Below are 226046 nucleotides of genomic sequence, written 5' to 3'. Positions count from 1 at the left end.
GTCGTTGGCTGTGGCACGGGCTTCCTGTTCGCGCTCGCAGCGCTTTGCATCAGCGCGGTGTCATTCCCGCTGATGCTCGACCGCCACGCCGGCGCGCTGGACGCGATGGTCACCTCGCTACGCGTCGTCGCCAAGAACCCGGTGCCGATGGCGGCCTGGGGCCTGATCGTGGCGGTGTTACTCGCGCTCGGAACGATCCCCGCGTTCCTCGGGCTTGCCGTCATCATTCCCCTGCTCGGCCACGCCACCTGGCATCTCTATCGCAAGGTCATCGTCTCCGAGCCCGGTGCCCGGCCGGTGCCGCCCCCGCCACAGCGCCCACGCAAGCCGGCGGCCGATTTCCCCGCCAATCTCTTCCCATGGCGGAACAGGGAATAGGACAGGAGCCAGGCGACCTCATCAGAGCGCTCCCGCCGGGGTCACCCGGCGGGAGCGGCGCTGTCATACGCCTTGCTTTGGCCGCGGTTACATCAGAGATTGCCGCCGCCGGTCATGACCCTTCACGGAATCAATTACCTCTGATGACCCTGACGATTTCTCGTCTCGCTCTCGCAGCTCTCGCCCTTTCAGCCTCAATCGTGTCCGTCGAGCCCACTCTGGCCGCCGTCGCCTGCAACTCGGGCAATTTCGACACCTGGCTTGCGGATTTCAAAACCGAGGCCGCGGCCAAGGGGATCTCGCAGCAGGCTATTAGCGCCGGACTTGCCGGCGTCACGCTGGACCAGAGCGTGCTCAACCGTGACAAGTCGCAAAAGGTCTTCACCCAGACCTTTGAGGAGTTTTCCGGCCGCATGGTGCCGCCGCGGATGACGCGCGGCTCCAACATGATGAAGCAATACGGATCGGTGCTGTCGCGCATCGAGCAGACGTATGGCGTGCCCGGCGAGATCCTGGTCGCGATCTGGGGTCTCGAGACCGATTTCGGCGTCAACACAGGTAAGTTCGCGACGATCCGTTCACTGGCGACGCTGGCGTATGACTGCCGGCGCGCCGAGCAGTTTCGCGGCGAACTGATGGATGCGCTACGCATCGTCCAGCGAGGCGATCTCGCGCCTGCGGAGATGAAGGGCGCTTGGGCCGGCGAACTCGGCCAAACCCAGTTCATGCCGTCGTCCTGGATGAAATACGCTGTCGATTTCGACGGCAACGGCAAGCGTGACCTGCTGCACAACGCTCCCGACGTACTTGCCTCCACCGCCAACTATCTCGCCGGATACGGCTGGCAGAAGGGCAAGGACTGGCAGCCGGGCAGCCCGAACTTCGCGGTGCTGCAGCAGTGGAACAAGAGCGAGGTCTATTCCAAGACGGTGGCCTATTTTGCGACCCAGCTCGCCCACGCCCCTTAAGGCACGCAGAAATCAAAACGCGTAGGGCCGATCGACATGGCGACCGGCCCTCTCTTGGATTGCGTTGACCTGCCCGCTTACTTGCCCATGGTGGCTTGCATCGCCTTGTTCAGGTGCATGCCGCACGCACCCATCTTGCCATTGAGCAGCGCGTCCTGAGCCGCCGTGACCTCCTTCTCGGCGACGAACTTGCCGTCACCGTCGGGCATGGCCTCGATCGCGGTCTCGGTCTTCTCGAGATTGGCTCCGCTGCAACCGCCCATGCTGTGCTTGGCGGCCTGAGCTGGCGCGACGGCGAATGCAACGGCGGCAATTGCGATAACCCCGAGTAACTTCGTCATGATGTTACTTTCCTTCTCTTGTTCTTGGGACCCGACGACATTGCCGGAATCCGCACCATGACTTTGCTGCCGACGCGGCAAGTTGCCGCAATAAATTCCGCGCGAGAATTGCGTGATGTTGCGCGCTGCGCAGAGCCTCATGCGAAATTTCTGATTTTCATTACAACTTGTTAATCAGGGTTTGCACGTTTGACGTGTGTGCACCGCAGCATTGGGGTGCAGTTGAGCAGGAGGGAGAGCAATCGGCTGGAGCAGACGCGGCTACGCGCCCCGAGCCCACCATGAGGCCGTTCCTCCAGCGAATCGTTGTGCTCGCCCACCTCGGCAAACCGGCACCCACGACTAGAAGATATGAATATATATTCATATCAAAGAATCTTAGTTCATGCGAATCATGCATGCCGGAGTTGGGTCTAGAGGCTAAGCCTCGGCCTTGAAGGTCACGGGAACGTAACCCATTTTCTGCAACAATCGGAACCGCAGAACGATTGATAAATCCGTGATTTCACGGATATTTATCGCTTGTCTTAGCGTGTTTCGCCTAGCTGTTAGGCGGGAGTGCCAAGAGGTTAATCGCTCCTTACCAATGCCATGCGTTCTTCGCTTAGCTGCATCGCAACATCGGAACTTTCGCACTGCACTACCCTCACCTATATTCATTTCAACGATGAAGCCCGAGCAAGGGCTGAATCGAACTACAGGAGACTACCAATGCTGCTCTCGCTCATCCGCATGATCCAGGCTTTCCGGGACTATCAGCGCAATGTTGCCGAGCTGTCCCAGCTCAGCGATCGCGAACTGGCCGACATCGGCCTCGATCGCTCGGACATCCCGCGCGTTGCCGCCGGTCAATATCAGGGCTGATATCGTTCAGCCCTTCACCGGACGAACCGATAACGCCCGCCTCGTGCGGGCGCTGTCGTTTTCAGCGGCAGAAAACTCGATCTCGGCGATTCCACTGGCCGCCGAAAAGCGCTACCTGTCCGCCCCATGACAGGATCCCTATCCAAACCCGCGCACGTCATCGGTGCTGGCCTTGCCGGTTCCGAAGCCGCCTGGCAGATCGCGAAAGCTGGCGTACCCGTTGTGCTGCACGAGATGCGGCCCGACCGCATGACCGAGGCGCACCGCACCGACGGGCTGGCCGAGCTCGTCTGCTCCAATTCGTTCCGCTCGGACGATGCCGCCAACAACGCGGTCGGCCTCCTCCATGCAGAGATGCGGCGCCTCGACTCGCTGATCATGCGTGCGGCCGACGCCAACCAGGTGCCCGCCGGCGGAGCGCTCGCGGTCGACCGCGATGGCTTCTCCGCGGCCGTGACCAAGGCGCTCAACGACCATCCCCTCATCGAGATCGCCCGCGGCGAGATCAAGGGCCTGCCGCCAGCCGATTGGAGCAACGTGATCGTTGCGACGGGCCCCCTCACCTCAGCGCCGCTGGCCGATGCCATCCGCGAACTGACCGACGAGAGCGCGCTCGCCTTCTTCGACGCCATCGCGCCGATCGTGCACCGCGAATCCATCGACATGTCGGTGGCCTGGTTCCAGTCGCGCTACGACAAGGTCGGCCCAGGTGGAAACGGCGCCGACTACATCAATTGCCCCATGACCAAGGAGCAGTATGACGGCTTCGTCGCTGCGCTGGTCGCCGGCGAGAAGACCGAGTTCAAGGAGTGGGAGACGAACACGCCCTATTTCGACGGCTGCCTGCCGATCGAGGTGATGGCGGAGCGCGGCCCCGAGACGTTGCGCCACGGCCCGATGAAGCCGGTCGGCCTCACCAATCCGCACGATCCCACGACGAAGTCCTACGCGATCGTGCAGCTGCGCCAGGACAACAAGCTTGGCACGCTCTACAACATTGTCGGATTCCAGACGAAGCTGAAATACGGCGAGCAGCAGCGCATCTTCCGCACCATTCCGGGCCTTGAGAAGGCCGAGTTCGCCCGCCTTGGCGGCCTCCATCGCAACACCTTCCTCAACTCTCCCAAACTGCTCGACAGCCAGCTGCGCCTGCGAGCCCAGCCGAGACTACGCTTTGCCGGCCAGATGACGGGCTGCGAAGGCTATGTGGAATCCGCCAGCGTCGGCCTGATAGCCGGCCTCTATGCGGCCGCCGACGCGCGCGGCGAGCGGCTTGCGAGCCCGCCGGCCACGACAGCGCTTGGATCGCTGCTCGGCCATATCACTGGTGGCCATATCGAGACTATCGAGCCGGGCACGCGCTCGTTCCAGCCGATGAACATCAATTTCGGCCTATTCCCGCCGCTTGCCAGCCCGCCGACAAAGAAGCCCGACGGCACGCGTCTTCGTGGCAATGAGAAGACGGTAGCCAAGAAGCAGGCCATGAGCGCCTTGGCGCTTGCCGACCTCGATCGCTGGATCGCCGATCATTTGCGCATTGCCGCAGCCGCGTGAGTTTTCGATGAGTCTCCCGAAAGACGACGCTGCGGTGCTCTCGGCGCGCTGGACTGAGGGCGTACTGCTCAAGCGCGACGTGTTCTCGACCGTCGAACGCGGCCGTTTCCGCGGTAACAGCGGCGAGGTCGACGCCGTGCTGCGCCGGCTGGATGAAGTGCCGTGGTGGTCGTTCCTGCTGGCGCGCCATTTGTTCGCCCGCGAGAAACACGCATTGGTGCTTGCCAAAGGCCTCGATGTCGGCCCTGAGCTGCTTTGGGCCGGACGTCGTGCGCTGGTGCGCGGCTTTGTCGACGGCGTCGCGCTGCACCTGGCAAAGCCTCATGGCGATCTCGCCTATTTCCGCTCGGCGAAGGACGCGCTGCGCCGGCTCCGCCGCGCTGGCATCTGCCACAACGATCTCGCCAAAGAGCAGAACTGGCTGGTCGGCCGCGATGGCCGCGCCTATGTGACCGACTTCCAGCTTGCGGCTTGCTTCAAGCGACGCGGTCGGCTCTACCGCATCCTCGCCTATGAAGACCTCCGCCATCTGCTCAAGCACAAGCGCTCCTACGCGCCGGAGGCGCTGACGGCACGCGAGCGAAAGGTGCTGGCGAAGAAATCGTTCGCCGCGAGCCTCTGGCTTGCCACCGGCAAGAAGGTCTATCGCGCCATCACCCGCGGCCTGTTCAACTTCACCGACCGTGAGGGTGGCGGCCGCCGACTCGTCAACGATGCGCCAGTTATCGCAGAGCTGATCCGCAAGAACCCCGCCGTGCGCGACACCGCCATCGTCGCCTTTGCCGATCGCCGCTCCGGCGTCGGGCTCTATGCGTTCGTGGAAGCCGATCAGGCCGCGCTCGAAGGCCAGCTCCGTAACGAATTGGCGGCTGCCAAGGGGCCAAGGCCGCCGGAACACATCCAGGTCGTCCACGCGCTCCCGCGCGATGCTGGCGGCAGGCCCCGCACCGAGATCCTGCAACTGGTCGCGATGAACCAGCTCGACCTGATCGAGCCGATGATGAGAAACGACCAGGATCGCGCCTTCCTCAAGGACATTCTGGAGCAGCGCAAGAACCTGCGAGATCGCTTCAACTTCGAGGCGGACCTGCCGACCGGTTAGACTACGGGATGCGGGGTGCCTTGAAGCGTCCACAATGCCGTTGGAGAAGCCGGGGGACTGCACTGATTTGGGGACCAATGACTCGCTGGGGGACCACCATAAGGCGCCGCGCGGCCCTGCTGCTTGCAGGTCTGGCGCTGCTGGCGGCTACGCCGGTGACGGCGGCAGAATCCCCTGCCGAACAGATCTCTGGCTTCCGGGCGAAGCATGGTGAGGGCCGCGTCGTGCGCGACGCAACGCTCGACCGCATTGCCGGGGACCAGGCGCGCGCGATGGCGGCGAAGGACGATCTCAGCCACGACGCCCTCGGTCCGTTCACCAAGCGCGTCGCGCCGTCGGGCGCAGGCCGCGCCGCCGAGAACATCGCCTATGGCTATGACACCTTCGAAAAGACGCTGGGACAGTGGATCGACTCCTCCGGCCATCGTAAGAACCTGCTGCTCCACAACGCCTCCCGCGTTGGGATCGCGAGTGCGAAGAACGCCAGCGGCAAGCGCACCTATTGGGCCATGGTGATCGCCGGCGATTACGAGCCGAAGCCCGGCAAGGGCAAAGGCAAGAAGGACAACGAGCCCCTTGTGGCTGTGAAGCGCGAGGTCACACCCGCCAGCAAGCCCAAAGTCGCCAACTGCCACGTCAAGCTGCTCGGCCTCTGCATCTGAGGCGAAGGTGATCCGGTCCCTCGTCGGCCCGCGGTCTTGCCCGCCTGCTTTGGCGCGTCTAATCCATATGGGGGGCCTGCGAGAGGGAGACGCGCTTGATCGACATCGACCGAATCCGGGCCGACACTCCGGCCACCTCCCGGCTCACCTATCTCCACAACGCTGGCGCAGCACTGATGCCGTCACCCGTTGTCGCAGCGATGAAGCAGCATATCGACCTCGAGGCCGAGATCGGAGGTTATGCTGCCGCCGACCGCGAGGCTGGCCGGCTCGACGCTGTCTACGGCTCGGTGGCACGCCTGCTGAACGCCGCGCCGGACGAGATCGCGCTGATGGAAAACGCCACCGTCGCCTGGCAGATGGCGTTCTATGCGCTGCCGTTTCGCGCCGGCGACCGGATCCTGACCGCCGAAGCGGAATACGCCGCCAACTATGTCGCATTCCTGCAAGTTGCCAAGCGCACGGGCGCGGTCATTGAAGTCGTGCCGAGTGAATCCAGCGGCGAACTCGATGTCGGCGCGCTCGAACGCATGATCGACGCGCGCGTAAAACTCATCGCCATCACCTGGGTTCCGACCAATGGCGGGCTGGTCAATCCGGCCGCAGCGATCGGCAAGATCGCGCGGACACATGGCATTCCCTATCTGCTCGACGCCTGTCAGGCGGTCGGTCAGATGCAGGTCGACGTCGAAGCGATCGGCTGCGACATGCTGTCGGCGACGGGGCGCAAATTCCTGCGCGGCCCGCGCGGCACGGGCTTCCTTTATGTCCGCCGCGAGTTGCTGCAGCAGCTTGAGCCGCCGATGATCGACCATTTTGCGGCGCCGTGGGTCTCTCGCGACCACTATCAGCTCCGCGACGATGCGCGCCGGTTCGAGACGTGGGAGAACAATTACGCGGCGCGGCTCGGGCTGGGCGCGGCCATCGACTACACCCTTGCGATCGGCCTCGGCCCGATCCAGCGGCGTTGCCGCCTCTTGGCGGACCGCCTTCGCAATGGCCTTGCCGCCATCAGCGGTATCACCATTCGCGATCTCGGCCGCACGCCGGGTGCCATCGTCAGTTTCACGATGGAAGGCTTCGAAGCGGACGCGATCGTCACCATCGCCGCTGCGGCCGGTATTGTTATCGGCGCGTCCGATCCGTCGAGCACCCGCATCGACGCGGAAGTCCGCGCCCTCCCGGTCGTGGTGCGGGCATCACCGCATTATTACAACACGGAAGCCGAGATCGATCGGCTGATTGCCCACGTGGCGGGTCTGGTGTCGCGATAGCGTCGCCTCAGGTGCAGCGCGCGCTCAATCCGGATGCACCGAGCTTGGCCATGACCTCGTCGAGATGAGCGCTATCACGGGTCTCGATGACGAGTTGGAGCAGCGTCGCCTTGGCCGGCAGGTCCGAGAAGGTTCGCTGATGCGAGACCTCGATGATGTTGGCACCAGCCTCCGCCAGCAGCGCCGCGACCGCGGCCAATTGGCCGGGCCTGTCAGGAATATCGAGCGAGAGCTGCGTCAGCCGTCCCTCGCGCGCAAGCTCGCGCGTCAGCACCGAGGCGATCAGCCTGGTGTCGATGTTGCCGCCGCTCAGGACCAGACCAACCTTCTCGCCGGCAAAGCGCGTGGGATCTGACATGAGTGCTGCAAGACCTGCAGCGCCCGCGCCCTCGACGACCGTCTTCTCGATCGAGATCAGGGTGGCTACCGCACGCTCGAGCTCGGCTTCATTGACAAGCGCGATGTCGTCGACGAGGCCGCGGACGATCTCGGTGGTGATCTTGCCCGGCGACTTGACCGCAATGCCTTCGGCCAGCGTATCGCCCCGCGCCGGCAGATTGCTGCCATGGATGGCATTGTACATCGAAGGATAGAGCCAGGCCTCGACACCGAGGATGCGCAGCGAAGGCTTGATCGATTTCGCCGCAATGGCGATGCCGCTGATCAGGCCACCACCCCCGATCGGCACGACCAGCGTGTCGAGCTCCGGCACCGCCTTGAGTATTTCCAGCCCGACCGTGCCCTGCCCGGCAATCACCAGCGGGTCGTCATAGGGGTGGACGAAGATCATGCCGCGGGCTTCGCCATGGCTGCGCGCAAATGCAGCCGCCTCCTCCAGCGTCGCCCCGGTGACGACCACCTCCGCGCCGTGATGTCGGGTATTCTCGACCTTCACCATCGGCGTGCCCACAGGCATGACGATGGTGGCGGGAACGCCGAGCCGCCTGGCGTGATAGGCGACGCCCTGCGCATGATTGCCCGCCGACATGGCAACGACGCCGCGCGCACGCTCTTCCGGCGTCAGCGCGTTGAGCCGGTTCAGCGCGCCGCGCTCCTTGAACGAGGAGGTGAACTGGAGGTTCTCGAATTTAAGCCAGAGGTCGCAGCCACATATGTTGCTCAGCGTTCGGCTGTAGCTGCAGGGCGTCTCGACGACGGCGCCGCGGATGATTTCGGCTGCAGCGTGAATGTCAGCCGGCGTAACCGGAAAGCCGCTCAGATCGGGGATTGCGGTTTGGGACAATTCGGCCATGGGACAGCATAGTGCATTTGCCCCATACGCGCGATAAGCCGACCGCTATTTGGTAAATTCCCGGGAGCGTGAAGCCCGCCACAGCGTCCAGAGCGTACGCAGCCGCGACACCGGCTGCGGGGCGAAGGGGTTGCGCCCAGGCCGCGCCAGGCGATCGAGATCGGCCTGTGCCTGGCTCAGCGGCAGGAACGCAGCCCGCGCCGACGGCGGCAGCTGTGCCAGCAGGGACGACGCTGTCGCCAGATGCTGCCGCGCATCGCCGATCAGTTGGTTCAGCGCGGCATGGAGATTGGGCGTCGCCTTGCCCGAGAATACATCCTCCATGGCACAGCCATGGCCGGCCAGGAGTTGTTGCGGCAGGAACAATTGCCGATGGGACGCGTCCCGGGGCAGATTCGCGATCACGTGCGCAATACCCTGCGCCAGCCCGGCGTGCCGTGCCACATGCTCGGCCGCATCGGAAGTGTCGCCCATGATCCGCGCCGCGAGCGCGAACAGGGCCGAAGAGGTTGCAGCCAGATAGCCTTCGAGCGCCGTCATGGTCGGCATCGGATCATTGTAGAGATCGAACTGATGCTCGTCGACCAGCAGCGACAGCGGCTCGACCGGCAGGTCAAAATCGCGGATTGCGCGCAACAGTTCCGCCGCCACCGGATTGCCCTCGGCGCTGCCGTGGGCCAGGCCCGAGAATAGATCGGTCCACCATTGGAAGCGGATCTCGCCGGGCAACGGCTGGCTCACCTGATCGCGAACGCGGACGATCTCGACATTGAAGGCGTAGAGCGCGAGCATCGCCCGGCGCGCCGCGGCCGGTGCGAACAGCGTCGCGACGTAGTGCGGAAAGTCGTGGCTGCGCACGAGGTCGGCGCAATATGTCACGGTGTCGGGCGGCGTCGCAGCGCTGCTCATGGCACCGCAATCAGCGCGGCCGCGACGCGGCGCCGTTCGCCGATCATGATGTTGTAGGTGCGTACGGCCGGCCCGGTCTGCATCGTGTCCAGCACCACCCTCACCGCTTTGAGCGCCTGGCGCAGCTCCGGCGGCGGCAGCCAGAGCCCGGTTCCGGTGCCGACCAGCAGCGTGTCGATGCTGTTGGCGGCCGCAAACACCCGATCCAGAGAATAGCGGTCGATCTTGGTGGGATCGGTCACGTCCCAGGCCCAGATCGCATCGGGCAGGCACAGCAGCGAGCCCCGGTGCGACATGCCGCCAAAGGCGAAGCCACCCTTGCCATAGGCCTCGATCGGCGCCGAGCGCGGGAAATGGGGAGCGTTGGGATCGCCGGCCATGAGCTTCGTCCGAATGAGGCTATCACCCTCGCAAACCCATGCGAGGGCATGCGGTTCGGATCATGCCTTGTTTTTCTTCGCCGGCGGAGCCTCTTCCTTCGCATCCTCGCGATGCTCGCCGACGCCGAGATAGATCAGGATCGGCGCTGCGATGAAGATCGAGGTGTAGGTGCCGACCAGCACCACGCCGAACATCATGACGGCCGTGAAGCTGTGAATGGCGTGACCGCCGAACAGCAGCAGCGCCAGCAATGCCAACGTGACCGTCAAGTGGGTGATGATCGAGCGCGACAGCGTCGAATTGATGGACTCGTTCAGCAGCTGCGGCATCGGCATCTTCTTGTAACGCCGCAGCATTTCACGGATGCGGTCGTAGATGACGACGGTGTCGTTGAGCGAATAGCCCAGAATGGTCAGAAGCGCCGCGATGCTGGTCAGGTCGAAATCGACCTGGCTGATCGACATGAAGCCGATCGTCAGCACGATATCGTGCACGTTGGCAATCATGGCGCCGAGCGCGAACTGCCATTCAAACCGGAACCAGAGATAGATCAGGATCGCAACGATGGCCAGCATCAGGCCGGCCATGCCCCAACCCAGCAGTTCACCGGAGACACGCGGACCCACCACCTCGACGCGGCGATACTCCACGGACTCACCGAGGGCGCCGCGAACCTTGTCCACCGCTTCCTGCTGCGCCTTGTCGCCGCCCGGCTGCTCGGCAACGCGAAGCAGCACGTCGGCGGGGCCGCCGAATTGCTGCAGCTGGACTTCGCCGAGACCGAGGCTGCCAAGCGTCGTGCGCATCTGTGCAAGATCGGCTGTGCCCGACTTGGCCCGTACCTCCATCAAGGTGCCGCCCTTGAAATCGATGCCGAAGTTCAGGCCATGCGTGAAGAACAGCACGATGGCGACGATCGAGAGCGTTGCCGAGATCGGGAACGAGATCCGGCGGAACTGGGTGAAGTCGAAATGCGTGTCGTCTGGCACGATACGCAGCGACGGCAGCAGGCCGAGCACGCTGACCACGGTCAGCACGGCAATCAGCACGCCGAGAGAGATGAGTACGAGTTGAGTAGTGGTCACAGCCGGCCTCGAATGATCAAATCGGCACAGTCTTCGGCCGCTTCCACTGCACCCACCACGCCACGATCAGACGGGTCATGGTGAAGGCGGTGAACACAGTGGTGATGATGCCGATACCGAGCGTTACAGCGAAGCCGCGCACCGGTCCGGTGCCGATCATGAACAGCACGGCAGCGGCAATGAAGGTCGTGATGTTGGAATCGAGAATGGTCGCAAGCGCCCGCTTGAAGCCTGCATCGATCGCAGAGATCGGGCTTCTCCCGCCGCGCAGCTCCTCGCGGATGCGCTCATAGATCAGCACGTTGGAGTCGACCGCGATGCCGACGGTGAGCACGATGCCGGCGATGCCTGGCAGGGTCAGCGTGGCGCTTAGCAGCGACAACAGGCCGAAGATCATTGCGACGTTGATACAGACGGCGATATTGGCGAACACGCCAAACAGCCGGTACGTCAACAGCATGAACACGACGACCATGATCGAGCCGACATAGGCCGCAAGCTCGCCCTTCTCGATCGAGTCCTGGCCGAGGCCCGGACCGACGGTGCGTTCCTCCACCACCGTGAGCGGCGCCGGCAGCGCGCCGGCGCGCAACAGGATCGCGAGGTCGTTGGCCGATTGCACGGTGAAACTGCCGGAGATCTGGCCCTGGCCGCCGGTGATCGGCTCGCGAATGACCGGCGCCGAGATCACCTTATTATCGAGGATGATCGCGAAGGGCAGCCCGACATTCTCCTGCGTGGCCTGCGCGAACTTGCGCGCGCCCGAGGTATTGAACTTGAAGCTGACGACAGGCTCATTGGTGCGCTGGTCGAAGGTCGCTTGGGCGTCGGTCAGGTCGCCGCCCGCAACCAGCACCTGCTTCTTGACCACATAGCCGGCCGGCGGCGGCGTGGCGGCCGGCAGGAACTCAGTGTCCGGCGGCAACCCGCCCTGCTGGGCCTGGTCCAGCGGCACCGAGGGATCGACCATGCGGAATTCCATCTTCGCGGTCTTGCCCAGCAGCTCCTTCAAATGGGTGGGATCCTGCAAACCCGGCACCTGCACCAGGATGCGGTCGTTCCCCTGACGCTGGATGATGGGTTCGACGGTGCCGAGTTCGTTGACGCGCTTCTCGACGATCTGGATCGACTGCTCGATGGTCTTGCGCAAGCGCTCGATCATCGCGGGCTCCGGAATACCGAGGCGGATCAATCCACCACCGGCGTCGGCGACTTCAATGTCGCGCTGGCCGCTGGACCCCATGAGGCCGCCAATCGGCTGCGCAAGCTCACGCAACTTGGCGAGCGTCGTCTGGAGATCCGCGTCCTTGACGCGCACCTCGACCGCATCGCCCTTCGTGACGAGACCGGTGTAAACGATCTTGGCCTCGCGCAGAACGCGACGAACGTCGTCGCGAATCTGGTCGAGCTTTTCCTTCTTCACATAGCTGGAATCGACCTCGAGCTGCAGCGAGGAGCCGCCCTGCAAGTCGAGACCCAACACAAGGCGCCGCTGCGCCCAGGCGGGCCAGGTCTTGACCTGCGCTTCGGAGAAGAAGTTCGGAACCGCAAAGAGGCACACGATCAGCGCCGTCAGGATGATCCCGAGCGCCCTCCACCGCGTGAAATACAACATCGACTGGACCTGTCAGATCAGGAGATTTGAGATGCTCGCAGGAAAGCGCTCACTTCGCCCCGGCGTCGTCCTTGGCGCTTTCCTTCGCGCTGTCCTTGGCCGGCTCGCCCTTGGCGCGCACCCCCGAGATCATCGAGCGCATCTGGCGCACGCGCACACCGTCGGAAATTTCGAACTCGATCTGGTCGTCATCGACCACCTTGGTGACCTTGCCGACGAGGCCGCCCGACGTCACGACGGTGTCGCCGCGGCGGATGTTCTTCACCAGCTCGGCGTGGTCCTTCACCTTCTTCTGCTGCGGACGCAGAATCAGGAAGTACATGATCACGAAGATCAGGGCGAACGGCAGCAGCGACATCAACATGCTGTTGGTGTCACCGGCGCCCGCGGCCTGGGCATACGCAGGGGTAATCAGCATTCGGACGATCCTCGTGGAAACGGGGGAAGCCGGTCAGGCCTTGACGGCGACCGGCTCGGTCAAATTCGCGCGGACTATAGCGACCACCGCCCCAATTGCAACGCTGCCAGACCGGCGATTTGGCTACCTTGCGGCGCGCCGTCAGGCCCGATAAGGCTGCATTCTCAGGAACTTCGGACATGCCCAAAAACCTCAGCAAAAGCCCGGCCGGCAAAGGCCCCCGTATCCCTGCCACGAAGCGCGCCCAGGTCGCGGCAAAACGCCCCAATGCGGTCTCAAAGGCTGCTCCAAAGGCCTCCCCCGACCTTACCCAGGAACGCATTGTCCGCGCGCTGGAGACCATCGCGGCCCACCTCGTCGCCCAGGGCAAGCCGACCGTGGAGCGTGAGTCGTTCGACCGGGCGGACGCCTATGTCTGGCACCCCGACGGCCGCCTGGCCGCGGTGCCGCGGGTCAGCCGCGTCGAGCTGTTCCTGCTCAAGGGCGTCGACCGGATGCGCGACATCCTGATGGAGAACACCGAGCGCTTCGCCAACGGCCTGCCCGCCAACAATGCGCTGCTCTGGGGCGCGCGCGGCATGGGCAAGTCGTCGCTCGTGAAGGCTGCCCACGCCAGCATCAACGCGGACCGCAAAGCCTCCGACAAGCTCAAGCTGATCGAGATCCATCGCGAGGACATCGAAACGCTGCCGATGCTGATGGGGAAGCTTCGCGACGCCGACTTCAACTTCATCGTGTTCATCGATGACCTCTCCTTCGACGGCAATGACGCGTCCTACAAATCGCTCAAGGCCCTGCTCGAAGGCGGCATCGAGGGCCGACCCGAGAACGTCATCCTCTACGCGACCTCGAACCGCCGCCATCTGCTCGCGCGCGACATGATCGAGAACGAACGTTCGACCGCGATCAATCCGGGCGAAGCGGTCGAGGAGAAGGTTTCGCTGTCGGATCGCTTCGGCCTCTGGCTCGGCTTCCACCGCTGCAGCCAGGACGAATATCTCGCCATGGTAAGCGGCTATTGCAGCCATTTCGGCGTCAAGGTCGACGACGAGGCGCTGGAGCGTGAAGCGCTGGAATGGTCAACCACGCGCGGCTCGCGCTCGGGCCGCGTCGCCTGGCAGTTCGTGCAGGAGCTGGCCGGCCGGCTCGGTGTTAAGCTGACGACAAAATAGCCAGGCTATCCCTACACTCGAAACTGTCATCGCCCGCGAAAGCGGGCGATCCAGTATTCCAGTGGCGATTGTGATCGATCGAGAGGCCGCGGCGTACCGGGTCGCCCGGTCGAGCCGGGCGACGACACCTCTATTGCGGAGGCGACGTCGGCCTCAGGCCCCGTTGAGGAATTGAAGCGGGTCAACCGGGCTCGATCCCTTACGGATCTCGAAGTGGAGCTGCGGCGACGCCACCTCCCCTGATTGACCCGACTTGGCAATGACCTGACCGCGCTTGATAGTATCGCCGCGCTTCACCAGCAGCTCACTCGCATGGGCATATGCGGTAACGTAGCCGTTGGAGTGCCGAACCAGGACCAGATTGCCGTAACCTTTCAGCTCGTTGCCGGAATAGGCGACGACACCGTCTTCAGCCGCCTTGACCGGCGTACCCTCGGGCACCGCGACATTGATGCCGTCATTGGACTTGCCGTTGGTCTTGGCGCCGTAGCTCGTGATCACCTTGCCGCGCACCGGCCAGCGGAAGGTCGGCAACGAGCTGGTGGTCTCGGCCGCCTTCGCGGGCGCCTCGGCCGCGGGCTTCTCTTCGATATTGGCGGTGGCCTGGGCCAGACGCGCGCTCTGCGCCGGTTGAGCAACAGCGGCCATCTTGGTGGCAGGCGCCGGAGCGGCCGCAACTGGCTGCAACGCAGCCGCGACGGGCGCCGCACCGACGGGCGCCGGAGCAAGCGGAGCGGCAACCGCCGCGGTCTTGGCGCCCGGTACAGTCAGCTTGGTGCCGAGCTTGAGCTTCGCGGACGGCTCGAGACCATTGGCGCGAGCAAGCTCGGCCGCGGAGATGTGGTTCTTGCGCGCGATGCTGGCGAGCGTGTCGCCGTGATTGACGAAGTGGAAGCTGGGCGGAGTAGCGACGGCTGCAACCGGCTTCGGCGCGATCGCAGGCGCCGCGGCAACCGGCGCGGTGACCGGCACTTGTGCAGCAACCGCAGCCCCCGGATGCGGGATGACGATCTGCTGGCCTGGCGAAAGTGCGCGCGGGCCCTTGTAGCCGTTGGCGGCAAGGATCGCCTGCGGCGTCACATGATAGCGCTTGGCGAGCACATCGAGCGTGTCGCTGGTACCCACGATGATCTTGGTACCGCCAGCCGGCTGCGCAGCCACGACGGAGCGCTGCGGCACGGTGCCGGTGGTTTCGAGACGCGGCTGGGCCGGCGGCGTGTAGGAGCCGAGCCCCCGCCCGCCTCCAGAGACGCCGCCACCCGCTGCAACGGGATAGGATTGCGGCGCAGCCACTGCCGGCGGCGGCAGCGCCTGGGACTGATAGTAGCCCGGCTGGGTCTGCGGCCGCGCATATTGCGGCAGGTCTCGCTGCGGCGGCGGGGCCTGCTGCACCGAACCGGTCTGCTCGGAGGAGAAGGGATTGGAGAAGTTCGACTGGGACAGCCGCGACGACATGTCGGCACTGCACCCTGCGAAACTGAAGGAAATCAGCGCCAGCACCGCGACCTGCGGTACGCGGCGCGAGTAAAGCAACTCGGCGACAACAGACATGGTTACTCACTCGTACGCAACAGAACTGGTGTTTTAAGTAAACACGCGCCAAGTAAATAACGGCTTAACCCTCCCAATAAGATGTTGGATGCACTGCTGATCCGGAGTTTTACAGCTCCCGCGCCACGCCCGGCAGTGCCGGCACGAAACGCACCTCCACGAGTTCCTTGCGTTGGATCCCGGTCTCGCTGCGGCTGAGCCGCGTCAGCGTCTGCACGCCCTGGTGCGGGCCGACCGGCGCGATCAGGATGCCACCAACCTCGAGCCGCTCGATCAGGTTCTCCGGAATCTGCTCCACCGCGGCGGTGACGATGATGCGGTCGAACGGACCGATGTTCGGCGGTAGGTTCAAGCCGTCGCCGAGCATCACCTCAACATTGTGACAGCCGAGCTTTTCGAGCCTGGCGCGTGCCGCGTCCGCGAGCTTGCGATAGCGCTCAACGGTCAGGACCTCGCGCGACAACTTCGACAGCACGGCGGCCTGGTAGCCGGAGCCGGCGCCGATCTCGAGCACGCGGTGGCTCTTCTGAAGCTGAAGCTGCTCGGTCATGTAGGCGACGACAAAGGGCTGGCTGATGGTCTGCCCGCAGGCAATCGGCAGCGCGCTGTCACGATAGGCGCCGTCACGATCGGAGGCCTCGACGAAGAGCTCGCGAGGCACCTCCTCCATGGTCCGCAACACGGTCTGATCGCTGATGCCGCGACGTCTCAGCGTGAGCTGAAACATCATTTTTTCCGGCGGGGGCTGATTGGAGATCATCGCTGCTTATGTCGTCTCATCCGGTCCGGATCGATGGTTTCTGCGCCAATGTCCAGGGCCAGAATCTTGTTCCTGCTCAGGAACCGATGATAGCCCTTTGGGCTTAGGGTTTGACCATAAATTGGCTCGCAGCCGAAGCGCCTCCACGGCCATTTTCAAGTGCCGGTTGGCCGAAACGCGCATTGCGTCGATTCGCGTTATCTGCGAACGTTTTCGGGAATGGGCAAGGACTCAACGACAATGACCGCGACAGGGCTTTCGGGCCGCTCTGTATTCCTCGTCGAGGACGAGGTCATGATCCGAATGATGGTCGCGGATATGCTGGAGGAGCTCGGCTACAAGGTCGCAGCCGAAGCGGGAGACATCACCGAGGCCATGCGGCTCGCCCAGGCGACCGATTTCGACATCGCCATCCTCGACGTCAACGTCAACGGCAAGGTGATCTCGCCGGTCGCCGACGTCATAAAGGCCAAGGGCTGCCCCTTCATCTTCGCGACCGGCTATGGCTCATCGGGCTTGCCGGAGCAATATCGCGACCGGCCCGCGCTTCAAAAGCCGTTTCAGCTCGACGCGCTCGGCAAGACCATCGAAGCCGCCCTTCGCGGCGGCTAGCTGTTACTTCAGCGTCGCACTTAGCTCTTCCGAAAACGCTTCATTGGTGCGGTCGAGCCGCAGCGGGGTGACCGAGACGTAGCGTTCGCGCAGCGCCGCGAGGTCAGTGCCTTCGGCCGGCGTGTCCATCATCGCCGCGCGCTCGAAGCCGATCCAGAAATAAGGATTGTTGCGGCCGTCCCTGCGCTCGTCGATCCTGAGGAAGCCGAGATTGCGCTTGCCCTGCCGCGTCACGCGAATGCCGAGCACGTCCTCCGGCGCGCAGGACGGGAAATTGACGTTAATGACGGTATCCCTGGGGATTCCGGCCTTGATCACCTTGCGCAGGATATCAGGACCGAATTTGCGTGCGGTGTCCCAAGGCGGCCGCTCCCGCGTCTCGACGCTGAATTCCTGCGACAGCGCGAATGACGGGATACCCAGAATGGTGCCTTCGAGCGCACCGGCGATGGTGCCGGAATAGACCACGTCCTCGGCAACGTTGCGCCCCTTGTTGACCCCGGAGAGCACGACGTCGGGCAGCTTGGCACCGAGGATATGACGCGCGCCCATGATGACGCAGTCGGTCGGCGTGCCGCGCACGGCAAAGCGCCGCTCACCGACCTCGCGCAGACGCAAGGGATCGTTCAGCGACAGCGAATGCGACACGCCGGACTGATCGAGCTCGGGCGCCACCACCCAAACGTCGTCGGACAGCGCGCGTGCGATCTCCTCTACGACCTTGAGGCCGGGAGCATGGATGCCGTCGTCATTGGTGCAGAGAATGCGCATGCCGGTGGTCGATTCCTGGGCTGGGGTCAGGCCGTCTTATCCGGCTATCACACATCAGGCAAACCGCCTTCGGCGCAGTCCTGACCCGTGATTCCCGCTCATTGCCGCAGCGCAGCAATTGCCCCGTTCGCTCTAGCGGCGGACCCGCCATTGCGGCAGGAAGCGCGCCAGCCTGCCCTCTGCACGCAGTTGCATTGCCGGCACGACCGGGCTCGCGACGGGCGTTGTTTCAATCACACCGAGCGTCTTGAGTTGCGCGATGAGCGGCTCAGCCACCGGCATCTGGGGATAGCGGCCCCGTGCCAGCGTCACCGCCTTGTCAAAATCCTCGACATTGACGCCGGCCTTTGCTCTGCGGCCCTGAATGAGCGCGTCGTCCCATAGCCGTGCGATGTCGATGTCCAGTACACCACGCAAGCGCTGGTCGACGGCCTGGATGCCGGCACCGGTCACCGCCCATTGTCGGCCGATCCAGAAGATGTCGCGGTGCAAGGCCATGAACGGCGGTTTCGGGCTCGGTGGTCACCGGCAGGATAGCCGGCGCCCCGAACTTCGCAACCAAACGTTTCTGCCATTGCCATCGAGCAATCGCACCTATTCGCGCGCGACCACTTTCAGGCCGCCCATATAGGGCTGGAGCACGCTGGGGACCGCGATCGAGCCGTCCTCCTGCTGATAGGTCTCCATCACAGCAATCAGCGCGCGGCCAACAGCGGTGCCGGAGCCGTTCAGCGTGTGCACGAAGCGCGGCTTGCCGTCAGGACCACGCGAGCGCGCATCCATGCGCCGCGCCTGGAAGTCGCCGCAGACCGAGCAGCTCGAGATTTCGCGGAACATGCCGCCGTCGCCCTGCCCGGGCATCCAGACCTCGATGTCATAGGTTTTTTGCGACGAAAAACCCATATCCCCTGCGCAGAGCGTCATCACGCGATAATGCAGGTCGAGCTTCTGCAACACCTGCTCGGCGCAGGACAGCATCCGCTCCAGCTCGTCCTTGCTGGTCTCGGGCGTGGTGATCGAGACCAGCTCGACCTTCGTGAACTGATGCTGGCGGATCATGCCGCGGGTATCGCGCCCCGCCGCGCCCGCCTCGGCGCGGAAGCACGGCGTTAGCGCGGTGAGACGCATCGGCAACTGCTTCTCGTCGAGGATGGACTCGCGTGCGAGATTGGTGAGCGAGACTTCCGCCGTCGGGATCAGGCCGAGGCGCTCGGTCTTCAGCCGCTCATGATCGGGCGCAGCGAGCAGCTCGCCTTTGATCGCCCAGAACTGATCGTCTTCGAATTTCGGCAACTGCCCGGTGCCAAACATCACCTCGTTGCGCACGAGCAGAGGCGGATTGATCTCGGTGTACCCGTGCTCGGTGGTGTGCAGGTCGAGCATGAACTGGCCGATCGCGCGCTCGAGCCGCGCGAGCCCCTTCTTCAGCACGACAAAGCGCGCGCCGGAGAGTTTTGCTGCCGCCTCGAAATCCATGTAGCCGAGCGCGGTGCCGAGATCGTCATGCAGCTTCGGCGCAAAGCCGTAGCTGCGCTTGGCACCGAACACGTGGTGCTGGATGTTGCCGTGCTCGTCGACGCCGTCGGGCACTTCATCGAACGGAATGTTCGGAATCGCAGACAGCTCTTTGGTCAGCTCTTCGTCGGCAGCCTTTGCGGCGGCCTCGAGCTCAGGCATCGTGGTCTTGAGCTCGGCGACCTCGGCCATCAGTTTGGCAGCTCGCGCCTCGTCCTTGGCTTTCTTGGCGTCGCCGATTTCCTTGGACGCAGCATTGCGCCGCGCCTGCGCCTGCTCGGAGGCGAGGATCGAGGCCCGCCGTCGCTCGTCGATCGCGAGCAGCGATGCCGACAACGGCTTCAGGCCTCGCCGGGCGAGGCCGGCGTCGAAGGCTTGCGGATTATCGCGGATCGATTTGATGTCGTGCATGGCTGTGGTCCTGGATCAACGTGCAAACAGTCAACGTTCGACGTTGTATGTTCGCACTGGCGCGTCTCCTAGCACAGGCCTCATCACCCGCGAAAGCGGGTGATCCAGTATTCCAGAGACGGCGAGGATTCCTCGATAGGCCGCGGCGTACTGGATGCCCCGCCCCCGTGCGCAATTGCGCAACTAGACCGGGCATGACCGCTGAGGGTGCGGCCCCTACTCCGCCGGATTCGCGTCCGACGACGCGTTAGTGCCCGATGACGCCTGCGAGGCAGCTGCCTTCTTCTCCACCATCGACACCGAGATGATCGAGCCCTCGTAGAGCGCGAGCAGCGGAATCGCCAGCGAGCACTGGCTGAGGATATCAGGCGGCGTCAGCACGGCTGCGATGATGAAAGCCAGCACAATGAAATAGCGGCGCTTCTCGCGCAGCATCTTTGACGTGATGATACCGACCCGCCCAAGCAGAGTCAGGATCACTGGGAGCTGGAAGGCGATGCCGAAGGCGAAGATCAGCGACATCATCAGCGAGAGATATTCGCCGACCTTGGGCAACAGCTGGATCTGGGCGGTCTCGTCGCCTCCCATCTGCTGCATGCCGAGCGAGAAGCGCACCAGCATCGGCAACACGACGAAATAGACCAGCATCGCGCCCAGCACGAAGAAGAACGGGGTCGCGACCAGATATGGCAGGAAGGCCTGCTTCTCGTGCTTGTAGAGTCCGGGCGCGACGAACTTGTAGATCTGCGTCGCCACGATCGGGAACGAGATGAAGCCGGCACCGAACAGCGCGAGCTTGAGCTGGGTGATGAAATATTCCAGCAGCGCGGTGTAGATGAATTTCGAGTTCTCGGCGCCCGCGACCCACACGAACGGCCAGACCAGCACGTTGTAAATCTGCTTGGCGAAGAAGAAGCAGAAGATGAAGGCCACGCCGAAGCCGAGCAGCGCCTTGATCAGCCGCGACCGCAGCTCGATCAGGTGGTCCATCAGCGGGGCTTTGCTGGCCTCGATCTCGGCGTCGCTCATGACGCTTTGGCGTCCTTGATCGCCTCGGATGGCGCGGTGTCCTGCTGGACGGTCTCTTTTAAGGTCTCTTGGGTGACCGGAGCCGGTTCGACCTCTCGCGTGATGGCGAGAGGCTCATTCACCGCCGCATGTGCCTCTGCTTCTACGAAGGTCTCCGGCGTTGGAGCCTCCGGTGTCGTTGGCGTCGTCGGCGCGTCACTTGAAGTCGCGGGTGGCTCGATGGCAGCGGTCGGAGTGGTCTCAGCCGGCTTGTCGAGCGCATCGACGCGCAGCGCGTCGCTGACGTCCTTCTGCAGCGAGGTCATCAGACCGCCGCCGGTGAAGCCGGAAGCAGCTTCCTTGACCTCGTCAAAGCTCTTCTTGAGGTCGGCCATCTCGGCCTCGCGCATGGCTTCCTGGAACTGGCCCTGGAATTCGGCAGCCATCTTGCGCGCCTTGCCCATCCACTGGCCGACCATGCGCAAAACGCCCGGCAGCTCTTTCGGGCCAATGGCGACCAGGGCCACGACCCCGATCAGAACCAGCTCACTCCAGCCGATGTCGAACATGACGTCTTCCGTTCACGCGAAATCACGATCGGCCCAATCCCTCACGCGCAGGATCGGGTCCGTTTCCCGCGTCTCGCGTGCTCCTGGCTCAGACGGCCTTGCTGCCGACGTCGGATCGCGCAGCGGTCGGCGCGGCGTTGTGCTCGATGGCCTTCGAGGGCTCCTGCTTCTCAGCCGGCTTGTCGTCGTCCTGCATGCCCTTCTTGAAGGCCTTGATGCCCTGCGCCACGTCGCCCATCAGATCCGAAATCTTGCCACGGCCAAACAGCAGCAGGACCACTGCGATCACCAAGATCCAGTGCCAAATGCTAAGTGAACCCATCCTGCAACCCTCCAAACGCGCATGGCCGGGACCCGGCCGATCTTGACCGGAACGTAGGCTTCGCAAGGCCCAAAAACAAGGACCAAGGCAGCGCCAATTCGCTGTTGGCGCTACGTAATCTTGCTAGTGTTAACCGGTCGCAGGGGGCCCGTAGAAGGCCGGAGGATCACGCCTCGCCGCCACCCTCACCGCCCTCATTGCCACCTTCCGGCGGCGTCTCCGGCTCGACGGCAGGCGCCAGCGCCAGATCGAGCTCGTCGCCCGGTTCCAAGGGATCCTCGTCCTCACGCAGCGCCGGATCATCCGACGGCGTCGGTACGCTGAACCCGGTCGGCAGGCGCGAATCCAGGAGGCCTGTGCCCTTCAGCTCCTCCAGACCCGGCAGGTCGCCGAGCTGTTCCAGGGTGAACTGCGACAGGAAGTCCTCGGTGGTTCCGAAGGTCAAGGGACGGCCGGGCGTCTTGCGGCGGCCGCGCGGCTTGATCCAGCCGGTCTCCAGCAGCACGTCGAGCGTGCCCTTGGAGGTGACGACGCCACGGATCTCTTCGATCTCGGCACGCGTCACCGGCTGGTGATAGGCGATGATCGCGAGCACCTCGATCGCCGCGCGCGACAGGCGCTTGGTCTCTGTGCTCTCGCGCGTCATCAGCCAGGCGAGATCGCCGGCGGTGCGGAACGTCCATTTGTTGGCGACGCGCACGAGGTTGACGCCGCGCAAGGCATAGTCGGCCTGGAGCTGCTCAAGTGCAGCCTTCACGTCGACGCCCTCGGGCATACGCTTGGCCAGCGTCGCGGTATCCAGTGGTTCGCTCGAGGCGAAAAGCAGCGCTTCCAGCAGCCGCAATTCTTCGGGACGTGCCTGGGTTTCATTCTCCATCGGCTCGGCCTCTTCTACCCGCACTTCAGCCAGGCTTGCCATGGCAGCTTCTCCTTCTTGCACTTAACCGACCGGGGCATCGGGCGAAGATACTGCGTCCACGATCGGCTTCCCGCGCCCCTTGCGGAAATAGATGGGCGCAAACGCCTCTTTCTGGTTGAGCTCGAGCTGACCTTCACGCACGAGTTCAAGCGCGGCGGCGAAGCTCGAGGCGAACACCGTCGCGCGCTGCGTCGGATCTGCGACGTGACGGATCAGGAAATCGTCGAGCACGCCCCAGTCGTCCTGCTCGGTAATGCTGCCGACCAGCCGCTCCAGCGTGGCGCGCGCCTCGGCAAGCGACCACACCGTGCGCTTGGCCAGATGTACGCTCGCCAGCACGCGCGACTGGCGCTGCGAGGCGTAAGCCGTGAGCAAATCGTACAGCGTCGCGGTGTATTTCGGATGCTTGATCTCGGCGATCTGCTCGGGCTCGCCGCGCGGGAAAACCTCGCGCAGCAATTGCGCCCGGTTCATCAGCCGGTTGGCGGCTTCGCGAATGGCTTCGAGACGGCGCAGGCGGTTCGCGAGCGCAGTCGCCATCTGCTCGGCGCTCGGACCTTCCGCGCTCGGCGGCTCCGGCAGCAGCAGCCGCGACTTCAGGAAGGCGAGCCAGGCCGCCATCACGAGATAATCGGCGGCGAGCTCGAGGCGGATCTTTCGCGCGGCCTCGATGAAGTGGAGGTACTGGTCCGCCAGCGCCAGGATCGAGATCTTGGCGAGGTCGACCTTCTGTTGCCGCGCCAGCGCGAGCAGCAGATCGAGCGGGCCTTCATAGCCCTCAACGTCCACCACCAACGCCGGCTCGCCCTCGGCGAGCTCTGCGGGCCGGCCGGTCTCAAACGATAGAATCTCTGCGGTCATGCGGATGCCGTGTTTGCGATCAATGCGTCCAGTTGCGCATTGTCGTTGCTGTGACGCGGCGCGCCGGCCGCCGGCATGGCGCTATTTGCCTCACCAATGCGTCCCGCCAGCGTCTTCATCGGCACGTCATTACTCATTAACAAACCCTGGAACCCGATTGCGCTGCGAATCACCTGAGCAATCATTGTCGCAGAAGTCGGCATCGGATGGACCGGCTTGGCGGCGCCATCCACGGGAATGCTGCAACCGGCTTGATCCGTCGCAAGCAACTGCCGCGCGTTCAATTCCCTAACATTGACCGCGACTTGGGCCGAAACCTCAAAGCCAAACCTGAAGGGAATGAGGTCCCATGGGCGTTCGGCACGGACAAATGCCCGCCCAGCGGCGGTCAGTTCCGTTCCGGATACGCCGGTAATGAAGGCCCGCGTGCTCATAGGGCCGATTAACCCTGCCCCCGGAGGGGGTCAAGGAAACGGCCGCTAATTCCTCTGGACGAAGCAGGACGGCAGGCCAGCCGATTTCAGATTGTTGCAGGCCTGCACCGCCTCATCAGCCGAGCCATACGGTCCGGCGAAGGCACGGTAGACGATGCCCTTGCCCTTGTCGGTGAGGTCGACCCGTTTGATCACCGGTGAGCGGGAGCCCAGCACGCTACCATATTTGCTCTGGAGCACCCGGTAGGACGCGGCGGCGCTATCCTCGCTCTGTTGCGAAGATACCTGCACGACATAGCCGCCCCCGCTGGGCGCAGGCGCGATCTGTGTCGGATTGGTCGCAGCCATGCGCTGCGGCGGCTCGGCCGGGGCGGCTTGCGGCGCCAGCGAGAGCGGCTGATTGGCGCTGGCATTGGCTGAGGTTGGCGGATTGCGGGGCGCAGCCGGTGTCGCGACCGGCTTCGCCGGCACGGCCGGCTTCGCTGCCGGCGCTGCGGCGCCTTGCGGCACGACGCTATCTGTCTGGTCGCCCTTCACAGCCACCGTCTTGATCGAGCGCGGCGCGCTGTTCGGCATCGTCCCGTTGCTCGGGATCGCTCCAGCACTCGGCGGCGGAGCGGTCGAAGGCGACACGCTGGCGACCGAAGGCGGGTTGGCATTCTGGTTCAGCGCCGGAAACACCACCCGGGGACCGGCCGCCTTGGCATTGACGTCGACGGGCGCTTCCTCACGCGGCACGATCTTCTCACTGCCGTCGCCGCTTGCCATACGGTCCGGCACCTTGGCCGAGGAGTCCGACGGAGCCGGCACGACCTTGGTCGGCGTGTTGTCGGCCTTGATGATCGGCGGCTCGCCGCTGCGGGGCGAGCCGATATAGGTCTTGTAGGCGAAAGCCGCGCCAGTGCCGACCACGGCGAGCGCGAGGATCGCCGCGACCGTCATCATGCCGCCGCGCGATTTCCTGGGCTCATCGAGATCGGCCTCGGGATAGTCGCTCTGGAATGCGTAAGGATCGTCCGGATAGGCCGGCTCACGCTGAAAATCCTGCTCGCCCGACTCGAGCCGCCCGTAGAGCGCATCATCGTAGCGCGCGGGATCAGGTTGCTCGTAAGGCGCTTCATAGGCTTGATGCTGGGCCGGCTCCTGATGGTAGGCTTGCTCTTGGTAAGCCTGATCCTGATAGGCCTGCTGCGGCTGCTGATACTGCGGCTCGGGCGCGGCCGGTTGAGCCGAATAGCGATGCAGCGGATGAATCGGATTCACGGCAACGGGATAGTCAGGTTCGGGCGCCGGCTGCGGCTGCACGTTGGCGCGGCGCATCCATGAAGGCGGCCCAGGCTGAGCCGGCGGTGCGGGCTCGGCATAGTCCTGCTGATGGTCGTCCCGCTGGTAATCGTCGTCCTGATAGCTTTGCGTCGGCGCAGGCGCCGCTGCCGGCCGCGCACCCGGGCGGCCCTGCGCTGCGAACGGATCGGTCTGCCCGATCAGGCGCGCGAGTTCGGCCAAGGGATCGCTGTCCGCCTTCCCATGCTGATCTGCGCCGCGACCATAGTCATCGGAAGGAAACGGTCTGTCGTGATATCGATCGGCCATCGTGATGATGCGTCCCTTCGGGAAAGCTGCGCGCCCCTCGACCAAGGCGCAGCTTTCGACCCACAAGGCTTTCAACCAAGTCTAAGCGATCCGGCTTCTGCCGGTACCCCCAAAATATTCCCCTTAAGTAGTTCGCCCCAAACTACCGCATCTCGTCCGGGGCATGGACGCCGAGGATGGCGAGGCCCGATGCCAGGACTGAGACGACGCCCTGGACCATGGCCAGTCGCGCCTTTGTAAGATCTGCATCATTATTGATAATGAAGCGTAAATAGGGCAAATCGCGCCCCTTCGTCCAAAGTGCGTGAAATTCGCTCGCTAAGTCATAGAGATAAAAGGCAATACGGTGCGGCTCATGGGCCGCGGCGGCGGCCTCCAGCATCCTCGGATAAATTGCGAGGCGCTTAAGAAGATCGAGTTCGACGGGGTCCGACAGCCGTTCCACGGCCGACTCACTGAGCCAGGCAATGCGTTTGTCGGTATCCTCCGGCAGCTCCGGGAACACCTCGGCCCGGGCGTTGCGGAAGATCGAGTGGCCGCGGGCGTGGCCGTACTGGACGTAGAACACCGGGTTGTCGCGCGACTGTTCCATGACCTTGGCGAGGTCGAAGTCGAGCACCGCGTCGTTCTTGCGGTAGAGCATCATGAAGCGGACGGCGTCCTGGCCGACTTCATCCACCACCTCACGCAAGGTTACGAAGTCCCCGCTCCGCTTGGACATTTTCACGGGCTCGCCGTTGCGCAGCAGCTTCACGAGCTGGACGATCTTGACGTCGAGCGAGCCCTTGCCCGAGGTCGTCGCCTTCACCGCCGCCTGCATGCGCTTGATGTAGCCGCCATGATCGGCGCCCCAGACGTCGATCATCTCCGCAAAACCACGGTCGAACTTGTTCTTGTGGTAGGCGATGTCGGAGGCGAAATAGGTGTAGGAATTGTCCGACTTGATCAGCGGGCGATCGACGTCGTCGCCATAAGCGGTCGCCTTGAACAGCAGCTGCTCGCGGTCTTCCCAGTCCTCGACCGGCGCGCCCTTCGGCGGCGGCAGGCGGCCCTCGTAGATATCGCCCTTGGCCTTCAGGAAATCGATGGTCTCGGCGACCTTGTTGTTGCCGGTCTCGATCAGCGAGCGTTCCGAGAAGAACACGTCGTGGCGGATGTTGAGGGCGGCGAGATCGTCCTTGATCTCGTCCATCATCATCGCGATCGCCTTGGCGCGTACCGTCGGCAGCCATTGCGCCTCGCTCATCGCGAGCAGCTTGTCGCCGTGCTCCTTGGCCAGCGCCGCGCCGACCGGCTTCAGATAGTCGCCGGGATAGAGGCCTTCCGGGATCGCGCCGATATCCTGGCCGAGCGCCTCGCGATACCGCAAGAACGCGGAGCGTGCGAGCACGTCGACCTGGGCTCCGGCATCGTTGATATAATATTCGCGGGTGACATCGTGGCCGCCGAACTGCAGCAGGCTCGCAAGCGCATCGCCGAACACGGCGCCGCGGCAATGGCCGACATGCATCGGCCCGGTCGGATTGGCCGAGACATATTCGACATTGACCTTGGAGCCGCCGCGGACGCGACCGTAGTCAGCGCCCTCGCGCAGCACCGTGCGCAGCGCCTCGGCCCAGGCGGCGGGCTGCAGCGTCAGATTGATGAAGCCGGGACCGGCGACGTCGACCTTGGCGATCAGCGCATCGGCGCGGAGCTTCTCGGCGATCTGCTCGGCGAGGTCGCGCGGCTTTGCCTTTGCCTCTTTCGCAAGCACCATCGCGGCGTTGGTCGCCATGTCGCCATGGGAGGCGTCGCGCGGCGGCTCGACCACCACGCGCGCAAAATCGATGCCCTCGGGCCAATTGGCTTCGGCCGCGAGCGCGCGGCAGGCGGCGTGCACGCGTGCGAGCACGTCGGCGAACAGATGCGGGCTTGAGGATGTGTCGGGCATGGCCGCCGCCTAACGCAAATCCGGGGTCGAGTCAAAGAGCCGCTGGTGCTCGGTCAGGGCGAAACGGTCGGTCATTCCGGCAATGAAATTGCCGATCCGGCGGGCCCGGTCGCCCTCGTCGTCCGCTTCCGCCCCCACCAGCCATTCCGGCGGCAGGTCGGCCGGCGATGAGGTGTACTTCGCGAACAGGTCGAACAGGATCTGTTCCGCCTCGCCCATCACCCGCATCACCCGCTTGTGGCGGTACATGTGCCCATAGAGGAAGCGCTTGATGGCGGCCTCCTCCTCGGCGACTTCGGGCGGGAATGCGATCAGCGCCCGGCTCTGCTGGCGGACGTCCTGGGCCGATTGCGGCCCGACGGCAGCGATGTTCTTCTGCGCCTCCGCGAACACCGCGCCGATCAGATGGGAGATCAACTCACGTACCAGCTCGGCCCCGCGCCGGACGTCCTCGAGGTCGGGATAATGCGCCGAGGTCTCGGCGATGATCTCGGCCGTGAGCGGCATGACCTTGAGGTCGTCGAGATGGAACAGGCCGGCGCGCAGGCCGTCGTCGATGTCGTGGGCGTCATAGGCGATGTCGTCGGCGATCGCGGCGACCTGCGCCTCCAGCGAAGCGAAGCTCCAGAGCTCCAGATCGTAGGTCTTGACGTAGTCGGCGATCCCGACGGGAATGCCATGCTCGCGATAGCGGCCAACGGGCGCGCCGCTGCGGTCGGTCAGCGGACCGTTGTGCTTGACGATGCCCTCGAGCGATTCCCAGGTCAGGTTGAGCCCGTCGAATTCAGGGTAGCGGTGCTCCAGCGAGCCGACGACGCGGAGCGCCTGGGCGTTGTGGTCGAAGCCGCCAAAATCCTTCAGGCAGGCATCCAGCGCCCGCTCGCCGGCATGGCCGAATGGCGGGTGCCCGAGATCATGGGCCAGCGCCAGGGTTTCGGTGAGGTCCTCGTCCAGGCCGAGCTGACGGGCCAGCGCGCGGGCGATCTGGGCCACCTCCAGCGAATGGGTGAGCCGGGTCCGGTAGTGGTCGCCCTCGTGGAACACGAAGACCTGGGTCTTGTATTTGAGGCGGCGGAACGCGGTCGAATGGATCACCCGGTCGCAATCCCGCCGGAACGGGCTGCGGGTCCGGCTCGGCGGCTCGGCGACCAGCCGGCCGCGGCTGCGCTCGGGGTCGCAGGCATAGGGCGCGCGGGGGGCTGCCATTCCGACGGACACGACGAATTTAGTCCCTATCCATTTGATTCTGCGTATCCTTGCACTTAACTATGCCGGACGCGGGATACCAAGTGAACTTGGCATGACCGCGGGCCGATCGGAGACCGACAATGACGACTGCCGTGACCATCAGCGACCGCGCCGCCCGCCGGATCGGGGAGATCCTCAAGGGCGAAGGCACCGGCGCGATGCTGCGCATCTCGGTCGAGGGCGGCGGCTGCTCCGGCTTCCAGTACAAGTTCGACATCGACCGCGACCGCACCGACGACGATCTCGTCATCGAGCAGGAGAACGCGGTGGTGCTGGTCGATTCCGCCTCGCAGCCGTTCCTGGCAGGCTCGCAGGTCGATTTCGTCGACGACCTGATCGGCGCCTCCTTCCGCGTCAACAATCCCAACGCGACGGCGTCCTGCGGCTGCGGCACCAGCTTCTCGATCTAGCCCGGCACAAAATCTCGAAAACAACCCCATGCACAGTAGTCGGGACGCCCGCATGGCGCGTTTCGGCTTTTGCGAAAATCATTTGACCCGTCGGGCAAAACAGGGGTAGGATGTCATCATCGCGAAATCCCAAGTGCGGGGTGCTCGACCAGGCACACGCGCGGCAGCTTCGATACAGCCCAACGCCGACGCGGCCCCTGCCCTCGTCCAATTCCCAGATCTTGACTGCCGCCTTCGTTCCCGCACTGACGGACACGTCAAGGCGACGGGCGCAATAGTCGATTGATGAGCTGAACCAGCGTGTCCTCCAACTCTTCTGGAGCGTTGATGGTAATGCCTTGCTCGTAGTACTGCTCGACCGGATGGCCGATGCCGATCGCCGCAAGCCTGATGTCGCCGGCCTGCTCGATCTCGTCGGTGACACGGCTCAAATGGTGGCTCAGATACCGATCGCCATTCGCGAGCAATGTGGGATCGTCGACCGGCGCACCATCGGACAGCACGATCAGATATTTCTGCCTTTCGCCGCTTCGGCGCAAACGCGACGCAGCCCATTCGAGGGCTTCGCCATCGATATTCTCCTTGACGAGGTCCCGCCGCAGCATGCTGGCGCAGTGTCGCGCGCTCAGCTTCTCGCCGGCGCTGCAGTAGACGATGTGCAACAGGTCGTTCAGTCGCCCGGGATAGGAAGGCTGGCCGCTGCTGAACCATTTTTCCCGGCTCCGACCGCCCTTCCAGCGCGAGGTCGTGAAGCCGAGCACTTCCTGCTTTGCCCCTAAGCCGTCGAGCAGGTCGGAGGCGACCAGCGCAGCCCTGGCCGCGAACAGCATCGGCTGTCCGCGCATCGAGCCGGAATGATCGATGAGCAATGACACGATCGTATCGGCGGCCTGAGGCTGGGTGGTCTCCATGCCCGCACGCCGTGCAGCAAGGTCGTTTTCGAGGTCGTACAGTTGCGCTGGATCGACCTCGGGAAATCGCTCGGCCCAGCGCCGGTCGGGGAGCTCGGCCAGGAAAGCGTCCAGATCGTCGGCCTTGATCTCCGCGTCGAATTCTCGGGTATAGACCTGATAAGGCCGATCAGGATCGAACCGAACCGGGCGACGCCGCGATCTCCGGAGCAATGGAAAAAAGGTCCACGCAATGATCGCAACGACCGCCGTCGGGAGAGCAATATGCGAAAGCAAGCTCGACTCCAGTGATTTCGACAGTAACCCTACAAACCGGACCTGCAGAACCCGCTTCCCCGCAACCGCTCCTTAGCTGCCTAGAGGAAAACGGCCTCAGAAAATTTGATGGTCCTACCGTCCGCCCACTGCTCGGGATCAACCATGAACCCGTTGTGTACCCAACTCGACCAAATGCAAGGGACAGTCCACATCATTCAAGCTCGAAAGCCTCCTTCAGCGAGCTGACAGGTATCAATTCATCCCATGCGCATGATCAATCGTCTGCTCTGTTGCCTCGCCCTACTCCTTGCAATTGCAACCCTCCCCGTGCCTCCGGCGCGTGCGGTCCAAACCTGCCCGTTCATCAGCGCCCAGGAACTCGCCGGCGCGATGCCGGCGCTGAAATGGTCGCTGATTTCAAATCAGGATGGTCGCGGCTGCATCTACCAGGGCGGGCGCGGCGACACGATGATGCTGTCCGTGTTCCGCAATCCCGACAGGGACCGCGCCAAGGAGATGTACGCGACCTTCGTCAAGACGCTCGGTGAGCGCATGCCGCTGAATGCAGTCGCTGACATCGGCGAGGAAGGCCAGGGCGGAACGACCGCCGCCGGCGCGGAGCGCCAGGAGGCCTCGGTCCTCGCCTTATCAGGCGATTACATCCTGCAGCTCAGCGTCTATCCGATCGGCCGGCGCGCCGACGACGCCCTGCTCGGCCCGATCACCCAAGCCGCGCGCGTTGCCATTGGCAATGTGACCAAGACCAGCGAGCGGTTCGGCGGCTGCGAATGGCTCGCGGCCGCGGATGCCGACGGCTTCCTCGACAAGAGTACGCTGCAGGTCCAGCGCACCGGCGCCGGCAGCTGCATGATGTTCGATCGCGAGGCCAATACCATGGCGGTTGCGGTGATCACGATGTCGCGCGACACCGTCATCAGCATGATGAAGCGCGCGGGCCCGTGCCAGCACGTAGCGATCCCCGAGCTCGGCAGCGAAGCCTTCGGCGAGCATTCCTGCACCAAGGGCAACGACAATGCCGTCAACATCTTTGTCTGGAAGAACGGCAGGCAGGCGTCGATCCTGTTCGCGCCGGTCAAGCCGCATCCGGAGTCAGGCTCGGTCGAGCACCTGAAGGCGGTCGCCGCGCGGGTCTATGGCAAATTGTGACCGCGCGGCGTTCCACTGCATCGCGTGGACCGTGTTTCAATCCCCGCAAGCTTTTGTCCGACCGCGTAAAGCTTGCAATCTTCGCCGCGCGAATTGATCTTGCATTTCATCAAGGCAGGCTCGCGTGCCTCGGGAGCTGTGCGGCCAAATCCAGTTCCGCAGTGGCCGTGCGTGCTCACCGCGAAGGCCTTGGCATCATCGGGATTGGCGAGGTAGTCCGCGAACGCCCCCTGACAAGCGGCGACAGCCCCCGGCGGGATTGGCAGCTCAGCGAACAACGGCGCCTCTATGACAGTCTTCGTCGGAAGACCTAACCTTTCAAGAAAGGGGTCGACGGACGGAAACCAGGTATCTGCCGGCGCGAGCACGACGGTATTGTGGCCGTTCGATTCGAACGGAGGCAGCAGATGCAACTGCGCAGGCGCACCGCCAGCGCTGTAGGCCGCGAACATGCGTCGTGCCAAGTCGGGACCGTAGAATTGATCGTTCTCAGCATAGAGCCAAAGCACCGGGACACGGGCCGTGCGACCCAATGCGGCGACTGTATCGACCAAGTTATCAGGCGAGCAGGGTTGGTTGGGTGCGGAGAAGGTGTGCCGACCACCATCAAAATTCACGGCGCCAACGACCCCCGGTATGTTCTCTGCGGCGACGGCCATCACCGTGAGCCCCCCAACGGAATGACCGAGCAAGACGACATGCTCGGCGTCGACCCAGGGCTCATTACGCAGTGAAGCGACCGCCGCAATGACATCGTCGCCGGCAGCGCGCACGGCCGGAAGATAGTCGCAGACCTGCCGCAAAGACTCGGAGAACCCTCCCCCAGATCGGCCATAGCCACGACGCATGATCGAGACCACTGCATATCCTCGCTGCGCGAAGGCGACGGCCGCCTTGCTGTAGCCGACCGGAGAGCGGTTGAGGATTTCAGTGAAGAATTCCTCGCCGGAGAGGCTAGGCATTCCGTGAGTGATCACGACGAGAGGAAATTTGCCGGGGCGATCAGGACGAATGACGAAGCTTTCCAGCGACACTTTGTTGCCGGAGATCACGACAGGCAACATCATGTGCGTGCTCATTAGCGGACCGTCGCCGGCGCGGGCGGAGGCCGTGAACAAGATGAGAAGCATGACAAGGAGGCGCATGGCGGCGCAACGTAACACGACGATCCGAATTGCCAGCGTCCGGACAACGGGTGCGGAAACGCATATTCGTGCACGGAGTTAACGCCTACGCGCCCGTCATCTGCCTTTCCTCGTCCGTCCACTCCACCTCATCGGGCATCAGCGCCGGCTGAAGCGGCGCGCCCTCCGTCAGCACGTGGCCGTCGAGCGCGCGCAGCAGGGCTGCGACCAGCGCCGGCTTGCGTAGCGGTTTGGCCAGAAAGTCGGACATGCCAGCCTCGCGGCAGATCTTGACGTCCTCGGGGAAGGCGTTGGCGGTCAGCGCGATGATCGGCAGCGCTTCGAAGCGTCCGCCCTCTGCACGGATCGCCCGCGTCGCGGCGAGCCCGTCCATTTCGGGCATGCGCACATCCATCAGCACGATGTCGTAATCGCCCTCGGACACGGCCGTGACGGCCTCGACACCGTCGGTGACGACGCGCAATTCGACGTCGAAGGCACTGAGCATCTTGCTCACGACCATACGGTTGACGGCGTCGTCCTCGGCGACCAGCACCTTCAGCGGCCGGTCGAGGTCGGCAATGCGGGCCTTGAGATCGTCGGCTTCCTCACGGCCAGCGTCCTGATCGGATGTCTGCGCCTGGCTCCACGGCAGCACCAGCGTGAAGCGGAAGGTCGAGCCCTCGCCCGGCGTCGAGGTGACGCCGATGGTGCCGCCCATCTGCTCGATGATGCGCCTGGAGATCGCAAGGCCGAGACCGGTGCCGCCGAAGCGGCGGCTGATCGAGGCATCGGCCTGGGCGAAGTCGGAGAAGAGCTGCCCGAGTTTTTCGGGCGCAATGCCGATGCCACTGTCGGTCACGGTCCATTCGACGGTCGCGAGGAGATCGCGGCGCGCCTGGCACACCGCCTTGATCGTCACCTCACCCTGGTCGGTGAACTTCACGGCGTTGGAGGCGAGATTGAGCAGCACCTGCCGGATGCGGGCGACGTCGCCGCGCAGCGTCGGCGGCAGGTTCGGATCGAGCTCGACCTTGACGGCGAGTCCCTTGCTTTTGGCACTCGCGCGCACCACGGTCGCGACCGTCTCAACCAGCGTCTGCGGCGCGAAGTCGATCGCCTCGAACTGGAAGCGTCCCGCCTCCAGCTTGGAGAGATCGAGGATGTCGTTGAGGATGCGCTGGAGGTTGTCGCCGGATTCGCGGATCGTGGTGACGGCCTCGCGCTGCTCCGCATCCAGATTTGTTTCCAGCAGCATGCTGGCAAGCCCGAGCACGCCGTTCATGGGCGTGCGGATCTCGTGGCTCATGACGGCGAGGAAATCCGACTTGGCGCGGCTCTCGGCCTCGGCCTTCTCCGCGCGCCAGCGCTCGGTGACGTCGCGGCCGAAGCCGCGATAGCCCAGGAACTGACCGTCGCGGTCATAGGCCGGCTTTGCGGTCAGCGACCACAGCCGCGCTTCGCCGCCGGCGACGACCTTCAAATTCATCTCGTGGAGCGGCTCGGCGTGCTCCATCAGGCCGACGACGTTGTAAGCGGCCGCCTTGTCCTCGGGACACAGCATGTCGAGCACGTCGGCGAATTGCGATCCCTTCAGAAGCGGAAGCGGCAATTGCGCGACGTCGGCGAAGCGTTGCGGCACGTCGACGAGGTGGCCTTCGGCGTCGGTCTGCCACAGCCAGTCGCTGGCGTTCTCCTGAAAATCCTTCAGCAGCAGCGAGATGATCTCGGTCTGCCGCTCGAGCTCGAGCTGGGCCTTGAGATTGCCGAGGAACAGATTGCCCTGCGAGACGATGTTGCGCGCCATGAAGAACGCGAACAGCATCAGGAACACAGCGGTCACCAGATATGGCCCCGTGCCGCACAGCAGCAGCGCACCGGCGCAGGCGACGGCCATGGTGGCGAGGTAGACGAGGCCGGCACGCGGGAATGTCGACAGCGTGAAGGCGCCGCCGGACATCATGCCGACCATCAGGCAGGCCAGGATCAGCTGGCTGGTCGGCCCGACCTGGCTGAACAGCGCCAGCGGCAGCGTGCCCCAGATCGTGGCAAGGAAGAACGCCTGCCGCATCATCTGCCGCGCCGCGCGCGGCGAAGCTTCCTGCGGTGGATTGCGGTGCGAGCGCTGCCATGCGCGCACCGCGAGCGCTGCGACGGCGGTGAGGGTTGCGCCCCAGATCGCGAGGAAGTCGTTCCAGCCCCGGCCCCAGAACAGGATCAGCACGATGGCGACGTTGAGCATGGTGACGGCCATGGTCACCGGGATCAGCCGCGTCACCGCGTCGATCTGCTTGGCGCGGATGCGGCGCAGCTCGCGCTCGCTGAGATCGGCGGTCAGGCCGTCCTCGATCTCGAAGCCGCCGAGCCAGTACAGGAACGCGCCGACGAGACCGTCGCGCTGCTCAGTTGGTTGTGCAGATTTGTACGGCCATCCCATTCCAAGGAACCTTTTCCGTATCAATGGCCTACGGCCGGCTTCAACCGGGTTAATTTTGTGGGAGATTTTGCGGCGTCCTTGACGGAGGCGTTAGCGGTTTGTTCTAACCATGGCCCCTGCCCGGAGCCGCCCCCCATGCCCATCAGAGTTGCCACCTGGAACGTCAATTCGGTCCGGCAGCGGATCGATCTCCTGCTGACCTGGCTGAAGGAGTGCCAGCCCGATATCGTCTGCCTGCAGGAGATCAAATGTGTCGACGAGGCCTTCCCGCGACTGGAGATCGAAGCGCTCGGCTACAACGTGGTGACCCACGGGCAGAAGACGTTCAACGGCGTTGCCCTGCTCTCCAAACTGAAATTCGATGAGACCAAGTCAGGACTTGCCGGCGACGACGAGGACACGCATGCCCGTTTCCTCGAGGGCGTGGTGACACTCAAGCAGGGCGTGCTGCGCATCGCCTGTCTCTATCTGCCCAACGGCAATCCCGTCGGCACCGAGAAATATCCCTACAAGCTCAAATGGATGTCGCGGCTTCTTGAGTATTCGAAGGAGCGTCTTAAGACCGAGGAGCCGCTGATCCTCGCTGGCGATTTCAACGTCATCCCGCATGCCCACGACGTCCACAATCCGGCCGCCTGGACCGAGGACGCCCTGTTCAAGACCGAGACGCGGGAGAGCTTTCAGTCCCTGCTCGGCCTCGGCCTGACCGACGCCTTAAGGGCCGTCACCGACGAACCTGGTCTCTACACGTTCTGGGATTACCAGGCCGGGGCCTGGCAGAAGAACCAGGGACTGCGCATCGACCATCTGCTGCTCTCGCCCCAGGCGAGCGACCGGCTCGCCAATGTCGGCATCGACAGCTATGTGCGGGCCTGGGAGAAGCCGTCGGATCACGTGCCTGTGTGGGCGGATCTGGATCTGGAGGCGGCGTAGGCTTTAGGCCGAGTTGGCCGGAGCGAGCGGCAGTCGCAACTGCTGTAGGGTGGGCAAAGGCGCGCCCTTCGCGCGCCGTGCCCACGTTCTGCCGGCTTCGGAGAGAGATCGTGGGCACGGCGCTTTGCGCCTTTGCCCACCCTACGGCACCGACGTTGCCGAACCTACTCGCGGCGGCCCTGCACCCACTGTTCCAGCATTTGCAGGCACATGGCGCGGTCGTCGTCGGAGGCCTTGGCGAAGGCGCGGTTGTAGTTTTCCTTGATCCAGGTCTCATCAGTGCCGGCACTGTCACGCGCCAGCGTCAGCCACATCAGGCCGCGCGCGGCCTGCCGCGGCAGGCGGTCGCCGTTGAACAGCATCTGCCCGAGCAGCGCCTGGGCCTCGTGCTGCCCCTTCTGGGCGGCAAGGCCGAGCCAGCGCGCGCCGTAGCGGAAATCCTCACGCGAGGCGTCCGGCGTCTTCAGATAGAGCCGGGCGAGATCGTACTGTGCGTCCGCGTTACCGAAATAGGAGGCGGCATAGGAGAACATCTCCCGCGCCCTGTCGGGATCGGCCTTGACCTTCGAGTTCGGAATGCCGCTCAGATAATAGCGGCCGAGCGCGACGAAGGCATTGGCGACGATCTGCGCCTGCGGCGCCGACGGGCTGTCCTCGGCATGCGCATTGGCGATCCGGTTGAAATATTCGAACGCGCGCACGTCGTCCTGGACGACGCCGTCACCGCTCGCATACATGCGGCCGAGCTTCCACTGCGCAATGGGATGACCGCCCTCGGCGGCATATTGCAGGGCACTGAGCGAGGTTTCCTGGGTCGCGACCGGCGGCACCGACTTGCGCACCGCGCCCGCGGAACCGGGCAAGCTGGTCACGACGGGGATGGTCGCGTCCTTCGGATTGACAGGCGCGCCGTCAAAGGCGAGCGCCGGCGCGGCCAGCGCGGTAGCCCCCAACACAAACGCAACGATGGCACGCCTAGATGTCCGCATAGCACTGTTTCTCGTGCGCGCCGCCCGGATGGGTCACTGCCCCCCCGACCGCTGGTCCAACCTGTTGGGCATATTTCCAGAGCGCACCCGACGTATGGTTAGTCGCGCGAGCGCTCCATTTGGTCTTGCGCTGAGCCAGTTCAGCGTCGCTCAATTTTACGTTAAGGGTACCGGCGTCCGCATCGATCTCGATGATGTCGCCATCCTCGAGCAGCCCGATCGGGCCCCCGATCGCCGCCTCCGGGCCGACATGGCCGATGCAGAAGCCGCGCGTGGCGCCGGAGAAGCGACCATCGGTGATGAGCGCGATCTTGCCGCCCATGCCCTGGCCGGTCAGCGCCGCGGTGGTCTGGAGCATCTCCCGCATGCCGGGGCCGCCCTTGGGGCCCTCGTAGCGGATCACGATGACTTCGCCTTCCCGATAGGTGCGCTTCTGGACCGCCTCGAACGCATCCTCCTCCCGGTCGAAGCACCTGGCCGGACCGGTAAACTTGAGGTTGGACATGCCCGCGACTTTCACGATCGCACCTTCTGGCGCCAAATTGCCCTTCAGACCGACCACACCCCCCGTGACGGTGATGGGCTTGTCTGCCGGGTGCACCACGTCTTGGTGCGGATTCCATTTCACGCTCTTGAGGTTTTCGGCGATCGTTCGACCAGTGACCGTAATGCAGTCACCGTGGAGAAATCCGTTGTCGAGCAGCGTCTTCATCAGAAGCGGTATGCCGCCAACTTCAAACATGTCTTTGGCGACATAACGGCCACCCGGCTTCAAATCCGCGACATAAGGTGTCTTTTTGAAGATTTCGGCGACGTCGAATAAGTCAAACTTGATCCCGGCCTCATGCGCGATCGCCGGCAGGTGCAGCGCAGCATTGGTCGAGCCGCCGGAGGCGGCGACGACGGCGGCGGCATTCTCCAGCGCCTTGCGGGTGACGATGTCGCGCGGCCGAAGATTGGACGCGATCAGGTCCATCACCTTCTCGCCCGCGGTCATGCAGAAGGCGTCGCGGATTTCATACGGTGCCGGAGCACCGGCCGAGTAAGGCAGCGCGAGGCCGATGGCCTCGGATACGGTCGCCATGGTGTTGGCGGTGAACTGCGCGCCGCAGGCGCCCGCAGAGGGGCACGCCACGCGCTCGATCTCGTCGAGGTCCTCGTCCGACATGGCGCCGACCGAGTGCTTGCCGACGGCCTCGAACATGTCCTGCACGGTGACCTGCTGCCCGCGGAAATTGCCGGGGAGGATCGAGCCGCCGTAAATGAAAATCGAGGGAACGTTGAGGCGCAGCATCGCCATCATCATGCCCGGCAGCGACTTGTCGCAGCCGGCGAGCCCGACCAAGGCGTCGTAGGCGTGGCCGCGCACGGTCAGCTCGACGGAGTCGGCGATGCATTCGCGCGACGGCAGCGAGGAGCGCATGCCGTCATGGCCCATGGCGATGCCGTCGGTGACGGTGATGGTGCAGAATTCGCGCGGCGTGCCGCCGGCGGATGCGACACCCTTCTTCACCGCCTGCGCCTGGCGCATCAGGGAGATGTTGCACGGAGCCGCTTCATTCCAGCACGAGGCAACGCCGACGAAGGGCTGGTGGATCTGCTCGGTGGTCAGACCCATGGCGTAGAAGTAGGAGCGATGGGGCGCGCGCGCAGGACCTTCCGTCACATGACGGCTCGGCAGCCTCTGCTTGATGTTGGCCTTGGCGTCCATCGCGACCAGTTTCCTCAGGTCCAGTTTCCTGGCTAACCCTTGTCAGTTCAGGAAGATCAGAACCAAGATTTGAATCGACCTTGGAATTTCCTGCCGCCTGCAAGGGACCAGCCCAGCCCCTGAAACATTCGAGTGATTTTATTCATGTTCGGGTGTGGCCAAAAAGCGGCGCCGATGCGAACGACCAGTGATGAGGGTTAAATCCACAGAAGGTGTTGCTCAGGCAGCACAATCGTTACCGGGAAGACACGGGTTCGCTTACCGTGATACCCGCGCGAAGATGACATCTCGCAATCTCTGATTTCATGATGCGGAAAGTGCGACCGCTGTTGTGGCGACGGTGCGTGGATCGCAACTGAGTCGGCCTTCGCCGCAAAGCGACGGCATGCGCGCATTGACTCATATAGGGTACCCCCCTATGTTACCCTGATGTCGCACACCATCAAGCACAAGTCGAAGCTGATCGGCCGCGTCCGGCGCATCAAGGGTCAACTTGAAGCCGTCGAGCGTGCGCTGGAGTCGGAGATCGGCTGCGCCGATGTGCTGATGCTGGTGGCGTCGGTGAAGGGCGCAATCAGCGGTCTCACCACCGAGCTCCTGGAAGACCACATCCGCCATCATGTGGTGGATCCCGCGCACGAGAAGGATCCGGAGAAGGCCAAGGGCGCCGCCGACCTCATCGACGTCGTCCGAACCTATTTGAAGTGAACGAGATGACCGACCTGTCTCATCTGCTCCAACAGAGCAGCGCACACGCATGGCTGTTCGTGCCCAGCGCCATCCTGCTCGGCGTGCTGCATGGTCTCGAGCCCGGGCATTCGAAGACGATGATGGCCGCGTTCATCATCGCGGTCCGAGGCACCGTGTTCCAGGCCGTGCTGCTCGGCCTGTCGGCGACCATCTCCCATACCGCAGTTGTCTGGGCGGTCGCGCTTGCGGGCCTGTATTTCGGCCAGGAACTGTCAGGCGAACGCAGCGAGGCCTGGCTGCAACTGGTCTCCGCCGCGATCATCATCGGCATCGCCGGCTGGATGGTCTGGCGCACCTGGCGGGACCAGAACCACGAACACGATCATCATGATCATCATCACCACCACGACGAGCCGCAATCGATCTCGCTCGCCGGCTTCGCGCTGCTGCTGGAGGTGTTCGAAGACGACGTACCGCCGCGCTGGCGGATCCGAAGCGAAAAGGACGCACTTCCCGCTGCCGGCGACATCAGGGTGACCACGATCCGCGAGGACGGCGCGGAGCAGGCCTTCGCGTTCGCCGCGCGGGACGGATACCTCGAAAGCGTCGATGAGATTCCCGAGCCGCATGCGTTCAAGGCGCGCGTCACCCTCGCCGGCGACGCGACCGAACTGCTGTTCGAGGAGCACGACCACGACCACATCGACCTCGGCGACGAGGATGACGCGCATGCGCGCGCTCACGCCGCCGACATCCGCAAGCGCTTTGCCGGACGAACAGTCACCACGGCGCAGATCGTCTTGTTCGGCCTCAGCGGCGGCCTGATCCCCTGCCCCGCCGCGATCACGGTGCTGCTGCTCTGCATTCAGTTGAAGCAGTTCAGCCTCGGCTTCGTCCTGGTGCTGTCCTTCGGTATCGGGCTCGCGATCACGATGGTATCGGCAGGCGTTCTCGCCGCGCTCAGCCTGCGCCACGTCGAACGCCACTGGAGCGGCTTCAGCCGCTACGCCCACCGCGCGCCCTATGTCTCGGCGGCCTTGATCGTCTTTGTCGGCCTGTACACCGGCTGGATAGGCTTGCACGAACTGATGACGTGACTGGCTTGCCGGTCAGCCTTTCGCACTTGCCGTCTTGTCGAGCGCGGCGCGAAGGCCCTTGGCAAGCTTGATCGCGTCGTCGTTGGCCCAGAAGTGCATGAAGAGCAGCCGCGGCTGCTCGTCCAGCATATGGCTGTGCAGCGCCGTCACTTCGATGCCGTTCTCCAGCAGCGCGGCAATCACCGGGTTCACCTCGTTATCTGACAGAACGAAGTCGCCGGTGATGGCCGCCTTGCCTCCCCCTGTCGGCTGGAAGTTGATGCCGATCGCGACGCCCATTGCGCCTACGGGCGCGAGCGGCATGCCCGCCTGCGTGACCGGATCACGACGCTTGACGGTGAACTGATAGACACCGCCATTGGCCTGTCCCTTGGTGCCGATGATCTGGTCGAGCTTGGCTGTATCGAGATCGACGGCGGGCGGCGGGCTCGCCGGTGCGGCAGCGGTGAGCGGTGTCTTGCTTGCGGCGAGTGCATCATGGATCGCGGCGGCGAGCTTGGCGGGGTCGCCATGTCCGGCGACATGCATGTAGAACGTAGCCGGGCTCGCCCGCAGCAGATGATTGTGCACGGCGGTGATCTCCAGACCACTCGCGATCATCTTCGCCATCACCGGATTGATCTCGGTCTCGAGCAGCACGAGGTCGCCCATGACCATGGCGCCGCCATGCGCCGGCTTGAACGCCACCCAGCCGCCGAGCGCCAGCGCCGGCTTGATCGCGACCCCGTCCAGGGTCACGGAGAGATCGCTGCGCGGAAATCCGTAGCGGTGGACATCATCCGAGACGGCGGCCTTGCGTCCGAGCGTTTGATCGATCGCCGGCCAATTGATGTCGTCCGCGCGGGCCGGCGCGATGAATTGCGCGGCGCCCAGGACGACTCCCAAGGCGGCGGCCAACATGATGGCTGCGTGACAGAGTGTGCGTCGTCGCATGATCGTTCTCCTGGTGTCCCTGCCCCAGGGTTGAAGCCGTGTTCGGCTCAGGCATCGACGGCACGCGCCGACGCATGCCGCGCGAGACGGACGAGCCGATCTGTCAGATCAATCGAGATGGATGAAGTGGACATGCTGCGCCCTTGGTGATCAGGACGCGATGCTTGGGCATGTCGCCTCGCGGGGAGACCGCATATCCCCGATGCCCGAACTAGAAGCCCGGGGGTCCAGGCTGTCAACGCGCGGATTCAGGTGCGCTTCGAAAAGATTTCGGAGACCCGATGGAACGAAATCGTTCGTGGGTCTCTCGCTTGAATGCCGCATCGTCGCGTCTTGCGCTTTCCGGACGATCCCGCCTAGAATGGCCCGGTGGGGACGAAGCAGACTCCCCGTGAGACTTCGGTCCAAGTCTGCGCAGCACGCAATTCGTGGAGCTTGCGCATGGACACCAAATCCCCTCACCGATATTCCCTGGCCATTGTTTCGCGCGGCGACGCCGACGCCCGCCGGAACACCACCCCGCAGAACAGCCGTTTCGTTCGCGTCTTCGAGGCGCTCGCCGCCGCCGGCATCGACGCGCAACCGGCGATCTACGATGAAAGCTTCGCTGAAGCCGTCCGCGAGCAATTGCTTGGAGTCGACGGCGTGCTGGTCTGGGTCGATCCGATCCACCAGGGCAAGACGCGCGCCGAGCTCGACGCCCTGCTGCGTGACGTCGCGGCGCGCGGCCCGTGGGTCAGCGCGCACCCTGATGTCATCCTGAAGATGGGCGTCAAGGAGGTGCTGTACCGGACGCGGCATCTCGGATGGGGCGCGGACACCCATCGCTACGACAGCGCGGCCGCGTTTCGGGCGGAGTTTCCGCCGCGGCTGCAAGCCGCTGGACCGCGCGTGCTCAAGCAGAACCGCGGCAATGGCGGCCAGGGCGTCTGGAAGGTCGAGGCGCTCGCGAACGCAGTCCCGACGGTTCGCGTGCTCCATGCGCTGCGCGGCAGCCTTCCCGAGGACGTGCCGCTCGAGGCCTTCCTCGCGCGGTGCGAGCCGTATTTCGGCTGGGGCGGCTGCATCATCGATCAGCCGTTTCAACCGCGCCTGCCCGACGGCATGATCCGCTGCTACATGAGCGGCGCCAAAGTCGCAGGCTTCGGCCATCAATTGATCAAGGCCCTGATCCCGCCGCCGGCCGAGGGGCCTGATGCGCCTGAGGCGCAACCGGGGCCTCGCGTCATGCACGGCCCCGATGCCCCGCAATTCCAGGCGCTGAGGCGATCGATGGAGGAGGAATGGACGCCGCAAATGATGGAGCTGCTCTCCATCAACGAGGCGTCCCTGCCGGTGATCTGGGACGCCGACTTCCTGTTCGGGCCGCGCAATGCGGACGGAGCCGACACCTACGTTCTCTGCGAGATCAACGCGAGCTCGTGCTTCGCAATCCCCGATCAGGCGCCGGCGGCGATTGCCCGGACGGTCAGCGAACGACTGGTAGGAGCGAAGCGCTAGAGGGTCGCGCCGCGATCGAAACGCGCGAACACCGCGCTCGTCAGGCCGCCGAGCATGGTCCAGAACACCAGGCTCGTCACCGTCACCGCGGTGACGAACTGGTGCGTCAGCGACGACGGCACGTTGGTCTCGACATTGGCGAGATCAGGCGCGCCGATCAGGTGCGGCAGGGTCAGCAGGATCACCGCTGATATCGCCGCCGGCACCGTCCGGCGGAAGACGATCAAGGCGAGCCCGCCCGCCGTCGCCAGCACGGCGGCGAGCCACCAGATCTGCCGCGACAGCAGCGGCGCCGAGGGCACGCCGGGCAGCTCCGGCGGCAGGCCAAGGCCCGGCGCAAGCGTAAAGACGGCGAAGCCCGCCAGGCCCCACAACAGGCCTTCATGCCAGGAGACGCTCGCCCCCGTCGCCCCGCTGCGCACGGCGAAGAAGCCGGCAAGAAGCAGCGCGAATCCGATCGCGGTCAGGACATTGGCGGCGGCGGTGTAGGCGTTGCGCTCAAATCCGTCGCGCGGCTCCCAGGCGCCGCCATGATCGTGGTCGCCGGCGCCACGATCATGGTCGCCGTGATCGTGGGCTGCATGGTCATGGTCTGCGTGGTCATGCCCGGCCGCTGCCGGCTGCGCCGTGGCTGGCGCGTCATGCTGGTGCGCGTCCGCCGCCTTCTCGAAGACCTCCGCCTTCAGGATCAGGGGGACGGTGCCGAACTGCTGGACGGCGGTGACGAGGAGGCCGACGACGAAACCTGAAATGACCGATGCGAAGACGATCGCGCGAAACGTGCTCATGCCTTCGAGATTAGTGGCAGGGGAACGCGTTCGAGTGGCGCACGTCGTGGGCGGCGTTGTGGACGACGTCGATATGGGAGAAGCCGACCATGCCGACGACGAACACGCCGAGCACCATGGCCATCACGGCCTGCGACAGCCGTCCCACCTGCCCTGCGGCGACCGGAAGCGTGATCTGGGCCGAGGTCTGGGCGTTGGCGAGCTGGGACTGGCTCATGGTCTATTCTCCATTGGCGATTTGCGCGTCTTCTAGCAGCTTCCGGGCGATGTCGCGACTGGTAAGATGCAGGCTCGTCCCGGGCAAAATGTCCCTGCGGGCGATCTTGGCGTCCGCGGCAGCGCGAAAGACGGCCTCAAGCCGCTGGAAATAGCCGAGGCAGGCCTCCGGCGTGGGCTCCGCACCGAGCAACGTCCGGAAAGCGCCCCGGTGCACGGCGCAGATCGCGCCATGTCCGGCCACGGGAAAGACCAATGAGGCGATATCGTCGCGCCAACGGGCTTCGCTGCTCAAGCGGTTGCGCGTCCCCGCCCGAGGGAGCCGATCAGGCGGGCGATCTCGCAGACGGCGACGAGGCCCGCGAGCCACACCGCGCAGGTCAGCCCGATCCGCGAGACGATGGCCGCCGTGAAAGCGCCCTGCCCGCCAAGGAACGGCGTCGCGGCGAACAGCGCCAGCTCATAGGCCGCATAGGCGGCGACAAGGGCAATCGCCAGCATCAGCGGCGTGCGGCCTTGCGGCAGGGTGCGAAGCATGATCGATGCCGCGGCCGTCGCGACAAGCGTCGCGGCGCCGATCGCAAGGCCCCAGGCGATGGTGCTGGCATCAATGGGATAGTGGAGCGCGGCGAAGCCGATGCATTGGTTCACCAGCCACGCGCCGGTGACAACCAGCAGCGCTTGACGCAGCGGCAGCGCGGCCGCAGCCACGACAGCGAACGCCGCAAACGGCGTCGCACAGGCAAGCGCAAAGCTTGCCAGCGCGCAGGACACAGTCAGCAGCGCAAAGCAGAACAGCGCGGCATAACGCGGCTCGACCGGGTGAAGCCTGGCGTGGTCGGACTGCGGCGGCAGGATCGTGAGGGGCATGAACAATCTCCTGGCGGCGATCCTACCACATTGTCGGACAAGTCCGCCAACCGCCCCCACGGGGCGAGACAGGCGCGCTACGCGCGCCCTCTCGGGCGCTGGGCCTGAGCCCAGGCCGTGGTGACGTCGCGCGGCGGAGCGTCGATCCGCTTGATCGGAGTGAGTTCACCGGAGGCGGAGATGATGGCGGTTTCCTCGCGGCGACAGCGTGGACACACGAAGCTGACTTCGTGCGGCTGCGCCGACCAGCTCGAACGTTTGACATTGGCCGCCATCGGCCATGCTTCGCAATGCGAGCATGACACCAGAAACCGACCGGGATCGAGCATACCCATTCCTAAGGACTCCGCGTCCTGCCGCCCTTCTGTAATGATTGACCCATGTGAATCGTTCCGGTGCGGACGCACCGTCGCCGTCCAACGGTTCCGCGCCGGCGTTCTATAACAGCCGCGTCATGCCGAGCGATTGCGCCGCCGTTGCCCAGTGAATCCTGCGCAGCAGCGGCGCATAGGCCGTCGTCAGGTCCGGGAAACATCAGGCTTCGTCGGCAATCCCGTTGCGGAGCAGGCCGACCTTGTCGATCTCGACCTCGACAACGTCGCCGGCTTTCATCCACAGCGGCGGCGTACGCCGCGAGCCGACGCCACCCGGCGTGCCTGTCGCGATGACGTCGCCGGGCTCGAGCCGGGTGAACTGCGAGCAATATTCGATCTGGCGCGGGATATCGAAGATCATCTGGTCGATGGTGGTGTCCTGCACCACCTCGCCGTTGAGCCGGGTCTGCAAGCGCAGCGGACCGACATCGCCGACCTCATCAGGTGTCACCAGATAGGGACCGAAGCCGCCAGTCGACGGAAAATTCTTACCCGGCGTAAACTGGTGGGTGTGGCGTTGATAGTCGCGCACGCTGCCCTCGTTGTAGCAGGCATAGCCGGCGATGTGGCCCCAAGCCTCGCTCTTCTGAATGTAGCGGCCGGGCTTGCCGATGATGATCGCGAGCTCGCCCTCGAAGTCGAGATGGGTCGAGACCTTCGGGCGGATGATGTTGGTGAGATGTCCGGTCTGGCTGTTGGCGAAGCGCCCGAACACGGTGGGATTCTCAACCTCGGTGCGGCCCGTCTCCTTGCGATGGTTCTCGTAGTTCAGACCGATGCAGAGGATCTTGTCGGGGTTCGGAATCACCGGCAGGAATTTGATCTTCGCCAGCGGATGGCGCTTCGCGCCAATCGCTGATTTGGCCGCCTCGGCAAGCGCGCCGGCCGCAATCGCCGATTTCAGATCGGGATAGCGATTCCCAAGATCGGCCACGCTATCGCCCTCCACCAGGCCCCACGAGGCGGTGTTGTCGATTTGAAAGCTTGCGAATTTCATGTGGTGTCCTTGACGTTTGAAGCGGTCGATCAGGTCGACGTGGCGGGAAGAATGGTAGCCGAAGGTGATCGCGAAGAGGCCTTGGCAAAACGCGCGATGGTCCGCTCCGGGAAGATGAGTGCAAACGCGGCAACCGCACCGACGATGAGAATGCCGGCAGTGAATGTCATGGCGTGAGCATAGCCGAGCGCGCTGTTGCTGCCCGCCTCGCCGACGATCCATCCGGTCAGCGCGTTCGAGAATAGGGCCGATGCCGCATTGCCCGAATAGATCACGACGATCAGCCGGCCGCGCTGGGCCGCCGGCGCCACGGCGCCGAGTGCCACCGGGCCGAAGATCGTGGTCAGGCTTGGCGCGGCGAAGGCGATGGCCACGCAGGCGAGCTGAAGGGCGCCCGAGGTTACGATGCTGAGCAGCAGCGCACAGCCTGCGACCAACAGCGCCAATCCCGAGGCGTTGCCGAGACACGCGCGCAAGCTCCAGCCGCGACGCTGAAGGACCTGCGTGACCCAGGAACCGCTGAGCAGCAGCGGCGACTGGAACATGTAGATAGCCGAAATGATCCAGCCGACATCGGTCGGCTTGTAGCCGAGCCCAAGCTGGAGGAACGGCGGCAGCCACGTCGCGGAGATACCGACGATCCAGTACGACATGGTCGACATGATGATGACGCCGATCACCGTCGGATCACACCACAACAGCCGCGCCGGCACGTTCGGCGAGGCCGCAGGTGCATCGTGGCCCGCACTCGCGGCGGCGTAGGGCCCCTCCCCGCCGATGACGCTCCAGGCCACCATCCAGGCGATGCCGAGCAGGCCGCAAACCAGAAAGCCCGTGCGCCAGCCATGACTAAGGATCACATAGGTCAACAAGGGGCCGCCGGCCAAAAGGCCCACGCTGATCCCCTGCAAGACCACGGCGCTCGGGACACTGCGCTTGTCGGCGGGAAACCAATTGTAGCAGGCATGCAAGGCCGTCGGCAGGCCGGGCCCCTCGCCCGCGCCGAGCAGAATGCGGCAGACGACCAGCACCATGACAGAGCTCGAGAAGAACACCGGAAGCTGCGTCGCCGACCAGATGGCAGCGAGCAACATCAGGATCCATTTCACGGGGAAGCGGCCGACGACGAACAGTCCGACGGCCATCCCCGAGAGCGAGAATAGTAGAAAGAAGCTGCTGCCGATGAGGCCGAATTCCTTCGGGCTGAGCGATAGCTCCTTCATCATCGGTACCGCCGAGAGGCCGAAGACCAGCTTGTCGAAGAAATTGATCGTCTGAAACAGAAACAGCATGATGAGAACCGCGTAAGCGCGTGCAGGCACCGTGGGCCCCGTCGTCAAGCTCTCCGATGATGGCATCATTTCCCCCTGTTGCATTTTGTCGTTGTTTTGTTCATCGCAGCTTTGCCGCGAGATCGGACAGCATCGCCGCGAGTCCGGCTTCGTCGGCCGCGACGCCGTAGACGTAATGATCGGGGCGCACGATGGCGGCCGCGCAGGCATGCCGCGTGAACCAATCCGTCACCACGCCACTCTCCTCCCGCATGACATCCGGCCCCTGATCCTGATCCGCGTCAGCGATGGCGATCAGGCGCAAGCCCATCTCCGCCGCGCGTGCCGCGATCGCGCGTGATCGCGCCAAGGCGCTGTCGCCCCTCAGCACGAGCCGCCATCCAACGCCGCATGTCGCGTCGAGCAATTGTCGGCCCCTTGATGTCACGAGCCATGGCTGGGGAAACAGCGTGCCACTGGCGGCATGCGGCACGTCGGCGCGCAGACCGCAGCTGAGCGGCGGCACGATCTCCTGACGGGTGATGGTGCGCGGCATGCCGCCGCCTTCGGCGAGGATGCGGACATCACGGGCAGCGGCCGCTTCCGGATCGCGCTCGCAGATGACGTGGCCGATCGCCTTGATGCGCGTCGTCAGCTCACGGACGTGAGCGCTGCGCTCCTCCTGATAGGTATCGAGCAGCGCCGCGCCTGACTCTCCGTCCAACACGCGCGCAAGCTTCCAGACCAGATTGGCGACATCGCGAACGCCCTGGCACATGCCCTGGCCAATGAACGGTGGCTGCTGGTGGGCGGCATCTCCGGCAAGAAACACGCGCCCTTCACGCCATTTGCTTGCGACAAGGGCGTGAAAGCGATAGCTCGCCGCCCGCCAGAGCGTCGCATCGTCAGGCGTGAGCCAGCGTGCGAGCAGCCGCCAGACCTGCTCGGGCTGCTCCATTGCGCGCGGATCCTCATCCGGCAGCAGCATGATCTCGAAGCGCCGATGCGAACCGGGTCCGACGATATAGGTGGTCGGCCGCGACGGATCGCAGAACTGCGCCGCCGTGCGCGGCAGCTTTGCGATCCCTGAAGCGTTGACCCGGAGGTCGACCACGAGCCAGGGCTCGTCAAACACCAGATCGTCAAAGCCGATGCCGAGCTGGCGGCGGACCAGGCTCGATGCGCCGTCGCAGGCGATGACATAGTCCGCCGAGACGTTGCGCGTGCCGTGCTCGCCGCACAGCTCGAGCGTCACGCCATCAGGCGTCTGATCGAGCCGCCGGAGCTCGGTGCCGAGCTCGACGACCACCGAGGGATAGGATCGCGCATGCGCGCGCAAGATCTCCTCGACAGGCGGCTGGGTAAACACCATGGTCGGGGTGTAGCCGAGCGGATAAGGCTCGCTCACCATGTCTATCCGCCGGATCAACTGGCCGTGCGCGCCGAAATGTTCCGACGCCGGAAACGGTCCGATGTGCGGAGCGAGCTGGCCGGCAATGCCGAGATTGTCGAACAGGCGCAGGATCTCGTGATCGAGCGCAATCGCGCGCGGCTTGTCGTAGACCAAGCGGTCGCGATCGACAGCCAGTGTCCGGATGCCTTGCGCGCCCAGCAGGCTGGCGGCGACAGCGCCTGACGGGCCGAAGCCGACGATAGCAACCTGGTACTCGTTCGCGCTGATCGAACCCGACACTGACCTCGATACCTCGTTTACGTGGTGATGGATCGTCGCGCTCACGGCGCGGCGTAGCGAACGGCTAGTTGCGCGGCCTTGACGTGGTCAGCCTTGGGCGGCGCGATGCCCCATTGATCGGTACGGCCCGGCGGCCAGACCCAATGATCCGGACCGCGTACGACATAGCTGTCGTCCACCTGCAGCACCTCGGCGGTGTATTCGATCACGGTGCCTACCGGATCAATGAAGTAGGAGAACACGTTGTCGCCCGGACCGTGGCGTCCGACGCCCCACGCAATCGGGAAGCCGGCGTCGATCATGCGCCCGGAGCCGCGCATCACCGTCTCGAGGCTCGGCATCAGGAAGGCGACGTGATTGAGTCCGTTGACTTTGGCGTCGGCAATCACGACCGCATGGTGGTCGCTGTTGCAGCGGACGAACGCCATCGCCTTTGAGCGATCCGTGAGCCGAAAACCGAGCGCCCGCTCGTAGAAGGCGGCGGAGCGATCGACATCCGTGCTGTTGAGATTGACGTGGGCCAGCCGCTCGGGCCGGTCACTTTGCAGTTGCTCCGGCGCATGACTGATGTCGCCGTGAACGAAACGCAGGATGCCGCCTTCCGGCGCGCGAATGGCCATCGCCACGCCGCCATCGGGCGCGTCGTTGGGCGCGGGTTCGCGGATCAGCTGGGCGCCTTCGGCGACCGCGTTGGCAGCTACGGATGCAAGATCATCGACGCTCGCCACGCGAAACGTCACGGCGCCAAGCTCCGGCAACTCGCTCTGATAGAGGGCCAGGACGTGATGGTCGCTGCCGGTCGCGCGGAGATAAACGACGCCGGCCGCTCGGGTGACCAGCGAAAGGCCCCAGACGTCGCAATAGAACCCCATGGAGCGGTCCAGGTCCGGCGTGCCGAGATCGACGCTGCGCAGCGCTGTCACCGGAAACCGGGGCATGAATGCACTCCTCCATCAGGCCACTGTCCGGGCCAGCCGGGCGTGGTTTTCTTGATCGCGGTCGCACCTTCACGAACCGACAACTTCCTTTTATTACACAAAATCATCTCTGCAATAGAAATTTATACATTTTTTGGAATCATCAGCAGATGTATATGATGACGAACCGTGAGCTGAGCGAACAACGGAGGCTGGAGCGGTGGAATTGACTACGGCGGCCCCCTTGCCCGCGCCATCGACGCAGGCGAGCCATGTCTATGACCGGCTGCGCGAGGATTTGTTGTCCGGACGCCTCGCCCCATCGCGCAAGCTGCAAATGCGGTTTCTGATGGAGACCTATCAGACCGGCCAAACGCCGCTGCGCGAGGCGCTCAACCGGCTGACCGCCGACGGACTGGTCGAGGTCCGCGAGCAGCGCGGCTTCTACGTCAAGGACGTCAGCCGCGCGGAGCTCGCCGAACTGACCAAGACGCGCTGCTGGGTCGAGGCGCTGGCGCTGCGCGAGTCCATGGCAGCGTCCACGCCAGCCTGGGAGGAACAGCTTGTCCTCGCCCAACATCGGCTGAGCCGCGTGCCGCGCTCGCTGAGTGCCACCGAGTTTGAGGACAATCCCGAATGGGAAAAGCTGCACCGCATCTACCATCGCACCCTGATCGGCCAATGCGGCTCGCAATCATTGATCGCGTTCTGCGGCCAGCTTGCCGACCAGCTCTATCGTTACCGTCGGCTGTCGATCAGCAAAGCCTTCCCCTCACGCCACGTCGGCGACGAGCATGCGGCAATCATGGAGGCCGTGCTGAGCGGCAATGCCGACCTGGCGGTGAAGCGGTTGACCGCGCACTATCAGCGAACGGCCGACGTCATCCTTCAGGACGAGGCCATTTTCCCGGAACTGCGGCGCGAGACAGCGCGCGGCTGAGACGACGCAGCGCCTTTCCTCACCGCGCGCCGTGGAGCGTGCAGGCGGTCGTGCAGGTCACGGTATTGCCGTGGTCGCACGCCTTGCAGGCGGCAACACACTGGTTCATGTCGCGGGGATTGTAGGAGGTGTAGCTGCGCATCGGGCAGAGCGGGGTCGAGCCGGTGACGTCCTGCTCCTGGTTGCAGGCTGCCGTCAAAAGCGCAAACAAGGCGACCGCAAGCAGACGCATGGGATGTCCAACCATCGGACGAGTGACGTTCGCGGGCAACGTTACACGGCAACCTTGCCCCAGGCATTCCCATCGCCGGGAACCGCAACGCGCGAATCCCCTGACCCCATTGAGGATGCGTCTCAAGTGTTAAGAACGGATTGCGATTGCACGACCTCTCGCACAGACACGGATGCGGAACATCGTGCCTCGTTCTTGGCCGCTTCTTGGCCGCTTCTTGGCCGCCTCTTGGCCGCCTCTTGGCCGCGCCTCCGGCCGGCGTCAGGCGGCGGCCCTGATCGCGATCGCCTGGCGCATGTCCACCGCCAGCTGACGGTACTGCTCCGAAAGCTTCAGGTAGAATTCGCGCTTGTTGCTGTCGGTCGCAAGCTTGGCAATCAGCTCGCATTCGGCGGTGAGCGTCTCGAAGCGCTCCAGCCTGTCCTCAAGTTCTGTCATCGGCGTGTCCCCATCAGACGCCTCAGGGACACCAAACCTAAGCCCGGAAAATGGGTCACGGCGAACATCGTTATGAAGTAGAATCAATTATTCCCGGCGCGGACAGCTATTTGCTGTCCATGCGCCAGGCGCCGTCCCAATCGGCCGCCGGCGGCGCGGTCTCGAACTGCGCGATGCGCGCAAGCATGGCCTGCGACGGGCCGTCGCCGGGGACGCTCTCCAGCGCCGCATTGAACGCGGTGCGGGCCTCAGTGAAGCGGCATGCGCGATAGGCGGCAAGCGCTTGGGCGTAGTGCGCGCGCAGCCCCTCCTGTGACGCGGTGAGCGCACCTGCCCTGCCCATCACCTCGAACACCGGCTGCGGCACACTCTGGCCGACCACCGCAAGGCGGTCGACCTCGCGCAATTCGAGCCCGGATCCAATCGCCTCGGCGGTCGCCTGCGAGATCAGGATTCGGGTACCGTAGACCTTGTTCGCGGCCTCAAGGCGCGAGGCGAGGTTCACGGCATCGCCCATCACCGTAAAGCTCATCATCAGCTCGGAGCCGATGCTGCCGGTCAGAACCTCGCCGGTGGCAATCCCGATGCGCAGGTCGCACGGCACCGGCATGGCGCGGATGCCAAGCAGGTCCGGCAGCTGCTTCTGGAGAGCGGGCACCTGGTCAGCCATGTCGATGGCGGACTGGCCGGCAAGCAGTGCCTGCTCGTCCTCCTCGACGAAGGGCGGGCCCCAATAGGACATGATGGCGTCGCCGATATATTTGTCGATCACGCCGCGGTTGTTCCGGATCGGGGCGGACATCACCGTGAAATAGTGGTTCATCACCTTGACGAGGCCCCGCGGGGTCATGCCTTCGCTCATCGAGGTGAAGCCGCTCATGTCAGAGAACATGATGGTCATCACCCGGCGCTGGCCATCGATGGCGACCTCCGGCCGGTCGATCAGGCCCTGCACCACCTTGGGATCGATGTAGCGGCCAAAGGTCTCGCGGATGCGCTCGTTGTGACGCAGTTGCTCGATCATGCGATTGAAGGCAGCCGCGAGTTCGCCGATCTCGTCCTGGGTCGAGACGGTGATGCTCTTGTCGAAGCGGCCGGCCTCGACCTCGCGGGCACCGGCGAGCAGCAGCCGCACCGGGCGCGTGATGCCGCCGGAGACGAGCAACGCAAAGGCAAATCCGACGACGGCTGCGAGCAGCGTCACGACGCCCGAAATGACGATCGCCTGATGCTGGCGACGGATCACCTGCGAGGTCGAGAAGAAGACCTGCGTCAGCATGTCGGCGCGGATTGCATCGACCTGCCGGTTGAATTGATCGCGCAGCACATCGAGCTGTTCCAGCGTGCCGCGGGCACCGGCCATCTCGTTGGCGTCGACCTGCTTGAGCAGTTTCGCGTTACCCTCGTCCAGATTGCGTCGCAACTCAGCGACGGCAGTCTCGATGCGGACGTCGAGCCGTGCCAGGGCGGCATTGTCGGAAGATGTCCTTGGATCGTCGATGATCGCGTTGATCAGCTTGCGAGCGGTCTCGGCCTCCTCCTCGAACTTGCGGTCCAATGCCTGGAAGTCGCGAAGCCGCGCCGCGTAGGCCTCCTCGTCCGACGGCGATCCCATCCTGCTCATGACCATTTGCCGCAGCGCCAGCGCCCGCTCCAGCGAGCGGATGTTGGCGCGGGCCAGATGGCTATAGGCCGGGATGTAGCGATTGGTCAGCTCGTCCAGGAGAATGCCAACCTGGCTCGACATCACCATCGACAGGACCGAGGTGACGAGCATCAGGACGATCAATCCGAGGGCGATGCCGACGATCTTGCGCCGGATCGACTGGTTGAAAAGCGGCATGAGGTTCGGGCAAGGGCTGAAAGGAGGACGGATGGAACTCAATACACCGGATTTTCGCCGGGGAACACGCGCAATCGGGCTGTTTTGGCGCCGGGAGCGGTCCGCAACCGTCGCGCGAGGCCCTGCTCGTTAATAAAGGTTAAAGAAACTGCCACTTCCGCCATTTCGGAAGTTCCGCGAGTTCCAATCCGTATTTTGCCGCATTGTTGAACGAGCCTGAGGAATGCGAAACGATGTCATGGCATCGTTTTGGTGTCGTTCTTGATTCTCAAGCCGCATGTCGTCGCGGACCTTGGTTTGTAGTGGTTTCGCAGGGGGACCATCGAATGAACCAGTGCCTACGCTCGCTCGCGTGTGTCGTTGCCGTGGCCGCTTTGGCCCTTGTTCCCACCGAGCTGGCAGCGAAGAGCAGTCACAAATCATCTGCGTCAAAGAAAACGCACGAGGCAAAAACCGGCAGCAAGTCCGCTGGCAAGCAGCGGCATGCTGCATCGGGCAAGCACGGCAAACATGCCGAGGCCAAGCGCAAGTCGAAGAAGCAGGACGAGGAGCCTGCGGACAAGCCCGCGCCGCCGGCGCTGACGGGCGACCTCGCCGCGCTGAAGGACGCGATCGACCTCGCGCGCAAGGGCAAGACCGACGATGCGACCGCGGCGCGCGACCGCATTGCCGATCCGGCCGGACAAAAGCTCGCCGACTGGTTCATGCTGCGCCATTCCGAGAGCACCGCACCTTTCAAGCGCTACGCCGCCTTCCTCGCCGCCAATCCGGATTGGCCGAGCGCCGTGCTGCTGCGCAAACGCGCCGAGGCGCGCCTGTGGCAGGAGAAGAGCGACGCGGCCACCGTGCACGCCTTCACGATGGACCGGCCAATCAGCGCCAAGGGCAATTTTGCGCTGGCACGCGTGCTGATCGCCGAGGGCGACAGCGACAGGGCGACGCGCCTCGTGCGCGAGGCGTGGCGCTCGGAGGAATTGTCCGAGCGCAGCGAAGAGGATTCCTACGACGCGTTCCACGATTTGTTGCGGCCCGAGGATCATCGGGCCCGCATGGACAAGCGCCTCGGCGCCAAGGACTATGCCGGCGCAAGGCGCGCCGCAAAACGTCTTGGCGAGGATTCACTTGCGATCGTCAAGGCCTGCGCCGCCGTCAACGGCAAGGAGAACAAGGCCAAGGATTATCTCGAGGACGTGCCTCAAGACGCGCGCCGCGACCTCGGCTATGTGCTGTGCCGGGCGCAATGGCACCTGCAGAAGGACCACATCGACGATGCGGCCGAAGTGATCCTGGCTGCTGCGCCCGACACGATGGCCGTGCAGGACACCGATGCATGGTGGCGCGAGCGGCGTCTGCTCGCGCGAAAGCTGCTTGACCAGGGCAAATTCCAGACCGCCTACGACGTGGTGCGCGCGGCCGCCGTGCCGGCGATGGAGGTCTATCGCGTCGACTATCACTTCATGTGCGGCTGGATTGCGCTGCGCTATCTCGACGATCCCAAAGCCGCGATGACGCATTTCGCGGCGATCGACGAAGGCTCGGCCAATCCGATCGCGCTGTCACGGGGGTATTACTGGCGCGGCCGCGCGGCTGAAGCCATGGGAGCAGCCGCCGACGCGCAGCAGAGCTACAAGGCTGCCGCGCGCTATCCGACCGCCTATTACGGCCAGCTCGCCCGTGCCCGGCTCGGCCTCGAGGGGCTAGAGCTGCGCGCCCCCTCGCCCGTGCTGGCCGCCGCCGACACGCCGGCCGTGGATGAGCGCGTACGCGCCGCCGATATGCTCTATGCCATCGGGGAACGTGACACGGTGTTCTACTACGCCGAGGATTTTGCCAAGGAGAGCACCGACGTCGCCGCGCTCGGGGCGCTTGGCGAGCTCGCCGGCCAACGCAACGACGCGCGCGTGATGCTGGAGGTTGGCAAGTCGGCGCTGGCCCACGGCCTCGCGCTCGACCACTACGCTTTCCCGACCATCGGCATCCCTGAGCACAAGCAGGTCGCACCCGCGATCGAGACCAGCGTGATCTATTCGGTGGCGCGCACCGAGAGCTCGTTCAACCAGCGCGACAAATCATCGGCCAATGCCGTTGGCCTGATGCAGGTGACGCCGGAAGCCGGCCGCGACACGGCAAAACGCTTCGGCGTGACCTACGACTGGGACAAGATGGTCTCCGACCCCGTCTACAACACGCAGATGGGCGCGGCCGAGCTTAGCGCGCTGCTGTCGGAATATCGCGGCAACCAGATCATGACCTTCGCCGGCTACAATGCCGGCCGCGGCCGCGTGCGCGAATGGGTGCAGGCGCACGGCGATCCCAGAGATCCCAAGATCGATCCGGTCGACTGGGTCGAGCGCATCCCGCTCTCGGAAACGCGCAACTACGTCCAGCGCGTGATGGAGAACGTGCTGGTCTATCGCGCGCGGTTCGAGGGTAGCGGCGCGGTGGCCGGCAAGACCGACCAGCGCGTGGTGACGCAGGATGCCAGCGCCAAGGCGGTGCCGGTGGGGTTTGTGGGGCCGGAGTAGAAGCGGACCCTCCTCACTCCACGTTGATGTTCGCCGCCTTGATGATCGGCCACCACTTCGCGATCTCGGCCTTCTGCCTGACGCCGAGCGCCTCCGGGGTGAGCTGATCTTTCGGCGTCATCTCCAGGCCCTGGCTTTCGAGCTGCTTCCTCACGGCGGGATCGTTCAGCGCTTCCACGGCGGCGGCGTTGAGCTTGGCGACGATCTCCTTCGGCGTGCCCTTCGGCACCCACAGGCCCGACCACAGCGTCATGTTGAAGCCCTTCAGGCCCGCTTCATCCGCGGTCGGGATGTCGGGCGCCGAGGCGAGGCGCTTGTCGTCGGTGATGGCGTAGGCGCGAATGGTGCCGGCGCGGACCTGGTTGATGGAGTTGGAGGTCTGGTCGACGATGATGTCGATCTGGCCGGCGATGAGGTCGTTCAACGCCGGCGCCGTGCCGCGATACGGCACGTATTGCAGCTTGATGCCGGAGACGCTTTCGAAATAGACGCCGGCGATGTGGCTGCCGGATCCTGCGCCGGCCGTTCCCGCCGTCGGCGGCGTCGGCCGCGACTTCAGCCACTCCAGCAGCTCCTTCAGCGATTTCGCCGGCACCGCATTCTTGCTGACCACGATCATCGGATTGCTCGGCAAGAGCACCACCGGCTCGAGATCGGTGACGAGATCGTAGTTGAGCTTGTAGACGGCGCCGTTGGCGACATGGGTGCCGAGATGGCCGAACGAGATGGTGTAGCCATCAGGCGGCGAATGGACGGCGCGCCCCACCCCGATCGAGCCGCCGGCGCCGGTGACGTTCTCGATCACCAGCGCCTGGCCGAGCGACTGGCGCATCCGCTCGGCCAGCACGCGCGCCATTGCATCGGACGGGCCGCCGGCCGCGAAGGGAACGATGATGGTGATGGGATGCGACGGATAATCGTCGGCGCGCGCGACACTGGTGAGAGCGAGAATGCCGATCAGCCCGGCCCAGACAGCCTTCTTCATTGTGGTCTCCCGACGATATCATTCTTGTTCTTGTCTCTTCCCGCGTACGGGAAGAGCGATCGTTCGTGAAGAGACGAAATGACGCGTCAGAACTGCGCGTAATCGATCGGCTTGTGGCGGTCGAGCGTGCGGGTGACCGGCGGCAGCGGATATTTCAAGCCCGTGGCGCAGTTGAACAGCATGACGCGGTCAGTCTTCGAGACGCGGTCGTCGGCGAGGCTTTCCTTGTAGGCAGCATAGGTCGCGGCGCCCTCGGGGCACAGCAAGAGCCCCTCCTCGCGCGCGACCTCGTTCAGCGCCGACGAGATCTTGTCGTCATCGACAGCAATCGCAAACCCCTTGCTCTCGCGCACGGCGCGCAGGATCAGGAAATCGCCGATCGCTTGCGGCACACGGATGCCTGAAGCAATGGTGTGGGCGTCCTCCCAGCGCGTGGCGTGCTCGGTGCCGGCCTCATAGGCCCGCACCATCGGCGCGCAGCCGGAGGCCTGTACCGCGACCATGCGCGGGCGCTTGGAGCCGATGAAGCCGATCTTTTCCAGTTCGTCGAACGCCTTCCACATGCCGATCAGGCCGGTGCCGCCGCCGGTCGGATAGAAGATCACGTCGGGCACGTCCCAGCCGAGTTGCTCGGCGAGCTCGAGGCCCATCGTCTTCTTGCCTTCGATCCGGTACGGCTCCTTCAGCGTGGAGGTGTCGAACCAGCCGACCTTTGCCTTGCCCTCGCCGACGATCTTGCCGCAATCGTCGATATAGCCGTTGACGCGGTAGACGGTCGCGCCCTGGAGCTCGATCTCGCTGACATTCACCTCCGGCGTATCGGCCGGGCAGAAGATCGTGGTCTTGATGCCGCAGGATGTCGCGTAGGCCGCCAGCGCGGCGCCGGCATTGCCGTTGGTCGGCATCGCCATGTGCTTGATGCCGAGCGCCTTACCCATCGACACCGCCATCACGAGGCCGCGCGCCTTGAACGAGCCGGTCGGCAAACGACCCTCGTCCTTGACGATGATCTCGCCGCCGCCGAGCTTCTTGCCGAGCTTGGGCAGCCGGATCAGCGGCGTCGTGACCTCACCGAGCGAGACGATGTCCCTGCATTTGCGCACCGGCAAGAGCTCGCGATAGCGCCACATGTCGCCGGGACGCTGAGCGAGCGCGTCCCTGGTGAGCGCCTTCTTCACGCCGGCGAGGTCGTAGCGAACGAGCAGAGGCTTGCCCGCTTTGGAGAGGTTGTGGACCTGGTCGGCGGCGTAATGATCGCCCTCCATGGCGCATTCGAGATGCGTGACGAAGGTCGGGCGTTCGATGGTGAGGTTGTCGTTGTCGTGCATGGGGTGATTTCCTCTTCTTGTTTTGCAATCGGCTTTCTCTGCTCGTCATTGCGAGCGCAGCGAAGCAATCCAGGGTCTTTTCACAGAGGCAGTCTGGATTGCTTCGCTTCGCTCGCAATGACGGCGGTGGCTAAATATTCAACACCCGCCCGTACGCATCCAGCACCGCTTCCTTCATCATTTCCGACAGGGTCGGATGCGGGAACACGGTGTGCATCAGCTCTTCTTCCGTCGTCTCCAGGTTCATGGCGACGACATAGCCCTGGATCAGCTCGGTGACTTCAGCGCCGACCATGTGGGCGCCGAGCAGCTGGCCGGTCTTCTTGTCGAAGATGACCTTGACCAGGCCCTGGTCCTCGCCCAGCGCAATCGCCTTGCCGTTGCCGACGAAGGGGAAGCGGCCGACGCGGATCTCGCGGCCGTTCTCCTTGGCCTTGGCTTCGGTCAGGCCGACCGAGGCGACCTGCGGATGACAGTAGGTGCAGCCCGGGATCATCAGCTTGTCCATGGGATGCGGATGCAGGCCCTTGATCGCCTCGATGCAGATCACGCCCTCATGCTCGGCCTTGTGGGCGAGCATCGGGGGACCAGCGACGTCGCCGATGGCGTAGATGCCGGGGATGTTGGTCTTGCCGTAGCCGTCGATGACGATGCAGCCGCGGTCGGTCTTCACACCCAGTTTTTCGAGGCCGAGATTCTCGATGTTGCCGACGACGCCGACGGCCGAGATCACACGCTCGAATTCGGTGGTCACGGGCTTGCCCTTGCCGTCGTCGATGGTGGCAACGACGCTGTCGGCTTTCTTCTCCAGCTTGGTCACCTTGGTCGAGGACATGATCTTGATGCCCAGCTTCTCCAGGCGTTTGCGCGCGAGGCCGGCGATCTCGGCGTCTTCGACGGGCAGGATCTGCGGCAGCACCTCGACCACGGTGACGTCAGAGCCCATGGTATGGAAGAACGAGGCAAACTCGATGCCGATCGCGCCGGAGCCGACCACCAGCAACGACTTCGGCATCCGCTCGGGCACCATCGCTTCAAAGTAGGTCCAGATCAGCTTCTTGTCGGGCTCGAGCCCCGGCAGCACGCGCGGCCGCGCGCCGGTGGCGACGATGATGTGCTTGGCCTGATAGGCCCCCTCGCCCAGCGAGCCCTTCGGGCCCTCGACGTCGGACTTCTTCACGGTGATCTTGCCGGGCGCGTCGATCGAAGCCGCGCCCCAGATCACGCTGACCTTATTCTTCTTCATCAGGAAGCCGACGCCGTCGTTCAACCGCTTGGAGACGCCGCGCGAACGCTGCACCACGGCCTTCGGATCGAACGAGACCTTCTCTGCCGACAGGCCATAGTCCTTGGCGTGCTGCATGTAGTGGTAGATCTCGGCCGAGCGCAGCAGCGCTTTCGTCGGGATGCAGCCCCAGTTCAGGCAGATACCTCCGAGATAGGACTTCTCGACGATCGCGGTCTTGAAGCCGAGCTGAGCGGCGCGGATCGCGGTGACGTAGCCGCCGGGGCCGGAGCCGATGATGATGACGTCGAAGGATGTGTCGGCCATTGCGGCTCCCATTCAACTGAACTTCGTAGGGTGGGCAAAGCGAAGCGTGCCCACCGCCTTCCAACACTATGAAATAAGGTGGGCACGGCGCTTTGCGCCTTTGCCCACCCTACGTATGCAACGTTCGCGGCTCACACCATCATCATGACGGGGTTTTCGATCAGCTGCTTGAAGGCGCCGATCAGCTCGGCGCCGAGCGCGCCGTCGATGGCGCGGTGATCGCAGGACAGCGTCACGCTCATCATGCTCGCGATCTCGATCTTGCCGCCGCGCACGACCGGACGCTCCTCGCTGGTGCCGACCGCGAGGATCGTGGCGTGCGGCGGGTTGATCACAGCGGTGAAGTGGCTGATGCCGAACATGCCGAGGTTGGAGACGGCGGTGGTGCCGCCCTGGTACTCTTCCGGCTTCAGCTTGCGCGAGCGGGCGCGCGCGGCAAAGTCCTTCATCTCGTTGGAGATGGTCGAGAGCGTCTTGGTCTCGGCCTTGCGGATGATCGGCGTGATCAGGCCGCCCGGCATCGCCACGGCGACACCGACGTCGGAGTGATGGTGCTTGACCATGCCTGACTCGGTCCAGCTGACATTGCAGTTCGGGATCTTCTGCAGCGCCACCGCCATCGCCTTGATGACGAAGTCATTGACCGAGATCTTGTAGAGCGGCTTCTTCTCCTTGTCCTTCGGAGCTGCCGCATTGATCTCCTCGCGCGCGGCGAGCAGCTTGCCGATGTCGCAGTCGATGGTGAGATAGAAGTGCGGGACGTTCTGGATCGACGCGGTCAGGCGCTGCGCGATGGTGCGGCGCATGCCGTCATGCGGAACGACGTCGTAGGAGCCCGGCTCGAACAGCGACAGGATCTGCTTGTCCGACATGGTCGGCGCGATCGTGGGTGCACCGGCGGACGGCGCGGCGGCAGGCGCCTTGAGGCCCTTGCCCGACTTGGCCTGTTCGACGTCGCGCGCAACCACGCGGCCGTGAGGACCGGTGCCGGTGACCATCCCGACGTCGATGCCGGCTTCCTTGGCGAGACGCCGCGCCAGCGGCGATGAGAACATGCGGCCGGCATGGCCGTTGCTCTGCGCGGCCGGTGCGGCAGCTTGCGGTGCCGGAGCGGCGGCAGGTGCCGGAGCAGCCTTGGGTGCAGCAGGCGCAGGCGCCGGTGCAGCAGCGGGAGCCTCGGCCGCCTTGGGCGGCGCGGCGGAGGCGCTGGGCTTGGCGCTACCCGCGGCCTTCACGTCCTCGCCTTCGCCGGCGAGCACCGCGATCACGTCGTTGACCGGGACGTCCTGCGTGCCCTCGGGCACCAGGATCTTGGCGATCGTGCCCTCGTCGATGGCCTCGACCTCCATGGTGGCCTTGTCGGTCTCGATCTCGGCGATGACGTCGCCTGACTTGACCTTGTCGCCTTCCTTCTTCAGCCACTTGGCGAGGTTGCCCTTCTCCATCGTCGGCGAAAGAGCTGGCATCAGGATGTTGATGGGCATGCTGACCTCACGAAGAACTTCTCAAAACGTCGTCCCCGAAAGTGAAGACGAACAGACCAGGTTTAGTTGCCGATGTCGCCTTGCCAGAGGCGCTCATTGGCAGGGATGGAGCGCCAATTCTTCATCATGGTGATGGAGCGATCGTCGGCAAGGTCGATCCAGGGAATCCCGAACTTGTCGAGAATGTCCTTGGATCCCTCAAAGGTGACGGATTCGCCGATCACCACGAGCTTGACCTTGAACAGAGCGAGCGCGCCGGCACACATCGAACATGGCGACAGCGTGGTGTACATGACGGTGTCGTGGAACGAGATCGCGCCGGCCTCACGCAGGCAGCTCATCTCGCCGTGCAGGATCGGATTGTTCTCCTGCACGCGGTTGTTGTGGCCACGGGCGATGATCCTGTCGCCGCGCGTCAGCACGGCGCCGATCGGCAGACCGCCTTGCGCGATCGAGGCCTCTGCCTCGCGGATCGCCTCCAGCATGAAATCGTAATGGTGCGCTTCAATCGCCACGGTCAGTGTCCCTTCCCGCGCGGCGTCGTGGTGCCGGTGTCGGTCGGACGCTCGATCTCGGCCTGGAACATGTCGAGGATCCGGTTCAGCGCGTCCTCCTCGGTGTATTCGCTCTCGCGCGCATAGGCGCGCGCGGCGTGGCGGGCGAGATCGACCAGCAGCAGGCCCCACATGTCGGGCTCCTCGAAGGCGCGCTGGAATGCCATCGACAGCCCGCCATCCAGCACGAAAACGCGCAGGATCTCGACCGCATCGTCGCGGGTTATGACGTCGGGCGGCAGTGGCTGCTCCTTCGGGCCCGCCATGGTCTACCTGTAGCAGACGGCTTTGGCGGCCTCGACGACCTCAGCCGCCGAGGGCAGCGCGAGCTTCTCCAGGTTCGCGGCATAAGGCATCGGCACGTCCTTGCCGGCAACGCGCGCAACCGGCGCGTCGAGATAATCGAAGGCGTTCTCCATGATGCGCGCGGCGATCTCGGCGCCGACGCCGCTCTGGGCCCAGCCCTCTTCCACCGTGACGGCGCGGCCGGTCTTCTTGACGGAGTTGATGATCGTCTCGGTGTCCATCGGCCGCAGCGTGCGCAGGTCGATCACCTCGGCCTCGATGCCTTCCTTGGCGAGCTCGTCGGCGGCCTTCAGGGCATAGGTCATGCCGTTCGACCAGGAGATGATCGAGACATGGCTGCCCGCGCGCACGATGCGCGCCTTGCCGATCGGAACGATGAAATCGTCGAGCTTCGGCACCTCGCCGGTGTGACCGTAGAGCACCTCGTTCTCGAGGAAGATCACCGGATTGGGATCGCGGATCGCGGCCTTGAGCAGGCCCTTGTAGTCCGCGGCCGAGAACGGCGCGACGACCTTGAGACCCGGGACGTTCGAATACCAGGCCGAATAGTCCTGGCTGTGCTGGGCGGCAACGCGCGCGGCTGCGCCGTTCGGACCGCGGAACACGATCGAGCAGCCCATCTGGCCGCCGGACATGTAGAGCGTCTTGGCGGCGGAGTTGATGATCTGGTCGATCGCCTGCATGGCGAAGTTGAAGGTCATGAACTCGACGACCGGCTTGAGCCCGGTCATGGCAGCGCCGACGCCGACGCCGGCAAAGCCGTGCTCGGTGATCGGGGTATCGATCACGCGTCTGGCGCCGAACTCCTGCAGCAGGCCTTGCGTCACCTTGTAGGCGCCCTGATATTCGGCGACCTCTTCGCCCATCACGAACACATCAGGGTCGCGGCGCATTTCTTCGGCCATGGCGTCGCGCAGCGCTTCGCGGATGGTCTGGGTGATCATCTCGGTGCCGGCGGGCACTTCGGGATCGGGCTCGGCGACGGCCTGTGGCGCAGGTGCAGCCTTGGGCGCAGGCGCTTCGGCCTTGGCAGCGGCTGGCGGTGCAGACTCTGCGGCCTTCGCCGCCGGTGCAGGCGCCTTTGCAAGATCGGCGGCGCTCTCGCCATCCGCCAAAATGGTCGCGATCGGCGTGTTCACGGCAACGTCGGCGGTGCCTTCCGGGATCAGGATCTTGCCGAGCGTGCCCTCATCGGTCGCCTCGACCTCCATGGTGGCCTTGTCGGTCTCGATCTCGGCGATGACGTCGCCGGATTTGATCGTCTCACCCTCTTTTTTCAGCCATTTGGCGAGGTTGCCCTTTTCCATCGTGGGCGACAACGCGGGCATCAGCACTTGAATTGGCATATCGACTCCAAAGAAAGCTTGCGCGCGTCTTAGCGGTAAACGTCGGTCCAGAGCTCGGCGGCATCCGGCTCGGGATCATGCTGGGCAAAGTCGGCGGATGCGTTGACGATGTCGCGCACCTCGGCATCGATCGCCTTGAGGTCAGCCTCGCTCACCTTCGCCGCAAGCAGGCGGTTGCGTACCTGCTCGATCGGATCCTGATCGTGGCGGACCTTCTCGACCTCCTCGCGCGTACGGTATTTTGCAGGGTCGGACATCGAATGGCCGCGATATCTGTAGGTCTGCATCTCCAGGATGAAGGGGCCCTTGCCGGCGCGGCACCAGGCCGCCGCCTCTTCGCCCGCGGCCTTGACGGCGCGGACGTCCATGCCGTCGACCTGCTTGCCGGGGATGTTGAAGGACACGCCGCGCTTGGAGAAATCCTGCTGCGCCGACGCGCGCGAGACCGAAGTGCCCATGGCGTAGCGGTTGTTCTCGATGACGTAGATCACCGGCAGCTTCCAGAGCTCCGCCATGTTGAAGCTCTCATAGACCTGGCCCTGGTTGGCTGCGCCGTCGCCGAAATAGGTTACGCTGACATTGCCGTTGCTGCGATAATTGTTAGCGAATGCGAGACCAGTGCCAAGCGAGACCTGCGCACCGACGATGCCGTGGCCGCCGTAGAAGTGCTTCTCCTTGCTAAACATGTGCATGGAGCCGCCCTTGCCCTTGGAATAGCCGCCGCGGCGTCCCGTGAGCTCGGCCATTACGCCGTTGGCGTCCATGCCGGTCGCAAGCATATGACCGTGGTCGCGATAGCCGGTGATGACCTGATCGCCCTGCTTCAGGGCCATCTGCATACCAACTACCACGGCCTCCTGGCCGATATAGAGATGGCAGAAACCGCCGATCGCACCCATGCCATAGAGCTGGCCGGCCTTTTCCTCGAACCGCCGGATCAGGAGCATGTCGCGGAGCGCCTTCAGCTCCTGCTCCCTGGTGAACTCCGGGGGCGAACCGCCGTTGGTTTTGTCTTGCTCAGCGCTTGCGGCGGCTTTCTTGGGTGCGGCCATTGGAATTCCGGGTCAGAGAAATCTAGGTCCTCTCTAACCCAACTCAATCGCGTGTGAAAGCACCGCAGCGGCATGGCGCGACTTTCATTATGCCGCACTGCAACGTGGCCGAAATTTTGCAAAACCTTTGGCGCTGATCAGGCAACATTCGCTCCTCGCCTGCGAGAGCTCTGCACGCAGATGAGGCAACGACATCGGACACGCATATCTCGGGCGCTGACGTCCCGATGCGTGTCCGATTCGAGCGGTCGGGCTACCAGCCCAACTCGCGCAAATACGCAGCACGGGCGGCAACGCCTGTGTGCGTGAAGTCGGTGAAAACGCCGTCGACACCGAGACGGAAGAACTTGAGATATTCCTGGGCCGGATCGGCGTGATAGTCGGCCGCGAGATATTTCTTCTCGTTACGGAACGTGAAGACGTGGACGAACAGGCCGAGCTTGTGCGCGTCGGCAATCAGGCTGGTCGCCTCCTGCGTCGAAGCCTCCGGTGTCGATCCCTTGTAGGGCGTGCCGTCGGCTTTGGTGTCCTTCCACGAGGCGACCTTCAGCGGAACGATATAAGCTTTCCACGGGCCGATGCCGTCTGCATAGGTCTTGATGTCAGCCAGGCCCTCAGGCGTCAGCATCGCATCGTACAGGCGCGCATCGCCTGCAACCGTCCAGTCGAACGGACGTGAATTGGTGATGTTGTCGAGCAGCACCTTGCCGGATTTGAAGTCGATGCCATTGCCGTCGATGAGCTGGACCTGCCGGGTCTGAAGGCCGTGGCTGCGCATGTATTTCAGGCTGCCGGGCTCGAAGCTCTGAACGAAGATGGGCGCGTCCTTGGTGTTGAGGCCGTTGTCGCTGATGATCTTGATCAGGGCATCCTCGAGCGGATGGCTGCCCGGCGCGCCGCAGCCGTTTGCGATCGCCTGAGCATTGTTCCAGGTCGGGTTCTTGGTTTCCGGATAGACCAGGATGGGACGCCCGGTCTCCTTGCTCTTGGCCTTGGCGATGTCGAGGATGTCCTGGAAGCTGATGACGGGGAATTTGCCGTTGAAGATCTTCGGCCGCTCGTTGGCGGCGTCATAGGTGGTCCCGCCGATCCATTGCTTCAGCTCGGCCATCGTGAAATCGGTGATCGACCAGTCGTTGGTGTGATCCTCACCGTCGACGATCAATGACTTCAGCACCGATTTGGGATCGGCGGGATTGGTGAGATCCGTGAGATAGTCAACGGGCGTCCCGGCGGCGGCCGGAGCCTTGACGCGCATACCTGATACCGTGCGCTTGCGTGCCGCGACGACAGGGTTGGTCTTCGCGACTTCGGCGACATTGGTGTTGTCGGCCAGCCAGGGGTTGTGGCGCGCGACCAGGACGCAATCCTTGGTGAGGTGCAGATCCTCTTCGAGCGCGTCGGTTCCGAGCGCGGCAGCGAGATCGTACGAGGCCTCGGTCTCTTCGGGCACCAGGCCCGGCACGCCGCGATGTCCGAGAATCAGCGGCGCCTTTCCGTCGACGGTCAGGAAGGGTTTTGCGCTGGCCGGAGCGGTCTGCGCGCAGGCCAGGGACGGCGCAAGCGACGCCAGGGCCGCCACGCCGAGCAGCATCGCTCCGACATGTATCTTCCGCTGCAAGGGATTGGTCGTCATGGCCGCGCCTCCGTCTGTGCCTGGCATCGCGTCGTCGCGATCGGGCTGTCGTCTTGTCTCAACAATCTGACAGACGGATGACGGTGGGGCGGCGATCGCCGATCTGCACAGGCGGCGCCGACATGACGCCGCCTGTGCCTGCTCGATCAGAAGAAGCCGAGCTTCTTCGGGCTGTAGCTGACCAGGAGGTTCTTGGTCTGCTGGTAGTGATCGAGCATCATCTTGTGGGTCTCGCGACCGACGCCTGACTGCTTGTAGCCGCCGAACGCGGCATGGGCGGGATAGGCGTGGTAGCAGTTGGTCCAGACCCGGCCCGCCTGGATCGCGCGGCCGAAGCGGTAGCAGCGGTTGGCATCGCGGCTCCAGACGCCGGCCCCGAGGCCATAGAGCGTGTCGTTGGCAATCGCGAGCGCTTCGTCATCGGTCTTGAAGGTCGTGACCGAGACGACGGGTCCGAAGATCTCCTCCTGGAAGATCCGCATCTTGTTGTTGCCTTCGAACACCGTCGGCTGGACGTAGAAGCCACCCGAGAGGTCGCCGCCGAGCTCGGCCCGTCCGCCGCCGGCCAGGACCTTGGCACCCTCCTGCTTGCCGATGTCGATATAGGACAGGATTTTTGCGAGCTGCTCGCCGGAAGCCTGCGCACCGATCATGGTGTCGGCTGCACGCGGATCGCCCTGCTTGATGGCGGCCACCCGCTTGAGCGCCCGGTCCATGAAGCGATCGTAGATGTCCGCATGCACGAGCGCCCGGCTCGGACAGGTGCAGACCTCACCCTGGTTCAGCGCGAACATGACAAAGCCTTCGATCGCCTTGTCGAAGAAGTCGTCGTCCTCGGCGGTGACGTCCTTGAAGAAGATGTTCGGCGATTTGCCGCCGAGCTCGAGCGTCACGGGGATCAGGTTCTGGCTGGCATATTGCATGATCAGCCGGCCCGTCGTGGTCTCGCCGGTGAAGGCGATCTTGGAAATGCGAGGGCTGGAGGCGAGCGGCTTGCCGGCCTCCAGGCCAAAGCCGTTGACGATGTTGAGCACACCAGGCGGCAGGAGATCGCCGATGATCTCGGCCCAGACCATGATTGAGGCCGGCGTCTGCTCGGCGGGCTTCAACACCACGCAATTGCCCGCAGCGAGCGCCGGCGCGAGCTTCCAGCACGCCATCAGCAGCGGGAAGTTCCAGGGAATGATCTGGCCGACGACGCCGAGCGGCTCGTGGAAATGATAGGCGATGGTGTCGTGGTCGATCTCGCCGATCGAGCCTTCCTGGGCGCGGACGACGCCCGCGAAATAGCGGAAATGATCGATGGCGAGCGGCAGGTCGGCGGCCCGGGTCTCACGGATCGGCTTGCCGTTGTCCCAGGTCTCGGCGACCGCGAGGCGCTCGAGATTCTCCTCCATGCGATCGGCGATGCGATTGAGGATCGCAGCGCGCTCGGCGACGCTGGTGCGTCCCCACGCGGCCTTGGCGGCATGGGCCGCGTCGAGCGCCGCTTCGACGTCCTGCGCTTCGGAGCGCGCGATCTTGCAGACGACCTTGCCGGTCACCGGCGAGGCGTTGTCGAAATATTTGCCCGAGATCGGCGCGACGAACTTGCCGCCGATGAAATTGTCGTAGCGTTCGGCGAACGGACTTTGGGTCACGCCGAGGAATTCCACCTTGTTCATTGATCACTCCCGATGTTGATGTTTGCGCTAATCGTCGTGTGTTCACGACTTGCGCTAACGATCTCGCGGGACGTGTTTTCTGTCAGCCCGGGGGGATGCGATGGCGGAGTGGACCTGTCGCAGAACTGCGACAGGTCAGTGCTTCAGCTCGAACCGCTTCAGCTTCCGGTGCAGCGTGGCGCGGCTGACGCCGAGGGCCTTGGCGGCGGCCGACACATTGCCGCCGGCGCGGAGCAGCGCCCGTTGCAGCACCGCACGCTGACCGCCGGCGAGATGGTCCTGTGCGGGTTCGCCGCCGAGCAGATCTGCCGCGGGAACCGGCTGCAGCTCCCTGCCCGGCGCGATCCCGAGTCCCACCCGGGCGGTGCGGGTCGCACCGATCACGAGATCATCCGCATCGACCGCGATGAGACCGATGGACTGGCCGTCCGGTCCTTGCGTCAGCACGATGCGGGCATGGGCGAAGGCCCGGCGAAACAGATCAGCCTCGATGCGCCTCGCCGCCTCTCCCGCGGCCAGCGCGATCAGGCTGGAGAACGCATCGGTGCGGTCGGCGCGGCAGGAGGAGACATCGAGCACGCCGGCAAAGGCCGCCTCGTGGTCGTAGATCGGAACGGCGGTGCAGCTGAGCAGCGTGTTGCGCGTGAAGAAGTGCTGGTCGCGATCGATCGTCAGCGGCCGCTGCTCGACGACGCAGGTGCCGATGCCATTGGTTCCCTCATGCTCCTCGCTCCAGAGCGCGCCGGTCCAAAGGCCCCAGGATTGAAATGTTGCATCATCCGCCGGCGTGCCACGGCGGTCGACCGGCACACCGTCGCCATCGGCGAGCAGCACGCAGCAGCCGGCCGCACCGACCGCCTGATAGAGCCGGTCCATGGCGCCTTGTGCGGCGGCGAGCAGCGGCGCGATGCGCTCGCGCGCCTGTCGCAGCTCGAAATCGCTCAGCCGCAGCGGTGCGTTGTGGCCGGAAGGGTCGAGATGATGCAATCGGGAGGAACGGCGCCACGAAGCCACGAGCGCGGACCGAGCCGCCTGGCCTGATGCAATGGCGGCTTCGACACGAGCCGCGTGATGCCGGGGCATTGACCCATCCATCACCGTTTCCTCCGGGAAGCAGTCTAGGGGCGCCTCGCGCAACCCGATTGATCTTCGTCAACCTTTGGCGGCACCGCGCCGGGACAAGGCACGCCGGCCGCGCCGACGTCAAGGTGGCGGTTCGGAGTACGACTTCCGGAACGATGGAGGGAACGGCTTGCGCGCGCTTGTTTCGAATGCTGCGGAAAGCGCTAGTTCTGCGAGATCGTCCGAATTAGATCGTGCGGATTGACATAGTCGAGCTGGAACCGGGCCCGCTCGTCCAGCATGTCGGGGTCGATCTTCTCAGTGCGTAGCAGCGACACGCGCTGCTCGCTGCGGGCACGCTCGCGCTTGAGCTGGGCCAGCTCGCTGGTCAGCGCAACGATCTCCTGGTCGAGCTCCTGGCGGGCATTGAGGCCGTATTTGCCGGTATAGGCGTTGACCCCGAAATAGCCGACGATGGCGACCGCCATCGCATAGAGAGCGAGGCCGGTCAGGACAGATTTGAGGCGGGCGCGGGAGACCATTTTGGCAAGATGGGCCAGCTTGGTTAAGGGAGTGCTAATCTCCCCTGGGCCACCTGTCTCCGTCATGCCAGGGCTGGTCCCGGGCATGACGGAGGCACGAGCCGGCTCAGCCGTGGTGCTTTGCGACGTGCGCGGCGAAGGCGTCGATGTAGGCCTGGAGCACGGGCTTGAGCGACTCCTTGACCAGATTGCCCTCGGCATCAAAGGCATCGCCCACTGCGTTCAGGTAGGTCTCGGGCTGCTGCATGATCGGGCCGGCAATGCCCGGCAGGATGTTCTGGAGCGTCTTGGCGGCGCTGACACCACCGAGCGGGCCCGGCGAGTTGGAGATGATGCCGACCGGCTTGCCGTTGAACGAGCTCTTCCCATAGGGGCGCGAGGCGACGTCGATGGCGTTTTTCAGCACGCCCGGGATGGCGCGATTGTATTCCGGCGTGACGAAGATGACGCCGTCGGACTTCTGCAGCTTCTCGCGGAAGGCCAGCCAGTCGGCGGGCGGTGCGCCCTCGAGGTCCTGGTTGAAGAACGAGATGCCCCCGAGGGTGACGACCTCGAGCTTGAGCGAGCCAGGCGCGAGCTTGGCGAGCGCGTTGGCGATCTTCAGCGAGAAGCTGTCCTTGCGCAGGCTGCCGGCGATCACGACGATGTTGTAGGCCATCAGATTATCCTTGGTTTGTCTTTGAAACCTTGAGGGGGGAAGTGCCGGCGGCACTTAAGCGATCCGCGCCAAAAGATGCAAGTGCATGAACCGATCTGATTTGGAAACGCTAAGTTTCCTGGAAGCAGACGGTCGCCCAAAACAGTCGGGCCGCCAAACGGCGGCCCAATCTTTCGTGCAAATCTGCAATTGATCAGATCGTGGGATTCCACGCCGACGGGATCAGGCGATATTTCGCGCCGTCCTTCTCGACATGGCCGACCGACGGGAACGTGAAGTGGAAGCCGACGACGGTCGCCTTCTCGGCTGCCGCCATGTCCAAGAACTTGTGACGCGTTTCCTGCGCCATCGCAGGATCGTTGTCGAACGCCACATGCCAGTCGGGATTGCGCAGGAAGAACTCCGGAATGTTGGTGACGTCGGACTGGATCAGCACCTTCTTGTCGCCCGAGGCGACCGCGAACGAAGTGTGGCCGGGCGTGTGGCCCGGGGTTGCGATCGAGGTGATGCCTGATACGACCTCCTTGCCCCACTCATACTTCGTCACCTTGGACTCCAGCCCCGCAAAGGTCTTCTTCACGTTGGCGAAGTAGTTCTTCGTCATCTCGTTCGGAGCCTTGGCCGCGTTCTCGTCGCTCTCCCAAAACTCCCAATCCTTCACCGGCACCATGATCTCGGCGTTCGGGAAGGCAAGGCCGCCGTCGGCCAGACGGATGCCATTGGTGTGGTCGGGATGCAGATGCGACAGCAGCACGATGTCGATGCTCTTGGGGTCGATGCCGGCAGCCTGCAGGTTTTGCAGGGTGCGGCCGACCGCGCCCTTGCTGGGCTCCAGATTGGCGACGCCGTTGCCGGTGTCGATCAGCACGAGCTTGGAGCCGGTGTTGATGAGTTGCGGGTTGAATGGGACGGTGACCATGCCCTTCGGCATGTAGGCGGCATCCGAAGCGGCGAGCGCCTCGTACTTCGGGATGTTCGTGACGAACTTGTCGGGCATCGGGAAGCTGCGCGCACCGTCATTGATCGAGGTGCATTCGAAGCTACCGACCTTGTAGCGGTAGAAGCCCGGCGCCTGAGCGCCGGCTTGCGGCACTGCGGCATTTGCGGTGGACGGCCGGAGGCCAGTCGCGGCAGCCGCGCCGATGGCGGCCGCGCCTGCGAGCAGATGACGGCGATTGAAATCGATCATGAAGATGTCCCCTTCTGAGCGCGCGTGGCGGTTTTTCCGCTTTCAACGCGGCGGAATAAAAATCCCGCTTGGCTCAGAAGGCAAGACGTCTTTTGGGTGACCGGCGGCCGCCGATCACGATTATTTATTTGGGTTGATGAGGAATTTTTCGCCGGTGGCGCGTTTGGCGTACACCGCGATATTGGCGGGATCGAGCGTCTCGTGTAGCGACACCACCTTGGTGTAGTGGCTGGCGAAGGTCGTCTTCAATTCACTCACGACACGCTGACGCAGCCGCCCGATGTCGGCAGGTCCGATCTTCTGCAGGAACGGCGTGAGCAGCCAGCCGCCGACGCCCCAGGCCATGCCGAAGCCACGCGGCAGTTCGATCGGACGAATGTCGAGTGCGCCGTAGACATAGACCTGCTTGTGCACGCTGGAGCCGTAGCGGCTGTATTCCTTCGCGGTCTTGTTGATCGCGATCTCCATGCAGTTGAGGATGTCGCCGGCAAGCTTGCCGCCGCCGATGGCGTCGAAGGCTATGGTGGCGCCGGTCTCCACCAGCGCATTGGTGAGATCGTCGAGGAAGCTTGGCACGCTGGAATCGACCACGTATTTCGCGCCGATCTTGTGCAGGATCTCCGCCTGCTCCTTGCTGCGCACGATGTTGACGAGCCCGATGCCGTCCTTGATGCAGATCTTGTTCAGCATCTGGCCGAGATTGGAGGCGGCCGCGGTGTGCACCAGCGCCTTGTGACCTTCGCGCCGCATCGTCTCGGTCATGCCGAGCGCGGTGAGCGGGTTGACGAACCAGGAAGCGCCTTCCGCTGCCGTCGTGCCCTCGGGCAGCGGCTGGCAGTCCCGCGCCTTCAAGGTGCGATACTGCGCGTACATGGCTCCGCCAATCATCGCGACCGTCTTGCCCATCAGCGCTTTCGCGGCGTCCGACGAGCCGGTCTTGATGACGACGCCTGCGCCCTCATTGCCGACAGGCAGCGACTGGTCGATCCGCGCGCCCATCGCGCGCATCGCACCATCAGGTACCTTCGCGGTGATGACAGGCGCATCCTTCGTACCGGAGGCCTTGGCCGTGCTCATGTCGGCAGCGCCGACGAGCAGACCGAGATCGGACGGGTTGATCGGCGCCGCCTCGATGCGGACGACGACCTCGTCATCCGCAGGCTCGGGGGTCGGCACGTCCAGAAGCGAGATTTCCAGCTCACCGCTGTTCTTGATCAGCGAACGCAGTTGCAGTCCGGTCTTGCCGTCGGTCATGTCGATCCTCCCCTGTCCTCGTTGTTCGCGCCTTCGCGCGGTGACGCTGGCTTATGCCAGCGCCTTCAGTGCCGCCTTGCCGCCGTACAGCGCCTGCTTGCCGAGTTGCTGCTCGATGCGAAGGAGCTGGTTGTATTTGGCGGTGCGATCGGAACGTGCAAGGGAGCCGGTCTTGATCTGACCGCAATTGGTGGCGACCGCGAGGTCGGCGATGGTGGAATCCTCGGTCTCGCCGGAGCGGTGCGACATGACCGAAGTGTAGCCGGCCTTGTGGGCCATCTCGACGGCGGCGAGCGTCTCGGTCAGCGTGCCGATCTGGTTGACCTTGATCAGGATCGAGTTGGCACGGCCGGCCTTGATGCCTTCGGCGAGGCGCTTGACGTTGGTGACGAAGAGATCGTCGCCGACGAGCTGGCACTTCTTGCCGACGAGGTCGGTGAGCTCCTTCCAGCCGTCCATGTCGTCTTCCGACATGCCGTCCTCGATGGTGACGATCGGGTAGCGGCCGACGAGGTCGGCGAGATACTTGGCCTGCTCGGAGACCGAACGGGTCTTGCCCTCGCCTTCATAGACGTATTTGCCGTTCTTGAAGAACTCGGTCGAGGCGCAATCGAGGCCGAGCACGATGTCGCCGCCCGCCTTGAAACCGGCCTTGCCGATCGCGTTCATGACGAACTCCAGCGCTGCGTCCGCGGACGGCAGGTTCGGCGCAAAGCCGCCCTCGTCGCCGACATTGGTGTTGTGGCCAGCCTTCTTCAGCTCGGACTTCAGCGTGTGGAACACCTCCGCGCCGTAGCGCAGGCCCTCGGCGAAGGAAGACGCGCCGACGGGCAGGATCATGAACTCCTGGAAGTCGATCGGGTTGTCGGCATGCACGCCGCCATTGATGATGTTCATCATCGGCACCGGCAGGAGCCGCGCCGAGGTGCCGCCGACATAACGGTAGAGCGGCATGTCGAGCGAGTTCGCGGCCGCCTTGGCGCAGGCGAGCGACACGCCGAGAATGGCGTTGGCGCCAAGCCGGCTCTTGTTCGGCGTGCCGTCGAGGTCGATCATGATCTGGTCGATCTGGGCCTGCTGCTCGACATCGAGACCGCTCAGGGCCTCAAAGATCTCGCCGTTGACGGCGCCGACCGCCTTGGTGACGCCCTTGCCGAGATAGCGGGCCTTGTCGCCGTCACGCAGCTCGACCGCCTCATGGGCGCCGGTGGAGGCGCCCGACGGCACGGCAGCGCGGCCGAGCGCGCCATCCTCCAGCACGACGTCGACCTCGACGGTGGGATTGCCGCGGCTATCGAGGATTTCGCGTCCGATGATGTCGATGATGGCGGTCATGAGGGCCTCTTTTCGGGGAACAAAGGGGGCAGTTCGCGGCTGCTTCTACCGCAATGCATCGAAGCGGAAAAGGCCGGGTGACGGCCACCGAATGATTGGCTATGAGGGCCCCATGTCGAAAAAGCCCAGCAAATCGAAAACCTCACCCAGCCTGCAGCTCGGCCGTGCCGTGGAATGGCCTGATGCGCCCGAGAAGGCCAAGCTCGACCGCGTCCCCAATCCGCAAGCCGGGACCGATTATCTGGTCCGTTTCACCGTACCGGAATTCACCTCGCTCTGCCCGGTCACGGGACAGCCCGATTTCGCCCACCTGATGATCGACTACGCGCCCGGCCAGTGGCTGCTGGAGTCGAAATCGCTGAAACTCTACATCGCGAGCTTCCGCAATCACGGCGCCTTCCACGAGGATTGCACCGTGATGATCGGCAAGCGCATCGCCAGCGAGATCAGGCCGAAATGGCTGCGCATTGGCGGTTATTGGTATCCGCGCGGCGGCATTCCGATCGACGTGTTCTGGCAGACCGGACGCGTGCCGAAAGGCCTTTGGGTGCCCGAGCAAGGCGTCGCGCCGTATCGCGGCCGCGGCTAGTCGGAGGTCCATGACGATGGCATCCGGCGCGAAAGAGTCACGTCGGAGCGGCTACGGCACGACCAACACCGGAATGCTTCCGTTCACGAGGACCTCGGACGTTTGACTTCCCAAAAACAGCTTCCTGAGGCCCCGACGTCCATGAGAGGCCATGACGATCAAATCGCAGCCTCTGGATTTTGCCGTTTCGACAATCGCCGTGGCCGGGTGCGAATTCGGAACGTGCAAGAGCTCGACCGAGACCCCGCCCCGCTCTGCCATGGCTCGCGCTTGATCGAGCACTTGGCCGGCGCGCTCCCTGCAGGCCGCGTCAAATCGATCAATCTCGCCTTGCGACGGAATCCATCCCGAGTCGTGTCCGCCGCCATAATCGATTGGCAGCGGTTCAGTCACGGTGACGATCGTCGCTTTGGCCTTCAAGGCTTTTGCCAGGGCCATTCCATGCTCGACGCCTTTTGTTGCGACGTCCGAACCATCGGTGCTCAAGAGAAGATTGGCGTACATTCGGTGGCTCCTTGTTGCTTGCCCCCGCATGCCCATCGCAAATGATGCCCCGCGACTATGATCCGATCTTCGCCTCCGGTCTAATCGCTTTTGTCTTGATCTCGACGGCGGCCTAAGCCACTTCACGCACCCTGGTGATGAAGCTGTCCACCTCGCCCGTGAGCGAGGTCGACTGGCTCGACAGATCGGCGGCGGCCTTCAGCACGCCGGTGGCGGCGCGACCGGTCTCGTCAGCCGCCGACGAGACGGTTGCGATGTTGCGGGTCACGGTCGAGGTCGCTTCGGCGGTATGCTGTACGGTGTTGGCGATCTCAGCGGTGGCCTTGTTCTGCTCTTCGATCGCCGCGGCGATGACGCGGTTGATGCTCGAGACTTCCTCGATGGTCTTGACGATGCCGTCGATGGCGGAGACCGCCTTCTGCGTCGCGCCCTGAATCTCAGTGATCTGCGCGCTGATCTCCTCGGTCGCCTTCGCCGTCTGCGAGGCCAGGTTCTTCACCTCGCTTGCGACGACAGCAAAGCCGCGACCGGATTCGCCGGCGCGCGCGGCTTCGATGGTTGCGTTAAGGGCCAGGAGATTGGTCTGGCCGGCAATCGAGGTGATGAGGCCGATGACCTCACCGATCCGGTCGGCGCCATCAGCCAGCGCACGCATGGTGCTGTCGGTCTCCCTGACGGTGACGACTGCATGCTCGGTGGCACGGCTCGCCTGCTCGACCTGGCGATTGATCTCGCGGATCGAGGCATTGAGCTCCTCGGCCGCGGCCGCGACGGTCTGCACGCCGCCGCCAACCTGGTCGGCCAGCGTCGAGGCCGAACCGGCCTGGGCCTGGGCTTCCGCCGCCGTACCCGACATCGAGCGCGCCGTGGTCTCCAGCTCGCCTGAGGCGTTCGACAGCGTCTGCACCATCTGGCCGATCCGGCTTTCGAACTGCCGCACGAGCCCCGTGAGCTCGCTCGCGCGCTTCTCCTTCTCGGCCCGCTCCGCGGCCTGATCGCCGGAGAGACGCTCCGCCTTGATCATGGCGTCCTTGAACACCTGCAGCGCTGCCGCCATACGGCCGATCTCGTCGTTGCGGTCGAGGCCCGGGACGTCGCTGGCGAAATCATGATCGGCAAAACGCGTCATGACGCCGGTGATCGCCGTCAGCGGCCGGGTGACGCGGTTGCGCATCAGCAGCAGCCCGCCGATCATCAGCGCCAGCGAGGCCGGCATCAGAAGGCCGAACAGGATCAGGCTGAAGCGGGCGCGCGAGGCGCCCTCCTCGGCCCGCGCGATCATGTTGGCGAGCGCGGTCTGCGTGACGATGACGACATTGTTGGCGCCGACAAGCTGGCGATCGCGGAAGTCGATGCCGACGACGCCGGCGGGCTCACCCGCGAGCAGCCTGGTCGCAATGGCATTGCGCTCGTCGCTGAGCGCGCCGGAGATTTCCGGCTCGGCGGTCCGGATCGCCTGCAACAACTCGGGCGAAGCCACGTTCAGACCGAGGTCACGCACCACCAGCCAGGACTGCTGGATGCGGCCGCGCAGATCGGCGAAGGCAACGCCGTCGGCCGCAGTCCACGTCTTGTTGGCGAGGATCGAGGAGAACTGCACGAGGATGGTCTGGCCGACATTGGCGCGGGCCTGCCAGGAGGCCTGCTTGGCGATCAGCAGGCGATCGACCACGGGATCGATCAGCGCCATTGCATTGTCGACATGGGCGGTGACGTCGCCGATCGCATCCATGAAGGCGTCGCTGATCTTGGCCCAGGCCGGCGTCAGGCTGGCTTCACGTGCGCCCTTCTCCTGCTTCAATGCCGTGATCGCGCGCGGGCGCAGCTCTTCGAGCTGGGTCCAGATGGTGCGGAGCTTGTCGAGCCTCTCGGTAAGACCGGGCGCATCGACGGCGGCGAGGCTCTGCAAGGCCTGCGCGTAATTCTTCTGCACCGTGGCGCGCTGCTCGGCGAGGCTGCTCATGACGCTGTCGGGCGCTGAAGCGGCCGAGGACAGATAGCTCAGCGTATCGCCGCGCTCCAAGCGAAAGATCACCAGCGTGTTGGTCAGGTCGCGGCTGGCAATCGTCAGCGAGACGATGCGGTTGCTGTCGACATAGCGTGTCACCGCGAGCTTCAGGGCGTAGGCGCAGATGACGACAAGGATGAGACCGAGAGATCCAACCACCGCCCCGAGAATGCGGGCGACCGAACGCTGTTTTTGCATCGACTGATCCAACAGATGTTGCCGCCGGCTGGCGGTTTGGGCGGCAGTCTATGGAGCGAAGAGTGAGATTTGGTTTAAGATTGAAAGGATTGAGCCACCGTCCGCTTCCGGGAAAATACGGAGATTGGTCGCGACATACTGTCCTCAGGCTCGCGCGTCGGACGGTGCCCGGGGCCTTAGGAGTGCGGCGCAGGCGAGGCCCAGCAGCACCATGAGCACGGCGCTCGCGGCCAGGGTTGGCGCCTTGCCGGTATGCGCCAGCCCGAACCCGTAGGCCAGCGGACCCACGGTCTGGCCCATGAAGAAAAAGAACGAATGCAGCGACATCGCTGTCGCCCGCGCCTCGACCGACAGCTCGCTGGCGAACACCTGCAGGCAGCCATGGATCATGTAAAAGCCCCAGCCCATCAGCAGCATGATGGCGAACTGGACCTTCCAGCCAGGGCCAAGGGCGAGCGCTGCGAGCTGGAGCGCGACGAGGCTCGCGCCTGCGATCATCATCCCCTTGACGCCCAGTCGCGGCAGGAAGCGCGAGACCGTGAATGTGTAGAACAGCCCGCCGACGGCGAAGCCCGCGATGACGATGCCCGCAATCGACAGCGAGGTCTCGCCGAGATCGAACAGCAGCGCGGCGATGAAGGGAAACAGGCCGAAAACGCAGCAGCCCTCGACGAACACGGCAGAATAGCAATAGCGCGCGTTCGGATTGGCGAGGATGGTGCGATAGCCCTGCCGCAACGTCTTCAGATCGCTCTTCGGCGGTGCCGTGAGGGCGGCGCCGCGAAAGCCCGCCGCGACCGCAACAGCCGCGATCAGCCCGAGCGCACCGATGATCACCAGCACGCCACGCCAGCCGACGAGATCGCCGATGATGCCCGAGGCGGTCGCACCTAACAGGTTGCCCGTCATCGAACCCGCCAGCGTGCGTCCGATCGCCACCTGCCGCTTCGTCGGCGCGACCAGGTCAGCGGTCAGGCCAAGCGCGACCGGGAATACGCCACCCGAGGCGATGCCGGCGAGCATGCGGCTTGCGAACAGGCCCGCGAATGAGGTCGAGAGCGCGCCCAGAATGCAGGCTGCGCCCAGCATCGCCAGGCACAACGTCATCAGCCGTGCCTTGCCGAACAGATCGGCTGCCGCACCGACGATCGGCTGGATCAGCGCGTAGATCAGCGCATAGCCGGCCGCGATGCTCGCCGCCGTCGTGATGCTGATCGAAAATTCTTCCGCAATATGCGGCAGCACCGGATCAAGTGCCCGTGTCGACAACGCGGCAGAGAAGCTGGCGAGCGCGATAATGTTGATCGCAGGCGGAAACTTCAGGTCGGACGACGGCCTGGCGAGTGGCTCGTGCATCAATGCGCGTGACTCTTGGCCACCGCGTCGAATGCCATCAGGGTACGAAGAAGCCCTTCGAACTGATGCAGTGGCACCATGTTGGGCCCGTCCGAGGGCGCGCGATCCGGATCGGGATGCGTCTCGATAAACAGACCGGCGACGCCGACCGCGACGGCCGCGCGCGCCAGCACCGGAACGAACTCGCGCTCGCCGCCGGAGGAAGCTCCCTTCCCGCCCGGCTGCTGCACCGAATGGGTGGCGTCGAAGATCACGGGCGCGCCGGTGGTGCGCGCCATGATCGGCAGCGAACGCATGTCCGAGACCAGCGTGTTGTAACCGAAGGAGGCGCCACGTTCGGTGACGAGCACGTTGGGATTGCCGGCGCTGGTAATCTTGGCAACGACATTCGCCATGTCCCAGGGCGCTAGGAACTGCCCCTTCTTGACGTTGACGACCTTGCCGGTTGCGGCTGCGGCCAGCAGCAGATCGGTCTGCCGGCACAGGAAGGCCGGGATCTGCAGGACGTCGACGGCCTGCGCCACCTCGGCGCATTGCGCGGCATCGTGCACGTCGGTCAGCACCGGCAAGCCGAGCGAGGAACGGATCTCGGCGAAGATCGGCAGCGATTGCGCCAGGCCAAGGCCGCGCGCGGCGGACGCGCTGGTGCGGTTGGCCTTGTCGAAGGATGTCTTGTAGACGAGGCCGATCTTGAGCCGCGTGGCGATCTCCTTCAGCGCGGAGGCCACCTCCAGCGCGTGCTCACGGCTTTCGAGCTGGCACGGCCCGGCAATGATCGAGATCGGCAGATCATTGCCGAATTTGACCGACCCGACGGTGACGACCGGCGCTGCAGATTGACTGGTGCTCAAGACACAAAATCCCTGTTTCGGCGCGACCATAGCGGCCGAATGGGTGGGATCAACCCCATTCGGTCCTAACCTTCGAATATCAGGGTTGCGCCGCAGCCCCCTGTCCGGAACGACAGCTACTTGACCGACGAGAACGCCGTTGGAGCCAGAATCTGGCTGACGATGTTGGCAACGATCTGGCCGTCTGCCTCCGTCTTGGCGCGCGCTTCCAGCCATTCCGGATCGGCCGCAAACGCACCCCATTTCTTCTCGCGTTCGGCGAGCGACTCCCAGGCCAGGAAATAGGTCAGCTCCTGGTTGGACTCGCCGATCAGCGTGGTGAAGAACCCGGCCTGGCGGATGCCATGCTTCTCCCAGATCTTCAGCGTGATCGTGTCAAAGCGCTTCAGCAGCGCCGGCAGGCGGCCCGGCACGCAGCGATACTGGCGCATTTCGTAGATCATTCTCGTCTCCTCCCTGAACAGGTCGAGCGGTTATAGCGATCGGCCACGAAGCTGTCTTGAGCCCTGCCCGGCCACCCTCCGCGGCGTTTCGCGCATGGCTGGACAGGACCCGGCAACGCGCCGCGCCCTGTTCCCGCAATGCTGCCGCAATGATCGGGCCGCTAGAATGGCTCAGTCTCAGTTGGGGCCTGTTACATGCGGATCTTGCTTGTCGAGGATGAAGTCGAGATGGCTGGCGCCCTTTCGTCGGCGCTGAAGCGCTACGACATGGTGGTGGATCACGCCCCCACGCTTGCGGACGCGGAAGAAGCAATCTCCGCCGACGTTCATGCCGCCGTCCTGCTCGACCGCCAGCTTCCCGACGGCGACGGCCTCACGCTGATTCCGAAGCTGCGGGCGCGTGCCGACGGCGTGCCGATCATCGTCCTGACCGCTCGCGGCGAACTCGCCGACCGCATCGCCGGGCTCGACAGCGGCGCCGACGACTATCTCGCCAAGCCGTTCGCGGTCGAGGAACTGCTGGCGCGCTTGCGCGCGGTGCTGCGGCGGCACGCGGGCCTGTCGCCGGACGTCATCCGCGCCGGCCGTATCGTCTTCGACATCGGTCATCGCGAGGCCAGCATCGACGGCCAGCCGTTCGAGCTGCCGCGTCGCGAGCTGCTGGTGCTCGAAGCCCTGATCCGCCGGATCGGCCGCACGGTGCTGCGCTCGGCACTCGAGGAGGCCGTCTACACTTTCGACGACGAGATTCAATCCAACGCGCTGGACACGCATGTCTCGCGGCTGCGTCGCAAGCTTGCCGAAGCCGATGCCGGCGTCGAGATCCATGGTATTCGCGGCGTCGGCTATCTCCTGAAGAAGCTGACATGAGCGAGCACGACGATTCCTATTGCCTGCGCTCGCGATTGAGCTGGCGCCTGCTCGCGCTTCAGGCCGCCTTGCTGCTGGCACTGGTCGGCGTGGTCGTCGGCGCACTCTGCGCCTCAGGCTTCGTGCTGGCGGAGCGCGACGAGGACCGCGTCATCGATGTCGTGCAGCGCGCGCTTGCACGCGACGCAGGCGGCGGCCTGACCCTGCGGTCGACGCGCGATCTGACACAGTTGCGCGCCGAGACACCGGACCTCTGGTTCCTGGTCCGCGACCGGCAAGGACATTCGCTGACCGAAGGCGCTGTGCCGGCGGAATTCGCGGCCATCGGCAACGGGCTCGACCAGATCAGCCAGGCGCGCCTCGGCTGGCAGATGTTCGAGGACGATCCGCGCAAGCCGGCAGCGCGGCTCAAGCGCGTTAACACCGATGCCGGCAATGTGCAGATCATCACGGCGACGCAAGGACGGCTGACCGGTGCCAAGGCGCTGTTGATGACCTCGCTGGCGTTTCTCGGCATCGCCCTGCCCGGCCTGCTGGTGATGGGTACGGCGACCTTCATCGCGACGCCGATGATCGTGCAGCGCGCCTTCCGGGGGTTAGATGCGACCGCGGACCAGGCGCGTCGCATCGACATTCATCAGCGGGGGGCGCGCCTGTCAGTGGAGCGGATTCCACTGGAAGTCGTGCCGCTGGTCACCGCGGTCAACGACGCGCTGGCGCGGCTCGACCAGGGCTATATCAGGCACAAGCGTTTCGTCGCAGATGCCGCGCACGAGCTGCGCACGCCGATCGCGATCCTGAACACGCGGCTGGAATCGTTGCCCTCCGGTCCAGACAAGACCCGGCTGCTGGAGGATGCGGCGCGGCTGGCGACGCTCGCCGAGCAATTGCTCGACATCCAGCGGCTCGACCGCTGCGGCCATCCGTTCACACGCGTCGACCTCGTCGCGATAGCGCAAAGCGCGGCTGCCGAGCTCGCGCCGCTGGCCATTGCCGCCGGCTACGAGCTTGCGCTCGATGCGCCCGCGACCCCGGTCGAGACGATCGGTGACGCAGCCGCGCTGGAGCGGGCGCTGACCAATCTCGTACAGAATGCGATCCAGCACGGCCCGCGCCGCGGCACGATCGGCATTCACGTGAGCAGGCCTGCCTGCATCGAGGTCACCGACGAAGGCGCCGGCATTCCACAAGACCAACGCGAGCAGATCTTCGAGCCGTTCTATCGGCTCACGCCGCTCGATCGCGGCGCTGGCCTTGGCCTCAACATGGTGCGCGAGATCGTGCTGCTGCATGGCGGCCAGGTCGCGGTCACTGACGGCGCGGATGGCGGCACCTGCTTCAGAATGACGCTGCCACCACATCGGCAAAGTTGAACCAATCCGCTTTCGCTGCTCACAGCGCAATGCTGTCGCAATGCACTCCGCCGACAGTGTCTCCGCCTCACCTCTGAACTTCGAGGTGCCAACGAAATGCCGGAGTGCGCATGCCCAACGATTTCCTCTCCTTCTTCCTGTCCTGGATGTCCTCGCCGCGCCAGGTCGGCGCCATCGCGCCATCGGGCGCGGCGCTCGCCGATCTCATCACGCGCGAGATCACCGAGAAGACCGGCCCGATCCTCGAACTCGGGCCCGGCACCGGCGCATTCACCTACAAGCTCCTGAAGCGCGGCGTCAGGCAGCAGGATCTCACGCTGATCGAATACGGCTCGGATTTCATGAAGCTCCTGCAGATGCGCTTTCCCGTCGCGCGCGTGCTGTGGATGGATGCGGCGCGACTGGCGACGGAGCGCCTCTATGACGGCGCACCCGTCGGCGCGGTCGTGAGCGGGCTGCCGCTGCTCAACATGTCGACGCGCAAGGTCATCTCGATCGTGAGCGGCGCGTTCAGCTATGTCCGCCCCGGCGGCGCGTTTTACCAGTTCACCTATGGCATGAGCTGCCCGATCCCGCGGCCGGTGCTCGACCGCCTCGGCCTGCGCGCAACGCTGGTGGACCGGGCCTTCCTCAACATGCCGCCGGCCGCCGTCTACAAGCTGACGCGCCGGCCGCAGATGACGCTGGTCGCGGGATCGCCGGCGCAATCCGCACGTCTCGCACTCGAACCCACGCTTTGAGAGCGCGCCCGCACCGTCGCGTAACGAGCCGGTTACACCAACCGGCTCTGCTTCGCGGCCGCCTCGATGAACGAAGCGAACAGCGGGTGCGGCTCGAACGGCCGCGACTTCAGCTCGGGGTGGAACTGGACGCCGATGAACCAGGGGTGATCCTCGTATTCGACGATTTCAGGCAGCACGCCGTCGGGCGAGAGGCCGGAGAATTTCAAGCCGTGCTGCTCGAGGCGGTCCTTGTAGGCGGTGTTGACCTCGTAGCGATGGCGGTGGCGCTCGGAAATCTCGGTCGCGCCGCCATAGACCTGCGAGACACGGCTGCCGCGGCTCAGCGCGGCGGGATAGGCGCCCAGGCGCATCGTGCCGCCGAGATCGCCGGCCTGCGAGCGCTTCTCGAGTTCGTTGCCGCGCAGCCATTCCGTCATCAGGCCGACCAAGGGTTCCTTGGTCGGACCGAACTCGGTGGAGTTAGCGTCCTCGATGCCGACGAGATTTCGCGCCGCCTCGATGACGGCCATCTGCATGCCGAAGCAGATGCCGAAATACGGCACGTCACGCTCGCGCGCGAACTGCGCCGCCTTGATCTTGCCTTCGGCACCGCGCTGGCCGAAGCCGCCGGGCACCAGAATGCCGTTGACGTGCTCGAGGAACGGCGCCGGATCTTCCTTCTCGAAGATCTCGCTCTCGATCCAGTCAAGATTGACCTTCACCTTGTTGGCGATGCCGCCATGCGAGAGCGCCTCGATCAGCGACTTGTACGCATCCTTCATGCCGGTGTACTTGCCGACGATGGCGATTGTGACATTGCCTTCGGGGTTGCGGACGCGCTCGTTGATCTTCTGCCAGCTCTGCAGCACCGGCGGAATCCGCGAGCCGATGCCGAAGGCGGCGAGCACTTCGTCATCGAGGCCGGCGTTGTGGTAGGCCTCAGGGACGGCGTAGATGTTGTCGACGTCGCGCGCCTCGATCACGGCGCTTTCGCGCACGTTGCAGAACAGGCCGAGCTTGCGCCGCTCCTCCTTCGGGATCTCGCGATCGGTACGGCACAGCAGGATGTCCGGCTGGATGCCGATCGAGCGCAGCTCCTTCACCGAATGCTGCGTCGGCTTGGTCTTCAATTCGCCGGCGCTCGGGATGTAGGGCAGCAGCGTCAGATGGATGTAGACGGCGTGATCGCGCGGCAGCTCGTTCTTGAGCTGGCGGATCGCTTCGAAGAACGGCAGGCCCTCGATGTCGCCGACAGTGCCGCCGATCTCGACCAGCACGAAGTCGTAATCGTCATTGCCCGACAGCACGAACTCCTTGATGGCGTTCGTGACGTGCGGCACCACCTGAATGGTCGCGCCGAGGTAATCGCCGCGGCGTTCCTTCGAGATGATGTCCTGGTAGATGCGCCCCGTCGTGATGTTGTCTTGCTTGGTCGCAGGCCGTCCGGTGAAGCGCTCGTAGTGACCGAGATCGAGATCGGTCTCCGCGCCGTCATCGGTCACGAACACTTCGCCGTGCTGATACGGCGACATCGTTCCGGGATCGAGGTTGAGATAGGGGTCGAGCTTGCGGAGGCGGACCTTGTAGCCCCGGGCCTGCAGCAGGGCACCGAGTGCCGCTGAAGCCAGACCCTTGCCGAGCGAAGAAACCACGCCGCCGGTGATGAATATGTACCGCGCCATGGGACCTAACCTCTAATCCCTCGAATCCGATTCGCCAAAGCGATTCGTATTCAGCCCCAAAGAATCTGCGGGCCTGTGGGTGAGCCAAAACTAAGAATGGTGACAGAGCCTTGATGGGGATCTTTGAAGCAGGACGGTAGCCATCGTCCTGCATGGCCCCCCTGCTTTATTGTGAGCGAGGCACCTGCGGGCCGCTCGGTGCCGCCGGAGCCTGCTGCTGCTCGTCCGCCTTCTTCAGCGTGTCCAGAATACCGCCCGAGGTCGGCGCGGTGATCGGGTTGGCGCCGCCCGGCTGGGTCTGCGACGCGGGCTGGCCGATGATCGAGGTCGGCGCGCGGTTGTAACCGGCATACCAGGACAGGAACAGGCTGGTGAGGAAGAAGCCCGCCGCGAGGACCGCGGTGGTTCGCGACAGTAGATTCGCGGTGCCGCGGCTCGACATGAAGCCCGCGCCGCCGCCCATGCCGAGGCCGCCGCCTTCCGACTTCTGGAGCAGCACGGCGCCGATCATGACGGCGACGATCATGAGGTGGATGACGATGACAACGGTCTGCATGCTATCCTTCCGTCACAAGCGGGCGGCGCCTGACGGCGGCCGATCGCGCTTCGCGGGTTTTCCTGAAGTTGCGCGGTGTTACACGATCGGAAGGGGCATTGCCACCCCCGATCGCCCCCGGATCAAAGCTTTGGCTTAGCTAGGGGCAGCCTTTCGCGATCGCAAGGAAATCGGCCGCTTTCAGGCTGGCGCCGCCAACCAGCGCGCCATTGACGTTTTTGACCGCCATCAGCTCGGCTGCGTTCGACGGCTTCACCGAGCCGCCGTAGAGGATCCGCATCTTCGCCCCCTCGTCCTTGAACCTGGAGGTCAGGAACTCCCGGATAAAGCCATGAATTTGCTCGACATCCTTGGCCGTGGGGGTGAGGCCCGTGCCGATCGCCCAGACCGGCTCATAGGCCACGACCAGATTGGCGGCCGTGGAGCCATCCGGCAGCGAGCCGTCGAGCTGGCCACGGACGATATCCAGGGTCTGGCCAGCGTCGCGCTGGGCCTGCGTCTCGCCAATGCAGACGATCGCGACCGCCCCGGCTCGCCAGGCGGCTTCCGCCTTCTGCCTGACAAGGGCATCGCCCTCGCCATGGTCGGCGCGACGCTCGGAATGGCCAACGATGATGGCGCTTGCGCCTGCGTCAGTCAGCATTTCAGCCGCAATATCGCCGGTATGGGCGCCGGAGGCCTTGGGATGGCAGTCCTGGGCCCCGACGGCGACGGTCTTGCCACGCGCTTTCTCGGCAAAGCCCGCGATCAGGGTCGCCGGCGGGCAGACCAGCAGATCGGCCTTGCCTGATACCTCTGCCGCGCCATTGAGCATGGCGTCGAATTCGGCGGCCTGGGCTTTCAGGCCATTCATTTTCCAGTTGCCGGCGATCAGGGGGCGGATGGTCATGTCATTTTCCAGCAGAATGAGGTCTTGTCCATGCGCTAGCAGAGCTATCGCGGCAGTTCCAGATTCTTGTTTTGACGCGTTTTCTCGACGCGAACCGGGGGACCGCTTCGCTGGAAAACGCTTTCGGCCCCTTAACCGCAGCTTCGCGAAGCGGTCTGACCTGAGGTTGCGGGGCGAAAGCCACCACTTTATGATGGCATATCAATTTGGTGACGCGCTTTTGCGGAATCTGCATTAAGACGCGCTCCCGTTCCCCTCCTTATCAAACAAGTTGGACCAAATGCTTCGAGGAATGCGCAAGGCCTCATCAAACTGGGTCGGCAAGACCATCATGGCCGTCGTGATGGGCGTGTTGATCATCAGCTTCGGCATTTGGGGCATCGCCGACATCTTCCGGGGCTTCGGGCAGTCCACGCTGGCCAAGGTCGGCCACACCGAGATTTCGCTGAACGAGTTCCGCCAGATCTACACCGACCGCCTCCAGCAGATCGGCCGCCAGTTTGGCCGGCCCCTCACGCCGGACCAGGCGCGCGCGTTCGGCCTTGACCGCCAGGTGCTCCAGCAGACGATTGCCGAAGCTGCCCTCGACGAGAACGCGCGTCAGCTCGGGCTCGGCCAGTCCGACGAGCAGATCCGCCAGATCATCATGAACGACCCGAACTTCAAAGGCGTCGACGGTAAGTTCGATGCGAACCGCTTCCAGGGGCTGATCCGCAATTTCGGCTACACTGAGCAGCGCTACGTGGCCGAGCAGCGCAAGGTGGCGCTGCGCCGGCAGATCACCGGCACGATCGGCGCCGGCCTCGAACCGCCGAAGACCATGTTCGACGTGGCGACGCGCTTCCAGAACGAGCAGCGCTCGATCGAGTTCGTCAGGCTCGATACGGCGCAGGCCGGCACCATAGATCCCCCCTCGCCCGAGGCGCTCGCCGCCTATTTCGAGGATCACAAGGTCCAGTTCCGCGCACCCGAATTCCGCAAGATCGTCTTCGCCGTGATCTCGCCGGAGGACATCGCCAAGTGGAGCGACGTCTCCGACGACGACGCGAAGAAACTGTTCGATCAGCGCAAGAACCAACTCTCCACACCGGAGAAGCGCCAGATCAAGCAGATTGTGTTTCCGAACGCCGCCGAGGCGCAGGCCGCGCGCGAGCGTCTGGTCGGCGGGCTGTCCTTTGAAGATCTCGGCAAAGAGCGCGGTTTGACTGCCTCCGACGTCGATCTCGGGCTGGTGACGAAATCCTCGCTCGAACCAGCCGTCGGCAATGTCGCCTTCGCGCTTCCCGTTGGCGAAATCAGCCAGCCGATCCAGGGCCCGATTGGCGTTTCGATCGTCAAGGTCGACAAGATCGAGCCCGGCGCCGAGGCCGACTACGCCAAGTTTGCCGCCGACGTGAAGCGATCGATCGCGACCGAGCGCGCGCGCACCAAGGTCGGCGAGCTCCGTGACAAGATGGAGGACGAACGCGGTGCCGGCACCAGCGTCGCCGATGCCGCACAGAAGCTCGGGCTCACGGCCGTGACCATCGATGCCGTCGACCGCTCCGGCCGCGCGCCGAACGGGCAGACCGTTACCAACATTCCGCAGGGTCTCGACGTGGTGTCGCAGGCCTTCAACAGCGATGTCGGCGTCGACAACGACCCAATCTCGTTCAAGGGCGGCTATGTCTGGTACGACGTGCTCGCCATCACGCCGTCGCGCGACCGCAATCTCGATGAGGTCCGCGACCAGGTCGAGGCGCGCTGGCGCCAGGAGCAGATCGCCACCAAGCTGAAGGCGAAGGCGACCGAACTGGTGCAAAAGCTCGAACAGGGCGGCAAGCTCGCTGACGAGGCCGCTGCGATCAATGCCAAGGTCGAGACCGCCAGCGGCTTCAAGCGCGACGACTCCCCGGCCGGCGTGCCCGCCAACATCGTTGCGGCCGCCTTCCGCGCCGCCAAGGACGGTGTCGGCCAGGCGCCGGTGACCGGCGGCACCGAAGTCATCGTCTTCCGCGTCACCGACATCGTCGATCCCGCGGTCGACACCGCCTCCGACGCCGTCAAGAAGCTGAAGGAGAGCGTCGACAAGTCGCTGACCGACGAGCAGGTCGCCTCCTACGTCAACAAGCTTGAAACCGACATCGGGACCACCATTAATCAGGCCGCCTTCGCGCAAGTGACCGGCGCGAACCAGTGAGTTGAAAGCACGCGATGGACGACCTGAAATCGATCATTGGAAAAGTTGCGACCGGTGCCAGCCTGTCGCGTGAGGAAGCCGCATCCGCCTTCGATGCCGTGATGTCCGGCGAGGCCACCCCCTCGCAGATGGGCGGCCTCTTGATGGCGCTGCGTGTGCGCGGCGAGACGGTGGAGGAAATCACCGGCGCGGTCACGGCGATGCGCTCGAAGATGCTCACGGTCGATGCGCCCGCGGACGCCGTCGATATCGTCGGCACCGGCGGCGACGGCTCCGGCTCGGTCAATGTCTCGACCTGTGCCTCGTTCATCGTCTCCGGCACCGGTCTGCCCGTCGCCAAGCACGGCAACCGCGCGCTCTCGTCGCGCTCGGGCGCTGCGGACGTGCTGGCCTCGCTCGGCGTGAAGATCGATCTCAAGCCCGAGCAGGTCGGCCGCTGCGTGCGCGAATGCGGCATCGGCTTCATGTTCGCACCGGCCCATCATCCGGCCATGAAGAACGTCGGCCCGACCCGGGTCGAGCTCGCCACCCGCACGATCTTCAACCTGCTTGGGCCCCTGTCCAACCCGGCCGGCGTGAAGCGGCAGATGGTAGGCGTATTCTCCAGGCAATGGGTGCAGCCGCTGGCGCAGGTGCTGAAGAATCTCGGCTCCGAATCCGCCTGGGTGGTGCACGGCTCCGATGGCCTTGACGAGATCACCCTCACCGGCCCGACCTTCGTCTCGGCGCTCCACAATGGCGAGATCCGGAATTTCGAGGTAACGCCCGAGGACGTCGGCCTGCCGCGATGCGATCCCGGCGCACTCAAGGGCGGTGATGCCGACGCTAATGCGATGGCGCTGCAAAGCGTCCTCGACGGCAAGCCGAGCCCCTATCGCGACGTCGCGCTGATCAACGCCGCCGCGGCGCTCGTCGTCGCCGGCCGCGCCAAGGACCTGAGGGAAGGCGTCGCGATCGGCGCAAAATCGCTCGATAGCGGCGCTGCGAACGCGCGACTGAAACATCTGATCGCGGTCTCGAACAGCTGAGCCTGTCATGTCCGATATCCTGACCAAGATCGAGGCCTACAAGCGCGAGGAGATCGCGGCGGCCAAGCGCGCGCAGCCGCTCTCGGCGGTCGAGGCACAAGCCAGCGCGCAGGACGCGCCGCGCGGCTTCGTGCGCGCGATCAGGGCCAAGCACGCCAATGGCGATTATGCGCTGATCGCCGAGGTGAAGAAGGCCTCGCCCTCCAAGGGTCTGATCCGCCCCGATTTCGATCCGCCCCTGCTTGCCAAGGCCTATGAGGCGGGCGGCGCGGCCTGCCTGTCCGTGCTGACCGACACGCCCTCGTTCCAGGGCCATCTCGACTTCATGGTTGCGGCACGCGCGGCGACCTCGTTGCCTGTGCTGCGCAAGGATTTTCTGTTCGACACCTATCAGGTGGTCGAGGCGCGCGCGCACGGCGCCGACTGCATCCTCATCATCATGGCGGCGCTCGATGATGCGACCGCCAAGGATCTCGAAGACGCCGCGATCGCCTACGGCATGGATGTGCTGATCGAGATCCACGACCGTGCCGAGCTCGATCGGGCGCTGAAGCTGCGTTCACCGATGATCGGGATCAATAACCGGAATCTGCGCACCTTCGAGACGACGCTGGCGACCAGCGAGATGCTGGCGCCTCTGATCCCGCGGGAGCGGCTGATGGTCGGCGAGAGCGGCATCTTCACGCCCGCAGACCTGTCGCGGCTCGAGCGCGTCGGCATGTCGACCTTCCTGGTCGGCGAGAGCCTGATGCGCCAGGCCGACGTCGCGGCCGCCACGCGTACGCTGCTCACGCGCCAGACCAAGGCCCGCGCCACGGGCACGCGCTGACATGGTGTGCAAGCCATCCAAGGCGAAGCCCGCAAAGGCGAAGGCCAGCCCTGCCCTCACCCATATCGGCGCCTCCGGCGAGGCGCGGATGGTCGATGTCTCGGACAAGGCTGCCACCGAGCGGCTTGCCGTCGCCGAAGGCCGTGTCGTCATGGAGAAGGCAACGCTCGACCTGATCGTGTCAGGCAACGCCAAGAAAGGCGATGTGCTCGGCACCGCGCGCATCGCCGGAATCATGGCAGCGAAACGGACCTCGGAGCTGATCCCGCTCTGTCATCCGCTGGCGCTGTCGAAGGTCACGGTCGACATTGAGCCTGACGCGAAGCTGCCGGGCTGCGTGGTCCGTGCCAGCGTCAAGGTGACCGGCCCAACCGGCGTCGAGATGGAAGCCCTCACGGCCGTTACGGTGGCCTGCCTCACCATCTACGACATGATCAAGGCGGTCGAGCGCGGCGTGCGCATCGAGGGCATCCATCTCGTCGAAAAGCTGGGCGGCAAGTCGGGCCATTACCGCGCCTGATCGGTGGTTATTTCAGCGCCGTGCTGATCGATCCGAACTTGGTGTTGAGCTTGCTACCCAGGCCGTTCACGACGGTGATGATGGCCAGCGCGATACCGGCCGCAATCAGGCCATATTCGATCGCGGTCGCACCGGATTCGTCGATCCAGAAGTTCTTCAAAGTCTTTTTCATGATCGTGTCCTCTCTCGCATCGTTGCGGAGCTGAGTTCGCAATTCGCGTGCCAATGTGGCATCGAGGATCGTCAGCAGGTTAGATGGTTAAGCGTTGGTTGATTCCACCGCGATCGGCAAGAACTGACCCTCATCCCGACCATGGCCGGCAAAAGCTGCATGCTTCTCGTCATGCGCATCGATTGCATTTGCGCATTACGGTTCATGTCGCGTTAACCGCGCTTCCTAACGTCGCCTCCACATCGATCCCGTAAACCGACGGATGTCACGGGATCAAGAATTGACCCTGACGTGTGGACGGCGACGAACAACATGATGACAAAATACGGCAGCCGCCTCTTCGACCAGGCCTTCGTGCGCAGCGGACCGATCCGCTGGCTCGTGGTCGGCGGCACATTGCTGATCGCGGCAATCGCCGTCGGCGCGGTATTGATGGCGCAGAATTTCCGCGAGCGCGCGCTGCGCAACTCCAGCCGCGAGCTGGAAAACACCGTGCTGCTGCTCGCCCATCATTTCGATCAGCAACTGCAGGATTTCGCGGTCATTCAGAAGGATTTCGTCGACCACGTGCGCGTGAACGGAATCACGACCGCAGCGGACTTCCGCAAGCGCCTCTCCGGCGAGGACGTGCACCGGATGCTGCGCTCGAAGATCGAGGCGCTTCCGTACATGGGCGGCGTCAACATCATCGACGCCGACGGCAATGTGATCAATTCCTCGACGACATGGCCCGCTCCGAAGGTCAACGTCGCCGACCGCGCCTACTTCCGCACCTTCCGATACGATCCGCAGGCGCCCGACGTACTGATCGAACCGGTTCACAGCCGTATCTCCGGCGCTTGGACCATCCTGATCGTGCGCAGGATCATGGGACCGCACGGCGAATTCATGGGTGCCGTCGGGCGCGGCATCGAGCCGGCCAATTTCGAGAAGTTCTTCGAGACCGTCATGCTCGGCGAAGGCGCGACGATCTCGATGCTGCATCGGGACGGCACGCTGCTGGCCCGCTATCCCGATTCCAGCGACATGATGGGACGCAATTTCAGGAACGGGTCGTTCGAGCAGCAGAAGATCTTCACGCTCGACCACTTCGCCGGGCGTATCGTGAGCCCGATCGACGGCGAGGACCGGCTGGCCTCGGCGCGTGCTTTGCCCCATTTCCCGATTCTGATGATGGCGACGACAACGCGCGCGGCGGCGCTCGCCGACTGGCGCGAGCAAATCGGAATCCTGATTTCGGTCGCCGGCGCGTCCGTGCTTGCGATTGCGGGCGTGCTGACCGCGATCGTGCGCAAGCTCCTGGAGCAGCACCGCCTGTCCCGGGAGCGGTTGACGCTGGAGAAGCAGCGCCTCGATCGCGCCGTCAACAACATGACCCAGGGTCTGCTGCTGTTCGATGCCGAGCGGCGGCTCGTGATCTGCAACCAGCGCTACATCGAGATGTACGGCCTGTCGGCCGACATCGTCAGACCCGGCTACAGCTTCCGCGACATCATCGCGCACCGCAAGGCGACGGGCTCGTTCACGGGTGACGTGGACCAGTATGTCGCGCGCGTGCTGCGCGACATCCACGTGCGCAACTCCATGGTGGTCGACACCAGCGACGGCCGATCGATCCAGATCGTCAACGAGCCTCTCGACGATGGCGGATGGGTCGCGACCCATGAGGACATCACCGAGCGGCGCCGCACCGAGGCGCGTATCACCCACCTCGCCCACTACGACGCGCTGACCGACCTGCCCAACCGCGCCAAGTTCCACGAACATTTGCGCGAGGAGCTAGCCAGCATGGCTCACGGTGAAGAGCTTGCCGTGCATTACATCGACATCGACGAGTTCAAGGGCGTCAATGACGCGCTCGGCCATCTCGTCGGCGACGAGCTGTTGAAGTCGGTGGCGGAGAGCCTGCGCCGCTGCGCCGGCCCGACCGATTTCGTCGCTCGTCTCGGCGGCGACGAATTCGCCATCGTGCAGAGCGCGGTGACCAGGCAGGACCAGGTCAGCGAGCTCGTTGCCCGGGTCTTCGCCGCGATCCGCGCACCGTTCGATTGCATGGGCCATCACCTCACCACCGATGCCAGCATCGGCATTGCACTGGCGCCCGGACACGGCAACGCGCTCGATCAGATTCTGAAGAACGCTGACATGGCGATGTACGCGGCCAAATCCGCCGGGCGCCGCACCTATCGCTTCTTCGAGCCCGAGATGGACGCCAAGGTACGCGAGCGGCGCCAGCTCGAAATCGACCTGCGCCACGCCATCGCCCAGGGCAGGCGCGACGGTGGCCTCGAGGTCTATTATCAACCCTGCCTCAGCCTGAAGGACGACCGCATCACCGGCTGCGAAGCGCTGGTGCGTTGGCGCCACCCCGAGCGCGGCATGGTCTCGCCGGCAGAATTCATCCCGATTGCCGAGGATACCGGGCTGATCAACGAGATCGGCGAATGGGTGCTGTCGACCGCCTGCCGCGACGCGGCCACCTGGCCCGACGACATTCGCCTTGCGGTCAACGTCTCGCCGGTTCAGTTCAAGAGCGGCACGCTGGCTCTGAAGATCATGGCGGCGCTCGCCGCCTCCAATCTGCCGGCGAGCCGGCTCGAGCTCGAAATCACCGAGGCCGTGTTGATCCGCGACGACGACACCGCGCTTGCGATCCTGCACCAGCTCCGTGCCATCGGCGTCCGCATTGCGCTCGACGATTTCGGCACCGGCTACTCCTCGCTGAGCTATCTGCATCGCTTCCCGTTCGACAAGATCAAGATCGACCGCTGCTTCGTCAACGACATCGCAGGTCCCGACGGCTCCGCCAGCATCGTGCAGGCCGTGGTCAATCTCGCCAGCGCCCGCCGCATGGCGACCACGGCCGAAGGCGTCGAGACCGAGGAACAGCAGCGGTTGCTGCGCACGCTCGGCTGTACCGAGATGCAGGGTTATCTGTTCAGCGCCGCAAAGCCGGCCGACAAGATGTTGGAGCTGTTCGCGCTCCATCGCAGCCGGCTCACCCAGCGCGAAGGTCGGGAAGGCCGCCGCCGCGAGGCTGGCTAGTATCCCCACAGCGGACGCCGCAATCGCACCCGGCGCTTGGTCGCACGCAAAGCCGCGACAATACGGCCTTTGCCGCAATGAATCCGAGCTGAGACGACGTCCAAAACGAATTCGCCCGGCAGTGGCGATCCACTCCCGGGCGATGTCTGGATGTCCTGAAGTCGCAGCGGTTAGTTCGGCACTGTCGCTTTCGGAGCGGGCTTGGCGGCCGCCGCATTCACCGTGACGCCGTGCAGGAAGTCGTAGGCCGCATGCAGGGCCTTGTCGTCCTTCTCTTCCGGCGGGACGTAGGATTGCGATCCGGTCTGCTCGGTACCGTCGGCGGCCTGCAGATGACCGCGCATCTGCGATTCCGCGATGGTGTCGACGCGGCCTTTCAGCTCGGCCGGAACGTCCTGGAGGATCTCGATGTCGGGCGCGATACCCTGGGCCTGGATCGAGCGACCCGACGGCGTGTAGTAGCGCGCGGTGGTCAGCGCCAGCGCGCCGTTGCCGGCACCAAGCGGGATGATGGTCTGCACCGAGCCCTTGCCGAACGAGCGGGTGCCGATGATCGTCGCGCGCTTGTGGTCATGCAGCGCGCCGGCCACGATTTCCGACGCCGAAGCCGAGCCACCATTGACCAGCACCACAAGCGGCTTGCCCTTTGTGAGGTCGCCGCCATGCGCGGTGAAGCGCTGGGTCTCTTCCGGATTGCGGCCGCGGGTCGAGACGACCTCGCCGCGTTGCAGGAACGCGCTCGACACCGACACGGCCTGGTCGAGCAGACCACCCGGATTGTTGCGCAGATCCATCACATAGCCAACGAGCTTGTCTTGCGGGATGTCCTTGGAGATCGAGGCGATTGCCTTCTTCAGGCCGTCGGTGGTCTGCTCGTTGAACGAGGTGACGCGGATGTAGCCGACGTCGCCGTTCTCGACGTGGAAGCGGACCGGGCGGACATGGATGATCTCGCGCGTGATCGCGACATCCATCGGAGCATCGGCGCCCTTGCGGATGATGGTGAGCTTGGTCTTGGTGTCGACCGGGCCCTTCATCTTGTTGACGGCCTGCTCGAGCGTCATGCCCTGCACGTTCTCACCGTCAATCTTGCTGACGAGGTCGCCGGACATGATGCCGGCCTTGGACGCCGGCGTGTCGTCGATCGGCGAGACGACCTTGACCAGGCCCTCTTCCATCGTGACCTCGATGCCGAGGCCGCCGAACTCGCCGGAGGTGGTCTCCTGCATCTCGGTCCAGGCCTTGTCGTTCATGTAGCGCGAATGCGGATCGAGCGAGGTCACCATGCCCGTGATCGCACCTTCGATCAGCTTGGCATTGTCGGGCTTCTCGACATAGCTCGCCTTCACCCGCTCGAAAACTTCCCCGAACAGGTTGAGCTGGGAGTACGCACCATCCGCGCCTGCCGCCGCCCGTGCCGCCCATAGTCCGCCCTGCGGACCTGATACGAGGAGGGTCAGGCATGCTCCGGTGAGCGCGCCCAGTGGGAAGAGCAGGGTTTTCCGCATGGAATGGGTGGCCTTTTCGCTTAGCGGTTCTTTTGAGGCTTGGCAGCCGCCATGCAAGTGGCGATCCAGCCCGGTTCTCACAATATCATTCTGGTTTCTTCAAGGCCGGCCTGCCACGCCGGCGGGTACGCGGCAAAAATCCCTTCGCCTGAACCTAAACATTTGGCAACGTTGGCAAGACCGCCCCCGCTCCCGGCGGGAATCAGTCGGCCGGACGGCGCCTCGCAGCTATGCGATTTTAGGATGGTTTTGGAGAGCCGGACGGGATAGGCGATTGAATAAGGCTTCAAATTCTCGGGAGGATAACAATGAACGAAGCACTCCGGCCGGAACGGAACGTCGAACTCGGCGCCAGCGACGAGCCGTTCCAGAACCTGCACGAATTCATCCGGAAGGCGCGTTCCAACCTCAACCAGAACGCCTGGGACTACATCGTCGGCGCCGCCGAGACCGAGACCACGATGCGCCGCAACCGCATGGCGCTCGACGAGATCGCGTTCCGCCCGCGTGTGCTGCGCGACGTCCGCCAGGTCAGCGGCTCGGTCGAGCAGTTCGGCCGCAAGATGCGACTGCCTGTCGTGCTCGCCCCCGTCGGCGCGCTGGAGATCTTCGATCCCTTTGGCGCAGCCAGCGTCGCGCGCGCCGCCGGTACTTTTGGCGCATCGCACATGCTCAGCTCCGTCTCCGAGCCCGGCCTGGAAAAGACTGCCGAAGCCGCGCCCGATGCGCTGCGCATGTTCCAGCTCTACGTCCGTGGCGATGACGCATTCGTCGCCGAAATCGTCAGCCGTGCACAGAAGGCTAATTATGCCGCCTTCTGCCTCACCGTCGACACCGCCCACTACAGCCGTCGTGAGCGCGACATCGCCAAACGCTACGTTCGCGAGAGCCGCCTGCGGGCCACCGGCGGCGATTACCAGAAGGGTCTGGAGTGGCGGACCGTGAAGATGATCAAGGACAAGTTCAAGATCCCGCTGATCATCAAGGGCATCGCAACTGCCGAGGACGCGCAGATCGCGGTCGATCACGGCGTCGAGTGGATTTATGTCTCCAACCATGGCGGCCGCCAGCTTGATCACGGCCGCGGTGCCATGCATGTGCTGCCGGAGATCGTCGACGCCGTGAAGGGCCGCGCCAAGATCATGGTCGATGGCGGCTTTTGCCGGGGCACCGATATCGTCAAGGCGATCGCGGCGGGCGCCGACCTCGTCGGCATCGGCCGGCTGCAATGCTGGGCGCTGGCGGCAGCCGGCGAGGCCGGCGTGACGCGGATGCTGGAACTGCTGGAGGACGAGGTGCTGCGCTGCCTCGGTCTGTTAGGTGCCACCTCCTTCGCCGAGGTCAACAAATCCTGCCTGCACCCGGCCACCGCAACCAACGCGCCGAGCGTGTTCAGCGCGTTCCCGCTGTTCGACCACGAACCCTATCGATACTGACCCGAAAGGCTGCAATGACCTCGCTCTGTCCCGGCAGCGCGGATGCGCTTCTGTTCGATCTCGGGCGCGTCGTGCTCGACATCGATTTCTCCAAGGCGATCGCCTGCTGGGCGGGACATGCCGGCTGCAAGCCCGAAGCCATCGTCGGGCGCTATGTGCGCGACGAGGCCTACCGCCTGCACGAGGTCGGCAGGATCAGCGACGAGGACTATTTCGCCTCGCTGCGCTCATCGCTCGGAATCTCCATTTCGGATGCCCAGTTCCTCGAGGGGTGGAACGCGATTTTCGCCGGCGAGATGCCCGGTATCGCGGACCTGCTCCCGCGCGCGGCAAAGCAGATGCCGGTCTACGCCTTCTCCAACACCAACCGGCCACACGTGGACTATTTCTCGAAGGAATATGCCGACGTGCTCCGCCATTTCCGCGAGCTGTACCTTTCGTCCAGCATCGGCCTGCGCAAACCGGATGCGGAAGCGTTCGACCATGTCGTCGCCGCGATGGGCGTGCCGGCCAGCCGGATCGTGTTCTTCGATGACCTTGCCGAGAACATCGAAGGCGCGCGCGCCCGCGGCCTGACCGCGGTCCATGTGACCTCACCCCACGACGTCGGCCTTGCGCTGAAGGCGCTGGGGATCTGATCCGGCGGCAAATTCCGGAACAATTTCGACCGGAAGCGAGGAACCAAAGCCCTTTGTGCAATTTTGTACAGAGTTCCGGGAACGAATACCCGCTTCCGGACTCATGAGTCCGTTGGGAATTCTACGGACGGAAATATCATCGTGTTGGGCAAAACCTACCTCACCAAGCAGGCCTCCCTGCTGGTCAAATTCGCCAAGACTACCTCGGATTCCGAGCTTTCCGCCAAGCTGATGAGCAAGGCGGCCGACTTGAAGGCCCAAGCCGATCCTATGCCCGACAAGGATCAAGGCCCCAAGGCTCCCGACGTCGCTGAAGACGGAAACGCGGCAAGGGCAAATCCCATTACGCGGTCGTAACGCTGCGCGCAGGCTGCCTGTCCTCGTGTCGGTCTGCCGCGCCTTCCGGATCACGTCGCGGACACCAGCCCTGCCCGAAGCGTAAGCTTCGCGGCAATATACCCCCTTTTGCCTCGGCCTCTCCGCTCGGCTAAAACCTCGCCGACCGAGTCCTTCGATCTTGTTGCGGGAGTACGCCGTGGCCCTGATGCCGGTTTCCGATGCGCTTGCCGCCGTGCTCGCCGGTGCAGAGCCTTTGGCAGAGGAAATGATCGCACTGGATCAGGCGTTCCATCGCGTGCTCGCGCGCGACGTTGCCGCGCGGCGGACGCAGCCGCCCGAGGCCATGTCGGCGATGGATGGCTATGCCGTCCGCGCGGCCGATGCGGCGAAGGTTGATGCACAGCTTACGGTCATCGGCGAGGTCGCAGCCGGCCGCCCGTTTGCTGGAACAGTCGGCGCTGGCGATGCCGTACGGATCTTCACCGGCGGCGTCGTTCCCGCCGGCGCGGATGCGGTCGTGATCCAGGAGGACACCATCGCGGACGGCAAGCGCATCACGATCAAGGAAGCCGCCGTCACCGGGCGGCACATCCGCCCCGCCGGGATCGACTTCCGCGAGGGTGAGGTGCTCCTGCACAAGGGTACGCGCCTGACCGAGCGCGACCTTGCGCTCGCCGCCGGCATGAACCACCCGCAGCTTGCCGTCCGCCGCCGTCCGAAGGTCGCGATTCTCGCGACCGGCGACGAGCTGGTGATGCCGGGCTCGACGCCCGGCCACGGCCAGATCGTCTATTCCAACGGCTACGCCCTGCACGCCCTCGCCCGCAGCGAGGGGGCCGACACCATCGATCTCGGCGTTGCCGCCGACACGCTTGCCGCCACCACATCGGGCATCCGCCGCGCGCGCGAATCCGGTGCCGACATCCTGATCACGACCGGCGGAGCGTCTGTCGGCGACCACGATCTGGTGCAGCAGGCGCTGACGAACGAAGGTATCTCGATGGCGTTCTGGAAGATCGCGATGCGGCCGGGCAAGCCGATGATGAACGGGCAGCTCGGGCCGATGCGCGTGATCGGCCTGCCCGGCAATCCCGTGTCATCCTATGTCTGCGGCTTCCTGTTCCTGGTGCCGCTGATTCGCGCGATGTCGGGCCGTTCAGTGATTCATCATCGCCGCGAACGCGCCGTGCTCGGCCGCGACGTCAGCGCCAATGACCAGCGCGAGGATTATTTGCGTGCGCGTCTGGAGACGCGGGATGACGGCACGCTCGTCGCTCTTCCCGTCAATCACCAGGATTCCTCACTGCTTGCGAATCTCGCTGCGGCACAGGCACTTCTCGTGCGCGCCCCGTTCGCGCCGAAGGCCGAAGCCGGCACGCCTTGCGAGGTGTTGCGACTGCCCGCGTGAGCGCGTCGTTCGCAACCGTTCCGCGAACTTTGCCGCGTTCACGGTAAATTAAGCAGTTGCGGAACATGTATCGAACATATAGTGTCCGTTCATGATTTGTTTCGAGCATGTAGCGGCTTATTGCTGAATTCAGCGTCTCGGAATCGAACGACATCGTCAGGGGGATTTTGGTCGAGATGTTAACGCGCAAACAATACGAGCTCCTGCGGTTCATCAGCGAGCGATTGAAGGAGAGCGGCGTGCCGCCCTCCTTCGACGAGATGAAGGATGCGCTCGATCTGCGCTCGAAGTCGGGCATCCATCGCCTGATCACCGCGCTCGAGGAGCGCGGCTTCATCCGCCGCCTGCCCAACCGCGCCCGCGCAATCGAGGTGATCAAGCTGCCCGAGCTCCAGGCGGCCGCCGGAAGCCGCCGCGGCTTCACGCCGAGCGTCATCGAGGGCAATCTCGGCAAGGTGCGCACGACCTCGAGCCCGCCCGCCGACGAGGGCGAGCGTCCTGTCGCGGTTCCTGTAATGGGCCGGATCGCGGCCGGTACGCCGATAGAGGCCTTGCAGACGCGCAGCCACACCATCAGTGTCCCGCCCGACATGCTCGGCGCGGGCGAGCACTACGCGCTCGAAGTGCGCGGTGATTCCATGGTCGACGCCGGCATTCTCGATGGCGACATGGCGCTGATCCAGCGCAACGAGAGCTGCGACACCGGCGATATCGTGGTGGCCCTGATCGACGACGAGGAAGCGACGCTCAAGCGCTTCCGCCGCCGTGGCGCTTCAATCGCGCTCGAGCCGGCAAACGCCGCTTACGAGGTCCGGATCCTGCCGCCCAACCGGGTCAAGATCCAGGGCAAGCTGATCGGGCTGTACCGGAAATACTGAACTCGTCCCGCGCTCGCACCTGGCGAGCACGCCCTTAAGATTGGAGCGGACGATTGTCCGCTCCGGCTGGATAGTCCTTCAGGTTCTGCACAGATTATCCGGCCCCCTCTTCGGCGCTACATCCCCGGCACGCCACAACGAAGACCGAGGAGACCGCCATGCGCAAAATCATTCTGAGCACCGTCGCGATGGCGCTGATCGCGGCATCAGGGTCGCAGGCCATCGCTGCGCAGCCGCAGCATCGCGTTCGCAAGGCGCCACAGGCCACGACGAGTGAGCAATTCCGCAATGCCCGCAACGCCGTCAAGCAGCAGGCGCAGTCGGCCTGGCCGTATTCGGGCTGGTCGGCACCATCAGGACGCTGAGAGCGAAGTCTCCCGAATGCACAGGAGCAGGCTTTGTTCCTCATCGGCGCGGGAAAGATATTGTGATTGCAAGCCGCGGATCTGAGCCGCAGATTTGCCCCCAACATCGCATATGATTGCAAGCTTCCACTCTGATAGAGGCCTGCGCCTCAGAAGAGGCGCGGTGCTCTATCGCTGATGAGGAGCACCCGATGTGTGACTATAGCCTGCATGCCGTCGCGACGCGTCCCGCAGAAGTCGGCGAGACGATTGTCACGACAACCTTCCGCGGCACCTCGACGCGCGGCTTCGCCTCCGAAGCCGACATGTCGGTCGCGGTCTGCCTGCTGCCGGGAACGGAGCTCGCCTTCGCCGACAACGTCCGTTACGACAACAGGTGGATCTGGACGCGCACCATCAATTCGCGCGTCGGCAAGTTCGGCAAGGTCGATCCGCACATTCCCGATCGTCATCACGACGCGATCGAATTTCCCGATGGCAAATATGTGCTGGTGACCCAACTCGTCGAAGGCCAGCGCGCAACCGTGCTGCAGCTGCCGGTGACCCAGCCGTTCGGTGAGCGCGAGCATAAGCCGCAAGTGATTTCCGATATCAGTCCGACGCCTCCGCGCCTGCCGATCGGTTGAACCATCGGTTCTAATCCTCGGCCTGAAGGTCGGCCTCCGACGGTGTTGCGTCCTTGGAGCGCGGAGCTGCCGACCGCGGCACGAGGGTCAGTTCGAAATCGCCATCGCCGGCCGCCGCCGGCGACCAGGGGCGGTTTGCGCCCCTCGCCCTCACCGACTGAATCGCAAAACCGTCGCCGCGGGGTGTCAGCGCCAGCGCACCCTGGCTCACCAGACGCGGCCGGTCGACCACCATCGCGGTACAATCCGGCGGCGCGGGCCTTGCGGTCACCACCAGTGCCGCGCGGCTGCAATCATCGGCCAGCGCGTCGATGCGCAGCGCCAGGGCGACCATGCGGCCGTCAGCAAGCGGCGTCACGCAACCGGCGTCGTCACACGACACGCCGTCACCGAGCGAGCCACTCGCCGCATCGCGCGGATCAGCGTCAGCCGCGAGCCACTCCTTCAGCAGGAAATTGTCCTTCTTCGTCCTGATCAGATGCAGCTGCCCGTCCCTGCCTCGCACCGCGACGTTCTGACCGTCACCGGCGATGAGAATGTCGGGTTGCCTGATGGAAAGACCCCAGATGGTCGCCGCCACCAGCACGAATGCTCCCGACCATCGCAGCGGCGTGCGCAGCAGGCCCATCAGGACCAGGCCCAAGCTCGCAACGATCAGCGGCGCCGTGCCGAAGGCCGCGACGTGGCCGACCGCGCCCGGTAACGCAGCGACCCAGCGCGTGACCAAAATCATCCAGTCGATGCCGATCCCCATCAACCACCAGAACACTCCGTCCAGCCCGAAGGGAGCCGCGAGCAATCCCAATAGCCCTGCCGGCATCACCAGCGCCGAGACCACCGGCATCGCGCCGAGATTGGCAAGCACGCCGTAAGGCGTAACACGGTGGAAATGGAAGGCGGCGTAAGGCGTAGTCGCAAGTCCCGCGATCATCGAGGCCATGAACAACATCGCGATCTCGCGGCCGCCCCACAGCGCGATGCGCGCGGTCGCCGAATGATCGGGCGAGGCAAACAGGCTCGGCATGCCGACCTGCACCAGCGCGACGAGCCCGAGCGTTGCGGCGAACGACATTTGAAAGCTTGGATGCACCAGCGCTTCCGGCGCGACTGCGAGCACGATCAGCGCCGCCACGGCCAGGGTGCGGAACGTGATCGCGCGGCGATCGACGATGACAGCAATCAGCACCACCGCGGTCATGAAGAACGATCTTTGTGTCGCGACTTCGGCGCCCGAGAGCAGCAGATAGAACGCCGACGCAGCCAGCGCAGCGGCGGCCGACCATTTCTTGATGGGAAAGCCCACGGTCAGTCCCGGGACGAGCGCGAGCAGCGCGCGGACCGCGAAGAAGACGACACCCGCGACGACGGCCATGTGATAGCCTGAAATCGAGAGGACGTGACCGAGCCCCGAGATGAACATCGCGTCATTGACGGGCGTGGTGATCGCATCGCGGCGGCCGGTGAGCAGCGCGGTCGCGATGGCGCGGTTGTCGCCGTCGAGTGTCGCGCGGATGCGCGCGTCGATCGCATCGCGCAGGCCTTGCATGACCGCGGCGTAGCGTAGCTGCAATCCGCCCGGCACGGGCGGCGTCACAGTCGTGATTGCTCCCATCGCAAAGCCGGACGCACCGATGCCCTGGAAGAACATGTCGCGCGAGAAATCGTAGCTGCCCGGCCGCAATGGCGACAGCGGTGGCATCAGCCGCGCTTTCAGCTGCACGAAGCTGCCGACGTCGGGGGCGGTTCCCTTGCGCACGGAGAGGCGGACGCGCTCCAGCTTCACGTCGCTGCGCTGCGCCTCCATCACCGTGACGCGCAGCACGAAGCGGTCAGTGCGTTCGCGGATGTCGCGGGTCTCGACGAAGCCCGACAGCGACACGGAATAAAGCGGCTTTGCGAGCACAGTGTGGGCGATGCGCGCCGTCTTCCACGTCGCCGCCGCAAAACCGGCCGCGACCGCCGCGATCATGATCGCGGGCGCAAACCACCGGCTCCTCCGCAACAGGGCCGCGCCGAGCGTGAGCGCGGCCGCCGTCGCAACCGTGACCCACAGCACCGGCTCGTGATCGGCGGTAAAATAGAGCGCGATGCCGCAGCCGAAGGCGATGGGCACCCAGGGAAACAGCCGCCCCGCACCAGCCTCGGCCTTGGCCCATTCGCGCAGCGTCCCGACAACCCCGGGCCAGACGCCCGACCCTGCCGGCACAAAGCCTCCGGCCGACGCGGCCCGGCCTGTCGGCCAAGTCCCGGCAATGCCTTGCGACAGACGCTGCGGCCGGCCCGGCTCCGCCATTCCCTTGGCAACCCCTGCGATACGCGACGGGCGCAGAGCCTACCGGAACGTGCAGGTCGCCGAATAGCGGTACGGATCAGGAACGAAGGGGCCGCGCCCCTACTTTTCCTCTTCCATCGTCACCGCGACGTCCGCCTTGGCCGACAGGCGGACCTTGTTGCCTTCGACACCGGCGACAAGGCCCTTGTCGATGAAATGGTGGTGTCCCTTGTGACTGCCCTCACCGCTATCCTTCTTGGTCAGCTTGATGCGGTTGCCCTCGACCTTGTCGACCGTTCCGATATGGACGCCGTCGGCGCCGATGACTTCCATATGCTCTGCGATGTTCTGCATGGTGGGATCCTCGTTGGACCCACCCAACGCATAGGGAGCGCGTTCGTTGCTCTCCCCGGAATGACGATAGCGTGTGACGGCGCGCCTGTCAGATCAGCAGCGCCTTGGCCGAGGCGTGGTGATTGACGATCTTCCAGTCACCGTCCTGGCGGATGATGACCCAACTCATCTTGACGACGAGATCCGGGCGCTCACCTGCGAAGTTGAACGTGATGGTCGCGCCCATATTGATCAGATCGGGACCGACCTGCGCCGCCTGCACCTCGGAAAATGCCGCGCCCGGCTTGCGCCAGCGCGGCAGGCCGTTGAAATAATCGGTGACGCCATCCCTGCCCCGATAGAGCCTTGGGTTGGAGCCGAAGAAGAATGCGTTCTTCGAATACAGCGCCGACAGCGCAGCCGCATCGAGCGTCGCGAACCCGGCGCACCATTTCGCGATGATGGCGGAAACGATGGCGTCGGCCTCGCTGCTCATGTGCCTGTCAGCCCTTTGCGTCAGCCTTTGGCCACTTCCTTCGCGAAGGTATCGCGCAGGCCGATGGTGCGCGAGAACACCGGCTTGCCGGGCGTCGAGTCCTTGTCGCGCACGAAATAGCCCTGGCGCTCGAACTGCATCGGCTCGGTCGAATTGCTTTCCGCAACCGAGGCCTCGATCCGCGCGTCGGACAGGATCTCCAGCGAGTTCGGATTGAGATCGGCCGCGAAGTTCGAGGCGTCCGGGCTCGGATTGGCGAACAGCTGGTTGTAGATGCGGATCTCCGCGGGCACAGAATTGGCCGCCGGCAGCCAGTGCATGGTCGCCTTGACCTTGCGGCCGTCAGGCGCGTTGCCGCCCTTGGTCGCGGGATCGTAAGTGCAGCGAAGCTCCACCACTTCGCCCTTGTCGTTCTTGATCACGCCGGTGCACTTGACGAAATAAGCGTAGCGCAGCCGCACCTCATTGCCGGGCGACAGGCGGAAAAACTTCTTCGGCGGGCTCTCCATGAAGTCGTCCTGCTCGATATAGAGTTCACGGCCGAACGTGATTTTTCGCGTGCCTGCCGAGGGATCATCCGGATGGTTGATCGCCTCGAGCTCCTCGGTCTGCCCTTCCGGATAGTTCTCGATCACGACCTTGAGCGGCTTCAACACCGCCATGCGCCGCTGCGACGTGCGGTTCAGCTCCTCACGGATGCAGAACTCGAGCATGCCGACATCGACCACGCTGTTGGCCTTGGCCACGCCGATGCGCTTGATGAATTCGCGCAAGGCCGCCGGCGGCACGCCGCGGCGGCGCATCCCCGCCATGGTCGGCATGCGCGGATCGTCCCAGCCGGCGACATGGCCGTCGCGGACGAGCTGGGTCAGGACACGCTTGGACAGCAGCGTGTAGGTCAGATTGAGCCGCGCCATTTCGTACTGGTGCGGCGTGGACGGCACCGGCAACTTCTCGATGAACCAATCGTAGAGCGGCCGGTGGTCCTCGAACTCCAGCGTGCAGATCGAGTGCGTAATGCCTTCGATCGCGTCCGACTGGCCATGGGCATAGTCGTAGCTCGGATAGATACTCCACTTCGTCCCGGTGCGCGGATGATGCGCATGCAGGATACGATAGAGCACGGGGTCGCGCAGATTGATGTTCCCCGAGGACATGTCGATCTTGGCCCGCAGCACGCGCGCGCCGTTCGGGAATTCGCCGGCCTTCATGCGGCGGAACAGGTCGAGGTTCTCCTCCACGCTGCGGTCACGGAACGGCGAGTTCTTGCCGGGCTCGGTCAGCGTGCCGCGCGCGAGGCGGATCTCCTCCTGGGACTGGTCGTCGACATAAGCGAGCCCGTCGCGGATCAGCTTCTCCGCCCATTCGTACAGGCGGTCGAAATAATCAGAGGCATAGAACAGGTTCTTGCCCCAATCGTAGCCGAGCCAGTGCACGTCGGCCTGGATGGAATCGATATATTCCTGCTCTTCCTTGACCGGATTGGTGTCGTCGAAGCGCAGATGGCAGCGGCCCGGAAATTCCTGGGCGATGCCGAAATTCAGCGCGATCGACTTGGCGTGGCCGATATGCAGGTAACCGTTCGGCTCCGGCGGGAACCGGGTCACGATCTCCTTGTATTTGGCCTGATCGAGGTCGGCCTGGATGATGTCACGAATGAAATCGCGCCCAACCTCAGTCGCCACCGGTTCTGTCATTATGAAAATCCTGTAGGGAAATCAGCGGTCCTTCTGCCAAATTCGCTTGGCTGAGCCAAGGCCTTAAGGCGTCCGCTGTCGGGCTTTAGTTATGCTCTGGTCCTGTTATATACCACCGCCTCCAATGCATAGGCCCTGCCAAGAATGACCGATTCCGTCGTCACCCGCTTTGCTCCCTCCCCGACCGGCTTCCTCCATATCGGAGGCGCCCGCACGGCGCTGTTCAACTGGCTCTTTGCGAAGAAGCACGGCGGCAAGATGCTGCTCCGGATCGAGGACACCGACCGGGAGCGCTCCACCGAGGCTGCGATCGGCGCGATCCTGGACGGGCTGAAATGGCTGGAGCTCGGCTGGGATGGCGACGTCATCTACCAGTTCAGCCGCGCGGCCCGCCACCGCGAGATCGCCGAGCAGTTGCTCGCCGACGGCAAGGCCTATCGCTGCTACGCCACCGCCGAGGAGCTCGCCGCCATGCGCGAGAAGGCGCGCGCGGAAGGACGCACCCGCCTCTATGACGGCATGTGGCGCGACCGCGATCCGGCCACCGCGCCGGCTGACGTCAAGCCGACCATCCGCCTGCGCGCGCCGCAGACCGGCGAGACCGTGATCGAGGACCAGGTCCAGGGTCGTGTGGTCTGGCAGAACGAGAACCTCGACGACCTCGTCCTGCTGCGCGGCGATGGCAACCCGACCTACATGCTCGCTGTGGTCGTGGATGACCACGACATGGGCGTCACCCATGTCATCCGCGGCGACGACCACCTCATCAACGCCGCCCGCCAGAAGCAGATCTACGATGCGATGGGCTGGGCGCTCCCGAACATGTCCCACATCCCGCTGATCCACGGCCCGGACGGCTCAAAACTCTCCAAGCGCCACGGCGCGCTCGGCGTCGATGCCTACCGCGCCATGGGATACCTCCCGGCCGCGCTCCGGAATTACCTCGTCCGGCTCGGCTGGAGCCATGGCGATCAGGAGATCTTCTCGACCGAGGAGATGATCGCGGCGTTCGACCTCGCCAATGTCGGCCGCGCCGCCGCCCGCTTCGACTTCGCCAAGTTGGAGAACCTCAACGGCCATTACATCCGTCACGCCGACGATCAATCGCTCGTGAAGATGTTCGAGGACGTGCTCGACCACGTCGTGCCCGCGCGCGACGAGATTAAGGCCAAGTTAAACGACGCCACGCGCGCCCAGCTGCTCAAGGCCATGCCATCCCTGAAGGAGCGCGCCAAGACGCTGATCGAGCTGATCGACGGCGCCTCTTTCATCTTCGCCGACCGGCCGTTGCAGCTCGACCCGAAGGCGGCAGCCCTGCTGACGCCCGAGAACCGCAAGCTGATCGGCCAGCTTCATTCCGCGCTGGAGAAAGGCGAGACCTGGAGCGGCGCTGCCACCGAAGCTGCGCTGCGCGCCTTCGCCGAGGAAAATAGTCTCAAGCTCGGCGCGGTCGCCCAGCCGCTGCGAGCAGCATTGACCGGCCGCACCACGTCGCCTGGAATATTTGAGGTTTTGGACGTGCTGGGACGCCAGGAAAGCCTGGACCGGCTTAAGGACCAATCTACGACGTAAGTAGGCCATGGCTGCCATGATCTTGCAGCGCACACAGCAATAATATACCCATCTCCCCGTACATTCTGGAACATCCGGCCTGCCCCATCTTCTCCTTGGGGGCCTCCGGCTCCGGCCCGTTTCACCACACATCGGGGACCTCTGATGGACGCCAAAGAAAGCCCAAAGACCGCCACGCTGACGGTCGGAAACAAGAATTACGATCTTCCGATTCACAGCGGCAGCGTCGGACCTGATGTCATCGATATCGGCAAGCTGTACGGCCAGTCCGGCCTATTCACCTACGATCCCGGCTTCACCTCGACCGCGAGCTGCCAGTCCAAGATCACCTATATCGACGGTGATGCGGGCGTGCTGGAATACCGCGGCTATCCGATCGAGCAGCTCGCCGAGAACGGCGACTTCCTCGAGACCTGTTACCTGCTGCTCTACGGAAACCTGCCGACCGCCGCGCAGAAGAAGGATTTCGACGATCGCGTGATCCATCACACGATGGTGCACGAGCAGATGGCCCGTTTCTTCCAGGGCTTCCGCCGCGACGCCCATCCGATGGCAGTCATGGTGGCCTCGGTCGGCGCGCTCGCCGCGTTCTACCACGACTCGACCGACATCAACGATCCCAAGCAGCGCATGATCGCTTCCATGCGCATGATCGCGAAGATCCCGACGCTGGCGGCGATGGCCTACAAGTACACCATCGGCCAGCCCTTCATGTATCCGAAGAACTCGCTGAAGTTCGCCGAGAATTTCCTGCACATGTGCTTCGCGGTGCCGTGCGAGGAGTACAAGATCAACCCGGTGCTCGCTGACGCGCTGGACAAGATCTTCATCCTGCACGCCGACCACGAGCAGAACGCCTCGACCTCGACGGTGCGTATCGCCGGCTCCTCCGGCGCCAACCCGTTCGCCTGCATTGCCGCCGGCATCGCCTGCCTCTGGGGTCCGGCGCATGGCGGCGCCAACGAAGCTGCGCTCGCGATGCTCGCCGAGATCGGCAGCGTCGACAAGATCCCCGAGTTCATCGCCAAGGTGAAGGACAAGAATTCCGAAGTTCGCCTGATGGGCTTCGGTCACCGCGTCTACAAGAATTACGATCCGCGCGCCAAGATCATGCAGAAGATGTGTCACGCCGTGCTCAAGGAGACCGGCCATGGCGACGATCCGATGCTGAAGGTGGCGCTCGAGCTCGAGAAGATCGCCCTGAGCGATCAGTACTTCATCGACCGCAAGCTGTACCCGAACGTCGACTTCTATTCGGGCATCACGCTGAAGGCGATGGGCTTCCCGGTCTCCATGTTCACCGTGCTGTTCGCCGTCGCCCGCACCGTCGGCTGGATCAGCCAGTGGAGCGAGATGATCGAGGATCCGCAGCAGAAGATCGGCCGTCCGCGCCAGCTCTACACCGGCGTCACCCGCCGCGACTACGTCGCGATCAAGGATCGCAAGTAAGTCTTGTCGATACGGCTTTCGAAGCGGCGCCATCTCGCGATGGCGCCGTTTTTGTTTGTGCTCACCCTACGTGTTGCCCCGCACAACAACAAGTCGACGCATCGCGCCGACGAGCGCTTGACAGTTGAAACGCTCCGTAGGCAAATTCTTACTCTAAGTAAGAATGACGACAGGGATGGAAATGCCGGAGCAGCCGAGAAGTCGGCGGCAGACGCGCGCCGCCATTTTGACTCATTTGCTCCAGTCCGGCGGCTCGTTCCGGCCGCCGCTGGCGAGAGCCGTGCGGCTGTCCGAAGCAAGCCTGTCGCGCATCCTGTTCGACCTCAAGGCTGAAGGCCTGATCGAGGAAGTCAGGCGCCCTGCTCCTTACGTCGGCGGCCCGACCGGTCTCGTCTCGCTCGATCGCACGGTGGCGCTGGCTGCACTCGAGCTCACCGGAGAATGGCTCAGCGTCGGCGTTGGCAATTTGTCGGGCGAGCTGCATTACATCGAGCGTGTGCCGCTGCCGCGAAAGCCGACCGTCGAAACCATGGGCCGGGTGTTCCGCGAAGCCCTGCACCTGCTGCGCGACTGGACGCGCCGCCGCCGCATCAGGCTCGCACATGTCGGCGTGACCGTTCCGGGCCTCGGCCGCCTCAGCGAGTTCGGCAACCCCATCATTCCCTGTGACATCGAACAGATCGGCGACATGCTCGCCGAGCTGTTTGCGGGCGTGCCGGTGACTTTCACTAATTCGGTGGTCGCGCACGCCGCCTTTCATCGCTGCCGCAACGAAAACTATCCGTTCGCCGACGCGCATCTGTTCGTCTTCGTCGGCCAGGGTGTCGCGGGCGCCTGGATCGGTGATCCCAGTGAGGACGACGCACTCGAGCCGGTCGAGCTCGGCCACATGGTTTTTGGAACCGACGGCCCGCGTTGTCGCTGCGGACATCATGGCTGCGTCGAAGCCTACACGTCGTTGCCGGCGCTGGCCGAGCTGCTGCGCATGACCGAAGCAGAATTGCTCCAGCTTGGCTCTGACTGGGTGACAACGGTCCCCCTCACGACGCGGCTGCGGCAGGAATTGCGCCAGCGGCTGTTCCGGCTCGGTCTCGCCATCGGCAACACATTGAACGTCAAACCATGCCGCGGCGTTGTCGTCAGCGGCTGGCCATCGCTTCTTGCGGAAGACGATCGAAAAGCCGTGAGCGACGGCATCGATTCCAGCCTGCTCGGCGGCCGGAAGCTGGCGCAGGTGTCGCTCGCCTTTGTGCCGCCTTCGACCGGCAACGATCCGCAGGCCGCCCTCGCCTTCGCCGCGTTCTGCCTGGCGAGATCCGGCGGCATGGCCGCCGCATCGACGGAGGCCGCCTGAGATGACCTAAGCCGCGTGCGGCTCGCGCACGCCAACAACCGCGCCAAAACGGCGCAAAAACTTCACACCCGGGAGGAACTAGCCATGCCGATCACAACAACAAGGCGCCGTCTGCTCGCTGGATCTGCTGCCGCACTCGCGCTGCCGGCCTTTGCCCGCGCACAGGGCGCGGTCAAGCCGCGCCTCACCGCAATCTCGCAATGGTCCGCCGGCAGCGATGGAGCCGCCATCACCGCACTCGGCAAGAAATTCGAGGAGAAAGGCGGCGTCTGGCAGCACTCGCCCGTCCCCGGCTTCACCACGGACATGATGAACAAGCTGCGTGCGCAGATCATCGCCGGCGATCCGCCGGCCTGTTCGCAGCTCAAGGGCCCCGAGATTGCCGCCTGGTCGAAGATTGCTCCGACCGTTGATCTCGACGCCGTGGTCGCGGCGGCCGGCTACGAGAAGGTCGTCGCGCCGGATCTTGCAAAATTGCACAAGCCGGCCGGAAAGTGGATCGCGCTGCCGCTGCAGATCTACAGCACGAATATGCTGTTTCTCTCCAAGCGCGGGATGGACAAGGCCAAGGCTGACAAGGTCCCCGTCACCTGGGCTGACTTCAACGACCTTGCCGAGAAAATGAAGTCGGCCGGAATGGCCTACCCCATCGCCAATGGCGGCACCCGCGCCGACGACGGGCAGAAATTCGAGGCATCCCTGGCCGGCATCAGCCCGACGGCATACCGCGCCGCCTGCATGAATCTCGACAAGAAGGCGCTGGAGGGCCCCGAGATGAAGGCAGCCTTCGCGCAGACGCGCAAGATCTCCGACTGGTGTGACCCCAATGTCGGCGTCCAACCCTATGCCACTAATTTGAAGCGCTTCGTCGACGGCGACATGGGCATGCTGATCATGGGCGGCTGGGCGCAGGGCGTGTTGAAGAACGCCGGCTTCAAGTTTGACGACTACGTCATCACCCCCGGCCCCAGTGACAACGGCAAGCCTGTCTTCCTGTTGAATGCCGATGCCTTCATCTTCTGGCAGCGCAAGGAGGCCGATCTCCAGGCCGGCCAGATGTTGATGGCACAGCTCGTGATGGATCCGGCGATCCAGACCATGTATTCGCAGATCACGGGATCGATCCCCGTGCGTACCGATGTCGATTTGACCGGTGCAGGCTGGTCGGACGGTCAACGGACAACCGCGGCTGCACTGAAGAATGCCATGGGCAACAATCAGGCCGTCCTCAGCCTCGCCCACAACATGGCCCAGGAAAACGGCCTGACCGCCGCGATAATCGACGTCATCACCGAATATGTGAAGAACAAGACGATCAAGCCGGATGAGGCCGTCAGCCGCCTCGCCGAGGCCGTCGAGGGCGCACGTTGACCGACGTCGCTTCGACAGCAACACGGCCGGGCCGGTCGGCGACCTCCGAGATGGTGCGCCGGCTGCCCGAATTTCTGGTGATCTGGGTGCCGCTGCTGTTATCAGCAGCGCACCTCATCTCGTTTTCGATCTGGACCATCTGGATTTCGTTCACGCCCTCCACCCTTATTCCCGTGACGGGCTGGGTCGGTTTGCGCAACTACAATTCGGTCCTGGCGTCGCGAAACTGGCAGATCGCCTTCGACAATCTGCTGCTGTTCGGCATCGCTTTCGTGCTGCTCAGTTTGACGACCGGCCTCCTGCTCGCGATCCTGCTCGATCAGCGCATTCGCGGCGAGAACGTGCTGCGGACCATCTTCCTGTATCCCCTGGCCGTGTCCTTCGTCGTGACCGGCACGGTGTGGAGCTGGCTGCTCAATCCCGGCATCGGCATCGAGAAGCTTGCCCATGATCTCGGCTGGACCTCCTTCCACTTCGACTGGCTGGTCAACCGCGACATGGCGATCTGGACCATTGTCATTGCCGCGATCTGGCAATCCTCCGGCTTTGCCATGGCCCTCTTCCTGGCCGGCCTCCGCTCCGTCGATTCCGATATCATCAAGGCGGCACAGATCGACGGTGCCGGGCCTGTTCGAACCTATTGGCGCGTCATTCTGCCGACGCTTTGGCCGATCACCGTCACGGTCATCGTCGTCCAGTTGCAGTTTGCGATCTCGGCATTCGACCTCGTCCGCGCACTCACCAATGGCGGGCCGGGAATCGCGACCCAGCTGCCGGCCCTTGTCGTTTACGATTTGATGTTCCAGCGCAGCCAGCTCGGGCGGGGCGCGGCGGCGGCAGTGCTGATGTTGCTCATCCTTCTTGCAGTGCTGCTGCCCTATGCGGCGTGGCGCTATGTCCGGCAACGGCGGGCGGCCCATGCGTGACCGAAGCTTCACCCCAAGCCGCGCTCTGATCTATCTGATCGTGACCTTGTTCGCGGCCGCCTACCTTGCGCCTTTGGTCGTCGTCGTCCTGAACTCGCTGCGGACCAATGAGGAGATCGCGCAGAGCTCGATGATCGGCTGGCCGCAAAACTGGGCCTTTGGCAATTACGCCATGGCGTGGAGCGGCTTCTGCGTCGCCGAGACCTGCGCCGGCATCCGGCCGTACATGTTGAACTCAGCGCTCATCACGATCCCGGCGACGATCTTCTCGACCCTGCTCGGCGCTGTCGCCGGTTACGCCGTATCGCTCTGGCGTTTTCGCGGTGATAACTGGATCTACGGCATCGTCACCCTCGGCCTCTTCCTGCCCCAGCAGATGCGCCTCTTGCCCTGGACCATCGTGTTGCGGGACATCGGGCTCATCAACACGCTGTCGGGTCTCGTGCTGATCCACACGATCCAGGGGCTCTCCTTCACGGTGCTGTTCTGCCGAAACTATTATGTCGCCATTCCGCACGAGCTGATCCGAGCCGCACGCATCGATGGCGCCGGCTTCTTTCGCATCTTCTGGCGTATCATCCTGCCGCTCTCGGCACCCATCCTGATCGTCACCGTGATCTGGCAGTTCACTCATATCTGGAACGAATTCCTCTACGGCGTGACCTTCACGACCGGCCAGCAGCAGCCCGTGACGGCCGCGCTCATCGCACTGTCTACCCCTGTCGCAGATATCCCCAAGCAAGGTGTGCAGAGCGCCGCGGTGATCATCGCCGCCCTGCCCACTCTGCTGATCTATCTCTTCGGCGGCAGGTATTTTGTACGCGGCCTCACTGCCGGGGCCGTGAAATGATGGATATGTCATGGCAGCACTGAGCATTCGCGCCCTGTCCAAGCGCTACGCCAATCTCGAGGTGCTCAAGGGCATCGACCTCGACATCGAGAGCGGCGAATTCACCGTGCTGGTTGGGCCGTCCGGCTGCGGCAAGTCCACGCTGCTCAACATCGTCGCCGGGCTCGATCGCGCCAGCGACGGCACCATCGAGATCGGAGGGCGGATCGTCAATGACGTCCCGCCAAAGGACCGCGACATCGCCATGGTGTTCCAATCCTATGCGCTCTATCCCTCGATGACGGTGCGTCAGAACATCACCTTCGGCATGGAATGCCGCGGCGTCGCCAAAGCCGAGCAGGAGAAGGCGCTGGCGAACGTCGCCCGACTGCTCCAGATCGAGCCGCTGCTCGGTCGCAAGCCGTCGCAATTGTCAGGCGGCCAGCGCCAGCGCGTGGCGATGGGACGCGCGCTGGTACGCGATCCCCTGCTCTTCCTGTTCGACGAGCCGCTCTCCAATCTCGATGCCAAGCTGCGCGTCGAGATGCGCATGGAGATCAAGCGGCTGCACCAGCGCATCGGCGCCACCATCGTCTATGTCACCCACGACCAGATCGAGGCGATGACAATGGCGACCCGCATTGCCGTGATGCATCGCGGCGTGGTGCAGCAATTCGCCGACCCCGACACCGTCTACCGCTATCCCGCCAATCTCTTCGTCGCCCGCTTCATGGGCTCGCCGCCGATGAACACGATGCCGGCCCGGCTCGAGGCAGATAGCAACGGACCTGTCGTGGTGATCGGTTCAGGCCGTCCGGACGAGGTCCGTCTCCGCCTGCAGGGCTATGACGCGGCGGCCTCCTATGTCGGCCGCGACGTGGTGCTCGGAATCAGGCCCGAATGCATCGCTGAGGGCGACCGCGTGTTCTCCGGAGCCGTGGGGCCGCCCGTCATGGTCACCGCACCGGTCGAGCTCGTCGAGCCCACGGGCGCCGAGACCATCGTCCTGCTGCGGCTGGGCGGAGAGCCCGCCCAGGCGCGCATCTCGCCGGACATCCGCCCGACGCCGGGTACCACCGCTTCCTTTGCCCTTGATATCAGGCGCATTTGCCTGTTCGACCCTGAGACGGAGCGACTGATCGCATGACCCAGACGACCTATGCCGACCTCGCCAATCGCGTGGTGGTGATTACCGGCGGCGCCAGCGGCATCGGCGCCGCTTTCGTGCACGCATTCGCTGCCCAGGGCTCCCGCGTCGCTTTCCTCGACATCGACACGCAGGCCGGCGAAGCGCTGGCGCAGGAGGTGGCCAAGAAGTCAGGCACAGCGCCGCTGTTCGTGCCCTGCGACCTCCTTGATATCGACGCGCTGCGCGCCGCGCTGGCGAAGGTCCACGCATCGCTTGGCGATGCCGCGGTTCTCGTCAACAACGCCGCCAATGACCAGCGCCAGGTGCTCTCAGACGTGACGCCGACGGACTTCGACTGGATGATCGGTGTCAATTTCAAGCACGTCTTCTTTGCCGCGCAAGCCGTGGTGCCGCAGATGCAGGCGCGCGGCGGCGGTTCGATCATCAACATGTCCTCGATCGCCTGGATGCGCGGCGCACCAGGGCTGCCGGTCTACGCCGGAGCCAAGGCGGCGATCGTCGGCTTCACCAATTCGCTCGGCCGCAAGTTCGGTCCGGACCGTATCCGCGTCAACGCCATCGCACCGGGGATGGTCATCACCGAGCGGCAGCGCAAGCTATGGTATCCGGACGAGCGGCAGATCACCGAGATGCGCACGCGCCAGGCCATCCCCGATGCGGTGACGCCCGACGATATCGCTGACATGGCGCTGTTCCTCGCCTCAGATGCGAGTCAACGCATCAGCTGCCAGTGTTTTCGGGTCGATGGTGGCTTAGCCTGACGGCACGGGAAGTATCCGTAGTTTCGTAGGGTGGGCAAAGGCGCCCTTGCGCCGTGCCCACCATCTCTCTCGGTCACAAACAGTGCGTGGGCACGCTTTCGCTTTGCCCACCCTACAAGACCGCTGTCTACCGCCCTTTCCGCATCGTCGCGAGAACGATATCGGCGGCGAGCACACTCGGCGATTTGTCGCCGGTCGACATGATGGTATCGAGCTGCGCAAAGGCTTCGACCTGCTGCCGACGCATCGGAGAGTCGGTCAGCACTTCGGACAGTGCGCCGGCGAGCCTCGAAGGCGTGCAGTCTTCCTGCAGAAATTCGGGGATCACATCCTTGCCGATCACGAGATTGGCAAGGATCACCGAAGATACCTGGATCGCGCGGCGCAGGATGAAAGCTTCCATCGCACCGACGCGATAAGCCGTCACCATCGGGATGCCTGACAGTGCCAGCTCCAGCGTCACCGTGCCGGATTTTGCCAACGCCGCGCGCGCGATCCGGAACGCGGCGCGCTTTTCGGTTTCGCCGACCGCGATCCGCGGCTTGACGGGCCAATTCGCGACGCCCGCGCGAATGGTGGCTTCGAGATGCGGCATGGTCGGCAGCATCAATTCGAATGCGACGCCGCTGGACTGCAATTGGCCGATGGCCGCGCCGAACACGTCGAGATGATGCCGGATCTCGCTGCGGCGGCTGCCGGGCAGAACCAGCAGCACCGGCGGCTCGCCGGCGCGGCGCTTCTGCTCCTCCATGTTCGGCCGCAGCGAGCCCAATTGCTCGGTCAGGGGATGGCCGACATAGCTGCAGGGCGGCCCACCGAGCTTGCGATATTCCTCCGGCTCGAACGGCAGCAGGCCGAGCACATGATCGACATAGCCGAGCATGGCGCGCGCCCGCCCCGGCCGCCAAGCCCAGACCGAGGGCGAGACATAGTCGATCACGGGGATTGAGGGATTCTTCGCGCGCACACGGCGGGCAACCCGATGGGTAAAATCAGGACTGTCGATGATGACGAGCACGTCGGGCGCAGCCTCGGTCACGGCGTCCGCGGTCTCGCGGATCAGCCGCAGGATTTTTGGCAGCTGCTGCACCACGGCGGCAAGGCCGACGATCGACAGTTCCTCGATGGGAAATAGCGTCTCGAGCCCTTCACGCGCCATGGTGAGGCCGCCGACGCCCTCGAACTCCACGCCATCGCCAAGCCGCTGGCGCAGCACCTTCATCAGGGCCGAGCCGAGCCGGTCGCCGGACTCCTCCGTCGCGATCAGAAAAATCTTCCGCTTGGGATCGCGAACCTGCATCACGCCGGCAGACCAACAACGAAGAGATATTTGGCGTCGGCAAGCGCGATCATCGCCTGCGGCTCGGCAGCGATGGTGTTGCCGGCGATCACAGCGACACCGGCAAGGCCGGCCTTGGCGACACCCTCGATCGTGCGCGGGCCGATCGTCGGCAGGTCGAAGCGCAGATCCTGGTTGCTCTTCGGCGCCTTCACCAGCACGCCGCGCCCCGTGGCCGCGCGGATGCGGCCCTCTTCGCGCAGGCGCGCCACGCGCGCCAGCAGCGCATCGGTGCCCTCGATGTCCTCGACCGCCACGACATGGCCGTCGATCACGACCGCGGCCTGCCCGATATCGAACGGCCCGAGCGCTGTGAGCACTGCGCGACCGCGCTCTATGTCGCTCTTGGCATTATCCGCCGGCCAGGCGCGGCTGATGCAGCCCTCTGGCATCAGGAGGTCGGGCGCGACGTCCTTGATGCCGACCATGCGAAAGCCGTCCTGCTCCAGGATCCGCCCGACGCCGGACAGCAGATGATCGTCGCCGCCACGGAAGGCGCGGATGACGTTACCGAGCAGTCGCAGCGTCTTGATGTCGAAGCGGATCTCCGTGATCGAGGGCCGCACCAAGGTGCCGATGAAGATCAGGTCGCGGCACCCCTCCTCGCGGAACAGCCGCATGGCGCGGCCAAGCTGTCCGACTGAGATCCAGCGATGGCGGAATTTCTCCACCTGCACCGGGTCGCAGGCCCCCCGGAGAGGAAACAGCACCGGCGTGATGCCGCGCGCAGCGAGCGAGTCGGCGACCGCGAACGGCATGGCGCCTCCGCCTGCGACCACGCCGACTGGCGATGAAACCTCTGAAGCCGCCGATGTCATGCCCGCGGCCATCCCAAAATCACTTCTCGATGGTCGGAAGACAGAGTGGGCGCTTGCCCTTGCCGATGAAGCCGAGGATCTCGGCGATCGCGGGATCTTCGCTTGCAAGCGGCAGCACCGACTCCAGCCGCTCGGCAAACGTGCCGGGGCCGTGGAAGAGCTTCTGGTAGAACGCGCGCACCGTCACAAGCCGCTGCTTGGTGAACTTGCGCCGCTTCATGCCGATCAGGTTAAGGCTCTCCAGCACCGCATATTGGCCGTTGGCGAGCCCATACGGGATGATATCGTCGCGCACGCCCGAGAGGCCGCCGACCATCACGTAGTTGCCGATACGGGTGAACTGATGCACCGCGGACAGGCCGCCGATATAGACGGCGTCGCCGATCTCGCAATGGCCGCCGAGCGTCGCTGAGGTCGCGAAGATCGCGTTGTTGCCGACCACGCAGTCATGGCCGACATGGCTGTTGTTCATGAAGTAGCCGTCATTGCCGACGCGCGTCTTGCCGCCGCCCTTGACGGTGCCGACGTTCATCGTCGCACCTTCGCGGATGGTGTTGCCAGAACCGATGTCGAGCGTGGTCGGCTCGCCCTTGTAGCTGAGGTCCTGCGGCGCGCCGCCAAGCACCGCGAACGGCGAGATCACGCAGCCGTCGCCGATCGAGGTGTGGCCGATGACGGTGACCTGTCCGATCAGCTTGCAATTGGTCCCGATCCGGGCGTTGCGGCCGATGATGCAAAAGGGCCCGATCTCGGTGCCCTCGCCGATCACGGCGCCGTCTTCCACCCGCGCGGTGGGGTCGATCTTACTCATCAAGCGATCTTACTTATCAACAAGGTCTGACTATGTGTTGAACTTGCTCGGCTTTCCGCTGGTTAGCGCGACTGCGCCCGATCTGTCCAGTGACGTATGATCTCGGCATGTTTCAGACGCCGGCTGAACAAGCCGTGCAGCTCGCATCAATCACTTCATCCAACACTTGAACGGGCGACCCGCCGTTCTCAATCGGTCAACATGGCTCCGACGTCGGCCTCGGCGACGACCTGGCCGTTGACCTTGGCGTCACCGTGAAACCACCACATCGCCTTGCGGCGGCCGAGCGAACGCATGTGATACTCGATGGTGTCGCCTGGAAGCACGGGCTTGCGAAACTTGCACTTGTCGATGGTGAGGAAATACACCGCGCGCGGCTTCTCGGTGCCCTCGACCGACTTGATGCCAATCACACCTGCGGTCTGCGCCATCGCCTCGATCATCATGACACCAGGATAGACCGGACGCTCCGGGAAATGCCCCTGGAAGGCCGGCTCGTTGAAGGTGACGTTCTTGATGCCGATACCGCTGTAATCGGCGCGGATGTTGATCACCCGGTCGATCAGCAGCATCGGAAACCGATGCGGCAGGGTCTGGAGGATCGCATTGATATCCACCAGCGCAAACTTAACAGGTGATTCCTCCGTCATTCCCGTCCCTCGTCCTTCGGATCGGCCTTGCTGTCGCGTACCAGGCGCTCCACCGCGATGATCTCCTTGAACCATTGTTTGGTCGGCTTGGCGAAATGCCCGCCCCAACGCCCCCCCGGGGGGATGTCGTCCTTGACCGCGCTCATGGCGGTCACCTGGGCTCCATCGCCGATCTTGAGGTGATTGTTGATACCAACCTTCGCTCCCAGCGCCACGTTGTCGCCGATGGTCAAGCTGCCCGCGAGCCCGATCTGGGCCGCCAAGAGGCAATTCCGGCCGATGGTCACATTGTGGCCGATCTGGACCTGATTGTCGATTTTCGTACCCTCCCCGATCACGGTGTCGCGCAGGGAGCCGCGATCGATGGTGGTGCCGGCGCCGACTTCCACATTGTTCTGGATCAGCACACGACCGGTCTGGGGCACTTTCAAATGGCCCTCGGGGCCGAAGAAGATGAAGCCATAGCCGTCCTGGCCAATCGAGCAGCCGGGGTAGATCAGCACGTTGTTGCCGATCAGCGCGCACTGGATGGCCGTACGTGCGCCCACATTGCAATCCCGGCCGATCTTGACGCCTGGACCTAGGACCACGCCCGCCCCGATCACAGTGCCACTGCCGATCTCCACGTCAGGACCGATGACGGTCAGCGGCTCGACGATGACGTCGTCCTCCAGCCGTGCCGACGGGTCGATGATGGCCGATGGCGCGATGCCGTCGTTGCCGAACCAGGACTTTGGGCGCAATGCGTCCGCGTGCCATTCCCGGGCGATCCTGACGAAGGCCCGGAACGGCTGCGCCACCCGCAGCACGGCCGTATGCGCGGGCACCTGCGCCTCGAATCGCGGGCTCACCAGACAGGCGCCAGCCTTGGTCGCCTTGAGCTCATCGGCGTATTTGAGGTTGTCGAAGAACGCCAGATGCATCGGACCGGCTTCGTCCAGCGAAGCGAGACCCGTGATGACATGACCGCCCCTGCTCGGGTCGACCAGTTGCGCCTTTGTCAGCGTGGCGATATCGGCCAGCGCCGTAGCAGGCGGTTTCTTGAAGAAGGTCGGCTGCGCCATTCCACCCCGTCGCGGTCCGGCTTCGGCATGAAGCGGTCAGGCCGCATCATGCCTTATCTCACGGATTGAGCACGATCTTTTTGGCGGCCGGCCCCAAGGAATTCCTGGAGGAATTCCCAAAGCGGCCGGCTCAAGCCCTGCTGATCGAATTAGAACGAAGTGCCGCCGCCGAACCGGAATTCCTGCGTACGGTCGTACTTGCCCTTGGTGAGCGGCACTGCGTAGTCGAAGCGCAGCGGACCGAACGGTGAGGCCCAGATCAAGCCGACACCAACCGACGACCGGATAACCTTGCTGTCGTCGTAGACGAGGCCAGTACAGGTTCCGGCGGTGTTCGGATTGATCGTCGACGCGATACAATTCGAGTTCTTGGTCGTCGTGGTTTCGCCTGTCAGCGTCCAGGTCGTCGGGCCCTGGTAGTCATACAGACCGCCGGCATCGGCATAGACCGCGCCCTTCAGACCGACTTCCTTCGGCAGGAACCAGAACGGCATCTGCAATTCGAGCGAGGCGCCCCAATACTTGGTGCCGCCGAGCGCGTCCTGCGTGTCGTACGGGTTGATGTCGCGCGGGCCGATGCCGTTCGGCGCGAAGCCGCGAACGAGGTTCGGACCCATCTGGAAGTGATCGAGCATGCGCAGATCTTTGCTGCCGATCTTGTTCAGGACACCGCCCTGGAGATGGACGAGGCCGACCAGGTCCGACACCAGCGACTGGTAGTACTTCGCGTCGAGGGCGGTCTTCAGATAGGAGACGTCGCCGCCGACGCCGGCGAAGTCCTGCCGGAAGTCGACCAGCAGACCGTCGGTCGGGTTCTTGTTGTTGTCGAGCGTGTTGTAGGTCAGCGTGTAGCCGAGCGCCGAGGTCAGCGTCTTGCCGTTCGCAAGCTCCTTGCGGACCGGCAGCGAGGCCTCGCCGTCGCTGTAGCAACCGAGGCCGTTGGTCGAGCTCAGATCAATGCCGTTGAGGGCAGCATAGGCCGGGCTCGGGTTGAACGCGCCCGAGGTCGGGACGTTGTTACAGTTCGCCAGATAGGACGGCAGCGTGATTTCCTGCCGGTAGATCGAGTAGCGCAGCTGCAGCGACAGATCCTCGCGCAAGGCGAAGCCGAGACGCGGCGAGAAGCCGAGCGTCTTGGTGCCGTAGGAGATGTAGCTGTTGGACAGCTGCTGGCGCTGATAGAGGTCGAGGCCCAGCGCGACGCGATAGTCGAGCAGATAAGGCTCGACGAACGAGAGCGAATAGCCGCGCGCATACTGGCCGTAGGTGACCGACGCCTTGGCGAACAGGCCGCGGCCGAGCAGGTTGCGCTCGGAGACGGAGACTTCGGCCAGCGCACCGTCCGTCGTGGAGTAACCGCCCGAGACCGAGAAGTCGCCGGTCGACTTCTCTTCGAGATCGACGACCAGGACCACGCGGTCGCTGGACGAACCCGGCTCCGTCGTGATCTTCACGGTCTTGAAGTAGTCGAGGTTCTTCAGGCGGCGCTCGGCGCGGTCGACCAGCGCACGGTTGTAGGCATCGCCCTCGGAGATGTCGAACTCGCGGCGGATCACGTAGTCACGGGTACGGGTGTTGCCGCGAATGTTGATGCGCTCGATGTAGGTGCGCGGACCTTCATCGATGTTGAACACGACGGCGACGGTGTGCGCATCGAAATTGCGATCGCCGGCCGGACGCACCACCGCGAAGGCATAGCCGCGGCGCGAGGCCTCGATCTGCATCTCCTCGACCGACTTCTCGACCGATTCGACATTGTAGAGCGAACCGACATTGACGCGCGAAAAAGAGCGCAACGTGGTTGGGTCGAAGTTCGGGATGGTGGAGCGGAAATCGACGGTGCCGACGCGGTACTGCTGGCCTTCCTCGATCTTGAAGGTGACGTTGAAGCCCTTCTTCTCCGGATCGTATTCGGTGAGCGCGGCGACGACCTGAACGTCGGCGAAGCCGTTCTTCAGGTAGTAGCGGCGAATCAGGTCGCGGTCGGCCTCGACGCGATCGGGGTCGTACACGTCGCCGCTGCCGAGGAAGCTCAGCAGATTGGTTTCGCGCGTCTTGATGACGTCGCGCAGGCGGTAGGACGAAAACGCGTTGTTGCCGACGAAATCGATCGACTTGACGCCGGTCTTGGCGCCTTCGTTGATCGTGAAGACGAGATCGACCCGGTTGTTCGGTTGCTCGATGATCTCGGGCGTGACGGTCACGTCATAGCGGCCGGAGCGGCGATAGATTTCGGCGATTCGCAGCGTGTCCGACTGCACCATGGCGCGGGAGAAGGTACCGCGGGCCTTGGACTGCACTTCGGCGGTGAGCTGCTCGTCCTTGATCTTCTTGTTGCCCTCGAACGCGATGCGTCCGATCACCGGGTTTTCCACAACGGAGACGACGAGCTGGCCGCCAGCGCCACGGTTGATCTTCACGTCCTGGAACAGGCCGGTCTCGATCAGCGCCTTGAGGCCATCATCGATGGCGCCCTGATCGAGGCGCCCCCCGGGGCCCGGCTTGAAATAGGAGCGGATCGTCTCCACCTCGACGCGGCGATTTCCTTCGACGGAAATCGACTGCACGGTCTGAGCGAGCGCAGACGAAGACACCAAAACAGCCCCAACCGGGGCAACCACCGGCGCGCCGAACATGATCAGGGTTGCGAGCAAGCCCCCCCGGAGTCGCAGTCCAAACTTCATGCGCAACGCGCCCTTATCAACTTACCAGACCCAACCCCAAAGCCGGTCTGGGAGATTCCCCAAGTTCTAGCCGCTTGTAGCCAATTTCCCCGACATCGCAAACGGCAGCTGACAGGGTAATTTCAATTTCATTCCAAGACGTTGCTCAACAGCAACGCCACAAAAAAGCCCCGATCAGGAAGCGGCCATCCGCAGGATGTCGTTGTAGGTGGCAAACACCATCAGCATCAGCACCAGACCGAGCCCGATTCGGAACCCCATCTCCTGAGTCCGCTCGGACAGCGGACGGCCGCGGACGATCTCGGCCGAGTAGAACAGAAGGTGACCGCCATCGAGCAGCGGAATTGGGAACAGGTTCAGCAGGCCGATCGAAACCGACAGCACCGCGCATAGATTGATCACGAACTGGAACCCGGCGCTGGCCGCCTGTCCCGACATCTTGGCGATGCCGAGGACGCCGCTGACCTCGTTCGGATTGCCCTGCCCGATGAACAGCGAGCCCAGGAACTTGAAGGTGCTGGTGATGATGAACCAGACCTGCTCGACCCCGATCTTGAGCGCCTCGCCGACACCGACCGGCGAGGTCGAGGCCTCACCGGCCTGCGATTTGTGTTCGACACCGAGCACGCCGACCTTGTGACTGTTGCCAAACGGATCCTTGCGCTCGAGCAGCGCCGGGGTCGCGGTCAGGGACACCAGCCCGCCGTCCCGCTTCACCTCGAAAGCCAGGGCTGAACCTGCGCTCGTCGCCACGATCCGTTGCATATCGGCAAAGCTCTCGATCGGCTTGCCGTCGATCTGCACGACGACGTCGCCGATCTTGAAGCCGGCGGCGGCCGCGGCACCGTCGGCGACGACGCCGTCCACGCGGGCGATCGTGCTCGGCTTGCCGTAATACAGGGCCATGCCTGCGAAAATCAGGGCGCCGAGAATGAAATTGGCGACAGGTCCGGCGGCGACGATGGCGGCGCGCGGGCCGACCTTCTTGTGGTGGAAGCTGCCGGCGCGCTCCTCCGCCGTCATCGCCTCCAGCGTCGCGGCCGACGGCGTCGAGGCCTCGCTCTCGTCCCCGAAGAACTTGACGTAGCCGCCAAGCGGGATTGCCGAGATCTTCCAGCGCGTGCCGTGGCGATCGTTGAAACCGACCAGCTCAGGTCCGAACCCGAGCGAGAAGGTTAGCACCCGAACGCCCGCCCAGCGCGCGACCAGGAAATGGCCGAGCTCATGGAAGAACACGACGATGGTCAGGACGAAGAGGAAGGGAACGACGTAGCCGAGGAGCCCATGGCTCAACGTATTGAAACTATGGGTAAAAAAGTCGATCATCGAATTCCCTCATCCAGCGCCGCAAGGCCCTGGCCCCGAACTGTCTAGGATGCCTTTAAGGCAATTTGAGGCAATAGGGCGGCAGCTTTATTTCGCGCAACATGGTCAACGTTTATTGCATCATCCGCTGACGTCATGGGGCCTTGGTTCCCGCTCCGGATCCAGTCCTCCAGCGTCGCCTCGACCAGGCGGGCGATGGCACCAAAGCGGATCTTGCCGGCGATGAAGGCCGCGACCGCGACCTCGTTGGCGGCGTTGTAGACGGTGGTCGCCCCCTTCCCGGTCCGGAGCGACTCGAAAGCCAGGCGAAGCCCGGGGAACCGCTCGAAGTCGGGAGCCTCGAAGGTCAACTGGCCGATCTTGGCCAGATCGAGCTTGGCCGCCGGTCCCTTGATCCGGTCGGGCCAGCCAAGGCAGTGGGCGATCGGCGTGCGCATGTCGGGCGAGCCGAGCTGGGCCATTACCGAGCGGTCCGAAAACTCGACCATGCCGTGGATGATCGACTGCGGATGCACCAGCACGTCGATCTCGTCGGGCGAAAGCGCGAACAGATAGGACGCCTCGATCACCTCGAGGCCCTTGTTCATCATCGAGGCGGAGTCGATCGTGATCTTCTGGCCCATGCTCCAGTTCGGATGCTTCAGGGCCTGCTCGAGCGTCGCCTTCTCGATGTCGGCGGGTTTCCAGGTCCGGAACGGGCCACCCGATGCCGTGATGATGACGCGGACCAGCTCGTCGCGATTGCCCGATGCCAGCGCCTGAAACAGCGCATTGTGCTCGGAATCAGCAGGCAGAATGCATGCGCCGGCTTTCGCCGCGCGCTGCATGAAGAAATCACCGGCGCAGACCAGGCATTCCTTGTTGGCGAGCGCGACATGCGCGCCACGATCGACCGCAGCCAGCGCCGGCTTCAATCCCGCCGCGCCGCTCACCGCGGCCATCACCCAATCGGCCGGGCGCGCGCCTGCTTCGATCACCGCGCTTTCGCCGGCGCCGCATTCCGTGCTCGTGCCCGCAAGAGCAGACTTCAGGTCGGCAAGCTTGGTGCTGTCCGCAATCGCGACGAAGCGCGCGGAAAATTCCTTCGCGAGTTTTGCAAGCGCTTCGACATTGCTGTTCGCCGTCAGCGCCTCGACGCGATAGCGCTCGGGCGAAGCGCGCAGCAGATCCATCGTGCTGTCGCCGATCGAGCCGGTGGCGCCGAGGACCGTGACGCTGCGGATGTCGGTCGCAGCAAGCTTGTTATTACGCAATGGGACTGCGCTCATATCCTCACCAAACCATAAGACCGCTTCCGGCGCTATGCACACCATGGCGGAGGAAGCCGATAATCCATGCCACCAGGATGGCGGCGACAAAGCCGTCCAGACGGTCCAATAGCCCGCCATGGCCGGGAATTAAGTGACTGGAATCCTTGACGCCGAAGCGTCTTTTCACAGCGGATTCAAACAGGTCGCCTGCCTGCGAGACCACCGACAGGACGGCACTGACGGCGAGCAGTGGAACCGCCTTTCCGATGCCGAAGGCCGCGAAGCCGCCCGCAACGGCAAGGCTCGCCGCAAAGCCGCCGAACGCGCCGGCCCAGGTCTTCTTCGGGCTGACGCGCGGCCAAAGCTTCGGCCCGCCGATACCACGGCCGGCAAAATAGCCGCCGATATCGGTCGCCCATACCACGAGCAGCACGAACATCAGCGCGGTGAAGCCGTGCACGAGATCCTTCCGCACCAGGATCGAGGCCAGCAGCGCCGCGGATGCATAGGCAAATCCGCTCGCGGCCCAGACGAACTTGCCGCGCGCGATCAGCGTCACGATCGCGCCGCCGATAAAGCCGACAATGACGGCGGTCTTCAGCGCGCCTGCGGCAACGCACAAGCCCATCATGGCAATGACGATGGTCCCTGCCCCGGTCAGCGCGGTCGAGCCTGCGCCCACCACCGTCAGCCATTCCGTGAACAGCCCGATCGACACCAGGGTGACGAGCAGCGCCCACAGCCAGCCGCCGGCATAGGCGAGCGCGAGCGTGATCGGCGCCAGCACCAGCGCAGCGAGAACTCGCATCACCAGATTGCTCGGGGCCGGCGTCGTGCCCGCCGGTGCGGCCTCGGGTTCGCTCACGAGGCTGATTTCGCGACCAGGCCGCCGAAACGGCGCTCGCGCCTGGCGAATTCGGCGACCGCGCTTTCGAGCGCCGCCTTGTCGAAATCCGGCCAATGGACCGGCACGAAGACGAGCTCGCTATAGGCGGCCTGCCACATCAGGAAGTTGGAGAGGCGCTGCTCGCCGCTGGTGCGGATGATGAGATCTGGATCGGGAATGTCGGGCGCATCGAGATGGGCGCCGAGTGCGTCGGCGTCGATCGTTTTGGGATCGCGCGTGCCGTCGGCGACTTCGCGGGCGAGTTTCTGCGCGGCCTTCGCGATCTCCTGCCGCGAGCCGTAATTGAAGGCGACGACGAGCGTGAGGCGCGTGTTGTCGCGCGTCAACTCCTCGGCCTCGTTGAGGAGCGCGCAGATGTCGCCCTCGAGCCCGGCGCGCTCGCCGATGATGCGCACCTTGACGCCGTCGCGATGCAGGCTGGCGAGATCGTTGCGGATGAAGCGCCGGAGCAGTCCGAAGAGATCGCCGATCTCGCTTGCCGGGCGCGACCAGTTCTCGGACGAGAACGAGAAGATGGTGAGATAGCGGATGCCGAGCTCGTGTGAGGCCCGCACCACGCGCCGCAGCGCTTCGACGCCGCGGCGATGGCCCTCGGCCCGCGGCAGACCGCGCGCGGCCGCCCAACGCCCGTTGCCATCCATGATGATGGCGACATGCGCAGGCACATCGGACCGATCAGGTCCGTCCGTTGCGGGCGCGGCGGCGTTGGACATCGAAAAAGGCCTTAAACGGTGAGGATTTCTTTTTCCTTGGCGGCCAGCAGCTGGTCGATCTCGGTGATGGTGCCGTCGGTGGCCTTCTGCACCTCGTCGGCGTGACGCTTCTGGTCGTCCTCCGACATCTCGTGATTCTTCTCGAGCTTCTTGAGGACATCGAGGCCGTCGCGGCGGACGTGACGCGCGGCGACCTTGGCGGCCTCGGCATATTTGTGCGCGACCTTGACGAGCTCCTTGCGGCGCTCCTCGTTGAGTTCAGGGATGCGCAGGCGCAGCACCTGGCCTTCGGTTGCCGGCGACAGGCCGAGATTGGAATCGACGATCGCCTTTTCGACGGCCTTGACCATCGACTTGTCCCAGACCTGCACCGAGATCAGGCGCGGCTCGGGCACGCTGACGGTGGCGAGCTGATTGAGGGGCATGTGACTGCCATAGGCGTCGACCTGCACCGGATCGAGCATCGAGGCCGATGCACGGCCCGTGCGCAGGCCACCGAGTTCGTGCTTGAGGGATGCGACCGCGCCCTGCATGCGGCGCTTCACTTCGTTGAGGTCGAAATTACCCGTGGCCATCACGCTTCTCCTTCAATAGTCCGGCGACCTCACCGCACCCCTCCTTCGGGGCACCAAGACGAGCCCGTCAGCCGGCGACAACAGTCCCGTGGCCGATGCCGCGCAGAATCGCGCCGATCGAACCGGGCTCCGCGATCGAAAATACGATGATAGGCAGCGACGTCTCGCGGGCAAGTGCGAAGGCGGTCGCATCCATCACCTTGTAGCCGCCTTCGATAGCCTGCGAATGCGTCAGCCGGTCGAACCGCTTGGCCGACGGGTCCTTCTTCGGGTCGGCCGAGTAAACCCCGTCGACATTGGTGGCCTTCAGCACCGCCTCGGCGCCGATTTCTGCGGCGCGCAGCACGGCCGTCGTGTCCGTGGTGAAGTACGGATTGCCGGTGCCACCACCGAGCACGATGATTCGACCCTCGGCGAGGTATTTGTGCGCCGCGGTGCGCGTGAACAGCTCGGAAATCTCGGGCATGACAAACGCCGACAGCGTCCGCGCCGGCGCGCCCTTGCGCTCGATGGTGGCTTCCAGCGCGAGGCAGTTCATCATGGTGGCGAGCATGCCCATGGTGTCGCCGGTCGTGCGGGAGACGCCGCGCGAGGAGACCTCGACGCCGCGGAAAATATTGCCGCCGCCGATCACGACCGCCACCTCGCATCCGAGCTGGCGGGCCGCGATCAGATCATCCGCAACCCGGTCCATGGTCGGCTGATCGATGCCAAACCCCTGCTGTCCTGCGAGATATTCGCCGGATAGCTTGATCACGACGCGACGATAGACCGGATCAGTCATGAGCACTTTCCTCGTCCGGGCGCCGCTTCCGGCGGCACGCCGGAAGGAACGTTCCGGCGCTTACTTCTTGCCGCTGGCCGCCGCGACCTCAGCCGCGAAGTCCGATTCCTGCTTCTCGATTCCCTCACCGAGAGCATAGCGCACGAAGCCCGCGATCTTCACGGCGCCGCCGACCTTGCCCTCGGCTTCCTTCACCGCCTGCGCCACCGACTTGCCGGTGTCGTGGATGAAGGCCTGCTCGAGCAGGCACACTTCCTTGTAGTAGGTCTTCAGGCCGGACTCGACGATCTTCTCAATCACGTTCTCGGGCTTGCCCTGCTGGCGATATTTGTCGGCGAGCACGTCCTTCTCGCGCTTGACGACGGCCGGATCGAGACCGGACGGGTCCAGCGCAAGCGGGTTGGCGGCGGCGACATGCATCGCGATCTGGCGGCCGAGCGCTGCGAGCTCGTCGGCCTTGCCGGGCGATTCCAGCGCCACGATCACGCCCATCTTGCCGGCACCGTCGACGACCGCACCGTGGACGTAGCTCGACACCACGCCCTGGCTCACTTCGAGCGAAGCCGCGCGGCGCAGCGTCATGTTCTCGCCGATGGTCGCGATCGCGTCGTTGATCGCGGCTTCCACCGTGACGTCGCCGACCTTGGCGGCCTTGATCTTCTCGACATCGGCGCCGGCGTCGAAAGCGACCTGGGCGACCATCTTGACCAGGCCCTGGAACTGGCCGTTACGCGCGACGAAATCGGTCTCGGAGTTGACCTCGACCACGACGCCCTTGTTGCCCTTGGTGAGCGCGCCGATGAGGCCTTCGGCCGCGACGCGGCCCGACTTCTTGGCGGCCTTGGACAGGCCCTTCTTGCGCAGCCAATCCTGCGCAGCTTCCATGTTGCCGTCGTTCTCGGTCAGCGCGGCCTTGCAGTCCATCATGCCTGCGCCGGTGGACTCGCGCAGATCCTTGACCATCGCAGCAGTGATCGTTGCCATCGTTGAAAATCCTTCTTGCCTGCCGGTTTGCCGCGGCGTGGCTCCAATTGCCCCGCCGCGGTCCATCTCAGGAATTCGCGTCAACTGAATGAAATGGTGGCCGGATCCGGTCCGGCCAACCCATCGCCGTTTTGACTATTCCGCTTCCGCGGTCAGCGCCTTGGCCTTGGCCACCCAGGCATCCGCGCGGCTCGGCAGACCGACTTCTTCGCCGATCGTGTGTGCGGTGTCGTGGTCGAGCTCAGCCAGCTGCCAGAAGTGGAAGATGCCGAGGTCGTTGAACTTCTTCTCGATCGCGCCCGACACGCCCGGGAGCTTCTTGAGGTCGTCGGCGGTGCCGCGCGGACCGGCAAGGCCCTGGAAGCCAGCCGTCGAGGGCAGCTCTTCGGCGACCGGACGAACCGAAGCACCGACGTCGATGCCGGAATCGCCCTGGGCGCGTCCGATGCCGTCGATTGCGGCACGCGCGATCAGGTCGCAATAGAGCGAGATCGCGCGACCGGCATCGTCATTGCCGGGCACCACATAGGTGATGCCCTTCGGATCCGAATTGGTATCGACGATCGCGGCGACCGGGATGTTGAGCCGCTGGGCTTCCTGGATCGCGATGTCTTCCTTGTTGGTGTCGATCACGAAGATCATGTCGGGCAGACCGCCCATGTCCTTGATGCCACCGAGCGAGCGGTCGAGCTTGTCGCGCTCGCGCTGGAGCGTCAGGCGCTCCTTCTTGGTGTAGGAACTGGCGTCGCCGCTGGCCAGCACTTCGTCGAGGTGACGCAGGCGCTTGATCGAGGCCGAGATCGTCTTCCAGTTGGTCAGCGTGCCGCCGAGCCAGCGCGAATTGACGAAATACTGCGCGCAGCGCTTGGCCGCATCGGCAACGCCATCCTGCGCCTGGCGCTTGGTGCCGACGAACAGGATGCGGCCGCCCTTGGCGACGGTGTCACTGACGGCCTGAAGAGCCGTGTGCAGCAACGGCACGGTCTGAGCGAGGTCGACGATGTGGATGTTGTTACGGGTGCCGAAAATGAACGGAGCCATTTTCGGATTCCAGCGGTGAGACTGGTGACCAAAGTGCACGCCAGCTTCGAGCAGCTGACGCATAGTGAAATCGGGTAGTGCCATCGTTCTAATTCTCCGGTTGGTTCCTCCGGAAGCGTGTGAGCAAAACGGAGCGATGTCGCCCCGGCTGCCACCGGACGGCCTTGTGAGCCATGCTTCCGTGTGAGATGGCGCGCTATATAGCGCCATTTCGGCCAGAAGCAAGGAAATAAGGGCCTTTCGGGGCTTTTACCGCTCGCGAAAGGCCTTTTTCGGGATTTGCGCCCTGTCCGCTAGCACTTGGGCTGGTTGGGCGGACACTTTTTCGCCGCTGGCGGCGGTGCAGGCGGTCGTGGCGGCGGTGCGGCCGGACGCGGCGGCGGGGGCGGCGCGACCGCCATTCGCGGCGGCGGCGGTGGGGGCGCCGGCCTGGCCACGGGCGGCGGCGGCGGAGCGGGCCGTGCGGCTGCAACCGGCGGGCGCGGTGGCGGGGGCGGCGCGGCCACCCGCGGCGGCGGGGGCGCTACCCGCGGCGGAGGCGGCGCCACGTGTGGCGGAGGTGGAGGCGTCGGCCTTGCGAGCGCCTGCGGGTGCGGCGCCGGCGGCGGCGGCCTTGTTACCTGCGCGGGCGATGGCGTTGCGGGCCGCTGGCCCTGCGGCTTGATCGGCTCGTGCGCGGCGACGGGCGGCGACGGCTGCGTCGGCTTTCCATTGGTCACATTGGTCGTGGTCACGCCCGGCTTGCCTGCCGGGGTCGTGGTCGGCGGCGTGACGGGCGGCTCATGCGCCAGTGATTTGGCATGCGGATCCGGCGCGCCCGTCGGCGGTGTTTGCGCCACGGGCGGCTTGGAAGCCGGCGTGGTTGCGGCGTTGGCCGGAGCAGTTGTGGTGGTGGGCGCGGCCGACGTAGCGGGATGGGCCGGCGGCTGGCCACTGGCCGGCGCATTTGCCGTCGGCGCCAGTTTACCGTTGGGGGCCTGGGCCGCACCGGCTGGCGCGGCCGGCGGGTTCTGGAAGCCCGGCAACGCATGGCCGGGCGCCGCCGTAGACGGAGTGACCGCGGTCGGCGTCGCGTGAACCTGCATCACCTTCATCGCCGCCGGCTTTGCCGTGGGGTTGCTGACGAGCGCCGCCTGGCTCGGCTTGAGCGGCTGGTTCGGATTGGCCTGGATCTGTTGCGCCTGCTGCTTCACGACCGTCGGCACCTGCGTCATCCCGCTCGGGCGCCCCGGTCCGTTGGCGGCAATGGCTGCGGCCGCAGCCGCGTTGCCGGCCGGCAGCGGCGCCGGTGGCTGGTTGATCACGGTGTTGATGACCGTGGTGTTATGAATGTTGTTGAAGATGATGTTGTTCGGCGGCGGCGTGACATAAACCGGCGGACTGTAGAACGCCGGGATCGGCACGAAGACCGGCTGCGGCAGCACGAACAAGCCGACCACCGGCAGCGGCGGCGGCAGCACCACGAAGTCAGGCGGCGGCGGCGGACAGAAATAGATCGGCGGCGGCGGCGGCGGCACGAAGTCGAACACAGGATCGCTGAAATATAGCACCGGACGGTCGACATAGACGACCTCCTCCGGCGGCGGCGGCGGCACGTCATAGTCCATCATCGCGAAAGTCGGCGGCGGCTCGAGCGGCGCGGTCAGGATTGCGAGCCTGCGCCTTGCATCGCCCGCATGCGGCCCGCGCGGATAGCGGCGCAGATACGACCAATAGGCATCCGGCGTGTCGGCGCGATAGGACCGCCGCCAGGTGATCGCCTCGCGGCGCGCCGCGACGATGGCCATCACGCGCTTGGCCAGGGGATCGCCGGGATAGGCTGCGAGAAAATCCTCATAGGCCGGCAGCGTGTCGCGCTCGAGCGCGGCGGCATAGGCATCCTGCACGCCGAGATCGCGAATCGGCCTGTTGCGGATCGCCGCGACCTGGTCGGGCGCGGCCGCTGGCGGCGGCGCGTCGGGAGCGCGATCGAAGAAGGTGAACTGTGCGGAGACCTTCTGGTCGTCCCACGGCACCTGTGCGCCTTTCGAGGACTCATTGACGCGCAGGCGGACACGGTCGAACACCTCAGGCAACGACAGGCCGCCGGTGCGGATCATCTCGGCAAGCGACTGCGCATAGATACCGTAGGGTCCCGGCTCCTCTGGGGCCACCGTGCCCGGCGCCGCATTGAAGGCGATCAGCATGTTCGGATCCGGCTCGACCAGCGCCAGTCCGCTCGCGATCGGCTGCTGGCCGCCCTCGACGAAGGGCTGCGCCCGCGCGGCGTCGAGCACGATGATGTTGGCCTTGAGCTGGATGGCGGCAAGCTGGCGGGCATAGTCGCTGAGGCGAAGCGCCTCGGTCGGAATGTCGGTGTCCCGCGTGATGTTGGAGTCGACGGGGATGAAATAGTTCTCGCCGGCCAGCTGCACGCCGTAGCCGGACAGATAGATCATCGCGACGGTGCCGGGTCCCGAGGCCTGCGCCTTCTGGATGAAGTCACGCAGACTCTTGCGCAGCGTGTCGCCATCGAGATCGCGCGCGCCGACCACGTCGAAGCCCGCGGCCTGCAGCGTCTGCGCGATCAGGCCGGCATCATTGGCGGTGGTTGCCAGCGGCGACTTGGAATAGGCGCCGTTGCCGACCACGAGCGCGATGCGCTTTTCCTGCTGCTGCGCGCGCGCCGGAGCAATCACGCCTGCAACAAGCAGGATCGGTAGAAGGAAGCAGAGGAAGGCCTTGTGTGTCCCGCGCATGGCTTGCTGCCCATTATTGTTGTTGAGTGTCCACCACGCATCAGACGCGCGGCCGTCTGAACGGCACTTGAACGAAAGGCTCGGATTGAGGCGGCGCCATGGCATCTGCCGATCCCGCCAGCTCGCGTCAGCTCCGCGTAAGCTTCCGCCTATGCCTTTGCCTTAGCCTTGCGCGATCAGATCCACTGTTCCCGTCGAGAGCCGGTAGATGCCGCCGGCGATCTTCAGCTTGCCCTGCTCCACGGCCGCGTTGAGGATCGGCGCCGCCGCCTTCAGCTTCGCGACATTGTCGATCACGTTCTGGCGGATCGCCTTGTCGAGCGTGTCCCCGCCCTGTTGCATCGCGGCCTTTGCAGCCGGCGCAATCGCATCGACCAGCGAGGGGATATGTCCCGGCGGCGGCTTGTCGTCCTTGATCGCCTTCAGCGTTGCATCGACCGCACCGCAAGCGTCATGGCCGAGCACGAGGATCAGCGGCGTATTGAGCACCGCGACCGCGTATTCCATGCTGGCGATGGTCTCGGTGCCGGCAAAATTGCCTGCGACACGGCAGACGAAGAGATCGCCGCGTCCGGTGTCAAACGCGTACTCCGGCGCGATGCGCGAGTCGGCGCAGCTCAGCACTGCCGCGAACGGATTCTGCCCGCCGGCCAACGCCTCACGCTCGTGCTTGAAATCGTGGCGCCGCGTGACGCCGTCGACGTAGCGGGCATTGCCGTCCATTAGCCGCTTCAGCGCCGCGTCCGGCGCCAGCACATTCTGCGGCTTGGGCGGCGCCTTGTGCTCCTTGGCGAAGGCGCGATCGGCGAAGACGGTGCCCAGCACAGAGGCTCCGAGCAGTATCGCAGACCGGCGTGAAGGCACTGCATGATTGGAGCGATCTTCAGGGCATTGGTCGCACATGATTGGTCTCCTCGACCGTTCCGACGGGATCAGCGCAGACGCGCTATCTTACATCCCTGCTGCGACGACGTCACGAACCCCGGAGTCGCCCTGCTCCGCACCTACTCGGCCTGGGCCAGCTTCAGCTCGGCGATCGTCGTTCGTGCCGCCGCTTCATCCAGCGCCAGGAAATCGACGGGCCCCTGGTTCTTGTAGCCGGAGGTCATTGCGAGTGTGAGACCATAGCCCAGCAATCCCGTACTGGCATTTGCGATCACGGCGTTCTTGCGTTCGCTCACGCGGGCGACGAAAAACAAGGTCTCCCCCGAACGCGCAGTAAACTCGACGTGCGTGACGCCGGGAAAGCCTGCCTCCTCCGCCACGAACCAATGCAGACCTGCCGGACGATCAGCATAGACGTAGGTGCCGGTCTTCAGCCCCGAGAGCGGCGTGCCATCAAGCTTAAATCCCCAGCCCGCATCGGCAAGACCGCCATAACCCTTTTCGCGAAGCACAACGATGCGCGCCTGGCCCGCTTTCGGTGGCCCGATCTTCCGCAGCGTGTCCGCATAATCCAGCCCGCTTCGAGCAGTCGTCTCACAGCCGCACAGCAACGCCGCAGCCACGAGCAGCACCAGTCCACGCAACAACATCACGCCCCCGAACTTTATTCCCCGAAGGCATGCTAGCCGGAAACATCGTCTGGTTGCAACGGCGTGTTTGCGTTTACCGCGCCCGCCGGGCTCACGCGCAATTGCGCGGCAGCACGGCTATATCTGCTGCACATCCACCACGCCGGCCACCGCCTTGATGGCACCGGCGATCTGCGGCGAGACCTTGAAGCGCCCGGGCAGCTTCATCTCGACCTCGGTCTCGAGGTCGAGCATCATCACCAGCGAGACCTCGCCGTCGCCGTTGGAGCGCGGTGCGATGCCGGGGCTGCCGATTTTTGGTGCGGCGGCATTCGTGCCTGCGGCTTCGGGGCCGGCCAGGCGCTTGGCGATCGAGTCCAGCGGCTTGGTATCGCGCACGAAGATGCGCAGGCCCTTCTGTGTCTTGGCGGCAGCGTCATCGAGCGGCTCGGCATGCAGCACGCGGGCGCGGACGTCCTCGCCCTGCAATTCCGCACCGAGCTGCAGCAGCACGGCCGCGCCCGGCTCCAGCACATCGCGATATTGTGCAAGGCCTTCGGAGAACAGCACGGCCTCGAAATGGCCCGTGGGATCGGACAACCCCATGATGCCCATCTTGTTGCCGGTCTTGGTGCGCCGCTCCATGCGCGATACCACCGTCGCTGCAACCTTGCCCGCGGTGGCGCCGGTCTTCACCGCGCGCGAGAATTCCGCCCACGACTGCACCCGCAGCCGCTTCAACACGGTGGCGTAATCATCGAGCGGATGGCCCGACAGGAAGAAGCCGACGGCGTCGTATTCGCGGCGGAGTTTTTCGGCCGGCAGCCACGGCTCGATCTGCGGCAGCATGATGGTCGGCGCATCTGCCGCCATGCCGAACATGTCGTTCTGGCCGCTGGTCTCGGCCTGATGCGCGCGCTGGCAAGCGGCCAGAATCGAATCCGCGCCGGCGAAAACACGGGCGCGGTTCGGCTCCAGCGTGTCGAAGGCGCCGGCGGCAGCGAGACTCTCGATGATGCGCTTGTTGATCGCGCGCGGATTGACGCGTGCGGCGAAGTCGGCGAGCGAGGTGAACAGGCCGCGCTTGGTCCGCTCCTCGATGATCTGGTCGATGGCCTGGATGCCGACGCCCTTGAGCGCGGCGAGCGCGTAATAGATGACCTTGTCGCCGACCTCGAAGGTCGCGCCGGAGCGGTTGATGTTCGGCGGCTCGACCTTGATGCCGAGGCGCTGCGCCTCGGAGCGGAATTCGGAGAGCTTGTCCGTATTGTTCAGATCGAGCGTCATCGACGCTGCGATGAACTCCACCGGATAATGCGCCTTCATGTAGGCGGTGTGGTAGGACACCAGCGCGTAGGCCGCCGCGTGGCTCTTGTTGAAGCCGTAGTCGGCGAACTTGGCGAGCAGTTCGAAGATGGTCTCGGCCTGCCCCTTCGGCACGCCGTTCTTCACCGCGCCCGCGACGAAGATGTCGCGCTGCTTGTCCATCTCGGCGCGGATCTTCTTACCCATGGCGCGGCGCAGGAGATCGGCGTCGCCGAGCGAATAGCCCGACATCACCTGCGCGATCTGCATCACCTGTTCCTGGTAGATGATGACGCCGAAGGTCTCCTTCAGGATCGGCTCGAGCACGGGGTGCAGATATTCCGGCTCCTCGTCGCCGTGCTTGCGCGCGCAATAGGTCGGGATGTTCGCCATCGGGCCCGGGCGATACAGCGCGACCAGCGCGATGATGTCCTCGAAACGGTCGGGCCGCATGTCGACCAGCGCGCGCCGCATGCCCTGGCTTTCAACCTGGAACACGCCGACCACCTCGCCGCGCGCCAGCATCTGGTAGCTCTCGGCATCGTCGATCGGCAGCGTGGCGAGATCGACATGGATGTCGCGCGGCTTGAGCAGCTTGCAGGCGACGTCGAGCACGGTCAGCGTCTTCAGGCCGAGGAAGTCGAACTTCACGAGGCCGGCCGGCTCGACCCATTTCATGTTGAACTGGGTCACCGGCATGTCGGATTTCGGATCGCGGTAGAGCGGCACCAGCTCGCTCAACGGACGATCGCCGATCACGATGCCGGCCGCGTGGGTCGAGGCGTGACGGGTCAGGCCTTCGAGGCGCTGGGCGATGTCGAAGGCGCGCGCCACGATCGGATCTTCATCGCGGAAGGCCTGCAGCTTCGGCTCGCTCTCGATCGCGGCCGCGAGCGTGACAGGCGCCGCCGGATTCTGCGGCACGAGCTTGGTGAGCTTGTCGACCTGGCCGTAGGGCATTTGCAGCACACGGCCGACGTCGCGCAGCACGCCGCGGGCCTGCAGCGTACCGAAGGTGATGATCTGCGCGACCTGATCGCGGCCATAGCGTTCCTGGACGTACCTGATCACCTCGCCGCGGCGATCCTGGCAGAAGTCGATGTCGAAGTCCGGCATCGAGACGCGCTCGGGATTGAGGAAGCGCTCGAACAGCAGGCCGAACTTGATCGGGTCGAGGTCGGTGATGGTCAAGGCCCACGCCACCAGCGAGCCTGCGCCGGAGCCGCGGCCGGGGCCGACCGGAATGCCCTGAGACTTCGCCCATTTGATGAAGTCGGACACGATCAGGAAGTAGCCCGCGTACTTCATGCGCAGGATGACGTCGAGCTCGAACGCCAGACGCTCGTTGTAATCTTCCTCGCTCGTGCCCTGCGACAGTCCGTGCACGCGCAGGCGATTGGCGAGCCCCTCCTCCGCCTGCCGCTTCAGCTCCGCCGCCTCGACCGCGGCCGCGTCCGTGCTTGCCGCGGCACCGACCGTGAAGAACGGCAGGATCGGCTTGCGCGTCATCGGGCGGAACGAGCAGCGCTCGGCGATCTCGACGGTGGATGCCAGCGCTTCCGGAATGTCCGCGAACAGCACCGCCATCTCGGCGCGGGTCTTGAAGCGGTGATCGGGCGTGAGCTGCTCGCGCTCGCTCTCCGCGATCAGCCGGCCGCCGGCGATGCAGAGCAGCGCGTCATGCGCCTCATAATCGTCGGTCGACGCGAAATACGGCTCGTTGGTCGCGACCAGCGGCAGGCCTTTGGCGTAGGCGATGTCGATCAGCCCGCTCTCGATGCGCCGTTCCTTGTCGACGTTGTGGCGCTGCAGCTCGACATAGAGGCGATCGCCGAACAGGCCGGCGAGACGCTCGCAGCGCGCGGCCGCAACCTCGGCCTGGCCGCTCGCCAGCGCCAACGAGATCGGGCCATCAGGGCCGCCGGTCAGCGCGATCAGGCCTTCGGTCTCGCCGTCGAACCAATCGAACTTGATGAACGGCGCGTGGCTGTCAGGGGATTCGAGGAAGGCGCGCGAATTCAGCCGCATCAGGCTGCGATAACCGCGCTCCTGCGCTGCCAGCAGCACCACGCGCGAAGGCGGCAGCGCGTTGCGCGCGCTGGGATCCTGGTCGCCGAAATCGATCGCGAGTTCCAGGCCGACGATCGGCTGGATGCCGTAGCCTGCCATCTTGTCGGAGAATTCGAGCGCACCGAATAGATTGTCGGTATCGGTCAGCGCCAGCGCGGGCTGGTGGTCCTTCTTCGCGAGCTCGCCGAGCTTGGCGATCTTGATCGAGCCCTTGAGCAGCGAATAGGCCGAGTGAACGTGAAGGTGGACAAATCCGGCGCTCGGCATGGTCGCGTAACGGCCTCTTGCAGATGAGATGGAGCGGTCGCCGGCGTCGGGATCATCATCCACTCGCCATTGGAGTACCCTTGCCGACTCGCCTCACAATGGTGGGGGCTCGCCGCGCCAGAGTCCACGCTGTAGCTGCCGCTTCGCCGTCTCATCCCGGTTTTCCCCAAGGGGCCTGGAGCTGCGGGATCACAGCTGCGGTATGACCTGAGCCCAGATCGCGATCATCCCGACAAACAGTGCGATCGACGTCAGTGCAGCGGCTTCTTCCACGAAAATCCTGAACATGGCTTGCTCCATCACCAGAACGTATGAGGAACATTGTTCTCATTTCGTTCTATGGAGTCAAGCAAACTCAGGCGCTTCAAAATGAAATGGTTAACTCGCTGAATCCACGCAACAAAAAGCCCCGGCGCAAGGCCGGGGCTTTCCACAATCGCCCGTTCCAGAGCGATTATTCTCAGTACTCAGTACTTGGCGATGACCGGGCCACCGAACTTGTAGTTCAGGCGGACGAGGCCCATGTCGACGTCCTGCTTGATGTGGTCGGTCTGGAAGCCGGCGAAGGTGACATCCTTGCCGGACAGGAAGATGTGGTTGTACTCGACGCCAACCGACCAGTTCGGAGCGAATCCGAACTCCAGGCCCGCACCGACGGTGCCGCCCCAGCGGGTGTCGCTGACCGAAGCGAAGGTCGTGCCGGCGGCGCGCAGCTCGTTCTTGGTGCCAACCACAGCCGCACCGCCCTTCACGTAGAGCAGGACGTTGTTCCAGGCGTAGCCGACCTGACCGGTGAGCAGACCGAACGAATCGATCTTCGAGCGATCGGTGAAGCCCGTCACAGCGCTGAGATTGTCGCCCGAGAAGTCAGCCCAGTTGCCCTGGCCTTCGAGACCGAACACCCACTGCGCCGACTGCCAGCGATAGCCGACCTGGCCACCGACCGTGCCGCCCGTGGCGTTGTGGGAACCTTCACCGGCCACCAGCGGAGCGGTCTGATCCCAGGTCGTGTGCGCCGAAGCGCCGCCGCCGTTGATACCGATGTAGAAGCCGCTCCAGTCATAGACCGTGGCGATCATCGCCGGCGCCTTGGTGTAAGGACGCGCAGCGAGGTCAGCAGCCAGCGCCGGCGCAGTCGCGCTGATCGCGACAAGGCTCACAGCAGCGAGCAACAAATTCTTGTTCATTTGAATCCCGTTCCAGTTTCGTCGTTAGGCCCCCGGGCCGTGGCGACGTCATAACAGTGATCGACGGAATTGCTGTAACTCCGACGCAACAGTTCACGCCAAAGGGCCCGGTTTCATTACCGAGTGTTTAGCAACGCGTGCGTGGAAACCCTTTGAAACAAGAGTGTTCAGCGATTCCAGCGTTGAAGCTGCGCATTGCGTTGGGAACCCGCGTAACGACGCCGCACGCACGATTCTGTGATTGGAAAAGCGAAGCGCGTTTTCTCTCCGCATTGCTGCCACATTGTCGCACGCGATCGCCACATTTGCATCACCTCGCGTGCGAGCACGTGACGCGCTGCTCTTATTGCCAAGGCGGAACGCGCAAGGACGGCGCGATCACGACCGCGCTCTCCTCGCCTCGTTGCGCCAGATCATCACAGCGCAACAGCGCTGAAGCGTCCAAGGGCGAGATGCGAATTGCGTGGGACTTCTCCATGAAGGCGCGCAAACAGTCTGCGCGCATCTCAACCGGGAGGGCCGCGGCCACATCGCATCACAGCGCGCCAGCGTGCCACTAAAAGTTGTGGCGGCTCCGATCGTCCTGTAACGTTGGCTCACGTCCTTCATCACATCGGCTTCCTCATTCCATGCTTGTCCGCGTTCTGCTCCTCTTGGCCTCCCTGACGATTCCCACTGCATTGTGCGCGGAGCAGACGGCGGCCGAGAAAGCCGGATTTGCCTCCAATCTGACGATCTATCTTGCGAAGGGCGCACCTGGCGCATGCGGACCGGGCTGCGACCGCTGGATCGCCATCGAGGGCGAGATCGACGCGAACGCGGCGTCGCGCGTTCGCCGCTTCCTCGCCGGCGTCAAGGACACGCAGCGCCCGATCTACCTGCATTCGCCCGGCGGCAATGTGGAGCAGTCCTATGTCATCGGGCGGCTCCTTCGTAGCCGCAAGGCGGTTGCCCGCGTCGGCCAGACGATTGCAACAGCGTGTGCCGCAGGCACGCAGGTTGACGCCGCCTGCCTGAAGGCGAAGAACGCAGGCGGCGAGATCGAGGCCGAGCTCACCACCTATCATGCGATGTGCAACTCGGCCTGCGGCTACGTGTTTCTCGGCGCGACATCGCGCGAAGTGGCGCCCGACGCTGCGCTGGGGGTTCATAATTCTCGGCTCGTCTTCGCGATTCACGGCCATCCGCCCGAGGCATTGCTCGCCGAATTCAGGCAGCGTCGGACCGCAAGCGCCGACCACGAGCGCGCGGCCTATATCGTAGCGATGGGCATCAGCCGCGAGCTTGACGATCTAATTCATAGTGTGAAGTTTGAAAACCTGCACATGCTGACGCGCACCGAGCTCGACAGGTTCAACATCGACAAGCGGCCCTTGGCCGAGACGATGTGGCGGCTGGTGAAGGGAGCCCGGCCCTATATCAGCAAGTTCGCGACGCTCAGAAGCGACAACGGCCCGTCGTTCCGAACCATGGAATGGCGCCTGTACTGCGACAGCAAAACTCGCGTGCCGCTGATGTTCGCGGCCGAGATCGACGAGACGGCGAGCGGCCAGCGCACCATCATGATGACGGCGGATGCCGCCCCCACCGAGGAAGCGGGAGGACGTCCGCTGCGGTCAGGCAAGTACGAAGTGTGGAGCGGCTCGCTCGATTTCGGCAGGTTCAGAGCGGTCATGGCGTCCCGCGCCCTGCATGTCCGTGAGACCACGCAGAAGCCGGACGAAACGGCAGACACGGCAAAGTTCGACATCGACACCACCGGCCTGCCTTCGGCCTGGACGCAGCTCGAGGAAACATGCCCACCGGCGACGACGAGCCAGAAGCCCCCTTGGCCGGCAATTCCTCCGCCGAAGACCACGGCAACACCATCGGCCGCGCCGTCGCCCTGACTCCATCGAGATTCCGGCGGTCTCGTGCGCCCTGCTCAGCGCGTCGCCGCGATTCTCGCGCGGAACGACTCCTGTCCCTCGACGATCTTGTCGATCAGTGCATCCAGCGCCCAGAACCGCTCGCGGATGTCGAAGTCGACCGCCCGGCTCTCGATCCAGGAAAAGGTGCCGAGCCGCTGGTGATAGAGTTTTGCCAGTTTCGGATAGCCCATAGGCTCCGCCATCGCAGCGAGCGCCAGATACACCGAAAGCTCGGTCGCAAGCTGCGGATGCTTCTGGTGCCGCGTCAACAGCCATTTGTAGAGATCCGGGTGGAAGTTCGTGAACACGCCGGTAAAGCCGGGAGCGCCCGACTTCATCGCATCGAAGGCGATCGCCGCATTGGCATTGACGATGGTCAGCGGCGAGCCGCTGGTCAGCTTGACCCGGCGTTGCACGGTCGGCAAATCACACGAGACGTCCTTGAGAATGGCAAAGCGGCCGCTGTCGGCGCAAAAGGCCAGCTCGTCGTCGGAAAGCAGTCGGCGGAACGGCGCCGGGCATTCATAGAGGCCGAGCGTCATGTCCTTGGGCAGCCGGTCGAGCAGCCAGGTCAGATTGGCGGTGAAGTCAGTTCCCGCCGGATCGCGCGAGGCGAGACGGTTCGTCACCAGCACCAATCCGTCGACGCCAGTCTTCGCGATCGACGACAGCTCAGCGAGCTGGTCTTCCCTGGAATCGCTGATATGGCCTGAGGCGATGACCGGAAGCCGGCCGGCCGCGGTCTTGGCGACAAACCGCGCCAGCGCGACGCGCTCGTCCAGCGTCAGGAACTGCATCTCGCTCGACTGGGCGACCGCAAACAAAGCGTCGGCACCATTGGCGACATACCATTCGATCAGCCGTTCGAGGCCGGAATAATCGATCGTGTTCGCTTCGGTGAACGGCGTCAGCATCACGGGAATGATGCCCTTGAGGGCGATGGTCACAGGCGAGCTCCAAACGATATCTGATAGTGCCGACGAACCTACCCCGAAACGTCGTCGTTTCGCAAAGAGGCTCAGTGGACAAGGTCCTTCGCCGCTGTCCCTCTTACGGACGAGAGGCCGCTCGCACCTGTGTCATGGCAACACCTGATATCGCGAGCAGCCCGCCGACGACCAGCTTTGGCGTCACGTGCTCACCGAGGAACAACACACTCGATATCAAGGCGAACACCGGCAGCAGCAGGCCGAACGGCGCAACGCGGCCCATGGAGCATCGGGCGATCAGCCAGAACCAAAGGCCGAATCCGACAATCCCTCCGATGAAGATCGTGTAGGCCAGCGCCAGCCAACCACGTTCATCCGCGACGACGAGGCTTGCGAGCTGTCCATGCTCGAGCAGCAACGACATCACCAGCACCTGCGGCACCGTGAGCAGCGACGACCACCCCATCAGCATCAGCGGATCGAAAGGGCCATAGCGCTTGGTCAGGACGTTGGACACCGCGAACGCGAATGCGGCTCCGACCACGAGCAGCAGCGGAAGCGCGTTGGCCGACAGGCCCGGCCCCGCAGCGAGCACGGCCACGCCGGCGAACGCGATCACGACGCCGCCGGAGGTGGTGAGCGACGGCTTCTCCGCCAGCAGCGGCCAGGCCAACAGGACGGTGAAGGGCGGGGCAAGCTGGTACGCGACGGCCGACAGGCTTCCCGAGCCGAGCCCGAGACCGACATAGAAGAGCCCGAAATTCAGTCCGCCGAGGAACAGCGAAATGGCAGCGACGGGACCGAATTGTTGCCGCGTCGGCCGCCTGACGAAAGGAACGAGCAGCAGCGCGATGACCATAAAGCGCAGTGCGAGGAAGAAGAGCGGCGGAAATTCCGTCACGCCGACCTTGATGACCACGAACTGATAACCCCAGAGCAAGGGGACGGCCACGGCACAGACGACCTAGATGGTCGACATGGCACCGTTACTTTCAAGACCATTCGGTCCAGATATTGACGTGCGACCAGCGGGAGCGTCCATGGCGTGTTTACCTGATGAAGCGATCGAGCAAAGCGTCAACGGTGGCTTGCGAAATGACCCGTGTCGGAGCCGTTTTCCCGACCACCCGCATGCCCTCGACGAAACAGACGATAATTCGTGCGGCACTCGAAGGCTCGACGCCATCGGCCAACTTGCCCGCGGCCTTCGCACGGGACAGTGCATCAGCCACCCTCGCCTCCATGGCTTTGAAAAAGCTCGCGATGCGACGGTCAACCTCGGCATCGCGGCCAGCCAGCTCCATGGCCGTGGCGACCAGCAGGCATCCGCGCCGACCATTGGCGCCGCTGTTGCGCTCGACATAGCCGGCGAAGTACGCCCGCAAGCCGTCGACCGGCTCTCTATGAGGGGCAAACTCGACGTCCATCCGAGCGAGGGCATCGGCAATGTAGCGATCAAGTGCACGCAGAAAGAGCGAGTGCTTGTCACCGAAGGCGGCATAAAGGCTGCCGCGCGAGAGCTTGGTCGCCCGAAGAAGATCAGGCAGCGCCGTGGCGTGATAGCCGCGCGTCCAGAACACATTCATCGCGCGTTCGACGGCAGCCTCCGTGTCGAACGTCCGGGGACGGCCACGGGGCAACGGCTCTGAGGTCTGGCGGCGCATAGGCACATATATAGACTACTCGGTCTTTAAATGGCAAGAACCATTCGCCCTGGCGTTTCTACTCGTTGTTCAAAGGCCGACGCGAGTTGCTGCAATCCCGCGTACCCCCCGCTGGCGCATGTCCGCGGCCCCGCCACTGGTTCGAATGACGAACCTGCTCCGAAACTTCGTGGTGTCGCAAAACGGTTCACTGGCCTTCTCGGACTTCACGGCCTCAGCCCGCCGAGAGGCCGATGCTATTTCCCACGATGCCTGAGAGCCTCGACGAGCAGCGAAAACGCCTGCGAAGGCTGGCGCCTGCTGGGATAATAGAGGTGATAGCCGGAGAATGGCGGACACCAATCGGACAGGACCCTGACCAGCCGTCCTTGCGAAACGTAGGGCTGCACGTGTCCCTCCGTCAGGTAGGCGAGTCCCAATCCCTTGAGTGCTCCATCCAGGAGGAGGCCCGCGCTGTTGAACACCAGCTGTCCCTCGACGCGCACATTGAGCTCTCGCCCATTCTTCTCGAACTCCCACGCATAGAGGCTGCCACCGTGGGTCGGTAGGCGAAGGTTGAGGCAGTTGTGATGCGTGAGATCCTGGGGAATTCTTGGGCGCTTGCGCTCGGCAAAGTAGGACGGCGATCCCACGACGGCCATCCGCAGATCGGGACTGACGCGGACCGAAATCATATCCTTGGCAACGAGCTCGCCCGGGCGAATGCCCGCATCCACCTGCTGCGCCACGATGTTGGTAAGACCGTAATCAATGATGATCTCGACGTGGATGTCGGGGTATTTCGGCAGGACTTTTTTCAGCGCGGGCAACAGGATTTCAGCGGCGGCATATTCTGTCGCCGTCAGTCTGACCAATCCCGCCGGCTTTTCACGAAATTCGCCGAGCGCGGCAAGATCGGCATCCATCTCGGTAAATTTGGGTCCGACGCTCAAGAACAACCGTTCTCCGGCCTGGGTCGGTGTGACGCTCCGCGTCGTTCGGTTCAGCAGCCGGACGCCCAGCCGTTCCTCCAGATTCCGGATGATCTGGCTGAGCGCGGATTGCGTCATACCGAGCTTCGAGGCGGCGCGCGTGAAGTTGCGCTCCCGCGCAACAGCGAGGAAGGCCAGGAGGTCGCTCGCGTCGTCCCGATGCATTGATTAGCTGCCCTAATGATTGCATTCGGAATTTATCACCTAATCACGGGACGACGAAAGGCCTAGGTTCCGATCAGCCATCGGGCGGCAACGCCGTGTCCGGCACGCAATGCTCCACCGCCGGCCCCCAGCGGGAACTTCGAGGTCGACATGTCAATAGCCGCTCTACGAGAGCCGACCGCGAGTCCTCGGGTCGCCGGGGACTTGCTGCCGATCATGGGCGTGGTGTTCGTCGCCTTTCTGGTCATCGGTGTCGCGATGCCCGTGCTTCCGCTCCACGTGCACGACGGTCTCGGGCTCGGTACGCTCGCTGTGGGCGTTGTCGCGGGCAGCCAGTTTGGAGCCTCGCTGATCTCGCGGCCGTGGGCGGGTCACTTTTCGGACCGCCGCGGAGCGAAGCGAGGCGTGGTCGTTGGTCTCGTTGCGGCGGCGGCTTCCGGGCTGCTCTATCTGCTCTCGCTGTATTTCAGCGAGCTGCCGCTGGCCTCTGTAACTATTCTCCTGCTGGGGCGAGGCCTGCTCGGTGCGGCGGAGAGCTTCATCATCACCGCAGCGGTCAGTTGGGGATTGGCGCTCGCCGACGCCCGTAGCACAGGCAAGGTCATTGCCTGGGTTGGTTCGGCGATGTTCGCGGCCTTCGCGATCGGTGCACCCACAGGCGCCGCGCTCTATGCCGTCCACGGCTTCGCAGCGATCGCGATCGCCACGGCCGCGGCTCCGTTGATGACGCTGCTGCTCGTCGTACCGCTTCCCACGGTCGCGCCGATCCAGCACGCGCGCCCTTCGTTCACCGAAGTGGTCGGTGCCGTCTGGGTGCCCGGCCTTGGCTCGGCGCTCGGAAGCGTCGGCTTCGGTGCGGTGACAACGTTCGTTGCATTGCTATTCGCCAACCGCGGCTGGGCCAACGGGTGGCTCGCCTATACGGCTTACGCTACGGCCTTCATTTTGGCCCGGATCTGCTTCAGTCACTTGGCCGATGCGATCGGCGGCGCAAAGGTTGCGCTAGCCTGCGCATTGATCGAAGCCGTCGGCCAAATCCTGATCTGGCTGGCGGTTCGACCCGAAATGGCGTTGGCAGGGGCGGCCCTCACCGGGTTCGGCTTTTCGCTGGTCTACCCGGGCTTCGGGGTCGAGGCGGTTCGCCGCGTTCCAGCGCAGAGCCGCGGCATGGCGATGGGAGCCTACACGGCCTTTCTAGACTTGGCCCAGGGACTTGCCAGCCCCGTGCTTGGTTTGATCGCGACCGGAGCGAGGCTGAACGTCCTGTTTCTCGCCAGCGCCCTGACGGTGCTGTGTGCTGCGCTGGTTGCGTGGTGGTTGCTGGCAAACCCGTTCACAGCCGAAGGAAGCCGGCAATGAAACCGAGCGCAGCCACTCTGTTTTCCATCGGTCTGTGGATTGGCGGCGCGACTGCCGCCGAATAGGCCGCCATCAAAGGAGCTGATCCCATGTTGAAATCGGAAGACGTCCGCGCCGTCGCACCCGCGCTGGAGATGTACGGGCAGAAATTTCTGGTCGACGATCTCTGGAAGCGCGCCGGTCTCTCTGCTCGTAACCGCAGCATCGTCACGGTCGCGGCTCTCATCGCGCGCAACCAGACCGTCGAACTGTCGCGTTATCTCGCCCTTGCCCTCGACGTCGGTGTGAAGCCTGCCGAGATATCCGAAATCGTCACGCATCTGGCGTTCTATACCGGATGGTCCAACGCGACGAGTGCGACCTCTGCATTGAGCGAGGTCTTCAAGAGCCGCAATATCGGGGCCGATCAGCTTCCGCCGGCATCAGGGCCGCAGCTGCCTCTCGACGAGGCGGCCGAGACTGAGCGGGCAACGCGCGTCGGCGAACAATTCGGCCAGATTACACCGAGCCTCGTCCAATACACGACCGACGCACTTTTCCGGGATCTCTGGCTGAGGCCCGATCTTGCACCGCGGGACCGCAGCCTGGTCACCGTCAGCGCTCTCATCGCGACGGGCCAAGTCGCCCAGATCACCTACCATTTGAACCGGGCGATGGACAACGGATTGACGCGCGCGGAAGCCGGCGAAGTGCTCGGTCATCTCGCCTTCTACGCCGGATGGCCCAATGCATTCTCCGCGGCGCCCGTTTTCAAGGACGTGATCGAAAAACGTCCGCGGTGATCGCGCGCAGAGGCGTGCTCATCCGCGGCAGCGCCGCCGCGACAATCGGAGGAGAATGCACGCGGGCGCTTGCGTCCGGAGCAAAGGAGTTTGCCATGGACCTCGACATCAAGCGAAACGGATCTCGCCCATCCCAAAAGGGCTCCCAGGACTGGTTCACCGGCGCGGTGCGCGTGGACGCGCTCTTCCAGGCTCCTGATCCTGCCCGCGTCGGCGCGGGTCAGGTCACGTTCGAGCCCGGCGCCCGTACCGCCTGGCACACCCACCCTCTTGGACAGACGCTGATCGTCACGGCAGGACTGGGTTGGGTGCAGCGCGAGGGCGGCACGGTCGAGGAAATCCGCCCCGGCGACGTCGTTTGGTTTCCGCCGGGATTGAAGCACTGGCACGGCGCGTCGCCGACAACGGCGATGACGCACATCGCAATCCAGGAATCCCTCGACGGCAAGAATGTCGACTGGATGGAGAAGGTTAACGACGAGCAATATCGGATGTAATCGAGGAAGCCGGCCAAAGGAGCACAGACGAGAAGCCGACATGGACGCCAGACAATGTCTCGTTCTTGCAGCGTCGATGCTGACAGTCGCCTTGGCCGGTCCCGCAGGAGACCAAGAGAAAGCCCAAGAGAAAGCCCAAGAGAAAGTTCATGAGATGCATCAGCCCTATGTGCGAGTCGCGGAGATCGAGATCGAGCCGTCGCAGGTCGAGTCCTACGGGGCGGCAGTGAAGGAGCAGATCGAGGCTGCTGTCCGGCTCGAAGCGGGAGTGCTCGCATTATATGCAGTGGCGGACGAACAGGATCCGGCGCACGTTTTCGTGTTCGAGATCTATACCGACATCGATGCTTACAAAGCTCACATCGAGACGGCTCATTTCAAGATGTACAAGGCGATCACGCAGGACATGGTGAAATCCCTCAAGCTCCGGGATACCGTCCCTATCTTGCTGGGCGCAAAACAAACGTGAACACTGGGCCGTCGAGTCCGCCCGCCTACACCGGCGTATAGATCACCAGCTTCAGCGCCGGATCATCATTGGCCTGAAAGCTGGCGTGCTCGAAATGCAGCACGCCCTTGGTCGGATGGGTCATGGTCTTGCGGCCCGACAAGGTGCCGTGCACCTCATGCGCGCCCCACCATTTGACGAACTCGGGGCTGCCTGCGCGCAAGCGCGTCAGCAATTCGGCGAACGCGGGATCGCCGGCCCAGACGTCGTGGGTGGCGCGGAACATCGCGACCATGCGCTTGGCGACGTCAGCCCAGCCCGCACCGTAGGACTTCCGCGTCTTCTTGTTGGTCATCATCAACAGCAGCGTGTTGCGATCCTCTTCCGGCAACCGGCCGAACGCGAAGATCTCCTCAGCGGCCTCGTTCCAGGCCAGCACGTCCCAGCGCCGTCCGGTGATGTAGGCTGGATGCGGCAGGCTTTCGACCAGGCGCCGAATGGCCGGCGGAACCACTTCGCGGGTGAAGGCACCCCTCGCGCCATCGCGCGCGAGGTCCTTGAGGTGCGCGTGCTCGGTTTTGCTCAGCCGCAGCGCCCGCGCCAGCGCATCGACGGTCGTGACTGACGGGCTGACGGTGCGCCCCTGCTCGAGGCGGATGTACCAGTCGACCCCAATGCCGGCGAGTTGCGCCACCTCCTCGCGGCGCAGCCCCGCGGTGCGCCGCCGCTGGCCTGCAGGAAGCCCGACGGTCTTAGGCGACAGCTTTTCGCGGCGGGAGCGGAGGAAATCGCCGAACTCGACGCGGCGGGGATCGGCCATGGCGTGCTCCTGCGGATGGAGGGTCTTGGAATACTAGGATAATACCAGGGGCGCTTGCATGTCCGCAATCCGAAGCTTTCGCTGGCGGAGATCGACCGGATTGTTGAACGAAATTACCTCCATGGCGGAGTCGCTAAAAATGGCGTTCATGCTCGTCGGCTCAGGATAGCAGCCACGCTAAGATACGCCAGCTCAGCCAGCCCAGACCAGCGATCCATGCGATCATGGCTGTGCCGGCGAGTGTAAAGAAGATGAACGGAATAGCGAAATCACCGACGTGTCGCCGTTCTGTTTGAGATTTTGAAAGCTCGGCTGTTGTTGTGTCCAGCATCTCCTGCTCCCGCTTTGGAGCCAAGGTCATTTGCATCAGAACGCCAGCCGTTTTCCTTGCGCTGAATCAAATCGTCAGAAGACGGTCCGATGAGGTCGAGGTAGTTTCCCCGCCTTCACTCCCTCAGGGGTCAGCGAACCACTCTTTCGTTGAGGGATATCGCGATCGCATGCAGGGCCTCCTCAATACTAGGATAATACCAGGCCTTCTTGTCCCCACCGCGCCGCCTCATATGACTATCACCTGTCTCTGAGGTGAACATCATGAAAGCTGCCGTACTCAAATCCCTGGGATCGCCGCTGGTGGTCGAGACTGCTCCGGACCCGGTGCTCGGCACCGGCGAGGTCATCGTCGACGTCGTCGCCACGCGTGTCCTCTCCTACATGAACGAGGTCTTCAGCGGCGAGCGCAACTATGCGCTCGATCTGCCGATCATTCCGGGCCCTGGCGCCATCGGCCGGGTGCGCGCGATCGGGCCCGATGCCACCAAGCTCAGCGTGGGCGACTGGGTGTTCTGCGATCCTACGGTGCGTTCGCGCGACGATGTCGTGGCGCCCGACATCGCCCTGCAGGGGCTCACCGCCGCCGGCCCCGGCGGCATGAAGCTGCAACGGCATTTTCGCCACGGCTCCTATGCCGAGCAGATGCGGGTGCCGACCGAGAACGTGAAGAAGCTCGGCCAGATCACGCCTGAGGAAGCCTCGCAATGGTGCGCGCTGGGAACGGCGCTGGTGCCCTATGGCGGCTTTCTCGCCGCAAAGCTTCAGCCGGGCGAGACCGTGCTGGTGAGCGGGGCAACCGGCAATTTCGGCAGCGCGGCCGTCTCGGTCGCGCTCGCGATGGGCGCGGCCTGCGTGGTGACGCCCGGCCGCAACGAGGCTGTTATCGCCGATCTCGTCCGCCGCTTCGGCGCGCGGGTGAAGCCGGTGAAGCTGTCCGGCAACGAGGACGACGACCGCGAGGCGATGAAGCGCGCGGCAGGCGGACCGATCGACTGCGTGCTCGACATCATGCCGCCCTCGGTCAGCACCCACGTGGTGCGCGCGGCGGTCATGACGGTGCGCGCTTACGGCCGCGTCGTGCTGATGGGCGGCGTCGGCATGGCGGGCGGTGCGGGGCTCGAGCTGCCCTACCCCTGGCTCATGCGCAACTGCATCTCCATCCATGGCGTCTGGATGTATCCGCCGGATGCGGCGGGCCGCCTGATCTCGATGGTGCGCGCAGGCCTGTTGCGGCTCGACGAATACCAGACGACGAACTTCGACCTCGATCACGTCAACGAGGCTGTCGCGCATGCCGCGGCCAATGGCGGGCCGTTCAAGATGACGGTGATCAGGCCGTGATTGGCCTGCCCGCTGTGGCGACGCGCTGTCGCGGCTGATAGGCCTGATTTATCAGAGGGCTGGAGGCCGATCACCCCTGATGTAGCCGGCCGCGGCCGTCTACTGTGCATGGGGTTGTTTTCGGCTTTTGGCTATTCGAGCTCGATGACCTGGCCGTTCGCCAGCGACACGCGCCGGTCCATGCGGCCGGCGAGCTCCATGTTGTGGGTCGCGATCAGCATCGAGACCTTGGTCGCCTTGACCAGCTGCATCAGCGCCTGGAACACGTGGTCGGCGGTGTGCGGATCGAGATTGCCGGTCGGCTCGTCCGCCAGCAGCACGCGCGGCGCATTGGCGACCGCGCGGGCGATCGCGACGCGCTGCTGCTCGCCGCCTGACAGCTCGGCGGGGCGGTGCGTAATGCGGTCGCCGAGGCCGAGATAGCCGAGGATCTCCTTGGCGCGCTTGACGCTCTCGGACTTCTTGAGGCCGCGGATCATCTGCGGCAACATGACGTTCTCCAGCGCCGAGAATTCCGGCAGCAGCCGGTGCGACTGGTAGACGAAGCCGATATCGCTGCGGCGGAGTTGGGTGCGCTCGATGTCGGGCAGTTGCGATGTCGGCGCGCCGTTGACATAGACCTCGCCGGAATCGGGCGCCTCGAGCAGCCCCGCAATGTGCAGCAGCGTCGACTTGCCCGACCCTGATGGCGCGACCAGCGCGACCGACTGCCCGGCCCACAGCGCCAGCTTGGCGTTGTCGAGGATCGTCAGCGCCGCTTCACCCTGGAGATACTGGCGCCTTATCTCGTGGAGATAAATGACCGGTACATCCTCAGCCCCCTGCTGCTGCTCCATCAGCCCCTCACTCGTACCGCAGCGCTTCGACCGGATCGAGGCGCGCGGCGCGCCACGACGGGTACAGCGTCGCCAGGAACGACAGTGTCAATGCCATGATGACGACGGCCGTGGTCTCGCCGACGTCGATCTCGGCGGGCAGTTTCGACAGGAAGTAGAGCTCCGGCGAGAACAATTCCGTGCTGGTCAGCCAGGACAGGAATTGCCTGATCGATTCGATGTTGAGGCAGATCACGAGACCGACGAAGAAGCCGACCAGCGTGCCGACCACGCCGATCGAGGCACCCGTGATCAGGAAGATCCGCATGATCGAGCCCTGCGAGGCCCCCATCGTCCTCAGGATCGCGATGTCGCTGCCCTTGTCCTTCACCAGCATGATCAGGCCGGAGACAATGTTGAGCGCCGCGACCAGCACGATCATGGTCAGGATCAGGAACATCACGTTGCGCTCGACCTGGAGCGCGTTGAAGAAAGTTGAGTTGCGCTGCCGCCAGTCGACCAGGAACACCGGCCTGCCTGCGGCTTCCGTCACCGATTTGCGGAAGGCGTCGATCCTGTCAGGGTTGGTGGTGAACACCTCGATCGAGGTGACGTCGCTGCTGCGATTGAAATAGGCCTGCGCTTCGGCGAGCGGCATGAACACGAAGCCGAGGTCGTATTCGGACATGCCGATCTCGAATACGGCGACGATCTTGTACGGCTTGATGCGCGGCGTCGTGCCCATCGGGGTCACCGCGCCTTTCGGCGCCACCAGCGTCACGCTGTCGCCGGCATGCAGCGACAGCTGGTCGGCGAGCCGCCGGCCGATCGCGACGCCCTGCCCGTCATCAAAGCCCTCGAGCGAGCCCTGCTTGATGTTCTTGGCGATGGAGGTGAGGTTGTTGAGGTCGTCGGAACGGATGCCGCGCACCAGCACGCCCGAGGCGTTCCAGGGCGAGGACGCCAGCGCCTGGCCATCGACCACGGGAGCCGCCAGCCGGATGCCCTGGACCTGGCTGATGCGTTCGGCGACGTCCTTCCAGTCGGTCAGCGGCGATTCCAGCGGCTGCACCAGGATGTGGCCGTTCAGGCCGAGGATCTTGTCCAGCAGCTCCTTCCGGAAGCCGTTCATCACGGCCATCACGATGATCAGCGTCGCGACGCCCAGCATGATGCCGAGGAAGGAGAACCCGGCGATGACCGAGATGAATCCCTCCTTGCGCCGCGCCCGCAGATAGCGGGCCGACAGCATCCACTCGAAGGGCGCGAACGGCGCAGTTTGGACGGTCTCGGTCATGGTTTCATCCATCGCTCGATAATCCCATGATTCGGGGTCAATTGTGGCCGGATTGGCGGCCGCGATCTCGGGCGATGAACAATATTCAGCCGACCAGGCGCGCGACCGCGTCCGCAGGCGACATCGTCTCGCGGGCGCCGTCACTGCGCTTCTTGATCTCGACTTTGCCGTCGGCCAGCCCCTTCGGCCCGATCATGATCTGCCAGGGGATACCAATCAGGTCGGCGGCGGCGAATTTGGCGCCGGCACGCTGGTCGGTGTCGTCGTAGAGCACATCGACGCCCTTGGTGGTGAGCTCGGCATAGAGCTTCTCGCAGGCGCCATCGACGGCCGCGTCGCCCTGCTTGAGGTTGAGAATCGCGACGCGGAACGGCGCCACCGCCTCCGGCCATTTGATGCCAGCATCGTCATGGCAGGCCTCGATGATGGCGCCAAGCAGGCGCGAGACACCGACGCCGTAGGACCCGCCGTGGATCGGCACGTCGACGCCGTCGGGGCCCGCCACCATCGCCTTCATCGGCTCGGAGTACTTGGTGCCGAAATAGAAGATCTGACCGACCTCGATGCCGCGGGTGTTCACGCGCTTCTCGGCCGGCACCTCCTGTTCGAACCGCGCGGGATCGTGGACGTCTTCCGTCGCGGCATAGACCGAGGTCCATTGCTTGATGATCGGCGTCAGATCGCCGTCATAGTCGACGTCCTCGCCCGGCACCGGCAGGTCCAACACGTCGCGATTGATGAAAACGCCGGATTCGCCGGTCTCAGCGAGCACGATGAACTCGTGGCTGAGATCGCCGCCGATCGGGCCGGTTTCTGCGCGCATCGGGATCGCCTTCAGCCCCATCCGCGCAAAGGTGCGCAAATAGGCGACGAACATCTTGTTGTAGGCGACACGTGCCGCGGCCTCGTTGAGATCGAAGGAATAGGCGTCCTTCATCAGGAACTCGCGGCCGCGCATCACGCCGAAGCGCGGACGCTGCTCGTCGCGGAATTTCCATTGAATATGATAGAGATTCAGCGGCAGGTTCTTGTAGGACTTCACGTAGGCGCGGAAGATCTCGGTGATCATTTCCTCGTTGGTCGGCCCATACAGCAGTTCGCGTTTGTGGCGGTCAGCGATGCGCAGCATCTCCGGACCATAGGCGTCATAGCGGCCGCTCTCGCGCCAGAGGTCGGCGAGCTGGAGCGTGGGCATCAGCAGTTCCAGCGCGCCGGAGCGGTCCTGCTCCTCGCGCACGATCTGCTCGATCTTCTTCAGCACCCGGAAACCGAGCGGCAGCCAGGCGTAGATACCGGCCGCCTCCTGCCGGATCATGCCAGCGCGCAGCATCAGCCGATGCGAGACGATCTCCGCCTCTTTCGGATTTTCCTTCAGGATGGGCAGAAAGAACCGCGACAACCGCATGGCAATACTCTGGGAATCAGTGAGGGGTTGCAGTGAAACCGGATTGGGAGCGAAAAAACAAGACCGGGAATGAGGAAAAGCCGCTAACGCGGCGGAATTCCTGTCATTTTTCCGTTGCCTTAAGGTTCGAGTTGAACCGTGTCGAAGCTAGGGCGGCGCGACCTCGAGGTCGTCCTCAAGGGTGATCTTCTCGAAATCGGTCACCAGCGCGTCGATCCGCGCATGCCAGCGGCCGGCGAAGGGCAATTCGACCTTGCGCACGTGCCAATAGCCGTCGGGCCCGAGCTCGGCGTTACGCTCCATCGGCTCGATCCCGCGCTCCGGCAGGCTCAGCGTCAGCGTCGCCTCCTTGGCCTTCAGCGGCGTCGCCTCGCCGGTCATGAGTTGGAGCACGAAATCGTCCATGCCGGCTTTGCCCGGGGAAACCAGCACCTGGAACATCGCCTTGTCGCTGTGGATGTGGATCGCGAGCGGCGTCTCCGGCACGATGGTCCGCGGCGGCGGCGTGAAGCGCCAGCCAGCGACGATGGCGAAGATACCGAACGCAGCCCCGCACTCCAGCAGGATCGAACGTTTGAGCGCGGATGCGGCCCCGCGGTCTTTCGCCAGCGCTGGCGTCCATCGATAGCGATTGAGCGCAGCTAGCACCAACAAGGACAGGACCAGCGCCAGCTTGACCGACAGAATGAGGCCGTAAGTGGTTTCTATCAGTGCCGACGGCTTTTCGAGTTGGATGATCGCAAGCGTAAGCCCGGTCAGAGCCAGCGCCACGACCACCGGCATGGCGATGCGCGAGAAGCGGTTCAGGAGCGGTAGCGCGGCCGGCGTCGGCTTCGAGACCAGCGCAGCCAGCGGGGCCAATGCGCCGATCCAGAAAGCGACAGCGAGGCCATGGACGAAGACCGCCGGTCGCGTCAGCACCTCGGGCGACGCCGTTGCCGCGTGGCCGGTCATCGCGAGCGACAGGCCGACGCCGGCCAACGCGATGGCGGCAAACACGCGCGCGTACCAAGCCCGGCTCAGCGCCATCAGCGCTAGCAGCATCGCCGCCATGGCGACGAGCAAGGCGGGGCCGGCACTGGTCGCGAATGCGATGCTCCAAGGCGCCGTCGTCACAACAGCTGCCAACGGCAGGCCGAGGAGATCGAGGCCCAGCACGCCAAGAGATACGACCGCGCTCGGGATGCCGATGAGCAGCGTCGCGCGCGGCATGCCCATGCCCGTCATCGACCACGCGATCCAGCGGCCAAAGAACACGCCGCCGACGCCGACGAACAGTCCGAGATAGAGACCGATCCGCGACAGCCAGATCAACACGTCCAACCGGCCGTCGGCATTGGGCAGAGGCTGTGTGGCCGTCGGCGCGCCGACGGAAAAGATCACCGATCCCGCCACAGGGTGGCCGTCCTGCGAGATCACACGGTAGCTCACGACCGCCGTGCCCTGCGGCAGGTCCGGCGGCATCGCAACGGAAATGCCCGCGCCCGATGTCGTGACGCGTGCGTCATCGCGCGCCCTGCCCGCGCCGTCGATCAACTGGATCGCGCCTGGCGTCACCGCCTCGTTGAAGCGAAATTCCACCGCCTTTGGCGCGCTCGCAAGGACACTGCCGCTCGCCGGCTCGACCGAAATCAGCGCCGCATGCGCTGACGCGCCGGTCGAGGTGCCGACGAGGATGAGCAGCGTGACGAGCGCGGCGAGAAGACGCATTACGGCTTGGGCAGCAGTTTCACGCCAGGCGCCGGCGACTTGTCTTCACGCGAATGCGCTGCGCCCTCCGCCGGGATTTCGATCCAGCGGCTGACACCCTTCTCGCATTCCTGCACCACCGGGAAATAGAGCGTGGTGTTCGGCTTCAGGCTGTCGGTGAGGAAGCTGCTGACGACGAACTCGTCGTAATTGTGATCCGGCAGCTTGCCGCCGGACCAGACAACTTCCTTTACGCCCGAGGTCAGCTTATTGCCGTGATAGTCGTATGCGCTGGCATACTGCCCCTCGACGACATCGACGTTCCAGCCGGCCTTCGGCATCGGCTTCACGGCGATCACGCCTTCGGGAATCTGCACGCGGATCTTGACCGTCGGCGAACCGGAACAGCCGTGCGGCACGGCGAAGACGGCCTTGTAGGACCCGCCGACCGTGGCCTGCTTGCCTTCCAGATAGACGTGGGCCGCCGCAGGCGATGCGGCAAGCGTAGCCATCAGGATCAGCCAGGGTGTCTTTGACATGCTCTATCTCCCGGACGTTAGATCACGTCTGTTACATTTTCATTCCCGAATGATCGGGCATCTTCTTCATCATCATGCCACCACCGCCTGGCGCCTGCGCGCCGACGCCCTGGACGTCGAGCGAGACGGAGACCTTGCCGGCCTTCTCGAACTCGAGCGTAACCGGCACCTTATCGCCCTGCTTGAAGGGGCCCTTCAGGTCCTGGAGCATCAGATGGTTGCCGCCGGGCGCAAGCTTCACGGTCTTGCCGGGCTCGATGACGAGGCCCTTGTCCAGCGGGCGCATCTTCATCACGCCATTGTCCATCGCCATCTCGTGGACCTCGGCCTTGCCGGCGATCTCAGCGGACACGGCGATGAGCTTGTCGGGCGCCGTGCCTTTGTTTTCGATGGTCAGGAAACCTCCGGCGACCTTGGCGCCTCCAGGCGTAGCCCGGCTCCAGGCCTGCGAAATGACGAGGTCGCCAGCCTTGACGTCGTCGGCGCGGACGGGAGCCGCGATCACGACGGCTGAGAGAGCCGCGAACGCGAAGAGAGTTGAGAGCTTGTTCATGTCGATTGCCTTTCTTGTCGCCGTCGAGAGAGTACCCCATCCGTCAGAACGTATACTTGCCGGCGAGAACGAAAGTTCGTCCCGGGAACGGATGGAAGAGGAAATATTGCTCGTTCAACAGATTATCGATGCCGAAGTCGAACGCGAAATTCTTCGTCGCGTTGTAATGGATCTTCAAGTCCACAACGAAAAAGTTATCGAAGGCGCCGTAGACGTGCGACACGCTGTCGGTGTTGTCCAATGTTGAATACTGCTTGCCACTATAGCGCGCCGCGACCGTGTAGGCCCAGCTCTCGTTCGGCCGATAGGTGACGCCGAACTTGGCGCGCCAGTCGGGCACGAAAGGCACGCGCTTGCCGACCACGCCGGTCGGGCCCTTCCAGTTCGGATCGGAGATGATCCTGGAATCGACATAAGTGACGCTGCCAAAAACTTGCAGGCCGCTCACGAGCACGTTGTCCTTGTCAGCCGACAGTTCAACGCCGTTCATGCGAACAGCGCCGACGTTGCTGACGGCCGTCTGAACCGACTGCGCCCCACTTGCGTCCGTCACGGTGGTCGATTGCGAGATCAGCGCGTTGTTGGTCCGCTCGCCGAACACGGAAAGCCGTACACGCCCGTCGACCCAGCGCCGTTCGAGATTGAGCTCGCCGGTGAAATCCTGCTCCGGTGATAGCAGCGGATTGGCGAGATAGGTGACGCCGCCGACGCTGATATTCTGATAGAGCTCGGTCACCGTCGGATAGCGGTAGGCCTCGCCGAAATTGGCGGTCACGTTCCAGTCCTTGGTGGGATCGAACGAAAGCGACGCCTTCGGTGAGAAATTGGTTGAGGACAGCCCCGGTTGCCATGTCGGCACCGCCGATGTGATGACGCCAGCGCCCGTCGTCGTGGTGTTGAGATTGAAGCCTTCCACCGCCTGCCAGCTCTCCAGCCGTCCTCCGAGTGTCAGCTTGACGAGCGGATTGATCTTCCAGGCGTCCTGTAGCCAGAGCGCTTCGGTGCGCGTCTCGCCGACACCGGTCGAATAGACCTGGCCATTCCCTGTCGAGGACGCATTGAACCAGACGGTCGAGGCATAGACGGGGTTCTCCAGCCGATAGCGGTCGCCATGAGCGCCAAAGCTGATCTCGTGCGGACCATCGCCGCCGAACGGGCGCCAGATGCCCTTGGCGTCGGCGTTCTGCCAGTTTGTCCCATCCATCCGCGTTACCTTGCCATTGAGCGAATAGCCGAGGCCAGGCGACGGCACGACGGTAAAGGGATTGACCTGGGTGTCCTGGAGGTAGTTGTAGCTTGAGGCAGCGAGGTCGAAGTCGAAAACGCCCTTGGTGTCGCTCTTGAGCGCGACGGCGTTGCTCATGTGGAGCTGGTCCCAGGTATACTTGCTGCTGGCGAAGCTGCTGACGCCGCCAAACGTCGGCAAACCTGTCGCTGCTGATCTGAGATAGGTCTGCGGATCGGAGGTCTGGTGGTTATTCCAGATGCCGAGCGAGTATGTCGCCTGCACCAGCGGCGTTATGTCGTAGGCGAGTCGCAGATTGCCGGATGTCTGCTGCGAATGCGCCAACGTGCCCGTGCCCACGACGTTGGCGACGCCTCCGGTCTTGTTGAGGGCTGCAAAGCCGCCAGTCGTACCGGCGGGGAATGTGGCGTTCGTCGTGTAGGTCAGCGGCTGCTGGTAGCTGTCGAGATAGTTCGCGCTGCCGAGCCAGGACAGCTTGCCGTCGCGATTGCCCGCAGCGGTGCTCGTCTGGCTGGTCACATAGGTGTCCTTGGTGCCGTATTGATTCCACGGCATCACCGAGACGGTTTCCTTCGCCACCGCAAACGGTTTGTCCGGCATCTTCGACGTGATCAGCAGGACACCGCCGATGGAATTGCCGGGATAGGCAGCTGCGAACGGTCCATTGAGGAAATCGATCCGCCCGATCGCCTCAGGCGAGATGAGATTCCACTTCGGCGAGGCGCCGGAGTTGTTGTTGCCGATCAGGGCCGAGATCAGCAGGTCATCGTAATAGATCAGCGTTCGCGCACTCGAGTTCAGGCCCCAGCTTCGGGTCGCAAGGACGGCCTGGTTGTCACCGTCGTTGCGCTTTCGCACGAACAGGCTCGGCATGTATTTGACGGCGTCTTCGGGGTCCTTGAGATTGATGGTCTCGTCGGCCTCCTTGGCCGTAATGCTGAAGGAGCGTTGCGGCAGCTGATAGCGCGCCACCGCCGTCGGCTGATCGAGTGACGCCCGGGATCTGCCCGTGCCTTGCTCATTGGTTGTGGCGACCGAGGCCGGCCGCTCGACCGTCGGCTTGGCCGAATTTCTCCTGATACCAGCAGTTTGTACGGTGGGCTTGCGCGGCCTGGGTTTCGCCGTTGCGGGCGCGTCAACGGTCACCGCTGGCAGTTCTCTTGGCAGTTCTCGTGGACTGCTCTGGGCAAAGGTTCCACTCGGCGCGGCGAGCAGCGCTGCCTGAACGGCAACGACGCTCACGCCGCAGCGGGCATGACGAGGTAACATGGTTGCATTCCTGACGCCGGCTGTCGCTCCGGCCAATCGACAACATCAATCGCCAGCGGATGGACCGCTGCGATCATGAAGGCTGGTCAGGAAATGGAGGGAGGTCCCCGAGCTTGGGCGCTTGCGCCTTTGTGAGCGACGAGAACGGATGCATCCGCCTCATGCCACACTACGCGTTCGGCGTGACGGAGGGGACTGGAGAGCGCTGCATGCGGCGGCGAATCGAACGACGCGTTGGCCTGCGCCAGGCAACACAGCGCGCAGGCACCGGAATGGGCGATCGGCGAGCCACCCTGGTTATTCGGAGCGCCCTGCTCACTGACGCTGTGGCAGATGATGCCGGCACCAACCGGATCGGCAACGGCTTGGCCGGCCGCCCAGCAGGCGGCAATCGGCGCCAGCACCTGCATCACCAAAGCGAGCAGGACAACCGGTAGGAATTTTTGCAGCCGTGCGCGCATCCGCCGAACCATTCGTTCGTCTGCTAACTAAACACCACGCTTGGCTCGAGTCGAGATCACATCGCCAGCCTCGTTGGGGCGGCGCAAATTTCTCGACGGATGTCCTCGGAGGGCTCCGCCCGGGCGGTATCCGGCATTTGAGGCAGCGGCACCGCCCCGCCATATCTACAAAATTCATATATTTGTCATATACTTACGCCCCTTACAGCCCGATCGTTTCGTCAACTGCTCGAATTTTGAACAATCGTTGCCGAAAATGATGACAAGTGAGAAAAGTTGATCTAGCATCCCTCTTGCTCAGGCTGGCCGTGAGGTCGAAGTCTGGTGGTCCAAGTCTCGGGAGGAGCCCCTGGCGCGCAAAACGCAGCGTCGCCCCGTCAATCAAGAGCAAATCTTAGAATCGGGGATAATAGGGTCGACACAATTTTTGAGCGGGGCTAGGGCCCCGCTCTTTTTTTATCTGCGCGGCTGATGTGCCGATGAGTACCTCCCCCAATCCGATCGAACAGAGCTTCGAGCTCGCAGCCTTGCGCTGCGCCGATTTCACGCCCCTCGTCTACCAGCGGCTGTTCGAAGAGCATCCAGAAACGCGGACGATGTTCCGCACACAGGGGAGCGAGCTCGTGATGGGATCGATGCTCGCGTTGACGATCGAGGCGATTCTCGACTTCGCAGGCGAGCGCAGTGGACATTTCAGGCTGATCGCCTGCGAAGCCGCCTCGCATGACGCCTATGGCACGCCGCGCGAGCTGTTCATCGCCTTCTTCGGCGTCATCCGGGATACGTTGCGCGAGTTGCTCGGCAGCGCATGGTCACCGAACATTGCTCAAGCGTGGGACACCTTCCTCGTCGAGATCGAGGACTTCGTAGGCAGCGCAGTGTAACGCTTTGCGCTGCACCAACGCTGCCGTGACAATCTCACCATTGATTGCGCATTGAGTGGCATCACTTCTTGTGAGACACTTTCCAGATCGGTAGCGCAACCAATGACGCGCCGACGACAAGATATATGGGAGCGAGCGATGTCCGGGACGAAAGATTTCTCGACGACGAGGCGCGATCTTCTTCAGGCGGCTGCGACCGCCGGCGCCGCGACTGCCATCCTCGGCAGCATGGGCATAAACCCAGCATTGGCAGCCGAAATGGGACGAAGCGAGAAGCCGCTGAAGGCGGCGTTCTCCAATGCAGGCCTTCAGGCCACCTGGTGCGCGCAGGGAAAGCAGGCCGCGGAATTCTGGGGCAAGCTGTTCAATGTCGAAGTCACCTGGTTCGACGGCCAGCTCGATGCGGTGAAGCAGCGCGCTGCGATCGACAACATGGCCTCGCAGAAATGGGATTTCGTCGCGATCCAGGCTTTCGGCATCGGCACCCTCACCCAGCCTGTGCAGAAGATGATCGACGCCGGCACGCCCGTCATCGACATGGACACGCTGATTGCTCCTCTTGATCAAATCAACGTCCATTCCTTCCTCGCCCCCGACAACGAGTTCATGGGCGCCTCGGTGACGCAGGCGCTCTGCAACGCCATGGGCGGCAAGGGCAAGATCATCATGACGCAAGGAGCGCTCGGCCATACCGGCGCGCAAGGCCGCGCCAAGGGCTTTAACTCGGTGGTGAAGCAATTCCCTGGGATCGAGGTGCTCGACACCCAGCCGGCGGATTGGGACGTTTCCAAGACCGCGCGGCTCTGGGAGACCTACCTGACCAAGTACCCGCAGATCGACGCGGCGTTCTTCCACAACGACGACATGGCGCTTGCTGCCGCCAACATCATGAAGGCGCACAACCGCACCAACATCCTGATCGGTGGCGTCGATGCCATGCCGCCGGCCATCCAGGCGGTAAGCGAGGGCCGGATGTACGCGACCGTCCGCAATCCGTCTTGCCGCATCCATGGCGGCGCGATCGTTGCGGGCGTCGCGGCGGTGGCGGGCGGCGAGAAGAGCGGCCAGGGCATTCCCAAAAACGTCGTGACCGACGGCCCTGTCGTGACCAAGGCCAATGCCGCCGGCATGCAGTGGATGCAGGATCACTTCCTGATCTGAAATCCTCCCAAGATCTGATCTTGCATGCCTGAGGGTCAACAGCCCATCCTGGAACTCCAGGGCATCACGAAGAGCTTCGGCGGCGTCGAGGCACTTCGTGGTGTCGACTTCGCGCTTCTCCCCGGCGAGATCCACGGTCTCGTCGGCGAGAACGGCGCGGGAAAAAGCACGCTGATGAAGATCATCGCCGGCGTGCACACCGAATTCTCCGGCCGCTTCCTGATCGACGGCCATGAGACCCATTTCCGATCGGCGCGCGATGCGCACGCCGCCGGCATCGCCATGGTGCATCAGGAGCTCTCTGTCGCCCCTGACCTCACGGTCGCCGAGAACGTCTTCCTCGGCAACCAGCCGACCAACGCCCTTGGCCTCGTGCAATGGCGACGCATGGCGCGCGAGGCGGGCGAGCAGCTCGCGCGCTTCGGCATCAATGTCGATCCGATGTCGAGACTGGGCGACCTGCCGATCGGGCTGCAGCAGCTGATCGAGATCGCCCGCGTGCTGTTCTCGGGCGCGCGCATCGTCATCCTGGACGAGCCGACCTCCGCCCTCTCGCCGCCCGAGGTCGAGCGGCTGTTTACGACGCTGCGGCGCTTGCGCGAGGAAGGCACGGCCATCGTCTTCATCTCGCATTTCATCGAGGACATTCTTCGCGTCTCCGACACGGTGACTGTCTTCCGCAACGGGCGGAAGGTCGCCGAGACCGCAAGCGCTGCGACCACCAAGGGCGCGCTGATCGAGGCCATGATCGGCCGCGGCGGCGAGGCGCTCGAGCACAGCTACACCGATGATCTGATGCTGCCGAAACCGAGCGACAGCTCGGTCGTGCTGAAGGTCGACCAGCTGTCGCTGGCGCGCAGCCTCAAGGACGTCTCCTTCGAGGCCCGCGCCGGAGAGGTGCTCGGCATCTACGGCTTCATGGGCTGCGGCCAGCAGGAGCTGTCGCGCATCCTGTTCGGCAAGCTGAAGCCCGACACCGGCACGCTGATCGTCGAAGGCGCGTCCAAGACTTTCGCCAGCACGGCGGCGGCGCGGCGCGCGGGCATCGCGCTGGTGCCGGAGAGCCGGCGCGCGATGCTGTTCCACCAGGAGCCGGTCTACAAGAACATCTCGATCAGCATCCTCGACCGCATCTCGTCGCTGCTGCTCAAGCCGGCGCAGGAGCGCGATATCGCCCAGCGCCAGGTCGAGCAGCTGCAAATCAGGCCGCCGGTGGTCGGCCTCGATCTCGGCATGCTGTCGGGCGGCAACCAGCAGAAGGTTGCGCTGGCAAAATGGCTGACCTATCCGCCCAAGCTGCTCGTGCTGTGCGAGCCGACCCGCGGCATGGATGTCGGCGCCAAGAACGACGTCATCAACATCGTCCGCGACCTCCGCGCCAGGGGACTCGCGATCATCGTGCTGTCGACCGAGCCGGAAACGGTGCTGTCGCTGGCCGACCGCATCCTTGTGCTCAAGCGCGGCGCGTTGGTGCGGGAATTCAAGAACGAGCCGGTCAGCAAGGACCGCCTGCTGGAAGCGGCGTGACGGAGAAGCACAATGGCGAGCAGTGAGACGGCACCGGCAGCAAGCCAACGCGCACGCGGCGTTGCGACCTTCCTGCGCTCGCAGATGCGCAACATCGCGCCGTTCCTGACGCTGATCTTCCTGTCCGCCTTCTTCGCCGTCGCCAGCCCCTCCTTCGCGACCATCGACAATCTCGGCAATATCCTGACGCAGGTGTCGGTCACAGGCATCATCGCCGTCGGCCTCACCTTCGTGATCCTCTGCGCCGAGATCGACCTCTCGATTGCCGGCATCGCCAACGTCACCGGCATCGCGGTCGCCTACTTCACGCTGCAGGAGTCCTACGTCAACATCGCCAACATCCCGCTGCCCGGCGCGATCGCGATCATCCTGTCGCTCCTGCTCTGCGCGGCTCTCGGCCTCGTCAACGCGCTGGGGCTGACGGTCATCGGCATCCCCTCCTTCATCATGACGCTGGCCATGATGCAGATCGCGGCCGGCATCTCGGCCCTCCTGGTGCGTGGCCAGATCGCCTACAAGGTCCCGAGTCTGATCACGACCCTCGGCTCGGGCTCGATCGGCGGCATACCCTGGATCGTCATCGTCGCCGCCATCATGCTGCTCGCCGGCCACCTCGTGCTGACCTACACGCGCTTCGGCCGCTACGTCTACATGGTCGGGGGAAATCGCGAGGCGGCCGAATATTCCGGCCTCAACGTCAAGCTCATCTTGGGCAGCGTGATGATCATCTCCGCGGTGTGCTCCGGCATCGGCGGCATGCTCGGCGTCGCCCATTTCGGCAGCGCGCAGCAGAACGAGTTCGACACCTATCTGCTCGACTCCATCGCCGCCGTCGTGGTCGGCGGCACCAGCCTGTTCGGCGGGCGCGGCGGCATCGGCAACACCATCGTCGGCCTGTTCGTGCTCGGCGTGCTCAACAATGGCCTCGACCACGTCAACATCGACAGCTTCCTGAAGATCCTGATCCGCGGCCTGATCCTGCTGGCCGCCCTGATCATCAACGTCTATGCGCAGCGCTTGCGCGAAAAAACGGCGGAGTAGACCGCCCGCAAGACAAAGCCGCGAAAACAACCCCATGCACAGTACAAATCATTGGGGAATTCGGCGCGGAACACATTGCGATATTTCCGAACTCCAGTTTGACGCGTCGGGCAAAACAGGAGTAGGATGTCATCATGGCGGCGAGCACCCGGCCCGGGGTGCGTGCCCGGGTTGGTGAAGCGACCCGCGGTTCCTCTCCTCCCTCTCCGATCCTCCACCACCCTCAGAGCGAGGCCATTGTCATGCGGTATCTTGTGCTGCTCGCGACCTTGCCGTTCTGGTCGGGGTGGGCAAGTGCCGAGCTCGGATCTGAATGGCAGTCTCTGGATTCCAAGCAGGCGGCGCGGGTGTCGCCAGTTCAAGGCGCTATCGAGAGCTACGCGCGAAAATACAAGCCGACCGCAATCATGGTCGTGCAGGACGGACTCGTGGTCGCAACCTCGGGCGACATCGCCCGCAAGGTCAATGTTCGCTCCGTTCGAAAGAGCTTCCTGAGTGCTCTCTACGGCATCGCCATCGAGCGCGGTCAGATTAAGCTCGAAAGCACGCTCGAACAATTGAGAATCGACGACACCGCCCCATCATCGCGCGTCCCATCGGGATGCAGGATTTCACGGCCCATGACGGGACTTTCGTTGGAGACGGTTCGTCGCGATATCGCGCCTATGTGTTCAGCATGAGCGCGCGGGATCTTGCACGCTTTGGCTGTTCCTCAACAAGGGGCGATGGAATGACGCTTCCGTCGTTCCGTCGCAATGGACGGCGGAGTCGACGAAGGCCTATTCAGAGACCGATCGAAAAGACCGCGGCTATGGCTATCTATGGTGGACTCTCGATGCCGGCACCTGGGGACGCGGCGCAATCTTTGCGAACGGCTACGGAGGACAGTTGATCGTGATCGTGCCGGAGAAGCGTCTCGTCGCCGTTCGGGTCGTTGAATTGAATGAACGCCAGCAAGGAATTCACTCCACGACGTTTCTCGACCTCGTTCGGCAGGTCGTGACCTTCGTAAATTGATCTGACAGGCGAGTCCGGCTGCGCTCACGTGCAGACGTACTGTCCCATCATGCCGGCATCTTCATGTTCGAGGATGTGGCAATGGTACATGAAGGGATATCCGCGGGCTGCCGGCTTCGTGAACTTGACCAGGAGTTCGGCCTTGCCTTCCACCAAGACGACGTCCTTCCAGCCTTTCAGATGATCGGGCGGCGATTTGTCGTCCAGGGAAAGAATCCGGAACAACGCACCGTGCACGTGGAAGGGATGCGCCATTCCGACGGAAGTGATTTCCCAGATTTCGCTCGTTCCCAGCTTCGTCTCCGCATCGATCCGGTTTGGGTCGTGCGTGCGCCCGTTGATGCCAATCAAGGCCGGCATGCCATCATGATTGCTCATCCGTGTTCGTTGACCGCACACGCCGTTGTTAAGGACGAAACTCCGCCGCCGAACCGCCTCAACAGGAGCAATTGCCGCCGGTTCGACAAGCTGGGATGGCAGCCGCCCTGCCGTCTCGGATGCAGAACCAACCTCGAAACGCATGACAGGAGCATATTCGTCGGTGCCCGCGTCGGAGATGGCGCCAAAGAGACCCATGGACCGATCCGGTCCCGTTTCAAGAACCACGGGCTGTCCACCCGAGAAATCGACCAAGATTTCGAAACGCTCGGCTGGCGAAATGCGCAGTACCGACATCGGCACAGGCCGCGAGAGAAAGCCGCCGTCTGAGGCGATGACATGGAAGGTGCGCCCGTCCTGAAATCGCAACTCGAAGTTCCGGGCGTTGGATCCGTTCAGGAGCCGGGGCCGGACCCAACCTGCAGGCACGTGAGCCGTTGGTGTAATCGCGCCATTGACGATGACCGTATCACCGCGGACGCCATACACGACGTCAAGTTCACTGAGATCGTAACCGATCGACCCGTCCGTCTCGTCGATGACCCGGTCCTGTATGGTGAGGGGCAGATCATCCACACCGAACTGATCGGGTAGGCCCAGGTCATGACCGTCCTCGACAATGATCAGCCCCGCAAGACCGAGGTAGACTTGCCGGCCCGTCTCGTGATGCGGATGAGGGTGATACCAGAGCGTCGCTGCCGGCTGGTCGATCGACAGTGTGGGCCGCCAGGTTGCGCCTGGCTCGATCTTGCGCTGAGGCCCTCCATCGACATCACCCGGGACCAGCAAGCCGTGCCAGTGCACCGTGGTCGCAACGCCGAGTTCGTTGCGCACACTCATCTCGACATGGTCGCCCCGCCGGAACCGAAGGACAGGACCGAGGATCGGCCCCGAATAGCCGTAAGTCCGGGTGGGCTTTCCCTTGTAGAACTCGTGGTGGCCGGCTGAGACCGTAAGCCCGATCGCGTTGTGGTGAATGGCGGCGTCGATGAGTTGCGGAACCGGCAAGCGAGTCACCGCGCGAGCAGGCTCGCCACGGCCGAAGCCCGGATCGAGCAGACTCGCGGATGCGGCCGCTCCGGCACCGATCGCAAATGCGCGACGTGTCAGCATCACGGATCTTCTATGAGATTTCCTAGAGGTCACGGACGCGAGGCGCCACGATCATCGCCGACCAGCCGGTTCCGATCAAGGGCTGCAACCGCCGAGATCGCCCGCAATGTCCAGGCACGGCCGAAGTTTCCGCGAGTATCGTCGGCGTCGCGGACGCCGCTTGAGTCTTTCAGAGGGTGTTGTCGGCCGCTTCCGGCCCGTTGCAAAAGGCCGATATACTCCAGCACCGAGACCTGTCAGCGCCAAGGACCTGTCAGCGCCAGGCCTTTTCGTTCTTCTGCTCGTAATCCCTAAAGGCTTTCTCGAGCCCGCCCAGAACCTCGGCGGAGGTTTCGAACATCGCCTTCAACTGCGGTTCGTCCACCTTCTGCACATCTTCGCGCAGATGGTTCCTTATATCGTGCAAGGCCTTCTGCATCTTCTGCGTATGGTGTCGGGGATCGCGATCTGCCGCACTTGCCATGGCAAGTCTCCTCGCTGCTAATGTGGCGCCTCCGACCCGAAACGCGTCCGGCGCGACGGCGCACCAACTGACAACGATCGACCTCGTTCCAATTACGAGGATCCGGTAAGGCGCATGAGGTTCAATGCCCACAAGCAAGCTCAATCCATCGACCGGCATCTCAGCCGGTCAAGCATCCCCGGCAGGCTCGCCGCTGGAAGTCCTGCGCATCTTCCTCAAGCTGGGTCTGACCTGCTTCGGCGGCCCGATCGCTCACATCGGCTACTTTCGTGACGAGTTCGTCGTGCGGCGAAAGTGGATCGACGAGCACGCCTACGCCGATCTGGTCGCGCTGTGCCAGTTCCTGCCTGGCCCGGCCAGCAGCCAGGTCGGCTTCTCGATCGGCTTGACGCGCGCCGGCTATCCCGGCGCGCTCGCCGCCTGGACCGGCTTCACCCTGCCGTCGGCCGCTATCCTCGTCCTGTTCGCCTATGGTGCCGGCGCGCTGGGCGGACCGGTCGGCGCCGGCCTGCTGCACGGACTGAAGCTCACCGCGGTCGCCATCGTGGCGCAGGCCGTCTGGGGCATGGCGCGCAACCTCTGCCCGGATCGCGAGCGTGCGTCGATCGCCGTCGTGGCGGCACTGATCATCCTGTTCAGTACCGCTTCGATCGCCCAGATCGGCGCGATCGTCCTTGGCGGGCTCGCCGGTCTGTGGCTGTGCCGTAGCGATGCGCAAGCCTCGTCCGGGCATGTGGAGATGCCGGTGTCACGTACCGCAGGGTTTGTCACCCTCGGGATATTCTTCGTTCTTCTGGCAGGTCTCCCTGCGCTCCAGGCCCTGACCGGCTCGACGGGCATCGCCCTGTTCGACGCCTTCTATCGCTCCGGCGCGCTCGTGTTCGGCGGCGGCCATGTCGTGTTGCCGCTCCTCCGGGAAGCTTTCGTCACGCCGGGCTGGTTGACCGACGATGCCTTCCTCGCCGGCTACGGCGCAGCCCAGGCGGTGCCGGGCCCGCTTTTCACTTTTGCGGCGTATCTCGGCGCGGTGGTCTCTCCGGAACCGCATGGCGTGGCCGGGGCGGTGCTCGGCCTTGTCGGCATCTTCCTGCCGGGGATCCTCGTCCTGCTCGGTGCCTTGCCGTTCTGGGATTCGTTCCGGAAGCGCGCAGGCGCCCAGGCCATGATGCGCGGCGTCAACGCCGCGGTGGTCGGCGTGCTCGGTGCGGCGCTCTACAATCCGGTCTGGACCACCACCGTGCATTCGCCACGGGATTTCGGCATCGCCCTTGTCGGCTTCGTCCTGCTGGTCGCCTGGCGCGCCCCTCCCCTGGTCGTGGTCGCCTTCAGCGCCGCTGCAGGAACTGCGATGGCGCTGATTTGAGGTCTGGTCCGCAGAGCGGCGCTATCGGACTTCAATCACGTTCTCTCAGGGCGCCCCAGCAATCGGTTGTCATGGACTATGGGCACCGCTCGGTTCGTCTATTAGCCCCCGGGGCCGTCCTTCATAATGTAGCCCATCAGGTCGTCTACGTTGTGCTCCAAATCCCGGATGATGTTCTTGACGACGTCTCCGACCGAGATCACGCCCACGACCTTGCCCGCGTCGAGCACCGGCAGATGGCGAAAACCGCGCTGAGCCATCATTGCCATGCAGCCCTCCAGTGGATCATCCGGCTTGACCGTGACGGGGTTGCCCGTCATCACCTGGCTCACCGGCGTCTGCTTCGCGTCGAGCCCGGGCAGCAGCACTTTGATGGCGCAGTCACCCTGGGTCACGATACCGACAAGGACGTCGTCGTCCATGACCAGCACCGAGCGCACTTTGTTGTCGCGCATCTGGCGCAGGGCTTCGACGACCATGTCGCTGGAACGAACATGGATCAGGGCGCCACGCTTCTGAGCCAGGGCGCTTTTTACTGTGCTCATCGATCTCCCCTCGTGGGCCCTGCCCGCCCTTGATGATACAGACTGAAGGATAGTCGAAATATCTGGCCTCGTCAGCACCGCGCCGATATCGCCGGCGAAGCTTGCGACCGCAAAAGCGTCAGGGCGCTACGCCAAACGCGTTCAGAACGTGACGCTCAGACCGCCCGACACCTGGTTGCTGCGCGCATGGTCACGCGCCTCGCCAGGCCAGCGGACGAAGCCGGTCAGCCGGTTCGTCAGCGTGTCCAGGACTATCCGCCCTCAGTGGACGCGAGTGCCATGCGTCCGGCAATCTCCTCAGCTCGCCAGCACCTTACCGCATGCCCATCGGGCCGCGTCTCCAGCGCCGGCCCCGGCTCATGGCGGCACACGTCTTCCGCGTACCGACACCGCGGACTGAAGGCGCATCCGTTGGGCGGATTGAGCGGATTGGGCAAATCGCCGCCGGTCGTCGCCAATGGCGCATGGTGCAGGGGATCGGGGATCGCTGATATCAGCGCCCGCGTATAGGGATGCGCCGGCCGCTCGAAAATTTCGCGCCAGTCGCCGTTTTCGACAATGCGGCCGAGATACATAACGGCGACGCGGTCGCTCATGTGCTCGACGACGCCGAGGTCGTGGCTGATCATGATGTAGGACAGACCGAGCGTGTCCTTCAATTCCAGCAGCAGATTGATGATCTGGGCGCGGATCGAGACGTCGAGAGCCGATACCGGCTCGTCGCAGATGACGATCTTGGGGTTGAGGATCAGCGCGCGCGCAATGCCGATGCGCTGGCGCTGGCCGCCGGAGAATTCATGCGGGTAGCGGTCGGCCTGTTCGGGCCGCAGACCGACATGCCGCAGCATGGTCGCGACGCGGTCCTCGATCTCGCTTCTTGCGGTCACGCCATGCACGCGCAGGGGATCTTCCAGCGTCCGGCGCACGGTCTGGCGCGGATTGAGCGAGGCGTAAGGATCCTGGAAGACCATCTGCACAATGCGGGCGAGCGCCTTGCGATCGCCTGATGGCCTTGATGTCACCACCTGCCCGTCCAGCACGATGCGGCCGCGTGTCGGCGCCAGCAGGCCCAGGATCGACAAGGCCACCGTCGACTTGCCCGATCCGGACTCGCCGACGAGGCCGAGGCATTCGCCGCGCTTGAGCTTGAGATCGACGCCATCAACGGCGCGGAGCACCCGCCGGTTGCGGCCCAACAGGCCGCCTCCAACGGGAAAATGAACCGCGAGATCCTCGACGCTGAGAATGAGATCGTTGTCCACCTTCCCTGGCGGCTCATGCATGGTGGTGACACCTCACCAGGCCGCCAGCCTCCAGGAAATCCGCCGTCGGCACGACGCTCCTGCAAATGTCGGTCGCATGGGCGCAGCGCGGGTTGAAGCGGCAGCCGTCAGGGAAACTGGTGATAGCCGGGACGACGCCCGCGATCTCCTTGAGTCTGCTCCGGCCAAGCGCTGCGCGGCTGCCCAGCCGCGGCAGCGAGTCGACCAGGCCCTGGGTATAGGGATGCGAAGGCGCGCGGAAAATATCGGCAGAGCCGCGCTCCTCGACGATGCGACCGGCATACATGACGGCGACGCGGCGGCAGACATTGGCAACAAGGCCGAGATCGTGGCTGATCATCAGGATCGCCGTGCCGCGCTCGGCGCAGAGATTGCGCATCAGCTCGATGATTTCGGCCTGCACGGTGACATCGAGCGCGGTGGTCGGCTCGTCCGCGATCAGCAGATCCGGGCCGCAGGCGAGCGCGATCGCGATCATCACGCGCTGGCGCATGCCGCCGGAAAGCTGGTGCGGGTAATCGTTCACGCGCCGCTCCGGCGCGGTCACGCGGACATCAGCCAGCGCCTCGACCGCGAGTTTGTTGGCCTCACGCCAGCTCTTGCCCTTGTGCAGCACGAACATCTCGGCGATCTGCCGCCCCACCGGCGAGACCGGGTTCAGCGCCGTCATCGGCTCCTGGAAGATCATGGCGATCCTGTTGCCGCGCAGGTCGCGCTGGGCGGCCGCAGACAGATGCTGGATCTCCCGACCGTCAAACCTGATGACGCCGGCCCCGATCGACAGCGGCGGCCGCAACAGGCCGATCAGAGCGAGCGCCGTAATGCTCTTGCCGCAGCCGGATTCGCCCACGAGACCAAAAGTCTCGCCGCGATCGATGCGGAACGAGATGCCCTCGGCCGCGGCAACGCGCCCGGATCCACTGTCGAGATCGATACGGAGGTCCTCGACTTCGATCAGCGGCGCGCCCGTCATGTCCGCCGGCTCCGCGAGTGGGGATCGAGAATGTCGCGCAGGCCGTCGCCGAGCAGATTGAGGCCGAGCACCGTCAGGAAGATGGCAAGGCCCGGAAATAACGAGAGCCACGGTGCCGTCGTAATCTGGTCGCGGGCATCCGACAGCATGCTGCCCCAGCTCGGAAACGGTGGACGGACGCCGAGGCCGAGGAACGACAAGGCCGCCTCCGAGAGCACCGCGCTGCCCATGCCGAGCGTGCCGATGACGACGATCGGTCCCAGCATGTTCGGCAGCAGCTGCGTGATCATGATGCGCAAATCGCCATAGCCGAGCACGGTGGCGGCCTGCACATAGCCCTGGCTCCGCAGCGAGAGTGCCGAGGCGCGCGCGATCCGGCAGGTGAAGGACCAGTTGGTGAGGCCAAGCGCGATCAGGAGGCTGGTCAGGCCCGGTCCGAGCACTGCCATGATGGCAAGCGCGAAGATCAGCGAGGGGATCGCGAGCATGACATTGGTCAGGGCGTTGACGACATCGTCCCACCAGCCGCCCCAATAGCCGGCGCTGAGGCCCAGCGCCACGCCGATGACGCTGTTGATGAGCTGCGAGACGATGCCGACCGTCAGCGAGACGCGCGCGCCATAGACGACGCGGGAATAGATGTCGCGGCCCTGGTCGTCGGTGCCGAACCACCAGGTCCAGCTCGGCGGCTCTTCCGCGTTCATGAGGTTGGCATCCATGACGGGATCGGTGTGCGCCAGCCATGGGGCCAGCACGCCGACCACGATCGCGAGCGCGAACAACGTGCCACCGATGATGAGATTGGCGCGGAGCTTCATGCGTATCTGATCCTCGGATCGATCACGCCGTAGAGCAAATCGACCAGCAGATTGATCGCGAGAAAGGCCAGCACCACCACGAGAATGGAGCCCTGCACGGCTGGAATGTCGCGCTGCAGGACACTGTCGACCAGCAGCGAGCCGATGCCCGGCCAGGAAAACAGTTTTTCGACGACGACCGCCTGCCCCATCAGGCCGCCGAATTGCAGGCCGACGGTGGTGAGGATGATGACGAGCGCGTTGCGCATCACATGCCACTTCACCACCCTGGTCTCGCTCATGCCCTTGGAGCGCGCGGTGCGGACGAAATCGGCCGTCATGATCTCGAGGACCGCAGCGCGCGTCGTCCGCGCAAACAGGGCCATCGGCGAGACGCCGAGGGTCAAGGCCGGCAGCAGCAGATGTTTCAGGCCGCCATCGCCGTAGCCGAAACTCGGCAGCCAGCCGAGCTTCAGCGCAAAGACGTACATGATCACCAATCCGAGCCAGAACTTGGCAATGGACAGCCCCGTCACCGCGACGATCATCGCCGCACTGTCGACAAGGCCGCCCGGCCGCAAAGCGGCGACGAAGCCAAGCGGCACGCCGAGCAAGACGGAAAACGCCATGGCCGTGAAGATCAGCTGCAGCGTCGGCCAGGCCCGCTTGGCGATCATGCTCGTGACAGGCTCGCGGGTCCGAAACGACGTCCCGAAATCACCGATCGCGAGCTTGCCGATGTAATTGCCAAACCGCACATAGATGGGATCGTTGAGGCCGAGCTGCTGTTTCAGGCGCAGCTCGACCTGGGGATCGACGTCGTCGCTGATGGTCGAGGCAATGCTGCCGGGAACGACGCTGAACAGCACGAAGACCAGCAGCACCACGGCGAGCACGGTCGGAATGGTTTGCAGCAGACGACGGATCAGGAAGGAGAGCATCGGCACTTTCTTCCGTCCCTCCACCGCTCATGGCGATGGAGGGAGCACGAGAACGCGTGTCATTTCGCGGGCGAAGTGTCGTCCACCCATAGCTCCTCGGTGTTCTGATGGGTCAGCTCCGTCGGGTTCTGCTGAATGCCGTGGAGCCAGGGCTGCACGGCCATGACCGCCTTGTTGTAGTTGAAGAACCAGACCGGCGCTTCCTCGTAGAGGAACGCATTGGCCTTTTGCAGCAGTTGGTTGCGCTTGGCGGTGTCGTCGGTCTGTCCCGCCTCGTCGAGGATCTTGTCGAAGTCGGGATTCCTGAAATTCATGTAATTGCAGGCCGGCTGCGGCGTCGACGAGTGGAAGCATTTGAGCGCAGCCAGCGGATCCGGTCCGCTCTGCTGGGAATAGATGAAGGCCTGGTAGTCGCCGGTGCGCACCACCTCCGCCAGCACCGCGGTCTCGACCTGCTTGACCTTCACCTTGATGCCGACCTTGTCCAGCATCGGGATGACGGCCGAGACGATCGGCAGGCCCCAGCTTTCATTCTGGCTGGTGGTCCATTCGAATTCGAAGCCCTGGGGATAGCCGGCCTCGGTGAGCAGCTGCTTGGCCTTGGCCGGATCGTAGGGATACGGCTTCATCGTCTTGTCGTAGGCCGGCGAAGTCAGCGGCAGCCAGCTGGTGGCACGATAGGCCTTGTTCTTGACCAGCTTGTTGATGATCAGGTCGCTGTCGATCGCGTAGTTGATCGCCTGCCGGACACGCTTGTCGGAGAACGGCTTGAACGCGGGGTTCATCCCCATGTAGCGCGTGAAGACCTCGGCGACCTCGACGATGGTGCCCTTGAGGTTGGGATCAGCCTGATAGGCGACATACTGCGCCGGCCCGAGCACCGAGGTATCGATTTCCTTGTTGCGGAAGGCGACGTCGCGCGCCGCGGCCTCGCCCATGATCGAGACGACGACCTTGTCGGCGTAGGGCTTGCCGGGCTTGTAGAACTTGTCCCACCGCTCCAGAACGATGCGCGAACCCGGCACGTGCTCGACGAACTTGAACGGTCCGAGGCCGATCGGATGCTGGATGAAGCTGTCCTTGGCGCCCTCGTCGGCGGGATAGATCGAGGTCAGCGCGGTGAAGAAATAGAAGCCGGGATCGACCTTCTCGGTCAGCTTCATCTCGAGGGTGAAGTCGTCGATCTTCTTCAGGCCGGATATCTCCTTGGCCTGCCCCTTCTCGACTGCGGCCGCCCCCTCGATGATGCGGACATAACGCGCGCCGGGATAGGCCTTGGTGCCGTCCATGATGCGGTTGAAGGTCCAGATAATGTCGTCGGCCGTCATCTTGCGACCGTTGTGGAAATAGGCGTCGTCGCGGAGCTTGAAGGTTTGAACGAGACCGCCGCCCGAGACGACGACCTCCTTTGCAAGTTCCGGAACCGGCTTTCCTTCCGCGGAGTCCCAGGTGTAGAGCGAGCGATGCAGCGCCTTGGCGTAGATCTCGTCCTGGGCACGCTGGGTGGTGTGAATGTCGAGGCTGGTGAAGCTCGAACCATAGGGCGCGGTCATGCGGATGGTTCCGCCCTTGCGTGGAGTCTGGGCCTCCGCTGATCCGGCAAGCGCCAGTGCCATCCCCGCGACGATCACGCTCATCCTGAACATCATGTGGTCCCCCATCAACGCAGGTATTTCGATCAGGGATTTGATCATCCGTCGCCCGTGGAATGCAAGCTTCGTTTTGATGGCAGCTGATGCCGGTTCCTGAGGCAGGCATGAAGACCTCGCGGGGGTTGCATTCCCACGTGACGCAAGCCCGCCTGATGACGCAGTGCGTCATCGAGCAACCAGGGCGGTGAACATTTTTCGGGATCGCCGCGACCAAGCTGACGATCGTTGTCTAAGCGCCAGGGATTGCGGAAAAAATGAATCGTCGAACGCCAGCTGTCCTGCTCGCCGGCATTCTGGTCGCCGCGATCGCTGCGATGGCGATCCCCGTCACACCGACCCCTGACAGGGACGGAGCCGCTGACGGCATCGAGGCCGGCTGGTCCCACATTTCGCGGTCAAACGGGGAAGTTGCCGATATCTGGTGGACGGTCTGGGGTCCTTGCTCCCCCAATTTTCTCGGCGAGCGTCTGATCTGCAACGCGGTGGACGGCAGTGCGGCGCGCAGCCGGGAGTTTGAGGTCGCGGCCAACGAGACCTGGGGTCTGCTGGTCGAGACGCACGGCGTCTTGCTGCCAGTGCATCTTTATTAGCGTTCTGCGACCGTCTCGCCCCGTCATTGCGACGGCTTTAACCTGACAATTCCGGCTGCCACTCCCGCAATTTCCGCGCAGCTCCGGTGACGTCGGCGATCGTCCGAAATGCCGCCGCCTCCACCATCATCCCGCGGGCCAGCCTGATGGCGCGGGCTTCGCTGATCGCCCGCTTTCTGGGATCCTCGATCAGCTCGAAATCGATGTTGTGGGCAAGGCCGAAGATGCGACGGATGGTTTTGGCCGCGGCAAAACCGACGGTGTCGATAAACAGACGCTGCATGTAGGCCTGCCGCTCGGCCTCGAGGCGCATCGCGCCCTTCTCGCCGGCAAAGAGCGAGACGGGATAGGCATCGCCGCTCGCCTCCGATCGCCAGAGGTCGAGGAATCTTCGCGCAAACTCGCTCCAGACCTGCTCGACCGTCTCCAGCATCCAAGTCTCGAATTCGCGCCGCTCGCCCGCCGCGCGCTCGTGGCCGGCGGACGCGAAATAAGCCATCAGCAGATTGGCCAGCACCGCGCCGACATCGAACCCCATCGGACCGAAGAAGGCGAATTCCGGATCGATCACCCGCGTCTCCGACGCCGTCACCATGATCGAGCCGGTGTGGAGATCGCCATGCAGCAGCGCTTCCGGGCTCGACATGAATTTCAGCTTCAACCTGCTGATCGCGACATGCAGCTCCATGTCCTCGCGCAAGGATGCGGCGAGGCCATCGAGATAAGGCGCGGTCCAGCGGTTCTGCTCGGCGATGCGGTAGGGATCCGTGAAGATCAGATCCTCGGTGATCTTGCAGAGCGCATGGTTGCCGGCAAAGGACGCGATGGCTTCCTTCTTCTCGGCAGCGATGAGCGCGAGATCGGAGGTGAAAAACAGCGTCCTCGCCATGAACGTCGTGATGTCGTCGACGAAGCGCGGATAGCGCGTGCCCGCGACCAGCCCTTTGCGCATGATGATGTGGGGCTCGAGCAGCTCCATCACGGTGAGCGCGAGCGTCTCGTTGTGGTGCAGCAGGGCCGGCACGAGGCCGGGCGCCAGCCGGGCCTGCCGGGACAGCGCGAGATATTCGTAATGGGCCCGCGACAGCGGCAGCGGCCAGCTCTCGCCGACGAGGCGGACGTAAGGCAGCGCCTGCTTCACGGCGATGCCGCCGCTCGCGCCCTTCACGATGAAGACGAGGTTGAGATTGCCGTCGCCGACCTCGGTAATGGACCAGACGGCCGGCTCGCCGCCGAGCAGCTTCTTGATGTCAGGCAGGCCTGCGAGATAGTCCCGCAAGGCCGCTTCCTGCAAGATCCGATAGTCCCCCGTCCGGCTCCCGGTCATGACGATCCTGTCCAATTGCTTGAGCATGATCTTCTCGGAAAACCGCTTCACACTTTTCCGGATCATGCTTGGTAGGCGCCGGATCGTTACTCCCGCTCCAGGAAGCTCGAGCCGATCTCGGCCTTTCTTTTGATGGGATCGTAATCACAATAAACGCTGTCCGCCACCAGCGTGTAGCTGGCGCTAACGGTGTATTTATCCAGCTTGACCGAGTTCAGGCCGATCACCGAGGTGCTTTTGCCGCCATTCCATTTGAACGGCGTCGAGCTCTTGGCCTGCTCGCAGGCCATCACGGCTTCGTTAAAGACATAGCCCTCGACGAACGCCTTGAGCGTTCGCACCTGCACAGCCATCTTCCACTCGAAATAGCCGATCGCCCCGAGACCGGCGACCACAAGCACCAGAAGCGCGACGACGATCCTCTGAAAAGTCATTTGCTCCCCCAAAACCAGACGCAACGGAAAAAGCTAAAACGGCATGCCCATCAATCTCGAGAGACGCTCGAGCGAGAGATAGCCGGCGTGATAGGCGGCAACGCCGAGGCCATAGATGATCGCCGAGATGATCGTGGTCCAGATCAGCTTACGCTTCATGCCCGTCAGCACAGGCGCGCCGGGGTCTGTGCCGGGTGCGCCGACGCCGTCCTCGTGCTGGCTGCGAACGCCGAACGGCAGCGTCAAAAACAAGGAGATCCACCAGATGACGAAGTAGATCGCGAGCGCGGTTGAGATCTGGATGGCCATGATCCGGTCTTACGCCTGCTCGATTTCGACCAGCGCGCCGGAAAAATCCTTCGGATGCAGAAACAGCACCGGCTTGCCGTGGGCGCCGATCTTCGGCACGCCGTCGCCGAGCACCCGCGCGCCCTCCTTCACCAGCGTGTCGCGCGAGGCGATGATGTCGACGACCTCGTAGCAAACATGGTGGATGCCGCCATCAGGATTGCGCTCGACGAATTTTGCGATCGGGGAGGCTTCACCGAGCGGCTCGATGAACTCGATCTTGGTGTTGGGCAGCGTCGCGAACACGGTGATGACGCCATGCTCGGGCAGCGGCACGGCCTCGGAGATCTGGGCGCCGAACGCCGCGCCGTAGATCCTGGCGGCCTTGACGGCGTCCTTGGTCGCGATCGCGACGTGATTGAGGCGACCCAGCATGTCTCTTCTCCCTCAGGGCATGATCCAAACGACCACGCCCAACCTACACTGTCAGGACGTGGACCAGACAGGGGGGCTTTTTACCCCAATGTTCGTTGATGACGGCCCGGACGGCGCGTCGCACCGATTCCGCCAGCGCATCCGGATCCCGCCGGCGCGCCTTTGGCAGGCCCTCGACCGTGGACATCACGGCATCGAAGACGATGTCGTCGAGCGGCTCGCCGGCCCGGTTCTTGTCGGGGATCCCGACCAGATCGACCTCGGGCTCGTCGGCAAGCTCGCCCTGCGCGGTCATGGCGATGGCGACGAAGGCGCAGCCGGAGAACGCCATGCGGCGGCGCTCGACCACCGCACGGGACTTGGAATCCTCAAGGATGGAGCCGTCCTTGTAGAGCCGGCCCGACGGCACCTCGCCGACCACGCCGGGATCGCCGGGGCCGAGCTTGACCAGGTCGCCGTTACGAATGACGAGGACTCGCGGCACGCCGGCGGCGCGCGCGAGCTTGGCGTGCTCGTTCAAATGCAGCGCTTCGCCGTGGACGGGGATCAGCAGCTGCGGCTTCACCCAGGAGATCATGTCGCGCAGCTCGTCGCGGCGCGGATGGCCCGAGACATGGACCAGATGGTCGCGGTCGGTGAGGACCTCGACGCCCTGCAGCACCAGATTGTTGATGATCGAGCCGACCGCCTTCTCGTTGCCCGGGATGGTGCGCGAGGAGAAGATCACGCTGTCGCCGCGGTTGAGCGTGATCTCAGGGTGGTCGTCATTGGCGATGCGGGCGAGCGCTGCGCGGGGTTCGCCCTGGCTGCCGGTGCACAGCGCCAGCACCTTGTCCTGCGGCAGATGGCCGTAAACCTCGGGCGAGCGGAAGTTCTGCACGCCGTCGAGATAGCCGGTCTCGCGCGCCACCTGCACCACGCGCTCCATGGCGCGGCCGACCACGACGACCTCGCGATCGGCGGCTTTCGCGGCATCGGCGACCGCCTTGATGCGCGCGACGTTGGAAGCGAAGGTCGTGACCGCGACGCGGCCCTTGGCCGACTTGACGAGATCAATGATCGTACGCGCGACCTCGGCTTCCGACGGTGAACGGCCGTCGCGCACGGCATTGGTGGAATCCCCGATCAAGGCGAGCACGCCCTCCTCGCCGAGCTCACGCAGCCGCTTCTCATCGGTCGGACGTCCGAGCGTCGGGGTCGGGTCGATCTTCCAGTCGCCGGTGTGGAGCACCACTCCGGCATCGGTGTGGATCGCCAGCGCATGCGCTTCCGGAATCGAATGCGCAACCGGAATGAACTCGATGTTGAACGGGCCGACGTCGATGCGGCCGCCTGACGGGACCACGGTAACGGGGATGACGGGCGCGTTGCGCTCGGCGGCGCATTTGGCCTCGAACAGCGCCGCGCTGAACTGCGTCGCATAGATCGGACATTTCAGCTTCGGCCAGAGGTCGATGATGGCGCCGAAATGGTCCTCATGGGCGTGCGTCAGCACCAGGCCCATCAGGTTCTTGCGTTCCTTCTCTAGGAAGGAGATGTCCGGCATGATCAGGTCGATGCCGGGCAGATGCTCCTCGTCGCCGAAGGAGACGCCGAGATCGACCGCCAACCAAGACCGCTGGTGGCGGTTGCCGAGGCCGTAGACCGACAGGTTCATGCCGATCTCGCCGACACCGCCGAGCGGCGCAAACACCAGTTCGTCAGGCCTTGCCATCACGCAGCTCCCACCGAACGGGCCGGGCCGAAGAACACTTCGCCCGCCGCCACGGGCACAAGGCGGCCCTCCGCGGTGCGGACGATCAGGCAGCCGGTGTCGTCGATCGTATCGAAGATGCCTTCCAAGACCGTGGTTCCCGTATGGATCGCGATCGGCTCGCCCAGGCGGGCGGCACGCTCCAGCCACAGCTTACGGATCTCGGCAAAGCCTCGGCCATTGTCCCAGATGCCACGGAATTCGACCCAGGCGTCCGAGAGCGCCGAGAACAGCTCCTCCGCGCTGATCTGGACGCCGAGGGCCGCGAGCGACACCGCCGGCGTCGGCGTGCCCTCGGGGGCCGCCACGATGTTGGTGCCGATGCCGACCACGATGGCCAGGCGATCGCTGACGATTTCGGCCTCCAGGCCAATGCCGACCAGCTTCTTGCCGTTGGCGAGGACGTCGTTCGGCCATTTCAAGGTATAGCGGGGCCTGCCTTCGCCGAGCCGTAGCGCAGCCTCGAGGCTGACCTTCTCCAAGGCGGCCTCCTCGGCCAGTCCGGCGGCGAAGCCGATCGTGGCGCCAACGGCTGGGGAGACGTCCAGGACTTCGAGGACGCTGGCGGCGAGATTGCCCTTGGGCGCGATCCAGGGGCGCTGGCGACGGCCGCGACCGGCCGTCTGCTCTGATGTGACGAACCAGATCGGGCCGCGCTCGCCGGCGCGGGCCGCTTCGATGGCGTCAGCATTGGTCGAGCCGGTCCGCTCAAGGGCGGCGAGCTTGTAGCCTGCCGCTGACGCGCGAGAACCGAGCGCGAATCCCATCCTAGAACAGCGATTTTGCTGCGGCGGAGGCGACGCTCACCACCGGGCCCGCGAACAGGGCGAACAGGATGTTGAACAGGCCCGCGACCGCCAGCACCGACTTCACCTCGAACCTGACAGGATCGACCTGGCCGGCCGGCTCATCAAAGTACATCGTCTTGACGATGGTGAGATAGTAGTAGGCGCCCACGACGCTGGAGAGCACGCCGATCACGGCGAGCGTGAACAAATTCGCCTTGATGGCGGCGACGAACACGTACCATTTGGCGAAAAAGCCGGCGAGCGGCGGAATGCCTGCGAGCGAGAACAGCAGCATCGCGAACATGAAGGCGAGCAGCGGGTTGGTGCGGGAGAGACCGGCGAAGTCGCTGATCTGCTCAACGGCCTGGCCGTTGCGCTTCATGGCGAGGATAATCGAGAACGAACCGAGCGTCATCGCGACATAGATCACGATGTACATCAGCACGCCCTGCGCGCCCTCGACCGTGCCCGAGGCGAGGCCGACCAGCGCGAAGCCCATATGGCCGATCGAGGAATACGCCATCAGGCGCTTGATGTTGCTCTGGCCGATCGCGGCGAACGAGCCCAGCGCCATTGAGGCGATCGCCACGAACACCAGGATCTGCTGCCACTGCGAGACGATGCCCGGGAATGCGGTCAGCGTGACGCGCGTGAAGACCGCGAGCGCGGCGACCTTCGGCGCCGAGGCGAAGAAGGCGGTGACCGGCGTCGGCGCGCCCTCGTACACGTCAGGCGTCCACATGTGGAACGGCACGGCCGAGACCTTGAAGCAGAGGCCGGCGAGCAGGAACACCAGGCCGAACACCAGGCCGACATTCGCGGCGGTCGCGGCCGTTGCGATGCCGGTGAAGCTGACGGTCCCGGTGAAGCCGTAAACCAGCGAGGAGCCATACAGCAGCATGCCCGAGGACAGCGCGCCCAGCACGAAATACTTCAAGCCGGCTTCGGTGGACTTGGCGTTGTCGCGGTTCGATGCCGCCACGACATAGAGCGCGAGCGACATTAGTTCGAGGCCGAGATAGAGCGTGATCAGATCGCCGGCCGAGATCAGCACCATCATGCCGAGCGTCGAGAGCAGCACCAGAATGGCGTATTCGAAGATGCGGCGCGACGCGTCGGCCAGGAACTCGGTCGACAGGATCAGCGTCACCGCCGAGCCGATCAGCGCCAGGATCTTCATGAAGCGGGCAAAGTCGTCGACGATGAAGCTGCCGCCGAAGGTGACCTGCTTGCCTGCGGGCAGCATGTATTCGAGCACGCCGACCAGGATCAGCAGCAGCACCGCCAGCGTCGTGACCGTGCTTGTGGTCCCCTGCCCGCGATAAGCGCCGAGCATCAGAAGCGCCATGGCACCGATCGCGAGCACGAGCTCGGGCAGCACCGGCGCCAGTTGATAACCTGCAGTCGTAATGCTCATGGCGATATCCTGACCTGCCCGATCACTGGAGCAGTGCGGCGGCCTTCACGGCCGTCACAGCGGTGTTGTAATTATTGACGAGTTGCTGGACCGAGGCGGCCGACATGTCGAGCACCGGTTTCGGATAGACGCCGAACAGGATCGTCAGCGCGATCATCGGGAACAGAATCACGCATTCCCGCAAGGTGAGATCCTTCATGCTCATCAGCGTCGGCTTGACCAGCGTCCCGAACACGACCTTGCGGTAAAGCCACAGCGCGTAAGCAGCCGACAGGATCACGCCGAAAGTGGCGAAGAACGCGGTCGGGATCGAGACCTTGAAGGTGCCGAGCAATGTCATGAACTCGCCGACGAAGCCTGATGTGCCGGGCAGACCGACATTGGCCATGGTGAAGATCATGAAGGTCAGCGCGTAGAGCGGCATCCGGTTGACGAGGCCGCCATAGGCCGCGATCTCGCGGGTGTGCAGGCGGTCGTAAACGACGCCGACGCAAAGGAACAGCGCGCCGGAGACGATGCCGTGCGAGATCATCTGGAACATGCCGCCGGCCACACCCTGCATGGTGCCGGCGAAGATGCCCATGGTGACGAAGCCCATGTGCGCAACCGACGAGTACGCGATCAGCTTCTTCATATCCTCCTGCATCAAGGCCACCAGCGAGGTGTAGATGATGGCAATCGCGGACATGGTGAAGATCAGCGGCGCGAAGTCGTGCGAGGCCAGCGGGAACATCGGCAGCGAGAAGCGCAGGAAGCCGTAGCCGCCCATCTTCAGCAGGATCGCGGCGAGCACCACGGAGCCCGCGGTCGGCGCCTCGACGTGCGCATCAGGAAGCCAGGTGTGCACCGGCCACATCGGCATCTTCACCGCGAAGGAGGCGAAGAAGGCCAGCCACGCCCAGGTCTGCAACGACCGCGGCACGGCCGTGTGCATCAGGGTCGGGATGTCGGTGGTGCCGCCGTTCCAGTACAGCGCCATGATGGCGAGCAGCATCAAGACCGAGCCGAGCAGCGTGTAGAGGAAAAACTTGAACGACGCGTAGACCCGGCGCGGACCGCCCCAGACGCCGATGATCAGGAACATCGGGATCAGGCCGCCTTCGAAGAACAGGTAGAACAGCACGAGATCGAGCGCCGAGAAGGTGCCGATCATCAGCGTTTCCAGGATCAGAAACGCCATCATGTATTCGCGAACGCGGTTGGTGATCGCCTTCCAGCTCGCGATGATGCAGAACGGCATGATCGCGGTGGTCAGGATCACCAGCGGCAATGAGATGCCGTCGACGCCCATGTGGTAGGTGATGCCGGTGGCGAGCCAGGCCGACTTCTCGACGAACTGGAAGTCGGCATTCGAGGGGTCGAAGCGCATCACCAGGATCACCGACACGGCAAAGGTGATGATCGTGGTCCACAGTGCGATCCAGCGCGAATTGCGCCTGCTAGCCTCGTCATCGCCGCGGCTCAGGTAAACGATCAGCGCGCCGACCAGCGGCAGGAACGTCGTGACCGAAAGGATGGGCCAGGTTGTCATTTACTGGCCTCCAAAGCCGAACATGAACCAGGTGATCAGGCCAGCGGCGCCGATCAGCATGGCGAATGCGTAGTGATAGAGATAGCCGGTCTGGATCTTCACGACGTTGCGGGTGACATCCAGCACACGGGCCGAGACGCCGTCGGGGCCGAAGCCGTCGATGATGAACCCGTCGCCCTTCTTCCAGAGCTGGTAGCCGATCCACTTCGCCGGACGGACGAAGATGAGGTCGTAGAGCTCATCGAAGTACCATTTGTTGAGCAGGAACTTGTAGAGCATCGGCTGCGTGTTCGCGAGCTCGACCGGCAGGTAGGGCTTGCGGATGTAGAACGTATAGGACACCAGGAAGCCGCCCACCATCATCACGAAGGGCAGCCAGCCCAAGAGATGCGGCATGTGCTCCATATCCTCGAGGATATGCGGGTTCATCTTCACGGACTCGCGGAAGAATTCCTCCACGCCGTGCGGTCCGGTGAACAGTTCCTTGAACGGGAAGCCGGCAAGGACCGAACCGACCGCCAGCACGCCGATCGGGATCAGCATCCAGATCGGGCTCTCATGTGCGGCTTCGTAATGCTCCTGGTCGTGGGGTTCGCCGAAGAAGGTCTTGAACACCAGACGCCAGGAATAGAACGAGGTCAGGCCGGCGGCCACGATCGTCAGCAGGTAGGCGTAGGTCGAGAACGGGTTATGCGAGGCATAGGCCGCCTCGATGATCGCGTCCTTGGAGAAGTAGCCGGCGAACAGCGGGAAGCCGGTCAGCGCCAGCGTGCCGACGGTCATCACCGCGAACGTGTACGGGATCTTCTTCCAGAGACCGCCCATGTTGCGGATGTCCTGCTCGTGGTGCATCGCGTAGATCACCGAGCCGGAGCCTAGGAACAGCAGCGCCTTGAAGAAGGCGTGCGTGAACAAATGGAACATGCCGACCGAATAGGCCCCTGCCCCCATCGCCACGAACATGTAGCCGAGCTGCGAACAGGTCGAGTAGGCGACGATGCGCTTGATGTCGTTCTGGACGAGACCGATGGTCGCCGCGAAGAACGCGGTGGTGGCGCCGAAGAACATCACGACGGCCTGGGCATTCGGAGCGAGCTCGAACAGCGGCGACAGGCGCGCCACCATGAACACGCCGGCGGTGACCATGGTCGCGGCATGGATCAGCGCCGACACCGGGGTCGGGCCTTCCATCGCGTCCGGCAGCCAGGTGTGCAGCAGGAACTGCGCCGACTTGCCCATCGCGCCCATGAACAACAGGAGGCAAGTGAGGGTCAGCGCATCGGCATGCCAGCCGAGGAAGTTGATGGTCTTGCCGGTCAGGCCGGGCGCGGCGTGGAAGATGGTCTCGAAATCGGTCGAGTTCGTCAGCATGAAGATCGCGAAGATGCCGAGCGCGAAGCCGAAATCGCCGACCCGGTTGACCACGAAGGCCTTGATGGCGGCGGCGTTCGCCGACGGCTTCTGGTACCAGAAGCCGATCAGGAGATAGCTCGCCAGGCCCACGCCTTCCCAGCCGAAGAACAGCTGCACCAAATTGTCAGCCGTCACCAGCATCAGCATGGCGAAGGTGAACAGGCTGAGATATCCGAAGAAGCGCGGTCGGTTCGGATCCTCGTCCATGTAGCCGATGGAATAGAGGTGCACGAGCGAGGACACGGTCGTCACCACCACCAGCATCACGGCGGTGAGCGTGTCGACGCGCAAGCTCCACCAGACCTCGAGGTCGCCAGAGAAGATCCAGGGCAGCAGCTGATACCTGACGTCGTGGCCGTTGAAGCCGACATCCACCAGCGTCATCCAGGACAGCGCCGCCGAGACAAACAGCAGCGCCGTGGTGATCAGCTCGGCACCGCGCGAGCCGGCGGCTGCCGGTTCAACCGGACCGTGGCCGTGGTCGTCATGGGCGTGGTCGTCGTGACCATGGTCGTCATGAGCGACTGAGGCATGCGCATCGCCATGGCCGTGATCGCCGTGATGCTCGACCTCGTCGCCCGAGGGGTTGCGGCCATGCGCGCCAACGAGCGCGATCAGGCCGGCCAGAATGGCGCCCAGCAGCGGCAGAAAGACAATTGCCTGGACCATTTGAGAGCTCAGCCCTTCATCAGATTGACGTCCTCAACCGCGATCGAGCCGCGGTTGCGGAAATAGACCACCAGGATGGCAAGACCGATCGCGGCTTCGGCGGCCGCAACGGTCAAGACCAGCAGCGCGAAGACCTGACCGACGATGTCGCCGAGGAAGGTCGAGAATGCCACCAGGTTGATGTTGACCGAGAGCAGGATCAGCTCGATCGACATCAGGATGACGATGATGTTCTTGCGGTTCAGGAAGATACCGAGGATGCCGAGCGTGAACAGGATCGCGCCGACCGCCAGATAATGTCCGAGCCCGATCGTCATTTCACCCACTCCGCAGCATCCGCGTCCGAGAGCCCCTGCCCCGGCGCCACCTTGCGCATCGCCATCGCCATGTCGGGCGTGCGTGCGTTCTGAACGTTGATGTCCTGCCGCTTCACGCTCGCCTTGTGGCGCAGCGTCAGCACGATGGCGCCGATCATGGCGACCAGCAGCACCATGCCCGCGAGCTGGAAGTAGTGGATGTACTTCGTATAGAGCACCAGGCCGAGCGCCTCGGTGTTCGAGACGTTGCTCGGGATCGGCGCCGTGATGGTCTTGCTCACGGTCGGGTTGATGACCCAGGCGCCGACGGTCAGGAGCAGCTCGAACAGGAAGATGCCGCCGATCACGACGCCGACCGGCAGGTATTGGATGAAGCCTTCGCGCAGCTCGAGGAAGTCGACATCGAGCATCATGATCACGAACAGGAACAGCACCGCGACCGCGCCGACATAGACGACGATCAGCATCATGCCGAGAAATTCGGCGCCCATCAGCACGAACAGGCCCGAGGCGTTGACGAAGGCCAGGATCAGGTACAGCACGGAGTGCACGGGATTGCGCGAGACAATCACCATCACGGCCGAGGCGACGCAGACGGCGGCGAAGAGATAGAAGAAGAGCGCGGGAAGGATCATGCTCTCATCTCACCGGTACGGCGCGTCGAGCTCGATCGCTTTCGCGATCTCGCGTTCCCAACGGTCGCCGTTGGCGAGCAGCTTGGCCTTGTCATAGAACAGTTCCTCGCGGGTCTCGGTCGCGAACTCGAAGTTCGGACCTTCGACGATGGCGTCGACCGGACAGGCCTCCTGGCAGAGGCCGCAATAGATGCACTTCACCATGTCGATGTCGTACCGCACGGTGCGGCGGGTGCCGTCGTTGCGGCGCGGACCGGCCTCGATGGTGATGGCCTGCGCCGGGCAGACCGCTTCGCAGAGCTTGCAGGCGATGCAACGCTCTTCGCCGTTCGGATAGCGGCGCAGCGCGTGCTCACCACGGAAACGCGGCGAGATCGGGCCCTTCTCGAACGGGTAGTTCAGCGTCGGCTTCGGCTGGAAGAAATAGCGCATGGCGAGGAAAAACGCCGAGACGAATTCCGACAGCAGAAGCGAGCGTGCAGTGGCGTTGATGTTGATACCCATGACGGCCCTCACTTCGGCGCGATGCCGGCGAACTGCAGCACGCCGGCCACCACGACCACCATCGCCAGCGACAGCGGCAGGAACACCTTCCAGCCGAGACGCATCAGTTGGTCATAGCGGTAGCGCGGCACGATCGCCTTTGCCATCGCGAACAGGAAGAACATGAAGAACAGCTTCAGCGAGAACCAGATGATCCCCGGCACCCAATTGAAGGGCGGCAGGTCCACCGGCGGCAGCCAGCCTCCGAGGAACAGGATCGTGGCCATCGCGCACATCGTGACGATCGCGACGTACTCACCGAGCATGAACAGCAAATACGGCGTCGAGCCGTATTCGACCATGAAGCCGGCGACGAGCTCGGATTCAGCTTCGACAAGGTCGAAGGGCGGACGGTTGGTTTCCGCCAGCGCCGAGACGTAGAACACCACGAACATCGGGAACAGCGGCCAGACGTACCAGTTCAGGATCGTCAGCTGCGGCAGCCCGATCAGGCTGGCAAGACCGCGGACATGCTGGGCCTCGACCACGGCCGAGAGGTTCAGCGTGCCGGCGCAGAGCAGCACCGTGATGATGACGAAGCCGATCGAGACCTCGTAGGACACCATCTGCGCCGCCGAGCGCAGCGCGGCCAGGAACGGGTATTTCGAGTTCGACGACCAGCCGGCCATGATGATGCCGTAGATCGACAGCGACGAGATCGCGAAGATGAAGAGGATGCCGACATTGATGTCGGAGATCACCCAGCCGAGATTGGTCGGGATCACCGCCCAGGCCGCCAGCGCGAGCACGCAGGAGACCAAGGGAGCAAGGAGAAACACGCCCTTGTTGGCGCCGGCCGGAATGATCGGCTCCTTCAGCACGAATTTGAGCAGGTCGGCGAAGGACTGGAACAGGCCCCAGGGCCCGACCACGTTCGGGCCGCGGCGGATCTGCACCGCCGCCCAGATCTTGCGGTCGGCGAGCAGGATGTAGGCGATCGCGACCAGGAGGACGACGAGCACCAGCACGCTCTCCGCGATCATGATGATCAGCGGCCAGAGGAAGCCGGTCCAGAATGCGCTTTCGAAGAATTCCATTCTAGCTCACTCCGCTGCGGTCAGCATCTGCCCGGAGGCAAGCCGCGAGCATTCCGCCATCACGGCGGACGCACGCGCGATTGGGTTGGTCAAATAGAAGTCCTCGATGACGGCCTTGAACGGCGCCTTCTCGGACGAGCCGCCCTTCCCCGCCAGCTTCTTGACCTGGTCGGCGGAGCCGGCCTCGATCTGGTCGAGACGGATCAGATGCGGCACGGCCTTGAACATCGCCTGGCGCAGCGCGGCAAGCGAGTCGTAGCCGAGCTTCTTGCCAAGCGCTTCCGAGAGCGCGCGGATGATCGCCCAGTCCTCCCGGGCTTCGCCCGGCGGGAACGCGGCACGGCCGGTCATCTGCACGCGGCCTTCGGTATTGACGTAGATCGCTGATTTCTCGGTATAAGCGGCCGCCGGCAGGATCACGTCGGCGCGGTGCGCGCCGCGGTCGCCATGGGTGCCGATGTAGACGACGAAAGTGCCATCAGGCGCCTTGATCTCGTCCGCACCGAGCAGGAACAGCAGATCCAGCGTGCCGAAAGTCGTCATCTGCGCGGCGTTCAGGCCGCCCTGACCTGCAACAAAGCCGATGTCGAGTGCGCCGACGCGCGAAGCGGTCTCGTGCAGCACGCCAAAGCCGTTCCAGCCGTCCTTCACCGCGCCGACGTCGAGCGCGAGCTTGGCGGCGGCGGCGAGAATGGCAGCGCCGTCGTGGCGCGAGGCTGCGCCTGCGCCGACCAGGATGACGGGATTCTTGGCGTTCTTCAGCACGTCCATGAAGGAGTGCCTGCCGGAGGCGAGCTCGCCGAGCGTCTCGGTGCCTGCGCCGAGATGATCATAGTCGTAAGTGAGATCGGCCTTGGCGCCGATCACACCGACCTTGAAGCCGCCGGCGCGCCAACGCTTGCGGATGCGGGCGTTGAATACGGCCGCCTCTTTCCGCGGATTTGCGCCGATGATGAGAAGCGCATCCGCCTGCTCGACGCCTGCGAGCGTCGGGTTGAAGATGTAGGAGCCGCGGCCGAGCGCGGGATCGAAGGCGTCGCCGCCCTGCACCGCCAGATTGGCCGAGCCGAATTTTGCCAGCAGATCCTTCACCGCGAACATTTCTTCGACGCCGGAGAGATCGCCGGCGATCGCGCCAATGCGCTTGCCGTCGGTTCGCGCCGCCTTGGAGGCGATCGCCGCGAAAGCTTCCGGCCAGCTCGCTGCGCGCAGCTTGCCAGCTTCGCGGATATAGGGCCGGTCGAGGCGCTGGGTGCGCAGGCCGTCGACGATGTGGCGGGTCTTGTCGGAGATCCACTCCTCGTTCACGGCCTCGTTGATGCGCGGCAGCACGCGCATGACTTCACGGCCGCGCGTGTCGACGCGGATCGCAGAGCCGATGCCGTCCATCACGTCGATCGACTGGGTCTTGCCGAGCTCCCAGGGGCGCGCCGCGAATGCGTAGGGCTTCGATGTCAGCGCACCGACCGGGCAGATGTCGACGAGATTGCCTTGAAGCTCCGACGTCAGTGCGTGCTGGAGATAGGTCGTGATCTCCATGTCCTCGCCGCGCCCCGTCGCCCCCATCTCAGGGGCGCCGGCGACTTCCGCCGAGAAGCGGACGCAGCGCGTGCACTGGATGCAGCGGTTCATCGAGGTCTTGACCAGCGCACCGAGATACTTGTCCTCGACCGCGCGCTTGTTCTCGGCGAAGCGGCTGGTGTCGACACCATAGCCCATCGCCTGGTCCTGGAGGTCGCACTCGCCGCCCTGATCGCAGATCGGGCAGTCCAGCGGATGGTTGATGAGGAGGAATTCCATCACGCCTTCGCGTGCCTTCTTCACCATCGGCGACCGCGTCGAGATTTCCGGCGGCTCGCCCTTCGGGCCCGGACGGCAATCGCGCACGCCCCAGGCGCAGGATGCGACCGGCTTGGGGCCGCCCTTCACCTCGACGAGGCACATCCGGCAATTGCCGGCGATCGACAGGCGCTCGTGATAGCAGAAGCGCGGAATCTCTGCGCCGGCCGCCTCGCACGCCTGAAGCAGCGTGTAGTCGGCGGGGACATCGATCTCTTTGCCGTCGATGATGAGCTTGGTCATTCTCTCTACTCCGCCGCGACCATGTTCACGGGATCGCGGACGCCGGCATCGTCGATGTCGGCCTTGTGCGAATACTGGTCGATACGCGCTTCGATCTCATGACGGAAATGCGCGATCAGGCCCTGGATCGGCCACGCCGCCGCGTCGCCGAGCGCGCAGATGGTGTGGCCTTCGACCTGCTTGGTGACTTCCAGCAGCATGTCGATCTCGCGCTTGTGGGCGCGGCCTTCGGCCATGCGGGTGAGCACGCGCCACATCCACCCCGTGCCCTCGCGGCACGGCGTGCACTGGCCGCAGCTCTCATGCTTGTAGAAATAGGAGATACGGGCAATCGACCGGATCAAATCGGTCGACTTGTCCATCACGATCACGGCCGCAGTGCCGAGGCCCGAGCGCAGCTTGCTCAGACTGTCGAAATCCATCGGCGTGTCGATGATCTGCTCGGCGGGCACCATGCGCACCGACGAGCCACCGGGGATCACGGCCTTGAGGTTGTCCCAGCCGCCACGGATGCCGCCGCAATGCTTGTCGATCAGCTCACGGAACGGAATGCCCATGGCTTCTTCGACGTTGCACGGCCGCTCGACATGGCCGGAGATGCAGAACAGCTTCGTGCCGACATTGTTCGGACGGCCGATGCCGGCGAACCAGGCGGCGCCGCGGCGCAGGATGTCCGGGGCAACCGCGATCGACTCGACGTTGTTCACGGTGGTCGGGCAACCGAACAGGCCGACATTGGCCGGGAACGGCGGCTTCAGGCGCGGCTGGCCCTTCTTGCCTTCGAGGCTTTCGAGCAGCGCGGTCTCTTCGCCGCAGATATAGGCGCCGGCGCCGTGCGCGACGTAGATGTCGAACGGCCAGCCGTTGACGTTGTCCTTGCCGACGAGCTTGGCGTCATAGGCCTGGTCGATCGCGGCCTGTAGGTGCTCGCGCTCGCGGATGAATTCGCCGCGGACATAGATGTAGCAGGTGTGCGCGTTCATCGCGCAGCTGGCGATCAGGCAGCCCTCGATCAGGAGATGCGGATCGTGCCGCATGATCTCGCGATCCTTGCAGGTGCCGGGCTCGGATTCGTCGGCGTTGACAACGAGATAGCTCGGACGGCCGTCGGTGGATTCCTTCGGCATGAAGGACCACTTCAGACCGGTCGGGAAGCCGGCGCCGCCGCGGCCGCGCAGGCCCGACGCCTTCATCTCGTTGATGATCCAGTCGCGGCCCTTGTCGATGATAGTCTTGGTACCATCCCAGGCGCCGCGGCGCCGCGCGCCCTCGAGCCCCCAATCATGGAGGCCGTAGAGGTTCTTGAAGATGCGATCCTTGTCCTCGAGCATATCAGTGCTTTCCGATCAACGGTTGGCCTGCTTGTAGGCAAGCCCGGCGGCGCAGACGGCGAAGGTCAGCGCCCAGAGCAGACTGGATTCCTGCGTCGCGTTCATCACGAAGCGCTGCAGCAGGAACATGAAGGCGGCGGCGAGCGCGGAGTGCATGGCGATGAAGCCCCATTTCTTCACGGCTTCGCTCCCCCGGTTCGCCTTGGACGGAAGACCCATCAGGAGGTCTCCTTCAGCGTGGTCGGCCCGCCCATCGGCGCGGAGAACTGGCGGCCGTTCTGCGGACCGGGCTTGGGCGGATTGCCCGACGCGAAACCGTCGAGCACCTTGCCGAAGCTTTCCGCGGTCAGATCCTCATAGGTGTCCTTGCCGATCAGCACCATCGGCGCGTTCACGCAGGCGCCCAGGCACTCCACCTCTTCCCAGCTGAAATTGCCGTCCTTGGAGAGGTGGAAGGGATCGTGATGGATCCGGCTCTCGCAGACATGGATCAGATCTTCGGCGCCGCGCAGGCGGCACGGCGTGGTGCCGCAGACCTGGACGTGGGCCTTCTTGCCGACGGGGGCGAGCTGGAACATCGTGTAGAAGGTCGCGACCTCGAGCACGCGGATATAGGGCATGTCGAGCAGGTCGGCGACGGCGCGGATCGCGGCTTCCGACACCCAACCGTCATGCTGCTCCTGGACGCGCCAGAGAATGGCGATGACGGCCGAGGCCTGACGTCCGGCTGGATATTTCGCGATCTGCTGCTTGGCGAACGCGAGGTTTTCGTCCGTGAACGCAAAGCTCGCGGGCTGGACTTCCTTCGGTGCTAATCGGCGAACGGACATATCTGATCTCTCACTGCATGCGGCGCGCGGTTTTGGCGTTCAGGGCATTGATCCTGTCCTGCCAGAACGCGCTTGCGGTGCCGAAAACGTTGTAGCCGACGTGGGTCGAGACCTTGATGCGGTCGAGGATCGACAGCTCGGTCACGGTCTCCAGCCGGTTGGTGCGCGGATCGAGCACGATCAGCTTCATCGGGGTCTGTTCGAGGATGTAGCGCGACACCGCATGAGAACGGTCGCTGCCGTGCTCCTCGCAGATGATGACGCTGTCGGTCTGAAGCAGCCGGGCGCCGCCCTTGATCGCCTCGATCTCGACGCCCTCGACGTCGAGCTTGATCAGGTATTTGCCTGATGCCGGGATCTTGCCGTCGTCGATGAGGTCATCGAGTGCGAGGACAGGCACTTCTTCACCGCCGGCCGATGCGGCGCCGGCGATGCTGAAGGCTTCGTGCTTGGTGCCTGACAGACGCGCGGTGCCGCGGGCAGCGCCGATCGCGCACTTCATGGTCTCGAAGCGGTTGCCGTTGATGCGCGAATTATTGGCGAGCTTCGGATAGTTCTGGCCCGACGGCTCGATCGCGATCGCCTTGTGCGAACCGAACGGCTTGCTCGACACCAGCACCGACCAGTAGCCGTAGTTCGCACCGCAATCGAGCAACGTGTAATCGACGTCGATGGAGTCGCTGAACAAGAGCTCCAGCTCGTCCTCATAGCAATAGGACCGGTTGAGCAGCTTGCTCCAGTAACCGTCGCCGTACGGGAATTCGAACACGGCGTCCGGGTTGAGCTTGATCGCGATGTTGCGCTCGGGCAGCGTCTTCCGCAGCAAATTCGCGCAGGCGATGTAGCCCATGTGCGAGAAGTGCGAGGAGATCTTCGAGCCCGTCACCAGCGCCAAGGCAGCCGTCCGCTCCCACAGGTTGGCCCCTTCAAGGGCCCCCGAGGCACGGTCAAACTGGATTGGCGCCTGCGCCATCACCGATCGACCTCTCCGAACACGATGTCGAGCGAGCCGAGAATGGCCGAGACGTCGGCGAGCAGATGGCCGCGGCAAATGTGGTCCATCGCCTGCAGATGGGCAAAGCCCGGCGCGCGGATCTTGCACTTGTAGGGCTTGTTGGTGCCGTCGGAGATCAGATAGACGCCGAACTCGCCCTTGGGCGCCTCGACCGCGGCGTAGACCTCGCCTTCCGGCACGTGAACGCCTTCGGTGTAGAGCTTGAAGTGGTGGATGAGGGCTTCCATCGACCGCTTCATCTCGCCACGACGGGGCGGCGCGACCTTGTTGTCCTCGACGACGACGGGGCCCTTGCCATCAGGCGCGTTCAGCTTCTGGATGCACTGCTTCATGATGCGCACCGACTGGCGCATCTCTTCCATGCGGATCAGGTAGCGGTCGTAGCAGTCGCCGTTCTTGCCGATCGGAATGTCGAAATCCATCTCGGCATAGCATTCATAGGGCTGCGACTTGCGCAGGTCCCAGGCCGCGCCCGAGCCGCGCACCATCACGCCGGAGAAACCCCACTCCCAGGCTTCCTTCAGCGGCACCACGCCGATGTCGACGTTGCGTTGCTTGAAGATGCGGTTGGCGGTGAGCAGGCGGTCGAGGTCATCGACCACTTTGAGGAACGGATCACACCAGGCCTCGATGTCGTCGACCAGCTTCTGCGGCAGGTCCTGGTGCACGCCGCCGACACGGAAGAAGGCTGCGTGCATGCGGCTGCCCGAGGCGCGCTCGTAAAACACCATCAGCTTCTCGCGCTCTTCGAAGCCCCACAGCGGCGGGGTCAGCGCGCCGACGTCCATCGCCTGCGTGGTGACGTTGAGCAGATGCGACAGGATGCGACCGATCTCGCAATAGAGCACGCGGATCAACTGGCCGCGACGCGGCACCTCGATGCCGAGCAGCTTCTCGGCGGCGAGGCAGAAGGCGTGCTCCTGGTTCATCGGCGCGACGTAGTCGAGCCGGTCGAAATACGGGATCGCCTGCAGATAGGTCTTCTGCTCGATCAGCTTTTCAGTGCCGCGGTGAAGCAGGCCGATATGCGGATCGACGCGAGCGACGACTTCACCGTCGAGCTCCAGCACCAGACGCAGCACGCCGTGCGCGGCTGGATGCTGCGGCCCGAAGTTGATGGTGAAATTACGAAGCTGTTCAGGTTGCTCGTTCATGATCAGGCCTTCGGTCCTGCCTTCTCGTCACCGGGAAGCGGATAGTCCGCCCCTTCCCATGGCGAGAGGAAATCGAACTTGCGGAATTCCTGGTTGAGCCGGACCGGCTCGTACACCACCCGCTTCTCCTGGTCGTCGTAGCGGACCTCGAGGAAGCCGGTCAGCGGGAAATCCTTGCGCAGCGGATGCCCCTCGAAGCCGTAATCGGTGAGGATGCGGCGCATGTCGGGGTGACCGACGAAGAACACGCCGTAGAGGTCGTAGGCCTCGCGCTCGAACCAGTCGGCGCCGGGGAACACCTCGATCAGCGACGGCACCTGCGTGGTCTCGTCGGCCTGGGCCTTGAGACGGATGCGCGTGTTCAGGGTCGGTGACAGGAAGTGATAGATCACGTCGAAACGCTTTTCGCGCGACGGATAGTCGGCCGCCGTGATGTCGGTGAAGTTGACGAAACGGCAGTTCGGATCGTCGCGGAGGTACTTGACCACCTCGACGATCTTGCTGGCCTCGACATCAACCGCGAGCTGGTTGAAGGCCACCTGATAACCGGTGGCAGCGCCCGGAAGCGCGCTCACGATCGTCTGCCCCAGGGCGTCGAGCTTGGCGTCGTCCATGACGTAAAACCTTAGCGTTCGATGGTGCCGATGCGGCGGATCTTCTTCTGCAGCAGCAGCACGCCGTAAAGCAGCGCCTCCGCCGTGGGCGGGCAACCCGGCACATAGATGTCGATCGGGACGATGCGGTCGCAGCCGCGCACGACCGAGTAGGAATAGTGGTAGTAGCCGCCGCCATTGGCGCAGGAGCCCATCGAGATCACGTAGCGCGGCTCGGGCATCTGGTCGTAGACCTTGCGCAGCGCCGGCGCCATCTTGTTGGTCAGCGTGCCGGCGACGATCATCACGTCGGACTGGCGCGGCGAGGCACGCGGCGCAAAGCCAAAGCGCTCGACGTCATAGCGCGGCATCGACACCTGCATCATCTCGACCGCGCAACAGGCGAGACCGAAGGTCATCCACATCAGCGAGCCGGTACGGGCCCAGGTGATGAGGTCGTCGGTCGCAGCCGTGAAGAAGCCCTTGTCGGAGAGCTCGGAATTGACCTCAAGAAAGAACGGATCATTGGCCCCGACCGGCTTGCCGGTCGACGGGTCCAGGATGCCCTTGGGCGCCGGCGCTACGACCGGACCGGAGGACGTTGCAGGGTTCAATCCCATTCGAGTGCGCCTTTCTTCCATTCATAGGCGAAGCCCACCGTCAGAACGGCGAGGAACACCAGCATGGACCAGAAGCCGGTTGCGCCAAGCTTGCCGAACGCCACCGCCCACGGAAACAGGAATGCCACTTCGAGGTCGAAGATGATGAAGAGGATGGCGACCAGATAGAAGCGGACGTCGAACTTCATGCGGGCATCGTCGAAGGCGTTGAAACCGCACTCATACGCCGACAGCTTTTCCGGATCCGGCTGCTGGAAGGCCACGATGAAGGGCGCGATCAGGAGCACCAGGCCGATGATGGCCGCTACCCCTATAAAGACGACGAGTGGAAGATAGTTCTGTAGAATGCCGCTCATTGACGAGCCCTTTTTCCCGCAGCCTCGGGACAGCCACGGATTCGTCCGATTTGGAATTATTCTGAGCCTTAGCGCAGTGCACCAATGGGCGCAAGACACGCTCTTTTCAGGCCCTTTGCTGCTCCCAGACCGGTGGAAATCCCGGAATCACCCGGCGGCTGGTATGGAGCAGATCGCCCGACGCGACAAGGGCAGGCACAGATTTGCAGGGCAGCAGTTTCTGAGATTGCGGCGGACCCGCCACGCCCCGCTATTTGCCCTGGATCGCCGGCGGAAATGGCCGGGTTTTCTCGCTGCGGCGACGCACCCAAACCCAGGCGACGACCGCCACCGGTGGCCCGACTGTCACCCAGGCGACATACTGGCCCGCCGTTCCCCAGAGCAGCGCAGCCAACAGACCCGTGCTGGTCGCGGCGGCGAGCAAGACCGGTGCAGCAAAGACACGTATCCATAGGCGCGCGGTCAGGGGAGCCATGCGTCACGACGGGACCGGGGCTCGTCTAGCGAATGCGTCATGTCAGGAGATCCGGAGATACCCGGACGATCAGCGCACAACCTTCTCGGCTTCGAGCATCGCTTCCGCGGTTGCGGTGAGACGATCGATTTGCGCGAGCAGCGTCACGAGTTCGTCATTGCTCAATTGCTCGAGCAACATCTGGTTGCGCTCCCGCGCGCCTTCGACGATCACATCATGCGCGGCGAGGCCTGCTGGTGTCAGCGACACCAGCACCTCGCGACTATCCTTCGGATTTGTCGACTTCTCGATCAGCTTGCGCGACACGAGTTCCGCCAATGCACGGCTGATCTGCCCCTTGTCCTGACCGACCGCTTCGGCGAGCCGGGCCACGCTCATCGATGGCCGCCGGCCGAGCGAGGCGACCAGACCGAACTCGACCGAGGACAATCCGGCGAGACGCTTGTAGCGCAGGATGGCGCCACGCTTGAGCAGATTGGCCAGCACCATCAGCCGTGACGACAGCATCACGGTGATCGGGGCCGGCGAATGATTGTCGTCCGTATCGGACGATGCACGCCCGTCCCTGCTCGATGTCTGGCTCATGGCCCACCTCTGCCAAGAAAGCCAGGACGTGCCAAGTGGTCGTAGAGCGTTGGTAGCGCAACCTGCCCAATCTGTCCCAAATGCGCCTGCGAAGCACCCTGGGATGATCGTTGACATTGTCATCGAATTATTTTTCACTAGCTCAACGCGCCAGGAGCGACGGGGCCACCCAAGGCCCGCGGCGGGAGGAACCAGCATGACGATGACCCAGCAGGATCGCGATCTCGGCACAGCCTATGCGATGAAGCCGGCGCTCACGCGCATCGAGCTCACCTCGGTCGTACGCGGCACGCCGATGGGCGAATTGCTCCGCCGCTACTGGCATCCGGTCGGCCTCGTCAGCGACGCCACCGACACGCCGAAGAAGGTGCGCGCACTTGGCGAGGACCTCATCCTGTTCCGCGACAAGCACGGCCGCGTCGGCCTGCTTCACGCCCGCTGCTGCCATCGCGGCACCACGCTCTACTACGGCAAGGTCGAAGAGGACGGCATCCGCTGCTGCTACCACGGCTGGAAGTTCGACACCGAGGGTCATTGCCTGGAGCAACCCTGTGAGTCCGATGGCGGCCAGTTCAAGGACAAGGTGCGCCAGCCCTGGTACCCCGTCGAGGAGCGCTACGGCTTGATCTTCGCCTATATGGGCCCGGCCGAGAAACGTCCGGTGCTGCCGGCTTACGAGTGCCTCGAAAACATGGACGACGGCGAGTTCGTCGAGGCCGACGATTCATCGATCGGTGGCGGCGGACCGGCAATCATTCCCTGCAACTGGCTGCAGCATTTCGAGAACGTGGTCGATCCCTATCACGTGCCGGTCCTGCACGGCTCGTTCTCGGGGCCGCAATTCACCAACATGATGGCCTCGATGCCGGAGGTGACGTTCGACAAGACGCCACGCGGCATCGCCGTGCGCTCGATCCGCAAGCAGGACGACGGCAAAGTTTTTTACCGCGTCACCGAAGCCGCCCTCCCCACGCTGCGCGTGGTTCCCAATCCGCGCGTCGCCCAATTTGCCCGTGTCGAGTCGATCGGCTGGACGCTGCCGATCGACGACACCTCGTTCCGCATCTATGTCGCCGGCCGCGTCAAGACATCAGGCGACATCGGCCGCATGCGCTCGAAGTTCAACGGAAAATTCTGGTGGGACATGACGGAAGAAGAGCACCAGCAATTCCCCGGCGATTACGAGGCCCAGGTCGGCCAGGGCCCGGTGACCGTTCATTCCGAGGAGCATTTCGGCCAAAGCGACCGCGGCATCCTGATGATCCGGCGCATGCTGGGCGAGCAACTGGAAGCGATGGAAGCAGGCCGTGACCCGGTCGGCGTTTCATTCGACACAGGCGCGCCGCAAGTCGCGTTCGAAGCGGGGAACTACATCCGCGAAGGCTAGTCAGCCCGAACTGGGCTGGACCAACGATAACAACAAAAGACAGATTGGGGGGAGCGATGGTCGATGTGACGTCACAAATGTCGGTGCAGACCACCTCCGCGGAGAAACCCACGGCGCGGCGCTATTACGTGCTCGGCCTGCTCACCATCATCTACGTGCTGAACTTTCTCGACCGCACGATCTTCAACGTCCTGATCGAGCCGATCAAGAAGGAGTTTCAACTCAGCGACACCATGATGGGCCTGCTCGCGGGCTTCGGCTTCGCGCTGTTCTATTCCCTGCTCGGCATTCCCATCGCGCGCGTCGCCGACCGGCTCAACCGCCGCAACATCGTGGCGATCGCCTTCGCGTTCTGGAGCGCAATGACGGCGCTGTGCGGCGCCGCGTCGAGCGTGACAGCGCTCGCGTTTGCGAGGATCGGCGTCGGCATCGGCGAATCCGCGGGCTCCCCGGCCTCGCAATCGATCGTCGCCGACCTGTTTGCCAAGAACGAGCGCCCGCGTGCGCTCGGCGTCTACGCCATCGGCACCTATCTCGGTGTCTTCCTCGGCTATTTCGTCGGCGGCTATGTCAATCAGCACTATGGCTGGCGCATGGCCTTCTATGTCGCGGGCGTGCCGGGCATCCTGCTCGCGCTGACCCTGTGGCTGACGATCTCCGAGCCAAAGCGCGGCGCGATGCAGGAGAGCTTCGTGCCCGAGCCACTCGGACCGACGCTGCGCTTCCTCGCTTCGCAGCAGAGCTTTATGATCGTGCTGATCGGCTTCTGCCTCACGACCTACACCAATTACGCGACCGCGGCCTGGATCCCGCCGTTCCTGGCGCGCGTGCATCATCTGTCGAGCGCCGAGATCGGCACCTATGCCGGCACCTTCAAGGGGCTTGCCGGCATGGCCGGCACCCTGCTCGGAGGCTTCGTGGTGGCACAAGTGAGCCGCCGCGACGACCGCTGGAAGCTGTGGGCGCCGGCGATCACCTCAGGCCTCGCCGGTCCCGTCTTTGCGCTCTGCATGCTGACGCAGGATTTCGCGATGATGGTCGCGATGCTGGCGCTGACCTCCTTCCTGGTCGGCTTCCATCTCGGGCCGATCTTCGCGATTGCGCAGACGGTGGCCAGGCCCAGCATGCGGGCGCTGGCCTCGGCTCTGATCGCGCTCACCGCGACCTGCTTCGGCCAGGGTGTCGGCCCGCTCGCCGTCGGCGTGGTCAATGATGCGCTGAAGGGCAGCTACGGCAATGATGCCGTGCGCTATTCGCTGCTCTCAGCGGCGGTCACGACCACGCTCGGCGCGCTTCTGTTCATCTGGGCGGCGCGGACCATCCGCGCCGATATCGTCAGGGCGGGCTGAGCCCCCTCAAGCCGCCATGAACGAAAGCATGTCCGCAATCAGCCGCTCGCCGTGCGTCAGCGGCAGAGGGTGCGGCGCGCCCTCGTAGACGATCAGCTTGCTGCCCTTGATCAGTTTCGCGGTCTTGGCTCCCGTCAAGGGCAGCGGCGCGCTGGCATCCTTGTCGCCATGCAGGATCAGCGTCGGGCGATCGATCCTGGCGGCAGCCGCGCGCAGATCGGAGAGGGAGATGGTCTTGCGGCAGGCCATCGCCACCGGCAACGGCACGCGCAGCATCATCTCGCGGATCCAGGTCCGCGTGATCTCCGGCGTCTCGGGCAGGAAGAACGGCGCCTCATTCGCCGCAATCCATTTGGCGAAGTCGCGCGCGACGGCCGCGTTGTCGGCCTCGATCATCGCCCTCGGAACAGCATCCGGATTGTCTTCGGTCTTGACCAGAAACGGCGTCGTCGGCGCGACCAGCACCAGCCTTGCGATCCGGTCCGAGCCATATCGTCCGAGATAGTTCACCGCCTCGACCGTCCCCATCGAGAAGCCCACCAGCGTGACGTCACGCAGATTGCGTGCCTCGATCACCGCGGCGACATCGTCGGTCAGTGTGTCCAGGTCATAGCCCGATGAGGGCATCTCCGATCGGCCATGTCCGCGCCGGTCAGGCGCAACGCAACGAAAGCCTTTCGCAGTGAGAGCCTCGATCTGACTGCCCCAGGTGCTGGCATCGAAGGTCCAGGCCGTCAGCAGCAGCACAGGCTTTCCGTTGCCCCAGTCCTGCACGAACAGTTTCGTGCCGTCCCTGGCGGTCACATAGGGCGATCGCACAGCAGGTTGGGCCGCTGCTGGCGCACTTGTGCCCGATGCCGCCAAGGCGGTTCCGAGTAGCGTGGCTTCGAGGACGGTTCGACGGTTCATGGTGCTTCTCCCTTGCCGGATTGTTCGCGGCCGATGGAAGCGATCATGACGAGCTGACGGGGCCTGTGCGATTACGCGGCAGGTAAGAGGGCCCAAGGCGAAGCGGTGAAATCGCCAGATGAAACCATTTTGCGGAACCCGCGAAACGATCCGGAAACAGATGCTCCTTAAGACATCAGCCTACAGACGGCGCCAAAGCCCGTCGGGAGGCTTCGATGAACCACTCAATTCACTCTGCAGATCGGGGTACCCACCTGAAGATCGTGGTGGTGGCGCTGGTGGCCGGCATCGCAGTGGCCGCCTTCGGGATCGCAGCCCGCACCAACGCCGAATTTAGCCAGACCGCCCAGTCCACTCATGTGATCAAGGCCGGCAAGCCGGTGGCGATCACGAGCTCGGGCACCTCTGAAATTCGCTAATCGCCGAAAAAGGTCCGACTTGAGATGCAATGGCCGCCACGAGGCGGCCTTTTGCTTTCCTGAAACGACTGAAGATCAGCACACAACATCTTGATAAGACAAATGAATTTGCCGCCTGATCAGCGGCGGTCGCACGACGGGCGTGGTTTGGATAGTGATGGTGGCGGCGAAGGGAGGAAGATGTTGCCAAAAATGGCGCGAGAGACGGGGCTCGAACCCGCGACCTCCGGCGTGACAGGCCGGCGCTCTAACCAACTGAGCTACTCCCGCGTGACGCGATGTCCGCGGAACGAGGGGGGACTTAAAGGCGTGACATTGTGAAGTCAAGGACGTTGGCACCCACAGCCGGAATAGTCCCGTGTCGCGCCGCCAGCGCGCAGGTATCGTCCCTCCCACATCCCGCGACGTAGTCAGCCCGGTCCCGAATCGTCTACGCCTTCCGTTACTTGCGAGGTTCCGAGGCCCTCTCTCCGCGACCCCGCAAGAATCGAGGAGGCCAGACATGGCTAAGAAGGACTCGGCCAAGAAGGACTCGGCCAAGAAGGATTCGGCGAAGAAGGCCACCGCCCCCGCCACGATCACGCTCAAGCACCTGGCCGCCGACATCGCTGAGAGCCAGGACCTCTCCAAGAAGCATGCCGAAGCGGTCCTGACCGACATGGTCGACCTCATCACCAAGCACCTCAAGAAGGGCGACCGCGTTCGTATCGTGGGGCTCGGCATCCTTCAGGTTCGCAAGCGCGCCGCCCGCACCGGCCGCAATCCAGCCACGGGCGAAGCCATCCACATCAAGGCCAGCAAGAAGGTCGCGTTCCGGCCGGTCAAGGAGCTGAAAGAGGCGATCTGAGCGCTTACGCTTCGTTAAGCCTGATCCAGCGTCGCCGGTGCCGCAACGCCGCCCGCTTTCTGATATATCGGCTGCTTCCCAACACCTGCTCCCCAAAGCCCGGCGGTTTGACCAGAAATGTCCCTGACCTTCACGCATACCGTGACCGAACGCTTCCTGCGCTACGTCACCATCGACACCCAGTCCGATCCGAATTCCCCTGCCTCGCCATCGACCGAGAAGCAAAAGGATCTCGGCCGCGTTCTCGTGACTGAGCTGAAGGCCATGGGCGTCGCGGATGCCCATCTCGACGATTACGGCTACGTCTACGCGACGATCCCGGCCAACACGACCAAGAAAGTGCCGGTGATCTGCTTCTGCTCGCACATGGACACCTCGCCCGACGTCACCGGCAAGGAGGTCAAGCCGCAGGTCGTGAAGAACTATCGCGGCGGCGACATCACGCTGCCGGGCGACACCAGCCAGGTGATCCGCTTCACCGAGCATCCCGCGCTGAAGCACCAGATCGGCAACGACATCATCACCACCGACGGCACTACGCTGCTCGGCGCCGACAACAAGGCCGGTGTCGCCGAAATCATGGATGCCGCGCATTTCTTCATCAACAACCCGGACGTGAAGCACGGCACCATCAGGATCCTGTTCACGCCGGATGAAGAGATCGGCCGCGGCGTCGACAATGTCGACATCAAGAAGCTCGGCGCCGACTTCGGCTACACCATGGACGGCGAGAGCGCCGGCAGCGTCGAGGACGAGACCTTCTCCGCCGACGGCGCCACCATCACCATCACGGGCGTCAGCGCCCACCCTGGTTATGCCAAGGGCAAGATGGAGCACGCCATCAAGATCGCGGCCGCCATCGTCGAGCGACTCCCGAAGGAAGGCTGCTCGCCCGAGACCACCTCAGGCAAGCAGGGTTTTCTTCATCCGGTCGGCATCGAAGGCGCGCTGGAACAGGCGACGCTCTCCTTCATCGTCCGCGACTTCACCGAGGAAGGGCTGAAGGACAAGGAAGCCCTGCTCGAGAGCATCGTCAAGGACGTGATGAAGGACTACCCGCGCTCGACCTACAAGTTCGAGGTGCGCGAGCAGTACCGCAACATGAAGCAGGTAATCGATCGTTACCCGCATATCCTCGAATACGCCATCGAGGCGATCCGCCGGGCCGGCCTGCGCCCGATGCGCACCGCAATCCGCGGCGGCACCGACGGCTCGCGCCTCTCCTTCATGGGCCTGCCCTGCCCCAACATTTTTGCGGGCGAGCACGCGTTTCACTCGCGGCTCGAATGGGTGAGCCGGCAGGACATGGAAAAGGCGGTGCAGACCATCGTGCATCTGGCGATGATCTGGGAGGAGAAGGCCTAAGCTCATCTGCTGCGATTGCCCGGCATTCTCACCGCGCGCCGGCCATTGGACGGCTTTGATCGGCCGCCGTGGGTGTCGCGAAATTCTCGTGGCGTCGAACCGGTCCAGCGGGCGAAGGCGTTGGTGAAGGAGCTTGTCTCGCGGTAGCCGAGCAGCCAGGCGATCTGCGAGATCGGAAGCTCGCGCTCACTCAGATAGCGTTTGGCCAGCAGCGACCGCAGTTCTGCGAGCAACTCCGAGAACGTCACGCCCTCCTCCGCCAGGGCGCGCGCGAGCGTCCGGCGGCTCATGCCGAGACGTTCCGCAATCATGGCGGCATTGGCCTGCCCATGTGGCAAGGCTTGAGCGATCGCCTCCTCGACGCGAGATCGCAAGCTCGATCGCGGCTGCGTCCGCTTGCCCAGGGCCTCGTTGGCGTAACTCAACAGCAGGCGGTTGAGATAGGAGTCCGCGTCGACGGATCGAAGCGACGCGGTGCCCGCGGCAAAGACGATCTCGTCGGCATAAGATCCAAAGTGGACTTCGCAGCCGAGAAAGTTTTTGATCCCGGCCGAAAGTTCGGGACGATGATGCCTCACCCTGATCTGCTGCGGCGCCAATCGGTTGTTGGTGAGCCGCCGGCAGACGCGCACCAGGGCGCCGATCCAGAACTCCACCTGATGGCGGTCGGATTGACGCTCGACGTCGAGATAGTGAAGCGAAATCGCAGTGCCGCGATCGAGATCGACGGATAGCTGAACCCCTTCGTTGTTCAGCGTGCTGTAGCGCGCGGCATTGCGAAGCGCGTCCGCGACGGTCTCCGACGACGCCATGACGTAATACAGAAGACCGATCTCGCGGAGATCGAAGTCCTGCGACAGATGGAAGCCGAGATGCTCGTCGCCGAGCTCCCGAGCCGCCAGATCAAGCAGCTTGATCTGTGCGGCCACGTCGAGCCGGCGGGCCGGCTCGTCGATCAGCGCAAGCGCCAGCCCTGCCCGCGACGCCATCTGTGCAAGATCCCGTCCGGCGTCGCGAACGCGCGCGCAAGCCAATCGCGCGATCCCGCCTGATGCGCTGGGGATGGAACTGAAGCGATTGGTGTGGTGCATGGCAGTATCAATCGCGATTGACCCCGATCGCCAAATCGCCGGCTCGCAATCACAAGACGGAACCGCAGCCCGCTCCTAGATCACAGGACGGGCGGCACGATTGATTCTGCGAGCGTTGACGCCCCTGAGCCTGCGATTTCACAGGCAGCAACCTTGTCCACCCTTGATCTGGGTCAACGAAAACCGCCGCCGGCCGGGCGCTGCCGCACGCCGGCAGACCTCCCTCCGTCCTTATCCGAGCTGATCATGCCCCTCATACGCGAAACAGTTGAGTTGCTGGTTCAGGCGGCGGGCGCCTGCCAGGTTCTGGACGATCTGCGCGGATTGCGTGACCGGGAATGGAAGGCGCTGCGATTCCTCGCGCGAGCCAACAGATTCTCGAAATCCCCGACGGCAGTCGCCGACTATATCGGCACGACCCGGGCGACCGCGACACAGATCATCAAGACGCTCGAGGACAAATCATATGTGGTCCGCGAACCTGCCCCCAGCGACAAGCGGTCGGTGATGCTTTGCGTGACCCCACAAGGCAACAAACTGCTTGCCCAGCATGACCCGATCAGCGGCATGGCGAACGCGATCGCGACACTGGTCGCGGAGGATCGCCTGAAGCTCAGGAATGCGTTGAACGAAATCCTGAACCGCATCGACGCACCACGCACCGAAACCAGCGCCGGTCGTTGCAGCGACTGTATTTTTCTTCGCAGAAGTGCCGACGCGCGCCTGAACAAGGCGCGCACCGATACCGAGTTTCGGTGCCGGCTTCATCGGGCCCAGCTGACCCTTCAGGAAACCGAGCAGCTTTGCACCAGCTTCGAACGCGCCAGCGGCGACTGAAGGCCGGCTACGGCACCGGCATGGCACGCCGGCTGCGATGGAAACGGTTGGAACTGGCCATCCAGTTCGGCAGCGGCTCGCCATCGCGGTGACGCCCGCCCGCCACGGCCGCAGCCCAGGCCACGGCAGCGCCGATCAGGGCCGCCGCTGCAACCGAGAAGGCGACGATGACCGAATTGCGCCTGGCGCGATTGATCGCCGTGTGGGCGTCGGCGATCGACGCATCGACGCGCCGCTCGGCGTCGGGTGCGCCCAGTCCCGTCAGCGCCGCGACCTGCTGCACGAGGTAGGCACGATCATCGACGGTGATGCCGCTGTGGCTCGATGACGTCATCAGGATGCGCCCGGCTTCGGCACGGGCTTCCCGCATGTCGGTGTTGACAGGTCGGCGTGGGGCGCGGAACAACTTGTCGAGCTCGTAGCTGAGCAAGGGCTCGGCGGAGGTCGCGTTGCCGGCTCCGCTGCGCACCGGCGAGCGCTCGATCGCCGCGGCACCGATGATCGCCAGCAGCGCGGCACCGATCAGAATGGCCAGCGCCCATGACATCAGCCCGTGCAGCCCGTCGCGCCGCTCGCCGTCATCCTCAATCGTTGCAAGCGTGGGCGCCGGCCTGGCCGTGCGGCCGGCGATGTAGCCGCCGAAGCCAAAACTGACGATCGCCTGGATGATCAGATACAGTCCTGACAGCAGCGCCAGCGCGGCCGAGGCGTCGCGCCATGTCGGCGACGCCGAGCTGACTCCGAGGCCAATGGCCACGCCAAAGCTGACCAGAATGAACGCCATTGCGCCGGACGCGAAAGCGCCTGATATGACGGAGCTCCACTGGATGCTCCGCTGCTCCTCGGCGGCGATGAAGCCGCCTTCCACGATGTTGTCCTGCACGAGAGTTTCAATCGTCATAGCGGGTCTCTCAGCGCAGGCCGAAGAACGACAAGATCGCCATGATCACGACGATCAGGCCGATCAGATAGATCAGTCCGTCCATAGTCCCTTCCTCCTCAAACGCTCCGGGGCGCTAATGAGGGGGACCGGAGAACGTTCCTAAATTTTACAAGCTGCCGGAACGAACCAGCGAGACCGAAATTGTCTCTGCAAGTCCCAACGGATGAAGATTGTGAGCAGAAGAGGCCTCAGCCGGTCAGCCCCGGGCTGGGGCCTTTTCGTTCGGGCGCTCGCGACATCAGGTTCCCCACACGTAACAATGTTGCGGGTCGACACTGTTCCGGCCGCCGTGCTACCGGAGGCAGATCAGGAACCGAGCGCCACAGTGACCACGACCCGCCGCATCTCCAGCTTTTGCTCCCCGCGCAACTGGCGTGGGTTGGTGGCTATCGTGGTGGCGACCGTCTACCTGCTTGCGGGCGTGCTCCATGGCGCGCACGACATCGATGTCACCAGCCCTTCGGGCGGATCGGAGATCGCATCGCTCCTCGACAGCGGTTTTGACGGCCACGGCGATCACAAGGCGCTGGCAGGCCATCACTGCCACGGCTGCTTCTCCGTCGCTGTCGTGCAGCCGCTGCAATCCGGCGCCGCGACAGACCTGATGGCAGCGCCGGTTCAGCAGCGCGTGCCTGCGCTGATCGGAATTGCGCCCGATACGGTCTCCCCGCCCCCCAAGTCCTGACTGAACTGATCAGCCGGGCGCTGCGGCGCCAATGATGCTCTCGTTCACAGGTCACCTTCATGTCTTGCAGACGGACGGCCGCGCGCCTTGCGTGCGCGATGGCTATGCTTATCAGCCCCTGGCTGGCGCAACGAGCGCAGGCCCAGACCCTGACCATGCGCGCCGCACTGTCGCGCGCGCTGGCCGCGAGCCCGCGCCTGACCGCGGCGGAGCGCGATGTCGGCATCGCCACGGGCCAGCGCATCCAGGCCGGTGCCCTGCTCAATCCGGAACTATCCTACGAGCAGGATAATTCGTTCGGGTCGGGCGTCTATCGCGGCACCAAATCGGCCGAGACCACGCTCCAGATCAGCCAGGCCTTTGAGCTATCAGGCAAGCGCGAAGCGCGGATCGCGGCCGGAGCGGCCGGCATGGAGATCGCCACGATCCAGCGCAAGGCGATCAGGCTGGAGGTGCTGTCGGAGACCGCGATCGCGTTCCTCAGCGTGCTCGGCGCACAGCGGCGCATCCAGATCCTCGACGAGCAGATTGCGGCGATCGACAGGCTGACGCCGCTGCTGCACCGCCGCGTGGAGGCCGGCGCCTCCTCGCCGGCCGAGACCGGCCGCGCCGAGGTCGCCTCCGCGCTGGTGAAAGCCGACCGCGAGCGCTTCAAGGCAACGTTGGCAAGCGCCCGGCGCGAGCTGGCCGTGCTGATGGGCGATCCCATGGCGAAATTCGGCGAGGTCTCCGGCCGGCTCGACACCACGGGACGGCCGCCGACCTTTCAGTCGGTGGTCGCGGCCATCGATGCCAATCCGCAGCTGGTGCGCTGGACCGCCGTCTATGCGCAGCGCAATGCCGAGCTGCTGATGGCGCGGCTCAAACCCTATCCTGACGTGCGGATCGCCGCCGGCTGGCGCCATTTCAACGAAACCAATGACGACGCGGTGCGTCTCACCGTCTCGGTGCCGATCCCTGTGTTCGACCAGAACCAGGGCAACGTCCTCTCGGCCCAGGAAAGTCTCGCCAAGACGAAAGCCGAACGCGAGGCCAACCGCAACACGCTGATCGTGATCGCCGGGCGCGCCTATGACTCACTGCAGGGCTCGCTGCGCGAGCTCTCGGTGCTGCGCGAGACCGCCATCCCCAAGGCGACGGAAGCGGCGGATGCGATCTCGCAAGGCTACGGCCAGGGCCGCTTCACCCTGCTCGAGGTGCTCGACGCCCAGGCGAGCGTGACACAGGCGCGGCTGCGCGAGCAGGAAGCCCTGCAGAACTTCCACGCCGGCGTCGCCACAATTGAAGGCCTCGTCGGCAATCCCTTTGCGCTGGCCCGGGAGAGCGCGCGATGAAGACGTCCTCGACCATTGTTGTGGCCATCGTGGCCGCCGCCCTCGGCGCCTACGGCTATTCCATGCTCACGCCGGTCAAGGTCGCATCGACCGAACACGCGGCAGAGAAGAGGCCCGAGAAGCCGAACGACCATGTCGAGCAGGACGAGCACGGCGCTGACCGCATCCGCATCTCCGATGTCAAGCTGGCCGCAGCGGGCGTGACGCTTGCGGAAGCTGCGAGCGCCACGCTGACCGATACGCTCTCCTTCAACGGCATCCTGCGCGCCAATCAAGAAGCGGTCGTCCAGGTCACCCCGCGTTTTCCGGGGGTGGCAAAATCGATCCAGAAGCGCATCGGCGACAAGGTCGGCAAGGACGATCTGCTTGCCACCATCGAGAGCAACCAGAGTCTCACCGTCTACGAGCTGAAGGCGCCGATACCAGGCACCATCATCGACCGGCAGATCTCGCTCGGCGAATACGCCTCTGAGCAGAAGCCGGCCTTCGTCGTCGCCGACCTCTCCACCATCTGGGTCGACCTCTCGATCTATCGGCAGGACCTCAAGCGCGTGCGCCTCAACGATCAGGTGCTGATCGATCCCGACGACGGCCGCGGAGAGATCAAAGGCACGATCTCCTACATCGCACCGATCGGCTCGAGCGAGACACAGACTGCTCTCGCCCGCGTGTTGCTGGCAAATCCCGACGGACGCTTGCGTCCTGGCCTGTTCGTCACCGCGCGGCTGGTCCTCGCCGCCCGCAATGTCGCGGTCGCCGTGCGCCGGAGCGCGATCCAGACACTGGAGAACAGGACCATCGTGTTCGTTCGCGAGGACAGCGACAAGATCGAGGCGCGCCCGGTCGAGCTTGGCGACTCCGATCCGCAATTCGTCGAGATCAAGGCGGGGCTCACCGCGGGCGAGCATTACGTCGCCGAGAACAGTTTTGTCGTGAAGGCCGAGATGGGCAAAGGAGACGCCGATCATGATTGACGCGCTGCTTTCCTTCTCTATCCGCCAGCGCTGGCTGGTGGTGCTGCTTGCGCTCGCGGCCGGCGCCTTCGGGGTCTGGAATTTCACCCGCTTGCCGATCGACGCCGTCCCTGATGTCACCAACGTGCAGGTGCAGATCAACACGCGCGCACCGGGCCTGTCGCCGCTGGAAGCCGAGCAGCGCATCACCTTCCCGCTCGAGACCGCGATGGGCGGCCTGCCCAGGCTCGACTACACCCGCTCGATCTCGCGCTATGGCCTGAGCCAGGTGACCGTCGTGTTCCAGGATGGCACCGACATCTATTTCGCGCGTCAGCTCGTCAACGAGCGCATTCAGCAGGCCAAGGATCAGCTTCCTGGAGGCACCGAGGTCGCGATGGGACCGATCTCGACCGGGCTCGGCGAGATCTATGTCTATTCGGTCGAAGCCAAGGCGGGCGCGAAGTCGCCGAGCGGTGCTGATTTTACGCCGACGGAGCTCCGCACCATCCAGGACTGGATCATCAAGCCGCAGCTGCGCACCATTCCCGGCGTGATCGAGGTCAACTCGATCGGCGGCTATGAGCGGCAATTCCACGTGCTGCCGATCCCCGGTCGGCTGATGGCCTACAAGCTCGGCTTCCGCGACATCATGACGGCGCTTGCCGCCAACAATGCCAATATCGGCGCCGGCTATATCGAACGCAACGGCGAGCAATATCTGGTCCGTGCGCCGGGCCAGGTCGCCGATATCGCTGATATCAGAGACATCGTGATCGGCTCGCGCGGCGGGGTGCCGGTCCGCATCCGCGACGTCGCCGAGGTGAGTGAGGGCCAGGACCTGCGCACCGGCGCTGCGACAGCAAACGGCAGCGAGACGGTGCTCGGCACTGCCATGCTGCTGATCGGCGAAAACAGCCGCACGGTGGCCCAGCGGGTCGCAGCAAGGCTAGGCGAGATCGCGAAATCGCTGCCCGACGGCGTCATCGCGCACGCGGTCTACGACCGCACCCATCTGGTGGAAGCCACCATTCAAACCGTCGAGAAGAACCTCATTGAGGGCGCCGCGCTGGTGATCGCGGTGCTGTTCCTGATCCTCGGCAACATCCGTGCCGCGCTGATCACGGCCTGCGTCATTCCGCTGTCCATGCTGTTCACGATCACCGGCATGGTCGAAAGCAAGGTGAGCGCCAACCTGATGAGCTTAGGTGCCATCGACTTCGGCATCATCGTCGACGGTGCAGTGATCATCGTCGAGAACTGCCTGCGGCTGCTGGCCGCCGAGCAGCACCGGGGCGGCCGGCTGCTGACGCTGGATGAACGGCTCCAGACCATCCGAGACGGCAGTAGCGAGGTCATCAAGCCGAGCCTGTTCGGCACGCTCATCATCGCCGTGGTTTACCTCCCGGTCCTGACGCTGACGGGGACCGAGGGCAAGATGTTCACCCCGATGGCGCTGACCGTGCTGATGGCGCTCGCCGGCGCGGCGCTGCTTTCCGTCACCTTCGTCCCGGCAGCGATTGCGATCTTCGTCACCGGCAAGGTCTCGGAGACCGAGAACATCTTCATGCGCGCGGCGAAGCGGGTCTATGTGCCGCTGCTCGGCCGTGCCATCCGCTACCGGCGCGGCGTTGCGCTCGGTGCTGTCCTGATCGTCGCCGGCAGCCTGTTTGCGGCAACGCGCATGGGCGGCGAGTTCATCCCGAGCCTCGATGAAGGCGACATCACCATCGAGACGATCCGGATTCCCGGCACCAGCCTGACCCAGAGCGTCGACATGCAACTGCGACTGGAGAAGGCGGTCAAACAGGTGCCGGAAGTGGCGACCATCTTCTCCAAGATCGGCACCGCCGAAATCGCCAACGATCCAATGCCGCCGAACGCCGCCGACACCTATGTCACGCTGAGGCCGCGCGAGGAATGGCCCGATCCCGCCAAGCCGAAGAATGAGGTGATCGAGGCGATTGAACGCGCCGCCAACACCCTGCCCGGCACGGCCTATGGCATGACCCAGCCGATCCAGATGCGCTTCAACGAGCTCATCGCCGGCATCAGGAGCGACGTCGGCGTCAAGATTTTTGGCGACGATCTCGACGTGCTGGCCAATGTTGCGCAGCAGGTCGATGGCGTCATGCGCGGCATCGACGGCGCGGCCGACGTCAAGACCGAGCAGATCGCAGGCCTGCCGATCCTCACCGTCAAGCTCGACCGCCAGGCGCTGTCGCGCTACGGCCTCAGCCTCAGCGAAGTGCAAAACCTCGTCGAGATCGCGATCGGTGGCAAGCCGGCCGGAAAGCTGTTCGAGGGCGATCGCCGCTTCGATATCGTGGTGCGGCTGCGGGAGAGCCTGCGCGCCGATCCTGACGCGATCAAGTCGCTGCCGATCCCGTTGCCACCGGGCGAGGATGCGATGCCCGTCACCAAGACCGCCTGGTCCGGCGTCTCGGGCGCAACGCTCCGCTACGTCCCCCTCTCCTCCGTGGCCGCGATCGAGATCGCGCCCGGCCCCAACCAGATCAGCCGCGAGAACGGCAAGCGCCGTGTGGTGGTCATGGCCAATGTTCGCGGCCGCGACCTGCGTTCCTTCGTCACTGAGGCGCAAGCCGCCGTCGCCGAGAAAGTAAAACTTCCGCCGGGCTACTGGATCGGCTGGGGCGGCCAGTTCGAGCAACTGGTCTCCGCCAGCAAGCGGCTGACGATCGTCGTGCCGGTCGCGCTCGCGCTGGTGTTCCTGCTGCTGTTCATGAGCATGGGATCGGCGGCAGATGCGGCGCTGGTGTTCTCCGGCGTACCGCTGGCGCTGACGGGCGGTGTCGCGGCGCTCTTGCTGCGCGGCATTCCGCTGTCGATCAGCGCCGGGGTCGGCTTCATCGCGCTATCAGGGGTCGCCGTGCTCAACGGCCTCGTCATCATCGCCTTCATCGAGCGGCTCCGCAGCGACGGACGCCCCGTCGCCGAGGCCGTGCGCGAGGGTGCGTTGACGCGGCTGCGCCCGGTGCTGATGACGGCGCTGGTCGCCTCCCTCGGTTTCGTGCCGATGGCGCTCGCAACCGGTGCCGGCGCCGAAGTGCAGCGGCCGCTCGCGACCGTCGTAATCGGCGGCATCATCTCCTCGACCATCCTGACATTGCTGGTGCTACCGGCGCTCTACATGCTGTTCCGGCGTGACGGCGCAGGCGAAACGCCTACAATGGCGCCTGATTTGGCTGAAGCCGGGAGCGCTAGGTTTGGGTAGCCACGACCATCACGGTCATCACCACCATGACCACGGCCACGCGCATGATCATGGCCACGATCATTCCCATGGTCATGGTCACGCCCATGTCCATGCGCCCGCCAATTTCGGCAAGGCCTTCGCGATCGGCATCACGCTCAACACCGCGCTGGTCGTGGCTGAGGCGATCTATGGCTATATCGGCAATTCCACCGCGCTGCTCGCCGATGCCGGCCATAATCTGTCCGACGTGCTCGGCCTGGTCGTGGCCTGGGGCGCCTCGGTCGCGGCGAAGCGTGCGCCGAGCGGCCGCTTCACCTATGGCTTCCGCGCGTCCACGATTCTGGCGGCGCTCGCCAATGCCGTGTTTCTCCTCGTGGCGACCGGTGCGATCGGCTGGGAGGCAATCCTGCGGCTGCGCGAGCCCGAGCCCGTCGCGGGCGTGACCGTGATGGTGGTCGCCGGCATCGGCATCTTCATCAACGGCTTTACCGCCATGTTGTTTGCGAGCGGCCGCAAGGACGACATCAACATCGAGGGCGCCTATCTGCACATGGCCGCCGACGCCGCGGTCTCGCTCGGAGTAGTGATTTCGGCGGCGCTGATCATCTGGACCGGCTGGCTCTGGCTCGACCCAGTTACCAGCCTCGCCATCTGCGCCAGCATTTTGTGGGGCACGACCAGCCTGCTCCGCGGCTCCATCGACATGTCCATGGCGGCCGCGCCCAAGGGCACCGACCTTGCCGCGATCAAGGCGTTCCTGCTGGCGCGCCCCGGCGTCTCGGCGATCCACGATCTCCACGTCTGGCCGATCTCCACGACCGAGACGGCGCTCACCTGCCATCTCGTGATGCCCGCAGGCACCGTCGACGCGTTCTTGATGGAGACCGCGCAACTCTTGAAGACCACCTTCCGTATCGGCCACACCACGCTCCAGATCGAGACCCATCCGGACAACGGCTGCGCGCTGGCGCCGGATGATGTGGTGTGAGGGAGGCTCCGCTTCATCAATACCGTCATTGCGAGCGCAGCGAAGCAATCCAGAATCCCTCAGCGGAGGCAGTCTGGATTGCTTCGTCGCATCAGCGCAAAATTGCAAAGCAATTTTGTCGCGAGCTCCTCGCAATGACGGTGGAGAGAGCGGCGGTCGTCTACCCCGCCCTCGCCGTCACGATCCAGATCGCGCCCTGCAGCGCCACGTTCTGCCCCTTCACGAACGGCGCGAGCGTCTCGCGGATCGACGCCTTGGCCGCAGCGACCGTCTCCGGCGAATGGCCCTGCAGCGCACGGCTGGCGGGGCCGATCTGCAAGGAGCCGTCGACGGCAGCGTCGAGCCCGCCGCCGATGGCGATGTCCATCGGCAGATTATGCGGCTCCATCGCCACGTCGACGAAGCCCGCGCCCTTCAGAATGCGCATCACGCGCTCCTCGGAAGCAAACGCGAACGGGCCCGGCTCCTCCGGCCCGACCGGCGGCATCTTCGGCACGTGCTTGTAGACCGCCATCAGCGGCGCCATCATCCACGGATTTTCCTTCGGCTCGCGCCAGCAGACGAACGCAAGTCGTCCCGTCGGCTTTAGCGCGCGGCGAAGATTGGTGAAGGACGCAATCGGATCGGCAAAGAACATCACGCCGAAGCGTGAGGCGAGCAGATCCAAGCTCGCCGGCTCAAAGGGATACACCGTCGCATCCGCCAGCACGAAATCGACCGGCAGCCCCTTTGGCGCAAACGCTCTCGCCTGCGACAGCATCGGCTCGGACACATCGAGGCCGAGGGCGAAGCCATCGGGCGCAACGGCCTTCGCGAAAGCAAAGGTGGTCGCACCCGAGCCGCAGCCGACGTCGAGAACGCGCTCGCCCGGCCTGGGCCTGGCGCGGTCGATCAGGACCTCCGCGATCGGCCCGAGGATGGTCTCCTGTGCCGCATGGCGATCGGCCCAGCGCTGCCCGCTGGGCCCGTTCCAATAGGCGATCTGGTCGGCGTTTTTCTCGTGTCCGGTGGGCGATTCCATCAGTCCCTCTATTCTTCATTCATGTAAGACCGGCCGCTCCCCGCAATCGCGTGGGGTTACGCGCATCGGCAAGCCGCTCTCCGGCCTTAGCGTAATTTTCTGCAAGGGCCAAACTTTGGCATCCGGCGAGAGCATGATGTCGAAGCGCTGCATGAGTGCGGCAAGCGCGATCGTCGCCTCCTGCAACGCGAACGAGGCGCCGATGCAGATGCGCGGACCGATGCCGAAGGGCAGATATGCAAACCGTCCGATCGTGCCGCGGCGCGCCGGCATGAAGCGCGCTGGATCGAACGCATTGGGTTGCTCCCACAGCAGGAGATGCCGGTGCAACACATAGGGCGCAATGACGATCAGCGAACGAGGCTTCACCGCGACGCCACCCAGCGTGTCGGCGTCCTTTGTCATCCGGCTCAATGCGGCGATCGGCGGATAAAGCCGCAGCGCCTCCTCGACCACCGCCCTGGTCACAACCAGCCGGTCGGTGAGGCCTTCCACGGGTCCAGCGAGTTCGCGCGCCGCCTCCTCCCGCACGCGGTAGCGCCAGTCGGGCGACTGCGACAGCAGGAAGATCGACCAGCTCAGCGCGTTCGCGGTCGTCTCGTGACCTGCCGACAGGAAGGTGAGAATGTTGGAGCGCACCTCGGCAAGCGACAGTGATTGACCGGTCGAGGGATCGAGTGCACGCAGCAGCGGCGTGAGGAGATCGGATGGCCCCTCCCCGGCCGGCAAGCCGGCAAGCACGCGCCGACGCGTATCGATGATGCGGTCGATGATGCCTTCGAAATAGTCCAGGGTCCGCCGCAGCCGGGCTCGTCCGGGGCGCGGCACTGATTGCGGCACACCGAGCAGGTCAAGCGCGCCAATCCGTCCGATCACCGCAAAATAGGCATTCATCGCACTGCGGAATTCGTCGTAATCGCCCGCGATGCCATCCGAGAAGATCGTGAGTGCGAGCACGTCAAGCGTGAGCAGCGCCATCTCGGCCGCGACGTCGAAGGCCGCCCCGGGGACCCGGCTGCGCCAACGCGCCGTCAACCGGTCGACGGCTGTGAGGATCGCTTCCGTGAACGCCGCCACCGCGCGTCGGGCAAACAGCGGCGCGAGCATGCGCCGCTGCGTTTCCCAGCGCGCGTCCTCTACGCTCAACAGCCCATCCGCAAGACCGCTCGCCAGAATGCGGCGCTGAATTGGGTCCTTGCGGTAGTTATCGGCATTGTCGACCAGCACGTGCCTGATGGCAGCGGGATCGTGCACCAGAAAGGCGTCGGTAAAGGGCAGTCCTACCCTGGCGATGGGCTCGCGAAAGAACTCCGCACTCCAGCATTCCAGAGGATTGCGCTTCAGCGTCGCGAGCAGCCTGAACAGCCGCAACCGCGCCTCCGGCGGCTGCGGCGCCGGCGGACAATAGTTCTGCGCAATATCACCATCGATACGCAGCATCGAACGGCGCAATAAGGGTTGGGAACAATATCGAATAAGGCCGGAGTGTCGCCGGAGTTCCCGGCAACGTCCAGCCTCATCGCGGAAATCAGCGCGTAGTCGCGGAGGAAGGACGGTTTCGGAGGAAACCGCTCGGCCGAATAAGGCCGCGCTGGCCGGTCTGTTCACCATAGCCCCCCTTGCTCCAACACCCGCCGGAGGGCTAAAGAGGCGCCGAGGGGCGGTTAGCTCAGCTGGTTAGAGCATCTCGTTTACACCGGGATGCTCTTGCCGCCCAAGTGGTTCTTTATAAAGCACTTTTGCCGCCGCTGACGCCTAGCGCAACAGAAACGGCAACACATACCCCGTGGGCGGTTAGCTCAGCGGTAGAGCAGGTGCTTTACACGCATCTGGTCGGGAGTTCGATCCTCTCACCGCCCACCATTTCTCTCCGATCACCTCTTCCGGAGGCTGCGCCATGATGAGCGCGCCTTCCATCATCCGTCACAACGACGTTCACCACCGGCCCAGCCTCACCGACCGTGACCGCCTGCCGGTCGATATTGCCGAGATCGTGCACCGTGAGATCGATAGCCTGTTTCAGATCGGGCTGTCCGACGAGGTGGCGGTCGGGCCGTTTCCCTCTGCGGCTTTGTCGAGGCTGAGGCCGCCACAGCAAGACCACGCGCTCCTCCCTGAAAATCAAAACGCCGTCAGATCAGTCCCGATCTGACGGCGCTTATTGGCAAACCCAGGATCAAACCGTCCGGGCGGGAGGGCGTGATCCGCAAATCAACGACGACAGCTCTAGGAAACCGCCGTTATGAAAACTGTAGCACCCGGATCGAACACCATCAAGACCGCCGAGGCGGCAATCGACGCGAAGAAAAAGCGCACCTTCACGGGGGACAACATCGAACTGCTCAAGGCGTTGAACGCCGACAGCCGCGTCACCGGCCCCGCCTTTAAGGTGGTGTTCTGCATCATCAACCACGTCAATGAGAAGACGGGGACGGCTTGGCCGAGCGTTCAAACGATCAGTATCAAGACCCGCCTGCCGGTGCGCGTGGTCGAGCGAGCATTGAGGCTGCTCCGTGAGATCGGCTGGCTCGCTTCAGAGCGCATCTTCGACCGGCGATCTCGCAAAACGCACAACATCTACAGGCTGCTGACCGGCAACCTGGGCGCGATCACCGACGAGCAGGTGATGCTGCTCGACGCCGCCAAGGCTAGCCGGACGGACGGACGCAGGTCTCTGGCATCCCCAAAACGGGTGGAGGGTAATCCGCCCCCAGCGGCGGATCGGTCGGGGGGGCAATCCGCCTCTAGCGGCGGGTCGCGATCCGCCTCTAGCGGCGGCCTAACACCTAAGGGGGAACACCCTAACAGTATCTCTGCTTCCAAGAAGAAGGTCTTAGTTGTTGAAGCAGAGGTCGAAACCTCGAAACACCGCTGGCCCGCCTTGCCTGACGACCACGATGACCTCGGTCCAGATCGCCGCTGCGATGACGGTCCCCTTGACGAGGACGCTTGGCGGCTCCGTGTGACCGGCAGCGACGACCGGCCGCCTCGTAGCCGATCCGAGATTATCGCGCAGGCTCGCGAGATCGCGCAGCAGCATGCCCTGGAGCACCGAGCTGTTTGGGGCGACAACCTGTCCGAGGCATTCGGCGCAGAGGATGACGGTGGCTTCTGTGACATCGAGGCATTCGACTTCGGCGCCATCCAGCACGGCTTTCGGCGCAGCACGTGGCCGCCAATGCCGGAGACCGCGTCATGATTGCAACGCTGCAACAGACCGCCGCCAATCGCGCCGTGCGCCGTCGCGAGGCTGCCGAGATCGGTCGGTATAGGCGACGTGCTGGCCGAGCCCTCGATACAACGCTGATTGAGGCTGGCGCGCCGCTCGACGGGCACGCGCATGTTGACATCTTTCGCAAGGCAGTCGGTGAGGTCTATCGCAGACCATCGTCAGTTAAGTGCATTATCTGCGGCTGCGCGTTTTCATCGGAGCAGCCATTTGGGGCTTTTCTTTTCTCATGCGGCGCGGATAGGCCGACGATGGCCTCTGCTTCTGCGATTTGTGTCGCATGCTGGCATGACGCTCCATTTTGCGAGATCGAACTAGCGGCGGTGCGCATTCTGCGCCGCATCGTGCCCAACGGCGTCTTTGATCCGGCCGGTGGATCATGAGGCCGCTCAACGATACCGATCTCGCCGGGGCGATGCCGGTCGCGCAAGGTGATGTTGTCCTCGTCTTGCGCGGGCCTGGGCGTCGATTGCCAACGACACTGCAGGCCATTGCCGAGCGAGATTGCTTGCTTCGTCGGGCGGCAGCGCGGCATTGCGCCGGGATGTCCGAATTCGCGGCCGCCTCGAAGCTTGCGGAGGAATTCGGGCGTTACAGGTCCACCGGATGGCGACGCGACGCCGCCGAACTGGGGTGTCCGGCACGTCATCGCGGAAGCTTACGTGAATTCTTCTGGCGCATCTTGCGGACGCGCGACGTCGCGATCTCGGTGGCAACGTCGCGTCGTGCGCTTGCCAAGAAAAATTTGTCGGGAGGCTATTTGTGAGCAACGGAGTTCTCCACGATGACGGCGAACCAACCTAAATAGGAGAAGGCCACCATGCCATTCACGCCAGCACCGTTAGACGCAAGCAATCGCATTCCCTCTGTCATGCCCGGCTTGCCGCCACCAGTCGATGGTGTCGAGCTGCTGCCGCTGTCAAGACGCCCACTGATGCTTTCGCTCCGGCAACGGAGCGAGGATTTACAAAACCTTGTGAGACCGCTGCTGGATAAGCTTGACGAGCTGCGTGCCGACAAGCATGTGCTGAGCGTCCGCCTTGCTGAATTGAAGCGCCCTCGCGGCCAAGGCGGGTCGGGCCTGGACGACGAGCACACGAGCGTGGTCGAGGTTCAACGCAAGCTTGCCGCTATCGACGGTGAGATGAGGCGGCTGAGCGAGCTGATCGAGGTTCGCCGTGCTCGCGCGCAGAGTGCTGCAAGATTGGTCGCAAGTGTCGAAAGCTGGCTGAGAGAAGGTCGCTCAAGCGGCAGAGTGATCGTAGAAGCCGCCGAGATCGAGATCGCGATGATCACGAAGCGTAACGAAAGCATCGCAGGGGCGCTCGACCGTTTGCGTCACCGACTGCGAGAGTTGGCCGCCGATCAGCACCGCAATAACTCCGCTCCATATCCTGCCGCCCATGCCAAGGCACGCGCGCGGGCAATGGTCGAGCAGCTTGCAGAGCGAGGTGCGGTGGATGTCAGCGCCCTGGTCGAAGCCGACGCCGAAATCGGTTGGCCGTTGGCGATACAGCGTCTGGGGCTCGCTGGGATAGTGGCAAAGACCGGCGATCAACTCGCAGGCAATGCTATGGCTGAGGTGATCGACACTGTGGGGTTATTCGTTTGGTTGCACCGGGACGCCCTGGTCTCACGCCTCGAAGAAGAGATTGACGCCATCGCGGACGACGCAGCCGCTTTGTCGGTCAAGGCGCGGGCAGAGAAGCTGGCGCAGATCAGCGCTGACAAGCTGACGGCCGAGAGGCAGGAGTGCGCTTTGGTTCGGCGGATGCAGGACGATGGCCTGTGGGTGGAGTACCGCGCCGACGCCGACCCGCGCGCTGTGCTGGGCGTGGAGCTAGATGTCCCTTCTGCGGAGCCAGATGTTCGGCAACCGTTCGGCATGGCCGCGAAGGCGCTCGCCCACGCACGGGCGGCCATGGATTAGATGCGATGCTGTTCGTGAAGCTGGGCTTGTGCTGAGATTGGGTTGTGTAGAGGGCTCGCTTGCGGGCCGACAATGCGCCATCTCTGCAAGGGAGCCTCAGGGCTTGCAGCGCGGGCCGTGGATGCCCACCAGCGGGCCGGGCTCGGGCGGGAGGCCCCTCCGATCAGGAGGCTCCTACGGGTCCTCCTACGGCGGGCCTGGGTCGAGTTACGCCTGACCGCCGCCCTCCAGGATTTTCGAGGTTCTAGATTTTGAGGTTGCAGTTGCCATGAAAACGAGAATGACGAAGGTCTCAGGGACACAATTGGCGGCCCACCTTGGTCTGTCACGTCCCTATTTGGATCGCTTAGTGGCGGACGGCACAATCGCGAGAGACGGAGCAAGCAAGTTTGATCTCGATGAAAGTCGCCTTCGCTACATCCGGAGGCTCCGCGAAGCGCGACGAAGTTCGCCGGTGGCAGAAGCACAGGCCCAATATCAAAGAGCGAAGGCTAGGCACCTTGAGCTGGAAAATGCTCGAAAAGAAAAGCAGCTAATGGAGGTTGAGGATCACGTCGCCGCCGTAGACGAGATCGTCGGCATCATGTTGACCCACCTCAGTGGGTTGCCCGCGCGTTGCACCCGCGATTTGACGACCCGTCGTAGTATGGAGGCCGCCATTCTTCAGATGCGACAAGAGATTGCCGATACGGCTGCCGAACGGACGCGGGAGCATGAACGTGAAGCCGCAACGATAGGAGCGAACAGAACATGACGAAAATAAAAGCTGAAGACGGAATTGCGGATATCGAGACGCTCATGGCCGCAGCACGCCAAGAGCTACTGAAGCTACCAGCGGAGGCAGCACCAAATAACGATCAGGTCCGTAAAGCCTTGGAAACAGAGCTGGCAGCGATCCTGGCAAAGGCCGATGAGGCCGTGCATGTGCATCTCCGCCGACTGCGCGGAGTAGATGGGCACGCTTGACTTGCATTGGGGCTAGAAAGTTGGCCTTTGCTGATCCTTCACATCAACGGCGTACGCGGGCTCCAATGACACAGGGTCGGGACAAGGCCCGCTTTACGATGAAGGGTCTTGTCTCGGTTGTGAGCGTTCTTATCCAGTTTGAGGCTACGTGGCGCCGATTTTAGAGATATCCTAATTTCGCCCCTCCTCGGAACCGCTCCTATCATTTGATAATTGAGGAACCGCAGATACCCGCAACGAGGCGGTCATGTGTTATAAGTGCATTGAAATTGACGCAAAGATTGAGCGCTTCAGAAGGATCGCAGCTCGCTTTGATGATGACGCATTAAGCCAAGGTCTGGAAGCTGCCATCATCGAATTGCTGGCTGAAAAGTCCCTACTTCATCCCGAGCAGCAAGAGTAGGGCTGTCTCGGTTTGGTGGCTTCCTTTCAACGGCATCCCAGACCAACCCGTGACATAAGATCAAGGTATCAGGTCTCGACGGAAACAAGTGGTGCCCAATGGACCGCAACAACATCTATTTCTACCTCTCGCTGACATGGCTGGCAGTCATCGCTGGGGTCGCGGTCTACATGATGCTACGCTGAAGGTCGCGCGGCAGTTGACGAGGCTCTTTGGGACCGCGACCTTGCGCTATCTCAATGCACCTTTATAAAAGCTTCATAAATTATCTAACGTAGCCGAGCGGCGCCGCCACGACGTCACTGAGGTTATGGCCCCGGTCTCCTAGGCACTCCGGGGCCGCCTTCTAGGGATGGTAGCGACGACGAAAACCCTGTCAAAGGCGGAAGCCGTCCTGAAAGAGATGAAACGGGATGCGAATACAATCCGGTCCCGCGAACTGCGCGGGCTGGTCCGCGAGACCATTGAGGACTACCGCCAGTCAAGGCACTACGCAGGTTCTACAATTGAGCCGGGTCGGTTGGCGGCCTCTTTCAGCCCACGTTGATTTCAACTGACGGCCGTTAGCGGCGCCCCTTTTTGCTCATGCCGGACGTCTTGAGGCCGCCCTAGCATTCGCACCATCAACGCGTTGCGCATCGGTTCGACGCCCCACGCGCGAAGTGTCGTCACCACGGATTTTCAGGCGAGCCCTTACCTGAGCCGGGATTGCCAATAGGCACTCCGTTTGGAGCCGTGCCTGCACCTCTCCCGGTCGTGTTGGTTTGAGGACCCGCTGTCCCAACCGTCGATGGGTTGGTCGTGGTCGCTCCTGGGCGATTGACACTGGTGGTCACGGGAGATGTGGACGTTCCTTGACCGGAGGAGAACGTCGGATTTTTGGAGGTTGGGACGGGCGCGCCGGAGCGGCCGCCCGCAGGCGATAATCCACTCGCTCGAGACGTTGACGAGGATGATGCGCCGGAGTTGGAAGAGGCTGCTCCCGCGCCGGACGATCCGCTGCCCGCGCCTCCAGCACCGCCGCCACCACCTCCACCGCCACCTCCGCCCTGAGCGAATGCGGTTGCTGAAAGTGCCAACCAAGCAACTGCAATCATTATCGGTGCCCGAGCCATGCTCTTTCCTTCCCATTTAGATAGGGCAATCAAGGGGAGGCAGAGGAGTTCCTAACGCAAGGCCGTTCGCTCTTGTCGCCAATTGCGCGACCGGCTGCGATTTCTTCGGGGCGGCCTGGGGTTGCAACAGGGGATAGGCAGACTACAAAGGCATCTTACTACTCTCGATGCCTCGCTGAAGGCAGGAAGGCCGCAGCGGGAAAGTTATGGCGATGGTGCCGTGATGCGGTTTAGGCCGTCGCTATTTGGGCTCTAGTCGGTCCGCCAGAGGCGGACGCGACAAGCGTTCTTCCGGTCATTGCAAGATTGCACTGAGATGAAGACGACGCGAGGCGGCCTCACCATCCGAACGAATGCCTCATATGGCGCAGCATGTTGAGCGCCGCGTCCGTATAGAGGCCGTAGCTGTAATGCCGGTCGGCGGCGACAAGGCCGCTGAATGCGATCACTATGGCTAAAAAGACTTTCGGCATAATACGAAAGCATCCGCCTTGATGATTACGAAACGCTAAACAGAGCCACCAATTTCGGTGCTGGTCTAATTAGGACACCCGTAACGGTAAATTAGGACGCCGCTGTTATTACAGATTGTGTCGGGTTCGCCCCCGCGTCCCCCGACGGAGTTGAGTGCGTACCGGAATACCGAGGCCTCGGTTTTCGAACCGGGGCCTTTCGTTTGTCCGGTATAACTAAGACGAATTCTTAGAAGCTTTGAATTAGCCAATAAGCGAGAGCCGTCGAAAACACGCCCAATGCAACGGTAGCAACTTTAAAAACGAGGACTGCAGTCATGCTGTGCCTCCGTATTTTCAAATCACCTTAAAATCCTACTCCCTTCTTTTGGAAGCGCAACCAACGTAGTTCTGCCGGGCTACTCCCGTTGGGCGACCTCTGAAATTGACAAGTCCAGTCCGCGTCGTGCAAGCCATCATCGTTGGGGGGTTGCAGAGCGATGGGATGGATTGCGAACTGGCTTCGTCGGCCTGATGTCGGAGTGAAGCCTCGGGACGGCGCACAAGTGGACTTGCGACCGCTGTCAGAGCGCGGGGGCCGATGGCTCAAAGCCAACCTCTTTCAATTTCCGGGGGCCGTGTGGTCGCGTAAGCGCGGATGTGTCGAGCTGTCAGAGGGAGACGTGATCGCGCTGCATCTTGTCGTGGAGCGGCTGCGGGAGGCTGGGGTGCGAGTGCGGTTCGATGGGCGCCTCCGGCGCTGGGACGGCGTGTCGCCAGTATGGACGTTGTTGGTGCGGGGAAAGCGCTAATGAAGGAGAAAGGGCCGCCTGATCGGGCGACCCTTTCCGCGCGTCAAAATGATAGGTGTCGTAAAGCCAGCCCCGGGTGAAATACTCTAAGGATGAAATGTAGTGCCCGGACGCGCTTATAAGAGCGACGGATTGTTTCAGGATTATTTCGTGGCGCATTAAATCTGGCGGTCCGTTAGCAGGAACGGCGTTGGTGTGGCGGTTTAAGCACGCCGCTCGACAATTGCGGCCAGTCGGAACTTTAGCTGGACTGGCAGCGCTCGAAGTTCCAACCTGCCGCGATCATGCAGCACTTTCCCAAGTTTAAACCGGAAATGAAGAGCGGACGCTGGTTCGTGGCCGTCACAACCGGGTACGGGCCAGTCTCACACGTCGGGGATTTCGAGACTGAGGCTGAGGCGATGGAATGGATCGCGACGAAGTCAAAAGACTGGCCGGGTAAGCCGATCAAGCGGGAATAGGGATCGTATCGACCCTCCGACACGGTAAGCAGCGATACGCGTAGACGGCGGGCAGGTTTGCAATGTGCGGCAACGTTGCAAGGTAATCCATGGCCCGCCCGCATTCCCGGCAGAGGAGGATCGGTGGATTGTCCAGCGTCATTGAGGAAAGGGTAAGTGCCCGCCTCGGCGGGCGCACCTCCGGTCGAATACTGCCGATTATCGAAAATTGGCAGAAGCAGAGGAAGTGGTGGCCTAGCCACCATTGCACTCGTGAGCCTGTGGACAGGGAAGCGCCTACCAATTAATCTCAATCAAAAGTAGCGCGAAGCTGTGGATCAACCATCGGGCGGAAAACTATGGCAGCAGGATGGGCTTCAAACTGGCTCCATATCCCTGGGTTCGCACCTAAGAGTTTGGCGAGCCAAATTCCACGATTTCAGGAGAAACAATGACCCGATTGAGCAGGGCTGCTCTTGTAGTCTTGCTGTGTGCTCAACCGATGGCGGCGGGAGCCGACGCTGTCAGCGTTCCTGACGATGGATTGCTGACCGTTGACAAGCCGATCCAACAGATCATTGCCCATTATCGCCTCAACGAGCAGCAGGCGCAGCTTGCCAAAAGAGCCGCAGCGGGCTTCGCGTATATTGGCATGTGTCGAGGTGTCGGCTTTCCCGATGCGACAGGAGCAATCTCCCTGATCATGGGTGCAGACCCCGACGTGCCGTACCAAGCCGCAGCCCTTGCCATTCTCGGAGTTTACACGCGCTCAGCCTTTGGACGATCAAGTTCGGCAGCGTGCGCGAGGGTTTATGATGACGCTACAAAGCAATAGGCATCATGTACTGTTGTTCGCTACCTCTTGGAGATTGCACCCGTGGGTGAAGCTAAAGCCAAGCGCGTCAGATTGAAGGCGTCACCGTGCAGGTGTCGGTCCAAGCTTCCAGCAGCAGCTTGTTGCTTTGCTGGTCCCTATTGGCACAAAAAGCCAGCGCCGCTAGGTCTCCAAATGTTGCCACATGAGACATCGCACGACCGATGCTACATGCGCGAATTGCAAAATTGTGAAGGTCCTATTTCGGGCGAGCACTTGATCTCCGAGAGCGTCATTAAAGTTCTTCGAGGCGAAGGTGACTTCACGGTTTCGGGCTTGCCCTGGCAAGAGGCTGATGAGGAAAAGCGACTAGCGCCCGCCAACCTCACCGCTAATTGCCTGTGCAGGCGGCACAACAGCGCGCTTACTCCCTTGGATAGCGCTGCTGGATTATTTTTCTCCAGTTTGCGAGATTGCATGGAAATGGAGGACGCTCCAACTCCGTTTTTGTTTTCGGGACACGATATCGAACGGTGGCTTCTGAAGACGTTGAAAGCGATGGCTGTTTCGGGAAACCTCGCGCGAGGTCGTGTTAGATTGCCTGGAGTGTTCGCGCGCGATGTCGACGTCATCAAGCTGCTGGACCACTCCGACAAATGGCCTTCGGCTGCGGGTCTCTACTTTATAATGCCGACCGGCGCGCGCTTCATCAATCATCCAAGGTTTCGACTTCAGCCCTGGTTCGACGATGCTCAAGAAGAAATCGTCGGACTATGGGCCAGCTTCTACGGCCTCGAATTCGTGATGATGATCGCAGCGCCGAATGTCACCGCCAGTCCCGGCCTTAAGCAATGGCTGTATCGCCCCGGCAGCATTGAGATGTCGATAGGAAAATCTCGTAGACTTATCGAGTTAAGCTGGCAGGACGGCATGCCGCATGCTCCAGTCAAATTCGTCTTTGAACAATCTGTAAATCGGTGATGAAATCGTCCGGTTTGGCGCAATGTGCAATCTACTATTGAACAACTACCAACCAATTTGCGGAAAGCCATGCCCGTGATCCTAACCACCGACGAGGAGCGCGATGTTTGGTTGCGCGAGCCGTGGGATGAGGCCAAGGTCCTGCAAGCGGCCATTGCCGGATGAGGCGCTAAGCATTGTCATGCGGGGCGCAGACAAAGAAGATAAGGCGGCCTAATGCCATCTCAAGACTGGAACAAGATTAGATTTCTTGAAAGCACATCAAACCTCAAAGCGATTGTCAAACAATCGACGGGAAGGATGCCGTCAACTGAAATAGCTCGCGACATTGCCGCCTGTTTGCAACAAGGCAGGTTATTTTTTGACATCGCCGCCTCCGCTCAACTCCAAGTGCAGCCATTGCAGATCTATTACGGGATCGTAGGATTTTCTAAGGCCATCATTCTCGCGCGGAACCTGCTGTCGCGCGGCGATCAGGATGGAAGGCAGCGTCAATCAAGGTGAGAGAGTTTCGCTGGGCTCGTGACGTAGGGAGGGCGTAGCCCGACCGGAGTTACGAGCCCCAGCGTCGGCGCGATCCCGAGGAGGACCGCGCCGACTGGTGATCGCGGCCGGCGGGGTTATGCAAGTGGTTCTTCCGCCAAGAGGAATCACTCGCGTGCCCGGCCGACACATCACAGATCACCAGATGAGGCTCTACATGAAGTACCGTCAGACCGATAGCCCGCCAGTGGCGGCGGCCAAGGCATCATTCAGTGCGTCGACCGC

At 64.0% G+C, this 226046-nt stretch carries 216 protein-coding genes, 2 tRNA genes and 2 pseudogenes (1 of these 220 running past the window's edge); 79 read left to right on the top strand and 141 right to left on the bottom strand.

Annotated features, from left to right (window positions below; translation table 11 throughout):
- On the top strand, nucleotides 1-378 hold the final stretch of the coding sequence (locus tag L6637_RS01090) for a DUF2189 domain-containing protein (RefSeq protein ID WP_237862206.1). It extends 525 nt beyond the left edge of the window; only the last 378 of its 903 coding nucleotides appear in the window; its start codon lies beyond the left edge, outside the window; it ends in the stop codon at nucleotides 376-378.
- A 143-nt stretch (nucleotides 379-521) separates the two neighbouring features.
- Nucleotides 522-1346, top strand: a complete 825-nt coding sequence (locus tag L6637_RS01085; protein ID WP_237862204.1) for a lytic murein transglycosylase — start codon at nucleotides 522-524, stop codon at nucleotides 1344-1346.
- Between the two features lie 77 nt (nucleotides 1347-1423).
- Here the strand turns inward: L6637_RS01085 and L6637_RS01080 are convergent, their stop codons facing one another.
- Entirely contained in the window at nucleotides 1424-1687 is a 264-nt protein-coding gene (locus L6637_RS01080; RefSeq protein WP_237862202.1) for a hypothetical protein, read from the bottom strand.
- A 711-nt stretch (nucleotides 1688-2398) separates the two neighbouring features.
- Between L6637_RS01080 and L6637_RS01075 the strand changes: the two genes are divergently transcribed.
- The 6 genes from L6637_RS01075 to L6637_RS01050 all read left to right on the top strand — a co-directional run bounded on the left by L6637_RS01075 (nucleotide 2399) and on the right by L6637_RS01050 (nucleotide 7143).
- The gene (locus L6637_RS01075; protein ID WP_007590701.1) at nucleotides 2399-2551 is read left to right on the top strand and encodes a DUF1127 domain-containing protein; all 153 of its coding nucleotides are present in this window, start codon (nucleotides 2399-2401) and stop codon (nucleotides 2549-2551) included.
- Nucleotides 2526-2681 (top strand): hypothetical protein, encoded by a 156-nt coding sequence (locus L6637_RS01070; RefSeq protein WP_237862200.1) that lies wholly within the window; start codon nucleotides 2526-2528, stop codon nucleotides 2679-2681. Before L6637_RS01075 ends, L6637_RS01070 begins: the two co-directional genes overlap by 26 nt.
- Nucleotides 2678-4105, top strand: a complete 1428-nt coding sequence (gene trmFO, locus L6637_RS01065; RefSeq protein WP_237868800.1) for a methylenetetrahydrofolate--tRNA-(uracil(54)-C(5))-methyltransferase (FADH(2)-oxidizing) TrmFO — start codon at nucleotides 2678-2680, stop codon at nucleotides 4103-4105. Before L6637_RS01070 ends, trmFO begins: the two co-directional genes overlap by 4 nt.
- A 7-nt stretch (nucleotides 4106-4112) precedes the next feature.
- Nucleotides 4113-5207 (top strand): serine/threonine protein kinase, encoded by a 1095-nt coding sequence (locus L6637_RS01060; protein ID WP_237862197.1) that lies wholly within the window; start codon nucleotides 4113-4115, stop codon nucleotides 5205-5207.
- Between the two features lie 77 nt (nucleotides 5208-5284).
- A complete protein-coding gene (locus tag L6637_RS01055) occupies nucleotides 5285-5869 on the top strand; it encodes a CAP domain-containing protein (RefSeq protein WP_237862195.1) in 585 nt (194 codons plus the stop codon).
- Nucleotides 5870-5964: 95 nt separating this feature from the next.
- A complete protein-coding gene (locus L6637_RS01050) occupies nucleotides 5965-7143 on the top strand; it encodes an aminotransferase class V-fold PLP-dependent enzyme (protein WP_237862193.1) in 1179 nt (392 codons plus the stop codon).
- Nucleotides 7144-7150: 7 nt separating this feature from the next.
- Here the strand turns inward: L6637_RS01050 and L6637_RS01045 are convergent, their stop codons facing one another.
- From L6637_RS01045 to yajC, 6 genes are read right to left on the bottom strand one after another with little or no spacing between them, the layout of a single operon-like run.
- Complete coding sequence (locus L6637_RS01045) at nucleotides 7151-8395, bottom strand: threonine ammonia-lyase (protein WP_237862191.1); 1245 nt, start codon at nucleotides 8393-8395, stop codon at nucleotides 7151-7153.
- A 45-nt stretch (nucleotides 8396-8440) separates the two neighbouring features.
- Nucleotides 8441-9304: a phytoene/squalene synthase family protein gene (locus L6637_RS01040; RefSeq protein ID WP_237862189.1), complete on the bottom strand. Its 864-nt coding sequence runs from the start codon at nucleotides 9302-9304 to the stop codon at nucleotides 8441-8443.
- Nucleotides 9301-9684 carry an Mth938-like domain-containing protein gene (locus L6637_RS01035; protein WP_237862187.1) on the bottom strand — a complete coding sequence of 128 codons (384 nt, stop codon included), beginning with the start codon at nucleotides 9682-9684 and terminating at the stop codon, nucleotides 9301-9303. Before L6637_RS01035 ends, L6637_RS01040 begins: the two co-directional genes overlap by 4 nt.
- 60 nt (nucleotides 9685-9744) lie before the next feature.
- Complete coding sequence (gene secF, locus L6637_RS01030) at nucleotides 9745-10770, bottom strand: protein translocase subunit SecF (RefSeq protein ID WP_237862185.1); 1026 nt, start codon at nucleotides 10768-10770, stop codon at nucleotides 9745-9747.
- A gap of 16 nt (nucleotides 10771-10786) precedes the next feature.
- Nucleotides 10787-12385, bottom strand: a complete 1599-nt coding sequence (secD, locus tag L6637_RS01025) for a protein translocase subunit SecD (protein WP_237862183.1) — start codon at nucleotides 12383-12385, stop codon at nucleotides 10787-10789.
- A gap of 49 nt (nucleotides 12386-12434) precedes the next feature.
- The gene (gene yajC, locus L6637_RS01020) at nucleotides 12435-12803 is read right to left on the bottom strand and encodes a preprotein translocase subunit YajC (RefSeq protein ID WP_057755761.1); all 369 of its coding nucleotides are present in this window, start codon (nucleotides 12801-12803) and stop codon (nucleotides 12435-12437) included.
- 179 nt (nucleotides 12804-12982) lie between these two features.
- Between yajC and L6637_RS01015 the strand changes: the two genes are divergently transcribed.
- Complete coding sequence (locus L6637_RS01015; RefSeq protein WP_237862181.1) at nucleotides 12983-13975, top strand: ATP-binding protein; 993 nt, start codon at nucleotides 12983-12985, stop codon at nucleotides 13973-13975.
- A 153-nt stretch (nucleotides 13976-14128) separates the two neighbouring features.
- Here L6637_RS01015 and L6637_RS01010 read toward each other — a convergent pair whose 3' ends face one another.
- Together L6637_RS01010 and L6637_RS01005 are read right to left on the bottom strand one after the other, a co-directional pair.
- Nucleotides 14129-15526 (bottom strand): LysM peptidoglycan-binding domain-containing M23 family metallopeptidase, encoded by a 1398-nt coding sequence (locus L6637_RS01010; RefSeq protein WP_237862179.1) that lies wholly within the window; start codon nucleotides 15524-15526, stop codon nucleotides 14129-14131.
- A 109-nt stretch (nucleotides 15527-15635) separates the two neighbouring features.
- Nucleotides 15636-16286, bottom strand: coding sequence for a protein-L-isoaspartate(D-aspartate) O-methyltransferase (locus tag L6637_RS01005; protein ID WP_237862177.1), 651 nt, complete (start codon nucleotides 16284-16286; stop codon nucleotides 15636-15638).
- 240 nt (nucleotides 16287-16526) lie between these two features.
- Between L6637_RS01005 and L6637_RS01000 the strand changes: the two genes are divergently transcribed.
- On the top strand, nucleotides 16527-16898 hold the full coding sequence (locus tag L6637_RS01000) for a response regulator (RefSeq protein ID WP_237862175.1): 372 nt from the start codon (nucleotides 16527-16529) through the stop codon (nucleotides 16896-16898).
- 3 nt (nucleotides 16899-16901) lie between these two features.
- Here L6637_RS01000 and surE read toward each other — a convergent pair whose 3' ends face one another.
- From surE to L6637_RS00940, 12 genes are all read right to left on the bottom strand, one after another.
- Entirely contained in the window at nucleotides 16902-17669 is a 768-nt protein-coding gene (surE, locus tag L6637_RS00995; RefSeq protein WP_237862173.1) for a 5'/3'-nucleotidase SurE, read from the bottom strand.
- Nucleotides 17670-17801: 132 nt separating this feature from the next.
- Entirely contained in the window at nucleotides 17802-18167 is a 366-nt protein-coding gene (locus L6637_RS00990; protein ID WP_237862171.1) for a hypothetical protein, read from the bottom strand.
- Between the two features lie 96 nt (nucleotides 18168-18263).
- Nucleotides 18264-19595: a serine--tRNA ligase gene (gene serS, locus L6637_RS00985; RefSeq protein ID WP_237862169.1), complete on the bottom strand. Its 1332-nt coding sequence runs from the start codon at nucleotides 19593-19595 to the stop codon at nucleotides 18264-18266.
- Between the two features lie 216 nt (nucleotides 19596-19811).
- The gene (gene tatC, locus L6637_RS00980; protein WP_237862167.1) at nucleotides 19812-20624 is read right to left on the bottom strand and encodes a twin-arginine translocase subunit TatC; all 813 of its coding nucleotides are present in this window, start codon (nucleotides 20622-20624) and stop codon (nucleotides 19812-19814) included.
- A complete protein-coding gene (tatB, locus tag L6637_RS00975; RefSeq protein WP_237862165.1) occupies nucleotides 20621-21172 on the bottom strand; it encodes a Sec-independent protein translocase protein TatB in 552 nt (183 codons plus the stop codon). The genes tatC and tatB overlap by 4 nt, the downstream gene beginning before the upstream one ends.
- Nucleotides 21173-21260: 88 nt before the next feature.
- Nucleotides 21261-21494, bottom strand: a complete 234-nt coding sequence (locus L6637_RS00970; RefSeq protein ID WP_237862163.1) for a twin-arginine translocase TatA/TatE family subunit — start codon at nucleotides 21492-21494, stop codon at nucleotides 21261-21263.
- Nucleotides 21495-21660: 166 nt separating this feature from the next.
- Nucleotides 21661-22413, bottom strand: a complete 753-nt coding sequence (scpB, locus tag L6637_RS00965) for an SMC-Scp complex subunit ScpB (RefSeq protein ID WP_237862161.1) — start codon at nucleotides 22411-22413, stop codon at nucleotides 21661-21663.
- A gap of 21 nt (nucleotides 22414-22434) precedes the next feature.
- Entirely contained in the window at nucleotides 22435-23274 is an 840-nt protein-coding gene (locus L6637_RS00960) for a segregation and condensation protein A (protein WP_237862159.1), read from the bottom strand.
- Entirely contained in the window at nucleotides 23271-23708 is a 438-nt protein-coding gene (locus tag L6637_RS00955) for a hypothetical protein (RefSeq protein ID WP_237862158.1), read from the bottom strand. The genes L6637_RS00960 and L6637_RS00955 overlap by 4 nt, the downstream gene beginning before the upstream one ends.
- 45 nt (nucleotides 23709-23753) lie before the next feature.
- Nucleotides 23754-25301, bottom strand: a complete 1548-nt coding sequence (locus tag L6637_RS00950) for an SPOR domain-containing protein (RefSeq protein ID WP_237862156.1) — start codon at nucleotides 25299-25301, stop codon at nucleotides 23754-23756.
- Between the two features lie 142 nt (nucleotides 25302-25443).
- Nucleotides 25444-27234 carry an arginine--tRNA ligase gene (argS, locus tag L6637_RS00945; protein ID WP_237862154.1) on the bottom strand — a complete coding sequence of 597 codons (1791 nt, stop codon included), beginning with the start codon at nucleotides 27232-27234 and terminating at the stop codon, nucleotides 25444-25446.
- Nucleotides 27235-27243: 9 nt separating this feature from the next.
- The gene (locus L6637_RS00940; RefSeq protein WP_237862152.1) at nucleotides 27244-28452 is read right to left on the bottom strand and encodes a deoxyguanosinetriphosphate triphosphohydrolase; all 1209 of its coding nucleotides are present in this window, start codon (nucleotides 28450-28452) and stop codon (nucleotides 27244-27246) included.
- A gap of 110 nt (nucleotides 28453-28562) precedes the next feature.
- Here L6637_RS00940 and erpA point away from each other — a divergent pair, with 110 nt between their 5' ends.
- Entirely contained in the window at nucleotides 28563-28892 is a 330-nt protein-coding gene (gene erpA, locus L6637_RS00935) for an iron-sulfur cluster insertion protein ErpA (RefSeq protein WP_027529739.1), read from the top strand.
- Between the two features lie 257 nt (nucleotides 28893-29149).
- Here erpA and L6637_RS00930 read toward each other — a convergent pair whose 3' ends face one another.
- Entirely contained in the window at nucleotides 29150-30016 is an 867-nt protein-coding gene (locus L6637_RS00930; RefSeq protein WP_237862150.1) for a cobaltochelatase CobT-related protein, read from the bottom strand.
- 309 nt (nucleotides 30017-30325) lie between these two features.
- Here L6637_RS00930 and L6637_RS00925 point away from each other — a divergent pair, with 309 nt between their 5' ends.
- Entirely contained in the window at nucleotides 30326-31228 is a 903-nt protein-coding gene (locus L6637_RS00925) for a hypothetical protein (RefSeq protein ID WP_249798163.1), read from the top strand.
- Here L6637_RS00925 and L6637_RS00920 read toward each other — a convergent pair.
- Entirely contained in the window at nucleotides 31213-32295 is a 1083-nt protein-coding gene (locus L6637_RS00920) for a dienelactone hydrolase family protein (RefSeq protein WP_237862147.1), read from the bottom strand. The genes L6637_RS00925 and L6637_RS00920 overlap by 16 nt on opposite strands.
- Nucleotides 32296-32458: 163 nt before the next feature.
- The gene (locus L6637_RS00915) at nucleotides 32459-34789 is read right to left on the bottom strand and encodes an ATP-binding protein (RefSeq protein ID WP_237868799.1); all 2331 of its coding nucleotides are present in this window, start codon (nucleotides 34787-34789) and stop codon (nucleotides 32459-32461) included.
- Between the two features lie 135 nt (nucleotides 34790-34924).
- Between L6637_RS00915 and xth the strand changes: the two genes are divergently transcribed.
- On the top strand, nucleotides 34925-35722 hold the full coding sequence (gene xth / locus L6637_RS00910; RefSeq protein ID WP_237862143.1) for an exodeoxyribonuclease III: 798 nt from the start codon (nucleotides 34925-34927) through the stop codon (nucleotides 35720-35722).
- A 164-nt stretch (nucleotides 35723-35886) separates the two neighbouring features.
- Here xth and L6637_RS00905 read toward each other — a convergent pair whose 3' ends face one another.
- Both L6637_RS00905 and ilvD read right to left on the bottom strand, forming a co-directional pair.
- On the bottom strand, nucleotides 35887-36711 hold the full coding sequence (locus L6637_RS00905; RefSeq protein ID WP_237862141.1) for a tetratricopeptide repeat protein: 825 nt from the start codon (nucleotides 36709-36711) through the stop codon (nucleotides 35887-35889).
- A complete protein-coding gene (gene ilvD / locus L6637_RS00900) occupies nucleotides 36698-38422 on the bottom strand; it encodes a dihydroxy-acid dehydratase (RefSeq protein ID WP_237862139.1) in 1725 nt (574 codons plus the stop codon). Before ilvD ends, L6637_RS00905 begins: the two co-directional genes overlap by 14 nt.
- A 429-nt stretch (nucleotides 38423-38851) precedes the next feature.
- Between ilvD and L6637_RS00895 the strand changes: the two genes are divergently transcribed.
- Together L6637_RS00895 and L6637_RS00890 are read left to right on the top strand one after the other, a co-directional pair.
- A complete protein-coding gene (locus L6637_RS00895; RefSeq protein ID WP_063706516.1) occupies nucleotides 38852-39130 on the top strand; it encodes a metal/formaldehyde-sensitive transcriptional repressor in 279 nt (92 codons plus the stop codon).
- A 5-nt stretch (nucleotides 39131-39135) separates the two neighbouring features.
- Nucleotides 39136-40209 carry a nickel/cobalt efflux transporter gene (locus L6637_RS00890; RefSeq protein ID WP_237862137.1) on the top strand — a complete coding sequence of 358 codons (1074 nt, stop codon included), beginning with the start codon at nucleotides 39136-39138 and terminating at the stop codon, nucleotides 40207-40209.
- Nucleotides 40210-40221: 12 nt separating this feature from the next.
- On the opposite strand, the gene L6637_RS00885 is transcribed toward L6637_RS00890, so the two are convergent.
- Complete coding sequence (locus L6637_RS00885; RefSeq protein ID WP_377802678.1) at nucleotides 40222-41109, bottom strand: DUF1259 domain-containing protein; 888 nt, start codon at nucleotides 41107-41109, stop codon at nucleotides 40222-40224.
- Nucleotides 41110-41583: 474 nt separating this feature from the next.
- Between L6637_RS00885 and L6637_RS00880 the strand changes: the two genes are divergently transcribed.
- Nucleotides 41584-42642: a Cj0069 family protein gene (locus L6637_RS00880; RefSeq protein ID WP_237862133.1), complete on the top strand. Its 1059-nt coding sequence runs from the start codon at nucleotides 41584-41586 to the stop codon at nucleotides 42640-42642.
- Here L6637_RS00880 and L6637_RS00875 read toward each other — a convergent pair.
- The 9 genes from L6637_RS00875 to L6637_RS00835 form a co-directional block, all read right to left on the bottom strand.
- Nucleotides 42639-43430 (bottom strand): CbtA family protein, encoded by a 792-nt coding sequence (locus L6637_RS00875; RefSeq protein ID WP_237868798.1) that lies wholly within the window; start codon nucleotides 43428-43430, stop codon nucleotides 42639-42641. The genes L6637_RS00880 and L6637_RS00875 overlap by 4 nt on opposite strands.
- 10 nt (nucleotides 43431-43440) lie before the next feature.
- Nucleotides 43441-43647 carry a CbtB domain-containing protein gene (locus L6637_RS00870; RefSeq protein ID WP_237862129.1) on the bottom strand — a complete coding sequence of 69 codons (207 nt, stop codon included), beginning with the start codon at nucleotides 43645-43647 and terminating at the stop codon, nucleotides 43441-43443.
- Between the two features lie 3 nt (nucleotides 43648-43650).
- A complete protein-coding gene (locus L6637_RS00865) occupies nucleotides 43651-43941 on the bottom strand; it encodes a hypothetical protein (protein WP_237862127.1) in 291 nt (96 codons plus the stop codon).
- Complete coding sequence (locus tag L6637_RS00860) at nucleotides 43938-44516, bottom strand: hypothetical protein (RefSeq protein ID WP_237862125.1); 579 nt, start codon at nucleotides 44514-44516, stop codon at nucleotides 43938-43940. Before L6637_RS00860 ends, L6637_RS00865 begins: the two co-directional genes overlap by 4 nt.
- Before the next feature lie 77 nt (nucleotides 44517-44593).
- Nucleotides 44594-44851 (bottom strand): hypothetical protein, encoded by a 258-nt coding sequence (locus tag L6637_RS00855; protein ID WP_057755853.1) that lies wholly within the window; start codon nucleotides 44849-44851, stop codon nucleotides 44594-44596.
- A gap of 199 nt (nucleotides 44852-45050) precedes the next feature.
- Complete coding sequence (locus tag L6637_RS00850) at nucleotides 45051-45887, bottom strand: fumarylacetoacetate hydrolase family protein (RefSeq protein ID WP_237862123.1); 837 nt, start codon at nucleotides 45885-45887, stop codon at nucleotides 45051-45053.
- Between the two features lie 29 nt (nucleotides 45888-45916).
- The gene (locus L6637_RS00845) at nucleotides 45917-47245 is read right to left on the bottom strand and encodes an MFS transporter (RefSeq protein ID WP_377802677.1); all 1329 of its coding nucleotides are present in this window, start codon (nucleotides 47243-47245) and stop codon (nucleotides 45917-45919) included.
- Nucleotides 47246-47279: 34 nt separating this feature from the next.
- Nucleotides 47280-48851: a bifunctional 3-(3-hydroxy-phenyl)propionate/3-hydroxycinnamic acid hydroxylase gene (locus L6637_RS00840; RefSeq protein ID WP_237862119.1), complete on the bottom strand. Its 1572-nt coding sequence runs from the start codon at nucleotides 48849-48851 to the stop codon at nucleotides 47280-47282.
- A 41-nt stretch (nucleotides 48852-48892) separates the two neighbouring features.
- Complete coding sequence (locus L6637_RS00835) at nucleotides 48893-49789, bottom strand: VOC family protein (RefSeq protein ID WP_237862117.1); 897 nt, start codon at nucleotides 49787-49789, stop codon at nucleotides 48893-48895.
- Nucleotides 49790-49994: 205 nt separating this feature from the next.
- Here L6637_RS00835 and L6637_RS00830 point away from each other — a divergent pair, with 205 nt between their 5' ends.
- Entirely contained in the window at nucleotides 49995-50708 is a 714-nt protein-coding gene (locus tag L6637_RS00830) for a GntR family transcriptional regulator (RefSeq protein ID WP_237868797.1), read from the top strand.
- Between the two features lie 19 nt (nucleotides 50709-50727).
- Here L6637_RS00830 and L6637_RS00825 read toward each other — a convergent pair whose 3' ends face one another.
- From L6637_RS00825 to L6637_RS00815, 3 genes are all read right to left on the bottom strand, one after another.
- Nucleotides 50728-50940: a hypothetical protein gene (locus L6637_RS00825; protein ID WP_237862113.1), complete on the bottom strand. Its 213-nt coding sequence runs from the start codon at nucleotides 50938-50940 to the stop codon at nucleotides 50728-50730.
- A gap of 261 nt (nucleotides 50941-51201) precedes the next feature.
- A complete protein-coding gene (locus tag L6637_RS00820) occupies nucleotides 51202-51378 on the bottom strand; it encodes a hypothetical protein (protein WP_237862111.1) in 177 nt (58 codons plus the stop codon).
- Between the two features lie 106 nt (nucleotides 51379-51484).
- Complete coding sequence (locus tag L6637_RS00815; protein ID WP_237868795.1) at nucleotides 51485-53221, bottom strand: adenylate/guanylate cyclase domain-containing protein; 1737 nt, start codon at nucleotides 53219-53221, stop codon at nucleotides 51485-51487.
- Between the two features lie 326 nt (nucleotides 53222-53547).
- On the opposite strand from L6637_RS00815, the gene L6637_RS00810 reads away from it, so the two are divergent.
- Nucleotides 53548-55746, top strand: coding sequence for a lytic transglycosylase domain-containing protein (locus L6637_RS00810; protein WP_237862107.1), 2199 nt, complete (start codon nucleotides 53548-53550; stop codon nucleotides 55744-55746).
- A 13-nt stretch (nucleotides 55747-55759) separates the two neighbouring features.
- Here L6637_RS00810 and L6637_RS00805 read toward each other — a convergent pair whose 3' ends face one another.
- The 16 genes from L6637_RS00805 to eno form a co-directional block, all read right to left on the bottom strand.
- Complete coding sequence (locus tag L6637_RS00805; RefSeq protein ID WP_237862105.1) at nucleotides 55760-56731, bottom strand: tripartite tricarboxylate transporter substrate binding protein BugD; 972 nt, start codon at nucleotides 56729-56731, stop codon at nucleotides 55760-55762.
- Nucleotides 56732-56817: 86 nt separating this feature from the next.
- Complete coding sequence (locus L6637_RS00800) at nucleotides 56818-58059, bottom strand: threonine synthase (RefSeq protein WP_237868794.1); 1242 nt, start codon at nucleotides 58057-58059, stop codon at nucleotides 56818-56820.
- 130 nt (nucleotides 58060-58189) lie between these two features.
- Complete coding sequence (gene lpdA, locus L6637_RS00795; protein ID WP_237862101.1) at nucleotides 58190-59611, bottom strand: dihydrolipoyl dehydrogenase; 1422 nt, start codon at nucleotides 59609-59611, stop codon at nucleotides 58190-58192.
- A 131-nt stretch (nucleotides 59612-59742) separates the two neighbouring features.
- Nucleotides 59743-61095 carry a pyruvate dehydrogenase complex dihydrolipoamide acetyltransferase gene (locus L6637_RS00790; protein ID WP_237862099.1) on the bottom strand — a complete coding sequence of 451 codons (1353 nt, stop codon included), beginning with the start codon at nucleotides 61093-61095 and terminating at the stop codon, nucleotides 59743-59745.
- A gap of 62 nt (nucleotides 61096-61157) precedes the next feature.
- Nucleotides 61158-61610, bottom strand: coding sequence for a nucleoside deaminase (locus L6637_RS00785; RefSeq protein WP_237862097.1), 453 nt, complete (start codon nucleotides 61608-61610; stop codon nucleotides 61158-61160).
- A 2-nt stretch (nucleotides 61611-61612) separates the two neighbouring features.
- Entirely contained in the window at nucleotides 61613-61915 is a 303-nt protein-coding gene (locus L6637_RS00780; protein WP_237862095.1) for a DUF5076 domain-containing protein, read from the bottom strand.
- Nucleotides 61916-61918: 3 nt separating this feature from the next.
- A complete protein-coding gene (locus L6637_RS00775) occupies nucleotides 61919-63301 on the bottom strand; it encodes a pyruvate dehydrogenase complex E1 component subunit beta (protein ID WP_237862093.1) in 1383 nt (460 codons plus the stop codon).
- Nucleotides 63302-63330: 29 nt separating this feature from the next.
- Entirely contained in the window at nucleotides 63331-64353 is a 1023-nt protein-coding gene (gene pdhA, locus L6637_RS00770) for a pyruvate dehydrogenase (acetyl-transferring) E1 component subunit alpha (RefSeq protein WP_237868793.1), read from the bottom strand.
- A gap of 253 nt (nucleotides 64354-64606) precedes the next feature.
- Nucleotides 64607-65989, bottom strand: a complete 1383-nt coding sequence (locus L6637_RS00765; RefSeq protein ID WP_237862090.1) for a glycerophosphodiester phosphodiesterase family protein — start codon at nucleotides 65987-65989, stop codon at nucleotides 64607-64609.
- Between the two features lie 146 nt (nucleotides 65990-66135).
- Nucleotides 66136-67653 carry an aldehyde dehydrogenase gene (gene adh / locus L6637_RS00760; protein ID WP_237862088.1) on the bottom strand — a complete coding sequence of 506 codons (1518 nt, stop codon included), beginning with the start codon at nucleotides 67651-67653 and terminating at the stop codon, nucleotides 66136-66138.
- 135 nt (nucleotides 67654-67788) lie between these two features.
- Nucleotides 67789-68748, bottom strand: a complete 960-nt coding sequence (locus L6637_RS00755; RefSeq protein ID WP_237862086.1) for a helix-turn-helix domain-containing protein — start codon at nucleotides 68746-68748, stop codon at nucleotides 67789-67791.
- A gap of 191 nt (nucleotides 68749-68939) precedes the next feature.
- Nucleotides 68940-69257 carry an FtsB family cell division protein gene (locus L6637_RS00750; RefSeq protein ID WP_237862084.1) on the bottom strand — a complete coding sequence of 106 codons (318 nt, stop codon included), beginning with the start codon at nucleotides 69255-69257 and terminating at the stop codon, nucleotides 68940-68942.
- A 106-nt stretch (nucleotides 69258-69363) separates the two neighbouring features.
- Nucleotides 69364-69915, bottom strand: a complete 552-nt coding sequence (locus tag L6637_RS00745; RefSeq protein WP_237862083.1) for an NADPH-dependent FMN reductase — start codon at nucleotides 69913-69915, stop codon at nucleotides 69364-69366.
- A 193-nt stretch (nucleotides 69916-70108) separates the two neighbouring features.
- Nucleotides 70109-71104, bottom strand: coding sequence for an MBL fold metallo-hydrolase (locus L6637_RS00740; protein WP_237862081.1), 996 nt, complete (start codon nucleotides 71102-71104; stop codon nucleotides 70109-70111).
- Nucleotides 71105-71224: 120 nt separating this feature from the next.
- On the bottom strand, nucleotides 71225-72358 hold the full coding sequence (locus L6637_RS00735; protein ID WP_237862079.1) for a zinc-binding dehydrogenase: 1134 nt from the start codon (nucleotides 72356-72358) through the stop codon (nucleotides 71225-71227).
- Between the two features lie 51 nt (nucleotides 72359-72409).
- The gene (gene eno, locus L6637_RS00730; RefSeq protein ID WP_237862077.1) at nucleotides 72410-73693 is read right to left on the bottom strand and encodes a phosphopyruvate hydratase; all 1284 of its coding nucleotides are present in this window, start codon (nucleotides 73691-73693) and stop codon (nucleotides 72410-72412) included.
- Nucleotides 73694-73805: 112 nt separating this feature from the next.
- Here eno and queF point away from each other — a divergent pair, with 112 nt between their 5' ends.
- The gene (gene queF / locus L6637_RS00725) at nucleotides 73806-74282 is read left to right on the top strand and encodes a preQ(1) synthase (RefSeq protein ID WP_237862076.1); all 477 of its coding nucleotides are present in this window, start codon (nucleotides 73806-73808) and stop codon (nucleotides 74280-74282) included.
- Nucleotides 74283-74333: 51 nt separating this feature from the next.
- Here the strand turns inward: queF and L6637_RS00720 are convergent, their stop codons facing one another.
- The 5 genes from L6637_RS00720 to L6637_RS00700 form a co-directional block, all read right to left on the bottom strand.
- Complete coding sequence (locus tag L6637_RS00720; protein ID WP_237868792.1) at nucleotides 74334-74786, bottom strand: universal stress protein; 453 nt, start codon at nucleotides 74784-74786, stop codon at nucleotides 74334-74336.
- A gap of 112 nt (nucleotides 74787-74898) precedes the next feature.
- Nucleotides 74899-76992, bottom strand: coding sequence for a methyl-accepting chemotaxis protein (locus L6637_RS00715; protein WP_237862074.1), 2094 nt, complete (start codon nucleotides 76990-76992; stop codon nucleotides 74899-74901).
- Between the two features lie 144 nt (nucleotides 76993-77136).
- Nucleotides 77137-78348 carry an MFS transporter gene (locus L6637_RS00710; protein ID WP_237862073.1) on the bottom strand — a complete coding sequence of 404 codons (1212 nt, stop codon included), beginning with the start codon at nucleotides 78346-78348 and terminating at the stop codon, nucleotides 77137-77139.
- Entirely contained in the window at nucleotides 78348-79199 is an 852-nt protein-coding gene (gene kdsA / locus L6637_RS00705) for a 3-deoxy-8-phosphooctulonate synthase (RefSeq protein ID WP_237862071.1), read from the bottom strand. Before kdsA ends, L6637_RS00710 begins: the two co-directional genes overlap by 1 nt.
- Before the next feature lie 116 nt (nucleotides 79200-79315).
- Nucleotides 79316-79642, bottom strand: coding sequence for an NIPSNAP family protein (locus tag L6637_RS00700; RefSeq protein ID WP_237862070.1), 327 nt, complete (start codon nucleotides 79640-79642; stop codon nucleotides 79316-79318).
- A 195-nt stretch (nucleotides 79643-79837) separates the two neighbouring features.
- Here L6637_RS00700 and L6637_RS00695 point away from each other — a divergent pair, with 195 nt between their 5' ends.
- The 3 genes from L6637_RS00695 to L6637_RS00685 all read left to right on the top strand — a co-directional run bounded on the left by L6637_RS00695 (nucleotide 79838) and on the right by L6637_RS00685 (nucleotide 82625).
- Complete coding sequence (locus L6637_RS00695) at nucleotides 79838-80512, top strand: response regulator (RefSeq protein WP_237868791.1); 675 nt, start codon at nucleotides 79838-79840, stop codon at nucleotides 80510-80512.
- Nucleotides 80509-81885, top strand: coding sequence for a sensor histidine kinase (locus L6637_RS00690; RefSeq protein ID WP_237862066.1), 1377 nt, complete (start codon nucleotides 80509-80511; stop codon nucleotides 81883-81885). Before L6637_RS00695 ends, L6637_RS00690 begins: the two co-directional genes overlap by 4 nt.
- A gap of 110 nt (nucleotides 81886-81995) precedes the next feature.
- On the top strand, nucleotides 81996-82625 hold the full coding sequence (locus tag L6637_RS00685; protein WP_237862064.1) for a class I SAM-dependent methyltransferase: 630 nt from the start codon (nucleotides 81996-81998) through the stop codon (nucleotides 82623-82625).
- Nucleotides 82626-82657: 32 nt separating this feature from the next.
- Here the strand turns inward: L6637_RS00685 and L6637_RS00680 are convergent, their stop codons facing one another.
- The 3 genes from L6637_RS00680 to tpiA all read right to left on the bottom strand — a co-directional run bounded on the left by L6637_RS00680 (nucleotide 82658) and on the right by tpiA (nucleotide 85734).
- Entirely contained in the window at nucleotides 82658-84289 is a 1632-nt protein-coding gene (locus L6637_RS00680; protein WP_237862062.1) for a CTP synthase, read from the bottom strand.
- Nucleotides 84290-84455: 166 nt separating this feature from the next.
- Complete coding sequence (gene secG, locus L6637_RS00675; RefSeq protein ID WP_237862060.1) at nucleotides 84456-84845, bottom strand: preprotein translocase subunit SecG; 390 nt, start codon at nucleotides 84843-84845, stop codon at nucleotides 84456-84458.
- Nucleotides 84846-84984: 139 nt separating this feature from the next.
- Nucleotides 84985-85734 carry a triose-phosphate isomerase gene (tpiA, locus tag L6637_RS00670; RefSeq protein ID WP_237862058.1) on the bottom strand — a complete coding sequence of 250 codons (750 nt, stop codon included), beginning with the start codon at nucleotides 85732-85734 and terminating at the stop codon, nucleotides 84985-84987.
- Nucleotides 85735-86014: 280 nt separating this feature from the next.
- On the opposite strand from tpiA, the gene L6637_RS00665 reads away from it, so the two are divergent.
- The 4 genes from L6637_RS00665 to moaC are packed head-to-tail and all read left to right on the top strand — an operon-like array spanning nucleotide 86015 to nucleotide 90290.
- Nucleotides 86015-87913 (top strand): SurA N-terminal domain-containing protein, encoded by a 1899-nt coding sequence (locus L6637_RS00665; protein WP_237862056.1) that lies wholly within the window; start codon nucleotides 86015-86017, stop codon nucleotides 87911-87913.
- Between the two features lie 14 nt (nucleotides 87914-87927).
- Nucleotides 87928-88941 carry an anthranilate phosphoribosyltransferase gene (gene trpD, locus L6637_RS00660; protein WP_237862054.1) on the top strand — a complete coding sequence of 338 codons (1014 nt, stop codon included), beginning with the start codon at nucleotides 87928-87930 and terminating at the stop codon, nucleotides 88939-88941.
- A 7-nt stretch (nucleotides 88942-88948) separates the two neighbouring features.
- On the top strand, nucleotides 88949-89770 hold the full coding sequence (gene trpC, locus L6637_RS00655) for an indole-3-glycerol phosphate synthase TrpC (RefSeq protein WP_237868790.1): 822 nt from the start codon (nucleotides 88949-88951) through the stop codon (nucleotides 89768-89770).
- A gap of 1 nt (nucleotide 89771) precedes the next feature.
- Nucleotides 89772-90290, top strand: a complete 519-nt coding sequence (moaC, locus tag L6637_RS00650) for a cyclic pyranopterin monophosphate synthase MoaC (protein WP_237862050.1) — start codon at nucleotides 89772-89774, stop codon at nucleotides 90288-90290.
- 7 nt (nucleotides 90291-90297) lie between these two features.
- Here moaC and L6637_RS00645 read toward each other — a convergent pair whose 3' ends face one another.
- Entirely contained in the window at nucleotides 90298-90462 is a 165-nt protein-coding gene (locus L6637_RS00645) for a Flp family type IVb pilin (RefSeq protein ID WP_237862048.1), read from the bottom strand.
- Between the two features lie 312 nt (nucleotides 90463-90774).
- Between L6637_RS00645 and L6637_RS00640 the strand changes: the two genes are divergently transcribed.
- Nucleotides 90775-93507 carry a bifunctional diguanylate cyclase/phosphodiesterase gene (locus L6637_RS00640; protein WP_237862046.1) on the top strand — a complete coding sequence of 911 codons (2733 nt, stop codon included), beginning with the start codon at nucleotides 90775-90777 and terminating at the stop codon, nucleotides 93505-93507.
- 170 nt (nucleotides 93508-93677) lie between these two features.
- Here L6637_RS00640 and L6637_RS00635 read toward each other — a convergent pair whose 3' ends face one another.
- Nucleotides 93678-95015: a S41 family peptidase gene (locus L6637_RS00635; protein ID WP_237862044.1), complete on the bottom strand. Its 1338-nt coding sequence runs from the start codon at nucleotides 95013-95015 to the stop codon at nucleotides 93678-93680.
- A 308-nt stretch (nucleotides 95016-95323) separates the two neighbouring features.
- On the opposite strand from L6637_RS00635, the gene L6637_RS00630 reads away from it, so the two are divergent.
- The 7 genes from L6637_RS00630 to L6637_RS00600 all read left to right on the top strand — a co-directional run bounded on the left by L6637_RS00630 (nucleotide 95324) and on the right by L6637_RS00600 (nucleotide 100705).
- On the top strand, nucleotides 95324-96451 hold the full coding sequence (locus L6637_RS00630; protein WP_237862042.1) for an alpha-hydroxy acid oxidase: 1128 nt from the start codon (nucleotides 95324-95326) through the stop codon (nucleotides 96449-96451).
- Nucleotides 96452-96465: 14 nt separating this feature from the next.
- Nucleotides 96466-97089, top strand: a complete 624-nt coding sequence (locus tag L6637_RS00625) for an HAD-IA family hydrolase (RefSeq protein ID WP_237862040.1) — start codon at nucleotides 96466-96468, stop codon at nucleotides 97087-97089.
- 141 nt (nucleotides 97090-97230) lie between these two features.
- Nucleotides 97231-97446, top strand: a complete 216-nt coding sequence (locus L6637_RS00620) for a hypothetical protein (RefSeq protein WP_237862037.1) — start codon at nucleotides 97231-97233, stop codon at nucleotides 97444-97446.
- Nucleotides 97447-97624: 178 nt separating this feature from the next.
- Entirely contained in the window at nucleotides 97625-98836 is a 1212-nt protein-coding gene (locus L6637_RS00615) for a molybdopterin molybdotransferase MoeA (RefSeq protein ID WP_237862035.1), read from the top strand.
- 176 nt (nucleotides 98837-99012) lie between these two features.
- Complete coding sequence (gene lexA / locus L6637_RS00610) at nucleotides 99013-99714, top strand: transcriptional repressor LexA (RefSeq protein WP_128951590.1); 702 nt, start codon at nucleotides 99013-99015, stop codon at nucleotides 99712-99714.
- A gap of 158 nt (nucleotides 99715-99872) precedes the next feature.
- The gene (locus tag L6637_RS00605; RefSeq protein ID WP_237862033.1) at nucleotides 99873-100079 is read left to right on the top strand and encodes a hypothetical protein; all 207 of its coding nucleotides are present in this window, start codon (nucleotides 99873-99875) and stop codon (nucleotides 100077-100079) included.
- Between the two features lie 191 nt (nucleotides 100080-100270).
- Complete coding sequence (locus tag L6637_RS00600; protein WP_237862031.1) at nucleotides 100271-100705, top strand: hypothetical protein; 435 nt, start codon at nucleotides 100271-100273, stop codon at nucleotides 100703-100705.
- Between the two features lie 10 nt (nucleotides 100706-100715).
- Here the strand turns inward: L6637_RS00600 and L6637_RS00595 are convergent, their stop codons facing one another.
- The 4 genes from L6637_RS00595 to L6637_RS00580 all read right to left on the bottom strand — a co-directional run bounded on the left by L6637_RS00595 (nucleotide 100716) and on the right by L6637_RS00580 (nucleotide 105503).
- Nucleotides 100716-102998, bottom strand: a complete 2283-nt coding sequence (locus L6637_RS00595; RefSeq protein ID WP_237862030.1) for a ComEC/Rec2 family competence protein — start codon at nucleotides 102996-102998, stop codon at nucleotides 100716-100718.
- Nucleotides 102999-103097: 99 nt separating this feature from the next.
- Complete coding sequence (locus L6637_RS00590) at nucleotides 103098-103331, bottom strand: DUF2171 domain-containing protein (protein ID WP_063194708.1); 234 nt, start codon at nucleotides 103329-103331, stop codon at nucleotides 103098-103100.
- An 88-nt stretch (nucleotides 103332-103419) separates the two neighbouring features.
- The gene (locus L6637_RS00585) at nucleotides 103420-103806 is read right to left on the bottom strand and encodes a nuclear transport factor 2 family protein (protein ID WP_237862028.1); all 387 of its coding nucleotides are present in this window, start codon (nucleotides 103804-103806) and stop codon (nucleotides 103420-103422) included.
- Between the two features lie 20 nt (nucleotides 103807-103826).
- Nucleotides 103827-105503 carry a glutamine--tRNA ligase/YqeY domain fusion protein gene (locus L6637_RS00580; protein ID WP_237862027.1) on the bottom strand — a complete coding sequence of 559 codons (1677 nt, stop codon included), beginning with the start codon at nucleotides 105501-105503 and terminating at the stop codon, nucleotides 103827-103829.
- 144 nt (nucleotides 105504-105647) lie between these two features.
- On the opposite strand from L6637_RS00580, the gene gltX reads away from it, so the two are divergent.
- The 8 genes from gltX (at nucleotide 105648) to L6637_RS00540 (ending at nucleotide 114915) form a co-directional block, all read left to right on the top strand.
- Nucleotides 105648-107075 (top strand): glutamate--tRNA ligase, encoded by a 1428-nt coding sequence (gene gltX, locus L6637_RS00575; RefSeq protein WP_237868789.1) that lies wholly within the window; start codon nucleotides 105648-105650, stop codon nucleotides 107073-107075.
- A gap of 144 nt (nucleotides 107076-107219) precedes the next feature.
- Nucleotides 107220-108524 carry a citrate synthase gene (gene gltA / locus L6637_RS00570; protein ID WP_237862023.1) on the top strand — a complete coding sequence of 435 codons (1305 nt, stop codon included), beginning with the start codon at nucleotides 107220-107222 and terminating at the stop codon, nucleotides 108522-108524.
- A gap of 175 nt (nucleotides 108525-108699) precedes the next feature.
- Nucleotides 108700-109878, top strand: a complete 1179-nt coding sequence (locus L6637_RS00565) for an ROK family transcriptional regulator (RefSeq protein WP_237862021.1) — start codon at nucleotides 108700-108702, stop codon at nucleotides 109876-109878.
- Between the two features lie 84 nt (nucleotides 109879-109962).
- Nucleotides 109963-111249, top strand: a complete 1287-nt coding sequence (locus L6637_RS00560; protein ID WP_237862019.1) for an ABC transporter substrate-binding protein — start codon at nucleotides 109963-109965, stop codon at nucleotides 111247-111249.
- Between the two features lie 50 nt (nucleotides 111250-111299).
- On the top strand, nucleotides 111300-112175 hold the full coding sequence (locus tag L6637_RS00555; RefSeq protein WP_237862566.1) for a carbohydrate ABC transporter permease: 876 nt from the start codon (nucleotides 111300-111302) through the stop codon (nucleotides 112173-112175).
- Entirely contained in the window at nucleotides 112168-113025 is an 858-nt protein-coding gene (locus tag L6637_RS00550; RefSeq protein WP_237862017.1) for a carbohydrate ABC transporter permease, read from the top strand. The genes L6637_RS00555 and L6637_RS00550 overlap by 8 nt, the downstream gene beginning before the upstream one ends.
- 10 nt (nucleotides 113026-113035) lie before the next feature.
- The gene (locus tag L6637_RS00545; RefSeq protein ID WP_237862015.1) at nucleotides 113036-114151 is read left to right on the top strand and encodes an ABC transporter ATP-binding protein; all 1116 of its coding nucleotides are present in this window, start codon (nucleotides 113036-113038) and stop codon (nucleotides 114149-114151) included.
- Nucleotides 114148-114915 carry an SDR family NAD(P)-dependent oxidoreductase gene (locus tag L6637_RS00540; protein ID WP_237862013.1) on the top strand — a complete coding sequence of 256 codons (768 nt, stop codon included), beginning with the start codon at nucleotides 114148-114150 and terminating at the stop codon, nucleotides 114913-114915. The genes L6637_RS00545 and L6637_RS00540 overlap by 4 nt, the downstream gene beginning before the upstream one ends.
- A gap of 127 nt (nucleotides 114916-115042) precedes the next feature.
- On the opposite strand, the gene lpxB is transcribed toward L6637_RS00540, so the two are convergent.
- The 19 genes from lpxB to L6637_RS00445 all read right to left on the bottom strand — a co-directional run bounded on the left by lpxB (nucleotide 115043) and on the right by L6637_RS00445 (nucleotide 138942).
- Nucleotides 115043-116218 (bottom strand): lipid-A-disaccharide synthase, encoded by a 1176-nt coding sequence (gene lpxB, locus L6637_RS00535; RefSeq protein ID WP_237862011.1) that lies wholly within the window; start codon nucleotides 116216-116218, stop codon nucleotides 115043-115045.
- Nucleotides 116215-117072: an LpxI family protein gene (locus tag L6637_RS00530; protein WP_237862009.1), complete on the bottom strand. Its 858-nt coding sequence runs from the start codon at nucleotides 117070-117072 to the stop codon at nucleotides 116215-116217. The genes lpxB and L6637_RS00530 overlap by 4 nt, the downstream gene beginning before the upstream one ends.
- A 19-nt stretch (nucleotides 117073-117091) precedes the next feature.
- On the bottom strand, nucleotides 117092-117883 hold the full coding sequence (lpxA, locus tag L6637_RS00525) for an acyl-ACP--UDP-N-acetylglucosamine O-acyltransferase (protein ID WP_237862007.1): 792 nt from the start codon (nucleotides 117881-117883) through the stop codon (nucleotides 117092-117094).
- Between the two features lie 188 nt (nucleotides 117884-118071).
- Nucleotides 118072-118533 carry a 3-hydroxyacyl-ACP dehydratase FabZ gene (fabZ, locus tag L6637_RS00520; RefSeq protein ID WP_237862005.1) on the bottom strand — a complete coding sequence of 154 codons (462 nt, stop codon included), beginning with the start codon at nucleotides 118531-118533 and terminating at the stop codon, nucleotides 118072-118074.
- Nucleotides 118530-119597 carry a UDP-3-O-(3-hydroxymyristoyl)glucosamine N-acyltransferase gene (gene lpxD, locus L6637_RS00515; RefSeq protein WP_237862003.1) on the bottom strand — a complete coding sequence of 356 codons (1068 nt, stop codon included), beginning with the start codon at nucleotides 119595-119597 and terminating at the stop codon, nucleotides 118530-118532. The genes fabZ and lpxD overlap by 4 nt, the downstream gene beginning before the upstream one ends.
- Nucleotides 119598-119746: 149 nt before the next feature.
- A complete protein-coding gene (gene bamA, locus L6637_RS00510) occupies nucleotides 119747-122281 on the bottom strand; it encodes an outer membrane protein assembly factor BamA (protein ID WP_237862001.1) in 2535 nt (844 codons plus the stop codon).
- Between the two features lie 174 nt (nucleotides 122282-122455).
- Complete coding sequence (gene rseP, locus L6637_RS00505) at nucleotides 122456-123607, bottom strand: RIP metalloprotease RseP (RefSeq protein ID WP_237861999.1); 1152 nt, start codon at nucleotides 123605-123607, stop codon at nucleotides 122456-122458.
- Between the two features lie 44 nt (nucleotides 123608-123651).
- Entirely contained in the window at nucleotides 123652-124875 is a 1224-nt protein-coding gene (gene dxr / locus L6637_RS00500) for a 1-deoxy-D-xylulose-5-phosphate reductoisomerase (RefSeq protein ID WP_237861997.1), read from the bottom strand.
- Between the two features lie 4 nt (nucleotides 124876-124879).
- Entirely contained in the window at nucleotides 124880-125722 is an 843-nt protein-coding gene (locus tag L6637_RS00495; RefSeq protein WP_237861995.1) for a phosphatidate cytidylyltransferase, read from the bottom strand.
- Entirely contained in the window at nucleotides 125719-126477 is a 759-nt protein-coding gene (locus L6637_RS00490; RefSeq protein WP_237861993.1) for an isoprenyl transferase, read from the bottom strand. Before L6637_RS00490 ends, L6637_RS00495 begins: the two co-directional genes overlap by 4 nt.
- Before the next feature lie 11 nt (nucleotides 126478-126488).
- Entirely contained in the window at nucleotides 126489-127052 is a 564-nt protein-coding gene (gene frr / locus L6637_RS00485) for a ribosome recycling factor (RefSeq protein WP_128951567.1), read from the bottom strand.
- A 67-nt stretch (nucleotides 127053-127119) separates the two neighbouring features.
- The gene (gene pyrH / locus L6637_RS00480; RefSeq protein WP_237861991.1) at nucleotides 127120-127836 is read right to left on the bottom strand and encodes a UMP kinase; all 717 of its coding nucleotides are present in this window, start codon (nucleotides 127834-127836) and stop codon (nucleotides 127120-127122) included.
- A 60-nt stretch (nucleotides 127837-127896) separates the two neighbouring features.
- Nucleotides 127897-128820 (bottom strand): translation elongation factor Ts, encoded by a 924-nt coding sequence (gene tsf / locus L6637_RS00475; RefSeq protein ID WP_237861989.1) that lies wholly within the window; start codon nucleotides 128818-128820, stop codon nucleotides 127897-127899.
- 135 nt (nucleotides 128821-128955) lie between these two features.
- Nucleotides 128956-129945: a 30S ribosomal protein S2 gene (locus tag L6637_RS00470; RefSeq protein WP_237861987.1), complete on the bottom strand. Its 990-nt coding sequence runs from the start codon at nucleotides 129943-129945 to the stop codon at nucleotides 128956-128958.
- 209 nt (nucleotides 129946-130154) lie between these two features.
- A complete protein-coding gene (locus L6637_RS00465) occupies nucleotides 130155-132599 on the bottom strand; it encodes a caspase family protein (RefSeq protein ID WP_237861986.1) in 2445 nt (814 codons plus the stop codon).
- Nucleotides 132600-132761: 162 nt separating this feature from the next.
- Nucleotides 132762-133502, bottom strand: coding sequence for a carbonic anhydrase (locus L6637_RS00460; protein WP_237861984.1), 741 nt, complete (start codon nucleotides 133500-133502; stop codon nucleotides 132762-132764).
- 101 nt (nucleotides 133503-133603) lie between these two features.
- The gene (locus L6637_RS00455; protein ID WP_237868787.1) at nucleotides 133604-134134 is read right to left on the bottom strand and encodes a DUF2846 domain-containing protein; all 531 of its coding nucleotides are present in this window, start codon (nucleotides 134132-134134) and stop codon (nucleotides 133604-133606) included.
- Nucleotides 134135-134251: 117 nt separating this feature from the next.
- A complete protein-coding gene (gene dnaE, locus L6637_RS00450; protein WP_237861980.1) occupies nucleotides 134252-137755 on the bottom strand; it encodes a DNA polymerase III subunit alpha in 3504 nt (1167 codons plus the stop codon).
- Between the two features lie 467 nt (nucleotides 137756-138222).
- Nucleotides 138223-138942 (bottom strand): outer membrane protein, encoded by a 720-nt coding sequence (locus L6637_RS00445; RefSeq protein ID WP_237861978.1) that lies wholly within the window; start codon nucleotides 138940-138942, stop codon nucleotides 138223-138225.
- A gap of 629 nt (nucleotides 138943-139571) precedes the next feature.
- On the opposite strand from L6637_RS00445, the gene L6637_RS00440 reads away from it, so the two are divergent.
- Nucleotides 139572-140831 carry a COG3904 family protein gene (locus tag L6637_RS00440; protein WP_237861976.1) on the top strand — a complete coding sequence of 420 codons (1260 nt, stop codon included), beginning with the start codon at nucleotides 139572-139574 and terminating at the stop codon, nucleotides 140829-140831.
- A 35-nt stretch (nucleotides 140832-140866) separates the two neighbouring features.
- Here L6637_RS00440 and L6637_RS00435 read toward each other — a convergent pair whose 3' ends face one another.
- The 4 genes from L6637_RS00435 to L6637_RS00420 form a co-directional block, all read right to left on the bottom strand.
- Nucleotides 140867-141799, bottom strand: a complete 933-nt coding sequence (locus tag L6637_RS00435; RefSeq protein WP_237868785.1) for a dihydrodipicolinate synthase family protein — start codon at nucleotides 141797-141799, stop codon at nucleotides 140867-140869.
- A gap of 103 nt (nucleotides 141800-141902) precedes the next feature.
- Nucleotides 141903-142733, bottom strand: coding sequence for a DMT family transporter (locus L6637_RS00430; RefSeq protein ID WP_237868784.1), 831 nt, complete (start codon nucleotides 142731-142733; stop codon nucleotides 141903-141905).
- Nucleotides 142734-142830: 97 nt separating this feature from the next.
- Nucleotides 142831-143367 carry a TetR/AcrR family transcriptional regulator gene (locus L6637_RS00425; RefSeq protein WP_237868783.1) on the bottom strand — a complete coding sequence of 179 codons (537 nt, stop codon included), beginning with the start codon at nucleotides 143365-143367 and terminating at the stop codon, nucleotides 142831-142833.
- 314 nt (nucleotides 143368-143681) lie between these two features.
- Complete coding sequence (locus L6637_RS00420) at nucleotides 143682-144581, bottom strand: LysR family transcriptional regulator (RefSeq protein ID WP_237861968.1); 900 nt, start codon at nucleotides 144579-144581, stop codon at nucleotides 143682-143684.
- Nucleotides 144582-144731: 150 nt separating this feature from the next.
- Here L6637_RS00420 and L6637_RS00415 point away from each other — a divergent pair, with 150 nt between their 5' ends.
- The 4 genes from L6637_RS00415 to L6637_RS00400 all read left to right on the top strand — a co-directional run bounded on the left by L6637_RS00415 (nucleotide 144732) and on the right by L6637_RS00400 (nucleotide 147688).
- Nucleotides 144732-145940: an arabinose transporter gene (locus tag L6637_RS00415; RefSeq protein WP_237868782.1), complete on the top strand. Its 1209-nt coding sequence runs from the start codon at nucleotides 144732-144734 to the stop codon at nucleotides 145938-145940.
- Between the two features lie 89 nt (nucleotides 145941-146029).
- Nucleotides 146030-146722 carry a carboxymuconolactone decarboxylase family protein gene (locus L6637_RS00410; protein WP_237861965.1) on the top strand — a complete coding sequence of 231 codons (693 nt, stop codon included), beginning with the start codon at nucleotides 146030-146032 and terminating at the stop codon, nucleotides 146720-146722.
- 95 nt (nucleotides 146723-146817) lie between these two features.
- Nucleotides 146818-147219 carry a (R)-mandelonitrile lyase gene (locus L6637_RS00405; RefSeq protein ID WP_237861963.1) on the top strand — a complete coding sequence of 134 codons (402 nt, stop codon included), beginning with the start codon at nucleotides 146818-146820 and terminating at the stop codon, nucleotides 147217-147219.
- A 40-nt stretch (nucleotides 147220-147259) separates the two neighbouring features.
- Nucleotides 147260-147688, top strand: coding sequence for a putative quinol monooxygenase (locus L6637_RS00400; RefSeq protein WP_237861962.1), 429 nt, complete (start codon nucleotides 147260-147262; stop codon nucleotides 147686-147688).
- 25 nt (nucleotides 147689-147713) lie between these two features.
- On the opposite strand, the gene L6637_RS00395 is transcribed toward L6637_RS00400, so the two are convergent.
- Both L6637_RS00395 and L6637_RS00390 read right to left on the bottom strand, forming a co-directional pair.
- The gene (locus L6637_RS00395; RefSeq protein WP_237861960.1) at nucleotides 147714-148487 is read right to left on the bottom strand and encodes a helix-turn-helix transcriptional regulator; all 774 of its coding nucleotides are present in this window, start codon (nucleotides 148485-148487) and stop codon (nucleotides 147714-147716) included.
- Nucleotides 148488-148647: 160 nt separating this feature from the next.
- Nucleotides 148648-148818 (bottom strand): hypothetical protein, encoded by a 171-nt coding sequence (locus tag L6637_RS00390; protein ID WP_237861958.1) that lies wholly within the window; start codon nucleotides 148816-148818, stop codon nucleotides 148648-148650.
- 263 nt (nucleotides 148819-149081) lie between these two features.
- Here L6637_RS00390 and L6637_RS00385 point away from each other — a divergent pair, with 263 nt between their 5' ends.
- Complete coding sequence (locus tag L6637_RS00385) at nucleotides 149082-150161, top strand: quinone oxidoreductase family protein (RefSeq protein ID WP_237861956.1); 1080 nt, start codon at nucleotides 149082-149084, stop codon at nucleotides 150159-150161.
- A 131-nt stretch (nucleotides 150162-150292) separates the two neighbouring features.
- On the opposite strand, the gene L6637_RS00380 is transcribed toward L6637_RS00385, so the two are convergent.
- The 8 genes from L6637_RS00380 to L6637_RS00345 all read right to left on the bottom strand — a co-directional run bounded on the left by L6637_RS00380 (nucleotide 150293) and on the right by L6637_RS00345 (nucleotide 159435).
- On the bottom strand, nucleotides 150293-150997 hold the full coding sequence (locus tag L6637_RS00380) for an ABC transporter ATP-binding protein (RefSeq protein ID WP_128951551.1): 705 nt from the start codon (nucleotides 150995-150997) through the stop codon (nucleotides 150293-150295).
- A gap of 7 nt (nucleotides 150998-151004) precedes the next feature.
- A complete protein-coding gene (locus L6637_RS00375; RefSeq protein ID WP_212232535.1) occupies nucleotides 151005-152285 on the bottom strand; it encodes a lipoprotein-releasing ABC transporter permease subunit in 1281 nt (426 codons plus the stop codon).
- 73 nt (nucleotides 152286-152358) lie between these two features.
- Nucleotides 152359-153678 (bottom strand): proline--tRNA ligase, encoded by a 1320-nt coding sequence (proS, locus tag L6637_RS00370; protein WP_237861954.1) that lies wholly within the window; start codon nucleotides 153676-153678, stop codon nucleotides 152359-152361.
- A 147-nt stretch (nucleotides 153679-153825) separates the two neighbouring features.
- Nucleotides 153826-155388 carry a copper resistance CopC/CopD family protein gene (locus L6637_RS00365; RefSeq protein WP_237861952.1) on the bottom strand — a complete coding sequence of 521 codons (1563 nt, stop codon included), beginning with the start codon at nucleotides 155386-155388 and terminating at the stop codon, nucleotides 153826-153828.
- Nucleotides 155388-155906, bottom strand: coding sequence for a YcnI family copper-binding membrane protein (locus tag L6637_RS00360; protein WP_237861950.1), 519 nt, complete (start codon nucleotides 155904-155906; stop codon nucleotides 155388-155390). The genes L6637_RS00365 and L6637_RS00360 overlap by 1 nt, the downstream gene beginning before the upstream one ends.
- 31 nt (nucleotides 155907-155937) lie before the next feature.
- The gene (locus L6637_RS00355; RefSeq protein ID WP_237861947.1) at nucleotides 155938-156459 is read right to left on the bottom strand and encodes a copper chaperone PCu(A)C; all 522 of its coding nucleotides are present in this window, start codon (nucleotides 156457-156459) and stop codon (nucleotides 155938-155940) included.
- A 43-nt stretch (nucleotides 156460-156502) separates the two neighbouring features.
- Complete coding sequence (locus L6637_RS00350; protein ID WP_237868781.1) at nucleotides 156503-158851, bottom strand: TonB-dependent receptor; 2349 nt, start codon at nucleotides 158849-158851, stop codon at nucleotides 156503-156505.
- A gap of 209 nt (nucleotides 158852-159060) precedes the next feature.
- Entirely contained in the window at nucleotides 159061-159435 is a 375-nt protein-coding gene (locus tag L6637_RS00345; RefSeq protein WP_237861944.1) for a DUF2946 family protein, read from the bottom strand.
- Between the two features lie 479 nt (nucleotides 159436-159914).
- On the opposite strand from L6637_RS00345, the gene L6637_RS00340 reads away from it, so the two are divergent.
- The 6 genes from L6637_RS00340 (at nucleotide 159915) to L6637_RS42360 (ending at nucleotide 165065) form a co-directional block, all read left to right on the top strand.
- Nucleotides 159915-160319, top strand: coding sequence for a globin (locus L6637_RS00340; protein WP_237861942.1), 405 nt, complete (start codon nucleotides 159915-159917; stop codon nucleotides 160317-160319).
- A gap of 138 nt (nucleotides 160320-160457) precedes the next feature.
- The gene (locus tag L6637_RS00335; RefSeq protein WP_237861940.1) at nucleotides 160458-161480 is read left to right on the top strand and encodes a sugar ABC transporter substrate-binding protein; all 1023 of its coding nucleotides are present in this window, start codon (nucleotides 160458-160460) and stop codon (nucleotides 161478-161480) included.
- Between the two features lie 24 nt (nucleotides 161481-161504).
- Nucleotides 161505-163007, top strand: a complete 1503-nt coding sequence (locus L6637_RS00330) for a sugar ABC transporter ATP-binding protein (protein WP_237868780.1) — start codon at nucleotides 161505-161507, stop codon at nucleotides 163005-163007.
- Between the two features lie 12 nt (nucleotides 163008-163019).
- Nucleotides 163020-164048, top strand: coding sequence for an ABC transporter permease (locus L6637_RS00325; protein WP_237861936.1), 1029 nt, complete (start codon nucleotides 163020-163022; stop codon nucleotides 164046-164048).
- Nucleotides 164049-164182: 134 nt separating this feature from the next.
- Complete coding sequence (locus tag L6637_RS00320) at nucleotides 164183-164728, top strand: serine hydrolase domain-containing protein (protein WP_237868779.1); 546 nt, start codon at nucleotides 164183-164185, stop codon at nucleotides 164726-164728.
- Nucleotides 164729-164936: 208 nt separating this feature from the next.
- Nucleotides 164937-165065 (top strand): hypothetical protein, encoded by a 129-nt coding sequence (locus L6637_RS42360; RefSeq protein ID WP_276575716.1) that lies wholly within the window; start codon nucleotides 164937-164939, stop codon nucleotides 165063-165065.
- 24 nt (nucleotides 165066-165089) lie between these two features.
- Here L6637_RS42360 and L6637_RS00315 read toward each other — a convergent pair.
- Together L6637_RS00315 and L6637_RS00310 are read right to left on the bottom strand one after the other, a co-directional pair.
- A pseudogene (locus L6637_RS00315) lies at nucleotides 165090-166382 on the bottom strand (multicopper oxidase domain-containing protein); the annotation flags it as partial.
- Between the two features lie 427 nt (nucleotides 166383-166809).
- Entirely contained in the window at nucleotides 166810-167019 is a 210-nt protein-coding gene (locus L6637_RS00310; protein WP_092290850.1) for a hypothetical protein, read from the bottom strand.
- 124 nt (nucleotides 167020-167143) lie between these two features.
- Here L6637_RS00310 and chrA point away from each other — a divergent pair, with 124 nt between their 5' ends.
- Nucleotides 167144-168382, top strand: a complete 1239-nt coding sequence (gene chrA, locus L6637_RS00305) for a chromate efflux transporter (RefSeq protein WP_237868776.1) — start codon at nucleotides 167144-167146, stop codon at nucleotides 168380-168382.
- Between the two features lie 101 nt (nucleotides 168383-168483).
- On the opposite strand, the gene L6637_RS00300 is transcribed toward chrA, so the two are convergent.
- From L6637_RS00300 to L6637_RS00275, 6 genes are all read right to left on the bottom strand, one after another.
- Entirely contained in the window at nucleotides 168484-168927 is a 444-nt protein-coding gene (locus L6637_RS00300) for a CBS domain-containing protein (RefSeq protein WP_237861923.1), read from the bottom strand.
- 251 nt (nucleotides 168928-169178) lie between these two features.
- Nucleotides 169179-170210, bottom strand: coding sequence for an ABC transporter ATP-binding protein (locus tag L6637_RS00295; protein ID WP_237861921.1), 1032 nt, complete (start codon nucleotides 170208-170210; stop codon nucleotides 169179-169181).
- Entirely contained in the window at nucleotides 170203-171183 is a 981-nt protein-coding gene (locus tag L6637_RS00290; RefSeq protein WP_237868774.1) for an ABC transporter ATP-binding protein, read from the bottom strand. The genes L6637_RS00295 and L6637_RS00290 overlap by 8 nt, the downstream gene beginning before the upstream one ends.
- Entirely contained in the window at nucleotides 171180-172001 is an 822-nt protein-coding gene (locus L6637_RS00285) for an ABC transporter permease (RefSeq protein WP_237861917.1), read from the bottom strand. The genes L6637_RS00290 and L6637_RS00285 overlap by 4 nt, the downstream gene beginning before the upstream one ends.
- Nucleotides 171998-172921: an ABC transporter permease gene (locus L6637_RS00280; RefSeq protein ID WP_237862565.1), complete on the bottom strand. Its 924-nt coding sequence runs from the start codon at nucleotides 172919-172921 to the stop codon at nucleotides 171998-172000. The genes L6637_RS00285 and L6637_RS00280 overlap by 4 nt, the downstream gene beginning before the upstream one ends.
- A 59-nt stretch (nucleotides 172922-172980) precedes the next feature.
- Nucleotides 172981-174567 (bottom strand): ABC transporter substrate-binding protein, encoded by a 1587-nt coding sequence (locus L6637_RS00275; protein ID WP_237862564.1) that lies wholly within the window; start codon nucleotides 174565-174567, stop codon nucleotides 172981-172983.
- 260 nt (nucleotides 174568-174827) lie between these two features.
- Between L6637_RS00275 and L6637_RS00270 the strand changes: the two genes are divergently transcribed.
- Complete coding sequence (locus tag L6637_RS00270) at nucleotides 174828-175163, top strand: hypothetical protein (RefSeq protein ID WP_237861916.1); 336 nt, start codon at nucleotides 174828-174830, stop codon at nucleotides 175161-175163.
- A 37-nt stretch (nucleotides 175164-175200) separates the two neighbouring features.
- Here the strand turns inward: L6637_RS00270 and mtnK are convergent, their stop codons facing one another.
- The 24 genes from mtnK to L6637_RS00150 form a co-directional block, all read right to left on the bottom strand.
- The gene (gene mtnK, locus L6637_RS00265; RefSeq protein ID WP_237869974.1) at nucleotides 175201-176490 is read right to left on the bottom strand and encodes an S-methyl-5-thioribose kinase; all 1290 of its coding nucleotides are present in this window, start codon (nucleotides 176488-176490) and stop codon (nucleotides 175201-175203) included.
- Between the two features lie 86 nt (nucleotides 176491-176576).
- Entirely contained in the window at nucleotides 176577-176924 is a 348-nt protein-coding gene (locus tag L6637_RS00260; protein ID WP_237861914.1) for a hypothetical protein, read from the bottom strand.
- A gap of 33 nt (nucleotides 176925-176957) precedes the next feature.
- On the bottom strand, nucleotides 176958-177233 hold the full coding sequence (locus L6637_RS00255) for a DUF1467 family protein (RefSeq protein WP_237861912.1): 276 nt from the start codon (nucleotides 177231-177233) through the stop codon (nucleotides 176958-176960).
- Between the two features lie 9 nt (nucleotides 177234-177242).
- Nucleotides 177243-177647, bottom strand: coding sequence for a methylmalonyl-CoA epimerase (gene mce, locus L6637_RS00250; protein ID WP_018320156.1), 405 nt, complete (start codon nucleotides 177645-177647; stop codon nucleotides 177243-177245).
- 43 nt (nucleotides 177648-177690) lie between these two features.
- Nucleotides 177691-179361 (bottom strand): ribonuclease J, encoded by a 1671-nt coding sequence (locus L6637_RS00245; protein WP_237868773.1) that lies wholly within the window; start codon nucleotides 179359-179361, stop codon nucleotides 177691-177693.
- Nucleotides 179361-180167 carry a biotin--[acetyl-CoA-carboxylase] ligase gene (locus tag L6637_RS00240; protein WP_237868772.1) on the bottom strand — a complete coding sequence of 269 codons (807 nt, stop codon included), beginning with the start codon at nucleotides 180165-180167 and terminating at the stop codon, nucleotides 179361-179363. The genes L6637_RS00245 and L6637_RS00240 overlap by 1 nt, the downstream gene beginning before the upstream one ends.
- A gap of 1 nt (nucleotide 180168) precedes the next feature.
- Entirely contained in the window at nucleotides 180169-181605 is a 1437-nt protein-coding gene (gene nuoN / locus L6637_RS00235; protein ID WP_237861904.1) for an NADH-quinone oxidoreductase subunit NuoN, read from the bottom strand.
- Nucleotides 181606-181627: 22 nt separating this feature from the next.
- Nucleotides 181628-183136, bottom strand: coding sequence for an NADH-quinone oxidoreductase subunit M (locus tag L6637_RS00230; protein WP_237861902.1), 1509 nt, complete (start codon nucleotides 183134-183136; stop codon nucleotides 181628-181630).
- Nucleotides 183137-185218 carry an NADH-quinone oxidoreductase subunit L gene (gene nuoL / locus L6637_RS00225; RefSeq protein ID WP_237861901.1) on the bottom strand — a complete coding sequence of 694 codons (2082 nt, stop codon included), beginning with the start codon at nucleotides 185216-185218 and terminating at the stop codon, nucleotides 183137-183139. It lies immediately after the preceding gene.
- Between the two features lie 8 nt (nucleotides 185219-185226).
- A complete protein-coding gene (nuoK, locus tag L6637_RS00220; RefSeq protein ID WP_008547737.1) occupies nucleotides 185227-185535 on the bottom strand; it encodes an NADH-quinone oxidoreductase subunit NuoK in 309 nt (102 codons plus the stop codon).
- The gene (locus tag L6637_RS00215) at nucleotides 185532-186170 is read right to left on the bottom strand and encodes an NADH-quinone oxidoreductase subunit J (protein WP_237861899.1); all 639 of its coding nucleotides are present in this window, start codon (nucleotides 186168-186170) and stop codon (nucleotides 185532-185534) included. The genes nuoK and L6637_RS00215 overlap by 4 nt, the downstream gene beginning before the upstream one ends.
- A 9-nt stretch (nucleotides 186171-186179) precedes the next feature.
- Nucleotides 186180-186668, bottom strand: a complete 489-nt coding sequence (gene nuoI, locus L6637_RS00210) for an NADH-quinone oxidoreductase subunit NuoI (RefSeq protein ID WP_026232873.1) — start codon at nucleotides 186666-186668, stop codon at nucleotides 186180-186182.
- Between the two features lie 14 nt (nucleotides 186669-186682).
- Entirely contained in the window at nucleotides 186683-187750 is a 1068-nt protein-coding gene (gene nuoH / locus L6637_RS00205; RefSeq protein WP_128961317.1) for an NADH-quinone oxidoreductase subunit NuoH, read from the bottom strand.
- 6 nt (nucleotides 187751-187756) lie between these two features.
- Nucleotides 187757-189832: an NADH-quinone oxidoreductase subunit NuoG gene (nuoG, locus tag L6637_RS00200; protein WP_237868771.1), complete on the bottom strand. Its 2076-nt coding sequence runs from the start codon at nucleotides 189830-189832 to the stop codon at nucleotides 187757-187759.
- A 5-nt stretch (nucleotides 189833-189837) separates the two neighbouring features.
- Nucleotides 189838-191163: an NADH-quinone oxidoreductase subunit NuoF gene (nuoF, locus tag L6637_RS00195; RefSeq protein ID WP_237868770.1), complete on the bottom strand. Its 1326-nt coding sequence runs from the start codon at nucleotides 191161-191163 to the stop codon at nucleotides 189838-189840.
- A 15-nt stretch (nucleotides 191164-191178) separates the two neighbouring features.
- Nucleotides 191179-191382: a hypothetical protein gene (locus L6637_RS00190; protein ID WP_237861893.1), complete on the bottom strand. Its 204-nt coding sequence runs from the start codon at nucleotides 191380-191382 to the stop codon at nucleotides 191179-191181.
- Nucleotides 191382-191993, bottom strand: coding sequence for an NADH-quinone oxidoreductase subunit NuoE (gene nuoE / locus L6637_RS00185; RefSeq protein WP_237868769.1), 612 nt, complete (start codon nucleotides 191991-191993; stop codon nucleotides 191382-191384). Before nuoE ends, L6637_RS00190 begins: the two co-directional genes overlap by 1 nt.
- 10 nt (nucleotides 191994-192003) lie before the next feature.
- The gene (locus L6637_RS00180; protein WP_237868768.1) at nucleotides 192004-192966 is read right to left on the bottom strand and encodes an FkbM family methyltransferase; all 963 of its coding nucleotides are present in this window, start codon (nucleotides 192964-192966) and stop codon (nucleotides 192004-192006) included.
- Entirely contained in the window at nucleotides 192966-194162 is a 1197-nt protein-coding gene (locus L6637_RS00175; protein WP_194475602.1) for an NADH-quinone oxidoreductase subunit D, read from the bottom strand. Before L6637_RS00175 ends, L6637_RS00180 begins: the two co-directional genes overlap by 1 nt.
- Before the next feature lie 2 nt (nucleotides 194163-194164).
- Nucleotides 194165-194776, bottom strand: coding sequence for an NADH-quinone oxidoreductase subunit C (locus L6637_RS00170; RefSeq protein WP_237861885.1), 612 nt, complete (start codon nucleotides 194774-194776; stop codon nucleotides 194165-194167).
- Nucleotides 194777-194787: 11 nt separating this feature from the next.
- Complete coding sequence (locus L6637_RS00165; protein WP_237861883.1) at nucleotides 194788-195375, bottom strand: NuoB/complex I 20 kDa subunit family protein; 588 nt, start codon at nucleotides 195373-195375, stop codon at nucleotides 194788-194790.
- On the bottom strand, nucleotides 195366-195731 hold the full coding sequence (locus tag L6637_RS00160) for an NADH-quinone oxidoreductase subunit A (RefSeq protein ID WP_092290902.1): 366 nt from the start codon (nucleotides 195729-195731) through the stop codon (nucleotides 195366-195368). Before L6637_RS00160 ends, L6637_RS00165 begins: the two co-directional genes overlap by 10 nt.
- Before the next feature lie 250 nt (nucleotides 195732-195981).
- Complete coding sequence (locus tag L6637_RS00155; RefSeq protein WP_237861881.1) at nucleotides 195982-196206, bottom strand: hypothetical protein; 225 nt, start codon at nucleotides 196204-196206, stop codon at nucleotides 195982-195984.
- 69 nt (nucleotides 196207-196275) lie between these two features.
- Nucleotides 196276-196791 (bottom strand): MarR family winged helix-turn-helix transcriptional regulator, encoded by a 516-nt coding sequence (locus tag L6637_RS00150; RefSeq protein WP_237861879.1) that lies wholly within the window; start codon nucleotides 196789-196791, stop codon nucleotides 196276-196278.
- Nucleotides 196792-196987: 196 nt separating this feature from the next.
- Here L6637_RS00150 and L6637_RS00145 point away from each other — a divergent pair, with 196 nt between their 5' ends.
- Both L6637_RS00145 and L6637_RS00140 read left to right on the top strand, forming a co-directional pair.
- Complete coding sequence (locus L6637_RS00145; RefSeq protein ID WP_237868766.1) at nucleotides 196988-198178, top strand: aromatic ring-hydroxylating dioxygenase subunit alpha; 1191 nt, start codon at nucleotides 196988-196990, stop codon at nucleotides 198176-198178.
- Nucleotides 198179-198234: 56 nt separating this feature from the next.
- Entirely contained in the window at nucleotides 198235-199527 is a 1293-nt protein-coding gene (locus L6637_RS00140) for a spinster family MFS transporter (protein ID WP_237868764.1), read from the top strand.
- Between the two features lie 6 nt (nucleotides 199528-199533).
- On the opposite strand, the gene L6637_RS00135 is transcribed toward L6637_RS00140, so the two are convergent.
- Nucleotides 199534-200436 (bottom strand): alpha/beta fold hydrolase, encoded by a 903-nt coding sequence (locus L6637_RS00135; RefSeq protein WP_237861873.1) that lies wholly within the window; start codon nucleotides 200434-200436, stop codon nucleotides 199534-199536.
- Between the two features lie 215 nt (nucleotides 200437-200651).
- On the opposite strand from L6637_RS00135, the gene L6637_RS00130 reads away from it, so the two are divergent.
- Nucleotides 200652-200855 (top strand): hypothetical protein, encoded by a 204-nt coding sequence (locus L6637_RS00130; protein WP_237861871.1) that lies wholly within the window; start codon nucleotides 200652-200654, stop codon nucleotides 200853-200855.
- 193 nt (nucleotides 200856-201048) lie between these two features.
- Here the strand turns inward: L6637_RS00130 and L6637_RS00125 are convergent.
- Nucleotides 201049-201125, bottom strand: a tRNA-Asp gene (locus tag L6637_RS00125).
- Nucleotides 201126-201357: 232 nt separating this feature from the next.
- On the opposite strand from L6637_RS00125, the gene L6637_RS00120 reads away from it, so the two are divergent.
- Together L6637_RS00120 and pepT are read left to right on the top strand one after the other, a co-directional pair.
- Nucleotides 201358-201702, top strand: a complete 345-nt coding sequence (locus L6637_RS00120; RefSeq protein ID WP_237868762.1) for an HU family DNA-binding protein — start codon at nucleotides 201358-201360, stop codon at nucleotides 201700-201702.
- A gap of 117 nt (nucleotides 201703-201819) precedes the next feature.
- Nucleotides 201820-203067, top strand: a complete 1248-nt coding sequence (gene pepT / locus L6637_RS00115) for a peptidase T (protein WP_237868761.1) — start codon at nucleotides 201820-201822, stop codon at nucleotides 203065-203067.
- A gap of 2 nt (nucleotides 203068-203069) precedes the next feature.
- On the opposite strand, the gene L6637_RS00110 is transcribed toward pepT, so the two are convergent.
- Nucleotides 203070-204158: an AraC family transcriptional regulator gene (locus tag L6637_RS00110; protein WP_276575715.1), complete on the bottom strand. Its 1089-nt coding sequence runs from the start codon at nucleotides 204156-204158 to the stop codon at nucleotides 203070-203072.
- Between the two features lie 153 nt (nucleotides 204159-204311).
- Here L6637_RS00110 and L6637_RS00105 point away from each other — a divergent pair, with 153 nt between their 5' ends.
- Nucleotides 204312-204995, top strand: a complete 684-nt coding sequence (locus tag L6637_RS00105) for a MarR family winged helix-turn-helix transcriptional regulator (RefSeq protein WP_237868759.1) — start codon at nucleotides 204312-204314, stop codon at nucleotides 204993-204995.
- Nucleotides 204996-205002: 7 nt separating this feature from the next.
- On the opposite strand, the gene L6637_RS00100 is transcribed toward L6637_RS00105, so the two are convergent.
- Complete coding sequence (locus L6637_RS00100; RefSeq protein WP_237868758.1) at nucleotides 205003-205896, bottom strand: hypothetical protein; 894 nt, start codon at nucleotides 205894-205896, stop codon at nucleotides 205003-205005.
- A gap of 367 nt (nucleotides 205897-206263) precedes the next feature.
- Between L6637_RS00100 and L6637_RS00095 the strand changes: the two genes are divergently transcribed.
- From L6637_RS00095 to L6637_RS00075, 5 genes are read left to right on the top strand one after another with little or no spacing between them, the layout of a single operon-like run.
- Nucleotides 206264-206623 carry a hypothetical protein gene (locus L6637_RS00095; RefSeq protein WP_237868757.1) on the top strand — a complete coding sequence of 120 codons (360 nt, stop codon included), beginning with the start codon at nucleotides 206264-206266 and terminating at the stop codon, nucleotides 206621-206623.
- Between the two features lie 59 nt (nucleotides 206624-206682).
- Nucleotides 206683-207957: a divalent metal ion exporter subunit IhpA gene (ihpA, locus tag L6637_RS00090; protein ID WP_237868755.1), complete on the top strand. Its 1275-nt coding sequence runs from the start codon at nucleotides 206683-206685 to the stop codon at nucleotides 207955-207957.
- Nucleotides 207954-208931, top strand: coding sequence for a divalent metal ion exporter adaptor subunit IhpB (gene ihpB / locus L6637_RS00085; RefSeq protein ID WP_237868753.1), 978 nt, complete (start codon nucleotides 207954-207956; stop codon nucleotides 208929-208931). The genes ihpA and ihpB overlap by 4 nt, the downstream gene beginning before the upstream one ends.
- Nucleotides 208924-212145: an efflux RND transporter permease subunit gene (locus tag L6637_RS00080; RefSeq protein WP_237868752.1), complete on the top strand. Its 3222-nt coding sequence runs from the start codon at nucleotides 208924-208926 to the stop codon at nucleotides 212143-212145. Before ihpB ends, L6637_RS00080 begins: the two co-directional genes overlap by 8 nt.
- The gene (locus L6637_RS00075) at nucleotides 212138-213115 is read left to right on the top strand and encodes a cation diffusion facilitator family transporter (protein ID WP_237861852.1); all 978 of its coding nucleotides are present in this window, start codon (nucleotides 212138-212140) and stop codon (nucleotides 213113-213115) included. The genes L6637_RS00080 and L6637_RS00075 overlap by 8 nt, the downstream gene beginning before the upstream one ends.
- 160 nt (nucleotides 213116-213275) lie before the next feature.
- Here the strand turns inward: L6637_RS00075 and L6637_RS00070 are convergent, their stop codons facing one another.
- Both L6637_RS00070 and L6637_RS00065 read right to left on the bottom strand, forming a co-directional pair.
- Nucleotides 213276-214136: a class I SAM-dependent methyltransferase gene (locus tag L6637_RS00070; RefSeq protein WP_237868751.1), complete on the bottom strand. Its 861-nt coding sequence runs from the start codon at nucleotides 214134-214136 to the stop codon at nucleotides 213276-213278.
- Between the two features lie 15 nt (nucleotides 214137-214151).
- On the bottom strand, nucleotides 214152-215576 hold the full coding sequence (locus L6637_RS00065; RefSeq protein WP_237868750.1) for a cytochrome P450: 1425 nt from the start codon (nucleotides 215574-215576) through the stop codon (nucleotides 214152-214154).
- Between the two features lie 348 nt (nucleotides 215577-215924).
- Here L6637_RS00065 and L6637_RS00060 point away from each other — a divergent pair.
- The 8 genes from L6637_RS00060 (at nucleotide 215925) to L6637_RS00025 (ending at nucleotide 220664) form a co-directional block, all read left to right on the top strand.
- Nucleotides 215925-215999, top strand: a tRNA-Val gene (locus L6637_RS00060).
- 34 nt (nucleotides 216000-216033) lie between these two features.
- Nucleotides 216034-216288 carry a hypothetical protein gene (locus L6637_RS00055; RefSeq protein WP_237868749.1) on the top strand — a complete coding sequence of 85 codons (255 nt, stop codon included), beginning with the start codon at nucleotides 216034-216036 and terminating at the stop codon, nucleotides 216286-216288.
- A 90-nt stretch (nucleotides 216289-216378) separates the two neighbouring features.
- A complete protein-coding gene (locus L6637_RS00050; RefSeq protein WP_237868748.1) occupies nucleotides 216379-217335 on the top strand; it encodes a helix-turn-helix domain-containing protein in 957 nt (318 codons plus the stop codon).
- On the top strand, nucleotides 217332-217748 hold the full coding sequence (locus L6637_RS00045) for a protein-tyrosine phosphatase family protein (protein WP_237868747.1): 417 nt from the start codon (nucleotides 217332-217334) through the stop codon (nucleotides 217746-217748). The genes L6637_RS00050 and L6637_RS00045 overlap by 4 nt, the downstream gene beginning before the upstream one ends.
- A gap of 437 nt (nucleotides 217749-218185) precedes the next feature.
- Nucleotides 218186-219295 carry a hypothetical protein gene (locus L6637_RS00040; protein ID WP_237868746.1) on the top strand — a complete coding sequence of 370 codons (1110 nt, stop codon included), beginning with the start codon at nucleotides 218186-218188 and terminating at the stop codon, nucleotides 219293-219295.
- A gap of 280 nt (nucleotides 219296-219575) precedes the next feature.
- The gene (locus L6637_RS00035) at nucleotides 219576-220049 is read left to right on the top strand and encodes a hypothetical protein (RefSeq protein WP_237868744.1); all 474 of its coding nucleotides are present in this window, start codon (nucleotides 219576-219578) and stop codon (nucleotides 220047-220049) included.
- Nucleotides 220046-220261: a hypothetical protein gene (locus tag L6637_RS00030; protein WP_237868742.1), complete on the top strand. Its 216-nt coding sequence runs from the start codon at nucleotides 220046-220048 to the stop codon at nucleotides 220259-220261. Before L6637_RS00035 ends, L6637_RS00030 begins: the two co-directional genes overlap by 4 nt.
- Before the next feature lie 247 nt (nucleotides 220262-220508).
- On the top strand, nucleotides 220509-220664 hold the full coding sequence (locus L6637_RS00025) for a hypothetical protein (RefSeq protein WP_237868741.1): 156 nt from the start codon (nucleotides 220509-220511) through the stop codon (nucleotides 220662-220664).
- Nucleotides 220665-222117: 1453 nt separating this feature from the next.
- Here the strand turns inward: L6637_RS00025 and L6637_RS42355 are convergent.
- Nucleotides 222118-222252 (bottom strand): hypothetical protein, encoded by a 135-nt coding sequence (locus tag L6637_RS42355; RefSeq protein WP_276575714.1) that lies wholly within the window; start codon nucleotides 222250-222252, stop codon nucleotides 222118-222120.
- Nucleotides 222253-223934: 1682 nt separating this feature from the next.
- On the opposite strand from L6637_RS42355, the gene L6637_RS00020 reads away from it, so the two are divergent.
- From L6637_RS00020 to L6637_RS00005, 4 genes and pseudogenes are all read left to right on the top strand, one after another.
- Nucleotides 223935-224318 carry a hypothetical protein gene (locus L6637_RS00020; RefSeq protein WP_237868739.1) on the top strand — a complete coding sequence of 128 codons (384 nt, stop codon included), beginning with the start codon at nucleotides 223935-223937 and terminating at the stop codon, nucleotides 224316-224318.
- 210 nt (nucleotides 224319-224528) lie between these two features.
- Entirely contained in the window at nucleotides 224529-225278 is a 750-nt protein-coding gene (locus L6637_RS00015; protein ID WP_237868737.1) for a hypothetical protein, read from the top strand.
- A 63-nt stretch (nucleotides 225279-225341) separates the two neighbouring features.
- Nucleotides 225342-225495: pseudogene (locus tag L6637_RS00010) on the top strand (SOS response-associated peptidase); the annotation flags it as partial.
- Nucleotides 225495-225782 (top strand): YaaC family protein, encoded by a 288-nt coding sequence (locus tag L6637_RS00005; protein ID WP_237868735.1) that lies wholly within the window; start codon nucleotides 225495-225497, stop codon nucleotides 225780-225782. The pseudogene L6637_RS00010 and the gene L6637_RS00005, both read left to right, overlap by 1 nt.
- Nucleotides 225783-226046: the final 264 nt, after the last annotated feature.

The sequence above is a fragment of the Bradyrhizobium zhengyangense genome (assembly GCF_022012435.1).
Classification (GTDB): domain Bacteria; phylum Pseudomonadota; class Alphaproteobacteria; order Rhizobiales; family Xanthobacteraceae; genus Bradyrhizobium; species Bradyrhizobium zhengyangense.
The sequence above is the reverse complement of the archived record's forward strand: the minus strand, read 5'-3'. Positions and strand labels throughout refer to the sequence as shown.

Excerpts from the sequence above, each read along its gene's own strand:
- L6637_RS00695 (WP_237868791.1), top strand. The coding sequence starts at position 79,838 with ATGCGGATCTTGCTTGTCGAGGATGAAGTCGAGATGGCTGGCGCCCTT.
- L6637_RS00410 (WP_237861965.1), top strand. The coding sequence starts at position 146,030 with ATGTTGAAATCGGAAGACGTCCGCGCCGTCGCACCCGCGCTGGAGATG.
- L6637_RS01015 (WP_237862181.1), top strand. The coding sequence starts at position 12,983 with ATGCCCAAAAACCTCAGCAAAAGCCCGGCCGGCAAAGGCCCCCGTATC.
- L6637_RS00540 (WP_237862013.1), top strand. The coding sequence starts at position 114,148 with ATGACCCAGACGACCTATGCCGACCTCGCCAATCGCGTGGTGGTGATT.
- gltX (WP_237868789.1), top strand. The coding sequence starts at position 105,648 with ATGACCGATTCCGTCGTCACCCGCTTTGCTCCCTCCCCGACCGGCTTC.
- L6637_RS00165 (WP_237861883.1), bottom strand. The coding sequence starts at position 195,375 with ATGGGATTGAACCCTGCAACGTCCTCCGGTCCGGTCGTAGCGCCGGCG.
- L6637_RS00530 (WP_237862009.1), bottom strand. The coding sequence starts at position 117,072 with ATGACATCGGCGGCTTCAGAGGTTTCATCGCCAGTCGGCGTGGTCGCA.
- tpiA (WP_237862058.1), bottom strand. The coding sequence starts at position 85,734 with ATGACCATCCGCCCCCTGATCGCCGGCAACTGGAAAATGAATGGCCTG.
- nuoH (WP_128961317.1), bottom strand. The coding sequence starts at position 187,750 with ATGGAATTCTTCGAAAGCGCATTCTGGACCGGCTTCCTCTGGCCGCTG.
- L6637_RS00030 (WP_237868742.1), top strand. The coding sequence starts at position 220,046 with ATGACGAAAATAAAAGCTGAAGACGGAATTGCGGATATCGAGACGCTC.
- yajC (WP_057755761.1), bottom strand. The coding sequence starts at position 12,803 with ATGCTGATTACCCCTGCGTATGCCCAGGCCGCGGGCGCCGGTGACACC.
- L6637_RS00645 (WP_237862048.1), bottom strand. The coding sequence starts at position 90,462 with ATGAAAAAGACTTTGAAGAACTTCTGGATCGACGAATCCGGTGCGACC.
- mtnK (WP_237869974.1), bottom strand. The coding sequence starts at position 176,490 with ATGACCGGGAGCCGGACGGGGGACTATCGGATCTTGCAGGAAGCGGCC.
- L6637_RS00465 (WP_237861986.1), bottom strand. The coding sequence starts at position 132,599 with ATGCGCGGGACACACAAGGCCTTCCTCTGCTTCCTTCTACCGATCCTG.
- L6637_RS01060 (WP_237862197.1), top strand. The coding sequence starts at position 4,113 with ATGAGTCTCCCGAAAGACGACGCTGCGGTGCTCTCGGCGCGCTGGACT.
- L6637_RS00420 (WP_237861968.1), bottom strand. The coding sequence starts at position 144,581 with ATGCATCGGGACGACGCGAGCGACCTCCTGGCCTTCCTCGCTGTTGCG.
- nuoN (WP_237861904.1), bottom strand. The coding sequence starts at position 181,605 with ATGAGCATTACGACTGCAGGTTATCAACTGGCGCCGGTGCTGCCCGAG.
- bamA (WP_237862001.1), bottom strand. The coding sequence starts at position 122,281 with ATGAAGTTTGGACTGCGACTCCGGGGGGGCTTGCTCGCAACCCTGATC.
- L6637_RS00050 (WP_237868748.1), top strand. The coding sequence starts at position 216,379 with ATGAAAACTGTAGCACCCGGATCGAACACCATCAAGACCGCCGAGGCG.
- L6637_RS00345 (WP_237861944.1), bottom strand. The coding sequence starts at position 159,435 with ATGCGCGCACGGCTGCAAAAATTCCTACCGGTTGTCCTGCTCGCTTTG.
- L6637_RS00365 (WP_237861952.1), bottom strand. The coding sequence starts at position 155,388 with ATGCGTCTTCTCGCCGCGCTCGTCACGCTGCTCATCCTCGTCGGCACC.
- L6637_RS00700 (WP_237862070.1), bottom strand. The coding sequence starts at position 79,642 with ATGATCTACGAAATGCGCCAGTATCGCTGCGTGCCGGGCCGCCTGCCG.
- L6637_RS00690 (WP_237862066.1), top strand. The coding sequence starts at position 80,509 with ATGAGCGAGCACGACGATTCCTATTGCCTGCGCTCGCGATTGAGCTGG.
- serS (WP_237862169.1), bottom strand. The coding sequence starts at position 19,595 with ATGCACGACATCAAATCGATCCGCGATAATCCGCAAGCCTTCGACGCC.
- L6637_RS00560 (WP_237862019.1), top strand. The coding sequence starts at position 109,963 with ATGCCGATCACAACAACAAGGCGCCGTCTGCTCGCTGGATCTGCTGCC.
- argS (WP_237862154.1), bottom strand. The coding sequence starts at position 27,234 with ATGCCCGACACATCCTCAAGCCCGCATCTGTTCGCCGACGTGCTCGCA.
- L6637_RS00440 (WP_237861976.1), top strand. The coding sequence starts at position 139,572 with ATGCTTGTCCGCGTTCTGCTCCTCTTGGCCTCCCTGACGATTCCCACT.
- proS (WP_237861954.1), bottom strand. The coding sequence starts at position 153,678 with ATGCGGTTGTCGCGGTTCTTTCTGCCCATCCTGAAGGAAAATCCGAAA.
- trpC (WP_237868790.1), top strand. The coding sequence starts at position 88,949 with ATGTCCGATATCCTGACCAAGATCGAGGCCTACAAGCGCGAGGAGATC.
- L6637_RS00625 (WP_237862040.1), top strand. The coding sequence starts at position 96,466 with ATGACCTCGCTCTGTCCCGGCAGCGCGGATGCGCTTCTGTTCGATCTC.
- L6637_RS00275 (WP_237862564.1), bottom strand. The coding sequence starts at position 174,567 with ATGTTCAGGATGAGCGTGATCGTCGCGGGGATGGCACTGGCGCTTGCC.
- L6637_RS00130 (WP_237861871.1), top strand. The coding sequence starts at position 200,652 with ATGAACCACTCAATTCACTCTGCAGATCGGGGTACCCACCTGAAGATC.
- L6637_RS00825 (WP_237862113.1), bottom strand. The coding sequence starts at position 50,940 with ATGCGTCTGCTTGCGGTCGCCTTGTTTGCGCTTTTGACGGCAGCCTGC.
- pepT (WP_237868761.1), top strand. The coding sequence starts at position 201,820 with ATGTCCCTGACCTTCACGCATACCGTGACCGAACGCTTCCTGCGCTAC.
- L6637_RS00605 (WP_237862033.1), top strand. The coding sequence starts at position 99,873 with ATGCGCAAAATCATTCTGAGCACCGTCGCGATGGCGCTGATCGCGGCA.
- L6637_RS00290 (WP_237868774.1), bottom strand. The coding sequence starts at position 171,183 with ATGACGGGCGCGCCGCTGATCGAAGTCGAGGACCTCCGTATCGATCTC.
- L6637_RS01075 (WP_007590701.1), top strand. The coding sequence starts at position 2,399 with ATGCTGCTCTCGCTCATCCGCATGATCCAGGCTTTCCGGGACTATCAG.
- L6637_RS00565 (WP_237862021.1), top strand. The coding sequence starts at position 108,700 with ATGGAAATGCCGGAGCAGCCGAGAAGTCGGCGGCAGACGCGCGCCGCC.
- L6637_RS00850 (WP_237862123.1), bottom strand. The coding sequence starts at position 45,887 with ATGAAATTCGCAAGCTTTCAAATCGACAACACCGCCTCGTGGGGCCTG.
- L6637_RS00170 (WP_237861885.1), bottom strand. The coding sequence starts at position 194,776 with ATGGACGACGCCAAGCTCGACGCCCTGGGGCAGACGATCGTGAGCGCG.
- L6637_RS00970 (WP_237862163.1), bottom strand. The coding sequence starts at position 21,494 with ATGGGTTCACTTAGCATTTGGCACTGGATCTTGGTGATCGCAGTGGTC.
- tatB (WP_237862165.1), bottom strand. The coding sequence starts at position 21,172 with ATGTTCGACATCGGCTGGAGTGAGCTGGTTCTGATCGGGGTCGTGGCC.
- L6637_RS00070 (WP_237868751.1), bottom strand. The coding sequence starts at position 214,136 with ATGGAATCGCCCACCGGACACGAGAAAAACGCCGACCAGATCGCCTAT.
- L6637_RS00005 (WP_237868735.1), top strand. The coding sequence starts at position 225,495 with ATGCCATCTCAAGACTGGAACAAGATTAGATTTCTTGAAAGCACATCA.
- trpD (WP_237862054.1), top strand. The coding sequence starts at position 87,928 with ATGGACGACCTGAAATCGATCATTGGAAAAGTTGCGACCGGTGCCAGC.
- L6637_RS00595 (WP_237862030.1), bottom strand. The coding sequence starts at position 102,998 with ATGGCGGAGCCGGGCCGGCCGCAGCGTCTGTCGCAAGGCATTGCCGGG.
- L6637_RS00555 (WP_237862566.1), top strand. The coding sequence starts at position 111,300 with ATGGTGCGCCGGCTGCCCGAATTTCTGGTGATCTGGGTGCCGCTGCTG.
- L6637_RS00755 (WP_237862086.1), bottom strand. The coding sequence starts at position 68,748 with ATGGATGGGTCAATGCCCCGGCATCACGCGGCTCGTGTCGAAGCCGCC.
- L6637_RS01080 (WP_237862202.1), bottom strand. The coding sequence starts at position 1,687 with ATGACGAAGTTACTCGGGGTTATCGCAATTGCCGCCGTTGCATTCGCC.
- L6637_RS00280 (WP_237862565.1), bottom strand. The coding sequence starts at position 172,921 with ATGCTCTCCTTCCTGATCCGTCGTCTGCTGCAAACCATTCCGACCGTG.
- lexA (WP_128951590.1), top strand. The coding sequence starts at position 99,013 with ATGTTAACGCGCAAACAATACGAGCTCCTGCGGTTCATCAGCGAGCGA.
- L6637_RS00990 (WP_237862171.1), bottom strand. The coding sequence starts at position 18,167 with ATGGCCTTGCACCGCGACATCTTCTGGATCGGCCGACAATGGGCGGTG.
- L6637_RS00150 (WP_237861879.1), bottom strand. The coding sequence starts at position 196,791 with ATGAGCCAGACATCGAGCAGGGACGGGCGTGCATCGTCCGATACGGAC.
- L6637_RS00190 (WP_237861893.1), bottom strand. The coding sequence starts at position 191,382 with ATGGGTCTTCCGTCCAAGGCGAACCGGGGGAGCGAAGCCGTGAAGAAA.
- L6637_RS00885 (WP_377802678.1), bottom strand. The coding sequence starts at position 41,109 with ATGTTGGCCGCCGCCTTGGGAGTCGTCCTGGGCGCCGCGCAATTCATC.
- L6637_RS00665 (WP_237862056.1), top strand. The coding sequence starts at position 86,015 with ATGCTTCGAGGAATGCGCAAGGCCTCATCAAACTGGGTCGGCAAGACC.
- secD (WP_237862183.1), bottom strand. The coding sequence starts at position 12,385 with ATGTTGTATTTCACGCGGTGGAGGGCGCTCGGGATCATCCTGACGGCG.
- L6637_RS00330 (WP_237868780.1), top strand. The coding sequence starts at position 161,505 with ATGCCTGAGGGTCAACAGCCCATCCTGGAACTCCAGGGCATCACGAAG.
- nuoK (WP_008547737.1), bottom strand. The coding sequence starts at position 185,535 with ATGACGATCGGGCTCGGACATTATCTGGCGGTCGGCGCGATCCTGTTC.
- secG (WP_237862060.1), bottom strand. The coding sequence starts at position 84,845 with ATGCAGACCGTTGTCATCGTCATCCACCTCATGATCGTCGCCGTCATG.
- L6637_RS00255 (WP_237861912.1), bottom strand. The coding sequence starts at position 177,233 with ATGGCCATCCAGATCTCAACCGCGCTCGCGATCTACTTCGTCATCTGG.
- L6637_RS00335 (WP_237861940.1), top strand. The coding sequence starts at position 160,458 with ATGTCCGGGACGAAAGATTTCTCGACGACGAGGCGCGATCTTCTTCAG.
- L6637_RS00640 (WP_237862046.1), top strand. The coding sequence starts at position 90,775 with ATGATGACAAAATACGGCAGCCGCCTCTTCGACCAGGCCTTCGTGCGC.
- queF (WP_237862076.1), top strand. The coding sequence starts at position 73,806 with ATGTCGAAAAAGCCCAGCAAATCGAAAACCTCACCCAGCCTGCAGCTC.
- ilvD (WP_237862139.1), bottom strand. The coding sequence starts at position 38,422 with ATGGACGCCAAGGCCAACATCAAGCAGAGGCTGCCGAGCCGTCATGTG.
- L6637_RS00545 (WP_237862015.1), top strand. The coding sequence starts at position 113,036 with ATGGCAGCACTGAGCATTCGCGCCCTGTCCAAGCGCTACGCCAATCTC.
- L6637_RS00040 (WP_237868746.1), top strand. The coding sequence starts at position 218,186 with ATGCCATTCACGCCAGCACCGTTAGACGCAAGCAATCGCATTCCCTCT.
- L6637_RS00230 (WP_237861902.1), bottom strand. The coding sequence starts at position 183,136 with ATGACAACCTGGCCCATCCTTTCGGTCACGACGTTCCTGCCGCTGGTC.
- L6637_RS00385 (WP_237861956.1), top strand. The coding sequence starts at position 149,082 with ATGAAAGCTGCCGTACTCAAATCCCTGGGATCGCCGCTGGTGGTCGAG.
- L6637_RS00600 (WP_237862031.1), top strand. The coding sequence starts at position 100,271 with ATGTGTGACTATAGCCTGCATGCCGTCGCGACGCGTCCCGCAGAAGTC.
- L6637_RS00820 (WP_237862111.1), bottom strand. The coding sequence starts at position 51,378 with ATGACAGAACTTGAGGACAGGCTGGAGCGCTTCGAGACGCTCACCGCC.
- trmFO (WP_237868800.1), top strand. The coding sequence starts at position 2,678 with ATGACAGGATCCCTATCCAAACCCGCGCACGTCATCGGTGCTGGCCTT.
- nuoL (WP_237861901.1), bottom strand. The coding sequence starts at position 185,218 with ATGGTCCAGGCAATTGTCTTTCTGCCGCTGCTGGGCGCCATTCTGGCC.
- rseP (WP_237861999.1), bottom strand. The coding sequence starts at position 123,607 with ATGATCGACTTTTTTACCCATAGTTTCAATACGTTGAGCCATGGGCTC.
- L6637_RS00340 (WP_237861942.1), top strand. The coding sequence starts at position 159,915 with ATGAGTACCTCCCCCAATCCGATCGAACAGAGCTTCGAGCTCGCAGCC.
- tatC (WP_237862167.1), bottom strand. The coding sequence starts at position 20,624 with ATGAGCGACGCCGAGATCGAGGCCAGCAAAGCCCCGCTGATGGACCAC.
- L6637_RS00685 (WP_237862064.1), top strand. The coding sequence starts at position 81,996 with ATGCCCAACGATTTCCTCTCCTTCTTCCTGTCCTGGATGTCCTCGCCG.
- L6637_RS00630 (WP_237862042.1), top strand. The coding sequence starts at position 95,324 with ATGAACGAAGCACTCCGGCCGGAACGGAACGTCGAACTCGGCGCCAGC.
- L6637_RS00720 (WP_237868792.1), bottom strand. The coding sequence starts at position 74,786 with ATGTACGCCAATCTTCTCTTGAGCACCGATGGTTCGGACGTCGCAACA.
- L6637_RS00590 (WP_063194708.1), bottom strand. The coding sequence starts at position 103,331 with ATGCAGAACATCGCAGAGCATATGGAAGTCATCGGCGCCGACGGCGTC.
- L6637_RS00880 (WP_237862133.1), top strand. The coding sequence starts at position 41,584 with ATGGACACCAAATCCCCTCACCGATATTCCCTGGCCATTGTTTCGCGC.
- L6637_RS00855 (WP_057755853.1), bottom strand. The coding sequence starts at position 44,851 with ATGGGTATGCTCGATCCCGGTCGGTTTCTGGTGTCATGCTCGCATTGC.
- L6637_RS00320 (WP_237868779.1), top strand. The coding sequence starts at position 164,183 with ATGGCGGCGAGCACCCGGCCCGGGGTGCGTGCCCGGGTTGGTGAAGCG.
- L6637_RS00270 (WP_237861916.1), top strand. The coding sequence starts at position 174,828 with ATGAATCGTCGAACGCCAGCTGTCCTGCTCGCCGGCATTCTGGTCGCC.
- L6637_RS00300 (WP_237861923.1), bottom strand. The coding sequence starts at position 168,927 with ATGAGCACAGTAAAAAGCGCCCTGGCTCAGAAGCGTGGCGCCCTGATC.
- L6637_RS00580 (WP_237862027.1), bottom strand. The coding sequence starts at position 105,503 with ATGACAGAACCGGTGGCGACTGAGGTTGGGCGCGATTTCATTCGTGAC.
- L6637_RS00415 (WP_237868782.1), top strand. The coding sequence starts at position 144,732 with ATGTCAATAGCCGCTCTACGAGAGCCGACCGCGAGTCCTCGGGTCGCC.
- L6637_RS42355 (WP_276575714.1), bottom strand. The coding sequence starts at position 222,252 with ATGCCGAAAGTCTTTTTAGCCATAGTGATCGCATTCAGCGGCCTTGTC.
- L6637_RS00585 (WP_237862028.1), bottom strand. The coding sequence starts at position 103,806 with ATGAGCAGCGAGGCCGACGCCATCGTTTCCGCCATCATCGCGAAATGG.
- L6637_RS00285 (WP_237861917.1), bottom strand. The coding sequence starts at position 172,001 with ATGAAGCTCCGCGCCAATCTCATCATCGGTGGCACGTTGTTCGCGCTC.
- L6637_RS00710 (WP_237862073.1), bottom strand. The coding sequence starts at position 78,348 with ATGCACGAGCCACTCGCCAGGCCGTCGTCCGACCTGAAGTTTCCGCCT.
- L6637_RS00055 (WP_237868749.1), top strand. The coding sequence starts at position 216,034 with ATGATGAGCGCGCCTTCCATCATCCGTCACAACGACGTTCACCACCGG.
- L6637_RS00775 (WP_237862093.1), bottom strand. The coding sequence starts at position 63,301 with ATGCCAATTCAAGTGCTGATGCCCGCGTTGTCGCCCACGATGGAAAAG.
- L6637_RS00950 (WP_237862156.1), bottom strand. The coding sequence starts at position 25,301 with ATGGCCGATCGATATCACGACAGACCGTTTCCTTCCGATGACTATGGT.
- L6637_RS00920 (WP_237862147.1), bottom strand. The coding sequence starts at position 32,295 with ATGATGTTGCCTGTCGTGATCTCCGGCAACAAAGTGTCGCTGGAAAGC.
- lpxD (WP_237862003.1), bottom strand. The coding sequence starts at position 119,597 with ATGGCGCAGCCGACCTTCTTCAAGAAACCGCCTGCTACGGCGCTGGCC.
- erpA (WP_027529739.1), top strand. The coding sequence starts at position 28,563 with ATGACGACTGCCGTGACCATCAGCGACCGCGCCGCCCGCCGGATCGGG.
- L6637_RS00310 (WP_092290850.1), bottom strand. The coding sequence starts at position 167,019 with ATGGCAAGTGCGGCAGATCGCGATCCCCGACACCATACGCAGAAGATG.
- L6637_RS00765 (WP_237862090.1), bottom strand. The coding sequence starts at position 65,989 with ATGACGACCAATCCCTTGCAGCGGAAGATACATGTCGGAGCGATGCTG.
- L6637_RS00375 (WP_212232535.1), bottom strand. The coding sequence starts at position 152,285 with ATGGATGAAACCATGACCGAGACCGTCCAAACTGCGCCGTTCGCGCCC.
- L6637_RS00490 (WP_237861993.1), bottom strand. The coding sequence starts at position 126,477 with ATGTCCAACGCCGCCGCGCCCGCAACGGACGGACCTGATCGGTCCGAT.
- L6637_RS00020 (WP_237868739.1), top strand. The coding sequence starts at position 223,935 with ATGACCCGATTGAGCAGGGCTGCTCTTGTAGTCTTGCTGTGTGCTCAA.
- L6637_RS00835 (WP_237862117.1), bottom strand. The coding sequence starts at position 49,789 with ATGCCCCGGTTTCCGGTGACAGCGCTGCGCAGCGTCGATCTCGGCACG.
- ihpA (WP_237868755.1), top strand. The coding sequence starts at position 206,683 with ATGTCTTGCAGACGGACGGCCGCGCGCCTTGCGTGCGCGATGGCTATG.
- L6637_RS01040 (WP_237862189.1), bottom strand. The coding sequence starts at position 9,304 with ATGAGCAGCGCTGCGACGCCGCCCGACACCGTGACATATTGCGCCGAC.
- dnaE (WP_237861980.1), bottom strand. The coding sequence starts at position 137,755 with ATGCCGAGCGCCGGATTTGTCCACCTTCACGTTCACTCGGCCTATTCG.
- L6637_RS00455 (WP_237868787.1), bottom strand. The coding sequence starts at position 134,134 with ATGTTGTTGCGTGGACTGGTGCTGCTCGTGGCTGCGGCGTTGCTGTGC.
- L6637_RS00145 (WP_237868766.1), top strand. The coding sequence starts at position 196,988 with ATGACGATGACCCAGCAGGATCGCGATCTCGGCACAGCCTATGCGATG.
- L6637_RS00635 (WP_237862044.1), bottom strand. The coding sequence starts at position 95,015 with ATGCGGAAAACCCTGCTCTTCCCACTGGGCGCGCTCACCGGAGCATGC.
- nuoF (WP_237868770.1), bottom strand. The coding sequence starts at position 191,163 with ATGCTCGAGGACAAGGATCGCATCTTCAAGAACCTCTACGGCCTCCAT.
- L6637_RS00015 (WP_237868737.1), top strand. The coding sequence starts at position 224,529 with ATGCGCGAATTGCAAAATTGTGAAGGTCCTATTTCGGGCGAGCACTTG.
- L6637_RS00110 (WP_276575715.1), bottom strand. The coding sequence starts at position 204,158 with ATGCACCACACCAATCGCTTCAGTTCCATCCCCAGCGCATCAGGCGGG.
- L6637_RS00460 (WP_237861984.1), bottom strand. The coding sequence starts at position 133,502 with ATGTGCGACCAATGCCCTGAAGATCGCTCCAATCATGCAGTGCCTTCA.
- L6637_RS00025 (WP_237868741.1), top strand. The coding sequence starts at position 220,509 with ATGTGTTATAAGTGCATTGAAATTGACGCAAAGATTGAGCGCTTCAGA.
- L6637_RS00175 (WP_194475602.1), bottom strand. The coding sequence starts at position 194,162 with ATGAACGAGCAACCTGAACAGCTTCGTAATTTCACCATCAACTTCGGG.
- L6637_RS00360 (WP_237861950.1), bottom strand. The coding sequence starts at position 155,906 with ATGTCAAAGACACCCTGGCTGATCCTGATGGCTACGCTTGCCGCATCG.
- chrA (WP_237868776.1), top strand. The coding sequence starts at position 167,144 with ATGCCCACAAGCAAGCTCAATCCATCGACCGGCATCTCAGCCGGTCAA.
- L6637_RS00080 (WP_237868752.1), top strand. The coding sequence starts at position 208,924 with ATGATTGACGCGCTGCTTTCCTTCTCTATCCGCCAGCGCTGGCTGGTG.
- L6637_RS00215 (WP_237861899.1), bottom strand. The coding sequence starts at position 186,170 with ATGATCCTTCCCGCGCTCTTCTTCTATCTCTTCGCCGCCGTCTGCGTC.
- L6637_RS00100 (WP_237868758.1), bottom strand. The coding sequence starts at position 205,896 with ATGACGATTGAAACTCTCGTGCAGGACAACATCGTGGAAGGCGGCTTC.
- L6637_RS00355 (WP_237861947.1), bottom strand. The coding sequence starts at position 156,459 with ATGAACAAGCTCTCAACTCTCTTCGCGTTCGCGGCTCTCTCAGCCGTC.
- L6637_RS00120 (WP_237868762.1), top strand. The coding sequence starts at position 201,358 with ATGGCTAAGAAGGACTCGGCCAAGAAGGACTCGGCCAAGAAGGATTCG.
- L6637_RS01010 (WP_237862179.1), bottom strand. The coding sequence starts at position 15,526 with ATGTCTGTTGTCGCCGAGTTGCTTTACTCGCGCCGCGTACCGCAGGTC.
- L6637_RS00160 (WP_092290902.1), bottom strand. The coding sequence starts at position 195,731 with ATGAGCGGCATTCTACAGAACTATCTTCCACTCGTCGTCTTTATAGGG.
- L6637_RS00405 (WP_237861963.1), top strand. The coding sequence starts at position 146,818 with ATGGACCTCGACATCAAGCGAAACGGATCTCGCCCATCCCAAAAGGGC.
- L6637_RS01085 (WP_237862204.1), top strand. The coding sequence starts at position 522 with ATGACCCTGACGATTTCTCGTCTCGCTCTCGCAGCTCTCGCCCTTTCA.
- L6637_RS00155 (WP_237861881.1), bottom strand. The coding sequence starts at position 196,206 with ATGGCTCCCCTGACCGCGCGCCTATGGATACGTGTCTTTGCTGCACCG.
- L6637_RS00400 (WP_237861962.1), top strand. The coding sequence starts at position 147,260 with ATGGACGCCAGACAATGTCTCGTTCTTGCAGCGTCGATGCTGACAGTC.
- L6637_RS00810 (WP_237862107.1), top strand. The coding sequence starts at position 53,548 with ATGAACCAGTGCCTACGCTCGCTCGCGTGTGTCGTTGCCGTGGCCGCT.
- surE (WP_237862173.1), bottom strand. The coding sequence starts at position 17,669 with ATGCGCATTCTCTGCACCAATGACGACGGCATCCATGCTCCCGGCCTC.
- adh (WP_237862088.1), bottom strand. The coding sequence starts at position 67,653 with ATGAACAAGGTGGAATTCCTCGGCGTGACCCAAAGTCCGTTCGCCGAA.
- L6637_RS00750 (WP_237862084.1), bottom strand. The coding sequence starts at position 69,257 with ATGGTCTCCCGCGCCCGCCTCAAATCTGTCCTGACCGGCCTCGCTCTC.
- L6637_RS00905 (WP_237862141.1), bottom strand. The coding sequence starts at position 36,711 with ATGCGGACATCTAGGCGTGCCATCGTTGCGTTTGTGTTGGGGGCTACC.
- L6637_RS00860 (WP_237862125.1), bottom strand. The coding sequence starts at position 44,516 with ATGCCCCTCACGATCCTGCCGCCGCAGTCCGACCACGCCAGGCTTCAC.
- L6637_RS00550 (WP_237862017.1), top strand. The coding sequence starts at position 112,168 with ATGCGTGACCGAAGCTTCACCCCAAGCCGCGCTCTGATCTATCTGATC.
- L6637_RS00800 (WP_237868794.1), bottom strand. The coding sequence starts at position 58,059 with ATGCACGACAACGACAACCTCACCATCGAACGCCCGACCTTCGTCACG.
- L6637_RS00445 (WP_237861978.1), bottom strand. The coding sequence starts at position 138,942 with ATGAACAAGAATTTGTTGCTCGCTGCTGTGAGCCTTGTCGCGATCAGC.
- L6637_RS00065 (WP_237868750.1), bottom strand. The coding sequence starts at position 215,576 with ATGCTGCGTATCGATGGTGATATTGCGCAGAACTATTGTCCGCCGGCG.
- nuoE (WP_237868769.1), bottom strand. The coding sequence starts at position 191,993 with ATGTCCGTTCGCCGATTAGCACCGAAGGAAGTCCAGCCCGCGAGCTTT.
- L6637_RS00135 (WP_237861873.1), bottom strand. The coding sequence starts at position 200,436 with ATGAACCGTCGAACCGTCCTCGAAGCCACGCTACTCGGAACCGCCTTG.
- L6637_RS00240 (WP_237868772.1), bottom strand. The coding sequence starts at position 180,167 with ATGGGATTCGCGCTCGGTTCTCGCGCGTCAGCGGCAGGCTACAAGCTC.
- L6637_RS00180 (WP_237868768.1), bottom strand. The coding sequence starts at position 192,966 with ATGGCGCAGGCGCCAATCCAGTTTGACCGTGCCTCGGGGGCCCTTGAA.
- L6637_RS00325 (WP_237861936.1), top strand. The coding sequence starts at position 163,020 with ATGGCGAGCAGTGAGACGGCACCGGCAGCAAGCCAACGCGCACGCGGC.
- eno (WP_237862077.1), bottom strand. The coding sequence starts at position 73,693 with ATGACCGCCATCATCGACATCATCGGACGCGAAATCCTCGATAGCCGC.
- L6637_RS00845 (WP_377802677.1), bottom strand. The coding sequence starts at position 47,245 with ATGCCATCATCGGAGAGCTTGACGACGGGGCCCACGGTGCCTGCACGC.
- L6637_RS00740 (WP_237862081.1), bottom strand. The coding sequence starts at position 71,104 with ATGATCGATTTCAATCGCCGTCATCTGCTCGCAGGCGCGGCCGCCATC.
- L6637_RS01005 (WP_237862177.1), bottom strand. The coding sequence starts at position 16,286 with ATGATCTCCAATCAGCCCCCGCCGGAAAAAATGATGTTTCAGCTCACG.
- L6637_RS00425 (WP_237868783.1), bottom strand. The coding sequence starts at position 143,367 with ATGAATGTGTTCTGGACGCGCGGCTATCACGCCACGGCGCTGCCTGAT.
- pyrH (WP_237861991.1), bottom strand. The coding sequence starts at position 127,836 with ATGACTGATCCGGTCTATCGTCGCGTCGTGATCAAGCTATCCGGCGAA.
- L6637_RS00260 (WP_237861914.1), bottom strand. The coding sequence starts at position 176,924 with ATGACTTTTCAGAGGATCGTCGTCGCGCTTCTGGTGCTTGTGGTCGCC.
- frr (WP_128951567.1), bottom strand. The coding sequence starts at position 127,052 with ATGGCCACGGGTAATTTCGACCTCAACGAAGTGAAGCGCCGCATGCAG.
- L6637_RS00890 (WP_237862137.1), top strand. The coding sequence starts at position 39,136 with ATGACCGACCTGTCTCATCTGCTCCAACAGAGCAGCGCACACGCATGG.
- tsf (WP_237861989.1), bottom strand. The coding sequence starts at position 128,820 with ATGGCAACGATCACTGCTGCGATGGTCAAGGATCTGCGCGAGTCCACC.
- L6637_RS00380 (WP_128951551.1), bottom strand. The coding sequence starts at position 150,997 with ATGGAGCAGCAGCAGGGGGCTGAGGATGTACCGGTCATTTATCTCCAC.
- lpdA (WP_237862101.1), bottom strand. The coding sequence starts at position 59,611 with ATGGCCGACACATCCTTCGACGTCATCATCATCGGCTCCGGCCCCGGC.
- L6637_RS00875 (WP_237868798.1), bottom strand. The coding sequence starts at position 43,430 with ATGAGCACGTTTCGCGCGATCGTCTTCGCATCGGTCATTTCAGGTTTC.
- L6637_RS01000 (WP_237862175.1), top strand. The coding sequence starts at position 16,527 with ATGACCGCGACAGGGCTTTCGGGCCGCTCTGTATTCCTCGTCGAGGAC.
- xth (WP_237862143.1), top strand. The coding sequence starts at position 34,925 with ATGCCCATCAGAGTTGCCACCTGGAACGTCAATTCGGTCCGGCAGCGG.
- L6637_RS00470 (WP_237861987.1), bottom strand. The coding sequence starts at position 129,945 with ATGGCACTACCCGATTTCACTATGCGTCAGCTGCTCGAAGCTGGCGTG.
- L6637_RS00245 (WP_237868773.1), bottom strand. The coding sequence starts at position 179,361 with ATGGCAAGGCCTGACGAACTGGTGTTTGCGCCGCTCGGCGGTGTCGGC.
- L6637_RS01055 (WP_237862195.1), top strand. The coding sequence starts at position 5,285 with ATGACTCGCTGGGGGACCACCATAAGGCGCCGCGCGGCCCTGCTGCTT.
- L6637_RS00045 (WP_237868747.1), top strand. The coding sequence starts at position 217,332 with ATGATTGCAACGCTGCAACAGACCGCCGCCAATCGCGCCGTGCGCCGT.
- L6637_RS00395 (WP_237861960.1), bottom strand. The coding sequence starts at position 148,487 with ATGGCCGATCCCCGCCGCGTCGAGTTCGGCGATTTCCTCCGCTCCCGC.
- pdhA (WP_237868793.1), bottom strand. The coding sequence starts at position 64,353 with ATGGCCGCACCCAAGAAAGCCGCCGCAAGCGCTGAGCAAGACAAAACC.
- moaC (WP_237862050.1), top strand. The coding sequence starts at position 89,772 with ATGGTGTGCAAGCCATCCAAGGCGAAGCCCGCAAAGGCGAAGGCCAGC.
- L6637_RS00915 (WP_237868799.1), bottom strand. The coding sequence starts at position 34,789 with ATGGGATGGCCGTACAAATCTGCACAACCAACTGAGCAGCGCGACGGT.
- nuoG (WP_237868771.1), bottom strand. The coding sequence starts at position 189,832 with ATGACCAAGCTCATCATCGACGGCAAAGAGATCGATGTCCCCGCCGAC.
- L6637_RS00815 (WP_237868795.1), bottom strand. The coding sequence starts at position 53,221 with ATGCCGCTTTTCAACCAGTCGATCCGGCGCAAGATCGTCGGCATCGCC.
- L6637_RS00035 (WP_237868744.1), top strand. The coding sequence starts at position 219,576 with ATGACGAAGGTCTCAGGGACACAATTGGCGGCCCACCTTGGTCTGTCA.
- L6637_RS00960 (WP_237862159.1), bottom strand. The coding sequence starts at position 23,274 with ATGACCGCAGAGATTCTATCGTTTGAGACCGGCCGGCCCGCAGAGCTC.
- gltA (WP_237862023.1), top strand. The coding sequence starts at position 107,220 with ATGGACGCCAAAGAAAGCCCAAAGACCGCCACGCTGACGGTCGGAAAC.
- L6637_RS00780 (WP_237862095.1), bottom strand. The coding sequence starts at position 61,915 with ATGGCGGGCCCGAAGGAGCAGCCACTGCCGCCCGACGTCATAACCCGC.
- L6637_RS00745 (WP_237862083.1), bottom strand. The coding sequence starts at position 69,915 with ATGGCCTACAACATCGTCGTGATCGCCGGCAGCCTGCGCAAGGACAGC.
- dxr (WP_237861997.1), bottom strand. The coding sequence starts at position 124,875 with ATGAGCGCAGTCCCATTGCGTAATAACAAGCTTGCTGCGACCGACATC.
- L6637_RS00955 (WP_237862158.1), bottom strand. The coding sequence starts at position 23,708 with ATGAGCACGCGGGCCTTCATTACCGGCGTATCCGGAACGGAACTGACC.
- ihpB (WP_237868753.1), top strand. The coding sequence starts at position 207,954 with ATGAAGACGTCCTCGACCATTGTTGTGGCCATCGTGGCCGCCGCCCTC.
- L6637_RS00680 (WP_237862062.1), bottom strand. The coding sequence starts at position 84,289 with ATGGCGCGGTACATATTCATCACCGGCGGCGTGGTTTCTTCGCTCGGC.
- L6637_RS00140 (WP_237868764.1), top strand. The coding sequence starts at position 198,235 with ATGGTCGATGTGACGTCACAAATGTCGGTGCAGACCACCTCCGCGGAG.
- mce (WP_018320156.1), bottom strand. The coding sequence starts at position 177,647 with ATGCTGGGTCGCCTCAATCACGTCGCGATCGCGACCAAGGACGCCGTC.
- L6637_RS00790 (WP_237862099.1), bottom strand. The coding sequence starts at position 61,095 with ATGCCCATCAACATCCTGATGCCAGCTCTTTCGCCGACGATGGAGAAG.
- L6637_RS00295 (WP_237861921.1), bottom strand. The coding sequence starts at position 170,210 with ATGCATGAGCCGCCAGGGAAGGTGGACAACGATCTCATTCTCAGCGTC.
- L6637_RS00925 (WP_249798163.1), top strand. The coding sequence starts at position 30,326 with ATGCGCATGATCAATCGTCTGCTCTGTTGCCTCGCCCTACTCCTTGCA.
- L6637_RS00390 (WP_237861958.1), bottom strand. The coding sequence starts at position 148,818 with ATGCTGGACACAACAACAGCCGAGCTTTCAAAATCTCAAACAGAACGG.
- L6637_RS00805 (WP_237862105.1), bottom strand. The coding sequence starts at position 56,731 with ATGAAGAAGGCTGTCTGGGCCGGGCTGATCGGCATTCTCGCTCTCACC.
- L6637_RS01035 (WP_237862187.1), bottom strand. The coding sequence starts at position 9,684 with ATGGCCGGCGATCCCAACGCTCCCCATTTCCCGCGCTCGGCGCCGATC.
- L6637_RS00870 (WP_237862129.1), bottom strand. The coding sequence starts at position 43,647 with ATGAGCCAGTCCCAGCTCGCCAACGCCCAGACCTCGGCCCAGATCACG.
- fabZ (WP_237862005.1), bottom strand. The coding sequence starts at position 118,533 with ATGACGGAGGAATCACCTGTTAAGTTTGCGCTGGTGGATATCAATGCG.
- L6637_RS01045 (WP_237862191.1), bottom strand. The coding sequence starts at position 8,395 with ATGGCCGAATTGTCCCAAACCGCAATCCCCGATCTGAGCGGCTTTCCG.
- L6637_RS00715 (WP_237862074.1), bottom strand. The coding sequence starts at position 76,992 with ATGCAAAAACAGCGTTCGGTCGCCCGCATTCTCGGGGCGGTGGTTGGA.
- L6637_RS00735 (WP_237862079.1), bottom strand. The coding sequence starts at position 72,358 with ATGACCGACGGCAAGACCGGACTGCAACTGCGTTCGCTGATCAAGAAC.
- lpxA (WP_237862007.1), bottom strand. The coding sequence starts at position 117,883 with ATGAGTAAGATCGACCCCACCGCGCGGGTGGAAGACGGCGCCGTGATC.
- scpB (WP_237862161.1), bottom strand. The coding sequence starts at position 22,413 with ATGGCAAGCCTGGCTGAAGTGCGGGTAGAAGAGGCCGAGCCGATGGAG.
- L6637_RS00895 (WP_063706516.1), top strand. The coding sequence starts at position 38,852 with ATGTCGCACACCATCAAGCACAAGTCGAAGCTGATCGGCCGCGTCCGG.